The 230,686-nt window shown below is 31.0% G+C and carries 205 protein-coding genes, 3 pseudogenes and 1 other annotated feature (2 of these 209 only partly in view); of the genes and pseudogenes, 190 read left to right on the top strand and 18 right to left on the bottom strand.

The window, feature by feature from the left end:
* The 65 genes from smc to DRZ96_RS08465 form a co-directional block, all read left to right on the top strand.
* A protein-coding gene (gene smc, locus DRZ96_RS08785; protein ID WP_112890358.1) for a chromosome segregation protein SMC crosses the window boundary here: on the top strand, positions 1-956 show its final stretch. The gene continues 2,566 nt to the left of window position 1, outside the view; the window shows 956 of its 3,522 coding nt (coding positions 2,567-3,522); the start codon falls outside the window, past its left edge; the stop codon is at positions 954-956.
* Positions 957-1,376: 420 nt separating this feature from the next.
* Complete coding sequence (ftsY, locus tag DRZ96_RS08780) at positions 1,377-2,633, top strand: signal recognition particle-docking protein FtsY (protein ID WP_218563578.1); 1,257 nt, start codon at positions 1,377-1,379, stop codon at positions 2,631-2,633.
* A gap of 308 nt (positions 2,634-2,941) precedes the next feature.
* A complete protein-coding gene (gene ylxM, locus DRZ96_RS08775) occupies positions 2,942-3,298 on the top strand; it encodes a YlxM family DNA-binding protein (RefSeq protein WP_112890357.1) in 357 nt (118 codons plus the stop codon).
* Positions 3,299-3,309: 11 nt separating this feature from the next.
* The gene (gene ffh / locus DRZ96_RS08770; protein WP_112890356.1) at positions 3,310-4,647 is read left to right on the top strand and encodes a signal recognition particle protein; all 1,338 of its coding nucleotides are present in this window, start codon (positions 3,310-3,312) and stop codon (positions 4,645-4,647) included.
* Between the two features lie 49 nt (positions 4,648-4,696).
* Positions 4,697-4,996 (top strand): 30S ribosomal protein S16, encoded by a 300-nt coding sequence (gene rpsP / locus DRZ96_RS08765; protein ID WP_070701595.1) that lies wholly within the window; start codon positions 4,697-4,699, stop codon positions 4,994-4,996.
* Between the two features lie 21 nt (positions 4,997-5,017).
* Complete coding sequence (locus DRZ96_RS08760) at positions 5,018-5,251, top strand: KH domain-containing protein (RefSeq protein WP_005956767.1); 234 nt, start codon at positions 5,018-5,020, stop codon at positions 5,249-5,251.
* Positions 5,238-5,741 carry a ribosome maturation factor RimM gene (gene rimM / locus DRZ96_RS08755; RefSeq protein WP_112890355.1) on the top strand — a complete coding sequence of 168 codons (504 nt, stop codon included), beginning with the start codon at positions 5,238-5,240 and terminating at the stop codon, positions 5,739-5,741. The genes DRZ96_RS08760 and rimM overlap by 14 nt, the downstream gene beginning before the upstream one ends.
* Complete coding sequence (trmD, locus tag DRZ96_RS08750) at positions 5,738-6,481, top strand: tRNA (guanosine(37)-N1)-methyltransferase TrmD (protein WP_112890354.1); 744 nt, start codon at positions 5,738-5,740, stop codon at positions 6,479-6,481. The genes rimM and trmD overlap by 4 nt, the downstream gene beginning before the upstream one ends.
* Positions 6,468-6,815: a 50S ribosomal protein L19 gene (gene rplS, locus DRZ96_RS08745; RefSeq protein WP_070701601.1), complete on the top strand. Its 348-nt coding sequence runs from the start codon at positions 6,468-6,470 to the stop codon at positions 6,813-6,815. The genes trmD and rplS overlap by 14 nt, the downstream gene beginning before the upstream one ends.
* Positions 6,816-6,885: 70 nt before the next feature.
* Positions 6,886-8,520 carry a glycosyl hydrolase family 18 protein gene (locus DRZ96_RS08740; protein WP_112890353.1) on the top strand — a complete coding sequence of 545 codons (1,635 nt, stop codon included), beginning with the start codon at positions 6,886-6,888 and terminating at the stop codon, positions 8,518-8,520.
* A gap of 103 nt (positions 8,521-8,623) precedes the next feature.
* Positions 8,624-9,241: a zinc dependent phospholipase C family protein gene (locus DRZ96_RS08735; protein ID WP_112890352.1), complete on the top strand. Its 618-nt coding sequence runs from the start codon at positions 8,624-8,626 to the stop codon at positions 9,239-9,241.
* Positions 9,242-9,296: 55 nt separating this feature from the next.
* Positions 9,297-10,292, top strand: coding sequence for an aspartate--ammonia ligase (gene asnA / locus DRZ96_RS08730; protein WP_112890351.1), 996 nt, complete (start codon positions 9,297-9,299; stop codon positions 10,290-10,292).
* Between the two features lie 84 nt (positions 10,293-10,376).
* The gene (locus DRZ96_RS08725; RefSeq protein ID WP_070701609.1) at positions 10,377-11,138 is read left to right on the top strand and encodes a hypothetical protein; all 762 of its coding nucleotides are present in this window, start codon (positions 10,377-10,379) and stop codon (positions 11,136-11,138) included.
* A 38-nt stretch (positions 11,139-11,176) separates the two neighbouring features.
* The gene (gene ruvC, locus DRZ96_RS08720) at positions 11,177-11,671 is read left to right on the top strand and encodes a crossover junction endodeoxyribonuclease RuvC (protein ID WP_112890350.1); all 495 of its coding nucleotides are present in this window, start codon (positions 11,177-11,179) and stop codon (positions 11,669-11,671) included.
* Positions 11,671-12,255, top strand: coding sequence for a Holliday junction branch migration protein RuvA (gene ruvA, locus DRZ96_RS08715; RefSeq protein WP_112890349.1), 585 nt, complete (start codon positions 11,671-11,673; stop codon positions 12,253-12,255). The genes ruvC and ruvA overlap by 1 nt, the downstream gene beginning before the upstream one ends.
* 4 nt (positions 12,256-12,259) lie before the next feature.
* Positions 12,260-13,261, top strand: coding sequence for a Holliday junction branch migration DNA helicase RuvB (gene ruvB, locus DRZ96_RS08710; protein ID WP_112890348.1), 1,002 nt, complete (start codon positions 12,260-12,262; stop codon positions 13,259-13,261).
* 4 nt (positions 13,262-13,265) lie between these two features.
* Positions 13,266-14,384 (top strand): SpoIID/LytB domain-containing protein, encoded by a 1,119-nt coding sequence (locus DRZ96_RS08705; RefSeq protein ID WP_112890591.1) that lies wholly within the window; start codon positions 13,266-13,268, stop codon positions 14,382-14,384.
* Between the two features lie 13 nt (positions 14,385-14,397).
* A complete protein-coding gene (queA, locus tag DRZ96_RS08700) occupies positions 14,398-15,417 on the top strand; it encodes a tRNA preQ1(34) S-adenosylmethionine ribosyltransferase-isomerase QueA (protein ID WP_112890347.1) in 1,020 nt (339 codons plus the stop codon).
* Between the two features lie 5 nt (positions 15,418-15,422).
* Positions 15,423-16,541: a tRNA guanosine(34) transglycosylase Tgt gene (gene tgt, locus DRZ96_RS08695; protein WP_112890346.1), complete on the top strand. Its 1,119-nt coding sequence runs from the start codon at positions 15,423-15,425 to the stop codon at positions 16,539-16,541.
* Between the two features lie 74 nt (positions 16,542-16,615).
* Positions 16,616-16,915, top strand: coding sequence for a preprotein translocase subunit YajC (gene yajC, locus DRZ96_RS08690; protein ID WP_112890345.1), 300 nt, complete (start codon positions 16,616-16,618; stop codon positions 16,913-16,915).
* Positions 16,916-16,923: 8 nt separating this feature from the next.
* Positions 16,924-17,070 (top strand): six-cysteine ranthipeptide SCIFF, encoded by a 147-nt coding sequence (gene scfA / locus DRZ96_RS08685; protein ID WP_070701623.1) that lies wholly within the window; start codon positions 16,924-16,926, stop codon positions 17,068-17,070.
* Positions 17,071-17,122: 52 nt separating this feature from the next.
* Positions 17,123-18,475: a thioether cross-link-forming SCIFF peptide maturase gene (gene scfB, locus DRZ96_RS08680; RefSeq protein ID WP_112890344.1), complete on the top strand. Its 1,353-nt coding sequence runs from the start codon at positions 17,123-17,125 to the stop codon at positions 18,473-18,475.
* A 113-nt stretch (positions 18,476-18,588) separates the two neighbouring features.
* Complete coding sequence (gene recJ / locus DRZ96_RS08675) at positions 18,589-20,379, top strand: single-stranded-DNA-specific exonuclease RecJ (RefSeq protein WP_112890343.1); 1,791 nt, start codon at positions 18,589-18,591, stop codon at positions 20,377-20,379.
* Positions 20,363-22,510, top strand: a complete 2,148-nt coding sequence (locus tag DRZ96_RS08670) for a RelA/SpoT family protein (RefSeq protein ID WP_112890342.1) — start codon at positions 20,363-20,365, stop codon at positions 22,508-22,510. The genes recJ and DRZ96_RS08670 overlap by 17 nt, the downstream gene beginning before the upstream one ends.
* A 4-nt stretch (positions 22,511-22,514) precedes the next feature.
* Positions 22,515-22,964, top strand: coding sequence for a D-aminoacyl-tRNA deacylase (dtd, locus tag DRZ96_RS08665; RefSeq protein ID WP_112890341.1), 450 nt, complete (start codon positions 22,515-22,517; stop codon positions 22,962-22,964).
* 8 nt (positions 22,965-22,972) lie between these two features.
* Positions 22,973-23,599, top strand: coding sequence for an MBL fold metallo-hydrolase (locus DRZ96_RS08660; protein WP_112890340.1), 627 nt, complete (start codon positions 22,973-22,975; stop codon positions 23,597-23,599).
* A complete protein-coding gene (hemZ, locus tag DRZ96_RS08655) occupies positions 23,596-24,924 on the top strand; it encodes a coproporphyrinogen dehydrogenase HemZ (RefSeq protein ID WP_112890339.1) in 1,329 nt (442 codons plus the stop codon). The genes DRZ96_RS08660 and hemZ overlap by 4 nt, the downstream gene beginning before the upstream one ends.
* 2 nt (positions 24,925-24,926) lie before the next feature.
* Positions 24,927-26,462, top strand: a complete 1,536-nt coding sequence (locus DRZ96_RS08650; protein ID WP_112890338.1) for a Mur ligase family protein — start codon at positions 24,927-24,929, stop codon at positions 26,460-26,462.
* Positions 26,463-26,605: 143 nt separating this feature from the next.
* Positions 26,606-28,381 (top strand): aspartate--tRNA ligase, encoded by a 1,776-nt coding sequence (aspS, locus tag DRZ96_RS08645; protein WP_112890337.1) that lies wholly within the window; start codon positions 26,606-26,608, stop codon positions 28,379-28,381.
* Between the two features lie 14 nt (positions 28,382-28,395).
* The gene (locus tag DRZ96_RS08640; protein ID WP_112890336.1) at positions 28,396-28,818 is read left to right on the top strand and encodes a SoxR reducing system RseC family protein; all 423 of its coding nucleotides are present in this window, start codon (positions 28,396-28,398) and stop codon (positions 28,816-28,818) included.
* A 7-nt stretch (positions 28,819-28,825) separates the two neighbouring features.
* On the top strand, positions 28,826-29,644 hold the full coding sequence (locus DRZ96_RS08635) for a hypothetical protein (RefSeq protein ID WP_112890335.1): 819 nt from the start codon (positions 28,826-28,828) through the stop codon (positions 29,642-29,644).
* The gene (locus tag DRZ96_RS08630; RefSeq protein ID WP_112890334.1) at positions 29,637-30,599 is read left to right on the top strand and encodes a hypothetical protein; all 963 of its coding nucleotides are present in this window, start codon (positions 29,637-29,639) and stop codon (positions 30,597-30,599) included. The genes DRZ96_RS08635 and DRZ96_RS08630 overlap by 8 nt, the downstream gene beginning before the upstream one ends.
* 18 nt (positions 30,600-30,617) lie before the next feature.
* The gene (locus DRZ96_RS08625) at positions 30,618-31,769 is read left to right on the top strand and encodes a TraB/GumN family protein (RefSeq protein ID WP_112890333.1); all 1,152 of its coding nucleotides are present in this window, start codon (positions 30,618-30,620) and stop codon (positions 31,767-31,769) included.
* 205 nt (positions 31,770-31,974) lie between these two features.
* Entirely contained in the window at positions 31,975-32,646 is a 672-nt protein-coding gene (locus DRZ96_RS08620; RefSeq protein ID WP_070701648.1) for a response regulator transcription factor, read from the top strand.
* On the top strand, positions 32,630-34,066 hold the full coding sequence (locus DRZ96_RS08615) for an ATP-binding protein (protein WP_112890332.1): 1,437 nt from the start codon (positions 32,630-32,632) through the stop codon (positions 34,064-34,066). The genes DRZ96_RS08620 and DRZ96_RS08615 overlap by 17 nt, the downstream gene beginning before the upstream one ends.
* A gap of 308 nt (positions 34,067-34,374) precedes the next feature.
* Complete coding sequence (mraZ, locus tag DRZ96_RS08610) at positions 34,375-34,803, top strand: division/cell wall cluster transcriptional repressor MraZ (RefSeq protein WP_005956849.1); 429 nt, start codon at positions 34,375-34,377, stop codon at positions 34,801-34,803.
* A complete protein-coding gene (gene rsmH, locus DRZ96_RS08605; RefSeq protein WP_112890331.1) occupies positions 34,803-35,741 on the top strand; it encodes a 16S rRNA (cytosine(1402)-N(4))-methyltransferase RsmH in 939 nt (312 codons plus the stop codon). Before mraZ ends, rsmH begins: the two co-directional genes overlap by 1 nt.
* Before the next feature lies 1 nt (position 35,742).
* Positions 35,743-36,150 carry an FtsB family cell division protein gene (locus tag DRZ96_RS08600; RefSeq protein ID WP_112890330.1) on the top strand — a complete coding sequence of 136 codons (408 nt, stop codon included), beginning with the start codon at positions 35,743-35,745 and terminating at the stop codon, positions 36,148-36,150.
* Between the two features lie 10 nt (positions 36,151-36,160).
* The gene (locus DRZ96_RS08595) at positions 36,161-38,632 is read left to right on the top strand and encodes a penicillin-binding transpeptidase domain-containing protein (RefSeq protein ID WP_112890329.1); all 2,472 of its coding nucleotides are present in this window, start codon (positions 36,161-36,163) and stop codon (positions 38,630-38,632) included.
* Between the two features lie 11 nt (positions 38,633-38,643).
* Entirely contained in the window at positions 38,644-39,594 is a 951-nt protein-coding gene (mraY, locus tag DRZ96_RS08590) for a phospho-N-acetylmuramoyl-pentapeptide-transferase (protein WP_112890328.1), read from the top strand.
* A gap of 10 nt (positions 39,595-39,604) precedes the next feature.
* Entirely contained in the window at positions 39,605-40,924 is a 1,320-nt protein-coding gene (gene murD / locus DRZ96_RS08585; protein WP_112890327.1) for a UDP-N-acetylmuramoyl-L-alanine--D-glutamate ligase, read from the top strand.
* The gene (locus tag DRZ96_RS08580; RefSeq protein ID WP_112890326.1) at positions 40,925-42,031 is read left to right on the top strand and encodes an FtsW/RodA/SpoVE family cell cycle protein; all 1,107 of its coding nucleotides are present in this window, start codon (positions 40,925-40,927) and stop codon (positions 42,029-42,031) included. It abuts the gene before it with no gap.
* Positions 42,028-43,107 carry an undecaprenyldiphospho-muramoylpentapeptide beta-N-acetylglucosaminyltransferase gene (murG, locus tag DRZ96_RS08575; protein WP_112890325.1) on the top strand — a complete coding sequence of 360 codons (1,080 nt, stop codon included), beginning with the start codon at positions 42,028-42,030 and terminating at the stop codon, positions 43,105-43,107. Before DRZ96_RS08580 ends, murG begins: the two co-directional genes overlap by 4 nt.
* 4 nt (positions 43,108-43,111) lie before the next feature.
* On the top strand, positions 43,112-43,978 hold the full coding sequence (locus tag DRZ96_RS08570; RefSeq protein WP_112890324.1) for a cell division protein FtsQ/DivIB: 867 nt from the start codon (positions 43,112-43,114) through the stop codon (positions 43,976-43,978).
* A 101-nt stretch (positions 43,979-44,079) separates the two neighbouring features.
* Positions 44,080-45,171: a cell division protein FtsZ gene (gene ftsZ / locus DRZ96_RS08565; protein WP_112890323.1), complete on the top strand. Its 1,092-nt coding sequence runs from the start codon at positions 44,080-44,082 to the stop codon at positions 45,169-45,171.
* A 629-nt stretch (positions 45,172-45,800) separates the two neighbouring features.
* Entirely contained in the window at positions 45,801-47,051 is a 1,251-nt protein-coding gene (gene gltS / locus DRZ96_RS08560) for a sodium/glutamate symporter (RefSeq protein ID WP_112890322.1), read from the top strand.
* Between the two features lie 139 nt (positions 47,052-47,190).
* Positions 47,191-47,649, top strand: a complete 459-nt coding sequence (gene nrdR, locus DRZ96_RS08555; protein WP_112890321.1) for a transcriptional regulator NrdR — start codon at positions 47,191-47,193, stop codon at positions 47,647-47,649.
* Position 47,650: 1 nt separating this feature from the next.
* On the top strand, positions 47,651-48,952 hold the full coding sequence (locus DRZ96_RS08550; protein WP_112890320.1) for a replication-associated recombination protein A: 1,302 nt from the start codon (positions 47,651-47,653) through the stop codon (positions 48,950-48,952).
* Between the two features lie 72 nt (positions 48,953-49,024).
* Complete coding sequence (gene asnS, locus DRZ96_RS08545; protein ID WP_112890319.1) at positions 49,025-50,413, top strand: asparagine--tRNA ligase; 1,389 nt, start codon at positions 49,025-49,027, stop codon at positions 50,411-50,413.
* A 23-nt stretch (positions 50,414-50,436) separates the two neighbouring features.
* Entirely contained in the window at positions 50,437-52,848 is a 2,412-nt protein-coding gene (gene leuS, locus DRZ96_RS08540) for a leucine--tRNA ligase (protein ID WP_112890318.1), read from the top strand.
* 47 nt (positions 52,849-52,895) lie between these two features.
* Positions 52,896-53,771 carry a YicC/YloC family endoribonuclease gene (locus DRZ96_RS08535; RefSeq protein ID WP_112890317.1) on the top strand — a complete coding sequence of 292 codons (876 nt, stop codon included), beginning with the start codon at positions 52,896-52,898 and terminating at the stop codon, positions 53,769-53,771.
* A 21-nt stretch (positions 53,772-53,792) separates the two neighbouring features.
* Positions 53,793-54,413: a guanylate kinase gene (gene gmk / locus DRZ96_RS08530; RefSeq protein WP_070701684.1), complete on the top strand. Its 621-nt coding sequence runs from the start codon at positions 53,793-53,795 to the stop codon at positions 54,411-54,413.
* The gene (gene rpoZ, locus DRZ96_RS08525; RefSeq protein ID WP_112890316.1) at positions 54,410-54,712 is read left to right on the top strand and encodes a DNA-directed RNA polymerase subunit omega; all 303 of its coding nucleotides are present in this window, start codon (positions 54,410-54,412) and stop codon (positions 54,710-54,712) included. The genes gmk and rpoZ overlap by 4 nt, the downstream gene beginning before the upstream one ends.
* A gap of 1 nt (position 54,713) precedes the next feature.
* Positions 54,714-55,907, top strand: coding sequence for a bifunctional phosphopantothenoylcysteine decarboxylase/phosphopantothenate--cysteine ligase CoaBC (gene coaBC / locus DRZ96_RS08520; RefSeq protein WP_112890315.1), 1,194 nt, complete (start codon positions 54,714-54,716; stop codon positions 55,905-55,907).
* 29 nt (positions 55,908-55,936) lie between these two features.
* Positions 55,937-58,276, top strand: a complete 2,340-nt coding sequence (priA, locus tag DRZ96_RS08515) for a primosomal protein N' (RefSeq protein WP_112890314.1) — start codon at positions 55,937-55,939, stop codon at positions 58,274-58,276.
* An 8-nt stretch (positions 58,277-58,284) separates the two neighbouring features.
* The gene (gene def, locus DRZ96_RS08510) at positions 58,285-58,776 is read left to right on the top strand and encodes a peptide deformylase (RefSeq protein WP_112890313.1); all 492 of its coding nucleotides are present in this window, start codon (positions 58,285-58,287) and stop codon (positions 58,774-58,776) included.
* Positions 58,776-59,702 carry a methionyl-tRNA formyltransferase gene (gene fmt / locus DRZ96_RS08505; RefSeq protein WP_112890312.1) on the top strand — a complete coding sequence of 309 codons (927 nt, stop codon included), beginning with the start codon at positions 58,776-58,778 and terminating at the stop codon, positions 59,700-59,702. Before def ends, fmt begins: the two co-directional genes overlap by 1 nt.
* Complete coding sequence (locus tag DRZ96_RS08500) at positions 59,702-60,394, top strand: zinc metallopeptidase (RefSeq protein ID WP_070701696.1); 693 nt, start codon at positions 59,702-59,704, stop codon at positions 60,392-60,394. The genes fmt and DRZ96_RS08500 overlap by 1 nt, the downstream gene beginning before the upstream one ends.
* Entirely contained in the window at positions 60,394-61,686 is a 1,293-nt protein-coding gene (rsmB, locus tag DRZ96_RS08495) for a 16S rRNA (cytosine(967)-C(5))-methyltransferase RsmB (protein ID WP_112890311.1), read from the top strand. The genes DRZ96_RS08500 and rsmB overlap by 1 nt, the downstream gene beginning before the upstream one ends.
* Positions 61,687-61,802: 116 nt before the next feature.
* On the top strand, positions 61,803-62,822 hold the full coding sequence (gene rlmN / locus DRZ96_RS08490; RefSeq protein ID WP_112890310.1) for a 23S rRNA (adenine(2503)-C(2))-methyltransferase RlmN: 1,020 nt from the start codon (positions 61,803-61,805) through the stop codon (positions 62,820-62,822).
* On the top strand, positions 62,823-63,539 hold the full coding sequence (locus tag DRZ96_RS08485) for a Stp1/IreP family PP2C-type Ser/Thr phosphatase (protein ID WP_112890309.1): 717 nt from the start codon (positions 62,823-62,825) through the stop codon (positions 63,537-63,539).
* A gap of 7 nt (positions 63,540-63,546) precedes the next feature.
* Entirely contained in the window at positions 63,547-65,538 is a 1,992-nt protein-coding gene (gene pknB / locus DRZ96_RS08480) for a Stk1 family PASTA domain-containing Ser/Thr kinase (RefSeq protein ID WP_112890308.1), read from the top strand.
* Entirely contained in the window at positions 65,538-66,389 is an 852-nt protein-coding gene (gene rsgA, locus DRZ96_RS08475) for a ribosome small subunit-dependent GTPase A (RefSeq protein ID WP_112890307.1), read from the top strand. Before pknB ends, rsgA begins: the two co-directional genes overlap by 1 nt.
* Entirely contained in the window at positions 66,389-67,033 is a 645-nt protein-coding gene (rpe, locus tag DRZ96_RS08470; RefSeq protein ID WP_112890306.1) for a ribulose-phosphate 3-epimerase, read from the top strand. Before rsgA ends, rpe begins: the two co-directional genes overlap by 1 nt.
* Positions 67,030-67,665, top strand: coding sequence for a thiamine diphosphokinase (locus DRZ96_RS08465; protein WP_112890305.1), 636 nt, complete (start codon positions 67,030-67,032; stop codon positions 67,663-67,665). The genes rpe and DRZ96_RS08465 overlap by 4 nt, the downstream gene beginning before the upstream one ends.
* Before the next feature lie 266 nt (positions 67,666-67,931).
* Here the strand turns inward: DRZ96_RS08465 and DRZ96_RS08460 are convergent, their stop codons facing one another.
* Positions 67,932-69,170, bottom strand: coding sequence for a carboxylate--amine ligase (locus tag DRZ96_RS08460; protein WP_112890304.1), 1,239 nt, complete (start codon positions 69,168-69,170; stop codon positions 67,932-67,934).
* Positions 69,171-69,253: 83 nt separating this feature from the next.
* Positions 69,254-70,207: a TIGR01212 family radical SAM protein gene (locus tag DRZ96_RS08455; RefSeq protein WP_112890303.1), complete on the bottom strand. Its 954-nt coding sequence runs from the start codon at positions 70,205-70,207 to the stop codon at positions 69,254-69,256.
* A gap of 100 nt (positions 70,208-70,307) precedes the next feature.
* Between DRZ96_RS08455 and DRZ96_RS08450 the strand changes: the two genes are divergently transcribed.
* The 8 genes from DRZ96_RS08450 to DRZ96_RS08415 are packed head-to-tail and all read left to right on the top strand — an operon-like array spanning position 70,308 to position 77,076.
* Positions 70,308-71,204 carry a tetratricopeptide repeat protein gene (locus tag DRZ96_RS08450; protein WP_112890302.1) on the top strand — a complete coding sequence of 299 codons (897 nt, stop codon included), beginning with the start codon at positions 70,308-70,310 and terminating at the stop codon, positions 71,202-71,204.
* A complete protein-coding gene (gene map, locus DRZ96_RS08445; protein ID WP_070701720.1) occupies positions 71,201-71,956 on the top strand; it encodes a type I methionyl aminopeptidase in 756 nt (251 codons plus the stop codon). Before DRZ96_RS08450 ends, map begins: the two co-directional genes overlap by 4 nt.
* A gap of 3 nt (positions 71,957-71,959) precedes the next feature.
* Positions 71,960-73,324, top strand: a complete 1,365-nt coding sequence (locus tag DRZ96_RS08440) for an MATE family efflux transporter (RefSeq protein WP_112890301.1) — start codon at positions 71,960-71,962, stop codon at positions 73,322-73,324.
* Positions 73,325-73,335: 11 nt separating this feature from the next.
* A complete protein-coding gene (locus DRZ96_RS08435; RefSeq protein ID WP_112890590.1) occupies positions 73,336-73,941 on the top strand; it encodes a peptidylprolyl isomerase in 606 nt (201 codons plus the stop codon).
* Positions 73,942-73,945: 4 nt separating this feature from the next.
* Positions 73,946-74,548: a thymidine kinase gene (locus DRZ96_RS08430; RefSeq protein WP_112890300.1), complete on the top strand. Its 603-nt coding sequence runs from the start codon at positions 73,946-73,948 to the stop codon at positions 74,546-74,548.
* 51 nt (positions 74,549-74,599) lie between these two features.
* Positions 74,600-75,676, top strand: a complete 1,077-nt coding sequence (locus DRZ96_RS08425; RefSeq protein WP_236587187.1) for a carbohydrate kinase — start codon at positions 74,600-74,602, stop codon at positions 75,674-75,676.
* Complete coding sequence (locus DRZ96_RS08420) at positions 75,669-76,592, top strand: pseudouridine-5'-phosphate glycosidase (protein WP_112890298.1); 924 nt, start codon at positions 75,669-75,671, stop codon at positions 76,590-76,592. The genes DRZ96_RS08425 and DRZ96_RS08420 overlap by 8 nt, the downstream gene beginning before the upstream one ends.
* Positions 76,573-77,076: an acyl-CoA thioesterase gene (locus DRZ96_RS08415; RefSeq protein ID WP_172605476.1), complete on the top strand. Its 504-nt coding sequence runs from the start codon at positions 76,573-76,575 to the stop codon at positions 77,074-77,076. The genes DRZ96_RS08420 and DRZ96_RS08415 overlap by 20 nt, the downstream gene beginning before the upstream one ends.
* An 80-nt stretch (positions 77,077-77,156) precedes the next feature.
* Here the strand turns inward: DRZ96_RS08415 and DRZ96_RS08410 are convergent, their stop codons facing one another.
* The 5 genes from DRZ96_RS08410 to DRZ96_RS08390 are packed head-to-tail and all read right to left on the bottom strand — an operon-like array spanning position 77,157 to position 82,169.
* Entirely contained in the window at positions 77,157-77,936 is a 780-nt protein-coding gene (locus tag DRZ96_RS08410; RefSeq protein WP_112890297.1) for an ABC transporter ATP-binding protein, read from the bottom strand.
* A complete protein-coding gene (locus DRZ96_RS08405; RefSeq protein WP_112890296.1) occupies positions 77,914-78,903 on the bottom strand; it encodes an ABC transporter ATP-binding protein in 990 nt (329 codons plus the stop codon). Before DRZ96_RS08405 ends, DRZ96_RS08410 begins: the two co-directional genes overlap by 23 nt.
* Positions 78,900-79,715: an ABC transporter permease gene (locus DRZ96_RS08400; RefSeq protein ID WP_112890295.1), complete on the bottom strand. Its 816-nt coding sequence runs from the start codon at positions 79,713-79,715 to the stop codon at positions 78,900-78,902. Before DRZ96_RS08400 ends, DRZ96_RS08405 begins: the two co-directional genes overlap by 4 nt.
* A gap of 1 nt (position 79,716) precedes the next feature.
* Positions 79,717-80,658, bottom strand: a complete 942-nt coding sequence (locus DRZ96_RS08395; RefSeq protein ID WP_112890294.1) for an ABC transporter permease — start codon at positions 80,656-80,658, stop codon at positions 79,717-79,719.
* Positions 80,655-82,169 (bottom strand): ABC transporter substrate-binding protein, encoded by a 1,515-nt coding sequence (locus DRZ96_RS08390; protein WP_112890293.1) that lies wholly within the window; start codon positions 82,167-82,169, stop codon positions 80,655-80,657. The genes DRZ96_RS08395 and DRZ96_RS08390 overlap by 4 nt, the downstream gene beginning before the upstream one ends.
* A 168-nt stretch (positions 82,170-82,337) precedes the next feature.
* On the opposite strand from DRZ96_RS08390, the gene DRZ96_RS08385 reads away from it, so the two are divergent.
* The 23 genes from DRZ96_RS08385 to DRZ96_RS08270 all read left to right on the top strand — a co-directional run bounded on the left by DRZ96_RS08385 (position 82,338) and on the right by DRZ96_RS08270 (position 104,145).
* Positions 82,338-82,619, top strand: coding sequence for a DUF503 domain-containing protein (locus DRZ96_RS08385; RefSeq protein WP_112890292.1), 282 nt, complete (start codon positions 82,338-82,340; stop codon positions 82,617-82,619).
* A gap of 17 nt (positions 82,620-82,636) precedes the next feature.
* Positions 82,637-83,275: an endonuclease III gene (gene nth, locus DRZ96_RS08380; protein WP_112890291.1), complete on the top strand. Its 639-nt coding sequence runs from the start codon at positions 82,637-82,639 to the stop codon at positions 83,273-83,275.
* A gap of 8 nt (positions 83,276-83,283) precedes the next feature.
* On the top strand, positions 83,284-84,744 hold the full coding sequence (locus DRZ96_RS08375; protein WP_112890290.1) for a VanW family protein: 1,461 nt from the start codon (positions 83,284-83,286) through the stop codon (positions 84,742-84,744).
* 74 nt (positions 84,745-84,818) lie between these two features.
* Positions 84,819-85,778 carry an aromatic acid exporter family protein gene (locus tag DRZ96_RS08370; RefSeq protein WP_112890289.1) on the top strand — a complete coding sequence of 320 codons (960 nt, stop codon included), beginning with the start codon at positions 84,819-84,821 and terminating at the stop codon, positions 85,776-85,778.
* 56 nt (positions 85,779-85,834) lie between these two features.
* The gene (locus tag DRZ96_RS08365; RefSeq protein ID WP_112890288.1) at positions 85,835-86,416 is read left to right on the top strand and encodes a hypothetical protein; all 582 of its coding nucleotides are present in this window, start codon (positions 85,835-85,837) and stop codon (positions 86,414-86,416) included.
* The gene (locus tag DRZ96_RS08360; RefSeq protein ID WP_112890287.1) at positions 86,407-87,234 is read left to right on the top strand and encodes a CvfB family protein; all 828 of its coding nucleotides are present in this window, start codon (positions 86,407-86,409) and stop codon (positions 87,232-87,234) included. The genes DRZ96_RS08365 and DRZ96_RS08360 overlap by 10 nt, the downstream gene beginning before the upstream one ends.
* A complete protein-coding gene (rlmD, locus tag DRZ96_RS08355) occupies positions 87,221-88,501 on the top strand; it encodes a 23S rRNA (uracil(1939)-C(5))-methyltransferase RlmD (RefSeq protein WP_112890286.1) in 1,281 nt (426 codons plus the stop codon). Before DRZ96_RS08360 ends, rlmD begins: the two co-directional genes overlap by 14 nt.
* A gap of 237 nt (positions 88,502-88,738) precedes the next feature.
* Positions 88,739-89,200, top strand: a complete 462-nt coding sequence (locus DRZ96_RS08350) for a flavodoxin (RefSeq protein WP_112890285.1) — start codon at positions 88,739-88,741, stop codon at positions 89,198-89,200.
* Positions 89,201-89,348: 148 nt separating this feature from the next.
* Positions 89,349-89,489, top strand: coding sequence for a hypothetical protein (locus DRZ96_RS12530; protein WP_456107186.1), 141 nt, complete (start codon positions 89,349-89,351; stop codon positions 89,487-89,489).
* Positions 89,490-89,777: 288 nt separating this feature from the next.
* Positions 89,778-90,818, top strand: a complete 1,041-nt coding sequence (locus DRZ96_RS08340; protein ID WP_236587186.1) for a recombinase family protein — start codon at positions 89,778-89,780, stop codon at positions 90,816-90,818.
* 205 nt (positions 90,819-91,023) lie between these two features.
* The gene (locus DRZ96_RS08335; RefSeq protein WP_112890284.1) at positions 91,024-91,482 is read left to right on the top strand and encodes a Panacea domain-containing protein; all 459 of its coding nucleotides are present in this window, start codon (positions 91,024-91,026) and stop codon (positions 91,480-91,482) included.
* A gap of 1 nt (position 91,483) precedes the next feature.
* Positions 91,484-92,080 carry a hypothetical protein gene (locus DRZ96_RS08330; RefSeq protein WP_112890283.1) on the top strand — a complete coding sequence of 199 codons (597 nt, stop codon included), beginning with the start codon at positions 91,484-91,486 and terminating at the stop codon, positions 92,078-92,080.
* Positions 92,081-92,219: 139 nt separating this feature from the next.
* Positions 92,220-92,345: a hypothetical protein gene (locus DRZ96_RS11760; RefSeq protein ID WP_256584829.1), complete on the top strand. Its 126-nt coding sequence runs from the start codon at positions 92,220-92,222 to the stop codon at positions 92,343-92,345.
* Between the two features lie 207 nt (positions 92,346-92,552).
* The gene (locus tag DRZ96_RS08320) at positions 92,553-93,257 is read left to right on the top strand and encodes a transglutaminase domain-containing protein (RefSeq protein WP_172605475.1); all 705 of its coding nucleotides are present in this window, start codon (positions 92,553-92,555) and stop codon (positions 93,255-93,257) included.
* 377 nt (positions 93,258-93,634) lie between these two features.
* Positions 93,635-94,096 (top strand): IS200/IS605 family transposase, encoded by a 462-nt coding sequence (tnpA, locus tag DRZ96_RS08315; RefSeq protein WP_112890281.1) that lies wholly within the window; start codon positions 93,635-93,637, stop codon positions 94,094-94,096.
* 440 nt (positions 94,097-94,536) lie between these two features.
* Positions 94,537-96,921, top strand: a complete 2,385-nt coding sequence (locus tag DRZ96_RS08305; RefSeq protein ID WP_201621241.1) for a hypothetical protein — start codon at positions 94,537-94,539, stop codon at positions 96,919-96,921.
* 362 nt (positions 96,922-97,283) lie between these two features.
* Positions 97,284-97,904, top strand: coding sequence for a hypothetical protein (locus DRZ96_RS08300; protein ID WP_236587185.1), 621 nt, complete (start codon positions 97,284-97,286; stop codon positions 97,902-97,904).
* A 625-nt stretch (positions 97,905-98,529) separates the two neighbouring features.
* Positions 98,530-99,183, top strand: coding sequence for a response regulator transcription factor (locus tag DRZ96_RS08295; protein WP_112890279.1), 654 nt, complete (start codon positions 98,530-98,532; stop codon positions 99,181-99,183).
* A complete protein-coding gene (locus DRZ96_RS08290) occupies positions 99,171-100,043 on the top strand; it encodes a sensor histidine kinase (protein WP_112890278.1) in 873 nt (290 codons plus the stop codon). Before DRZ96_RS08295 ends, DRZ96_RS08290 begins: the two co-directional genes overlap by 13 nt.
* An 88-nt stretch (positions 100,044-100,131) precedes the next feature.
* Positions 100,132-100,809 (top strand): ABC transporter ATP-binding protein, encoded by a 678-nt coding sequence (locus DRZ96_RS08285; RefSeq protein WP_112890277.1) that lies wholly within the window; start codon positions 100,132-100,134, stop codon positions 100,807-100,809.
* The gene (locus tag DRZ96_RS08280) at positions 100,772-103,273 is read left to right on the top strand and encodes an ABC transporter permease (RefSeq protein ID WP_112890276.1); all 2,502 of its coding nucleotides are present in this window, start codon (positions 100,772-100,774) and stop codon (positions 103,271-103,273) included. Before DRZ96_RS08285 ends, DRZ96_RS08280 begins: the two co-directional genes overlap by 38 nt.
* 13 nt (positions 103,274-103,286) lie before the next feature.
* Positions 103,287-103,544 carry a hypothetical protein gene (locus DRZ96_RS08275; protein WP_112890275.1) on the top strand — a complete coding sequence of 86 codons (258 nt, stop codon included), beginning with the start codon at positions 103,287-103,289 and terminating at the stop codon, positions 103,542-103,544.
* Positions 103,545-103,806: 262 nt separating this feature from the next.
* Positions 103,807-104,145, top strand: a complete 339-nt coding sequence (locus DRZ96_RS08270) for an SdpI family protein (RefSeq protein WP_112890274.1) — start codon at positions 103,807-103,809, stop codon at positions 104,143-104,145.
* Between the two features lie 800 nt (positions 104,146-104,945).
* Here DRZ96_RS08270 and DRZ96_RS08265 read toward each other — a convergent pair.
* Entirely contained in the window at positions 104,946-105,854 is a 909-nt protein-coding gene (locus DRZ96_RS08265) for a DMT family transporter (protein WP_236587183.1), read from the bottom strand.
* Positions 105,855-105,910: 56 nt separating this feature from the next.
* Positions 105,911-106,918: a potassium channel family protein gene (locus DRZ96_RS08260; RefSeq protein ID WP_112890273.1), complete on the bottom strand. Its 1,008-nt coding sequence runs from the start codon at positions 106,916-106,918 to the stop codon at positions 105,911-105,913.
* A gap of 150 nt (positions 106,919-107,068) precedes the next feature.
* Here DRZ96_RS08260 and DRZ96_RS08255 point away from each other — a divergent pair, with 150 nt between their 5' ends.
* The 7 genes from DRZ96_RS08255 to DRZ96_RS08225 all read left to right on the top strand — a co-directional run bounded on the left by DRZ96_RS08255 (position 107,069) and on the right by DRZ96_RS08225 (position 116,341).
* A complete protein-coding gene (locus DRZ96_RS08255; RefSeq protein ID WP_112890272.1) occupies positions 107,069-107,659 on the top strand; it encodes a TetR/AcrR family transcriptional regulator in 591 nt (196 codons plus the stop codon).
* A 99-nt stretch (positions 107,660-107,758) separates the two neighbouring features.
* The gene (locus tag DRZ96_RS08250) at positions 107,759-109,552 is read left to right on the top strand and encodes an oleate hydratase (protein ID WP_112890271.1); all 1,794 of its coding nucleotides are present in this window, start codon (positions 107,759-107,761) and stop codon (positions 109,550-109,552) included.
* Between the two features lie 87 nt (positions 109,553-109,639).
* Positions 109,640-111,718: a P-loop NTPase family protein gene (locus DRZ96_RS08245; protein ID WP_112890270.1), complete on the top strand. Its 2,079-nt coding sequence runs from the start codon at positions 109,640-109,642 to the stop codon at positions 111,716-111,718.
* A complete protein-coding gene (locus DRZ96_RS08240) occupies positions 111,715-112,920 on the top strand; it encodes a hypothetical protein (protein WP_112890269.1) in 1,206 nt (401 codons plus the stop codon). The genes DRZ96_RS08245 and DRZ96_RS08240 overlap by 4 nt, the downstream gene beginning before the upstream one ends.
* A 14-nt stretch (positions 112,921-112,934) precedes the next feature.
* Positions 112,935-114,584 carry a vWA domain-containing protein gene (locus tag DRZ96_RS08235; RefSeq protein ID WP_112890268.1) on the top strand — a complete coding sequence of 550 codons (1,650 nt, stop codon included), beginning with the start codon at positions 112,935-112,937 and terminating at the stop codon, positions 114,582-114,584.
* A 70-nt stretch (positions 114,585-114,654) separates the two neighbouring features.
* Complete coding sequence (locus DRZ96_RS08230) at positions 114,655-114,861, top strand: hypothetical protein (protein WP_112890267.1); 207 nt, start codon at positions 114,655-114,657, stop codon at positions 114,859-114,861.
* A 229-nt stretch (positions 114,862-115,090) separates the two neighbouring features.
* Complete coding sequence (locus DRZ96_RS08225) at positions 115,091-116,341, top strand: YkvI family membrane protein (RefSeq protein ID WP_112890266.1); 1,251 nt, start codon at positions 115,091-115,093, stop codon at positions 116,339-116,341.
* Positions 116,342-116,396: 55 nt separating this feature from the next.
* Here the strand turns inward: DRZ96_RS08225 and DRZ96_RS08220 are convergent, their stop codons facing one another.
* Entirely contained in the window at positions 116,397-117,863 is a 1,467-nt protein-coding gene (locus DRZ96_RS08220) for a helicase HerA-like domain-containing protein (RefSeq protein WP_112890265.1), read from the bottom strand.
* Positions 117,864-117,974: 111 nt separating this feature from the next.
* On the opposite strand from DRZ96_RS08220, the gene DRZ96_RS08215 reads away from it, so the two are divergent.
* From DRZ96_RS08215 to DRZ96_RS08090, 26 genes and pseudogenes are all read left to right on the top strand, one after another.
* Positions 117,975-118,241 carry a hypothetical protein gene (locus DRZ96_RS08215; RefSeq protein ID WP_236587182.1) on the top strand — a complete coding sequence of 89 codons (267 nt, stop codon included), beginning with the start codon at positions 117,975-117,977 and terminating at the stop codon, positions 118,239-118,241.
* 43 nt (positions 118,242-118,284) lie between these two features.
* A complete protein-coding gene (locus DRZ96_RS08210; protein WP_004829699.1) occupies positions 118,285-118,575 on the top strand; it encodes a CD1845 family protein in 291 nt (96 codons plus the stop codon).
* Positions 118,576-118,661: 86 nt separating this feature from the next.
* Complete coding sequence (locus DRZ96_RS08205) at positions 118,662-119,639, top strand: replication initiator protein A (protein WP_050198394.1); 978 nt, start codon at positions 118,662-118,664, stop codon at positions 119,637-119,639.
* 14 nt (positions 119,640-119,653) lie between these two features.
* A complete protein-coding gene (locus DRZ96_RS08200) occupies positions 119,654-120,511 on the top strand; it encodes an ATP-binding protein (protein ID WP_005956106.1) in 858 nt (285 codons plus the stop codon).
* Positions 120,512-120,525: 14 nt separating this feature from the next.
* Complete coding sequence (locus DRZ96_RS08195; RefSeq protein ID WP_050198395.1) at positions 120,526-121,017, top strand: PcfB family protein; 492 nt, start codon at positions 120,526-120,528, stop codon at positions 121,015-121,017.
* A 197-nt stretch (positions 121,018-121,214) separates the two neighbouring features.
* Positions 121,215-121,421, top strand: coding sequence for a hypothetical protein (locus tag DRZ96_RS08185; RefSeq protein WP_019117252.1), 207 nt, complete (start codon positions 121,215-121,217; stop codon positions 121,419-121,421).
* Between the two features lie 44 nt (positions 121,422-121,465).
* A complete protein-coding gene (locus tag DRZ96_RS08180) occupies positions 121,466-123,268 on the top strand; it encodes a VirD4-like conjugal transfer protein, CD1115 family (RefSeq protein WP_112890264.1) in 1,803 nt (600 codons plus the stop codon).
* A gap of 151 nt (positions 123,269-123,419) precedes the next feature.
* The gene (locus tag DRZ96_RS08175; RefSeq protein ID WP_048949717.1) at positions 123,420-124,286 is read left to right on the top strand and encodes an Abi family protein; all 867 of its coding nucleotides are present in this window, start codon (positions 123,420-123,422) and stop codon (positions 124,284-124,286) included.
* Positions 124,287-124,477: 191 nt separating this feature from the next.
* Positions 124,478-124,801 carry a hypothetical protein gene (locus DRZ96_RS08170; protein WP_002838912.1) on the top strand — a complete coding sequence of 108 codons (324 nt, stop codon included), beginning with the start codon at positions 124,478-124,480 and terminating at the stop codon, positions 124,799-124,801.
* Complete coding sequence (locus DRZ96_RS08165) at positions 124,802-125,017, top strand: Maff2 family mobile element protein (RefSeq protein WP_002838961.1); 216 nt, start codon at positions 124,802-124,804, stop codon at positions 125,015-125,017.
* 1 nt (position 125,018) lies between these two features.
* The gene (locus tag DRZ96_RS08160) at positions 125,019-125,882 is read left to right on the top strand and encodes a VirB6/TrbL-like conjugal transfer protein, CD1112 family (RefSeq protein WP_005956620.1); all 864 of its coding nucleotides are present in this window, start codon (positions 125,019-125,021) and stop codon (positions 125,880-125,882) included.
* 17 nt (positions 125,883-125,899) lie between these two features.
* Positions 125,900-126,157: a hypothetical protein gene (locus DRZ96_RS08155; protein WP_019107263.1), complete on the top strand. Its 258-nt coding sequence runs from the start codon at positions 125,900-125,902 to the stop codon at positions 126,155-126,157.
* Positions 126,157-126,495, top strand: coding sequence for a PrgI family protein (locus tag DRZ96_RS08150; RefSeq protein WP_002838958.1), 339 nt, complete (start codon positions 126,157-126,159; stop codon positions 126,493-126,495). Before DRZ96_RS08155 ends, DRZ96_RS08150 begins: the two co-directional genes overlap by 1 nt.
* Entirely contained in the window at positions 126,492-128,987 is a 2,496-nt protein-coding gene (locus DRZ96_RS08145; RefSeq protein ID WP_002842316.1) for a VirB4-like conjugal transfer ATPase, CD1110 family, read from the top strand. The genes DRZ96_RS08150 and DRZ96_RS08145 overlap by 4 nt, the downstream gene beginning before the upstream one ends.
* Positions 128,959-129,924, top strand: coding sequence for a DNA-methyltransferase (locus DRZ96_RS08140; protein ID WP_112890263.1), 966 nt, complete (start codon positions 128,959-128,961; stop codon positions 129,922-129,924). The genes DRZ96_RS08145 and DRZ96_RS08140 overlap by 29 nt, the downstream gene beginning before the upstream one ends.
* 9 nt (positions 129,925-129,933) lie before the next feature.
* Positions 129,934-132,900 carry a C40 family peptidase gene (locus DRZ96_RS08135; protein WP_112890262.1) on the top strand — a complete coding sequence of 989 codons (2,967 nt, stop codon included), beginning with the start codon at positions 129,934-129,936 and terminating at the stop codon, positions 132,898-132,900.
* A 19-nt stretch (positions 132,901-132,919) separates the two neighbouring features.
* Positions 132,920-133,177, top strand: coding sequence for a hypothetical protein (locus DRZ96_RS08130; RefSeq protein WP_072469619.1), 258 nt, complete (start codon positions 132,920-132,922; stop codon positions 133,175-133,177).
* Positions 133,174-135,528: a leucine-rich repeat protein gene (locus DRZ96_RS08125; protein WP_112890261.1), complete on the top strand. Its 2,355-nt coding sequence runs from the start codon at positions 133,174-133,176 to the stop codon at positions 135,526-135,528. Before DRZ96_RS08130 ends, DRZ96_RS08125 begins: the two co-directional genes overlap by 4 nt.
* Before the next feature lie 15 nt (positions 135,529-135,543).
* Positions 135,544-136,421, top strand: a pseudogene (locus DRZ96_RS08120) (CD1107 family mobile element protein).
* Positions 136,422-136,725: 304 nt separating this feature from the next.
* A complete protein-coding gene (locus tag DRZ96_RS08115) occupies positions 136,726-137,319 on the top strand; it encodes a type IV toxin-antitoxin system AbiEi family antitoxin domain-containing protein (protein WP_001109528.1) in 594 nt (197 codons plus the stop codon).
* Positions 137,312-138,151 carry a nucleotidyl transferase AbiEii/AbiGii toxin family protein gene (locus DRZ96_RS08110; RefSeq protein WP_112890260.1) on the top strand — a complete coding sequence of 280 codons (840 nt, stop codon included), beginning with the start codon at positions 137,312-137,314 and terminating at the stop codon, positions 138,149-138,151. Before DRZ96_RS08115 ends, DRZ96_RS08110 begins: the two co-directional genes overlap by 8 nt.
* Positions 138,152-138,220: 69 nt before the next feature.
* Entirely contained in the window at positions 138,221-139,927 is a 1,707-nt protein-coding gene (locus tag DRZ96_RS08105; RefSeq protein ID WP_070737662.1) for a DNA topoisomerase 3, read from the top strand.
* A gap of 341 nt (positions 139,928-140,268) precedes the next feature.
* Positions 140,269-140,595, top strand: a complete 327-nt coding sequence (locus DRZ96_RS08100; RefSeq protein WP_081695903.1) for a type III toxin-antitoxin system ToxN/AbiQ family toxin — start codon at positions 140,269-140,271, stop codon at positions 140,593-140,595.
* A 1,029-nt stretch (positions 140,596-141,624) separates the two neighbouring features.
* The gene (locus DRZ96_RS12325) at positions 141,625-142,083 is read left to right on the top strand and encodes a TnpV protein (RefSeq protein WP_079392108.1); all 459 of its coding nucleotides are present in this window, start codon (positions 141,625-141,627) and stop codon (positions 142,081-142,083) included.
* A gap of 192 nt (positions 142,084-142,275) precedes the next feature.
* The gene (locus DRZ96_RS08095; RefSeq protein WP_407673036.1) at positions 142,276-151,200 is read left to right on the top strand and encodes an SNF2-related protein; all 8,925 of its coding nucleotides are present in this window, start codon (positions 142,276-142,278) and stop codon (positions 151,198-151,200) included.
* 33 nt (positions 151,201-151,233) lie between these two features.
* Positions 151,234-152,376 (top strand): single-stranded DNA-binding protein, encoded by a 1,143-nt coding sequence (locus DRZ96_RS08090; protein ID WP_040397451.1) that lies wholly within the window; start codon positions 151,234-151,236, stop codon positions 152,374-152,376.
* Positions 152,377-152,506: 130 nt separating this feature from the next.
* Here DRZ96_RS08090 and DRZ96_RS08085 read toward each other — a convergent pair whose 3' ends face one another.
* Both DRZ96_RS08085 and DRZ96_RS08080 read right to left on the bottom strand, forming a co-directional pair.
* Positions 152,507-153,877 carry a relaxase/mobilization nuclease domain-containing protein gene (locus DRZ96_RS08085; protein WP_070737653.1) on the bottom strand — a complete coding sequence of 457 codons (1,371 nt, stop codon included), beginning with the start codon at positions 153,875-153,877 and terminating at the stop codon, positions 152,507-152,509.
* Positions 153,877-154,245 (bottom strand): plasmid mobilization protein, encoded by a 369-nt coding sequence (locus DRZ96_RS08080; RefSeq protein ID WP_002838925.1) that lies wholly within the window; start codon positions 154,243-154,245, stop codon positions 153,877-153,879. The genes DRZ96_RS08085 and DRZ96_RS08080 overlap by 1 nt, the downstream gene beginning before the upstream one ends.
* 650 nt (positions 154,246-154,895) lie before the next feature.
* Between DRZ96_RS08080 and DRZ96_RS08070 the strand changes: the two genes are divergently transcribed.
* The 34 genes and pseudogenes from DRZ96_RS08070 to DRZ96_RS07920 all read left to right on the top strand — a co-directional run bounded on the left by DRZ96_RS08070 (position 154,896) and on the right by DRZ96_RS07920 (position 201,622).
* Positions 154,896-155,267, top strand: a complete 372-nt coding sequence (locus DRZ96_RS08070) for a metal-dependent transcriptional regulator (protein ID WP_084572474.1) — start codon at positions 154,896-154,898, stop codon at positions 155,265-155,267.
* A 156-nt stretch (positions 155,268-155,423) separates the two neighbouring features.
* On the top strand, positions 155,424-156,182 hold the full coding sequence (locus DRZ96_RS08065; RefSeq protein ID WP_036764333.1) for a thioesterase II family protein: 759 nt from the start codon (positions 155,424-155,426) through the stop codon (positions 156,180-156,182).
* Positions 156,160-156,834 carry a 4'-phosphopantetheinyl transferase family protein gene (locus tag DRZ96_RS08060; RefSeq protein ID WP_036764335.1) on the top strand — a complete coding sequence of 225 codons (675 nt, stop codon included), beginning with the start codon at positions 156,160-156,162 and terminating at the stop codon, positions 156,832-156,834. The genes DRZ96_RS08065 and DRZ96_RS08060 overlap by 23 nt, the downstream gene beginning before the upstream one ends.
* A gap of 18 nt (positions 156,835-156,852) precedes the next feature.
* Complete coding sequence (locus tag DRZ96_RS08055; RefSeq protein WP_036764337.1) at positions 156,853-158,442, top strand: AMP-binding protein; 1,590 nt, start codon at positions 156,853-156,855, stop codon at positions 158,440-158,442.
* 16 nt (positions 158,443-158,458) lie between these two features.
* Entirely contained in the window at positions 158,459-161,911 is a 3,453-nt protein-coding gene (locus tag DRZ96_RS11755) for an amino acid adenylation domain-containing protein (RefSeq protein ID WP_256584827.1), read from the top strand.
* Between the two features lie 23 nt (positions 161,912-161,934).
* On the top strand, positions 161,935-164,631 hold the full coding sequence (locus DRZ96_RS11750; RefSeq protein ID WP_256584826.1) for a condensation domain-containing protein: 2,697 nt from the start codon (positions 161,935-161,937) through the stop codon (positions 164,629-164,631).
* A gap of 22 nt (positions 164,632-164,653) precedes the next feature.
* Entirely contained in the window at positions 164,654-165,718 is a 1,065-nt protein-coding gene (locus DRZ96_RS08045; RefSeq protein WP_094210132.1) for a Gfo/Idh/MocA family oxidoreductase, read from the top strand.
* Complete coding sequence (locus DRZ96_RS08040; RefSeq protein WP_036762252.1) at positions 165,715-167,172, top strand: condensation domain-containing protein; 1,458 nt, start codon at positions 165,715-165,717, stop codon at positions 167,170-167,172. The genes DRZ96_RS08045 and DRZ96_RS08040 overlap by 4 nt, the downstream gene beginning before the upstream one ends.
* Before the next feature lie 24 nt (positions 167,173-167,196).
* Entirely contained in the window at positions 167,197-168,573 is a 1,377-nt protein-coding gene (locus tag DRZ96_RS08035; protein ID WP_036762254.1) for a phosphopantetheine-binding protein, read from the top strand.
* Positions 168,570-169,643: a saccharopine dehydrogenase family protein gene (locus DRZ96_RS08030; protein ID WP_036762256.1), complete on the top strand. Its 1,074-nt coding sequence runs from the start codon at positions 168,570-168,572 to the stop codon at positions 169,641-169,643. The genes DRZ96_RS08035 and DRZ96_RS08030 overlap by 4 nt, the downstream gene beginning before the upstream one ends.
* A 1-nt stretch (position 169,644) precedes the next feature.
* Positions 169,645-170,694: a Gfo/Idh/MocA family oxidoreductase gene (locus DRZ96_RS08025; RefSeq protein WP_036762259.1), complete on the top strand. Its 1,050-nt coding sequence runs from the start codon at positions 169,645-169,647 to the stop codon at positions 170,692-170,694.
* A gap of 19 nt (positions 170,695-170,713) precedes the next feature.
* The gene (locus DRZ96_RS08020) at positions 170,714-174,925 is read left to right on the top strand and encodes an AMP-binding protein (RefSeq protein ID WP_201621238.1); all 4,212 of its coding nucleotides are present in this window, start codon (positions 170,714-170,716) and stop codon (positions 174,923-174,925) included.
* The gene (locus DRZ96_RS10765; RefSeq protein WP_201621237.1) at positions 174,922-176,085 is read left to right on the top strand and encodes a thioesterase domain-containing protein; all 1,164 of its coding nucleotides are present in this window, start codon (positions 174,922-174,924) and stop codon (positions 176,083-176,085) included. The genes DRZ96_RS08020 and DRZ96_RS10765 overlap by 4 nt, the downstream gene beginning before the upstream one ends.
* A 69-nt stretch (positions 176,086-176,154) precedes the next feature.
* On the top strand, positions 176,155-177,927 hold the full coding sequence (locus DRZ96_RS08015) for a hypothetical protein (protein ID WP_112890259.1): 1,773 nt from the start codon (positions 176,155-176,157) through the stop codon (positions 177,925-177,927).
* A complete protein-coding gene (locus tag DRZ96_RS08010) occupies positions 177,860-178,327 on the top strand; it encodes a methyltransferase domain-containing protein (RefSeq protein WP_112889223.1) in 468 nt (155 codons plus the stop codon). The genes DRZ96_RS08015 and DRZ96_RS08010 overlap by 68 nt, the downstream gene beginning before the upstream one ends.
* Before the next feature lie 23 nt (positions 178,328-178,350).
* The gene (locus DRZ96_RS08005) at positions 178,351-178,839 is read left to right on the top strand and encodes a lipase family protein (protein ID WP_112890258.1); all 489 of its coding nucleotides are present in this window, start codon (positions 178,351-178,353) and stop codon (positions 178,837-178,839) included.
* Positions 178,840-179,116: 277 nt separating this feature from the next.
* Positions 179,117-179,269: pseudogene (locus DRZ96_RS12105) on the top strand (TetR/AcrR family transcriptional regulator); the annotation flags it as partial.
* A gap of 60 nt (positions 179,270-179,329) precedes the next feature.
* Positions 179,330-179,728 (top strand): hypothetical protein, encoded by a 399-nt coding sequence (locus DRZ96_RS08000; RefSeq protein ID WP_036762271.1) that lies wholly within the window; start codon positions 179,330-179,332, stop codon positions 179,726-179,728.
* A gap of 171 nt (positions 179,729-179,899) precedes the next feature.
* The gene (locus DRZ96_RS07995; RefSeq protein ID WP_002842188.1) at positions 179,900-180,493 is read left to right on the top strand and encodes an MptD family putative ECF transporter S component; all 594 of its coding nucleotides are present in this window, start codon (positions 179,900-179,902) and stop codon (positions 180,491-180,493) included.
* The gene (locus DRZ96_RS07990; protein WP_000398547.1) at positions 180,494-181,180 is read left to right on the top strand and encodes an energy-coupling factor transporter transmembrane component T family protein; all 687 of its coding nucleotides are present in this window, start codon (positions 180,494-180,496) and stop codon (positions 181,178-181,180) included.
* A 12-nt stretch (positions 181,181-181,192) separates the two neighbouring features.
* Entirely contained in the window at positions 181,193-182,608 is a 1,416-nt protein-coding gene (locus tag DRZ96_RS07985) for an ABC transporter ATP-binding protein (protein ID WP_094210128.1), read from the top strand.
* A 3-nt stretch (positions 182,609-182,611) separates the two neighbouring features.
* A complete protein-coding gene (locus DRZ96_RS07980) occupies positions 182,612-184,324 on the top strand; it encodes an ABC transporter ATP-binding protein (RefSeq protein WP_048950572.1) in 1,713 nt (570 codons plus the stop codon).
* A gap of 1 nt (position 184,325) precedes the next feature.
* Entirely contained in the window at positions 184,326-186,068 is a 1,743-nt protein-coding gene (locus tag DRZ96_RS07975; RefSeq protein WP_094210127.1) for an ABC transporter ATP-binding protein, read from the top strand.
* Between the two features lie 84 nt (positions 186,069-186,152).
* Entirely contained in the window at positions 186,153-187,517 is a 1,365-nt protein-coding gene (locus tag DRZ96_RS07970; protein ID WP_112890257.1) for an MATE family efflux transporter, read from the top strand.
* A 237-nt stretch (positions 187,518-187,754) separates the two neighbouring features.
* A pseudogene (locus DRZ96_RS07965) lies at positions 187,755-188,166 on the top strand (RNA polymerase sigma factor).
* A 417-nt stretch (positions 188,167-188,583) separates the two neighbouring features.
* Positions 188,584-188,751 carry a hypothetical protein gene (locus DRZ96_RS07960; protein ID WP_000332792.1) on the top strand — a complete coding sequence of 56 codons (168 nt, stop codon included), beginning with the start codon at positions 188,584-188,586 and terminating at the stop codon, positions 188,749-188,751.
* A gap of 98 nt (positions 188,752-188,849) precedes the next feature.
* Positions 188,850-190,568 (top strand): recombinase family protein, encoded by a 1,719-nt coding sequence (locus DRZ96_RS07955; protein WP_112890256.1) that lies wholly within the window; start codon positions 188,850-188,852, stop codon positions 190,566-190,568.
* 46 nt (positions 190,569-190,614) lie between these two features.
* Positions 190,615-192,303, top strand: coding sequence for a recombinase family protein (locus DRZ96_RS07950; RefSeq protein WP_236587181.1), 1,689 nt, complete (start codon positions 190,615-190,617; stop codon positions 192,301-192,303).
* Positions 192,296-193,816, top strand: a complete 1,521-nt coding sequence (locus DRZ96_RS07945) for a recombinase family protein (RefSeq protein WP_112890254.1) — start codon at positions 192,296-192,298, stop codon at positions 193,814-193,816. Before DRZ96_RS07950 ends, DRZ96_RS07945 begins: the two co-directional genes overlap by 8 nt.
* A gap of 189 nt (positions 193,817-194,005) precedes the next feature.
* A complete protein-coding gene (locus DRZ96_RS07940; RefSeq protein ID WP_022620611.1) occupies positions 194,006-194,809 on the top strand; it encodes a KilA-N domain-containing protein in 804 nt (267 codons plus the stop codon).
* A 279-nt stretch (positions 194,810-195,088) separates the two neighbouring features.
* On the top strand, positions 195,089-195,475 hold the full coding sequence (locus tag DRZ96_RS07935) for an AAA family ATPase (protein ID WP_236587180.1): 387 nt from the start codon (positions 195,089-195,091) through the stop codon (positions 195,473-195,475).
* 173 nt (positions 195,476-195,648) lie between these two features.
* Complete coding sequence (locus DRZ96_RS07930) at positions 195,649-197,118, top strand: type I restriction-modification system subunit M (RefSeq protein WP_112890252.1); 1,470 nt, start codon at positions 195,649-195,651, stop codon at positions 197,116-197,118.
* On the top strand, positions 197,118-198,251 hold the full coding sequence (locus DRZ96_RS07925; protein WP_112890251.1) for a restriction endonuclease subunit S: 1,134 nt from the start codon (positions 197,118-197,120) through the stop codon (positions 198,249-198,251). The genes DRZ96_RS07930 and DRZ96_RS07925 overlap by 1 nt, the downstream gene beginning before the upstream one ends.
* 14 nt (positions 198,252-198,265) lie before the next feature.
* Positions 198,266-201,622, top strand: a complete 3,357-nt coding sequence (locus DRZ96_RS07920) for a DEAD/DEAH box helicase family protein (RefSeq protein WP_112890250.1) — start codon at positions 198,266-198,268, stop codon at positions 201,620-201,622.
* A 145-nt stretch (positions 201,623-201,767) separates the two neighbouring features.
* On the opposite strand, the gene DRZ96_RS07915 is transcribed toward DRZ96_RS07920, so the two are convergent.
* The 4 genes from DRZ96_RS07915 to DRZ96_RS07900 all read right to left on the bottom strand — a co-directional run bounded on the left by DRZ96_RS07915 (position 201,768) and on the right by DRZ96_RS07900 (position 205,825).
* The gene (locus tag DRZ96_RS07915; protein ID WP_112890249.1) at positions 201,768-203,048 is read right to left on the bottom strand and encodes an O-acetylhomoserine aminocarboxypropyltransferase/cysteine synthase family protein; all 1,281 of its coding nucleotides are present in this window, start codon (positions 203,046-203,048) and stop codon (positions 201,768-201,770) included.
* A 92-nt stretch (positions 203,049-203,140) separates the two neighbouring features.
* Positions 203,141-203,383: a binding site (T-box leader), on the bottom strand.
* 62 nt (positions 203,384-203,445) lie between these two features.
* Entirely contained in the window at positions 203,446-204,159 is a 714-nt protein-coding gene (locus DRZ96_RS07910) for an ABC transporter permease (RefSeq protein ID WP_112890248.1), read from the bottom strand.
* A 9-nt stretch (positions 204,160-204,168) separates the two neighbouring features.
* Positions 204,169-204,924: a hypothetical protein gene (locus DRZ96_RS07905; protein ID WP_112890247.1), complete on the bottom strand. Its 756-nt coding sequence runs from the start codon at positions 204,922-204,924 to the stop codon at positions 204,169-204,171.
* A 4-nt stretch (positions 204,925-204,928) separates the two neighbouring features.
* Positions 204,929-205,825: an ABC transporter ATP-binding protein gene (locus DRZ96_RS07900; protein WP_112890246.1), complete on the bottom strand. Its 897-nt coding sequence runs from the start codon at positions 205,823-205,825 to the stop codon at positions 204,929-204,931.
* A 134-nt stretch (positions 205,826-205,959) separates the two neighbouring features.
* Here DRZ96_RS07900 and DRZ96_RS07895 point away from each other — a divergent pair, with 134 nt between their 5' ends.
* The 11 genes from DRZ96_RS07895 to DRZ96_RS07845 all read left to right on the top strand — a co-directional run bounded on the left by DRZ96_RS07895 (position 205,960) and on the right by DRZ96_RS07845 (position 216,305).
* Positions 205,960-206,664, top strand: a complete 705-nt coding sequence (locus tag DRZ96_RS07895; protein ID WP_112890245.1) for a response regulator transcription factor — start codon at positions 205,960-205,962, stop codon at positions 206,662-206,664.
* Complete coding sequence (locus tag DRZ96_RS07890) at positions 206,658-207,968, top strand: sensor histidine kinase (RefSeq protein WP_112890244.1); 1,311 nt, start codon at positions 206,658-206,660, stop codon at positions 207,966-207,968. Before DRZ96_RS07895 ends, DRZ96_RS07890 begins: the two co-directional genes overlap by 7 nt.
* 112 nt (positions 207,969-208,080) lie before the next feature.
* On the top strand, positions 208,081-208,806 hold the full coding sequence (locus DRZ96_RS07885; protein ID WP_070701271.1) for a YebC/PmpR family DNA-binding transcriptional regulator: 726 nt from the start codon (positions 208,081-208,083) through the stop codon (positions 208,804-208,806).
* The gene (gene deoC, locus DRZ96_RS07880; protein WP_112890243.1) at positions 208,806-209,465 is read left to right on the top strand and encodes a deoxyribose-phosphate aldolase; all 660 of its coding nucleotides are present in this window, start codon (positions 208,806-208,808) and stop codon (positions 209,463-209,465) included. Before DRZ96_RS07885 ends, deoC begins: the two co-directional genes overlap by 1 nt.
* Positions 209,462-210,217, top strand: coding sequence for a prolipoprotein diacylglyceryl transferase (gene lgt / locus DRZ96_RS07875; protein ID WP_112890242.1), 756 nt, complete (start codon positions 209,462-209,464; stop codon positions 210,215-210,217). Before deoC ends, lgt begins: the two co-directional genes overlap by 4 nt.
* A 42-nt stretch (positions 210,218-210,259) precedes the next feature.
* Positions 210,260-210,871 (top strand): epoxyqueuosine reductase QueH, encoded by a 612-nt coding sequence (locus DRZ96_RS07870; RefSeq protein WP_112890241.1) that lies wholly within the window; start codon positions 210,260-210,262, stop codon positions 210,869-210,871.
* Entirely contained in the window at positions 210,868-212,046 is a 1,179-nt protein-coding gene (locus DRZ96_RS07865; protein ID WP_112890240.1) for a CapA family protein, read from the top strand. The genes DRZ96_RS07870 and DRZ96_RS07865 overlap by 4 nt, the downstream gene beginning before the upstream one ends.
* Complete coding sequence (locus DRZ96_RS07860; RefSeq protein WP_112890239.1) at positions 212,043-212,732, top strand: tRNA1(Val) (adenine(37)-N6)-methyltransferase; 690 nt, start codon at positions 212,043-212,045, stop codon at positions 212,730-212,732. The genes DRZ96_RS07865 and DRZ96_RS07860 overlap by 4 nt, the downstream gene beginning before the upstream one ends.
* The gene (gene rsmI / locus DRZ96_RS07855) at positions 212,729-213,523 is read left to right on the top strand and encodes a 16S rRNA (cytidine(1402)-2'-O)-methyltransferase (RefSeq protein WP_112890238.1); all 795 of its coding nucleotides are present in this window, start codon (positions 212,729-212,731) and stop codon (positions 213,521-213,523) included. Before DRZ96_RS07860 ends, rsmI begins: the two co-directional genes overlap by 4 nt.
* Positions 213,520-214,464: a DNA double-strand break repair nuclease NurA gene (locus DRZ96_RS07850; RefSeq protein ID WP_112890237.1), complete on the top strand. Its 945-nt coding sequence runs from the start codon at positions 213,520-213,522 to the stop codon at positions 214,462-214,464. The genes rsmI and DRZ96_RS07850 overlap by 4 nt, the downstream gene beginning before the upstream one ends.
* An 8-nt stretch (positions 214,465-214,472) precedes the next feature.
* Positions 214,473-216,305, top strand: coding sequence for an ATP-binding protein (locus DRZ96_RS07845; RefSeq protein WP_112890236.1), 1,833 nt, complete (start codon positions 214,473-214,475; stop codon positions 216,303-216,305).
* 36 nt (positions 216,306-216,341) lie between these two features.
* On the opposite strand, the gene DRZ96_RS07840 is transcribed toward DRZ96_RS07845, so the two are convergent.
* Complete coding sequence (locus DRZ96_RS07840) at positions 216,342-216,638, bottom strand: GIY-YIG nuclease family protein (RefSeq protein ID WP_112890235.1); 297 nt, start codon at positions 216,636-216,638, stop codon at positions 216,342-216,344.
* Positions 216,639-217,247, bottom strand: a complete 609-nt coding sequence (locus DRZ96_RS07835; RefSeq protein WP_112890234.1) for a regulatory protein RecX — start codon at positions 217,245-217,247, stop codon at positions 216,639-216,641. It abuts the gene before it with no gap.
* A 125-nt stretch (positions 217,248-217,372) separates the two neighbouring features.
* Here DRZ96_RS07835 and DRZ96_RS07830 point away from each other — a divergent pair, with 125 nt between their 5' ends.
* The 16 genes from DRZ96_RS07830 to frr form a co-directional block, all read left to right on the top strand.
* Positions 217,373-217,813 (top strand): FHA domain-containing protein, encoded by a 441-nt coding sequence (locus DRZ96_RS07830; protein WP_112890233.1) that lies wholly within the window; start codon positions 217,373-217,375, stop codon positions 217,811-217,813.
* Between the two features lie 4 nt (positions 217,814-217,817).
* Positions 217,818-219,083, top strand: a complete 1,266-nt coding sequence (locus tag DRZ96_RS07825) for an FtsW/RodA/SpoVE family cell cycle protein (protein WP_112890232.1) — start codon at positions 217,818-217,820, stop codon at positions 219,081-219,083.
* Entirely contained in the window at positions 219,076-220,518 is a 1,443-nt protein-coding gene (locus tag DRZ96_RS07820) for a peptidoglycan D,D-transpeptidase FtsI family protein (protein WP_112890231.1), read from the top strand. The genes DRZ96_RS07825 and DRZ96_RS07820 overlap by 8 nt, the downstream gene beginning before the upstream one ends.
* A gap of 4 nt (positions 220,519-220,522) precedes the next feature.
* Positions 220,523-221,224 (top strand): 2-C-methyl-D-erythritol 4-phosphate cytidylyltransferase, encoded by a 702-nt coding sequence (gene ispD, locus DRZ96_RS07815; protein ID WP_112890586.1) that lies wholly within the window; start codon positions 220,523-220,525, stop codon positions 221,222-221,224.
* Positions 221,221-221,697 (top strand): 2-C-methyl-D-erythritol 2,4-cyclodiphosphate synthase, encoded by a 477-nt coding sequence (gene ispF, locus DRZ96_RS07810; protein ID WP_112890230.1) that lies wholly within the window; start codon positions 221,221-221,223, stop codon positions 221,695-221,697. The genes ispD and ispF overlap by 4 nt, the downstream gene beginning before the upstream one ends.
* Positions 221,698-221,700: 3 nt before the next feature.
* Complete coding sequence (gene fsa, locus DRZ96_RS07805; RefSeq protein WP_112890229.1) at positions 221,701-222,354, top strand: fructose-6-phosphate aldolase; 654 nt, start codon at positions 221,701-221,703, stop codon at positions 222,352-222,354.
* Between the two features lies 1 nt (position 222,355).
* Positions 222,356-223,321: a class II fructose-bisphosphatase gene (glpX, locus tag DRZ96_RS07800; protein ID WP_070701237.1), complete on the top strand. Its 966-nt coding sequence runs from the start codon at positions 222,356-222,358 to the stop codon at positions 223,319-223,321.
* Between the two features lie 8 nt (positions 223,322-223,329).
* Complete coding sequence (rho, locus tag DRZ96_RS07795) at positions 223,330-224,766, top strand: transcription termination factor Rho (protein ID WP_112890228.1); 1,437 nt, start codon at positions 223,330-223,332, stop codon at positions 224,764-224,766.
* A 138-nt stretch (positions 224,767-224,904) separates the two neighbouring features.
* The gene (gene rpmE, locus DRZ96_RS07790) at positions 224,905-225,108 is read left to right on the top strand and encodes a 50S ribosomal protein L31 (protein WP_005956574.1); all 204 of its coding nucleotides are present in this window, start codon (positions 224,905-224,907) and stop codon (positions 225,106-225,108) included.
* Between the two features lie 42 nt (positions 225,109-225,150).
* A complete protein-coding gene (gene prmC, locus DRZ96_RS07785; RefSeq protein ID WP_112890227.1) occupies positions 225,151-225,981 on the top strand; it encodes a peptide chain release factor N(5)-glutamine methyltransferase in 831 nt (276 codons plus the stop codon).
* Positions 225,982-225,989: 8 nt separating this feature from the next.
* The gene (gene prfA, locus DRZ96_RS07780; protein ID WP_112890226.1) at positions 225,990-227,057 is read left to right on the top strand and encodes a peptide chain release factor 1; all 1,068 of its coding nucleotides are present in this window, start codon (positions 225,990-225,992) and stop codon (positions 227,055-227,057) included.
* A 111-nt stretch (positions 227,058-227,168) separates the two neighbouring features.
* Entirely contained in the window at positions 227,169-227,711 is a 543-nt protein-coding gene (locus DRZ96_RS07775) for a rubrerythrin family protein (protein WP_112890225.1), read from the top strand.
* A gap of 248 nt (positions 227,712-227,959) precedes the next feature.
* Entirely contained in the window at positions 227,960-228,733 is a 774-nt protein-coding gene (gene rpsB / locus DRZ96_RS07770; protein WP_070701227.1) for a 30S ribosomal protein S2, read from the top strand.
* Between the two features lie 71 nt (positions 228,734-228,804).
* Positions 228,805-229,449, top strand: coding sequence for a translation elongation factor Ts (gene tsf, locus DRZ96_RS07765; RefSeq protein ID WP_112890224.1), 645 nt, complete (start codon positions 228,805-228,807; stop codon positions 229,447-229,449).
* 16 nt (positions 229,450-229,465) lie between these two features.
* On the top strand, positions 229,466-230,170 hold the full coding sequence (gene pyrH / locus DRZ96_RS07760; RefSeq protein WP_112890223.1) for a UMP kinase: 705 nt from the start codon (positions 229,466-229,468) through the stop codon (positions 230,168-230,170).
* Between the two features lie 9 nt (positions 230,171-230,179).
* Positions 230,180-230,686, top strand: partial view of a ribosome recycling factor gene (gene frr, locus DRZ96_RS07755; RefSeq protein ID WP_070701221.1) — the 5' portion only. It continues 51 nt past the right edge of the window; only the first 507 of its 558 coding nucleotides appear in the window; the start codon lies at positions 230,180-230,182; its stop codon lies beyond the right edge, outside the window.

Below are 230,686 nucleotides of genomic sequence, written 5' to 3'. Positions count from 1 at the left end.
CTCAAAGAAATATTGAAGAAAAGAAAAAATCTAATGATGAAAACAAAAAGTCTCTTGAAGAAGTCAGAAAATCCATTGAAAGTTTGAAGAATCATTTAGAAGAAATAAAAAAAGATTTAGATGAGAAGAATAAGACTTACTTAGATAAGAGAGAAGAACTTTCAGATTTGAAGGAAAGGTCCTTGGTTATAAGTTCTGAAATGGAAAAGACAGAACTAAAAATAGAAATGAATAGGAATAAAATTTCTAATGAAGTGGAAAGGTTAAAGGAAGATTACGAAGTAGAAGATTATCATGAATTTATTGACGAAAGCCTCAAGGACTTAAAAGAGGGTACCCTAAGAAGGTTAAAGAAAAAAGTTCGTGACTATGGAGAAGTAAATATTTCATCGATAGAAGAGTATAGGGTAGTTAAAGAAAGATTTGATTTCTACACTTCTCAAAGAGATGACTTAATTCAATCTAAGGAAGAGATTAAATCGATCTTAAGCAAGCTTGACCATGAGATGAAAAAATTATTTAATGAAGCTATGGAAGAAATTTCAGGGAACTTTACAGAAATTTTCAAAATTCTATTTAATGGTGGTCGAGCAGAAATAAGCATTGAGGGAGATGTCTTAGAATCAGGAATTGAAATCAAGGCATCACCACCAGGTAAGAGATTGCAGTCACTTTCACTTTTATCAGGTGGCGAGAGATCTCTTACGGCAGTTGCCCTCTTATTTGCTCTCTTAAAGTATAGACCGGCGTCATTTTGCATCCTAGATGAAATTGATGCGGCGCTTGATGATGCAAACATTAAGAGGTATGCAGATTACCTTTTAACACTAGAAGGAATTCAATTCATTATAATTACTCACAGAAAGCTCACAATGGAGATTGCAAAGACCATGTATGGTGTTACAATGGAAGAGAAGGGAATTAGTAAGTTGTTCTCTGTAAAATTAAAGGATTAGGTGATAGATATGTTTAATTGGTTAAAAGATAAATTTAAGAAAAAAGATTCTGAAGAAACAAAAGACATTCATGAAAAACTTGAAGAAGTTTCAGAAGAGGGAAATCTTTCTGAGGAAGATGTAGAGACATCAGAAAAAAAAGAAGATACAAATGAAGTCTTTAAGGACAATGAAGTGGTTGAAGAAGCTTTAGAAGATAAGAAAGAAAAACCTGCTCAAGAAGAAACTCAAGCGGAAGCAGAAGAAATTCATGAAAAACTTGAAGAAGTATCAGAAGGTGGAAATCTTTCTAAAGAAGATGTAGAGACATCAGAAAAAAAAGAAGATACAAATGAAGCCTTTAAGGACAATGAAGTAGTTGAAGAAGCTTTAGAAGATAAGGAAGAAAAGCAAGAAGAAACTCAATCAGAAGTAGAAGACATTCATGAAAAACTTGAAGAAGTATCAGAAAGTGGAAATCTTTCTAAAGAAGAAGTAGAAACTTCAGAAAAAAAAGAAGATACAAATGAAGCCTTTAAGGATAATGAAGTAGTTGAAGAAGCTTTAGAAGATAAGGAAGAAAAGCAAGAAGAAACTCAATCAGAAGTAGAAGACATTCATGAAAAGCTTGAAAATGTTTCAGAAAGTGGAAATCTTTCTAAAGAAGAAGTAGAAACTTCAGAAAAAAAAGAAGATACAAATGAAGCCTTTAAGGATAATGAAGTAGTTGAAGAAGCTTTAGAAGATAAGAAAGAAAAGCAAGAAGAAATAGAAGAAGAGCCCAAAAAAGTTTCACTCTTCCAAAGACTAAAGGAAGGTCTGGATAAGACTAGAAAAGAAGTAGGAATAAAAATTAACACAGTCCTAGGGGCCTATGTCAAGATTGATGACGAAATGCTTGAAGACCTGGAAGACATTTTAATATCAGCAGATATTGGAATGGAAACGACAATGAAGTTAATTGACAACTTGCGTGAAACAATTATAAGAGAAAAAATAAATGATCCACAAGAAGTTAAACCACTTCTAATGGCAGAAGCAAAGAAATTAATGAACCCAGACCTAAACACTCAAATTAATACAGAACCACCTGTAATCATCTTGGTAGTTGGAGTAAATGGTGTTGGAAAGACAACAACTATTGGTAAGCTTTCTTCAAGATTCAAAAGAGATGGCAAGTCAGTTCTTGTTTGTGCAGCTGATACTTTTAGGGCAGCAGCCATTGACCAATTAAAGGAATGGGGAAATAGGGCTCACGTAGATATAATCAGTCACGCTGAAGGGTCTGATCCTGCAGCAGTTGTCTTTGACGCAATAGAAGCTGCTAAGGCAAGAAAGACTGACGTCTTAATAGTTGACACAGCGGGAAGACTTCACAACAAGTCTAATCTAATGAAGGAACTTGAAAAAATTAACAGAATTATCACTAATAAGTATCCAGAAGCAAACCGTGAAAATCTATTAGTTCTTGATTCAACAACAGGTCAAAATGCAATTAACCAAGCTAAGACCTTTAGAGAAGCAACTGACATAACAGGAATTGCTCTTACAAAACTTGATGGAACTGCAAAGGGTGGGGTGGTTGTTGCCCTTCAATCAGAACTAGGAATTCCTATTAAACTTATTGGAGTTGGAGAAGGCATTGATGACCTTCAAGACTTTAACATTGATAGCTTCTTAGAAACAATTTTTGGATAAAATTAATAAAGATATTAAGTAGGTCACAGAGCCTACTTTTTTTATTGATCAATTTTAAAAGATGTTCTTAAAAAATTATAAGAAGACATATTGTCAAAAATTTTTACAAGTTATATAAATTTGCCATTTATTAAAATTCTATAAGTTATTAAACTCTTTAAATTCAAAGTTACTCATGAGAGAAAAATGTTAAAACATCCTAAAAAAATTTAAAAATTTTCAAAATTCTTGTTGACATTAAGTGGGCTATTAGTTAGAATTAAATAGGTCAAGTAAAGAGGTTGACCTCTCAGAAAAATGGTGATAAAATGAATGAGAAATTTTTCAGGATGAACAGCTTACTTGATTTCTACGGAAAGCTTCTTACTGAAAAGCAGATGAAGCCTGCACTAATGTATTATGTTTATGATTGCACAATCAATGAGATTTCATCTGAGCTTAATATATCTAAGCAAGCAGTTTTCGACAACTTAAAAAGAGCTGAAAACAACTTAGAAGAGTTTGAAGAAAAGCTTGAGTTAATAAAAAACACAAAAAAAGAAGAAGCTAATAAAGAAGAAAAAAAAGAAAAAATAGAAAGTATTTTAGAAAGTATAGAAAAAGAATCTTTAAGTCAAAATAATAATTTGAAGATTAAAGAACTTAGACAAATACTTTTTGACTAGGAGGTGGATCTTTGGTATTCGAAAGTTTATCCGATAAATTGCAAAATACCCTGCAAAACCTAAGAGGCAAGGGTAAATTATCTGAAAAAGATATTGACGCTGCAATGCGTGAGGTAAAACTTGCACTTCTTGAAGCTGACGTAAACTTCAGAGTTGTAAAAGACTTTGTCAAGACAGTAAAAGAAAGAGCTTTGGGGAAAGAAGTTTTAGAATCCCTAACTCCCGGCCAGCAAGTAATAAAAATTGTTAATGAAGAACTCACAAACTTAATGGGAACTAGCGAGGTCAAGATTGACTTCTCAAAAAAACCAACAGTTATAATGATGTGTGGTCTTCAAGGTGCAGGTAAAACTACTACAAGTGGTAAGCTTGCTAATAAATTGAAAAAAGATGGAAAGAGACCTCTTCTAGTTGCTTGTGACGTCTACAGACCGGCAGCTATAAAACAACTTCAAGTTGTAGGTGAGTCTGTTGATACTCCAGTATTTACTATGGGTGACAAAATTTCCCCAGTAGATATTTCTAAGGCAGCTCTTGAGCATGCTAAGAAAAATGGCAATGATGTTGTCATCATTGATACAGCTGGTAGACTTCACATAGATGAAACTCTTATGAAGGAGCTTCAAGATATTCATGATGCACTAGAACCATCAGAAGTTCTTCTTGTCCTAGATGCAATGACAGGTCAAGATGCAGTAAATGTTGCAGATACCTTTGATGATATGTTAAAGCTAACAGGTGTTATCTTAACTAAACTTGATGGTGACGCAAGAGGTGGTGCTGCCCTATCAATTAGGTCAGTTACAGATGTTCCAATAAAGTTCATCGCCAGTGGTGAAAAAATGGACAACATTGAAGTTTTTCATCCAGACAGGATGGCTTCAAGGATACTTGGCATGGGGGATGTGCTCTCCTTAATTGAAAAAGCACAGACAGCTGTTGATGATAAAAAGGCAAAGGAACTTGAAGAAAAGCTTAGAAAGTCAACTTTCACTTTTGAAGATTTCCTAGATCAGATGCAACAAATGAAAAACATGGGGCCCCTTGAAGATATTATAGGAATGATTCCTGGTATGAACAGCAAGGCTCTAAAGGGTATTAGCTTACCTGAAAATGAATTTGCTAAGGTAGAGGCTATGATTCTTTCCATGACTAAGAAGGAAAGACAAAAGCCAGAAATTATAGATTCTTCCAGAAGGAAGAGAATTGCAAAGGGTTCTGGAACTAGTCCAGCCGATGTAAATAAACTTATTAAACAGTTTAAGGACATGAGAAAGATGATGAAGCAATTTGGAAACATGTCCAAGACAATGGGAAAAAGAAAATTTAAACTTCCTTTTTCCTTTTAAGCTAGCTTATATATTTTAATATATAAATTTTATTGTGGAGGTGAATAATTTGGCAGTTAAAATTAGACTTAGAAGAATGGGTGCTAAGAAAACACCCTTTTATAGAATAGTTGTAGCAGACTCTAGAAGCCCTAGAGATGGAAAATTCATCGAGGAGATTGGTTATTACAACCCACTTACAACTCCTAAAAAAGTTGTTGTAGATGCAGAAAAAGCTAACAATTGGATTAAGAATGGTGCAAAGCCTACTGATACAGTTGACAGACTTTTCAGAGAAAACTCAGTGTATGGTGCTGGTGCAAACTCAAATAATACAGCAGAAGCAAGTGAATCAGAAGCTACTGAATAACAGTATGTTTGGAGGACCAAAATGGTTGAATTAATTGAATATATTGCTAAATCTTTAGTTGACGATCCTTCTTCAGTTGATGTGGCAATGACTAAGAATGATAATTCAATTGATATTACTCTTAAAGTTGCATCAAATGATATGGGAAAAGTTATTGGCAAACAAGGCAGAATTGCTAAGGCAATAAGAGCAATTTTAAAAGCTGTTTCACTAAAAGAAGATGTAAAGGTTAATTTGGAAATTGAAGAATATTAAAGATTCAATTACTTGCATTGGTAAAATTATTAATACTCACGGTATTAAGGGTGAACTTAAGGTTGATCCCTATACCTTTGACAAAAGCAGGTTTTCTAAACTTAAAAGCGTATTTGTAGGTGAAGATTTAAAGGAATTTTTTATAAAAAAAGTTCGAGTAAATGATTTTGTCTACCTAAGCTTTGAGGGATATGAAAATATAAATGATGTCCTTAATTTAAAGGGTTTAAACATTTATATTAAGGATGAAGACAGGTTAGAGCTTGAAGAAGACCAATATTATGTTTCTGATTTAATTGGAAAAGAAGTTTATGACACTGATGGAAATTACATTGGAGTCTTAAAGGAAATATTGGAATACCCAGCTAATGATATTTTTGTCATAGAAGGCAAGGATAAGGAAACTTACCAAGTGCCAGGAGTTAAAGAATTTATAAAAAAAATAGATTCAACAATAACTATTAAGTTAATAGAAGGAATGATTTTGTGAAAATTAGTGTTTTAACATTATTTCCCGATTTCATAAATAATATTAGAGATTTTTCTATTGTTGGAAGATCTATTGGCCAAGGAAAGTTAGAATTAGAGACTGTAGATATTAGAGATTTTGCTATCAATAAGTATTTACAAGTTGATGATTATCCCTATGGCGGTGGACCTGGTATGCTAATGCAAATTAAACCAATAGTAGAGGCAATAGAATCTGTAAAGACAGAAAATTCTAAGGTTTACTATATGTCCCCACAGGGCAAGGTGCTAACACAGGAGAAGCTAAAAGAATTAAAAGATGAAGAACATATAATTCTTCTAAATGGACACTATGAAGGGATTGACAATAGGGTCATTGAAAATTATGTAGATGAAGAAATTTCCATTGGTGATTATGTTTTAACTGGTGGAGAACTGGCATCTATGGTTGTTATCGATGGCGTGTCAAGACTACTTGATGGTGTACTTGCAAGTGAAGAGTCTTTTGAAGACGAATCACACTACAATGGACTTTTAGAACATCCTCAGTACACTAGACCAAGAGAATTTAGAGGACTTGAAGTTCCAGATATTCTTCTAAGTGGAGACCATGAAAAAATTAGAAAATATAGGCTTAGAGAGTCTATAAAAAATACTTTACAGAAGAGGCCAGACTTATTAAAAGAAAAAACTTTAAATGATGAAGAAAAAGATATATTGAAAGATTTACTGGAAGGAGGTAAAGACAATGGATTATATTAAAGCTATTGAAGATGAACAAATAAATGAAAATTTACCTAAATTTAACGTTGGGGATACAGTTAGCGTTCACTACAGAATTATTGAAGGCGAAAGACAAAGAATCCAAGTATTTGATGGTACTGTATTAAAGATTCAAGGAAAAGGCGCTAGAAAAACTTTCACAGTAAGAAGAATTTCTTATGGTATTGGAGTTGAAAGAACATTCCTACTTAACTCACCAAGAATTGCTGATCTTGTAGTTACAAGAAAAGGTAGAGTTAGACGTGCTAAACTTTACTATCTTAGAGATAGACAAGGTAAGGCTGCAAAAGTTAGAGAAAAAACAAATTACTGAGAATGGGACTTTATGTCCTATTTTTAGTATTCTTTTATTTTGAGCAAATTATTTAATAAAGGGTGATAATATGAAAAAACTTTTTATGGGACTATTTTTAATAGTGGTTCTAGCAGCTGGTGCATTTTTATTTGTTGAAAATAGAGGAACTAGCAAAATCTCAACTAAGTACGATAAATTCAACTTTTTGACAGAAGACAAGGATATAGATAAGGAAGACTTTTCTATAGAAGATGGAATGATTTATCTTTCCCTAGACTACATAAAGGAATATCTTGACAAAGATATCCAGTATGACAAGTCAAGTGGTGAAGTTAGAATCAACAACGACCATGCAAACAAAGTGCTTAAGTTAAATGAATATGAGGCAAAATTTAACAGCGGTACAATTGATTTAAGAGCTCCTGTTATAGAAAAAGATGGGAAGATTATGCTTCCAATAGAAGCTTTTATCTATGACTATGATGTAAGGCTAAGATATGACAAGGATATTAGACTACTCTTACTTGATTACAGAGATAAGGATTACGACTTAAGCAAGACTACTTCAGAAACTCTTTTAAGAGAAGGTGCTTCCAAGAGAAGCCCTATTATAAAGAAACTTCCTCAGGGAGAAGAGCTTTATGTTTATGGAGATAAGGGAAAGTACTACAAGGTTAGGATGACAGAAGGTTATGCAGGATATGTTTTGAAGAAAGATTTAGATGAAAACTTTGAAAAAGTTTCTTTTAAGTCTACTTCTAAAAATACATCAGATGGTCTTATTAATTTAACTTGGGATTACACTTACGCAGAACATTCTGAAGACAAGATTAATCAAATTAAGGATATCAAAGGACTTGATGTTATAATTCCAACTTGGTTCTCCATAAGAAATGGCAATGGAGATATGATTGACAGGGGAAATCAAAATTATATTAAAAAATATAATGATCTTGGAATAGATGTCTGGGCATATTTAGATAACTCCTTTGATCCAGAAATTACTCACGAAGCTCTATCAAATGAAAAAACTCGTAAAAAAATTATAAATAAAACTCTTGAACTATGTAAAAAGTATGGAATGAAGGGAATAAACATCGACTTTGAACATACAAAGATAGATGACAGAGATTATATAACTGACTTTGTAAGAGAATTTAGACAAGCTGCAGTTGAAGACTTTATAATAACTGTTGATGTTACGCCACAAATATCAGCTGATGTTACAAAGGAACCTTATGATAGAAAGGCCCTTGCTGAAATTGCTGATTATATGGTTGTAATGGCTTATGACCAACACTGGGGTTCATCAGATAAGGCTGGATCAGTTGCTCAATACAAGTGGGTAGAAGGATCTATAAATGTCCTATTTAGAAACATTCCTAATAAAAAAATGATTCTTGGAGTTCCACTTTACACAAGAATTTGGAAAGAAGATGGTGGAAAGGTAACTTCAAAGACAATTTCCATGGATGAAGTTGCAAGAATTATTGCATCCAAGGGACTAAAACCAGTATGGGATAAGGAATCTCAACAAAATTATATTGAGTATCAAGAAAATGGTGCGGACTACAAGATTTGGATTGAAGATGCAAATTCTTTAGAGAAAAAAGTTTCTCTTGTCAATAAATATAACTTAGCAGGTGTTGGAAGCTGGAGACTTGGTTTTGAAACTTCTAACATTTGGGATGTAATCTCAAAAGAACTTGATAAAACAAACTAAAAATTGACAATTGTGCCATTTAAGTATAGAATTATCTTGTAAACATTGATAACAAATTTTAATTAGGAAGTGTTTAAAAATTTTACCAGATACACACAAAATCGTGGCAAAAATCGTCCACGACAGAATAAAAGATAAATACAATGTTAATTTAAATTTAGAAAAAATGCTTTGGGGATCAGTTGCCCCCGATGTTCTTCCTTATTATAAGTTGAAGAGACATTATTTCGATGAATCAGGAGATTATATAGCAAAAGAAATTACTAAATTAATTTTCTTTTCTAGATTTTCTTATTCTGAAGGAAATGAAAGCAATTTATTAATTAATTATGTGAGCAAGAGGCTTGGCATAATAAGTCACTATCTCTGTGACTTTGTTTGCTATCCTCACGCTTATAGGATGACTTTTGTAGAAAACTTGAAAAAACATGTTAAGTACGAACAGGACTTAGCTCTTTATGCAAGAGAAAATAAATATTTGGAAGAAAACTTTTCTAGGGTTATTAATGTTTCTGACATTAATTTCTTAGAAGATTCTGAGTTAAAGCTTGAAGAAAGAGTTAAAAAGTATCTAATAGATGTAATAGACCAATACAAGGAGTCAGATCATTCCTTTGACAATGATTTAAACTTTGCCTTGAATTTATGTACAAACATTTCTATCTTAGTCATTGAATCAAGTCTCCAATTTCAGGGAGATTACGACATACAATTTATTTAAAAGAAATTCTTTCACCCTTAATGGGTGAAAGTTTTTTATAGTTAGGGAGGAAAAAATGAGGAACAATTCTAGTGCTACAAAACTAGATCTTAGAGAGACACAAATTGCAATTAAATCAGTTAAAGATTACTTTCAAAGGGACTTGGCAAATACCTTAAACCTACAAAGAGTTTCTGCGCCTTTATTTGTTAGACCTGAAACTGGCCTTAATGACAACCTAAATGGAGAAAAAGCAGTAGATTTTGACCTAAGACAATATGGAATTAATGTTGAAATTGTTCAATCACTAGCTAAGTGGAAGCGAAATGCACTTAAGGACTACAACTTCAACATGTATGAAGGTATCTATGCAGACATGAACGCCATTAGGGCAGAAGAAGAGTTAGATGAAATTCACTCATCTTATGTTGACCAATGGGACTGGGAAAAAATTATTGACAAGTCAGATAGGAATAAGGAATATCTCTTTTTAATTGTTAAAGAAATTTACTCTGTATTTAAAAGAACTGAAGAATACATCAATCAAACCTATCCTTACATTCTTTCAAAAAAACTACCTGAAGAAATTTTCTTTATAACTTCTCAAGAATTAGAAGATAAGTACCCAGGAAAAACATCTAAAGAAAGAGAAAAATTAATTTGTAAGGAAAAGGGAGCAGTTTTCATCATGGGTATAGGCCATAATTTAACTTCTGGTGAGCCCCATGATCATAGATCTCCTGACTATGATGATTGGGACCTAAATGGAGATATCTTGTTCTGGGATGAAGTTCTAGGGAATTCTCTTGAAGTATCAAGCATGGGTATTCGTGTCGATGAAGAATCACTTAAGAGTCAATGTGAACTTGCCAATACAACAGATAGATTTAAACTTCCTTATCACCAAGACGTTTTAAACGCAGAATTACCTTACACTGTTGGTGGTGGTATTGGACAATCAAGAATTTGTATGTTTTTCTTAGAAAAACAACACATTGGTGAAGTCCAAGTAGGGGTTTGGGATGAAAACAGCTTAAACTTCTGCAAGGAAAATAAAATAAAATTATTATAATTACATTACATTTACAAATTGGATTTCAATCCTCCGTGACTTATAGTATAATATAATTTATACGAACTAACGGAGGATTTTTTTATGGAATTGGCAGAAAAACTGAATCAACAATCTTATAAAAGACTTGCCTTTAAAGATATAAAAAAATACTTAATTGCAAATTTCTTATACAAGGGCGACTTGGATAGTATTAACATTTTACTTAATATTTACAATGTTTACGAATCTATAGAAAACATATATCCAAGATATGTCACTCTTGATAATTTAAGAAAGGATATTGTAAGAATATATAGGCAAAAAGAGGGAATAGAACTTATAGCTAGGAATCTCTCCAACCTTATCCATGATGATATAAATAGGTTGGAGCTTTACTTGTACTTAGAAGGCTATAGGCTTGGTTTTAACTCGAAAAAACACATAAATATGCTTGAGATAATAACTCTAAGATACCTTACAATAGATGAGCTTTACAATAGGAAGAAGCTTTTCCAATATGAGTTCAAAAATGAAGAAGTTTTGGCCTTTAAGAAGTTAGTTTTTAAAGAAATAAGAAAAGATAGACAAATCAGAATTTTCATAAAAAACACTCTTACTGATGTTAGAAAAAAACTTTTAAACAGTAAGATTGCAAGTATAAATGATCATCTTGACATGCAGCTTATCTTTAGAAGCCAAGATGATGACGTTGAAATAAAAGAAGTTGACTCCTACTTAACTGATTCTGAAATTGAAAATTTAAATAATAAAATTTCTAAGTTTCTATACATAGATTGCTTTAGAGTTTTTAGAAATGCCTTTTGGGATGGAGTTAATGATAGAGTTTTAAAGAGATATAAGTAAGGATAGTTTTATACTATCCTTTTTAAAGTGGTGATAAATTGGTAATTTTGGGGATAGACCCTGGCATAGCCATAGTTGGATATGGTTTCTTAGAGCTTAAGGGAAATTCATATAGGGTTTTAGACTACGGTGCTATAACAACTGAAGCAAAAACTCCTCTTCCTGATAGGTTGAATATTATCTATGAAGAACTAAATGATTTAATAGAAAAGTATAAGCCAGAAGATATTGCCTTTGAGGAGCTTTTTTTCAACAAGAATGTAAAAACTGCCATAACAGTTGCCCAAGCTCGTGGGGTTGAAGTGCTTGCTGCTAAAGAGTCTGGAGCAGGAATTTATGAGTACACGCCCCTCCAAGTAAAACAAGCTATAGTTGGATATGGAAGAGCTACAAAAAATCAGGTTCAAGAGATGGTAAAAATTATCTTGAACTTAGAAAAAGTTCCAAAACCTGATGATGTTGCAGATGCATTGGCAGTTGCAATAACTCATGGCAGTTCAATTAAGTTTAAGGAAAGTTTTAGGATGATATAATGATAGAATTTTTAAAAGGAAAGGTACACTCAACTGACAGGGGTTACTTAGTTCTTGAATCCAATGGAATAGGCTATATTGTAAATATGGTATCAAGAGAACTTCATACTTTTTATGAAAATGAAGAAGTATTTATAAATATTAGGTTAGTTTTAAGAGAAGATGCTGTAATTTTATATGGTTTCAGACAGGTTGAAACTAGAGATGCCTTTGATTTATTGACAAGCGTAACAGGGATTGGCCCTAAACTTGCCATAGGAATACTTGATGGTGACGATGTATTTAATATTGCAAAATATATTATATCCAAAGATGAGAAGTCCCTTACTAAGTTACCGGGAATAGGCAAGAAAACTGCTCAGAGAATAATCCTTGAATTAAAAGACAAGGTTGAAAAACTAGACTTAGATCTTGCATCAATGACTGATAATGTTGAAACTATTGAAGAAAAGGATGATCCAGCAGTTGAGGCTCTTATTTCCTTAGGTTATAATGTATATGACGCTAAAAAAGCACTAGATAAGGTTGACTCTTCTCTTGATATTTCCGAGAGAATAAGAGAAGCCTTAAAATTAATGGGTTGATACAATGGAAAAAAATAGATTAGTGGAGCCAGAACTTATTGATGGCGATGCTAGGGAGGTAAGCCTTAGACCTAAGTGGCTTGATGAGTATATTGGCCAAGACAAGGTAGTTGAAAATTTAAAGATTTTTATTGAAGCTGCAAAGAATAGGTCAGAACCTCTGGATCACACTCTTTTAAGTGGACCACCAGGGCTTGGCAAAACCACACTGGCTGGTATTATTGCAAATGAGATGGGTGTTAATCTAAAAGTGACATCAGGACCAGCCATAGAGAAGCAGGGTGACCTAGCAAGTATTCTAACAAACTTAAATAATGACGATGTACTTTTTATAGATGAAATTCATAGATTAAATAAATCTGTAGAAGAAATTTTATACCCTGCTATGGAGGACCATGCCTTAGACATAATAATTGGGAAGGGGCCATCTGCAAGGTCTATTAGACTTGATCTAGCGCCTTTTACTCTCATAGGAGCAACTACAAGAGCAGGCATGCTGACATCACCTCTTAGGGATAGATTTGGTGTAATGTTAAAATTAGACCTATACGATACAAAATCTCTTGTTGAGATAATTATGAGATCTGCAAAGATTTTAAATGTTCCAATTGAAGAGGAAGGTGCTCTTGAGATTGCAAGAAGGTCTAGAGGAACACCGAGAATTGCCAATAGGTTATTAAAAAGAGTTAGAGACTATGCTGAGGTAAAAGAAGGAGGAGTTATAACAACTAAGGCTGCTATAAAGGGCCTCAATCTTCTTGAAATCGATAAGTTTGGACTAGATAATATTGACAGAAGAATTATACTTACAATGATAGAAAAGTTCAATGGAAGGCCAGTAGGTATTGATGCTATTTCAGCAGCCATTGGTGAAGATAAGGGAACAGTAGAAGATGTTTATGAGCCTTATTTAATGCAAATAGGCTTTATTATTAGAACGCCTAGAGGAAGAGTGGCTACAAAAAGAGCCTATGACCATTTTGGATTGGAGTATAAGGATGAATAATAAAATGAAAAAAATATTATTGTTAGCTATATTTTTGGTTTTACTGCCATTAAATATATTTGCTAAGGAAGATTATGACAAGATTGATATTAAGGTTGGAAAATCCCTTTCAGCCGGTGAAAGTTTAAAAGTAAAGTCCAAATCAAATTTAAAAGTTGTTACTTCCGATGAACAAGTTATTAATAATACAAATAACAAGGAAATAAACATTAAATTCGACGGGAAAAATATTAATCTAAATGGAAAAAATTTCAATTTAAATAATTTTCCTCAAAATGGAGCTTTTTTAATTTCTTCTGATTCTCCAATTTATGTAGATAAAATCAAGAGAAACTATGGAGGAGCAATTTCCTTTAGAGTCAATAATAAAAAGCTAGACATAGTGAATAGAGTTGATATGGATGAGTATTTAAAAGGAGTTCTTCCAAAAGAAATGAGTCCAAGCTTCCCTATGGAATCATTAAAGGCTCAAGCTCTTTGTTCAAGATCTTTTGCCATAAATAACTACAATAAGTTTATTAAAAATGGTTATAATCTTGACGATACTACAAGATCTCAAGTTTATTATGGAAAAGATGTTGAAGAAAAAACAACAAACAAAGCTGTAGAAGAAACCGTTGGTCAAGTTATTAAATACGATGGAAAAGTTGCGGAGACTATCTTCTGTGCTTCTTCTGGTGGATATACAGTTGCATCATCTGAAGCTTGGGGCGGAAATAGTGTTCCATACCTAATTTCTAAGGAAGATCCCTACTCAGTTCACCCATGGAAGTATGAACTAAAAAATAGCGACTTAAAGAAATTGAATTTATCTGACGTATTTAGCGTTAGTCTTGACTATAATAATTCAAATAGAGTAAATAATTTAACTTTCTCTACATCTAAAGGAGATGTAAAAATAAAAGCCACTGATTTTAGGAATAAAATTGGCAACACAATTATTAAGTCCACCCTATTTGATGTAAATGTAATTGGAAACAAAGTATTTGTTAGTGGCAAGGGTTACGGTCATGGTGTTGGCATGAGTCAATACGGTGCTGTTGAAATGGCCAAAAAAGGAAGTAATTATAAGGATATCATTGAATTTTATTTCCCAGGAACAAATATTGAAAAAATAAAATAATAGAAAGGCAAAAATGAAAACAAAAGATTTTTATTACGACTTACCCAAGGAATTAATAGCACAATACCCTGAAGAAAAAAGAGACCATTCCAGACTTCTTGTTTTAGACAAAGAAAGTGGAAAAATGGAACACAAACACTTTTATGACATCATAGATTATCTCAATGAGGGTGATTTGTTGGTATTAAACGACACCAAGGTAATGCCTGCAAGAATTTATGGACACAGAGAAGGAAAAGAAGAGAAAATTGAATTTCTTCTTTTAAATAGAAAAGATGATGTTTGGGAATGTCTATCTAAGCCTGGAAAGAAGGCAAAGCTTGGCACAAAAATTATTTTTAGCGACAAGTTAAGTGCAGAAGTAGTAGATATTTCCGAAGATGGATCTAGGTTTTTAAAATTTGAATATGATGGAATATTTGAAGAAATATTAGATGAACTTGGGGAAATGCCCCTACCTCCATATATAACAGAAAAGTTAGAGGATAAAAATAGGTATCAAACAGTTTATGCAAGAGAAGAAGGTTCAGCGGCTGCACCAACTGCAGGACTTCACTTTACTAAGGACTTGCTACAAAAAATAAAAGATAAGGGTATTGAAATTTGTTACATTACTCTTCATGTAGGTTTAGGAACCTTTAGACCAGTAAAAGTAGAAAATGTTGATGAACATGAAATGCATTCAGAATTTTATGTTATGACTAAGGAAGTTGCAGATAAGATTAATGCAGCTAAAGATAGGGGAAATAGGGTTATTGCAGTTGGCACAACAAGTGTTAGAACTGTTGAATCGATTGCCGATGATAATGGACGAGTTTGTGAAAAAAGTGGATTTACAAATATATTTATTTATCCACCTTATAAGTTTAAATGCGTAGATGCTCTTATAACAAACTTTCACTTACCAGAATCCACTCTATTAATGTTGGTTTCATCCCTATCAAGCAGAGAAATTATTTTAAAGGCATATGAAGAAGCTGTTAAAGAAAGATATAGGTTTTTCAGTTTTGGTGATGCCATGTTTATAAGGTAGGTTTTATGTTTAAATTTGATTTATTAAAAACATCCAAGGATTCAAAAGCGAGGCTTGGAAAAATAACTACAAATCACGGAGAAATTGAAACTCCAATCTTCATGCCAGTGGGGACAAGAGCAACAGTTAAGACAATGACACCTGATGAGCTTAAAGGTATAGGGGCACAAATAATATTATCCAACACCTATCATTTATTTTTAAGACCAGGTACTGAAATTATAGAAAAAGCTGGCGGCCTTCACAAGTTTATGAATTGGGACAAGCCAATTCTTACTGACTCTGGAGGATTCCAAGTTTTTTCTCTATCAGATAATAGAAAGATAACTGAAGAGGGTGTTCATTTTAGGAGTCATATTGACGGAAGCAAGATGTTTATATCTCCAGAAAAATCTATTGATATACAAAATATCTTAGGCTCAGATATTATCATGGCTTTTGATGAATGTGCACCTTATCCAGCAAGTCATGAATATATTGATCATTCAATGAGAAGAACTCTTAGGTGGGCCCAGAGGTGTAAAGACTATCACAAGAATGTAGATAATCAAACTCTTTTTGGAATCATTCAAGGTGGGATGTATAAGGACTTAAGAGAAATTTCTGCAAAAGAAATGGTTGATATGGACTTTAAGGGTTATTCTATTGGTGGACTTTCTGTTGGTGAACCAATTGATTTAATGACAGAAATTCTAGATTACACAACTGACTTTATGCCAGAAAATAAACCTAGATACCTAATGGGAGTCGGAAGTCCAGACTACTTATTCGAAGCAGTTGAAAGAGGAGTGGACATGGCAGACTGTGTTCTTCCTACAAGAATTGCGAGAAATGGAACTGTCCTTACTCATCAGGGAAGAATTCCAATTAAGAATGCAGTTTACAAAGAAGATTTCTCTAGGCTTGATGATGAATGTGACTGCTACACTTGTAGAAACTTTTCTAAAGCTTATCTTAGACACTTATTCAATGTAGACGAGATTCTTGGTATGAGACTTGCAACAATTCACAATCTTTACTTCTTAATTGATATGATGGAAAATATTAGAGAATCAATTAGGGGAGATTACTTCTTAGAATATAAAAGAGATTTTTACAAGAAGTATGGTTATAAGCAAGACTAAAAATATATTCTTGTTAAGTTATTGGATTAAATGTATAATATAATTATCAATTACTAAAAAGAAAGGGGTTAATAATGGATCAAAACGCAATGTTAAACTTTATTCCTTTAATATTGATGTTTGTTGTTTTTTATTTTTTCATAATAAGACCACAAAAGAAAAAAGCAAATGAAATAAATGAAATGCGTGAAAACTTAAAGGTTGGAGATAAAATAATAACAATTGGCGGTATTATTGGAAAAATTATCCTTGTAAAGGAAGATTACTTAGTTATCGAAACCTCAACTGACAACACAAAGATTGAAGTCATGAAGTGGGGAGTTAATGGTACTTATAAAAAGAACGCAGATCTAAAAGACGCTGAAGAAGAATAGGAGATATTATGAAACACATTAAAACACTTACACAAAAAAATCTTAAGAAAACTTACGAAAAAGGCGGATGTGGCGAATGTCAAACATCTTGTCAATCAGCTTGCAAAACTAGCTGCACAGTTGGAAACCAAAAATGTGAAAATACTGAAAACTAAGGCAAGGGAAACCTTGCTTTTATTTTGTTAGGGGTTAAGTAAAGGAGAAAAGATGGAAGAAAGAATTCATAAATTTTATTTAAATGATAGATATATTGTCCTTGATATAGCAAGTGGATCAGTTCATGTTGTAGAAAAAATTGTATACGAGATGATTGATGACTATGAAAAATTATCAAAAGATGAAGTCATAGAAAAATTTTCAAAACTTTATAATGAAGAAGATGCTAGAGAAGCTTATGAAGAAATAGACTACTTAACTAAGGAAGGTTTATTATTTTCTGAAGATGAACACTTTAAACTTCCTAAATACAACCCACAAAATGTTGTAAAAGCTCTTTGCCTTCACGTTGCCCATGATTGTAACCTAAGATGTAAGTATTGCTTTGCATCTCAAGGTGACTTCAAGGGTGATAGAAGTCTTATGACTTTTGAAACTGGTAAGAAGGCATTGGACTTCTTATTACAAAATTCTGCTAACAGAAGTAATCTAGAAGTTGATTTCTTTGGCGGGGAACCTCTAATGAACTTTGACCTAGTAAAAAAACTTGTTGCTTACGGTAGAGAAGAGGAAAAGAAATACGACAAACATTTTAGATTTACAATAACGACTAATGGTGTCCTACTTGATGATGAAATCCAAGATTTTATTAATGAAAATATGGACAATGTTGTCTTATCAATCGATGGTAGAAAAGAAATCAATGATGAGATGCGTCCTACCACAAATGGAAAGGGATCTTACGATATAATTGTTCCTAAGTTTAAAGAACTTATTGATAAAAGAGGAGACAAGGACTACTTTATCAGGGGAACTTTTACAAACGAAAACTTAGACTTCTCTGAAGACTTAAAAGACTTTTACTCTCACGGATTTAAAAAGACTTCTATTGAACCAGTGGTTACTGATGAGAGAGAACCTTATGCAATAAGAGAAGAACATCTTGATAAAATCTTAAGTGAGTATGAAAAGATGTCCAAGGATTATATTGAAATTAGAAAAAAAGACAAGGACTTTTCTTTCTTCCACTTTATAATTGACCTATCACAAGGACCTTGTATAGTGAAGAGAACTGTTGGATGTGGCGCAGGTTCAGAATATGTTGCCATAACTCCACAAGGAGAAATTTATCCTTGCCACCAATTTGTTGGAGAAGAAGACTTCTTGCTTGGTAATGTTGATGAAGGAATAAAAAATACAGACCTAAGAGATACATTTAAAAACTCTAACGTTTATACAAATGAAGATTGTCCTACCTGCTGGGCAAGATATTATTGCTCAGGTGGTTGTCACGCTAACGCTTACTACAGCAACAATGACTTAAGTAAACCTTACAAGGTTGGATGTGAAATGGAAAAGAAGAGAATTGAATGTGCAATTTCAGTTCTAGCTAATGAAGAATAATAAAAATTTTGAAGAACCCCAAGAGGGTTCTTTTTTGTTGACTAAAAACCTATTTGTTTTACCTTAATGATAATTTTTGATATAATTATCTGTATATATAAAGTGGTGATTAAATGGAAAGATGGTTTATAAAAAACAAAAGTGATCCCGGCATCGATTATAAAAAATTAGGCATAAACAATGTTATTTATAAAATTTTACTCAATAGGGAAATAAATACAGAAGAAGACATTAGAGAGTTTTTGGAACCAAGTCTTTCTAACTTAAATTCACCTATTTTGTTAAAGGACATGGTCAAGGCCTCAAATATAATTTTGGGTCACTTGATGAAAAAAAATAAAATTAGAATAATTGGTGACTATGATGTTGATGGTGTGACTTCAACTTATATTCTCTATGAAGGCTTAAGGACTATTGGCGGCGATGTTTCTTACGACATACCTCATAGGGTTGAAGATGGCTATGGAATTAATAATAACTTAATAGATAGGGCCCATGAAGATGGAGTTAAGTGCATTATCACTTGTGACAATGGAATTGCCGCAAGAGATGCAGTAGATTATGCGAAGTCTCTTAATATTGACATTGTAATAACAGACCATCATGAGGTTCCAAAGATTTTAAAAGATGGAAAAGAGATTGAAGTGCTTCCAGAGGCAAGTGCTGTTATAGATCCAAAACAATATGCTTGCTCCTATCCCTTTAAGGAAATTTGTGGTGGAGTTGTTGCCTTTAAACTTATAGAATATTTATTTTTAATTAAGGGAGTGGATAAGGAAGAATTTTATGAAAAGTTCTTACCCTATGCAGCTATAGCAACAGTATGTGATGTAATGCCCCTTACCAATGAAAATAGGATTATAGTCTCAGAAGGACTTAAGCTTTTGAGGACAACCAAAGACCTTGGACTCAATGCTCTTATTGAGGCAGCAGATATAAAAAAAGATGAGATAGATGTTTATCATCTTGGATTTATAATTGGACCTACAATAAATTCTAGTGGAAGGTTAGAATCTGCCAAGGAAGCCCTTGAATTATTCTTGGAAAAAGATTATTCTTTAGCCCTTGAGAAAGCAAAGGAACTTAGGGACCTAAATTATGAAAGGCAAAGACTGACTAGTGATGCCTTTGAAATTATTGATGAGAAGATTCAAAAAGACAATTTACTGAATAAACACAAGGTATTAATAGTTTATGAAGAGGGCTTAAATGAATCAATACTTGGCATTGTGGCTGGAAAGATTAAAGAAAAATACTATAGACCAAGTGTGGTTTTAAGTAATTCCAAAGATTTGATTAAGGGATCTGGCAGAAGTATTGAAGAATATAATATGTTCCAAGAATTTTCTAAATCCAAGGGATACTTAAGTAGTTTTGGAGGCCACAAGATGGCTTGTGGACTGTCTCTGCCTCTAGAAAATCTAGATGATTTTATAAGAGATGTGGATAAAAATGAAAATCTAACTAATGAGGATTTAATAAGAAAAGTTTATATTGATGGAAACTTGGAATTAAAATATATTAGCATGAAACTTGTCAATGATATAGAGTCTCTTGCTCCCTTTGGAAATGGAAACTCTGATCCAAAGTTTGGTGCTAAAAACCTACAGATTAAGTCGCTCAATATCTTGGGGAAAAATAAAAACTTTTTAAAAATGACCTTATCTCAAGATAATATAAATTACACAGGGATATTGTTTGAAGACTCTCAAGTTTTTTTAAATAATTTAGCAAATTCCTATGGCAGGGAAGAAGTTAAGGGTCTTTTAAATGGAAGGCCATCTAATATTTTTATAGATATAGTTTTTAATCTTGATTTAAATAAGTTCAACGGCAATGTTAATATCCAACTAAAGATTAAGAGCTATCGAATCACAGGTGAGAAAAATGTTATTAATAGATGAATTAATTGAAAAAGTAAAATCCTATAATGAAAATGCAGATATAGACCTAATTATGCGTGCCTACAAAATGGCCGAAGAGAACCACAAGGGTCAAAAGAGAAATTCTGGTGAAGATTATATAATTCACCCACTAAATGTCAGCTTAATTTTAGCTGATATGAATATGGATACAGCTACTATTGTCGCTGGACTTCTTCATGATGTAGTAGAAGATACAAAAGTAACTCTTGAGGATGTAAAAAATGAATTTGGTGAAGAAATAGCCGATTTAGTTGACGGTGTTACTAAGTTAAAGAAATTAAACTACAAGAATAAAGAAGAGAAGCAAGCAGAAAACATAAGAAAAATGGTTCTTGCCATGGCAAAGGACATAAGAGTTATTATCGTTAAACTTGCCGACAGACTTCACAACATGAGAACCCTTGAGTACATGACAGATGCTAAAAAGATTGAGAAGGCAACTGAAACTGTGGAAATCTATGCTCCTATAGCAGATAGGCTTGGTATGAGTAGGATTAAGTGGGAACTTGAAGATCTTTCACTTAGGTATCTTGATGAAGAAGGTTACTATGAATTAGTAGATATGGTCAACAAGAGAAGAAACGAAAGAGAAGACTTAATCAACCATATTATAAAACTACTTGAAGACAATTTAAAAAATGTGGGAATAGAATGTGAAATAAAGGGAAGACCTAAGAATTTCTATTCAATATACAAAAAGATGAAGAAAAAGGGCAAAGTTTTTGATGAAATCTATGACCTTTCTGCAGTTAGAATCTTAACTCATTCAGTAAAAGACTGTTATGGTGCCCTAGGTGTTGTTCATACACTTTTTAAACCAATACCAGGTAGGTTTAAGGACTATATTGCCATGCCTAAACCTAACAAGTACCAATCTCTTCATACAACTGTTATTGATAACAATGGAGAAACTTTTGAGGTTCAAATTAGGACTTATGAAATGCACCAAACTGCTGAATATGGTATTGCTGCTCACTGGAAATACAAGGCAGGAGTATCTAAGGAAACAGCTTTTGATGAAAATTTAACTTGGCTAAGACAACTATTAGAATGGCAAAAAGACTTAAATGATCCAGGAGACTTCATGGATACCCTAAAGATCGACTTTTTTGCTGATGAAGTCTTTGTATTTACCCCAAGGGGAGACGTAATAAATCTTCCAGAAGGTTCAACTCCAATCGACTTTGCCTACAGGATACATTCTCAAGTGGGTAACACTTGCGTAGGTGCCAAGGTTAACGGAAGGATAGTCCCTCTCAATTATACCCTACAAAGTGGTAATATAGTCGATGTGATTACAAATCCAAACACAAGCCCATCTCTTGATTGGTTAAAGATAGTTAAGAGTCCTCAAGCACGTAAAAAAATCCAACAATATTTTAAAGTTAAAGACAAGGAAAAGAATATTGAAAGAGGACGAGATGCCATTGAAAGAGAAGTAAAGAAACTTGGCTACGAAACTCACAAGATCTTACGTGACGATTGGCTAGAAGAAGTTAAAGAAAAGTTAAATATGCTTAGTCTTGACGAGATGTATGCAGCTGTTGGTTTTGGAACTATAACTACTGCACAAGTTACTGCTAAGCTACAAGACATTTATAACAAGCATTACAAAAAAGATGATAAAGCCATAGAAGAAATTGTTGAATCTAAAAAAAGATACAACAATCAAGGTATAGAAGTCAAGGGCGTTGACGGTGTAAATGTTAGGATTGCAAAATGTTGTACACCTGTTCCAGGAGACGAAATTGTTGGATATATAACTATAGGAAGAGGGATTTCTGTTCACAGAAAGGACTGCAAAAATCTACAAAACAATGTAGATCCAGAAAGACTTGTAGAAGTTAAATGGGAAAATTCTAACTCTACTAGCTATAGTACATCTATTGAAATTAGGGCCTTTGATAAACCAAATGTTATTCCAGACATTGCAAGTAGGGTCAATGATTCAAGGCTTAGTATGTCCTATTTAAATGCTAAGGTTGTAAAAAATGGAGACGCTGTAATTGATATAACAGTTGAAATAACAGACAGTGAAGAATTAGAAAGACTAATGGAAAAACTAAAAAGGATTAACAATGTCCTTGAAGTTTATAGGATAAAGGCGTGATAAGATGCGAGGAGTAGTTCAGAGAGTAAAGAGAGCCAGTGTATCTGTTGATGATAAGATAATTTCTAAAATTGACAAGGGAATTATGCTTTTACTTGGTATTGAAGCTAATGATGACGAAAAAGATTTAGAATATATAGTAAAAAAAGTTAGCAAACTTAGAATCTTTGATGATGAAGATGGAATCATGAACAAGTCTCTTCTTGATTATGATCTAGAAATTTTAGTGGTGAGTCAATTTACCCTCTATGGAGATGCAAGAAAAGGCAACAGACCATCATATATAAGGTCAGCTAAATTCGATGAGGGAATAATCCTTTATGAGAAATTCATAGAAGAAATGAAGAATTTAGGAATTAAAGTTTCTGTTGGAGAATATGGTGCTGACATGGACGTTGAACTTATAAATGATGGACCAGTTACTATTTTATTAGATTCAAGTAAGGAATTTTAGGTGAAATAATGGAATATAAAATTATTAAATTAGTTGTTGGACAATTACAAGAAAATTGTTTTATTTTATTTGATGAAAACAAGGATGCTTTTGTAGTTGACCCAGGTGGATCAAGTGAAAATATAATAGAAACTATTGAAAAAAATTCTTTGAATATAAAATATATTTTACTAACTCATGGTCATTTTGATCATGTAGGCGCAGTTGCAGCCCTTGTAAAAAAATACAAGGCACCAGTTTATCTTTCAAAAGAAGATAGGGCCTTTTTAGAAAGCCCCAAGGAAGTTAGAGCTTCTGCCTTTGGAATGCAAATTGAAGCAGCTGAAGTAGATGTCTTTGTAAAAGAAGGAGATGAAATTCCTTTCTCAGAAAGTAATATTAAAGTAATTGAGACACCAGGTCACACTCTTGGATCTGTTTGCTATTTATTTGAAAACTATTTATTTGCAGGAGATACACTGTTTAATGGATCCATTGGAAGGACTGATTTCCCAGAATCTGACCACTCCTTAATGGTAGAGTCCTTAAAGAAACTAAAAAAACTTGATGATGAGATTTATGTCCTATCAGGTCATGGTCCTGAATCACAAATCTCCTATGAGAAGATGGCAAACCCATATCTTAGACAGTTATGATTAAGATAGAAAACGAAAGTGAAGCTTTAAGAAAATCTATTTTTGAATTTTTTAGGATGAAGCTTCCAAAAACTTATAAAGATTTAAACTTTAACATTAAAATAAAAATAGAAAATCAAATTATTTTTATTAGTATCTTTGGAGAAAATATAAATACTAGTGGAATGATCAGGCGCCAAGATGAGAAGGCTCATTTTACAATTAAAAGATATTTATTTGATTTATTTTTTGAAGAAGAAAATTTTGATTCAAGCTTTGGAATCCTAACTGGAGTGAGGCCCTTAAAACTTCTAGCAAAAGTTTTTGAGGGCTCTTCCTATGATGAGTCCATGAAAATTTTGTGGGATAGGTACAGGATAGGAAGAGATGAGGGAGATTTTTTGTATAAAATATATAAAAATCAAGAGGAGATTAGGTTTAGCTCTAATATAGACAAATATAATGTCTATGTTCATATTCCCTTTTGTCCATCAAGGTGTCTTTATTGTTCCTTTGATACAACAATAGAGAATAAAGAAAAGATGGATCTCTATACAAAGAATTTAGTTGAGGATATAAATTCTTATAAATTTAATTTTTCTGGAGAAGCAAATTCTATTTACATTGGCGGAGGAACTCCAACGTCAATTGGACTAGATAATCTAGGAAAAATAATTGATTCTATAAATAATAAGTTTGGTCTTACAAGAGAATTTACTGTTGAGTGTGGACGAATTGACAGCCTCAGCCTTGAAATGTTAAAGATGCTTAAGGACAAGGGTGTCAATAGGATTTCTCTTAATCCTCAAACCTTTAACGAAGATGTGATAAATAAATTAAATAGGGTTTCAAATAAAGATTTTGAATTTTGGTTTAAAGCAGCAAGAGAGCTTGGATTTGAAATAATTAATATGGATTTGATTATGGGACTTCCTGGAGAAAATAAAGAAAGTATATTATCTTCAATAGAAAGAGCAATTGAGTTTTCTCCTGAAAATATCACAATCCACACCCTAGCCCTAAAAAATGGTTCCAAACTTTTTGAAAATTCATACCACAATGAAGAAGACTTTGGAAATCTTTTGGAAGAATCAAAAAAATTATTAATAGAAAATAATTATGAGCCCTATTATCTTTATAGGCAGAAAAAATCTGTAATATCATCAGAAAATATTGGCTATGCAAAAAAAGACCACTCATCAATTTATAATATTGTGATGATGGAAGAACTTGAAAATATTATTGGTTTTGGTCTAGGAGCCAGCACAAAGATTTTAAATAAAGATGGAAAGTTTGAGAGAAATTTAAATTCTAAAAACCTTGAAGACTTTTTAAGGAGAAGATAATTTTGAAATTAGGAAAAATTTTAAATAACTTAGACATTGTTGATGCAAACTATGAAATAGATAAAGAAACGGAAATAAAAAATATCGCCTTTCACACAGACGATGTAGTCGAAGGCGGTATTTTTGTTGCCATAAAGGGTTATGTCACAGATGGACATAAATTTATAAAAAAAGCAAAAGAAATGGGAGCAGAAATTGCTGTAGTTGAAGATTATTCTGATGAAGAGATTAAACAAATAAGAGTAAAAAATTCTAGGATTGCTCTTGCAGATATGGCCACAAATTTTTATGAAGATCCATCAAAAGATATGAAAGTAATTGGTATCACTGCAACTAATGGTAAGACAACTACTGCTTTTATGGTTGATTCAATATTAGAAGAAGATGAGAGAAAAACTGGAATGATAGGCACAGTTTTAACAAGATATGATGATGTTATGATTCCCTCTGTACTCACAACTCCAGAATCCTTAACTCTTCAGTCTTACTTTAGGGATATGAAGGATAGTGGCGTAACTGATGTGACAATGGAAGTCTCATCATCTGCCCAAGAACTGTATAGAAATAAGAACATTGATTTTGACATAGTGACTTTTAACAATCTTGGTAGAGAACACATTGATCAACATGGAAGTTTTGATAATTATTTTAGGTTTAAATCAAGACTTATTAGACATGCAAAAGAAGATGCACTTGCAATTTTAAATTCAGATGATGAAAAAATTTATTCTTTGAAAGACAAGACGAAAGCACAAGTCCTTAGCTTTTCACTAGAAAATAATGAAGCTGATTTTGGAATTCAAGACCTTGACCTTTCAACAGGCAAGGGGAAATTTGTTTTTACAATTAATAGGGATATAAGAATAAAAGATTTTATCTTAGAAAAATCTGAATTTGAAATTGAACTGGGATCAGTTGGTTATTCATCAGTGATGAATTCTATTGTTGCAATAATAGTTGCCCTATGTCTTGAAATTAATATAGAAATTATTAAAAAAGCCTTAAAAGATTTTAAAGGAGTGGAGAGAAGATTTGAATTAATCTTTGACGAAGAATTTAAAATCTTAGACGACCACTTTGCCAATGAAAAAAACATTGATGCAACAATGGAAACTTTAAAGGAAATGGACTATAAAAATCTAAACATCCTTTATGCAATTAGGGGCAAAAGAGGGGTTGAAGTAAATCGTGAAATTACAGAAAGACTAGTCAAGTGGATAAAGATTTTAAAACCTAAAAGTATTTCAGCGACTTTGTCAATAGATACTGTCAAGGAAAAGGACAGGGTCACTGATGAAGAACTAAAAGTTTTTAAAGATATTTTAGAAAAAAATAATATTGAGTGTAAAATTTACGAGACTTTAGAAGAATCAGTCAATGAATCAATTGACTTGTTAGAAAATGATGATGTCTTACTCCTTGCAGGCTGCCAAGGAATGGATAAGGGAGCAGGCTTTGTAAAAGAAAAACTTTTGAGAGAAAATAAGGTTAAAGACATAGAAGGTTTTTCTCATAGAATAGACAAGAGAATCTGTTAAAGTTGAATTTTTAAAGGCCTTGTTTTATAATTAAAATAGAATTTTATGGTAAAAAACTATATTAAAGGCTAATCGATTATAAAAATATTAAGGAATAAGCTCCAAACCATTTGAGGCTTGGAGTTTAATTTTTAGGAGGAAATATGGCTGAAAAAATGGGAAATCTCAAAAGAACAAATTATTGTAATGAGATTTCAGAAGATATGATTTCAAAAGAAGTTACCCTAATGGGTTGGGTGGCAAAACAAAGGTCACTTGGATCTATAGTTTTTGTTGATTTAAGAGATAGAAGTGGAATTGCACAAATTGTTTTCGATGATACTTCATCAGATGAACTTTTGGAAAAGGCATCTCACCTTCGTGGAGAATTTGTAATTGCTGTAAAGGGACAAGTTCGTATGAGATCTTCAATTAACGAAGAATTAGAAACTGGTAGGGTTGAAGTCTTAGCAACAGAACTTAAAATCTTAAGTGAATCAGAAGTTCCACCTATTTATGTTAAGGACAATGATAATGTTTCTGAAAACATGAGACTTAAATATAGGACTCTTGATTTAAGAAAGCCAAGTATGCAAAAAAATCTCATGATTCGTTCACAGATTTATAAGATTACTCGTGACTTCTTTTATGAAAACGGATTTATAGAAGTTGAAACTCCTATGCTAACTAAGCCAACTCCTGAAGGAGCAAGGGACTACCTAGTTCCTAGTAGGGTTAATCCTGGAGAATTTTATGCCCTTCCTCAATCACCACAACTAATGAAACAGTTACTTATGGTGGCAGGACTTGATAGATATATTCAAATTACAAAATGCTTTAGAGACGAAGACCTAAGGGCCAATAGACAACCTGAGTTTACTCAAATTGACATGGAACTTAGCTTTGTAGATGAAGAAGATGTAATGAGTCTTAACGAAAGATATCTTCAAAAATTATTCAAAGAAGTAATTAATAAGGACATTGAACTTCCAATTAAAAGAATGAAATACTCTGAAGCAATGGATAGGTTTGGAGTAGATAAACCAGACTTAAGATTTGGTATGGAACTAAAGGATATCTCTGAAATAGTAAAAGATTGTGGCTTTAAGGTTTTTGAAGGAAACACTGAAAAGGGCAAAAGCGTTAGAGGAATTAAAGTTGATGGTGGAAGTGACTTCTACTCTAAGAAGCAAGTTAAAAAATTAGAATCCTTTGTAAAGGACTTTAAGGCTATGGGACTTTCTTGGATAAGAGTTGATGATGAAATTGATTCACCAGTTTCTAAATTCATTTCAGAAGAAAAAATACAAGAAATTATTTCTGCCTTTGATGCAAAAAAAGGAGATTTAGTTTTAATCCTAGCTGATAAAAACTCTGTAGTATTTAGTGGTCTAGGTAACCTTCGTAACAAGATTGCAAGAGACATGGACCTAATAGATGAAGATGACTATAAACTTGTTTGGATAACAGAATTCCCATTATTTGAATATGATGAGGAAGAAGAGAGATATGTTGCAATGCATCATCCTTTCACAAGCCCACTAGATGAGGACGTAGATAAATTAGTAAGTGATAAGGAAAATGCTAGAGCAAAAGCCTACGACATTGTTATCAATGGCGATGAAATGGGTGGAGGAAGTATTAGGATTAACGACCCAGAGGTTCAAGAAAAAATGTTTGAAGCTCTTGGACTTTCAGAAGAAGAAGCTAAAGAAAAATTTGGTTTCCTTCTTGACGCCTTTAAATATGGAGCTCCACCACATGGAGGACTTGCATATGGTCTAGATAGACTTGTAATGTTATTTACAGGAGCTAAGAGCATAAGAGACGTTATAGCCTTCCCTAAGACTCAAGCTGCAACTTGTCTATTAACAGGTGCACCAACAGAACTTACAGAAAAACAATTAGAAGAAGTTCATATCAAGGTAATTGAAGAATAAGAAAAGGTGATTATATGGAAAGCATTGGAATTGTAAGAGCTAAAAGAGAAAACAAAATTTTTGTAGAATTTACTAGAGAAAGTGCCTGCGGAGAATCGTGCGAGGCTTGTAACGCTAAGTGTGCTGAATCAGAACAAGAGCTCTTTGAGTTTAACAATACTATTTCTGCCAAGGTTGGAGATATAGTAAAGATAAAAACCAATGACAAGTCAGTGCTTTCTTATAAATTTTTAGTTTATGGCTTGCCACTCGTTCTATTTATGTCAGCAATTACTATTTCTAATTATTTTTTCAATAAGATGGGTTTAGGAAATAAAGATGTACTTTCTTTAGTAATGGGAATTTTATCCTTTATTCTATCTTTTATTATTCTTAGAAGCATTGACAACAAAAATAGACAAATAAGTGGAGCCAGCATTCTTCTTGAAAAAATGTAGGTGAAAGATGACTAGCAAAAATTGGCAAAAGGTTCTCTATATTTTTTCTATAGTGATCCTAATTTTGTCCTCACTATTTTTTCTATATTCATTAGCTAATAAAAAATTTTCTAACAAATTAATTGCTGAAAATAAAAAGCTAATGGAAGAAATACAAGTCTTGGAAGATAAATCTAAGGATTTGGATAAGGAAATAGATAACTTAGATATAAAGTTTAATTTAAAGTCACAAGATTTTTACGAAAAATATGGCTATCAATTTGAAGCTAATAAAACTGATGAAATAAAAAACATCAAGAAAGATTATGAAGAAAAAAATAAGGCGATTAAGTCTGAAGTAAGGGAAAGACTTAAGGCCTATGGAGCTTTCTTTAATTCAAATATTTATGAAAAAGAAAATTATGACAGGGCCGTTGATGACTTCTTAACTATTAGTAGGGAAAGAAGTCTTGAAAAAAGTAAAAACCTTTATAAGGATTTAGGACTTGATGGTCTTTTTAAAGATGTAGATGGATTTGCATCTTATATATTAAATCAAAATAGCCCTTCTCATGAGTTAAATTTATTTGTATTCTATGCTTCTATATATTCTTCAAGTATCTATAATTTTATGGAAGATGAAAGGGTAAATTTATCTGAAGTCTATGTTGATCTAAATAACTTGTTAAATATTTATAGAGAGATGGAGAAAAAGTCATACAAAACAGGTGACTTGTCTTCAGAAAAACTAGGATATTTAAAAGACTTTCTCGATGAGAAAGTTTCTGAATATTACAAAAATTATGGGATTATTAAGGCCTTAGAGAAGAGTGGTAAAGATGAGTAAAAATATAAAAGCATTTTTTTCTTTTGTTTTTATTATTCTAAGTTTAATACTTTTTTATCTTGGTTTTTCAAATTTAAAAAAAATGGAGTCTTCATATTTTAATTTAACTAGGGAAAACTCTTCTTTAATAGACAAAAAAGACAAAAGTGAAGATAAGTTAAAAAACCTAAGTCAGGATATAAACTTGAAGAATACAAAACTTGAAGTCATTGAGAATGAACTAGAGAAGTTTAATGTTTTGAAAAATAAATCCGCAGAGATAGAAAGCCTAAATAAGGAATTGGAAGATTCAAAAATTTCATTTGAAGAAAATAAAAGTTTTAAGTCTTTTGAATTATCAAGAGAAAAAACAAATTCCTACCTTCCTCTTAATGGAAACTTTATAGATAAGGACTTAAGTATGGAGGACATTGAAGATAATTTATCTATTCTGCCATTTTTTATAGATTCATATTATACTTACAACTTAAATAAATCTATAGGAAAGCACAATATCAAGGCTTATGAGAATCTTGGACTTGTAGACTATTTATTAAATGGTGATAATTATTTACTTAAGTCCATTTTATTAAATGACTCTTCAAAGATTTCCAGGTTAAAGGATGAAAAAGATTCAATTTTAAAAAAAGAAGAAAATCTATTAGAAGTGTCTGAAAATATTTATGGTGTAAATACAAATTTTAGAAATAAAAATTTGACTGATGATAATTCTTCAAAAGATAAGGAAGAGAATGACAGCCAAGAAGACATATTAAATGCCCTTTGTCTTGATATTTTAAACTCATCAATTAATTATTTAAAGGGATATGAAATAATAAACGAAGATGGACTTAATAAGTTTAAAGCAAATGACAAAATACTTATGACAGAAAAAATTGAAGAAAAGAAATTAACTACAAATTATTATAGGGGTGTAGATGAAAAAGCCTACACCATAAGTGAAGAAAAAGAATAAACTCTTTTTAGGAGAAAAATGAAGGAACAATTAATTAGAATAGATTACCAAGGAAAGGAAATTATTTTAATACCTACGGCTCACGTTTCTCAAGAAAGTGTTAATTTAGTCAGGGAAACTATAAAAGAAGAAAATCCTGACTCAATTTGCATTGAGCTTGATGACCAAAGGTATAAAAATTTAAAAAATCCTGAGGCTTGGAAAAATACAAATATTATAGATATTATAAAGGAGAAGAAGGTTACGCTTTTAATTGCTAACCTCATCCTTTCATCATATCAAAAAAATATTGCAAAAAAACTAAAGACAAAACCTGGACAAGAAATGATGGAAGGTATGAAGGCTTCCGAAGAGATGGGAATTAATTTGGTCCTAGCTGATAGAAGTATCCAAACAACTTTTATGAGAATTTGGAGAAAGATGGGATTCTTTGAAAAAATAAAATTATTCTTCTCACTAATGTCTATTGATGACGATGAAGATGTGTCTGAAGAAGACCTTCAAAGATTAATCGAAAGAGACAATCTTGAGCTTGCCATAGAAGATATGGGTAAGGACTACCCTCAAATTGCAGCGACTCTTTTACATGAAAGAGATAAGTATCTTGCTTACAATATTAAAAATGCTCCAGGTAATAAAGTTGTAGCAATCCTTGGTGCTGCTCATACTCCAGGAGTTGAAGAAGAGGTCTTTAAGGACCAAGACATAGAAGAACTTGATAAGGTTCCACCAAAGTCTTTTATGGGAAAACTGCTTCCTTGGATTATACCAGCCCTAATTGTAATTTTAATTGTACTGGGCTTTAAGCAAAGTATGGATACAGGATTTTCACAAATAAAATCTTGGTTTATATTTAACTCTGTCTTTGCAGCAATCTTTACAGCCCTATGTCTTCCACATCCACTCAGTGTTTTAACAGCTTTTGTTGCTGCTCCTTTTACTTCAATCAACCCTGTACTTGCTTGTGGTTGGTTCGCAGGTTTAGTTGAAGCAAGCCTAAAGAAGCCAACAGTTGAGGACGTAAATAATATTCCAGATGATATCTTTAATATTAAGTCATGGATCCACAACAAGTTTTTGAAGGCCTTATTAGTTGTAATCCTTGCTAACCTAGGTTCATCAATTGGAACTATCATAGCTGGATCAAAAATTATTCAAAGTATAATTTAATAAAAATTTACAAGTCTGTAAGATTTTGATGTGTACATATCATCTTCTTGCAGGCTTTTTTATTTTTCATTTAATAAAAAAGATTTGCACAAAATTTTTTGCTTATTGATATAATTGAGTAAATATAAATAAATTATAAGATGAGGCTTAACAAAGTCTTCATCAAAAATTCACAAATTATTATTATAATGAAGTTGGTGATAAAATGTTTAAAATTTTAGTAGTGGATGATGAAAAAAGCATAAGAGAAGTTATAAGAACCTACGCAGAGTTTGAAGGTCACGAAGTAGTTGAAGCTGTAGATGGTCTTGATGCTATAGATAAGGTTAAAGAAGAAGACTTCGATGTAATTGTCATGGATATAATGATGCCAAGACTTGATGGCTTTTCATCCTACAAGGAAATAAAAAAGATAAAAAATATTCCTGTCTTAATGCTATCAGCAAGGAGCGAGGAATATGATAAATTATTTGGATTTGAAATTGGAATTGATGATTATGTCACAAAACCTTTTTCTCCAAAGGAATTAATGGCAAGGCTAAATGTTATTGTAAATAGAAATAACAAGGTTGAAGAAAATCAAGCCATGGAATTTGAGGGGCTAAAAATTGACTTAGATGGTCGTGTCGTTTTTGTAGATGATGAAATAGTAGACCTTACTCCAAAGGAATATGACCTCTTGGTTTACATGGTAAAAAATAAAAATATTGCCCTATCTCGTGATAAGCTCCTAAATCAAGTGTGGGGTTATGATTTTTATGGGGAAGATAGGACAGTTGATACTCATATAAAGATGCTTAGAAACTCTATAAAAGAATATAGAAAATTTATTATTACAGTAAGAGGAGTGGGATACAAGTTTGATACGAGAAATTAAAGAAGTGAAGAGGATAAAAATTGATAAAAACAGCATATTATTTAAGCTGTGGAAGTATTTTGTCTTTTTTGCTGGACTAATCTTAATTTCTATTTGGCTCTTTCAAACAGTATTTCTTTCTAGTTTTTATGAAACAATGAAAATTCGTGAAGTCACAAAGGTTGGTAACGAACTTAGGAGTGAATACAAGTCTCAAGATTTTGAAACTAAACTTTCAAACTATGCCAACACTAAGGGACTTGAGATAAAAGTTCTCGATGAAAATGGTGCTTGGGTCTTTCCCTTAAGACTTTTTGATGAGTTTGTAGAAAGACCAAGGATGATTTGGGAAAATTTTGATAAATTTTTTGGATCCTTAAGTAGAGACAATAGAACTTATAAAATTTATACAGTTAGGTATGAAAATCTTAAGGACCCATCAATAATTTATGCAGGCTATCTTGGAAAAACTGATGGAGAAGACTATTACCTCTATATAAATTCAGTTTTGAAGCCAGTGGATGCAACAGTTGATGTAATTAGAAGGATTCTTATAATAATTTCTTTCTTGTCACTGATTTTTGCATCCATCACAGCATATTTTGTATCGAAAAGACTTTCAAGACCTCTTGTTAGGATGTCAAATACTGCCAAGGAGCTTGCCAAGGGTGACTACAAGGTTCAATTTAGGAAGGGCGAATACACAGAAATTGACGATTTGTCCAATACTCTTAACTATGCAAAAAATGAACTTACAAAGACAATAGAAATGAGAAAAGATCTTGTGGCCAATGTCAGTCATGACTTAAAGACCCCTTTGACAGTTATAAAGTCCTACGGTGAAATGATTAGAGATATATCAGGTTCCAACGAAGTCTTGAGAAACAAACACTTGGAGACAATAATTAGTGAGGCCGACAAGCTAACAGCTCTTGTAAATGACTTGTTAGACTTGTCAAAGATCGAATCTAACTTGGAAGAGATAAAGAAAGAGGAATATGATCTTAGAGAATCTGTGGAAGAAGTCCTGGATAGGTTTAAGATTAATAAGGATTTTGCAAAATACAAATTTACTATTGAGGCTTCTGGAGATACAAGAATTTTAGCTGATAGGTCTAAAATAAACAGGGTAATTTATAATTTAATTAACAATGCCATAAATTATTCACCAGTCAATAAGGAAATAAAATTAGTCATAAAGGGCGACGAAAATAAAACTGAATTTCACTGTATTGATAGGGGAATAGGAATTAGCGAAGAAGATGTAAAGGGAATATGGGATAGGTTCTATAGGGTTCGTGACAACCACACAAGACCTGAAATAGGAACTGGTCTTGGACTTTATATTGTGAAGACAATAATGGAGCTTCATGGATTTGATTATGGAGTTCATTCAAAATTAGGACAAGGATCTGATTTTTATTTCATTGGAAGAAAATAATTTTATAAAAAGATTTAATCGACTAGAGATAGTCGATTTTTTTTGTGCAAAAATTTATTTTTTGCAATTAATTATAAATTTACTTTTAAGATTGATTATTAAAAAAATTAGAAATTCGTTTTACTGACAAGAAAAATTGTATTTTATGAAAACATTATTTATTATAAATAAAAATTTAGGGCCTATAGTCCTATTTTGTTAAAACTAATTAAAAGACTAGAATATGGGGACTTTGTGTAGTAAAATTAACTTAAGTGGAACAAAGTGGAGTAAAAAATAGTTAAAATGGAATAAAGTGGAGAATATTTATGTTAATTGGTGAATTCAGACACAATCTCGACCCCAAGGGAAGAGTAACAATTCCATCAAAGTTTAGAGAAGACCTTTCATCATTTGTTATGACTAAGGGTCTAGATGACTGTCTATTTTTATATCCAAGTGACCAATGGGAAAAAATTGAGAATAAACTAAAGGAACTTCCAATGACTAACAAGGCTGTTAGGTCTTTTGTGAGAACCTTTTTCTCAGGTGCCGTTGACTGTGAACTTGATAAGCAGGGACGTGTATTAATTGGAGAGCACCTAAGAGAATATGCAGACCTTATTGACAAGTGCGTAATAATAGGTCTTTCAAATAGGGCGGAAATTTGGTCAGAAGAAAACTGGAATAAGTACAATGAAGAAGAAGCTCTATCCTATGAAGAGCTTGCTGAAAAAATGTCGGAGTTGGGAATATAATGGAATTTGCACACAAAAGTGTTCTTTTAAATGAGACAATTGAAGGATTAAATGTTAGAGAGGGAAAGATTTACCTCGATGGAACTCTTGGTGGTGCAGGTCATAGCCGTGAAATTCTTAAAAAATTAAAGGGGACTGGACTTTTAATTGGCATTGATCAAGACACAGAAGCTCTTGAAGTTGCTAAAGATAGACTTTCAGCATATAAAAACGTAGAATTTTTTAACTTAAATTACATAGATTATGAAAAAGCTCTTGATGAACTTGGAATTGATAAGATTGATGGAGTCTTACTTGATATTGGAGTTTCCTCCTATCAATTTGATAATCCAGAGAGAGGCTTTTCTTATAGGTTTGATGCTCCACTTGACATGAGAATGGACCAAAACCTTGAAATTTCTGCAAGAGATATTGTAAATAACTACAGTGAAAGCGAAATTACAAGAATTATAAAGGAATATGGAGAAGAGAAGTGGGCAGCAAGGATTGCCAAATTCATTGTAGATGAGAGAAAGAACAAGGAAATTGAAACTACTTTTGAACTTGTTGAAACTATAAAAAAAGCTATTCCTGCAGGTGCTAGAAGAAATGGACCCCATCCAGCCAAAAGAACTTTTCAGGCTTTAAGAATTGAAGTTAATAAAGAGCTTGAAGTTCTAAAAGATTCTATTGAAAGATTTGTAACAAGACTTAACCCAGGTGGAAGAATTGCAATTATAACTTTTCATTCACTAGAAGACAGAATAGTAAAAAATTCCTTTAAATATTTGGAAAAAGATTGTATCTGTCCTCCATCTGCACCAATTTGTACTTGTGACAAGAAAAAAGAAATTAAAATTATAACAAGAAAGCCTATAACTGCAAGTGAAGACGAGTTAAAAGAAAACAACAGGTCTCATTCAGCCAAATTAAGGATTGCCGAAAAATTAGAGGTGTAAAATGGCAAAAAGATTAACTAAAAATCCAAATAAAAGTTATAATATATATAGAAATCAACTTTTAAAAAACAAGCCTTTTATTTTGACTATGGCAATTGTCATTATGGTATTTGCAGCTGTACTCATTATGTATTCACAGATTGCAGGTCTTGACAGGGAAATCCTTAAGCAAAAGGCTGAAATTGAAGAATTAAATAAAACAAAAACAACTCTTGTAGGCGATATTAAAGCTGTAAAATCATCTGCTCAGATAGCAGAAGAAGCAATGTATAAGCTTGGTATGGTTTATCCTTCTGAAGACCAAATAGTTTACATTGATTCAGGGGAAGAAGAAAATTTGGCAGACATTAACTACAACGTATTTTTGAGTCCAATTGTCTCTGTCCTTAGGTCTTTTACAAGAGATTAGGGGGATATAATTGAAAACTAATAAAAGAAAAGCTAGAGATAGAAAAAATAGAGGTGGATTTAAGGCAAAGACAAATAATGCCAACAGATTCATATTTGTATTTTTTATCTTTCTAGCTTTTTTATTTGTAATATTAATTGGTAAACTTCTGTGGATCCAAATAGTTCAGTCAGAAGAACTGACTATTTCAGCCTTAAACCAACTAACTAGGACTGAAGTTATAAACTCTAACAGGGGTATAATCTACGATAGAAATAATAAAGAAATGGCGATCAATGTCACTAAATGTAATGTTTTTTATAACATGGATTATTTAAAAGAGAGAAAAAATGAAAGTGAAAATGACTTTGAAAATAGAAAAGAAAAACTTTATGATGAAGATGCCAAAATTATTTCTGATACAATAGGTGTAGATTACGAGGAAATAAGATCTAAGATGAAGGGCGACAAGGTTGTAAGGCTTGCAACTAACATTGAAAGAGGCAAGGCCCAAGAACTTAAGGACCAGCAAATAAAAATTATCAAGGAAAATAAAGAAAAAAAAGATAATAAAAAATCAAACCTCATTCCTATGTCTATTGACGATGTAACTAGAAGGCTTTATCCTTTTAACAATTTGGCATCCTATATTATTGGATTTACAAATGATGAGAATGTGGGCCAATATGGGATTGAGGCATCCTATGATGAAGAGTTATCAGGAATTTCTGGTAAGAATGTTTCATTAAAGGATAATGCATCAAACAAAATTCCACTAACAGATGAAGAAACTTATGCACCTAAAGAAGGTTACTCAGTGGTTTTATCCATAGATTCAAATATCCAGCAGTTTGCAGAAACTGCAGCTTTGAATGCAAAAAAAGAGAATATGGCAGATAAGGTTTCTATCATAGTTCAGGATACTATGACTGGAGAAATCTTAGCTATGACAACTAAAGATGACTACAATTTAAATGATCCTAGGGCTCCTTTAAATGAAAAACAAGAAGAAGAGTGGGATAAGTTAACTGAAGAAGAAAAAATGGAAATTCTCTATGATAACTGGAGAGACTTTAACGTCAACGATCAGTATGAACCAGGTTCAACCTTTAAACTTATAACAGCAGCAGCTGCTATAGAAGAAAATGCAGCTCAACCAGACTCCCAATATGTATGTAATGGGGCTATGGTAATGGGCAACAACAAATTAACTTGTACTAGTAACACTAGAGGAAAAAAGACCCTTGCAAAGGCAATAGAAGAATCATGTAATATGACTATGATCCAAGTTGGTCGAGACCTAGGAGCTGAAAAGTTTCTTAAATACATAAAGGCTTTTGGTTTTGGTAAAAAAACTGGAATAGAGCTTTATGGGGAATCAACTGGTATAGTTCCAAGGTCTTATAAAGATATAGGCAAGGTTAACCTTGCAACAATGTCTTATGGACACTCAATTGCTGTATCTCCCTTACAACTTATAAATGCAGTAAGTGCAATTTCCAATGGTGGTTATTTAAATAAACCAACACTTATTAAAGAAATGGTAGATGCCAATGGAAATGTAATTGACAGAAAGAGGACTGAACTTAGGAGAAGGGTAATCTCAGAAGAAACTTCTGGTAAAATGAAGATGATGATGAGAAGAGTAGTGGAAAATGGTACAGGTAAACGCGCTCAGGTTCCAGGTTATATAGTTGGTGGTAAGTCTGGTACTGCAAATATTGCTACACCTACAGGTTATCTTGAAGCATATAACTCATCTTTTGTTGGCGTAGCACCACTTAATGACCCAAGGCTAACAGTTCTTGTAGTTATTAACAATCCTAAGGGAGGGATACTTGGTAGTGTAGTTGCAGCTCCAGTAGTTCAAGATGTATTGGAAAAGTCTCTTAACTATATGAAAATTCAAAAAACTGAAGAAGTTGATGAAAAAGATGAGTTTATTTCTGTTCCAAATGTAGGAGGACTCCTTCTTGAAGATGCAGGAAAGATTTTAATTGATTCTGGACTTAAGTTTAACAACAATTCAGAAAATGTGTTACCATATTCTGTTGTCGCTAATCAAAGTCCATCAGCAGGCTCTTATGTCTTAAAAGACACTATAATTGATCTAGCTGTAAATGATAAGGACAGTGGTATTTTAATAATGCCAGACTTTAGCAAGAAGACTAGAAAAGAAAGCCAATCTATTTTAAATTCCATGAATTTAGAGTATAATATCAAGGGAAATGGCGACTTTATATCGCAAAGTCCAAGACCTGGTCAAAAGTTAAGTGGAAATGAAAGTGTAACTCTTAACTATTCAAAAATAGACCAAGAAAATATAAGTGACGAAACTAATAAAAATACTAATAACTCTTCTAATGAAACAAATTTAAAAAACAAGAAAAACTTAGAAGAAAATAAAAATTCAAAAAAAGATAAAAGAAATAAAAAAGATATTAAAAAATCTAAGAAAAACACAAATAATAAGAAGGAAAATAGAAACAATAAAAGGAATTAGGTTAAAAAACGATGAATTATGTAATTAATATAGGCTTGGGATTTGTTCTTTCCATAATTTTTGGAAAAATTATAATTCCCATATTAAAAAGTTTACACGCAGGACAAAGTATAAGAGAAGATGGACCCCAGTCTCACTTAATTAAAAGTGGGACTCCAACTATAGGTGGATTAATATTTTTAGCATCTGTTATTGTGACAAGTCTTATAACAGCAAACTTTAAAGTTTCAGTTTTAATGATATTATTCTCAACTCTTGCCTTTGGAGCAGTTGGTTTTATTGATGACTACATCAAGGTTGTAATGAAGAGAAACTTAGGACTTCGTGCCTATCAAAAGTTACTCCTTCAAATTTTAGTTGCAGTTATTTTAATAATATACCAATACAATTCTAAAGGAATGGGGACAGATTTATATATTCCCTTTTTAAAAGACTATAGGTCCATAGGATTTTTATATATTCCCTTTGTTATCTTTGTAATTGTGGGTACAGTGAATTCAGTAAACTTAACTGATGGTTTAGATGGACTTTCAACAAGCGTGACAATTATTTGCCTAATATTTTTTAATATTGTTGCAGCTAAATTTCAAAGATATGAAATTTCTCTATTTTGCCTTGCCTTAGCAGGTGCTTTAATGGGATTCTTATACTACAATAAGTTTCCAGCAAAAGTTTTTATGGGAGACACAGGATCTCTTGCCTTAGGTGGAGCAATTTCTGCCATAGCATTTCTTTTAAATGTGCCCTTAATTTTACCTATTGCAGGTGGAATTTACTTTATAGAAACACTTTCAGTTATAATTCAAGTAATTAGCTTTAAAACTAGGGGAAAGAGAGTTTTCCTTATGTCACCACTTCACCATCATTTTGAACACAAGGGATGGCATGAGAAAAAGATAGTAGCAGTATTTTCATTAGTAGAAATTATACTTTGTGTGATTTCTTACTTAATATTATTTTAGGTGATTTAAGATGATAGAAAACAAAAATATTTTAATTATGGGTTTTGGGGTCACTGGAAAGACGGCCCTAAAATTTTTAAAAGAATTTCCATGCAAGATTTATGTTTACGATAGCAATCAAGACCTTCATAAGTTAAATGTAGAAGAAGATTTTATAATTTTTAAGGAAGAAGACCTTGATTATATTGACTTAATAGTTAAAAGTCCTGGAATATATCCTTTCCATGAACTTTTAGAAAAGGCCAGAGAGAAAAACATAGAGATTATTTCAGATATTGAACTTAGCTATAGAAATTTAAAAACTGAAAATGTAATTGCAGTTACTGGTACAAACGGCAAGACGACGACAACTACAATTCTTGGAGATATTCTAAAAAGAGTAGCAAAGACTTATGTTGTAGGAAATATTGGAAGAGGGATTCTTGAAATCACTAAAGAAGCAAGTGATAATGATTATGTAGTAATAGAGGCATCATCCTTCCAACTAGAAGACACAATTGATTTCAAGCCCCACATAGGAGTCTTAACCTATGTAACCAGTGATCATTTAGACTGGCATAAGACAAGACAAAATTACGTAGATGCAAAATTTAAAATCTTTAAAAATCAAGACGAAAATGACTTTGCAATTTTAAACTATGAAGATAAGGATCTTGCTGAAGAATATAAGTTCAAGGCAGAAAAATATTATTTTTCTATGGAAAAGATAGGGGATAAGGGAGCTTATGTTGATAATGGAAAAATTTATTTTAATAATGGAGAAAAGACAGAAGAAGTCTTAGATATTAAAGACATAAAAATTCCTGGAGACCATAATGTAAGAAATATTATGGCAGCTATTATTGCTTGTAAACTTCTAAATATTGACCTAGATCTTATTAAAAAATCCATTCTTTCTTTTACAGGAGTAGAACACAGGATTGAATTTGTAAGAGAAGTTGACGGAGTAAAATATTATAACGACTCCAAGGGAACTAATCCAGATTCAACAGAAGTAGCTGTTGCTGCTATGGATGGAGACGTAGTCTTGATAGCTGGTGGATACGACAAGGGTGCAGATTTTGATAATCTAATAGAAAAGTCTAAAGATAAAATAAAGACAGCAATCTTATTTGGAGAAACTGCAGAAAAAATCTCTAATTCTTGTAAAAAATCTGGAGTAGAGTTTTACATTACTGAAGACTTAAAAAAAACTGTAGAACTTGCTAGGAAACTTTCTTCAAGTGGAGACGATGTTCTTTTATCACCTGCGTGTGCTTCATGGGATATGTATAAAAGTTATGAAATAAGGGGTCAACACTTCAAGGACCTTGTCAAAGAGTTGATGTAGATGAAGTTAAAAAAGGAAATAAAAGATATTGATTTGATGCTGCTTTTGACCACAGTGTTTCTTATTGTAATTGGTCTTATAGCAGTTACTTCAGCTTCCTTTCCAACTGCAAAAAAATATAATTTAAATAGCTTTCACTACTTGGCAAGACAATCTGGCTTTTTAATAATAGGAATTATTGCTCTTTTATTGATTTTAAAGATGCCAAGAGCAGTAATTTATAAAAATATAGATTGGTTGTTTCCAGTAAGTATCGTTTTAATACTACTCTTGTGGTCTCCACTTGGTGACAAGTCGAAGGGACAAGTAAGGTGGCTAGATCTTAAAATATTAAGGTTTCAACCTTCAGATATTTTAAAATTATCTTCAATAATTTACTTATCAAAATACTTGGCGAGAAATATTTATTCCTTAAAAGACAGAAAAATATTTTTAATAGCAGTTGCTATAATGGGTATATCTGTTGGACCAATTATGATTAAGGACTTTTCAACAGCGGTTGTTATTGGTGTGTCACTATTTGCCATACTTCTTGCGGCTGGAATAAATAAAAAACAATTCTTATTCTTAGTTGTATTAGGTATAGGTCTTATATTTGTAATTTTAATGGACCCAGAAAATAAGTTTAGGCTTATGAGAATTTTTGGGTTTGTGTCTGACTCAACAGACTACCAATCGGCTGCCCTCTATCAATCAAGGCAATCTCTTTATGCCTTTGCTTTGGGAGGTTACTCTGGAGTAGGTTTATTTAGATCGAGACAAAAGTATACAAACCTTCCAGAAGCTTATACAGACTTTATCTTTTCTGTAATAGCAGAAGAATTTGGTTTTATTGGAACTTTTATAGTAATATTATTATTTATAATTTATATTTATAGGGGATACATGATAGCCTTTAAGGCCACAAATTATTTTGATAAATTCACTGCTATTGGCATGACAACCTACATTGGAATCCAGGCCTTTTTTAATATGGGAGTTTGCGCAAAAATTCTTCCAGTAACAGGTATAACCTTACCTTTTATTTCCTATGGAGGTACAGCACTTGTAATGGCACTTGTATCAACAGCTATTTTATTAAAGATTTCGAAAGAAGGCACAGTATGAAATATATTTTATCCGGCGGAGGTACTGGGGGACATATATACCCAGCACTTGCTATTGGAGAAGAGATAAAAAAGAAAGACAAGGACGCAGAAATTCTCTATGTTGGAAAAAAAGATTCTTTAGAAGAAGAATTGGCAAAAAAATATAATTTTGAATTTAAAGGCATTGATATTTCTGGTCTTCCGAGAAAAAAATTAAATAAGGACACAGTTATTACCTTCTTTAACCTAATGAAAGGATTAAGAGAATGTAATAAAATATTAAATGATTTTAAACCAGATATTGTCATTGGAACTGGTGGATATGTTTGTGCACCAATAGTTTTTAAGGCTCAACAGAAAAAAATAAAGACAGTAGTTCAAGAACAAAATGCCTATCCAGGCAAGACCAATAAAATCCTTGCTAAAAAGGCCGATTATGTCTTTATTAACTTTGAAGAAGCAAAAAAATATCTAGATAATGACAATATTATCTTTACTGGTAACCCTGTAAGAGATGTTTTTTTCCACTTAAACAGGGAAAAATCGAGGAAAGAATTAAATATAAAAAAAGATGAGAAATTTGTATTTTGTTTTGGAGGCTCTGGTGGACAAGAATCTACTAACGATGCAATATTAGAAATCCTAAGAAAAAATGAAAGTCTTCCCTTTAAACTAACTCATGTAACAGGTAGAGAACATTATGATGGATTCATGGAAAAGGCACCTGACCTTCCAGACAATGTGGAAATCCTTGATTATACTCACAAGGTTTATGATTATTTATCCAGCGCAGATCTAGTTATAGCTTCGTCATCAGCTATGACCCTTGCAGAGATATCAGCCCTTGGCATAGCATCAATTTTAATTCCAAAGGCCTATACTGCAGGAAACCACCAATACTATAACGCAATGAGTTACAAGGGTATGGGTGCATCTTCAGTTATTGAAGAAAAGGACTTAAATGGAGAAAGTCTCTTAAATGAAATTAATAAAATTCTTGATGATAATAATGAAAGAAATAAAATGGCAGAAAACTCAAAGAAACTTGCCAGCCTAGATGCTGTTTCAAAAATTGTTGATATGATTATAGAGTGATTTTATGAAAAAGATGGAAAAGAAAAAAAGAAAACTGAATAAAAAAAGAAAATATTTTAGGATTTTTAGCAGATTTTTCATATTCTTTTCCTTCATATTTTTAATAATTTTTGCCCTTAAAAATTCAAATTTTTTTAATGTGAAAAGTATTAACATAGAGGGCAATCAAAATGTTAGTGCAGGCAAGATAAAAAAAGTTTCTCAACTTCAAAAGGGAAGCAAATTTTTTGTAATATCAAAAAAAGACAGGATAGAAAAATTAGAAAGCATCCCTTATATAGAGGATGCCAAAATTTCCTATAACCTTAGAGGAAAAGTTACCATAAAGGTGAAAGAAAGACTTCCTTACTATCAATTGGAATCTACTGAATATTTGTTAGTTGATGATAAATTTAGGATTCTTGAAAATTCAGACAAAAAATCTGATAACTTGGTTAATTTGTCAGGCTTTAATGTAGAGAACCCTCAAGCCGGGAATTATATTTTAACTAACTCAGAGGACCAAGAAAAAAGAAATCTTTTATTGTCCCTAAGACAAGATGAATATTCGCTTCATGGAAACATAAGGGATATTGAACTTTTAGATTCTATTTCAACTTTTACGACAGTTGACGGAATTAAAATTGAATTTGGATCCTATTCTAATGTTGATTATAAACTCAAGATGCTTTCATTAATACTTAAGGATATAAGTACAACAAATAAGAATGCCATCATAATTCAAATGGAAAAGGGTGAAAGCCCAATACTTATTACTGACGGGGAAGATAATAAAAAGTCAGATGAAAAAGAGAAAAAAACTTCAATTAAAGATGAAGAGAAAAATAAATCTTATAGAGAAATAAATAAGCTTGACGAAAACGCAAATTAAAGGTCACAATTGACCTTTAGATATTGACTATTTAACAGTATTTCTATAAAATGATAGTAATGAATATAAAAATAATTAATTAGTATACGAGGAGGATGTTTATGTTGGAATTCGATATGGACCAAGACGATTTTGCCAAAATTAAAGTAGTTGGCGTTGGTGGCGGCGGAAACAACGCTGTTAATAGAATGATTGAAGCTGGAGTTAAGGGCGTTGAATTTTTAGTATTTAACACAGATAGACAAGCACTTAAAAATTCAAATGCTGAAACAAAAATTCAATTAGGTGAAAAAATCACTAAGGGACTTGGAGCAGGTGCTAATCCAGAAATTGGTGAACAAGCTGCTGAAGAATCTTTAGATGAAATCAGAGAAGCTCTTGATGGCGCTGATATGGTATTTATCACTGCAGGAATGGGTGGAGGAACTGGTACTGGTGCAGCTCCTGTTATTGCAGATGTTGCAAAAGAGTTAGGTCTACTTACTGTTGGTGTTGTTACAAAACCTTTTACATTTGAAGGAAGAAAGAGAGCAAAATCTGCTGAATCAGGTATTAATGCTCTTAAGGGAAAGGTTGATACATTAGTTATAATTCCAAACGACAGACTTCTTAGCATTGCAGATAAAAAGACAAGCTTCTCACAAGCCTTTGAAATGGCAGATGACATACTAAAACAAGGTATCCAAGGTATTTCAGACTTAATCTCTGTTCCTAACCTAATTAACCTTGACTTTGCTGACGTTAAGACAATTATGTATGATAAGGGCATTGCTCACATGGGTATTGGCCGTGCATCTGGTGATGACAGAGCTACTGAAGCAGCTAAACTTGCAATAAACTCTCCTCTACTAGAAACTTCTATTGAAGGAGCAAAATCTGTTCTTCTAAATATTACAGCAGGTTCAGATCTTGGTATCTTCGAAGTTAATGAAGCAGCAGACCTTATTAGAGACTGTGTATCTGAAGATGCTAACATTATCTTTGGTGCAGGTATTGATGAAACACTTAAAGACGAAGTTAAGATTACAGTTATAGCAACTGAATTTGACCAATATAAAGAAGATAAGAAAGACAAGAAAGATAAGAAAGTTGAACTTAACCAAAAATCTCCCATTGAATCCCTTGAAAATGATGATGATGAAGATAATGGAGAACTTAAAATCCCTTCTTTCTTAAGAATTAATAGAAAATAAATTTAATTTAAGATTTAGGACATTGGAGACAATGTCCTTTTTTAATGTCTTAATATCTGTTGGGGAGTAAATCTTTAACAGATATTTTTATTATAAAAATAGAACTTATAAGAAATTAGTCACAAACTAAAAAATAAATAAAAACAAAACCAGGAGAGGCAAATAAGTGCAAAATAATAAAAGAGATTTGTTAGCTTTTTAAAATAGAATTTTTCTTAACTTACTGGAGATAAATAGTTTTTTCATATGTATGCTTTTATTCAATAGAAGTAATTAGGATTATAGAAAAGAAATTTTATATAATTTACAATAAATTTATTTTTCGTTTTAAGTAAAATGGTTTAAAAGAGAATACATTATTGCAAGTTGTGAAAATGTTTTTATGACATAAAATTTTCTTTTTTAAAAATTTCTTATTGATTTAAAATTTTTAAAAATTAGGCATGAATATTCACTCAACTAACTAAAAAATTATGCTTACGAAAAGTGTTAGAAATCATCTATAATTTATTAAATAATTAAAAAAAACTAAAAAAATTAAACAAATGATAAAAATAAAAAAATATTGTTATTTTAAATATTTTTTTGTTATAATACTCTTTGTGAGAAAAAAATAAAGGAGGAGAAGAATGAATTTATCATTTAACTTAATGCAAACGGTAGGATTTGCAATCATGGTTTACTACATAGGTAAATTTTTAAGAAATAAGGTTTACTTCTTTCAAAAATTCTGTGTTCCAGCACCAGTAATCGGGGGATTCTTATTTGCAATCATTAGATTCTTATTACAAGTTGGTGGAATTGCAACTTTTGAATTTGATCAAGCCTTACAAAATCCATTTATGATGGTATTCTTTACTGCTATTGGTGTTGGGGCAGACCTTGACACATTGAAAAAGGGTGGAAAAGGATTCTTAATATTCTGGTTAATTTCAGCAATATTAGTTCTAGGACAAGATACAATAGGACTAGTTCTTGCTAAGGTATTAAAACAAAATCCACTACTTGGACTTATCTGTGGTTCAGTTACTATGGTTGGTGGTCACGGATCAGCTGGAGCTTGGGGAAGTACCTTCGCTCAACTTGGTCTTGACAATGCGAAGACTTTTGGACTTGCAGCAGCAACTTTCGGTGTTATCATGGGATCTCTAATTGGAGGACCTGTTGGATCAACACTTATTAGCAGAAACAAACTTTCTGGAAATAAAACAAAATCTTCAAACTACGATGATGTTCTTGAACACTTGGAAGAGAACAATGCTGGTGAAGGCTACGAAAGAGTAGTACCTCTACAAGCTGGAGACTTTATTAAAGTTCTTGGACTTATTTTCGTTTCAATTGGATTTGGTTCAATTCTACAAGAATTCATTAGAACTCACGTATCAATTATGGGCAAAGAATTAAACTTACCAGCTTATGTAACTTCAATGATTATAGCAGGTATCTTTGTTAATACAATTGGTAAAGAAGGACGTCTAATGGTTAACCAAAGAGCAAACTCTATCTGTGGAGACGTTGGACTAAATGTATTCCTAGTAATGGCATTAATCGACATCAACCTAATTGACCTTAAGGAAGTTGCAGGACCAATGCTTATTATCCTATTTGCTCAAACAGCATTTATGCTATTCTTTGCTTATGTTGTTACATTCTGGGCAATGGGTAAAAATTACGACGCAGCAGTACTTTCTGGTGGTATGTGTGGATTTGGTATGGGTGCTACTTATAACGCACTTGCAAACATGGACTCAATCACTGAAAGATTTGGTCCATCACCAAAAGCATACTTTATACTTCCAATGGTTGGAGCTTTTGCTATCGACATTACAAACTCAGTATTTATTACCATATTCTTAAATATTGCACAAAGTATGTCATAAAATTAAAAGAAAATATAAAAATTGGCTGGGCCTAGTGGCTCAGCTTTTTTTATGCTTTCTTAGAATTGATTAATAAAATTTTAAGTGATATTATAATTTTAATGGTCCTTAAGGGCCTTATTTAAATGAGGTGAGAATAATGAAGTGTCCTTTTTGTGGATATGGTGACTCTAAGGTTTTAGACACAAGGCCAACTGATGAAGGTAATACTATAAGAAGAAGGCGCGAGTGTCTAAACTGTCAAAAGAGATTCACTACTTATGAAAAAATTGAGCAATCACCAATTATGGTAATTAAGAAAGATGGAAACAGACAGGCCTTTGACAGAGAGAAAATTATCAGAGGTATGATAAAGTCTTGTGAGAAGAGACCTGTGTCTGCTGCTGATATAGAAGATGCTGTAAACAATATAGAAAAGAAAATCGAAAACTCTATGAAGAAAGAAATTAGTTCTCTTGAAGTTGGAGAGATGGTAATGGAAGAACTAAAGGACCTAGATGAGGTTTCTTATGTTAGGTTTGCATCTGTATATAGGGAATTTAAAGATCTTCAATCCTTTGTTGATGAGCTTGAGAATTTTGTAAAAAAGAAGAATTAATATGGATTTATTTGAACTTAGCATGCAAAAAAATTTAGAAAGTCAAGCACCTCTGGCTGATAGGATGAGACCAAGAAATTTGGAAGAATTTTTTGGTCAAGATCATATTATAGGAGAGGGCAAGTATCTTTCCAGGCTTATAAAAAGTGATAGGCTAACTTCTGTATTGTTTTATGGTCCACCAGGAGTTGGTAAGACAACTCTTGCAGAGATAATTGCTAGAACAACTAATAAAAATTTTGTTAAATTATCTGCTGTAACATCTAACCTAAAGGAGCTTCGTGAAGTTTTGAAAAAGTCGGAAGACTCTATGAAGTTTGATAATGTATCAACAATAGTTTTTATTGATGAGATCCATAGATTTAACAAGAGCCAGCAAGATGCTCTCCTACCCTTTGTCGAAAGAGGAGTTATTAGTCTAATAGGTGCTACAACAGAGAACCCCTATTTTGAAGTCAATAGAGCTCTCTTATCGAGAATGCAAATAATAAATTTATATCCTCTAGAAAACAAGGATTTAGAAAAAATGATGGATATGGCTTTAGCTGATAAGGAACGTGGACTTGGAAGGGAAAATATAGAAATCACTGAAGAGGCAAGAAATATTTTAATAAAAAATTCAAATGGAGATGGTAGATATCTCTTAAACAGCTTAGAGATTGCTGCATTATCAACAGATGAAGTTGATGGAAAAATATTTTTAGATAAAGATGTAATAGAAAACTCTCTTCTCATAAAAAATGTTAGGTACGATAAGAATAATAATGAGCACTATGACACTATATCTGCCTTTATAAAGTCCATGAGGGGGTCAGACCCAAATGCCGCCCTAATTTATCTTGCAAAGATGCTTGAAGGCGGAGAGGACATCAAATTTATTGCGAGAAGGCTTATAATTTTTGCTTCAGAAGATGTGGGCAATGCAAATCCAGAAGCAATTCAAGTTGCATCGGCTTGTTTTAACAATATAAATGCTGTTGGAATGCCTGAAGCCAGAATTATCTTAGCCCAAACTGCAACTTATTTAGCATCATCAGAAAAATCCAATGCAGCTTATGCAGGAATAAATAAGGCCATGGAGGATGTGAGAAATTCAACTAACATTGATATACCCAGGTATATAAGGGATAAAAGAAACCCAAACAATGAAACTGATGAAAAATACTTATATCCTCACGATTATGAGAATGCTTATGTAGACCAAAAATATATGCCAGATAATTTTAAGGGCAGAAAATATTATGAGCCAAAAAATATTGGCTATGAAAGAAAAATAAAAGATTACTTAGACAGTTTAAAGTGAGTTAAATTGACAAATAGAGCATTTAATTATATACTTAACAATTAAGTAAGAAATTGAAAATTAGGAGGAATTATGTCAATTAGCATTAGAGAAATTTTTAAAAATCCAGAGGATTTTTTAGATAAAGAAATAGTATTAAGTGGTTGGGTAAAAACATCTAGAGCTTCAAAAAACTTCGGTTTTATTGAACTCACTGATGGAACAGTTTTTAAACCAATTCAAGTAGTTTATGGTAAAGAATTAGAAAACTTTGATGAAGTTGAAAAATTTCCAATAAGCTCTTCTTTAGAAATCAGTGGAAAAATTGTTAAGTCACCTGGTAAAAACCAATCTTATGAATTACAAGCAAGTAAGATAGAAGCAATTTGTTCATCTGATCCATCATATCCACTTCAAAAGAAAAGACACACAATGGAATACCTAAGAACAATAGCTCACTTACGTCCAAGAGCAAATACATTTAATGCTGTCTTTAGAGTAAGATCACTAATTGCTTATGCAATTCACAAGTTCTTCCAAGAAAAGGGATTTGTTTACGTCCATGCTCCAATTATCACAACATCAGATGCTGAAGGAGCAGGAGAAATGTTCCAAGTAACAACTCTTGACATTGATAAAATTGCAAAATCAGAACCTACTGAAGTTGACTACTCAAAGGACTTCTTCGATAAAAAGACTCACCTTACAGTGTCTGGTCAACTAGAAGCTGAAGCTTTTGCAGAAGCCTTTAGAGATATTTATACTTTTGGACCTACATTTAGGGCAGAAAATTCAAATACACAAAGACACGCTGCAGAATTCTGGATGATTGAACCAGAAATGGCCTTTGCTGATCTTAATGTAAATATGGACGTATCAGAAGAAATGTTAAAATATATTATTTCTTATGTCCTTGAAAATGCACCACAAGAAATGGAATTCTTTAACAACTTCATTGACAAGGGTCTATTAGAAAGATTACAAAATGTAGTTGATAACGAGTTTGCAAGAATAACTTATACAGAAGCTATTGAAATTCTTGAAAAGGCTGATAAGGAATTTAATTATCCTGTAAGCTGGGGAATTGACCTACAAACAGAACATGAAAGATATATTACTGAAGAAGTTTACAAGAAACCAGTTTTCGTAACTGATTATCCAAAGGAAATCAAGGCTTTCTATATGTATGAAAATGAAGACAAGAAAACTGTAGCAGCTATGGACCTTCTAGTTCCAGGTGTTGGCGAAATCATTGGAGGAAGCCAAAGGGAACACAGATTTGACGTTCTAGAAGAAAAGATGCAAAACATTGGAATGGATATGGACACTTATGATTGGTATCTTGATTTAAGAAGATATGGATCTGTAGTCCACTCAGGATTTGGTCTTGGATTTGAAAGAGCAGTAATGTATATAACTGGAATGAAAAATATAAGAGACGTAATTCCATTCCCAAGAACTGTTGGAAATGCTGAATTTTAATTTTTGAAATTTTAGGAGTTAATATGAATAAATACACACCAAGTGATATAGAAAAAAAGTGGCAAGACTTTTGGGATGAACATGAATCCTTTGTATGTGAAAATAATTCAGACAAGGAAAAGTTTTATGCCCTTGTAGAATTCCCTTATCCATCTGGACAAGGACTTCACGTAGGTCACCCAAGGCCTTACACTGCCCTAGATATTGTTTCTAGGATGAAGAGGATGCAAGGTTATAACGTACTTTACCCAATGGGATGGGATGCCTTTGGTCTTCCAACAGAAAACTATGCAATAAAAAATAAAATCCATCCAGCTATTGTTACTAAAAATAATATTGCTCACTTTAAAAAACAATTAAAGTCAATTGGATTTTCCTTTGACTGGTCTAGGGAAATTAACACAACTGATCCAGAATACTACAAGTGGACACAATGGATTTTCCTACAACTTTATAAACACGGACTTGCTTACAAGAAAGAAATGCCAATAAACTGGTGCCCTTCATGTAAGGTTGGACTTTCTAATGAAGAAGTTGTTGGTGGAAAGTGCGAAAGATGTGGAGAAGAAGTTGTAAGACGTGTTAAGAGCCAATGGATGCTTAAAATAACCGAGTATGCAGATAGACTTATCGAAGACTTAGACGATCTTGACTTTATCGATAGGGTTGTAACACAACAAAAAAACTGGATTGGTAGAAGTGAAGGAGCAAGTATTAACTTTTCACTGAAAGACTTTGATGAACAACTTGAAGTTTTCACAACTAGACCAGATACAATTTATGGTGCAACTTATATGGTAATTGCGCCAGAACACCCATTAATTGAAGAACATGCTGATAAGATTGAAAACTTAGATGAAATAAATGCCTACAAAGAAGAATGTTCAAAGAAAAGTGATTTCGAAAGAACTGAACTTGAAAAAGACAAGTCTGGTGTAGAAATAAAAGGTATTAAGGCAATTAACCCCCTTACAAATAAAGAAATTCCAATTTGGATTTCTGATTATGTCCTTATGACATATGGAACAGGTGCTATTATGGCAGTGCCAGCTCACGATGATCGTGACTATGACTTTGCAAAGAAATTTGGACTTGAAATTATCCCTGTTATAGAAGGATCTGATGTATCAGAACATGCAAATACAGAAACATCTACAGGAAAAATGATTAATTCAGAAATCCTAAATGGACTTGAAGTTAAAGATGCCATCGCTAAGATGATAGACTATCTTGAAGAACATAAACTTGGAGATAGAAAAGTTAATTATAAATTGAGAGACTGGGTATTCTCAAGGCAAAGATATTGGGGAGAACCAATTCCAATAGTTCACTGCGAAAAATGTGGTTATGTAGCTCTTCCAGAAGAAGAACTTCCACTTTTACTTCCAGAAGTAGAAAATTACGAACCAACTGATTCTGGAGAATCACCACTTGCAAAGATGACTGATTGGGTAAACACTACTTGTCCAAAATGTGGTGGACCAGCAAAGAGAGAAACAGATACAATGCCACAATGGGCAGGATCATCTTGGTACTTCTTAAGATATACTGACCCACACAATGATGAAGCACTTGCAAGCAAGGAAGCTCTTGATTATTGGATGCCAGTTGATTGGTACAATGGTGGTATGGAACATACTACACTTCACCTTCTATATTCAAGATTCTGGCACAAGTTCTTATACGATATTGGAGTAGTTCCAACTAAGGAACCTTATCAAAAGAGAACTTCACACGGTATGATTCTTGGTGGAAACAATGAAAAAATGTCAAAATCAAGGGGTAACGTAGTAAATCCTGACGATATTGTTAGAGATTACGGTGCAGACACTTTAAGATGTTATGAAATGTTTATTGGTGATTTTGAAAAACCTGTACCTTGGTCAGAAAATGGAGTTAAGGGCTGTAGAAGATTCTTGGAAAGAGTTTGGAATCTACAAGAAATTGTAGTTGAGGGAGATGACTACAGTAAAGAATTAGTCTCAGAAATACACAAGACTATCAAAAAGGTTACTGAAGATTATGCTCACTTAAAGGCAAATACTGCAATTGCTCAACTTATGACTCTATCAAATGAATTTAATGATGCTGGAAAAATCACTAAAGAAGACCTTAGAACTTTCTTAATTTTACTAAATCCAGTTGCACCACATATAACAGAAGAATTGTGGCAAGTATGTGAACTTGGTGGAGTATTATCAGAACAAGCTTGGCCTGAATATAAGGAAGAGCTTACTATTGATAATGAAATAGAGCTTCCAGTTCAATTTAACGGTAAAGTTAGATATACAATTAAGATAGAGAGAGATGCTTCCCAAGATGAAGTATTAGAAATTGCAGAAAAGGATGAACTTTTCGCAAAAAATACAGAGGGCAAGAATATAGTTAAGAAAATATATATTCCAAATAAGATTGTAAATATGGTTGTAAAATAAAATGAAAAGCACTTTTTAGTGCTTTTTGTTCTTTATAAGGAGTTTTTATGAATAGCATGACTGGCTACGGCCTTTTTGAAAAAAGATGTGAGGATTTCTATATTAAAGTTGAGATGAAGTCTGTGAATAACAGGTATCTAGACATTAATGTGAGAATGCCTGGGTCAATTATGTATGCAGAAGAAGCTGTTAAATCTTTTATTAAGTCAAAAATCAAAAGAGGCAAGGTTGATGTATTCATAAATTTTGAATATTTGGATTCAAGCCAGGTTGAAATTGATATTGACTATGAGCTGCTAAATAAGTATATTATTATAAGTAAAGAATTAGAAGAGAAGTTGGGAGTAGCTTCTGATATATCATTTTCTAAGTTGATGAGAGACTCAAATATTATCAAACCACAAAAAGCAGAGTTTGATGGAGATTATATAAAAGAAGAACTTTTAAAAGTGCTAGATGAAGCTGCAAATGAATTTGTAAAATCTAGATCTTTTGAAGGTGAAAAGATAAAAGAAGACTTTCAAATAAAGCTTGAAGAAGTCAAAAGACTTACTGACTTTATAGAAGATAGAGCTCCTATTAGTTTAAAGGAAAATGAAAATAGATTGAGAGAAAGGGTAGCCGAGTTTCTTCAATCAAGTGAAATAAATGAAGATAGAATTTTGACAGAAATAGCAATAATGCTTGATAAACTTTCAATTGATGAAGAAATTACAAGGCTTAAAATTCACACTCACAATTTTAATGATATAATAAATCAAGAGGGACCAATTGGCAGAAAGTTAGACTTTTTAATTCAAGAGATGAACAGAGAGTCCAACACCATAGGTTCAAAATCAAATGATATTGAAATTACAAGTGCTGTTGTAATGCTAAAATCAGAAATAGAAAAATTGCGTGAACAAGCGCAAAATGTTGAATAAAATACTTAGGATGGTGATAATTTGGACGGCGGATTTTTATTAGTTTTATCAGGTCCTTCTGGTTCTGGAAAAGGAACAGTAAGTGAATCCTTAATGAAAAACAATGATGACATAATTTTCTCAACTTCTGTTACTACTAGGACTCCTAGACCAGGCGAAGTAAATGGCGAAAATTACTTTTTTGCCTCAAGAGAAGAATTTGAAAAAATGGTAGAAAATGATGAATTATTGGAACATGCCTTTGTTCATACAAACTACTATGGTACACCAAAGAAATTTGTTTTTGATGAAATAGAAAAGGGAGAAATTGTACTTCTTGAAATTGATGTGCAAGGCGCTCTTCAAATTAAAGAAAAATATAAAGAAGCAGTATTTATATTTTTAATTCCTCCAACTATGGATGAATTGAGATCTCGTCTTGTTAAGAGAGATACAGAAACTGAAGATGAAATAGAAACTAGGTATAGAAATGCCTTTAAGGAACTTGACTTCGTAGGTGAATATGACTACTTTGTTATAAATGATGTAATAGACAATGCAGTTAAGGATATCGAAACTATTATTGCAGCTGAAAAACTTAGGGTTAAAAGACATAAGAATATTAAAAAAGAAGTTCAAGCAGAAGAGGAGAGAAGTAAATGATTATACCATCTTTTAAAGAATTAAAAGAAGTTGCAGATTCTAGATATGAACTTGCAATTTTAGTATCAAAAAGAGCTAGAAAGATTATTGATGGAAATCCAGCTTTAGTAGATACAGATAGTGAAAAACCAGTAACAATTGCTATTGAAGAAATTATGGCTGGTAAAATTAAATTTGGAGAAAAATTAAGCGACTCTGAGTATGAAGAAAAGGTTGCTGAAGAAAAAGAAAATCTTATACAAGAAATTAAGCAAAAAAAGATTGACGATTTAAACAAAGAAGAACTAGAAGAGGAATAAGATGTTAAAGGGTAAAAAAATTCTACTTGGAGTTACAGGTGGAATTGCTGTTTATAAGTCTCCAGGTATATGCAGTCTTTTGAGAAAATTAGGCGCAGAAGTAAAGGTTATAATGACAAAAAATGCAACTGAATTTGTTACACCGCTTACTTTTCAAACTATGTCCAACAATGTAGTTCATGGAGAGATGTTTAATCAACTTTTTAACATGGATGTTGAACATATTTCTCTAGCTAAATGGGCTGATATTATTGTTATTGCACCTGCTACTGCAAATATTATTGGAAAATTTGCCAATGGTATTGCAGATGATATGCTATCTACAGTTTTAATGGCTTCAAGGTCCAAGGTAATGTTGGCACCTGGAATGAATACAGTAATGTTAAATTCAGAAGCAAATCAAAAGAATATGCAGACCCTAAGAGATAGGGGAGTTATAATCCTAGATACCAAAGAAGACCTACTTGCCTGCAATGACTATGGTAGTGGCAAGATGCTTGAGCCTAGTGAAATTGTTGATGAAATTGACAGAGCATTAACTGAGAAAGACCTTGAAGGTAAGCATGTTGTAATCACAGCAGGACCTACAAGAGAGGCACTTGATCCAGTTAGGTTTATTTCTAATTATTCTTCTGGAAAGATGGGTTATGCCCTTGCAGATAATGCAAAAAAAAGAGGGGCAAAAGTAACACTTATATCTGGTCCAACAAAAATTGATGTTCCTAAAGTTGATAACTTTGTAAGAGTGGATTCAACTCGTGAGATGTATGATGCTGTTGGAAAATACTTTGATGAATGTGATTTATTGATTAAGGCAGCTGCCCCAAGTGACTATAGGCCAAAGACTTATAGTGAAGAAAAAATTAAAAAGGGTAACGACAGTCAAATGAACCTAATTGAAATGGAAAAAAATCCTGACATTGCTGCTCACTATGGAAGTCTGAAGAAAAACCAAGTTATAGTTGGCTTTGCTGCAGAATCAACTAACATTTATGAATATGCTAAGGAAAAACTAATTAAAAAGAACTTTGATATAATTGTTGTTAACAATATCAAAAAAGAAGGTGCAGGTTTTGGGAGTGACACCAATATAGTTTCCATTATCTCAAGAGATGAGACTGATGATTTAGAAATTATGTCTAAGGCTGAACTTGCGAGAGAAATTTTAGATAGGGCAAAAAAACTTATGAGCTAGAGAAATCTAGCTCTTTTGTGGGTGAAGACATGTTTGCAGATATTTTTATCGAAAATAATTTTCAAAAAATAGATAAACTTTATACATATATAGTAAAAGATGATGTTAAACCAGGTATGAGAGTTCTCGTAAATTTTGGGAAGTCCTACCGAGTTGGTATCGTCCTTTTTTTACATGCAAATTATTCTGGAGACCACCGAGAAGAGTTAAAGGAGATTCATTCAGTCCTTGACGATGAACCAATAATATCCAATGACCTAATAAGACTTGGCCTTTGGATGAAGGAAAGATACCTCGTTGGTTACTCAAAGGCCTTTGCTCCAATCTTACCACCAGGAAATCTTCAAAAAATTAAGAAAAAAATCCTTGTAGAAAAATACCCTAATGGTAAGGACTTGGAAGATTTAAACTCTATAGATCTGTCAAAGTATTTCGAGGATTTAAAAGAAGATGAAAAAGTAATAATTAAGAAGTTAAGGGCTAAGGGTTACCTAAAATATGTTTACGACTCCTTAGTGACTGTAAAGCCAAAAATTGTAAATTATTTGAGACTTGTAAGTGATTTTGACCCAAAAAATCTTGAGGGAATTAGTGAGAAACAAGCACAAGTCTTTAATTTTATAAAAAAAGAGAAAGATATATCGAGAGTAGATGTCATGAAGAATCTAAATATATCTTATTCTCCAATTAAAAGCCTGATAAAAAGAAATCTTATTGAAGAATATAAGAAAGAAATAAATAGAGATCCAGTTGAAAAAACTTTCAAAAAGAATAAGCTAGCTTTAAATGATGAGCAACAAGAAGCTCTTAAGAGTATACGAAGAACTGACAAGGTAGTCTCACTACTTCATGGACTAACTGGATCTGGCAAAACTGAGGTTTATTTAAATCTTACTTCAAAAGTTCTTGAAGATGGAGGCCAGGTAATTGTACTTGTTCCAGAAATTGGATTAACTCCACAAATGATTGAGAGATTTAAGTCCTGGTTTGGAAATGAAGTTGCTATTATCCACTCAAAGCTTTCAGCTGGAGAAAGATATGATGAGTATAGGAAGGTCTTAAATGATGAAGTAAAAGTCGTGGTTGGAGTTAGAAGTGCAGTCTTTGTTCCCTTTAAAAACCTCAAGATGATTATAGTTGATGAGTCTCACGACTCTTCCTATGAATTTCACGACAACTTAAAGTATGACACCATAGAAGTTGCCATAAATAGGATGAAGGGCAGGGGGAAAGTTGTCCTAGGATCGGCAACTCCATCTGTAGAATCCTATTTTTATGCACAAAAAGATTTTTATAATTTATGTGAATTAAATAATAGGGCCAAAAAAGGAGCTTTTCTTCCTGATACAGAAATAGTTGATATGAGAGACGAACTTATAATGGGAAATGTCTCAATCTTTAGTAGAGAACTTAGAGAGGCTATTGAAGAAAAGTTAAAAAATAAAGAACAGATTATTTTATTCTTAAATAGGCGAGGATTTTCTAATTTTATTTCCTGCAGATCTTGTGGTGAAGTTATTAAATGTGATGACTGTGACATCTCAATGACCTATCACAAGGCAAAAAATAGGCTCATCTGTCACTATTGTGGCAAGACTAAACCTTTGCCAAGAGTTTGCCCATCTTGTGGATCAAAATTCATAAAACAGTTTGGAGTTGGAACCCAAAGAGTAGAAGAAGAAGTTCAAAAATATTTTCCGGAGGCTAGGGTTCTTAGAATGGATAGGGACACAACAGGAAAAAAAGATTCCTTTGAAAAATTTTATGAGAAGATAAAAAATAAGGAAGCAGATATAATTATTGGAACCCAAATGGTGTCTAAGGGATTTGATTTCGAAGATGTTACACTTGTTGGGATTGTTGCAGCAGACCTCTCTCTTTATATTTCTGATTACAAGGCAAGAGAAAGAACCTTCCAGCTAGTAACTCAAGTATCGGGAAGAGCAGGTCGTGCATCCAAAAAGGGCCAAGTTATAATTCAAACCTACAGTCCCGACAGTGAAATTATAAAATACTCTGCACAAGGGGACTATAAGGATTTCTATGAATATGAAATCCAAGAGAGGAAGACTTTTTTATATCCTCCTTATACAAAACTAATTGAGCTTGAGTTTTCATCTTATGACGAAAACCTAACTCAAATTTGGGCAGAAAGGTTTTTGCATCAAATGTCTCTTGATTTAAAAGGCATGGACATTATGGTGACAAAGTTCATCAAGATGCCAAGAATAAAAAATATTAATAAGACTAAATTTTCCCTTAAGGTAAAGCCAAAGGACCTAGGCTTGTTAATTGAGGGCCTAAAAAGGGTAATTAATAATAGTAAGATAGAAGAAGAAAGAAAAATAATTTTAAATATAGAATTTTAGGTGATTTAATGGCAATAAGAAAAATTAGAACAGACGAAGATCCAATTCTTAGAAAAAAATCTAAGACAGTTACTAATTATAATGACAGACTAAAAGTTTTAATAGACGATATGTTTGAAACAATGGACCTTGCTCCTGGAGTTGGACTTGCTGCTCCTCAAATAGGGATTTTAAAAAGGGTTATTGTTGTTGACAATAGGGAAGAAGATAATGGCGAAGGCGAAGATCCAATGAGATTTTACATGATAAACCCTGAAATAATAGAAAAAGATGGTGAAGAAGTCTCAATGGAAGGCTGTCTTTCAGTTCCTGGAAAGCAAGGTACTGTTAAAAGAGCTAAGCACATAAAAGTTAAGTACAATGACCTAGAAGGTAAGGAAAATCTTATGGAAGCTGAAGACTTTTTGGCTAGAATTATCCAACACGAAACTGACCATCTTGATGGAATACTTTATACAGACAAGGCAATACAAATGTATGAAGCGGAGAGTGAAGAATAATGAAATTTATTTTTATGGGGACTCCTGAATTTTCTGTTCCAATATTGGAAAGACTAAGTAAGTTGGGAGATGTGGCCCTTGTTGTATCTCAAGAAGATAAGAGGAAGGGCAGGGGAAAAAAATTTACAAAAACTCCTGTAAAAGTTAAGGCAGAAGAGTTAGGGCTTGAAGTTTTTCAACCAGGAGATATAAATTCTAAAGAAGCAATTGATAAATTAAGAGAAGTCCAAGCCGACATAATTGTAGTAGTGGCCTATGGACAGATCTTGACTCAAGAGATAATAGATTTACCAGAAAAATATATAGTTAATGTTCACGCTTCCCTCCTACCTTATTTAAGAGGTGCTGCTCCAATTAATAGGGCAATAATAGAAGGACATGATAAGACTGGTGTCAGTCTTATGAAGGTGGAAAGAGGTCTTGATGCAGGCCCAGTTTCATCTGTAAGAGAAATTGAAATTGGTGACATGAATGCAGGAGAACTTGAAGATAAACTTGCACAAATGGGTGCTGATCTATTAGAAGACTTTATCCTTGAAGCTGAGAAAGGTCCAGTGGATTTTGTGGACCAAGATGAGGATAAAAAGACTTATGCAAATAAAATTTTAAAAGATGATTTGAATTTATATTTTAATGAAACTTCAAAAAATATTGTAAATAAAATAAGGGGCTTAACTCCTCATTATGGGGTTAGGTTTAAGTATGATGACAAGTTCTATAAGATTTATAGGGCAGAAGAATTTGATGACAATTCTAATAAAAAACCAGGTACAATTATAAAATCTGACAAAGACCTTATTATTAAAACAAGTGATAGAGCAATTTCTGTAAAGGAGATTCAAGCACCAGGTAAAAGAGCCATGGGAATAGATGATTTTTTACGAGGAAATAAATTTGAAGAAAATTATGTGATTGGAGGAAAATAATGTTTGGACCATATTTTTACACTTATGATTACTCTTACTTGATTTATATACTTCCAGGCCTACTTCTTGCTATGTATGCACAGGCAAAAATTAGTTCAGCCTATGAAAAATATAAAAAAATTCCATCATCTACAAATCTTAGTGGTGCAGAAGTTGCAAGAAAAATCTTAGATAGGAATGGCCTATCGAATGTTAGCATCAATATGGTAGATGGAAAGCTTTCGGATCATTATGATCCTAGAGATAAGACCTTAAACCTATCAAGAGATGTTTATTATAAAAATTCTATTGCATCAGTTTCTATTGCGGCTCATGAAGTTGGTCATGCTATTCAAGATTCAGTTGACTATGCTCCTCTAAAGATAAGAGCAGCCCTAGTGCCACTTGCAAATCTTGGGACACAATTGTCCTTCTTTTTAATAATACTTGGGTTTTTCTTCTCAGTATTTTTTACTAAATTAGGTATAGCCCTTTTCTTCTTTGCAGTTTTATTCCAAATTGTTACACTGCCTGTTGAGTTTAACGCATCAAATAGAGCAAAAAATGAACTTGCAATGGGAATTATTTCTGATGAAGATTTAAAGGGAACAAGAGAAGTCCTAAGTGCAGCAGCATTAACTTATGTTGCATCAACTATAGTTGCAATAGGACAATTTTTGAGATTACTAAGTATATTTGGAAGAAGAGATTAATGAAAAACACAAGAGAAAAAGCACTACAAATAATTAACGATGTCCTCTATAAGGGGACATTTTTAGAGGAAAGTTTAGAGATTTTAAAAGTATCTAATATAGATGAAAGGGACTTTGCCTTTATAAAAGAAATAACAACAGGAGTTGTGAGAAACAAAACTTATCTCGATTATGTCATAAGACAAAATTCCAGAGTTAGGTTTAATAGGATTCACAAGATCATACTTATTATCTTGGAAATGGCAATTTACCAAATGTATTTTCTTGACAAGGTTCCAGATTATTCCATAGTTGATGAATCAGTTAATCTTGCAAAAATTTATGGAAACAAGGGATCAATTTCTTTTACAAATGGAATACTTAGGAGCATCGCAAAGAAGAAACCTGCTCAAGTTACCTTAAAGAATTCCATAGACAATTTATCTACTTATTATTCTCATCCAAGATTTTATACTGAATACTTTTACGAAAATTATGGAGAAGAATTTACAAAGAAACTTCTCAAGGCAAATAATGAGAAAGCACCCTTCACAATTAGGGTTAATAGCTTTAAGACTAATAGGGATGATTTAATAAAAAACTTATCACAAATAGGTTTTGAAATAGAGGAGACATCTTATGACAAGGCCTTAAATGTTTTAAATCCCAATGGAATCATAGACACTGAATATTTTGAAAAGGGTCACTTCTATGTTCAAGACCTAGGGTCCATACTAGTGTCTAGTTTTTTAAATCCAAGGAAAGATTCAAAAGTTCTTGACTTATGTGCAGCACCTGGTGGCAAGACAACTCATTTATCAGAGCTTATGGACAATACAGGTGAAATTGTTGCTTGTGATAAGTCTAAGGGCAAGATAAATTTAATTAAGGAAAATGCTCAGAGACTTGGCTGCAAAAATATATCTCCTATGATTAACGACGCAAGGGTCTTAAATGAAGACTTTATAAATAAGTTTGACTATGTCTTAGTTGATGCACCTTGTTCTGGAACAGGCCTTTATAGGAAGAAGCCAGACATCAAATGGAACAAGGGAATAGATGACTTAAAAGAACTTGGAAAAATTCAATTAGAAATTATAAACAATGCTAAAGAATATGTGAAGGACCAAGGACTTTTACTCTATTCAACTTGCTCTCTATCAAAAATTGAGAATGAAGATGTAATCGAAAACTTCTTGAGTGAAAATAAAGATTTTAAAATAAAAAAATTAAGAGACAAGGAAGTCTTAAAACTATTTCCATCAGTAGATGGATCAGATGGTTTTTCAATTTGTCTCTTAGAAAAAAATTAATATCTATTACGACTGTGAAATTTCTTCACAGTCTTTTTTTATCGGCTAATTTTTCAAATCTTATTTTAATTTAAAGAAGTCTAATGGTATAATGTTTAGATGAATAGGTGGTTTTAATGGAATTAAATTCTATGTATGAAGATGAGCTGCGAAAGTTTTTTGAGGATAGAAAGGAAAAGGCCTTTAGGGGTTCACAACTTTTTACTTTCTTCCACGACAAGAAGAGATATGACGTGGAAAACTCAAATCTTTCGTCTAAGGCCATCGCTCTTATTAAAGATGAGGAAATAAATAAAATTGAAATATTTAAAAGCTTTGACTCTGACTTAGATGAAACAAGGAAATTGCTTTTTAAATTAAAAGATGGAAACCTAATTGAAGGTGTCCTAATGGAATACAAGCACGGTTACTCCCAATGCGTGTCAACTCAAGTTGGCTGCAGGATGGGTTGTGATTTTTGTGCGTCAACTAAGTCTGGTCTGGTTAGAAACCTAAGTGCTGGTGAAATGCTGGGACAAGTTTATGAGATTGAAAATAAATACAATATAAAAGTTTCTAATTTTATATTAATGGGAAGTGGCGAACCTCTAGATAATTTCTCTGAAGTCATAAGGTTCATAAAACTTCTCCACGACGAGAAGGGCCATAATACATCTTATAGAAATATTACAATTTCAACTTGTGGAGTGGCTGATAAGATTTATGATCTTGCTGATTTGAATCTTCCAATTAATCTTGCTGTTAGTCTTCACCAAACAAATGATAGGGATAGGTCAGCTCTTATGCCAATAAATAGGAGGTTTAACCTGGCTGAACTTAAAAAATCCCTAGAATATTATGTCAAAAAGACTAATAACAGGTTAACCTTTGAATACACAATGATAAAAAATCAAAATGATGGAACAAAAAACATTGATGAGCTTTATAATTTTGCAAAAAATTTAAAGTGTCACATAAATCTAATACCCTTAAATCCTATAGAAGAGTTTGATGAGAAAAGACCTTCTAAGTCTGAAATTAATGACTTCAAGAATAAGCTTGAGAGAAGGGGTTTTAACGTAACCATAAGACGAGAACTAGGCAGTGACATCAGCGCCTCATGTGGACAACTAAGGCGTAAGATTGAGGTGAAATAAATGAAAGTAGTATCAGCAACTAATGTAGGTAACTACAGAAAGAATAATGAAGATTCTTATTATGTAAACGAATCTAAAAATTTATATGTATTGGCTGATGGAATGGGAGGTCATCTTGCAGGTGAAAGAGCATCCAAGATGGCAACTGAAATAATTGGTCAAGATTTCGCAAAAGATAGAGAAATAAAAAGCATAGATGATGCAATAGAAATTCTCTCATCTTCGATTAGGGATGCAAATAAAAAAATATTTGATAGCTCTCAAGAAAATGAAGATTACAGGGGAATGGGAACCACTCTTTCTAGTGGACTTATTCTAGGAGATGTTCTCATATATTCAAATATTGGAGATTCTAGGATCTACAGAATAAATAAAGAAATGGAACAAATAACCCAAGATGATTCCTTTGTAAATTATTTGATTGAAATTGGAGAAATCACCGAAGAAGAAGCAAAAAATCATCCCAAGAAGAATGTCCTGACTAAGGCAATGGGTACCACATCTGATATAGAAGTTATAGTTAACACGCTTGACATTAAGGATAAAGATGTATTTTTATTTTGTTCAGATGGGCTTACAAACATGGTTTCTGATGAAGAAATCTTTAGAATTGTAAAGGAAAATAGTCCTGAAGAAGCGAGAGATATGCTTCTTGACCTAGCCCTAAAAAATGGTGGCATGGATAACATTACATTTATTTTAGTATTTAATGAGTAGGTGGGCAATGATTAATAAAATATTAGGAAATAGATACGAAATATTAGAAAAAATTGGCACTGGCGGAATGGGCAATGTCTTTAAGGCCCATGACAAAAAACTTGATAGGATAGTTGCCATTAAGGTTCTAAAATTAGAATACAATGAAGACAATAATTTTATAAGAAAATTCAAGAGGGAGTCCCTTGCAGCAGCAAGTATATCTCATCCAAATATAGTGAGCATTTATGATGTTGGTACAGAAAAAATCCAAGACAAGGAAGTACACTATATTGTTATGGAATATATTGATGGAAAAACCCTAAAGGACTTAATTAATGATGAAGGTAGGTTATCTGAAAAAAGAGCATTAAACTACTGCATACAAATTGCTGAAGCCCTAAAGGTTGCTCATTCAAAACACATTGTTCACAGGGATATTAAGTCACAAAATATTATGGTGACAAGAGATGACAGGATAAAGGTAACGGACTTTGGAATTGCAAGAGTAGCAGACAACACAACTGTCACTGCTACAAATGCTGTTATGGGGTCTGTCCACTACTTCTCACCAGAACAAGCAAGGGGAGCAAAGGTAGACAACAGGTCTGATATATATTCACTGGGAATAGTTCTTTTTGAAATGTTAACAGGAAGACTTCCTTTTGATGCAGACAACCCAGTTTCAGTTGCCCTTATGCAGGTTCAATCACAAATGCCAAGGCCTTCTGAATTTATAAAGAGTCTAGACCCATCTGTAGATGCCTTAGTCCTTAAGATGACAGAAAAGGATCCGGACATGAGGTACAAGGATGTTTTTGAACTTATTAAAGACATTAAAGACTATACTATGGGTGCTAGAAGCTTCTCTGTAAATAGAACTTATGATGAAGATGATAGTAGGACAGTTGTCACTCCTCCTATCAATAGGAGACCAAATAGAAATCATTCCAATAACATGGACTCACAAAGATCAAAGAAATCCAAAAAAGTTGTAAAGAAGAAAAAATCAGCGGCTCCGGCAATACTTGGTATATTCTCTGCAATAGTTATTATTGCCCTTTTAATTTATGTCGTTCCAAAGGCAATGAAGGGAATGAAGTCAGGCGACGTAGTAGAAAAAATTGCTGTTGAAAATTATATTGGAAAGACACGTGAAGAAGCCAAAGAGCTTATAGAGGCTCAGGGACTAGTATTAGATGTCAATACAGTTGAAAACGAAAAAGAGCCAGACGGAGTAGTTTTAGGGCAAAATCCTGAAGAGGGAACTTCAGTTGATAAGGGAACTACAGTTACCCTTGAGATAAATGAATTACCAGACTCTGTTCCAGTTCCTCCACTTAAGGGACTAACAGCAGAAGAAGCTAAAAAAGTTCTTGAGGAAAATGCACTACAACTTGGATCTGTAGAAGAAGAATTTAATGACGATGTTGAAGAGGGAAAGATAATTTATTCCAATCCTGATGGAGGCTACTCTGTCAAAAGAGGAACTGCAGTTAAGCTTATTGTCTCAAAGGGAGTTGACAAGACTCCAGTAGTCTTAAGTGACTACAAGGGTATGGACCAAGATATTGTTGTAAATCAGTTAAAGAGCTTTGGACTTACTGTTGTTATAGAAAATGGAAATAGTAATAAGGTTTCTGAAGGCCAAGTTTATGACATGGATCCAAAACCAAAGACAAGTGTTGAAAAGGGTTCAACAGTTACACTTTATATATCCAAGGGACCTAAGTTAGAAGAAGATGACAGAGAAAATGAAAAAGACAATGAAGATAACAATAACAACGAAGATAAGTTTAACAAGACAAATCATATAAAAGTTAAGGTTCCTGATGATGGTGAAAGCCACCAGGTTTCTGCCGATAGAGTAAGAGATGCTAATGGAAATAAAACAGGATCTCAAACCGTTTGGAATTACAATATTGAAGCAGGAGATGTGGCAAGTGTTGAACTCATTGGACCTGGTGAATACAATATTTATGTCGATGGCAATCTTGTTAAGACTGAGAAGATAAAATAATGATAGGAAAAATAATAAAACTAACTGGTGGTTTCTACTATATTCTTGCTGAAGGACAAGTTTATGAGACTAGGGCAAGAGGTAACTTTAGACACACTAAGGTAGACCCCATAGTTGGTGACAATGTAGAATTTAAGTTTGAAGAAAAGACTCTGGGATATATTGAAAAAGTATATCCCAGAAAAAATATGCTCACAAGGCCAAAGGTAGCTAATGTTGATATGGCTCTAGTTGTTGTTCCTGTTATGGACCCAAAATACAATCTCGTTACTATTGATAAGACGATTATCCAGGCTGAGCACCAAGATATTGATGTCACAATTCTTATAAATAAGTGTGACTTAGATAGGGAAGTCAGCGAAGAATTATCAAGACTTTATAAAAATTCTGGATTTAAAACTTTTATGATTTCTTTTAAGGATGATTCCATTGAACACTTAAGAAATTATATCAGAGGAAAGACAGTTGCCCTTTGTGGAGTCAGCGGGGCAGGCAAGTCTACGATTACATCTAAAATTTTAGATAGGGATGTAGAAGTTGGAAAAGTTTCTGACAAGACTAGAAGAGGAAAGCACACAACAAGGCACACAGAAATATTATTTAAGGACGATATTTATATCTTTGACACCCCAGGTTTTTCTTCTCTAAGCTTGAATATTGATAGAGATGAATTAAAAAACTATTTTAGAGAATTTCAAAAATACTCAACTTGCAAGTTTAACAATTGCAACCACATAAAAGAACCAAAGTGTGGAGTTAAAGAAGCAGTTGAAGCAGGCAAAATAGAAAAAGAAAGATACGATAACTACTTATATATTTATGAGGAATTAAAAAGCAAAGGAGATTACTAATGATTTCACCATCACTACTCTCAGCAGATTTTACAAATTTAGAAAAAGAAATAAAAATACTTAATGAAGAAAAAGTTGATTTTCTTCACCTTGATATAATGGATGGAAATTATGTACCAAACATTTCCTATGGACCAGGTATTGTAAAATCCTTGAGGCCCTTAACAAATATTCCCTTTGACACCCACCTCATGATTGAAAATCCAGAAAACTTTATTGAAGATTTTAAAAATGCTGGATCCGACATTATTACTATCCATCCTAAGACAATAAAGCACCTTGACAGGACTCTTTCACTAATTAAGTCCCATGGTATGAAGGCAGGACTTGCACTTAACCCTTCCGATGGACTTGAGATTTTAGACTATACTCTTGATAAGTTAGACCTAGTTTTGATAATGAGTGTTAACCCAGGCTTTGGAGGACAAAAATTTATACCATCTGCCCTTAGAAAAATTAGTCAAGTTAAGAAGATGATTGAAGAGAGAGATCTTAAGACATTAATTGAAGTTGATGGCGGAGTAAAACTTGATAATGCAAAAGAAGTTTTAGATGCAGGAGCAGACATCCTTGTTGCAGGGTCAGCAATCTTTCAAAAAGATAAAACTAGAGAAAATATTAAAGCCTTTAAGGAATTGTTATGAAAAAAGCACTTTTAATCTCTGGAGGAAGACAAGTCTCCAAAGAACTAATAGAAAAGTATCTTGACAGATTTATAATCATAGCAGACGGAGGAGCAAGGCTTCTAATGAAGTATGGACTTAGAGCAGATATCCTATTAGGTGATCTTGACTCAATTGGAGAGGAAGCTTTAACTTATATCAAAGAACACGAGATTGAAGTTAAAAAATTTCCAGCAAAAAAAGATTTTACAGATACAGAACTTGCACTTTCATACTTAGTTGATGAAGAATATAAAGATATTGTAATCTTAGGGGCTCTTGGGACGAGACTTGACCATGAGCTTGCCAATCTTATGAACCTAAAAAAATTATATATGAAGGGAATAAGGGCAAAAATAGAAGATGATTACAACGAAGTTATTTATGTAGAAGAAGGTTTCTATGACTTTGAAAAAACAAATAAGAAGTATTTTTCTCTAATCAATGCAGGCACAAGCATGAATTTTACAACTAAAGGTCTTTATTACGAAGTGGAAGACCTTGAAATCAATTCAGAAAATCCCAGCAGGGGAGTTAGCAATGAGATGGTGGGAGAGAAAGCCACTATAAAAATAAATTCTGGCTCAGCCTTTATAATTCAGTCGAGAGATTAAAATAACCCAAGCTTAGCTTGGGATTTTTATTTGGGAAAAATTAATTTGGAATAAAAGTTTTGAAGTTTTTGCTAGCAGAACATGGAATAAAAAAACTTAATCTAGTAAAGAAAATAAAATCTTTTAAGAAATGAAAGATTAAAGTTGGAGAAAGTATTAAACATATAATAAAAATACTTTAAGCAAATAGAAAAATATTTTAAAAAATAAAATAACTTAATATTTAGCATAATAAAAAACCAGCCCTTGAGCTGGTTTAATTTTTATTATTTTTCTAACTTGTAATACATCTTGTAGTGCTTAATTGATCCGTACTTCCTCTTTAGATAAGTAATCTTTCTACTGAAGCTAAAGTCTTTCTTGTTGTTAATTGTAAACTCATAGCCATTCCTTAGAAGCTTATCAATAGTTTTGTGGTACTTTTCATTTGTATAATTTTTTAAAAGCTTAGGATGGGCATTCATCCAAATTTTCGAAGTTTCCTTGTGGTAATATACTTCTTCTTCAAAACCTAGGTCTAAGAGGTCACGAATATAAAAATCAAGGACATTAACTCCACCAGCAGCCATGAAGTAATGACTTTGTGGAAGTCTTAGGTTCATTTCAAATGCCTTAAAAGTATTATCTCGAGGGTCATACTTTAAGTCAATGTTTGAATAGCCTGTGTAGTGGATTGATTCCAATTTTTCCTTATAAAATTCATAAAGGTCTGGCATATATCTTGTGTAAATTGCATCGTTATTTCCAATCCTAAGTGGGAGTGGGTCAGCAAGAAGAATTTGTCCATAAACCATCATCCTCACCTTTCCATTTTTGTCACAGTAGACATTAAAGGAAGCCTGGTTTGATGCAGGTCCAGGAATATATTCTTGTACAAGCATTGTGCCTTCATAGTGGTTGTCGTCGTAAATAGTTTTTACAACTTTTTCAAGTTCTTCATAGTCATAAATTGTGTAGACCTTGTACTTATTTGGGAAAGATAATTTCACATAAGAAATTGAATCATTGGGTTTAAGTATAAGTGGGAATTGAAGGTCAAGGTCTTTAATCTCCTTAGAAGAATTTATTATTGCAAACTTAGGGTAAGGAATGCCAAGCTCTTCACAAGAATTATAAAAATCGATTTTATTTTCTAGCCTGTCATTTAAGTCAGTAGAAGGAGTGTTGAACTTGTAATATTTTTTAATCCTTTCCTTGTTGTTGGAAAGTAATTTGGAGTACTCATCTCCGCAAGGAATTGTAATTAAACTTGCATCCTTGTTAGCTTCAGCAAATTTTATCATCTCACTGACAAAGACTTCGTTGTCGGAAAAGTTTTCTATAATTCGCCTGTCTAAGATTTTTGAATTATCAGTTGCAGGAAGAGCTTTTTGACAAAAAACTGTGGAGATTAGTCCGTAGTTGTCATTTAAAATACGGGCAATCCCATAGGCATTTTCATCAGAACCAAGAATTACAAACTTAACATTATATTTTTTTATTATATCTCTAGAAATATTTTTCATTTTTCTCCTTTTATCTATAAAACACTAAGTATTTTTATCCTTATACATTATACACTAGTGGGGAAGAAATTTTAAGAAGACTATTAAAAAGCCCGATCTATATTCTTCCAATAGCCTACAATTTTTTTAATATCATCTTGAGAAACTACTTTTTTATTATCTTCTTTTAATTTCTTATCTATTTCAGAAATCACAGATAATTTATCAGCACACCAGGTAGGTTCAAAGAGCTTTGCCTTTGGAGGGTCGCCAGTAATTCTATGGACGACAGTTTTCTCATAAATAGTATCAAGGGCTTTTAAGACCAAGTCTACATACTCATATCTTGATAGAATTTTAAAATTTTTATTTTTATATAATTCATATATAGGCGAGTCTTTTAAGATATATAAGTTGTGAAACTTTACACCAAAGGGTGCCAGGTCTCTTATATAATTTATTGTATTTTCAAAATCTTTTTCATCTTCAAAGGGAAGGCCAAAGATAGCATGAATTAAAAATAAAATATTGGCATCTTGTAACTTTTTTACAGTTTCATCAAAAATCTTATGGGAGTAGCCACGATTAATAACTTTAATTGTATTTTCGTTAACCGTTTGCATGCCAAGTTCTAACCACAAAGTCTTCTTCTTGGAGATTTCTTTTAAGTACTCTATCTTCTCATCATCAAGACAGTCACACCTAGTTGCAATAGAAATTCCCTTTATGTCATCACGTTTAACAACCTCATCGTAGATTTTTCTTAAAGTCTCAAGAGAACCATAAGTATTGGTAAAATTCTGAAAGTAGGCAATGTAGTTTTCTGCCTTCCATTTATTTTTTAGAAATTCTTTTTGCGATTCAATTTGCTCATCAAGGCTTAAATATTTTGATCCAGCAAATTCTCCACTGCCATCATCAGAACAAAAGATGCAGCCAATTTCAGATAGAGTCCCATCCCTATTGGGACAAGAAAAACCACCATCAAGAGATAGCTTTACAGTCTTGCCGCCATAATATTCTTTAAAAAAATCATTAAAAGATAAAAATCTTCTCATATAAATCACCAAACTCATTATATATTTAATTAAAAATTATTTCTATGCCTGTGAAATTGAAAAAAATACTATATAATAGAATAGGAATTGAGGTTTTTTAATGGACTTAAAATTTAAAAACTATTTAATTTTAGCAGAAGAATTTTTAATAGATGAGGATTACGATAAGGCGGAAGACCTTCTATTAAGATCTCTTAACTTCACATCTGATAAAGATATTGATGAAAGAATTTCTGTATACTTTGAGTTAGCTGACATCTACCTTAAAAAAGAAAATTACAAAGAAGCTAAAACTTACTTTCAAAAAATTTTAGACTTAAAGGAAATGCCTGGAGCTTATTATGGTCTTGCCATTAGTAATGACTTTGAAGGTAAGGACATAGGCTACTCCATAAAAAATTATAAAAGTGCAATTGATTTGGATCCTGATTATGACAGAGCCCATTATTATCTGGCTCATGCCTATGACAAGCTTGGTGAAAGTAAACTTGCCATAGAGGAATTTGAGAAGGTTATTGAATTAGATAAGCATGACTTTGTTGCTTATAACGACTTGGGATCTATCTATGAAGTTCTAAATGAAAATGAAGAAGCAGAAAGATATGTAAAAAAATCTTTGGATATAAAACCCGACTATGGAAGGGCCCTATATAATATGGGAGTCCTGTGTAAGAAGAAGGGAGATAATAAGTTGGCACTTAAATACTATTATGATGCCATAGGAAAATTTGAAGATCCTTTTTTATTTTTAAATATGTCTGCAATTTATATTGAAGAAAAAGATTATGATGCTGCTATAAAAATTTTAAATAGGGGACTTATAGATTTTCCAAAATCTGTAAATCTCCACTACAATAAAGCCTGCTCCTTCCACTTGCTTGGAAGAGATGACTGGGCAAAAGAAGAAATTATTAAGGCAATAGAAATAAATGAAGATGCCTATGATTGGGCACTAAAAGACGATGACTTAAGTGAGATAGTAAAGGAGTTAAAATGATAATTATAAAAACTGAAGATGAAATCAAAAAAATGCAAGTAGCAGGCAAGGTCTTATCAGATGTTCACCACAAGCTTAGAGATTTTATTAAGCCAGGTGTAAAGACAATTGAAATCGATAGGTTTGTAGAAAATTATTTAAAGGAAAGAGGAGCTTATCCTGAGCAAAAGGGTTACGAAGGCTATCCTTATTCAATTTGTGCATCTGTTAATGATGAGATCTGTCACGGCTTTCCAACGGAATATGTTTTAAAAGATGGAGACATAATAACTGTTGACATGGTAGTAAATGTTGATGGATGGCTAGCTGATTCAGCTTGGTCCTATGAAGTAGGTACAGTTTCTCCCGAAGCAAAAAAACTTTTGGAAGTTACTCGCGAATCCATGTACAAGGGAATTGAAAAGGCCGTAATTGGAAATAGACTTGGAGATATTGGAGCTGCAGTTCAAAAGCACGCAGAAGAAAATGGTTACTCTGTAGTAAGAGAATTTGTAGGCCATGGTATTGGTCAAGAAATGCACGAAGACCCACAAGTTCTTCATTATGGAACAGCTGGACGTGGCTTAAGACTTCAAGAGGGAATGGTATTTACAATAGAACCAATGATAAATATGGGCAAAAAGGAACTTACTATAGATGATAATGGCTGGACAGCAAGGACTAAAGACGGTTCACTATCTGCACAATATGAACACCAAATTGCAATCACAAAGGACGGGCCAATAATAATCACAGACCAAGGTGACTGTTAATAAATGAGGGAAGTCAATTTACTAAGGGGAAATATTTTTTCTGCCCTATTAAAAATGGCTTTGCCGTTAATGGGAACGGCCTTTGTTCAAATGGCCTATTCTCTTGTAGACTTAATGTGGTTGGGACGACTCTCTACAGAAGCAGTAGCTGCTGTGGGAGCCTGTTCCTTTTTAGTTTGGATCGCCCAGGCAATAACACTTGTTGCCAAGACTGGAGTTTCTGTTGGCTTGTCTCAGTCCTATGGTAGAAATGATGATGAGTCATCTAAGAAAGTTTGGCTTGCAGGCTTTGGATTAAACTTAATCTTATGTATAGGCTTAAGCATCCTATACATAAGTATGAGAAATGAAATTATTGGATTTTATAGGCTAGAAGAATCAGTTCATACTATGGCAGTTGATTATTTATTAATTGTCAGTGGTGGCCTTATTTTTACTTTTTTAAATCCAATTTTATCTTCGGCATTTTTTGCCAAGGGAAATTCAATTACTACCTTTAAGATTTCAATTATTTCTTTAGTTATAAATCTTATCCTAGATCCATTTTTAATTTTTGGAATAGGGATTTTTCCTCAAATGGGAATTAAGGGAGCAGCTCTTGCAACGGTCCTTGCTCAAATGATATCAAGTCTTTTATATATTTATGTTGGAATAGGGACAAGGGAAATATTTGTGAGGACAAATTACCTTAAGATTCCAGAAGGATTCTACTATAAATCAATTTTAAACTTAGGACTTCCTGCAGCCCTCCAGTCCCTAATTCATGCTTCAGTGAGTATGATATTAAATAGGTATATAGCAGGCTTTGGAGCTCTCTACATTGCTGTATATTCCATTGGTTCACAAATTGAATCTATATCATGGATGACTGCTGATGGTTTTGCCGTTGCCTTTTCAGCCTTCTTTGGTCAAAACTTTGGGGCCAAAAATTATGAAAGACTTCATGATGGAAGACGTGAAGCGATGAAAATTGTAAATATTATTGGGATCTTTGCAACAGTTCTATTATTTTTCTTTGCAGAAAACTTATTTAGGCTCTTTATTCCAAAAGACCCCGATGCAATTGTGGCTGGTATTGATTACCTAAAAATTTTAGCCTTCTCACAATATTTTATGGCTTTAGAAATTGGGACAACGGGGATGCTAAATGGACTGGGACTTACAAGATACCCTGCTATAAATGCCATGGTATTAAATATTTCTAGAATACCTATGGCTCTTCTATTTATGCCAATTTTTAATGTAAATGGAATTTGGATTGCTATGAGCTTATCATCTGTGCTAAAGGGAATATTTTTGACTCTTATATATTATTATTTGCGAAAAAAGACACAAGGTTTTAGAATTAATATGAAGACCTACGTATGAAAGGAGATAAAATGTTAAAACAATTTGAAAAACCTGCAATAGGAGAAAAAATTGCAGTATTAAAAACTAATAAAGGTGATATAAAAATTAGACTATTTGAAGAAGCAGCACCACTTGCTGTTGAAAACTTCATTTCACTTATAGAAGATAAATACTATGATGGAATAATCTTCCACAGAGTTATTGAAAACTTTATGATCCAAGGGGGAGACCCAAGTGGAACAGGTCGTGGAGGAGATAGTAAGTGGAATAAACCTTTTAAGGATGAGTTTGACCTAAACTTTAGAAACTTTAGGGGAGCTCTGTCAATGGCTAACGCTGGTCCAAATACAAATGGATCTCAATTTTTTATAGTTCAAGGAGACAAACTTTCCGATGACATACTTTCACAAATGAAGGATGCAGGGGAAGAAAATGGTTATCCAGAAGAAATTGTAAAGGCCTATGAAGAAAAGGGTGGAGCTTTTTGGCTTGATGGTAAGCACTCTGTATTTGGCCAAGTCTTCAAAGGAATGGATGTAGTTGATGACATTGCAAAGACAAGAGTTGGATTTATGGATAAGCCAGTGAATGACATTGTAATTGAAGAAGCAATTGTAGAAGAATATAAGGGATAATATAATGCATCAGTATAGAGGAAGAATGATTTTACACACTGGCTCAATGTTCTCTGGAAAAACTAGTTCTCTTGAAAAAGACCTTAAGAGGTTCTCTATTGCAAATTACAAGGTAGTTGCCTTTAAACCTCTAATAGACAAGAGATATGCTAAAAATGAAATTGTCACACATGACAAGATTTCCCTAGAGGCTGTTGAAGTAGAATCAATAAATGAAATTGTAGCCTATGCAGAGAAGCACTCTCCACAAGTTATTGGAATAGATGAAATACAATTTTTATGTGACTCACCTGAACTTGTTCTAGAAAATTTGGAAAAAATCCTTGCAATGGGAATTACTATTGTCCTTGCAGGTCTTGACATGGACTATATGGCTCATCCTTTTGAAATAGTAAAGGAACTTATGCCTAAGGTTGATTATCTAAACAAACATCATGCAGTTTGCAGGAAATGTGGAACAGATGCCTGGGTATCTCATAGAAAAATAAAGAGTGACAAGAGAGTAGAACTTGGGGCAGTTGAAGAATATGAACCACTCTGCAGAAGATGTTATAGAGAAGCCATAGAAGAAGATAAGATAAAAGAAAATCAAGAAAAATTTTTATAAGATATTGACAACCTCTAATCATTTGATTAAAATATAAGTAAATGATTAGAGGTGATTTTTTTGACTCCAAGAGAAAAAGAGATTATAAATCTTTTGAAGAAAAATCCTGGAATGTCTCAGCAAGAGATTGCTGATGAATTAAATATCACAAGGTCGGGGGTTTCCACTCACATAAATAACTTGATGGCATCGGGTTATATATTGGGGAGGGGCTACATCCTAAGAGAAGATACCTATGTTGCAATACTTGGTGGATGCAATATGGATATAACAGGCTCAACCTTTGATAACTTGAAAGAAAGAGACTCAAATCCAGGAAGAATTGAATATTCTAGCGGTGGCGTTGGAAGAAATATTTGCGAAAACCTAGCGAGACTTGGAGTTAATACAAGTCTTCTATCAGTAGTGGGAAGAGACGATGCCGGTAAAAATATTTTGACAGAGCTCAACAGGATAAATGTTGACAGTTCGAGAGTATTAATAGCTGATGGTATCACTCCTCACTATCTCGCAATCCTAGATGAAACAAGGGATATGTATGTTGCTATTTCAGACATGGACCTTATAAAGAATATTGACAAGGATTATGTAGAGAGAAACAGAAAAATTATTGAGAATGCAGAGTTTACAATAATGGATACAAATCTTGAAGAAGAGACACTTGATTACGTTCTTAAAAATCTAAAGGGCAAGTTTTTAATTGATGGTGTTTCAACTAAAAAAGTAATGAAGATTAAAAATCTTTTAGATAAGATTCACTTCTTAAAGGTAAATATTTATGAAGCTCAGGCCCTATCTGGTTTAGAAACTGATAATATTGATAGACTTGGAGAAGACTTAATAAGTAAAGGCTTAGAGAGTCTAGTAATAACAGCAGGTGGCCATGGATCATATTATTTTGAAAAAGATTTTAAAATGATGAGAAAGCCAAGAGAAGTTATGATAGAAAGTGCAAGTGGAGCAGGGGATGCCTTTATGGCAGGTTATGCCTATGGACTCTACAATGATTTAGAAATAGAAGAAAGAATGGCGTCTGCAGAAGCTGCAGCGAGAATAACCCTTATGAGTGCTGAATCCTGTTCAAAGGATATGAATGAAAATAATTTAAAAGGAGAAATTTATGATTAACAACGAAATGCTAAAAAAATATGTTGAGTACAGTGACGAAGTTAAAAAAGCAATGGAAGAAGGTAAGCCAGTAGTTGCTCTTGAATCTACAATTATTTCTCACGGAATGCCTTATCCACAAAATATTGAAACAGCTAAGGCTTGTGAAGAAATTATTAGAGAAAATGGAGCTGTTCCTGCAACAACTGCAATAATCGGCGGAAAAATTAAAATTGGTCTAAGCGAAGAAGAATTAGAATTTATGGCAACTTCTAAGGACATTATTAAAGCATCAAGAAGAGACTTTGCCTACATTGTTTCTCGTGGACTTAATGGTGCTACAACAGTTGCATCAACAATTATTGCATCAAGACTTGCTGGTATCAAAATCTTTGTTACTGGCGGACTCGGTGGAGTTCACAGACACGCTGAAACAACTTTTGACATTTCAAGAGACCTTGAAGAACTTGCATCAAATGACATTATGATTGTTTGTGCAGGCTGTAAATCAATCCTTGATATTGGACTTACTCTTGAATACCTTGAAACAAAGGGAGTGCCAGTATTTGGTTACCAAACAGACCATATGCCAGCCTTCTTCACTAGAAAATCTGAATTTAAGGTTGACTACAATATCAAGACTCCTCAAGAAGCAGCAGATGCAGCCAACACTCAATGGGAGCTTGGCCTAACTGGAGGAATACTTCTTACAAATCCAATTCCAGAAGCAGATTCAATGGACGAAGACAAAATCAATAAGGCAATTGAAGCAGCTCTTGTTGAAGCTGAAGAAAAGGGAATCCACGGAAAAGAAACAACTCCATTCCTATTAACTAAGGTTCTTGAAGTAACTGAAGGAAAATCTCTTGAAGCTAACATTGCCCTTGTTAAGAATAATGCAAGATTAGGTGCTGAAGTTGCAAAATACCTCTACTAATTCAAAAAAAGTTTCTGAATCAAAGGTAGTCTTCACTTATGGTGTAATGCCAACAGACCTAAATACTGGAGGCACGCTTTACGGACCGAGACTCTTTGAGATTGCAGACCACAGCTCTGGAACTTGTGCCATAAGACACACTAGGGGAAGGGTTGCTACAATTTCATGTGACAGCTTAAGCTTTCTCAAGCCAATAAACCAAGGTGACTTCTTAACTGCTACAACTTTTATATCTGGTATCGGAAACACTTCTGTAGAAGTTTTTACGAAGTTTACCAAGGAAGCTCCCATGACAGGTGAAACTGAACTTGCAGCCTTTTGCTTCTTAACTTTTAAGTGCAAGGGAACTGAGCCAGGTAAGATTCCTGCAATTATTGGAGAAAGTCTTGAAGAGAAAAAAATTATTGAAGGTTATGAAGGAAGACGTCAAATAAATAAAATTAGACAACAAAATAATAAGGATTTAAAAGAAATCTTGAAATAAAATAAAGCTGTAAGTATTTAGATGTGTGCACATCGTACTTACAGCTTTTGTTTTTATATAATTTAATTTTTTATAAATCTTTAATCTAAACTTATTGAGGAGAAAAGTTCTTTTGTATATTCATTTCTATCTGGTGATTTGAGATCCCCAGTCTTAAATAGGTCAACCAATTCTCCGTTGTATAAAACTCCAATCCTATCACATAGGTAGGAAATTACATTTAAATCGTGAGAAATAAATAGACATGTGAAATTGTACTCTTCTTGCAAAGACTTTATTAAATTTAAAATCTGTGCTTGAATACTAACATCTAGTGCAGAGACACCTTCATCTATTATTAAAAACTCTGGATCAATAATTAATGCTTGGCCAATGGCAATTCTTTGCTTTTGACCACCAGATAAGCTCCTTGGATATTGGTCGAGAATATCTTCTTCCAATTCTATATCACTTAAAATTTTTAAAACTTTTTCATTTTTTTCTTCTTCACTATATAAGTTGTGAATATTTAAAATTTCTTTTAAAGAAAAACCAATAGTCTTTTTTGGATTTAGGGCTGAGTAGGGATTTTGAAAGACAACCTGAAGTTCTTTTCTATAATTAAAGAGGTCTTCCTTTGAAAACTCAGAGACGTCCTTTCCCTTGAAGTAAACCTTGCCTTCACTTTCTTTCACAAGTCTTAAAATAATATTGGCAAGAGTTGTTTTACCAGATCCACTTTCTCCAACAAGACCAAATATTTCTCCCTTATTAATTGTGAGATTTATATCCTTAAGGGCCCTATTTTCTTTTTTCTTAAAGAGTAGTGAAGAAGATTTATAAACTTTTCCAACATTTTCAATTTTTAATATTTCTTCCATTTTCATCTCCAAATAAATGACAAGAAACCTTGTGTCCATTAAAGTCTATAGTTTCTGGGAATTTTTCCTTACAAATATCCATGGCGTGGTCACACCTGTCCCAGAAAGGACAGCCTTCATTACTCCTATTTTTAAGAGCAGGAACCTTACCTCTTATGTTATAAAGCTTTTGGCCTCTCTTCTTGTATGAAGGCACGGCCTTAACAAGTGCTTTTGTATAAGGGTGCATAGGGTTCTTTGTAAGTTCCTCAGTAGGGGCAGACTCAACAATGCGACCAGCATACATAACCAAGACTCTTTTTGAAATTCTCTCAATTAAATTTAAATCATGAGATATAAAGAGAATTGCTCCATTATAAAGCTTTCCTATGTCCTTAAAAAGTTCTATTATCTGCTTGCCAATATTGGCATCAAGAGCAGTAGTTGGTTCATCGGCAATTAGTACATAGGGGTTGGCAATTAAACTCATAGCAATTACAATCCTTTGTTGCATTCCACCAGAAAGTTCGTGAGGATATTTGTTATAAACAGCTTCTGTATCTCTTAAGCCACACTTGGCCATAGTTTCTAAAACAATTTTTTTATTTTTTTCCTTAGGAAAGTCATAGTGAATTTTTAAGATTTCTTCTATTTGTTTTCCAACTTTTTGTAGGGGGTTTAAGGCAGAACCAGGCTCTTGAAATATTGTTGAGATAGACCTGGACCTGTACTTAGACCATTCTTCTTCAGACATATTTAATACTTCTCTGCCTTTGAGTTTACATGATCCAGATACTATATGGGCATCAAGGCTTTGAATCCCCAAAACAGTTTGAGTTGCCACTGTTTTTCCACAACCACTTTCTCCAACAAGACCAACAAAGTCCTTTTCATAGAGGTCAAAAGAAATATGATTTACTGCGTTTTTTAATTCGCCATTTAATTCAAAGGCAACGGTCAGGTCCTTAACTTCTAATAATTTATTCATCCTTTTTTCTCCTCTAATCTCTTATTCCTAAAGTTTTCTCCATATAGGGTAAATCCAAGAACTAATAGGGAAAGATTTACACCTGAGAACACGAAGTACCAAGGTGCTTGGTTGAAATAAGCTTGTGATTCCTTTAGCATTCTTCCCCAAGAAGGGTGAGGAGGGCGAACTCCAAGACCTAAATAGGAAAGTCCAGCTTCAGATAAAATAGCAGCAGATATTGATAAAATAATTGCCACCATAAGTTGATTTTTTATATTTGGAAAAATATGATTTTTTGCAATATAAAGAGGACTTCCACCCTTAACCATGGCTGACTTAACAAAGACAGCTTCCTTTACTTGCAAGAATCCACTACGGACAACTCTTGCAAAATAGGGAATAGACATAGTTCCTATGGCAATTATAGTATTCATAACTCCTGCTCCAAAAACAAAGACAAGCATCATGGCAAATAAGATTCCTGGGAAGGCCATTAGAGAATCTATAAATCTCATTAGGACTTCATCTACATTGCCTCCAAAATATCCTGCAGCCCCTCCAATAATTGAGCCAAAGATTAGGGCAAAAAATACAGTTCCAAAAGAAAGCATTATAGTAATTTTTGTTCCTTCCATTATCCTTGATAAGATATCACGGCCCATATTGTCAGTCCCAAATAGATGACTAAGAGAAGGCGCAAGGAATTTATTGCTTGTCACAACTTCATTGGGATCATAGGGAGTCCAAAAGATTGAAACTATAAAAATTAATAGGTAAAAAATTAAGATTGCCTTTCCAATTTTTATTGATAATTTATTTTCTCTTAACATATTAACCTCTTATCCTTGGGTCCACAATTCTGTAAAGAATGTCTACAATTAAGTTTATGATTATAACCATAAAGGCAACAGCAAAAACAACTGATTGGATTAGGGGAAAGTCCCTAGAAGAAATAGATTGGACAATAAGTGATCCAATACCTGGCAGTGAAAAGACATTTTCCACCACAAGACTTCCACCAATACTTGAAGTAATACTAATGCCAATAATTGTTATAACTGGTACAAGTGCATTTCTAAGTACGTGCTTATATAGGATATCCTTTAACAAAAGTCCCTTCATCCTGGCAGTCCTTACATAGTCCTTGTTAATTTCATCTAAGATTGCAGATTGCATATATCTTATTATTGTTGCAATATTTGGTATTGCAATGGCAAGAGAAGGAAGGAAAAAATTGTAGAGCTTTTGGAAAAAATTTCCACTCATTGCGTTGTAAGATAAGGTTTTAAACCAACCTAGCTTAACAGCAAATAGATAAATCAATAAAAAGGCAAGCCAAAAAGATGGAATAGAAATTCCAAGTTGGGTAATTGCAGTTATTATTGATGCATACCACTTGTCTGATTTTGCTGTAATTTGAATTGATAGGGGTATGGCAATTATAAGTGAAAGGAACAAGGAAAAAAATGTTAAATATAGGGTAACTGGAAGTTTCTTAAAAAAAAGATCCTTAACAGGAACTTGATATTTTAAAGAAGTGCCCATATTTAATTTTAGTATGTCCTTAATCCAATTTGCATATCTTACTAATATAGGTTTATCAAGTCCCAGCTCTTTTTCAAGAGCTAGAACTTGAGCTTCATCCGCTTCTGTTCCTAAAATTATCTCTGCTGGATTTCCAGGTAGGACTTGGAAGACAAAGAAAATTATTAGGCTTACAAAAAACAATGTAAGAAAAAGGGATATAAGCTTTTTAATAATCATTTTACTCATTTTTCTAATTTTACATCCTCAAGATTTAATTTTTGAATAGGGTATTGGTTTAGACCAGTTAAGCCCTTTCTAAGTGCTTGATTGTTTGCTGGGTCAGCTATAAATACAGATGCAGCATCTTTTGCAAGAACTTTTTGTGCATCCTTGATACTTTGAATTTCTTCTTCTTTAGTAGTAGCTTTTTCTGCTTTTGAAATAGCTTTGTCAAATTCAGCTGACTTAAAGTTTATATAGTTCTTTGGATTTTCTGAAGTATATCTGCCAAGAATTTGAATTGGATCAAAATAACCTATAAATCCAACAACTGTTGCTTCATAATCCCTATCCTTGTATACCTTAGTTAGCCAAGTTGAAAATTCAATTGGGTCTATAGTAGTTTCAACTCCAATCTTATGAAGTTGTGCTTGGATAAGTTCAGCTGTATTCATGTGGTACTTGTAATCACTTGGAACAGTTAGTTTAAATGAAAGACCATTTTCGTAGCCAGCTTCTTTTAAAAGTTCCTTTGCTTTTTCAGGATCGTATGGATAATACTCTCCAAGATCTTCAAAGTATTCTTTTAGGGCTGGTGAGAAAGATGAAAATAGTTTTGTCGCCTTACCCTCAGCTACTGTGTTAATAATTTCATCCCTATCAATTGCATAGTTAAGTGCCAGTCTTACATTTTTATCTTGGAAAGCCTTAAAGTCATTGTTTAATCCCATAACTTGCACAAGGTTTTGTGGAAAACTATTAATATTACAAGCATCTTCAAGTTGACTAGCTTCTTCTGAACTAATACGGTCTGCTAGGTCTAAGTCATTATTTTTTAGAGCCATAATCATAGTTTGTCTGTCAGCTATTTTTATAACCTCAACATTTTCAAAGTGAGCTATGTGGTCCTTGTCGTGGTAGTCTTCAAACTTTTTAAGTCTTAGACCTTCGCCAGGAGTGTAGGACTCAAACATATAAGGACCAGTTCCAATTGGTTTTGTTCCATTATCTTTATAATCTTTTTCCACAATTGGTCTTAAAGTTAAATAGATAAAACCATTTTGTCTTTCCTTTAAATGAACCCTTACGTGATAGTCATCTACTAAGTCAATCTTTTCAATAATTGAAAACTTAGAAGATAGAGGTTCCTTTGATGTCAAACCTGCCATAGCATCATAAGTGTATAAAACATCTTCTGCGCTAAACTCCTTACCGTCGTGGAAATATACATCCTTCTTTAACTTAAAGTCATAGGTTTTTCCGTCTTCTGAGACAGAATAACTCTCTGCTAAATCAGGAATCAAATTTCCTTCTGTGTCTACGTCAAATAATCCGTCAAAAACTTGGTCCATAATTGTTTCAGTGTCACCTGCTGTCATTTTAAATGGATCAAGCGAATCAATGTCTGTAGACATTGCTACTCTTAGTGTGTTTTCTTCACCCTTCTTATCACTATCTCCTGCCTTGTTGCCATTAGAGCAAGATGCTAGAAGTAGTACACCTAGAAAAAGAGTCAAGACTAAAGTAATCTTTTTCATGATTCCTCCTAAAATATTATATTTGCGGCTTTCCGCGATTAAAATATAACATATAATTTATTTAATTTCCATGTAATAGAAGTAAAATCTTTTAGAGATTTTGAAACTACCAATAATAAAAAAATTTGGGGATAAAAAGAAAATATTATTCATGTTATAATAACTATTATGATAATAGGAATATGCACTTGCGAAATTTATATTTTTAATGCAAACTCTTTAAAGTCAAAGAGGTCTGTAGTTAAAAGTATTATTGAAAAGTCAAAGAACAGATTTAACATTTCAATTGCAGAAGTAGGAGAACATGATAAGTGGCAAAAATCTATCATTGCCTTCTCAACTATTTCTAATGATCAAAGACTTGTTGAGGAAACTATTGAAAAAGTTATAAACTTTTTTGACTCCTATAGTGAAATTGAAATAATAAATATTAATAGAGAGATATTATAAAAGTAAGGGGAATAAAGATGAAAGGAATCTTAAGTCACGAAGAGGCAGATAAGTGTCTCGATATATTAGAAGAGACTTATCCAGATGCCAAGTGCGAACTTGAACACACTAGTCCCTTTGAGCTTTTAGTTGCAACTATCCTATCAGCTCAATGTACTGATGTGAGAGTCAACAAGGTTACTGGAGAAATGTTTAAAAAATATAATAAGCCAGAAGACTTTGCCAATATGGATATAAAAACTTTAGAAGGTCTTGTCAAAGAATGTGGCCTTTATAGGAACAAGGCTAAGAATATTAAAGCATCTTCAAATGTAATATTGGAAGAATTTAATGGTGAAGTTCCAGAAACCATTAAGGACCTAATGAAGTTACCAGGGGTTGGAAAGAAGACAGCCAATGTCGTTGCTTCAACTTGCTTTGGAGTGCCTGCTATAGCTGTGGACACTCATGTATTTAGGGTCTCTAATAGAATAGGATTTGTAAATGAAAACAATGTAGAGAAAACAGAAAAGGCTCTGCAAAATAAAATTGATAAAGATAGGTGGACCAAGGCCCATCACTTATTTATATTTCACGGAAGAAGATGCTGTACTGCAAGAAGTCCAAAGTGCCAAGAGTGCACTATCAAAGACTTATGTAGGTATTATGAGGGGTAATAACTTAAATGAAAACTTTAAGGAATAAATTTTTTAATATAAATAAAAAAGTTCTTATTGGGCTTGCTATCTTTTTAATGCTATTTTTTATTTCTATAATGTATTTTACTAGTGAGTCCTTAAATAAGGGCATATACAGGGGAATAAGGGTAGAAGATGTTGATGTATCTAACCTATCTAAAGAAGAAGCTATTAAGAAAGTAAAAATTGCCACTGATGAAAAGATAAAAAATAAAAATATAGATTTTTATTATGGAGATAAAGAGCTTCCTATTCCGCTTAGAGACTTTGGATATAGTCTAAATACAGAAGAGGCTGTTAATAGGGCCTATGACCTAGGAAGAAGTAAGGGACTTGTTAATAATTATTTGGATATTTTATCTAGTTTAATTTTTAAGAGTAATATTATGGCTGATTCAAACTTTGACGATCTTAAAAAGGATGCAGTCCTTACAAATCTTGCAAGAGAAATCTACAAAAAACCTAGTGATGCCCATCCAATTTTCAATGAAGATGGAACAATGAGTATAGCAAAATCTGAAACTGGTAGGTATCTTGACTTAAATGAAGCAAAAGAACTCTTAAATCAAGACATGCTTCATAAAGAAAAGATTGAACTTCCAGTTTACGATACAGATCCAAAAATCACATCAAGTTATTATGAGGGAATAGACAAAATTTTAGGAGATTTTAATACAGATTACTCATCTTCAATAAAAAATAGGAAAGAAAACATAAAAATTGCATCCGAAAAATTTAATAATATGAAACTAAAGCCAGGCCAAGAAATTTCCTTCAATGATACTGTTGGTGAAATAAGTGAGGAAACTGGTTTTAAAAATGCCACAGTTATTGTTGGTGGAGAATATGAAGATGGAATTGGCGGAGGTATATGCCAAGTTTCAACAACCTTGTATAATTCACTTATTTTATCTGACCTTGAAATTGTAGAAAGACACAATCACTCTAGACCAATTAACTATGTTGATCTTGGGACTGATGCTGCAGTAGCAAGAGGCTACAAAGATCTAAAATTTAAAAATAATACAAACAATCCCATTATAATATTATCAGAAGCAAATGGAGAAAAATTAGATTTTAAAGTTTTGGGAAATTCTGCTGACAGAGATTATGAAGTAAAGATTATTCCTGAAAGGCTTGGGGTAGTAAGTCCTGATGTCAAGACAACTTATTCTGATTCTATACCAGAAGGAGAAACAGTGGTAAAGGAAAGTGGTAAAAGAGGTTATTCCTACAAGACTTATAAAGAAATTATTAAAAATGGTGAAGTCTTAGAAAAATCAGAAATTTCAAAATCTTACTACGTTCCAAAGAGCAAGGTCTTAGTAGTTGGAACAGGAACTTCTTCTGAAAATAATGATGATGATAATGATAAAGACAACAATAAAGACAAAAGTAGTAAGAAGTCAAAGGACTCAAAAAAATCTAAAGATAAAAAGAAGGGATAATAAGAATTAATAAGGGCCTAGGCTCTTATTTTTTTGCAAGCATTAATGGTATACTTATACAAAAGGAGGTCTGTATGAATAAGACAATACTTATTAGAACTATAAAAACAGCTCTGGCATCTCTTTTAGCAATAATTGTTGCTCAAGAACTTTCTCTTGAATGTGCATCTGCTGCAGGAATAATTGCAATATTAAATATATTTGAAACTAGAAAGGCAACTATTGAAGGAGGACTTAAAAGAACTTTATCAGCTGTAATAGCCATTGTCATAGGAGGACTTGCATTTGAGAAACTTGGTTATGCAACATGGGTTTTTGGACTTTACTTATTAATATTTGTACCAGTGTCCTTTCTTTTAAAAATTGAATTAGGTCTTGGACCATCAAGTGTAATAGTTACACACTTGCTAGCCTTTGGAGAAATAAATTCTACAATTATATTAAATGAGATGGCTCTTGTTTTTATAGGAACAGGCTTTGCAATGCTTACTAACTTTTACGCACCAAATAGTCAAGACCAGCTAAATTCTTTAGTGGCAAGTATTGATGAAGATATGAAAGCTATCTTAAATATGTTCGGTAAATCCCTAGTGGAAAATTTAGATGTAAAACTTTATGAAGACAAGATCTCAGTGTTGGAAAAGGACATAAAGAAGGCAGTAGATCTTGCAGTAATTGAAAATGATAATATGATAGAAAATAGTAGAGAAATGCTCTACAACCTTCATCTAAGAGAAAGGGAAATGAACCTCTTGGAAGATATGTATTATGATTTAAAAACTATTCCACCAGAATATTCTGATGGCAAATATATCTCAGATATCTTGATTAAAACATCTGAGAACCTAACAGAAGATGGAGACATGATAAAAGTTAAGAAGAGAATAGATTACTTAAAGGATCACTTCCACATGATGAAGCTTCCTAAAGACCATGAAGAGTTTGCAATTCGTTCAGCTGTATTTCAAGTTTTTAGAAGCTTAGATCAGTTTATAGAAATAAGTAATTATATTAACAACAAGCCAAAATATTAAAAATGCAGATTAGCTTTTACGTATTATAAGACTTGGATTTGTGATAAAATAAGCCTATGGGAATATTTGATATATTTAAGAAAAAGAAGTCGATATATAAAATACTTTTAGAGAATAATTTTGATTTAGAAAAACTTTCTAATATTAAAGATTTAAAATTATCTAATGGATCTTATGAACTCAGTATTTTAAAGGGAGAAGAAAAAATAAATCATATAAAGACTAGAGAGTTAAACAAGGCTCTTGATGATTATTATCTTAGAGATGCTAAGGCAATAGAAGAATTCGAAAATTTTTTTAAGGATAAAAGAGCCTTAGAAGCTGAGAGAAATTTCTTGACTTTTTTACTTCAAAAAATAGAATTTGATGAAAGCAAGTTAATTGGTCTTTCAATTTTACTAATGAGAGATTCCAGAAATGAAGAGTGCGTGAAATTTGGAATGCTCATGACTAAGTATTACAATCTTAGGGAAGTAAGAAGGGCCTATGAAATATTTTTAAACTTATTAAAACATCCAGCCTTTATTTATTATGGTATAGATGTTTTAAAAGATATAGATTATGGAATTATTGACGATTTGTATGAAGGCATGACAGAGATTGGAAGAGAAATAATAGAGGAGAAGGCATGGAATTAGGAAAAATACAAAAATTGACAGTTGCGTCAAAAAAAGACGGCAGAGTAAGTTTAAAAGATGAAGATGGTGAGAGAATCTTTCTTGCTAGAGGCGAGGGAGAAAATTTAAAATTAGGAGAAGAAGTTGAGGCCTTTGTATATAACATTCACGAAGACTTTGAGGCAACTTTAAAAAGACCCTATGCTCAAGTTGGTGATTTAAAAAAATTAAAGGTTGTTGATAAAGCAAAAGTTGGTTACTTTGTAGACAATGGAATTGGCAAAGATATATTCTTGCCTTTTAAAGAATCCTTCGGAAGATTAACAGTTGGAGATGAATATCTTCTTTATCTTTACCACGACAAGAGCGACAGGCTAGCCCTTACAATGAATATTAAGGATAAGCTAAGCACAGAGGGAAACTTTAAGGTAAACGACATTGTCAAGGGAACAATCTATAGCATAGGAAGGCCAGGAGCTTTTGTTGCTATAGATAACAAGTACGATGGAATGATTCCAATTGAAGAAATAAAGGGAATTTATAAAGTTGGAGAAGAAGTAGAGGCAAGAGTTCAAAGAATCCTTCAAACAGGTTTTATAACTTTGACCCTAAGAGAAAAGGCCTATAAGCAAATTGATGCTGATGCAGACTTAATTTTGGAACTTCTTGAAGACAACAATGGAGTTTTAGAAATAGGAGATAAGTCAGACCCAGAACTTATAAAAGATATAACAGGACTTAGCAAGAAAGCCTACAAAAGAGCAGTGGGAAATCTTTACAAAAATAGGAAGATAAATATTTACGATACAAAAATAGAGTTGAAACATGGCAGAAAATAAATTTACAGGAGAAATTATAGACTTTGACTTCAAGGGACTTGGCATGACCAAGCTCAATGGAAGCCCAGTATTTTTAAATGGGGGAGTAATTGGCGATGAAGTAGAGTTTATAATTACCAAGAAAAAGAAAAACTTCTTTAAGGGAGAAATTTTAAAAATATTAAAAAGATCTAAGGACAGAGTGGAATCCCCCTGTCCTTATTTTAAAGATTGTGGTGGATGTGACTTTCTCAATTATTCTGATGAAAAAGAATTAGCTTGGAAGGAAGCAGAAGTTAATAAAAACTTAAGTAGACTTGCTGGGCTTGATTTAAAAGTTGAAGAAGTGATAGATTCTCCAGACAAACATCATTATAGAAACAATATGCAGTTCCAGGTTAAGAATGAGAAAATCGGGATTTTTGCAAAAAATTCTAAGGACATAGTTCCTATTAAAAACTGCATTATGCAAAAAGATTCTGCAAATGAAGTTCTTAAAATAATGTGGGGCTATAAAAAACTCAAAGACCTAAAGAGAATAGGAATTAGGACAAATTATAAGGGAGATCTTCTTTTAATACTTGTTAGTAAAAAGGGAAGATTAGAAATAAAAGATATCTTACCTGATCTTATAGATGCAGGAGTTAAATCAATCTACCTGAACTACAATAAGGAAGATGGAAGGCACTACTCAAGAGAGTTCGAAAAAATTTATGGCGATGACACAATAGAAGAAAAACTCCTTGGGATAAATTATAAAATTTCTCCAGAATCTTTCTTCCAAATCAATAGATTAGCAACAGAAAAACTATACAAGAAGGCAATACACTATCTTGATCCAAACAAAGATGATAAAATATTTGACCTATATTGTGGTGTTGGATCCATCTCACTTTCAGTTGCTAAGGAAGGTCCTGAAGTTATAGGCATAGAAATAGTTGAAAGTGCTGTTGATGATGCAAGAGAAAATGCAGAAAAAAATAACATCAAGGCTAGATTCGTGTATGGTCCAGCCGAAGAAAGCATAGAAAAACTTTGGGAAGAAGAAAAAATTTCTCCAAATAAAATTATAGTAGACCCACCAAGAAAAGGCCTAGATGAAAAACTAGTAAACTTTTTGAAAGAAAATCCAGTAGAAAGATTAGTCTATATATCTTGTAACCCAGCAACCCAAACACGAGACTTAAAATCATTAAAAGAAGTCTATAAAGTAGAAAAAATTTCTTTAGTAAACTTATTTCCAAATACGGCACATGTGGAATCAATTTGTTTGTTGTCAAGAAAATAAGATTATAGGTTATTAGACTTTTGAAATCAATGGCTTTTAGGATTTTAGGATAAATCTTAAAAGCCATTTTTCTATTTGGAAAACACCTTTTGGGAACGGTTCAAGTGTAGATTATTACAGGGTGTGTAGACACTATATATATTTTAGGGGAGTGAACAAGATGGATAATTTTAGGATACTCATCATATAATAAAAATGATATAATAGTAATTAAATTGAATTAAGGAGATAATTATAATGAGTCCTTTGGTTGTATATTATTCATTTTCAGGAACAACAAGAAGATTAGCAGAAGATATTGCGTTGATTACTGACGGGGATTTGAGAGAGCTGAAGCCACAAAAGCCCTATTCATTCTCATATAATACAGCTGTAAAAGAAGTGAGAGAAGAAATTGAAAAAGAATATTGCCCACCTCTTATTAAAGGGGCGGAAACTATTGAAAATGCAGAGGTGGTTTTTATTGGTTCTCCTAATTGGCTTAAAACTTTTGCCCCACCCGTGCTATCGTTTTTAAGAACGGTTGATTTAAGTGGAAAGACAATTGTTCCGTTTTGCACGCATGACGGAGGTGGTTTTGGGAGAATGATTGAAGATTACAAAAAGGAATGTAAGAATTCAATTATTAAAGATGGAATAGCGTTAAAAGGAGATTACAGTTTTGATGAACTAAAAACATGGTTAGATAGTAATTTATGAATACCAGTTTATTAAACTCAAATAACCAAATAAAAGATACAAGATAGCAATTCGCGAAGCAGTAAATCAAATCGGTTTACTGTTTTTTTATTGCTCAAAATCAAGAAGAAAGGACAAAGAAAATTAAAGACATAGAAGAAAAATTTTAATGGCAAAAGAAGAAATCAGTCAGTTACAAAATAAAAGAAAGAAGCTCATCAGTCAGCAGAAAGAGGAAGCACGAAAAAAGAGAGATAGACGGCTTTATGAAAAAGGAGGAGTATTTGAAAGTATTTTTACCGAAAGCTAAGAATTAACCAAAGAAGAACTTTATCAACTAATCTCATTCACAAATATCAAAGAGGTAATAAATCAAAAAATCTTAGAAATTATTGCGAATAAAAAAGAAAGGAAAAATGAAAATACAGAAACACAAGAGGAAGAAACGGACATAGAGGAATAGTCTCTTGTTTACAAGGGCGCACTTATAACACCATAAGGGAGAGTCCTCCTTACCATTATGGCATCTCTTGCTCAACAGGAAAGTCAGTCTTTTTTATAAAATGTGAAATTAGGCATTCAATATAGATTTCAACAAGTGCAAGTCCAAGTAAATCATAATAGGTTCTTAGGCTACACAAAAGACGAAGAGGAAAAACTTGTCATAGTTCCTGAAGAAGCAAAGATTATAAAAAGGATCTACAGAGAATATTTAGAACGAGCAAGCCTACGAGATATTAAGGAAGGACCAGAGAAAGACAAGATAGTAAATGGAGCAGGAAATAAGAAGTGGCATGTATCAAACTTCAATCAAATTTTAACCAATGATAAATATATGGGGGATGCCCTTTTACAAAAGACCTACACAGTGGATTTTCTAAATAAGAAAAGAGTAAAAGATGATGAAATAGCACCTCAATATTATGTAGAAAATAGCCATGAAGCCATCATACCAAAAGAAATCTTCATGCGAGTTGGGGAAGAAATGGATAGACGAGCTAATAAGGTGAGTGGCAAAGGGAAAAGAAGAATTTATTCGAGTAAATACGCACTTTCAAGTATTGTCTATTGCTCTAGATGTGGAGATATTTACAGGAGAATTGCTTGGAACAACAGAGGAAGGAAATATACTGTTTGGAGATGCTGTACAAGAGTAACCCAAGGACCAGATGCCTGCCATGCTAGAACTATTAAGGAAGAAGACCTACAAGAGGCGGTCGTAGAAGTCATCAATCAGCTTATATCGGAAAGCAGTGAATTAAAAGAAATAATAAAAGAGAATATAAAAAAAGCCATCACAGATGATGGAAGTAGTGAAATAGAAGAAATAGAAAAAGAAATGCTGGCCGTTCAAGAAGAACTTTTAAAAGTTGCTAATGCCAAGAAGAACTACACAGACCTTGCAGACAGAGTGGAAGAATTAAGGAATGAAAAAGAAAAGATACTCCTAAATATGGCGGAAGAGAAGAATGAACAAAGCAGACTAATGGAATTAGAAGAGTTTTTAGAAAATCAGGAATTAGAAATAGAAAGATACGATGAAGACTTGGGAAGAAAACTTATAGAGAAGATAGTGGTTTATGAAGAAAATTTAAAAGTAGTATTTAAATCAGGACTTGAAGTTGAAATAGAAAATTGACAAGGATAAAAAGTAAATATACATTAAAAATAACAGTACCCGACACGCCTCTTAGTAAAATGCGGACCAAGTCGTGTCATTTTATAATGACACATATAGAAAAAGTATGCGTCTAATAATTATATTCAAAACCATAAATTTTTTTATAAGCAATATATTTTTTCTTCAAAATGTGGTATAGTTTAGATAAGAGGAGGTATTAAAAATGGATGCTAAGAAAATTGCAAAATGGTTTTTAAGTAAGGAATCAATGTCTCCTAAGAAGATACAAAAATTAGTGTATTATGCGTATTCATGGTATCTTACTCTAATGAACGATAGCGTTGAATATTTAAATAATAGATTATTTGATGAAGAAATCAAAGCCTGGGTACATGGTCCTGTTGTAAATTCAATTTATCAAGAATATAGAGACTATAAATTTAATGAAGTTCCAAAGCAAGAAATTGATGAAAACGAGTTTGATGAGGATACTCTTGATGTGCTCAATCAAGTATGGGATGTGTATGGTCAATATAATGCAAACGAACTTGAAAGTATTACCCATCAAGAAGAACCTTGGATAAGTGCAAGAGGGGATTTGAGTCCACTTGAAAATGGTTACGATTCTATTGATGATAGAATTATATTTGAGTACTATTTAGGCCAAATGGAAGAGGACTAAATTGGGCAAGAAAAGTAAAAGAATTAGAAATAATACAAGTCCTAAAAATAACGTTAAAAAGGTAAAAACGCCTTTGAAGAAAGAAGAATTAGTTATTTCTATGTCTTATAAAAATTGGATAAGAGGCTATAGAGGAAAAGATATAACAACTTATACAGAAACAGAAGAGGAATTTGTAAATAATTTAATGTATATAATATATACGTTAATACCTTATGTTTATAAAAACTGGGGTCAGAGAATGCCGCATTGTCATTCTATAAATGAAGAAAATGGTAAAGAAGCTCAGGGTAAATATATTGAAGTTATCAAAAATATTCATCCTGAGCTGTTAAATTTATCAGAAATTAAGTCTGAAGCAGATAAGTCTAAAAATAATATAGATAGAATAGAATATGGAACTGGACAACTTGAAGATTTAGAGTTATATCAATTAGGATTAAATGGTTCAGTAAGAGTTATATGTGGGAAAGTAGGTAATACACTTTATCCATTATTGATAGATCACCATCACTTAGGCTATGATAGTCAAAAATATAATCAGCGTGATACAAATAATTTTGATTATTGCCCTATTAGTTGTGGATTAACTAAATAAATTATTAGTCATGTAGTCTGTTTTAATAGGCTACATTTTTATTATATAGTTATTAACATATTCCCACATACGAAGCTTTTGAAAATTTGTTAGTTTTATCCATACTGACCACTCAGGCCATGTGGAGACGGTAGCTTTATTGTCCAAACTAAATACAGAACATCATTTAGATCTAGAAATAGGCGAAGATGAATTGTCTGAAATTGACTTTTCAAAAGATGCAACTTATAGAGAAATTAAAAAGTATGTTTTGGATAAATATTGACTAAAGGTTTCAAGTCTATATATTGCACAAGTAAAAAGAAAACATGGTCTAATAGAAAGAGAAAACTACAATATTAGCAAGAAAGAAAATCAAAGAGTACCAAATTGCCCAGAAGAAAAAGAAAAAGCAATAGAAGATGCTTTAGAGTATTTTGGAATGATTTAAATAATATCTAAGATTGATAATTATAAAATCAAGGGAAGTATGATGGTAAAATGTAAAACTTTAACAACTAAAGAAGAATTGGGCACTATTGTCAAAGAGGTTTTTTATGAAGTTAAAGATGAAGAATGCTACAAGTCTGTGGTTGTTAAGGTAGATGAAGGATTAAAGGACTTCTTAGAAGAAATCGAAATGAGGGATGGGATTGACAAACAATTTATAATCCCAGACAGTTCAACCTTAAACAATCTTTTAGTTGTGAGGGTTGAAGATATAAAACATAAGGGAGATTACTATGAATGTGAGCTTTTAATTCAACTCTTTGCAGAGAAGTTCCTTTTTAAAGAATTAATGGAACTGGAAAATAATATAAAAGAACAAACAAAAGGCTTAATCGAATTAGAAGAGTTAGAATATCTGCATAATTTCATTACTGACAATATAAATTATGACAAGGAGCATAGGTCAAGATCAGCATTAGCTGCTGCCATTACTCATAAAGGAACCTGCACCGCCTTTGCCCAACTATTTCTAATCTTAGGAGAAGCTATAGGATTAAAAGTTGGTTGTATAGATAGCAAAATTTTAAAACACAGATGGAATTATGTCATCATTGGAGATACCACCTATTACATTGACGAAATCTTTAATGTGTCAAACAACACATCAAAAAGACTATTCTTTCAAATCACTCCAATACACTTAGAAAAAGCACCAGACCAAGGGATTGCTGTGCCACATCAAGAATAAGAAAGAGGGCTAATGTTTTTAAATAACAAGTTTTTCATTTAAGATAAAAATATAGATAAGCTGTAGGGAAAGATATTGACTAGAGATAAGAATGAAAAATCTATACTAGGGTAAAGAGAAAGCTTAAAGACATATGATAAATATCATTAAAACCAGAATGGGCATAGAAAAAGTAAATAGAGATAAATAATGGCAGTTTTCGGACTGCCTTTATTTTTTTATTGTCCACTTGAATGAGTTGAGCGAACGAAAGAGAGCGAAACAAAAAACCACCTGCTATGCAGGTGGAGGTATTAAGCTTTAGCTTTAAGCACCAAGAAAACCTCCTTAATGTATAATTGTGATAGTCACATGCACAATTAAACAAGGAGATAATCATGGATAAAAATACTTTATCACATACAAGTTGGAGATGCAAATACCATATAGTATTTGCACCAAAATACAGAAGACAAGAAATATATAGACGATTAAGAAAAGACATAGGCAGCATACTTCGAGAATTATGCTCAAGAAAAGGGATAAACATAATAGAAGCAGAGTTATGTTCAGATCATATCCATATGCTGGTAGAAATACCACCAAAGTACTCAATATCACAAATAATGGGATATTTAAAAGGAAAAAGTTCACTGATAATATTCGATAGACACGCAAACCTAAAATATAAATATGGAAACAGACACTTTTGGTGTAGAGGATATTATGTAGATACAGTAGGAAGAAACGAAAAGAAAATAAAAGAATATATACAAAATCAATTAAAAGAAGATTATTACACTGATCAAATAAGTATAAAAGAATACTATGACCCGTTTACGGGAGAGAAAGTCAAATAAAAACAAATAAAAAACTGCTTAAGCAGTAGTTGGGAAAGTGGTGCATGTGATGGAATACTCGACAGCCCCAATAGGAGCGTGCCGGTATTTGCGCCTTATAGGCGCTGTGCAAACAATCAGCTAAGATGGTAGTTTTGATTGTTGTAGAGACATTGACTTAGGTGTTATAATATAATTAATAATGATAATTTTGTACATCTTTTGAAAGGTGAATTCTATTATAACGAATAATATTGAAGTGGACGTAAAAGTAAAGTGTATTGAAGCTGGAAAGACTCAGGTGCAACTTGCAGAAGAGATTGGTATTTCTAGCTAGTATGTTAACCGGATTATTAAGAAAAAAGATGGGGTTGTTAATAAAACCTTTGTTCAGATGATTGAAGCCCTGGGCTACGATATAGAAATTACATATGTAAAGATAAAAAAACAAGGTGAATAAAGTGAATGAAATTAATAATATAGAGGTTAAATTATTATCTAATCAAGAAGTACCTCCTACAGAGGGTAATGAATTTGAAAGTATTATCTTTGACCTTGATTCTCAAATCAATATCCTCTCTAACAAAGCAGATAAATGGGACTGTCTAGTTGCACTTGGATCAGGTGTTGCTTGTGCAATGATGGATATTCTTTGGACTAAAGAGTTTTCCCTTATTGAAGGTAGAGATTTGGCTAATGATAAGGTTGAAGATTTGGTAAGGAAAACAGCTCAATTGATGGGCTGTGACTCTGATGACCTGAAAAAATGTGTAAAGTTTTTAGAAGATAAGTTTCCTATTCCTTCGGATGGAAATACACCAGATTTTGGTGGAGGATTGCAACATCATCTTAGGGATTTTGCACATCATCCCACTATTATTGGTTTAATTTTTTCTTTATTGACTCAATTTACATATAAGTCTTATGGAACAGATGTTGCTGGAAATTTTATGATGGTCGATGTTCCAGAGAAAAGCAGAATTTATATAGGAGAAGATACAAGTTCAAAAATAATAAATGGCACTATTGTTTGGTTTTTTCATTTAATTAGTGATATGGCTGGTTCGAGTAGCACTGCATGTCTAAGTGGTGGTACTGGAATTCCAGGACCGATTTTGTCAATCGCCAAAGAGATGTCTTGTCTCCCTATATTTAAAAGTATTCATAAAAATGACACGTCTTTGTTTGTGCTTCTATCAAAAATGTTTAACGGAACTCTTTTTGCTAAACACGATGAAAACGGACAGATTATTAGAGATAGTATTGTAAAATTAGATTTTAGGGGTGAAATTGGCTTTTCTGTGGAGATTGAAAAACAAGCCATCCCGGTTGTTGCAAATGAATGTATAGTTAGAACTTTTTATATGATTAGGCAACTTGCAAGGCAGATTAAAGAAATTCAAATAACAAGAATTGAAGACTTTAAAAAGATAAATATAAAAGAAATACTTCCGTTTAATTCTCCGACACTTACAAGGATGCTTACCATATCAACTGGTGTTTTCACGGCACTTGATGTGTCCGAAGCGGTGGTTACTAAAAAATACTGGGTATCAATTAATTATGTGGGAGTAGGAAGATTTACCTTAGCGTTAGGTGACGAAATGGTTTGGGCTTTAAAGCGCAGAGATATACGCCTACTAAAGGATATGTATGAAACTATTTATAGGAATACATATACGGACACAGATCAAAGGATATATCAAAGGATGGGTGATGGAATGGATTATGATAAGATTGGATTAAATGAAGAACAAACAGCGATTCTTTATAATATTGAATATTACAAGACCCTTCATGATGCTTATAGATCTAAACTGCTTATTGGTGGAGAAAAGATTCGTCAAATGAAACTTGAATGGCTTAATGAGTGGAAAGGATACATGACCAAAGGCTTCAAAGGATTTATGAATAATATGAATGCTGAACTTGATTGGTATTCTCTTGAAGAACTTCATGAGAAAATAAGATTAAATAGTTCAGAGAAACCTTGGTTTAGACTTGTTTTACTTGAAGCAATGCTATTTGAGCCATATTTTCCGCTTAAAACTGAAACAGATAAGAAGGGTAAAGAAGTACCAAGCAAGAAGTATTCTTATATAAATGCTCCGATTACGGGATATAAGAAGTCCGAAGGGGATAGGTATCTTGATAGTGAGTTTTCTGGAAGGCATAAGTTTCCTGGGTATGTTAAACGTCTTAGAAAGTGTTATGACAAGGTTTGTCGTGAAATGAATGAAGTACTTAAGACTGCCATTACATCAATCACGATAACAGCAGGAGTCACAATAGTCACTATAGCAACAGCAGGTGCATTAGCACCAACTATTGCAGTAGCCTTAGTTGGGTCGAATTTTGCTGGATTAAGTGGAGCGGCCTTGACAAGTGTTTGCCTAGCATATTTAGGTGGCGGTGCAATTGCTGTTGGTGGACTTGGCATGGCAGGCGGTACGATTGCTATCGTTGGCGGTGGAGCAATTCTTGGAATAGGCGTAGGTGCTGGTATAGGTGGTGCAACTGGTGCTATTAGCTTGATGGGAAAGAAGAATACTATTCTACAGTCTGCTAAGTTAATGGTATCAGTTAGAGAAGTATTCATGAATGATGAAAAAGATCTTGAATACTCTAGGTCTGTTTATGAAAAGTATGTGCAGAATATAACTGAAATCGAAAAAGGTTTAATTGAACTAAGATTGAAGGCTAATGTTGCGGACAGTAAAGAAAAAAAAGAACTGAAAACTAAAATTAAGAGCGTCGAAGAATCAGTGCATGCTATGAAAATTGCTATGAAAACCATGAATAAATTTATCAGTGCATATGAGGTTGGAATGGGAATAACTGAATAATTGGATTAATTTATAAAGATTGATATGTTTCCACGAACTAACAAACAACATAAAAGAGAATTGACATGTTTTCATGAACTATGAAAAGAGAAAAATATGAAATAGTAAGCTATGGTATCAGCTCGTGTCACGTTGAGAGTGTGGTATTGATGTCAAAATGAGATTTAGTTTAAATTTTACAAAACTAAATAACTGGTAAATTATATATTAATTAAAGGATAATAATGAGCTTTTAAGAATTTAAAAATAAATTTATAAATAACGTGATAAATTAAAATAGTAATATAAATATGCAGAATCTTAAAAATTCTTTAAATAAAATACATTTGATATTAAAAAATATGGAAGGGAATAGACTCATAATGATTAGGGATTTAATCTGTGATGAAACAATAGGTTTCAATTATGTATCAGAAGATATATCTTGCAAATATGATTTTTTTAGAAATGAGCTCATAGTAGGAATAATATCACCTGACTGGTCTAAAGGATGGAGGAACATTTCATCAAATAAATATATTTCTGAAATTATATCTGATTATATGTATTTTTTAAATCAATACGTGTATAGAAGTTATTTTATTAATATTATTGGAGCATTAGCTTTAGCATATGGTAAATCAAGCTCATTTTTTGGACAATCAATATTTAGATACAGTCATTATAATATAGATAAAGATTATAAGAAATTTACAGATACTATCAATAGAAAATATAATAATCTTAATACGAATTATAGAATGTTTGTTTATATAATGAGCAAAATTAATGCACTTGACCCTTACGTAAATAGAGCTATTTTTTACTATTCTAAATCTTTAGGATTAATTACTAATTTATTTGAAGAAGAGTCAATTATTTGCCTAGATAATTGTATTGATATAATAATTCAGTTTATAAAAATAAAAGAGAAGTTACCTACAAAAAAAAAAGAAAAGATATGCATAGATTTCTTAAGGAAGTTTTATATATTAACGATTTAAATATTAAATACTTAGATTATATATATGATTTAAGATGCGATTTTGGTGCTCACCCTGCTAAGAGTTTATAGTGGGATTTTAATGAGATTCATATGAATAATTATGGAGATATTATATATAATGTTCGTCTCATTTTAATTAAATTCATAGAATATGAATATTCAAATAGAATAGTATTAAAAAAACCTATATCTTGGTATGAATGGTTTATGGATAATTATGATTTTATATATGACTTTATTTGATTGTAATTGATATCATTAGAAAATTTATAATAAATACGTAATATTATTACTTAGAGACAATACTAAATTCTTCATGTAAAAGTTCGCTGACTAAATATCGTAATATAAACACTTACCGTTAAGTCATAATTAGATAGGGACGCATTATACATTTTTCATAATGTTATACGGTATAAAAAGTTTTAAATTTAGTAAAGTAATTGAATAGATAGTATATCTAAAATGCCAATAAATATTGGCATTTTAAAAAATAAATTTATGGCAGTTGTTAAGTTATTGACCAATTTCATATCTATGTATTTAGTTAATTGAATGGTTATTTTAATAAAAATGATTTTATTCTGCTATAATTAGGGTTGTAATTGAGGGAGAGCATTTCATTGAAAAAAATTTTAATAATTGAAGATGATAAAAATTTAAATAAAGGACTTTCTATAGCTCTAGATAAAGAATATGAGGTTTTTTCTGTAAACACAATTAGTGAAGCTAAAAATTTTATTGATGATGCGGATTTGATTTTACTTGATATGAACTTACCAGATGGAGATGGGATTGAAATAATAAAATATACCAGAGAAACTTCATCAATTCCTATAATAGTTTTATCAGCCATAGATCTAGAAGCATATATCATTTCAGCCATAAATTTAGGTGCAGACGACTATATAACAAAACCTTTTTCTTTGGGAATATTAGAGGCAAAGATAAAAAGAGCTTTTGAAAAAATAGTGTCTAGTGATTTAAATCTTTATAAGAAAGATGGTCTAGACTTTAATTTCAATGAAAATACTTTCTATGTAGATAATAAAAACATAGATCTCACAAGGACAGAGACAAAAATTTTATACTACCTGATAAAAAACAAGTCTCAAGTCATTACTAAGGAATTACTATTTGATTTTGTTTGGGGAATAGATGATGAATTTATTGATCAAAATACATTGAGCGTCAACATTTCTAGAATAAGAAATAAATTAAAGCCCTATGACCCAATAGAAACAGTCTTTGGAGTTGGATATAAATGGAATTTTTAGTAGGCATTCTAGTAATTGTAATCGGAATTCTTTTATATAAATATATTGTCTTGAGAGGTGAAATGCGTGAACTCTCAGACTATATTGATAAGGCTTTGGATGGAAATTTAGAAATTACAGAATTTGATGAAAAGGAATTATCTAAAATAAAATCAAAGCTCATTAAGTTTTTGTATGCCAGCCAAGTAAAAGAAGCGAAAATAAATACAGAAAAAAGTAAAACAAAAGATTTAATAGCAGATATATCACACCAAACCAAGACACCCATTACAAACCTTTCTTTATACATTAGTCTCTTAGAAGATGATCCGAAAGATGAGTATCTTGAAATTATAAAGTATGAACTTAATAAACTAGAATTTTTAATTCAAAACCTAGTGAAATCTTCTAGGCTCGAATCCGATATTATTTCCTTACAAAGACATCAAGCAAACTTAAAAGACATAGTAGAAGATGTTTTGAGAGAATTTAAAGTAATATTAGATGAAAAATGTATAAGCATAAATTTAAAAGACGAAGACTTAATTTTCAATTTGGACGAAAGATGGCTTAAAGAAGCTATCCACAATCTTGTAGATAATGCTATAAAATACTCGCCAAATGGTTCTACTATTAATATTTCAGTTTATAAATCTTACCTAAACTATAATCTAGACATAGAAAATGAGTGCAAAGACCTATCAGAAGAAACTTTGCCAAAAATATTTGAAAGATTTTATAGAGGAAAAAATTCAGTTTCCAAGGACGGTTTGGGTTTAGGTCTATATATAGCCAGAGAAATTATAGAAAAACATGGTGGAAATATAAGAGCGTCTTTGGACGAAAATAGAATAAAATTTTCAGTAGACTTCCCCTTGTGAGAAGTCTTTTTTCTTACAAAACTGTAAGAAGTCTTGTAAGTACTTTGTAAGATATGAATGTTATATTAAATGTAAAGAGGTGATAGATATGTTAAAAGTAGAAAAATTAAAAAGATATTATAAATCAAATGACGTGGAAGTAAGAGCTCTTGATGGAGTATCTTTCGATGTGGAAAAAGGAGAATTTATTTCTATAATAGGAGCATCTGGATCTGGTAAATCAACCCTATTACATTTACTAGGAGGACTTGATTATCCTACAAGCGGGAAAGTTTTAATTGATGGTACTGACATTTATGGATTAAAAGATGATGAGAGAACTATTTTTAGAAGAAGAAATATTGGTTTTGTCTTTCAATCATATAATCTTTTGCCCATGCTAAATGTATATGAGAATATAATTATTCCCTTTGGTCTTGATGGGGACAAAGTAGATAAGAAATATGTTGATTCCGTAATAGACATTCTAGAGATAAGTGATCAAAAATATAAAATGCCTAATGAATTATCTGGTGGACAGCAACAAAGAGTTGCCATAGCAAGAGCCTTGGTTACCAAACCATCTTTAATACTAGCTGATGAGCCTACTGGTAATCTGGATTCAAAATCTTCTTCCCAAGTTGTTTACCTACTAAAAAAGATTAATAAAGAGCTTGGAAATACTATTCTTATGATTACTCACGATGATGCCGTCGCTCAAGCTGCAGAAAGAACTTTAAGGATAGAAGATGGAAGGCTGGTGGAAAATAATGAAAGTCAAAAATAAAGCTTATATAAGGAGGCTTGCAAAAAATATTTTAAATGCTAATAAAAGTAGGAGAAATATTCTCTTATTGGCTATTGCTTTGACTTCTATATTATTTACAAGCCTATTTTCCGTAGCCTTAGGTTTAGGAAAGAGCATGGAAATCCAAACGATGAAAACTATTGGTACAATCAGCCATGGCTCTTTTAAAGAACTTTCTGACAAAGACATAAATATTTTATCCAAGGATAAAGACATAAAGGAATTTTCAATAAGAGAGAAAGTTGGTATTCTTGATGATGAGAAAATAAGTGCAGAACTATCTTATATGGACAAAAATGGATATGAATGGTCGCTAATAGAAAAAGTTAAAGGGAAATTTCCAGAAAAAGAAAACGACGCATTTATAGATTTAGTAACTGCAAAAAAGTTAGGTTATAAAGGTGAAATAGGAGAAGAAATAGAAGTTCCTTTTAAAATAGAAAAAGCTAACACAGGAGAGATTATCGAAAAGAAAAGTGATAAATTTATTATTTCTGGAACCTTTCAAAATCCTATTGATTCCAATGTTGGTGTAGGACAAATCTATTTATCAAAAGCTTATGTAGATAAATCATCCCTTCCAGAAAATAATAAAGATTTGGAAGTAATGCTAAAGAATTCCTTTATGATAAGGGATAAACTTTTAAAAATTGCAGAGAGAAATGGTTATAAAGTGGTAGATGACCCTGGAAATCTATCCGACAAAGAAATAAGAATTGGTGTTAACTTTGCTTATATTTTTTCTGGTGATTCTAGTTTTGATTTTAAAACATTTCTACCCTTCTTAGCTTTTTTGATTTTGGTAATAGTCGCAGGATACTTAATAATAAACAATATTTTTAAGATATCCGTAAATGAGGATATTAAGCTTCTGGGACTTTTAAAAACAATTGGAATGACAAAGCCACAAATCAAAAAACTTATTCATCTAGAGTCTTTAGCAGTCGCACTTCCTTCAATAATAGTTGGAGATATAGTAGGGATTTCTATTGGAAAAGTTATTTTAAATAAAATATTTGCAAATAATGAGATGTTAACGGATGTAAAATTATCACTCATGGTAATAATCTTAATTATCTTATTTTCGACAGCCTTTACTTTGCTTACAGTATTTCTATCGGTGATGAGACCTGCAAGGTATGCAGCAAAAGTTTCTCCAATAGATGCCAGCAGATACAATGAAACCACGATAAAAAAGAAATATAAAAGCGAGAATATTTCTCTAGGAAAGCTTGCTAGAAGACAAGTATTTTCCAATAAATTTAGATTTATATCCATAGTTCTTTCTATTAGCCTTTCTGCAGTTATTTTAAACAGCGTTTTAACTTATACCGGTAATATTGATTTAGAAAAGGGCATTTCAGATGTAATCGTAACTGACTATAATATAGCAAGCCCAAAATATTTTAGATATATGTACTTAGATAGTGAGTATGGAATTGACAAAAAGTATATTGATGAAATAGAAAAACATAAGGGTTATAAAAGTGGGGGAGCTTTATACTCCTCTGGTTATGAGTACACTTATCCAAAAATTAAAATAGAAGATAACAAAGTTGCACCACTTCTATTTGGTATGGATGACTACTTAATAAACAAACAAAAATTTATAGACGGAGACTTGGATAAAGAAAAATGGCAAACAGGAAATTATATTATTATAGGAGAATATGGAGATAAAAAATCTCCATTTAAGGCTGGCGATAAAATAAAGATTAATGTCAAAAATAAAGTCAAAGAAGTCCAAGTGATGGGGAAAGTTGAATATAATTTTTCAAATGGTCTTAGATATTTTCCTGTAATTAAGGAAGATATAAATGACGAATCTAGTCCTACTTTAAGTTTGGATTATATTTATATGAATCCGAATGAGTATAAAGAGCTCACAGGCGATAATAGTATAATGTCCTATGGATTTGATGTAGAAGATAGCGAAAAGGAAAATTTTGATAAGTTATTAAAATCTTTTGAAAATGAACCAGGATTTTCCTACGATTCAAGGGATCTTCAGATCAAATCTACAATGGAATTCAAAAACCTAATAGAATTTGCTGGTTACAGTCTATCTATAGTATTATTCTTAATATCTGTACTGAATTTTATAAATGTTATTGCTACTGAAATTTTGAGAAACATGGTTAACTTATCAATTCTTGAAGCAATTGGAATGACAAAGAAAAAGATTAAAAAATATTTGGTGAAAAAGAATTTGATCTATTCTTTATGTGGCTTAGTATTTTCTTTCATCATTATGCTTCTTGTAGATAAATTTATATTGATGGATTTTATGGCAGCAACTAAGTGGACTTCCTATAAATTTGTAATCATGCCACTTATGCTTGTAAACTTTGTAAATATAATTATTGGGATATTATTTACAGGTAGATTCTATGAAAAGCATAGCCAAAATAGTCTTGTAGATAGAATAAGAAGTTTAGAATAATAGAGGAGGTTTTATGAAAGAAAATTTAAGCAAGAAGATATTTCTACTTGGACTCGTAATATTTGTGATTTCCTACCTACTGCCAATAGACATTTTTGAAAGCTATACAAGTTTAAGACCAAATGGACTCACATCAATGTTTGTCTGCCCAATTATTGGACTAATAGGTTTAATATTTGGGCTAAAGGAAAAGGACAGATTATTTATAGTATTGAATATTATGTTAATCTTATTACTGCCTATAGCAATGTTTGTAGGTCATCTAATATAAGTAATGCGACTTAAACAAGAAAATAATAATCTAAACAGCTCTTTTGAGGGCTGTTTTTTCTTAGTTCTAAAATGATATAATAATTATAAGATGTTTATTTATTGACATATTCCCACATACAAGGCTTTTGAAAAAATTACAATTTTATTCATACTGATCACTCAAGCCATTGTGAAGCAATTTGTTTATTGTCAAGAAAATAAGATTATAGGTTATAATAGTGTTGAAAATAGTAGCTTTTAGGATTTTTAGAGGGTTTTGTATGAATTTTGAAAAAATTGTAATTAGTTTATTACCTATAGTAGGGTTGTTTTTATCTTTCTTTTATAAGTATAAAGCAAATGGAAATATCAGTAAGTATAGTGGATTTAGAACAGCATTAAGTATGAAATCAAAAGAAAACTGGAATTATGCCCATAAATATGCTGCTAAACTTTTGCGCATATATACTATATTTTTTATATTACTAAATATTATAATAATATTTAGTAATAGTCTAACTAATACAACTATGACAATCATAGTTGTATTGCAAATGCTATTCTACTTCATCATTGGATATAAAGTTAATAATGCTTTGGTGAAAAAAGAAAATAGTTAGAATCTATTAAGAATTAAAAAAAGATAAAGTTGTGTATATTGAAAATGAAAAAAATAAACCGGTAATACAGGGTGACGAGATTGAGTCTAGGGGTGTAGTATTAATTCTTATAATTTTAGCTGCTAATGCAAATGTTGTATGAATACAAATGTAAATACAATCATTAATGCTAATGTAATAGCGAAGGTAAGCGGTGGCTTAAATTACAAATTAACGAATATAAAAGATTATAGTTTATGATGAAAATCTTAAAGTAATATTTAAATCTTCAGTTTAAGTTGAAATAGAAAATTGATAAGAATAAAAACTAAATATCCAATCAAACTAACAGAACCCGACATGCCTTTTAAAGCGGTATAGATCGGGTCTTTTAATTGCAAAAATTGCCCTACTACGTATGCTCAGCTCTTGTTCATTAGGAATTACACCATAAAAATCTGAATATAGAATTGCGACCAAATAGTTGGACCAAAAAAGGACAAATGCTTGAATGGATTATAGATAATTGTTTGAATTAGAATCAGATCAATACTTGAATAAATTACAGACAAATACTTGAATATAAATATGAAATTTTAGCTATACTGACAACTTAAGCCATTCAGAATCCGTGGCTCTTCTACTAAGAATATAAAAGAGAATTATTAATGATTTTCATAAAGTTTAAAGGCACTTACATCATGTAGGTGCCTTACTTATTATAAAATATACTTATAAATTTTTTATTCTTTTTCTTAAGAGCTTTAAATCAAAGTCAAAAGTTAAAAACAATATATTTTACTTAAAATATTATTAAATAGTTATTCTTTAGATTTATCTTTAACTGACAGGTAAACTGTTAACAAAATACAGAAGAAACCTGCTAATTCTACTAGAGTGAATCTCATTCCTAAAAATATAGATGCTAGTAGGGTAGCTGAAGCTGGTTCTAGACATCCTATTAGGGTTGCCTTAACTGGTCCAATGTGTTTAACTCCTTCGAGGAAGGCAGAAAAGCCTCCAGCAGTACCAACTATAATTATTACTGCAATCATTAACCAAGCTGTGAAGTCAAGATCCTCAGGTATGATCCAAGCTTTAGTTATTATAGATATAACTAGGCCACCTATTAGCATTCCCCAGCCAGTTACAAGTATATTGCCCCATTTAGAAATGATTGGTCGAGAAAAAAGTGTGTAGGTTATGACTCCAGTTGCTGAAAGTAATCCAAAAATAAGTCCTGCAGGAGATATAGTCATGTTTCTGGGATTACCACCAGTTGAGATTAAATAGGTTCCAAAAACTGCAAGAAAAACTGCGATTACTTGTGAAATTTTCATTTTAGTTTTTGTCACTATGGACATAAAGACAATCATTATGACCACGTTAAGACTCTGCAATACTGTGGCTGTTGCAGAATCGGAATATTTTATAGCACTGACAAAGGTATACTGACACATTAAAAGTCCAAGGATTGCAAAGGCAAGAAGCCACGAAAGGTCCTTTGGTTGAGTCCAAATTTTTAGAATATTATTTTTTCCTTCTTTATTCTTAATAGTAGATATAATTAAAAGAACTATACCTGATAGAAGCATTCGAATAGCTGTTAACCAAGCTGAATCTAGTTCATAGTTCATAAAAAGATATTGACTGCATACGCCTGATATACCCCAGCTCATTGCACCAAATGATGCAAAGAACAAACCTCTCATGGTATTATTCTTCTCCAATAAAATTTCCTCCTTATATTTCTTATATAATTTTGTTTTAAGAAATAAGTTAAAACTTATTTCATTTCATCTCCTAAATTTTTAAGTTTATCAATTTGCTCTTCTCTTCCAAGGATTATAAGAACGTCTCCAATTTTAAAGGTATAGTCTATTGGAGGGTTAAAGAGCATTTTCTCATCTTCAATCTTTTTTATAGCGAGAACAGTTAGACCTGTTTTTCTTGGAATTTCTGCTTCCATTAATGTTTTATTTTCCAGATAAGAACCCCTCTTTACTATAACCTCTTCAAGGTCAAGTTCCACGTCTCCCATTCTTGTAACTACATCAAGAAAAGAAATTATATTAGGACTTATCATTAAAGAAGCCATCCTATTTCCAGATATTTCCACAGCAGAAAGAGTTTTATTAGCACCAACTTTTAATAATTTTTCATTTCCTGATTTTGTAATTGAATTTGCTATTATATATATTTTATCGTTTAAGTTTCTAGCCGTTAGGACTGTAACAATATTATCAACTTCTGTATCTAAAACTGCTAAAAGTCCTTTAGCCTTTTCAACTCCTGCATGAAGCAATACACTTTCTTCTGTTGATTGTCCTTCTACAACTAAAATATTGTGGTGACTGTAATCGTTTAGGTCTTCACGATTATCTGTAATTACTACAAAATCTAAATTTTCAGATATAAATTTTTTTATTATTACTTCTGCAAGCTCTCCTGATCCACATATTATATAGTGATCATTTAGAGAAGAAATCTTTCTATCCATCTTATTTCCCTTCCATAAATCAGAAACCTTACCTTCCACAAACATGGCAACAACAGTTGTAAATACATAACCAACAATACCTACACCTAAAAATATCATTAGAACTGAAAATATTTTTGAAGCGTTATTTGTTGTACCAACTTCACCGAAGCCAACGGTAGACACAGTTATAACTGTCATATATAAGGCATCAACAAGATCTACATCCAATAAAATTTTATATCCCAAGGTGCCTATAATAAGCAAGAGGGAAAATGCATATCCTATAAATTTGAGTTTTCTCTTTTCGTCCATAAGCTTCTCCTATAATTAAGATTATATTATAATTTTATATAAAAGACTAGAATAGTAAATACTTATATTTGTATCATAAATTATCTATTTTAATAATTAATAAAATGGGGAACTATATAATATATGACTAAATTGGAAAGGGGTCCTTTTATGGCGAAAAATTATACGAAAAATCTAATAAAGCAAGAATTTATAAAACTTTTGAATAAAAAGAGTTTACATAATATTACTGTTACTGAAATAGCAAAGCAATGTAAAATAGAAAGAAAAACTTTTTATTATCATTATGAAAATTTACCACAACTTGTTAAGGAAATTTTCGATGAAGAACTTGAAGATGTAATCAAAGAATTTAATGAAACCCTATCTTGGGAAGAGAGTTTTATCTCTGCTACAAAATTTATCTTAGAAAATAAAAAAGTTGTAAAGCATATGTATGAGTCTGATTATAAGGTTGAACTTGAAAAATATATTTTTTCTATTTCAGGCGAGATAATGAAAAAATATGTGAGAAGAGTTGCCAAGGATACAAAAGCTCAAGAAATTGACATAAAACTCATTGCATTTTTTTACCAATGTGCCCTTAGCTCATCACTCATCCAGTGGGTGGCAACTGATATGAAGACAGATCCTAAACTTATTACGCGTAGGTTGGGAAAATTAATGGATGGGAATATATTAGAGTCTTTAAAACGCAGTGAAAAATTAGAAAAACTTACCCAGTCTCTTGAAATTGAGTAAAAGTTACCCAAGAATCCTCTTTTGGGAGATGACACTTTATCAGAACAATGTTATAATAAAGATAGAAGAAATGATAAAGAATTAATCAAGGAGGATGTTATGGAACTAAAAACTCATGATAAAAGATTACAACTTACTAATGGAGATTTTCAAAGATTAGTAAAAGCTAGAAAGCCAGCTGGTATTGAAGAAAAATCTGCTTACTTAGTAGGAACAGGAATTGCAGCACTTACTGCAGCTTGTTTCTTAATTAGAGATGCTCACATGGAAGGTAAAAAAATTACTTTCTTAGAGCAATTAGATATTCCTGGTGGTTCACTTGACGGTGAATACATGGATACTAGAGGATATGTTGCTCGTGGTGGTAGAGAAACTGGAGCTCACTTCGAATGTCTATGGGATATTTGGAGTTCAATCCCAAGCTTAGAAGATCCAGAAATGAGTATTCTTGACTCTTATTTCTACACTAACTACGACGATCCAAACTTTAGTAATTGCCGTATCACTCATAAACAAGGTGAACGTTATGACGATGGTAAATTTAACCTAACTCAAGATCAAGTTAAAGAAATTGCAGAACTTTGCATGACTAAAGATGAACTACTTGAAGATAAGGCTATAGAAGATATTTTCTCAGATGGACTTCTAAACTCAGACTTCTGGACTTATTGGAGAACAATGTTTGCCTTTGAAAACTGGCACTCTGCTCTAGAAATGAAATTATATTTAAATCGTTTTATCCACCACGTTGGAGGACTTACAAATCTATCTGCCCTTAGATTTACAAGATATGACCAATACAATTCAATTGTAAAACCAATGGTTAAATATCTTGAAAATCACGGATGTAAATTCCAATACAACATTAAGGTTACTGATGTTGACTTTGATATTTCAGAAAATAGAAAAGTTGCAACAAAAATCATAGCTGAAGATAAAGATGGAAATGACAAGTCTATAGACTTAACAGAAAATGATCTTTTATTTATAACTAACGGATCTATGACAGAAAACTCTAGTTATGGTGATGATGACACACCAGCAGAACTTAGTGACGAACAAACTGGTTGCTGGGAAATGTGGAAAAACATCGCTAAAAAATCTGATGACTTTGGTAATCCTGAAGTATTCTGCTCAGATGTAGAAAAGAGTAACTGGGAATCTTGTACAGTAACTTGCCACGATGAATCCGTTCCAAAATATATTGAAAAAATTACAAAGAGAAGCCCTTATGGTGGAAAAACTGTAACAGGTGGTATCGTAACTTGTGTTGATTCAAGCTGGTTAATGTCTTGGACAATTAATAGACAAGGCCAATATCCAGAACAACCTGAAAATGATGTTTGTGTTTGGGTTTACGGTCTATTCTCAGATGTTGAAGGTGACTACATCAAGAAGAAAATGAGAGATTGTACTGGTAAGGAAATTACAAAAGAATGGTTATACCACATTGGTGTTCCTGTAAATGAAATTGATGCACTTGCTGAAACTTGTACAGCAGTACCTGTTATGATGCCTTACATCACATCTCAATTTATGCCAAGAAAAGCAGGCGACAGACCTTACGTAGTTCCAAAGGGTGGAGTTAACTTTGCTTTCTTAGGACAATTTGCAGAAACTCTTGATGATCCAGGAAGAGATACAGTATTCACAACAGAATACTCAGGAAGAACAGCAATGGAAGCAGTTTATGTACTTTGCGGAGTAGAAAAGGCTGTACCAGAAGTATTTGCATCAAGATATGATATAAGATACCTTCTAAATGGTATGGTTGCATTATCAGATGGCGAAAAACCACATCTTCCACTTTCACCACTACAAAAGATGAAAGTTGCAAAACTTATTAAAGGTACAGATATAGAAGAAATGTTAAAAGAATTTAATATAATCTAATTATTAATAATAGATTATAAAAAGTTAAAAACTTGGGGCGGTTTAAAAATCGCCCTTTTTTTAACTTGAATATTAGGGAGGATTCTCATGAAGAATAACAACTTGGATAAGCAAGCTATACCTACTTTAGAAGAAATACAAAGATTATACGAAGATATCTTGAGAGAAGATGTGGCTGAAGAAGAATTTTCTAAAGTAGAATCAGGAGAATTTTTTAAAAACTTTAGAAAATATGAAGAAAAACCAGTTAGTATAATACAGGAAAATAATATAATAAAGAAGTACCAAGATTTTTTAAAAGAAGAGAGAAATAAACAAAGAAAAATAATAGAAGAACTTGAAAACTTAATTGAATATGAAATGTTTTTCTTGGAGTTGGAGAGAAATAAGAATAAGGAATTATATAATAGTAATTTTTTCGGAAGCACACCAGCCACTAGGTACAGGGTAAATAAAATAAAAGAATATGAGAGAAAATTAAAAGAGATTATAAACTCATCACCTGATGCCTGGGAGTTTTATTATCATAGACAATTAATGAAAGATATTGAAACTGGTTACAACAAGGGCCTTGTAGAGGTTAAGTATGTGCTTGACGCAAAGAAAAAAATTATAAGTTCTTTAAAGCAAGGCACCCCTGTATATATAGTTGGACATCTAGGTAGTGGTAAAACCCAAATAGCAAGAGAAGCAGCTATTGAATTTACACTAGAAAGTATTATTCAAAAAGAATTAGAAGAAGATTTAGAAAATTGGTTTTTAAAGAATACTAATGCTAATGAAGAAGAGGCTATCGAAAAATTTAAAGAACTAAGAAAATCTAAACTTAAGCACTATAAAAATCTTTTAAGAGAAGGTAATCGTGAAGAAGTAGAGGCAATCTATCCATACTTTATTTCTGGATCCTACAACCTAACTTATGAAGATATGTTTGTAGAAAAAACTCTTTCTCTTGAGAAAGCTTCTTCCAATGAAAGCAATTTGGAACTAATTGATGAAGTTGTAGACCAATACTTTAGTTGGATTAAAGCCCATGGTAAGGACTTAGAAAACCTAGACTCTGAAAAACAGGACCTTATTAAGTCTAAACTTTGGGATAGTATTTCAGAAATTTTTATAGCTAGAAATACAATTTATGGAACTGTAGTTAAGAAGATTAAAAGAGAAATTTTGTTGGCAGTTAAAAATGGGAGACCCGTTATTATAGATGAACTTAACACTATTGCCATGCAAAACTTAATTGCTCTTAATGACATCCTTCAAAGTAAAATTGGATCTAAGGCCTATGTTACAGGTATTGGTCCAGTGAAAATAAAAAAAGGATTTGGTCTCATAGGAACAGGAAACCTATCGACTGAGTCTGTAAGCTATGAAGGTACAAATGAACTAAATCCAGCTTTTAAATCTCGTTTCCAAACAATAGAATATAATTATGTAAATCAGAATACTATTGGTTCCTTAAAAAATCAAAGTGATAATAAGAAAAATGAATTATTTAGAATATTACTTGTGAGACTTGCAGATAACAATGGAAACCTCCATCTTCCAACTCCTAGAAGGACCTTAGAAGAAATATTTAGACTCTCACAACTTTCAAGAGTGACACAAGAAGTATTTATGGGAAAACTAATATCCGAAGAAGGTGAAAACTCATCAGAAGATATTCCTGAACTTAAAGAATCAGTTTTATCACTTAGAAATATTTTAAGAGTTTTAGATAATTGGAATCTTGGAGAAGAAAAAGACTTGAGTCTTGCCTTATGGGATGGATTCATTAGTTCCATAACAAGTCCACAAGACCAAGCCTATATCCTATCTCAAGCTGTGCGATTTGGTTTCTTTAAAGAATCTGAAGGATGGACAATTAGAAACCAAAATCTTGGAAAAGTAACTTTAGAATATGATGAGATAAGAACTAGGCCTTATGAATATACAAGAGGGGAAACTGAATCCTTATCATATCTTGACTTGATCAGGATTTTATTTGGTCCTCAACCAAAAAGAGAAAAATTACCAGCTTATTTTAAAGATTTTATTGATGATATCAAGGATAAAGATAATATTTCTATTGAAGAGTATGAAGATTTGAATAAAAGATTAAATAAGTTAGAACACTCTAAATTTCTATTAGATTATTTAATAGACTTAGGAAAAGAAGGAAAATGAAGTTCTCTATTACTACAAAAGAATTTGAAGAAAACTTAATAAAATTAAGAGAAGAATTAAATAATAGTTTACTAAAAGGCAAGAAAGTAAGTGATGATTTCGAAGACGAATTATTGGAGCTCGAAGAAAAACAAAAGGAAATGGAGAAAGAACTACTGTCTTATTATAGGTCTTATGGTGACAATATCTATAAAAGTAAGATTGAAATTACTTCAATAAAGCTAGAAGGTTCTTTTGATCCTGAATCTTATTTAAAATCTTCTTTAAAAATTGATGAAGACATATTTTTATTTTCCTATATAAACCAAAAACTTCATTTTGCTAGGATACTTGATGAAGGCGTTGAAAGAATAGAATTAAGTCAAGCTGTTAAAAACATTGAAGACCTTATTATTTATATGAAAAAAATTAATGATAATAAAATTTTAGCTTTTTCCATAAGTGGGGGAATTTATATCTTAAGCTATGAAGATATTGACAGTGTTTTTGAGAATATTAATAGCTTAAAGATATATAAATTTAAAACATATTTTAAGGGATTTGAAAATGTGATTAAATTAGGAAATAATAAATTTTTATTACAGACTTTGAAAAATGACCTTACACTATTAGAATTTAATGAAGACTATTCTGACTTTAAATTTATTATTGAGGAGGAGATTTCCATAGAAGAAGATGAAATATCCTCTTTAGTGGGAATAGGAGACTCAAAATTTTTAATGGGCACTAGAGAGGGCTTCCTCATAGAAGGAGAATACAAAATAAATCATATTATCGTGAAGGAAAAGATAAAAATCTTTGAGGGACCTCTTAATAAATTATGGATTTTAGAAAATTTCAATCGTCAAAAAGAATATTGTGCTTGTTTAGGAAATGATGGAAACTTTGCTCTTTTTAATTTCAGAAAAAATAAAATTATAAAATTAAAGAGTGAAAAAATTGCGGGAAAGCTTTTTGAAATAAAAAGCAAGAATGGAACTAGTATCTTCTTAAGTGAAGATGGACTTGTATATGTTCTAGAAGAAAAAATGGGAGAATGGGAGTTAAATGAGGATCTAACGAAACCTGACCTTTTTATTGTAAATGTAATGGCAAAAGATTCATCATCTTATTTGTGTCTTGATATTTATGGTAATTTTTTAAATATTAAAATAGACCACTTGGATTCAATTAAAAAATTATATAATCTAGAATTATTCTAAAGGGAGGGAGATAAATGTTTGGAATTAATAAGGAATCCTTAGATGAAGGAAAATTAAAAAAAGAATCCCAAGAAAATCTCAAAAGTTTTATAGAAAAACAAAAGCAATCTCTCTCTACCTTTACAAGAGAACCAGGACTTAGGTACATTGGATTAGAAAAACTAGAAAAGTTCTCCTTTAAACCCAAGGAAGGTGTACTTTATCTACCCTTATCAGTCTTTATTGAAGAAGATCTAGATAACAGTGAAGTATTGTGGCATATCTACTATGAATTAGCCCTTTATCCAGATTGGAAGAAAAATGCGATTTTTTATTTAGAAAGAGAAAAAGTTTGGAAAAATGAAATAGACCAAATGACTTTTTATATATATAAAAAAGTTAATGAGCTTTTAGAAGAAGACAATAAAATCGAGAAAAAATACTTGAGAGAGTATGTAAAAAAAGAAATTTTAGATTTTTTATTTGAAATTGATAAATATACAAGGTTTTTAAGAGTTCTTGAATCTTGTCCTCAGTATAGAGATGAAGAAGAAAAGGGAAAAATCTTAAATTATATGAAAGAGACAAAAGATAAGGAAGAATTATTTTCCGACCTAAATCATCATGGATTTTCCAAGAGTTTTTTATTCTATAGTCTCTATAAGGACGATGAAAATTATAAATCTAAAATATTAGAAAAATTTGATTCAAGAGTCTTATCTAAATCAATTTATGAATTTTTAAACAAGGAACTTATAAAAGAAATAAATGATGATAAAGGAATAGTAGAAAGAGATCCTCTAATAAAAGCTTTTATATATCCAAGTTTTAAAAAATTTTGGTTAGAAGAAATTGATTCCATGACAACTAGGTCCAGCGATGGCGAAAATGATGGAGAAAAGTTCTTTGAAGAGAGTCAGGATAAATCTCAAGGAAGTAAACTTGAGTCTAGTAGGGAAGATGTAGAAGAAAGTTTAAAAGAACTTATAAATCAAGAACCTAAAAATATATCTTCTTTTGATGAATTTGATGAATCTGATTTAAAGTCCTATGGAATAAGTGAAGATGAAATTGATCTATATAATTTTTACGTAAACAAAACAAAAACACAGAGAGAAGAGATGCGTAAGTTTTGGAAAAAATTAATTGGATCTGCAAAAAAGGAAATAAATGTAGAAAAGAATAGACAAGCAAAAGGGAAGATCAATGTAAATGATTTAATTTATAGTTTTCCAGACTTTGTTGAGGCAGAGCAAAGGGGAAATTATAAGAATCTTAAAATTTTTGATAAAAATTTCTTAGAGTCACAAAATAAATTATTACCAGAAAAAATTGAAATTTCATTTCTAATAGACAACTCTGGTTCAATGAATAAAGAAAAAATCGAAGCAACTAGAAAAACTCTAGCAGTTAGTCTTTTATCTATACAAGATTTTAATAGGTACTTGCAAATTGAAGCGGGAAAGACTAACCAAAAAATTGAAGTTTTAACAGAGTCTTGGTTCTTTGGGAAAAATCATTACAAAATTAAGGATTTTGACGATACCAATGATTTAGAAAAAAGTAAAATAATTTCTTCCATAGTCAAAGTTGATGCAAGTGATGGGACAACAGATGACGGAGCCTGTCTGAGAGAAATCTATAAAAATATAAGCCCTGAGCAAAAAAAGAAGAATAAAATCTAAAAAGGAATATAAAATAATTTTTGAAATAACTGATGGTGCCTCCACTTTTCCTGGAGCAACAAAAGAAATTGTGAAAAAATTAGTGAAGGAAGACGTAGAAATTTATGCAATTCAAATAGGTAAAATCTCACAGATTGATAGTAAAACCTTTAATTATATTTGGAATGACTCCTTCAAATATCCTCACGGAATTATCTTAGGAGAAGAGTTCCACAAATTAACAGAAGAACTTTTAAAAGTTGTCAAAAAGAATTTGAAGTCTATTTTTCATTCATAATTTAAAATTTATAAAAATCTCTTGGTTTATAAAAGCCGAGAGATTTTTTAACTTTATGGCGTAAAATAATCGTATATCTTTATTTTGGAGACTTTACATTTAATTATTTATGAGAATGTTAAAGTAAACATGGAAATATAAAGCTTCATAAAACTAGTAAATTTGAAATATAATATCATTGTGGTAATATATAAGGGTTAATAAATTTAAAGAAGATTAAGGAGAACAAATGAATAAGAAAACCATAAGCATAATACTGGCCTATGTTGGCGTACTTACAGGAGCAGGCCTGGCCAGTGGTCAAGAAATTATGCAGTACTTTATTTCCTTTGGTAAGCCAGGCCTTTTTGGCCTAGTAGCAATTGGAATACTTCACATTTTTGTCGGTGGCATTATACTTCAACTGGGAAGCCACTTTATAGCTGAAAGTCACATAGACGTTTTAGAAGAAGTTTCAGAAAAATTCGTAACAAAGTTTATGGATTTTGCCTTGCTTCTAAATTGCTTTTTAATGGGCTTTGTAATGATAGCAGGAGCTGGCTCCAATTTAAATCAACAATTTGGACTAGCAACTTGGGTTGGATCACTAATTTGCACAATATTAATTATTGTAGTGGGAATGATGGACTTCGAAAAGGTAACTAAGGTAATTGGAGTTTTTACTCCATTAATTTTAGTTTTTACTTTAATAGGAGGATTTCACACAATAATAAATGCAAACCCAGATTTTAATGCCTTAGATGCCCTTGGCAAATCAATACCATCATCTTTACCCAATGTTGCCATTTCAACTATAAACTATTTTGGACTTTGTATGATTTCAAGTATTTCTATGGCCTTTGTACTAGGTGGTACTAGGACAGACTCATCTCAAGCAAGAGTTGGGGGAATGCTAGGTGGTAGTCTTGTGGCAATACTAACAGGGCTAGTTGGAATCACAATATTTTTAGGCCTTAATGACGTAATGGATGCAGACATTCCAATGCAAATAATACTAAATAACATTAATCCATACTTGGGACTTGTTATGTCCTTAGTAATCTTTGGAATGATATTTAATACAGCAATTTCGTTATTTTATTCAGCTGCGAGAAGACTTTCTCTTACAGAAGAAAAATTCAAAAGAAATCTAGTAATTTTCACCCTATTAGGATTTGGTCTTTCCTTTATGGGCTTCAAGAAACTTATGGCAATTCTTTATCCTATACTTGGATTCTTGGGCACTGCCTTAATTATAATTTTAATTGTAGCTTGGTTTAAAGAGAGAGATTCAATAAAGTCGGAAAGTAAAAAGCGTGACCAGATGGAAGAGCTTACAAGAAAAAAATTAGATGATGATGAAGAATTTAGTAAAAAAGATAGAAGAAAGTTAAATGAACTTGCTGAGTCATCTATTATTGACGACGATAAAATAAAGGAAGCCGTTGAAGAAGAAATAGAAGAAGAGATGGAAGAAGAAAATAATAACGATAATGAATAAAAAGAAGACTGGAGAGGTTTTAAAACTTCATCCAGTCTTTTTCTTTTAAATTAATTTATCTTTTCTTTTTCATGGAACCAAGGATTCCTCTTGCAATCTCACGACCAATAGATCTTGTTATAGTGCCAATCATGGAATCAATTCCTTTATCGATGTAAGATTTTTGTTTACGAGAAGCTTTTTTCTCTTTTTCCAATTCTTTTTTACGAAGTTCGTACTCTTCTTCTCTAGCCTTATCAATCTTATCTCTTTCAATCCTTTCCTTGAGAATTTCATAAGCAGACTCCCTGTCTATGGAAGTCTTGTATTTTGAATAGAGAGAAGAAGATTCTACGAGAGATCTTAGTTCAACATCATTTAGACTTGAAAAAGAAGAATGGGGTGGTAAAATTAATGCCTTGTCAGCAAAACTTGGTGCGCCATCTTCATCTGGGAAGGAAACAATAGCTTCTCCAGTTCGTAAATTAATGATTTCTTCTTTTAAGTCCAATGACTCATCTTGTCTAAAGCTATCAGCAACAGCCTTAATAGTTTTTAATTCTTTAGGAGAATAGGCTCTTAGTTGATGGATAATTCTGTTTGAAAGTTGAGAAGATACTTCTTCCGGAATATCTAAAGGATTTTGACTTATAAAAAAGACACCAACTCCTTTACTGCGAACAAGCCTTACAACTTGAATTATCTTTTCTTTTAAAACATTAGGTGTGTTTTTAAAAAGCAAATGAGCTTCATCAAAGAAGAAGACTAGCTTAGGTTTTTCCAAGTCACCAACTTCTGGAAAATTCTCATAAATTTCTGAAAGAAGATACAATAGGAGCATAGAATATAAAAGAGGATTTGTAATTAATTTATCAGCCTTTAAAATATTTACAAGACCCTTGCCATTAGAATCAGTTTTTATGAAATCATTAATATCAATTGCAGGTTCCCCAAAGAATAAATCCCCACCAGCATCTTCAAGGAAGAGGAGTTTTCTTGAAATAGAAGATAAACTTTGGCTTGCAACATTGCCATAATTTTTGCTAACCTCCTCACGGTTGTTACTTACATAATTTATAACTTCCTTTAAGTCTTTTAGATCAATTAATAAAAGTCCTTCACTATCGGCAACCTTAAAGACAATATTTAAAACTCCCATTTGAGTGTCATTGAGGTCCAAAATTTTTGAAAGCATAAGGGGACCCATTTCAGAAATAGTTACCCTAAGCGGAATTCCTCCTTCTTGATAAAGGTCCCAAAGGTTAAGAGTGTAGGCTTTAAAATCAAAATCAGAGATTCCAAGTTCATCAAGTCTCGACTCTAGATTTTCATTCATCTCTCCAGGCTTAGAAATATTTACAAGATCTCCCTTAACATCAGCAAGTATACTTGGGACACCTGCATCAGAAAGACCTTCAGTCAAAACCTTTAAGGTTACAGTTTTTCCACTACCAGTTGCTCCACTAATAAGTCCGTGTCTATTTATTTTATTTAAAAGAATATAATTTTCAGATTTTCCCTTTCCAATTAAAATTTTATCCATAAGAGCCTCCACAATAACTTTATAATATAATTTTATTATAACAGAGAAAAGACTTGATAAAATAAGATTTTATAAATGATATAATAAACTAAAAGATTGGGAGGTCATGTTATGGAGTACTTAAAAGAGATTTATAAAATAAAGACAGAGGACTTTGAAGAAGATTCATACTTAAGAAACATTCCCTCACTAAAAAATTTTCAAGGTTTAAAAATAGAGAAGCCAGTTACCTTTTTTGTAGGAGAAAATGGAAGTGGGGACAGTGATATAATGATGACAGATACAATAAATCCATTAAAATCAAAGTTTAAAGGCTTCCACAAAACTTTTAAACAAGACGATTTAGGATTAAGTCTGTCATCTTTTTTATTAAATTAACAAAAAAGAAAAGAAAACATAAGTAATAAGGATTGAAGAGAATATGATAATATTTAGAGTTTTTTTCAAAATCATATTGTTTCCTATTAGTATAGCGTTAAGTATCATCACTCTATTTTTAACGTTTGTATTAGGACTTAGTACAATATTTTTTAAACTGATTTCATTTATCGCTATTATGGGATTTTTAGGATCTGTTTATCATGGAGAAAAAGCACTTGCTATAGAGGCAATTATACTAGCATATCTTTTTAGTCCTTATGGTTTACCAGTGCTAGGATATTTTATTATAGAAGGGATAGAAGAGGTGAATGAAAGAATAAAAACAATTTAAATATAAAAATAAATAGATTAAAACGATGAAAAAGAGATAGCAAAATCAAAGCTATCTCTTTTTATATGAAAAGAAAGGGGGTTATGATGAAAGAAATAGTTAAATTTGAATATTATTATGGCAATGAAGCAGAACAATATTCATTTTTTAGGATTCCCAAAACTTTGTTTACCGACTTAAATTTTAAAAAACTATCCGTAGAAGCAAAAATTCTTTATGGAATTCTACTCGATAGAATGAGCTTGTCAATTAAGAATAAATGGTTAGATGAAGAAAACAAGGTATACATCATCTATACCATAGAAGAAATTATGGAAGTATTAAATTGGGGGAGAAATAAATCGGTCAAAGTAATGAAAGAAATTGAAGAGATAGGATTATTAGAAAAAAAGAGGTTAGGACTTGGAAAGCCAAATTTACTTTATGTAAAGAACTTTATTTACACAGAAAATAATAAAACTACAGAAGTTTCAAAAGCAAACCTCAAGAAGTTTAAAAAACAAACTTCAGGAAGTTTAGAAAACAAACCTCAAGAAGTTTCAAAAGAGGACTCTAATAATACTAATATTAATAATACTGAAACTAATAATACTGATTTTAATAATACCACCCCCATATCCCCCTTAGAAAAGCTAGGAGAAAAATCAAAAAAAACTTTGGAGGAGGAAGAATTAAAAGAAACTATAAAAAAGAATATATCTTATGAAACCTTTGAAAAAGTAAGAATAGAAGAAAAGAAGCAAGTAGATGTAATGATAAATGTACTTGTAAAAGCCTTAACTAGCTTTACAAACATTAAAATAGGAGGGAGGCATATATCCAATGAAAGTTTTAAAGAAAAATTTCTAAGTCTTAACTATAAACACATAGACTATGTTTTGAAATACCTAAGAGAAAATGCTCCAAAGGATATTAGAAACATTAATGCCTATCTACTGACTCTCTTATACAATGCAGATGAAAATATTAGAAACATAGAAGTCATAAAGAGAGAAAATCAGAAAAGAGAAAACTTTGACTATAGTAACGATGAGGATATATGGAGAGAAATTTTAAATACTTGATAGGAGAGGAGCATATGGAATTAATAAAAGAAATCCTAGAACAGAAAATAAAAAATGCAGAAACAAATAGTCCATCAAAAGATGAAGAAAATAGGAGTTATATAGATCAAGAAACAGGATTAAAATATTGTGCAAAATGTAAAACACCAATTGAAAAAGAAATAGACTTCTTTGGAGAAATAAAAAAAGTTGGTATTTTATGTCAATGTAAAAAAGAAAGACAAAAATTAGAGGAAGAAAAAAGAAAAGAAAATAAAAGGCTTTTGAAAATTGAACACTTAAAAAAAGAGTGTTTTTCTGATCCCATCCTATTAAATTGGAATTTTAAAAATATGGACAAAGATAGTGAGCATGAAAAAGTAGCAAAAAACTATGTGGAAAAATTTGATGAAATATATGAAAATAATATAGGATTAATTCTCACAGGGAATGTGGGATGTGGAAAAACATATCTTGCAAGTGCTATAGCAAATGCTTTACTAGAAAAAGAAATATCAGTCAAAATGACAAATTTTTCAGTAATTTTAAATGATATGACTAACTTTGAGATTGATAAGAGTAAGTATATAGATAACCTAAATCATAAGAAACTATTAATTATTGATGATTTTGGAATGGAAAGAGATACAGATTTTGCAGCTGAGCATATCTTTAACATAATAGATAGTAGATATAGAAGTGGGAAACCATTGATTATAACAACAAACTTAAATATATCAGCTTTAACTAATCCTGAAACTATAAAAGATAAAAGAATTTACTCAAGGATACTTGAAATATGCAGTCCCATTATATTTACAGGAGAAAATAGAAGAATAGAAAAAATGAAGGAGAAATCAAAATTAGCCTATGAAATATTAAAAAAAGAATGAAAGTAGGTGAGTGAATGCAAAATGATGATATAAATAGCAGAACAATAGCCATAGTAAAAAAAGCAAGTATAGTAACAGCCAAGCAAGTTATAAATTTGATGAAGAAAATATTAGAAATAAATAAACATAAAGAGCAGACAGAACAGTCAAGACCCTTAGAAAAATTTAAAAAAGTAAAAGTAAAAGACCTCGTAAAAAAAGGTAAAGTAGAAACCTTAGAATTAAATGACATAGACTTAAAAGCATTGAAAAAAGAATTAAAAAGATATGGGGTGAAATTTTCCATAAAGAAAGATTTAGAAAATGGAAACAACATTATCTTTTTTCAAGCAAAAGATATAAAAGTAATGGAACAAGCTTTTAAAAAGACAGTCCAGAAATTTACTAAAGATAAGTCAAGAAAAAGGAAATCTGTAATAGAAAGGCTTAATGACTTCAAGGATAAAGTCAAAGATACTATTGACAGAGATAAGGTTAAACATAAACATCAGGAACAAAGTTTATAATAAAAACACTTGGATATATAATATATATGATGAGAAGGCATGAATAGCTTTATTGTTGAATACTATGAAAAAGAAGATGGGAATCATCCAGTAGAAGAATTTCTCTTATCTATAGATAAAAAATGAGAACAGAAGCATTAGGGAAAAAACTAAAAAATACCTTTGAAAGTAAAATATAAGTATAATGGTGGTTCAAAATGACAAATAAAAGAATATGTCCCATATGTAACTCAAAGATGAGGCAACAGTTTATAGGTTTATTACATTGCAAGTGTGGTATAAGCTATCATAAAGATTTAGGATATTTTAAAAGAAATGAAAATATGATGTTTGTCTTGGAAAGAAAAAAGATAGGTAAAAAAATAAAACAAGTTCCAGTAATAAGATATAAAAAAGATAAATAAAATACTAATGGGTAGAGAAATCTACTCTTTTTTATGGAGAGGAAGTGATTAATTCGAAAATACTAAATGAAATAATAAAAGATATAAAAAATGTTTTTAAGATAAGAGATAAGAAGAAATTTGTATTAGAAAATCTTCCTTACCTCTTATTTTTTTATATAGGAAATATCTTTGCAAGCCATGTCAACTCTTATGTAGGAGGAGATATAATAGATAGAATTCTAGTAGCTTTTAGTCAAATAGATACTTTAAAATATATTCCATCATTAAAAATAAAAAACTTTATACCCAGTCTAATTCTATCAGTAGTTATTAAGTTAATCCTTATACAGAAAAAGAAAAATGCAAAAAAGTTTAGAGAGGGCAGAGAATATGGATCGGCAAGATGGGGAAATGAAAAAGACATTGAGCCATACATTGACAAGAAGTTTGAAAACAATGTGCTACTAACTCAAACTGAAAGACTTACCATGAACAATAGACCTAAAAATCCAAAATATGCGAGAAATAAAAATGTAATGGTAATTGGAGGTTCTGGTAGTGGTAAAACAAGGTTTTTTGTAAAGCCAAATCTCATGCAAATGCACTCTTCATATGTAGTAACCGATCCAAAAGGAACATTAGTCTTGGAATGTGGGAAAATGTTGGAAAGAAATGGATATGAGATAAAAATACTAAACACAATAAACTTTAAAAAATCCATGAGATATAATCCCTTTGCATACTTGAAAAGTGAAAAAGATATTTTGAAATTAGTACAAACAATAATTGCAAATACTAAGGGAGAAGGAGAAAAATCAACTGAGGATTTTTGGGTGAAAGCTGAAAAACTCTATTACACAGCACTTATAGGATATATCTGGTATGAAGCTCCTAAAGAAGAACAGAACTTTACAACTTTACTTGCTATGATAGATGCAAGTGAGGTAAGAGAAGAAGATGAAAATTTTAAAAATGCAGTAGACTATATGTTTGAAGCATTAGAAAAAGAAAAGCCAAATCATTTCGCAGTAAAACAATATAAGAAATACAAACTTGCAGCAGGAAAAACTGCCAAATCAATCCTTATATCCTGTGGAGCAAGGCTTGCTCCATTTGATATCGAAGAACTAAGGGACTTAATGAAAGAAGATGAACTGGAGCTTGATACACTTGGAGAAAAGAAAACAGCTTTATTCGTAATAATATCGGATACAGATGATACATTTAACTTTGTAGTATCAATAATGTACTCACAATTATTTAATCTATTATGTGATAAAGCAGATGATGAATATGGCGGAAGACTTCCTGTTCATGTGAGATGCCTACTTGATGAATTCGCAAATATCGGCTTAATTCCTAAATTTGAAAAGCTGATAGCAACTATTAGAAGTAGAGAAATATCAGCTTGTATAATATTACAGGCACAATCACAACTAAAAAGTATCTATAAAGATAATGCCGATACCATAGTTGGCAATTGTGATTCTACATTATTTTTAGGGGGCAAAGAAAGAACAACATTAAAAGAATTATCTGAAAGCCTAGGCAAAGAAACCATAGACCTATATAACACATCAGAAACAAGATCAAATCAAAAGAGCTTTGGTTTAAATTATCAAAAAACCGGTAAGGAACTTATGAGTCAAGATGAAATAACTGTAATGGATGGTGGTAAGTGTATATACCAGCTAAGAGGAGTAAGACCTTTCTTATCTGATAAATTTGATATTACAAAGCATAAGAATTACAAGTTATTGGAAGATTATGATAAGAGAAATATATTTGACATAGAGAAATACCTGCAGAGAAAAGATGAGGTTAAGTTAAAAGAGAGTATGGTAGTTGAAATATTAGATGAATAAATTTAAAATTAGAAGTAAGATAGATATTTAGGAAAGATTAAAAGGAAATACTTGACAAAAAATATTTTATAACATACAATAATTTCAACAGCACCCGACACGCCTCTTAACAATGCGGACCAAGTCGGGTCATTTGATTTTAGGAGAAAAAATGAAAAAAATCTATCAAGAACCGATTAGTATAGATAATCAAGTAAAAAATTTAATAGATTTAGGACTTTTAGTAGAAGATAAAACTTATGCTAAGAAAATTCTTGGAAGAATATCCTATTACAGGCTGATTAAAGCTTATAGTATCACATTAAAAAAAGATGGAAGATATATATCAGGAATAAGTTTTGAAGATATTGTAAGTTTATATAAATTTGATAGAGAACTTAGACAACTCATATTTGAAATAATAGAACATATTGAAGTTTCTTTAAGAGCAGTTATCACAAACTATTTTTCTTTAAAATATGGAAATTTTGGCTACAAAGATTTGTCAAATGTGGGAAAATATAAAAACAGATATAAAGAAGCATTAAATGATTTAGAAAGAGAAACAAAAAGAAATAGACGCTCACCATTTATAAAAAACTTTAAAGACAATTATGAAGGTGGAGAAATTCCACTCTATGCAGTGATAGAAGTAGCAAGTTTTGGAACTTTATCTAAAATGTATAAGAATATGAAAAATGAAGATAAAAGTAAAATTGCAAAAGTCTTTCATACAGACTACCATTACTTTGAATCTTGGATAGAAAATTTTGCCTATATAAGAAATATATGTGCCCATTATGGCAGGCTATATGGAGCAAAGCTTACAAAATCACCAAAGCTATATAAAGAATATTTAAAAAATAATATTTCAAACAATACAATATTTGCTACATTAGTTAATCTTAAAATAGTTTCTGAAGAAGAAAATTACAAAAAATTTTATCATGATCTAACAGCACTAATAGCAAGATATGAAAATATTGAATTAAGACATGTTGGCTTTATAGAAAACTGGAAAGAATTACTAAAACCATAAAATTAAATAGAGAAATTTACACCGAAAAAAAACATTTCGGTGTTTTTTTATGCCCAAAGGAGGAAGAATGAAATATATACGAGATGAGCCGAAAAAATAAGATACAGAGAAAAATGAAATATTAATGAATTAGAAGTAGAAGCGATAGAGAAAACTATCGCTTTTTTTATGGAATAAAGGAGATAGAACAAATGGAAAGAGAAATGCTAAATATTAATGGAAATCTAGTAGGAGAAATAAAAACAACTGCAATAGATACAAAGGAAGGAGAAAAAGAGGTAGCTAACTTCACAATAGTTAGAAAGAACAAAGAAGAAGGAAAGGTTAAAAAAGAATATATCTACTGTAATCTCTACGGGGAAAAGGCAAAAAGTGTGAAGGAATTTAAAAGTGGAGAATACATCCATATTTTTGGATATTTTAAGGAAACAAAAAAAGAAGACAAGACATTTAAAAATTTTATCGTAAAGCATATAAATAAAATTGAAAAAGAAGAAAAAGAGGAGGAAATATAAATGGAATTTTTTACACAAGCAGTAAATGTATTAAAAATATTAGTTACAGCAATTGGTGCAGGGCTTGGAGCATGGGGTGTTATCAACCTGATGGAAGGTTATGGGAATGACAACCCTGGTGCTAAATCTCAAGGTATTAAGCAGCTTATGGCTGGAGGGGGAATTGTACTCATAGGTTTAAAACTAATACCGCTATTAGCAAACGTGTTAAAATAAAATGTTTAATATAGTAGATAAGATCAAAGAGTTTTTTTCGGAGATACTTATTGATATGATCAAGGAAAATTTAAGCGGAATGCTCCTTGATATAAATGACAAAGTATCAACGATAGCAAATGAGGTAGGAAAGACTCCAAGTGGATGGAACTTGGAGGTTTTCCACTTCATAAAGTCTATTTCAGAAAATGTTATACTTCCCATAGCAGGTCTTATCATAACGGCTGTACTATGTATTGAATTAATTCAAATGGTAATGAACAAAAATAATATGCATGACACAGATACCTTTGATTTTTTTAAATATATGATAAAAATGTGGATAGCGGTATGGCTTGTATCTCATGCTTTTGACTTTTCTATGGCAGTATTTGATGTGGCACAGAATTTAATAGGAAAGGCAGCAGGTGTGGCAAATGCTAGTGCAAAAGTTTCTCCGGGTGATATAGCTAATATGGTAGATAGCCTAAAAGGAGAGTCAATAGGAAAATTAATGACTATAGTACTAGAGACATCAATTGTAAAGATGATAATTCAAGGGATATCAATACTCATTACAGTTATTCTATACGGCAGGATGATAGAAATATATATTTATACTTCAGTTTGCGCCATACCTTTTGCCACAATGGGTAATAAAGAATGGGGAAGTATTGGAACAAACTATATAAGAGGGCTCTTCGCACTTGGCTTGCAAGGTTTATTCTTACTTATATGCGTAGGAATTTATGCCGTACTTGTTAAGACTTTAAATATATCAGACATACACAAAAGTATTTTTGAATTACTAGGATACACATTAATACTTGGGATAACTATGATGAAATCAGGAAGTATTGCAAAATCAATTTTAAATGCTCATTAATAAAAAAGGAGAAGATGATGAAAATTAGAAGAAAAAAGGACAAAAAAATTAATTTAAAAACACTTGGAACAATAGGACTCCCAATACTTTTAATAGGGGGATATATTACAAGAGAAATACAAAATAGAATGATTATAAGAAAAACATCGGAAGTTTTAGATAATAGAGAAGAAACGAATGAAAAAGTATTAGAAATAGCAGTGAATATGGGAAAATCATTAGAAGATCTGAACAGAGAAGATATATATGGCTTTTACTTAGAGGGTTTAGAATAATGGCTTATGTAAATGTCCCAAAGGACTTAACAAAAGTAAAAACAAAGGTAGCTCTAAATCTAACAAAAAGACAATTAATTGGCTTTACAATTGCAGGTCTAATAGGCTTTCCAGTATATTTAATGGTAAAAAAAGTGCTGCCTAATGACCTATCTATGTTAATCATGATAGGTGTGTCTTTTCCTATAATATTTGCAACTCTTTATGAAAAGGACGGGATCTATTTTGAAAAATATTTAAAGTATATTATAGATAAGAAAAGACAGACAAGTATAAGGATATACAAGACAGAATGTATTTATGATATAAAGAAACAAAGAAAGGAAAGGAGTAAATGAATCAAATACAGAAAAAACAACAGAAAAAATTAAATCAAGAAAAAAGAAATTTAAAAAAACAAAAAGAAGATTTAAAAAGCATTAGTATAAGTCAAAAAAAGATGAAAAAAGCAAATATTTCTAAAGAAAAAGGAAAGCCCAAAAAGAAGCTTTCCTTTTTTGGTGGGAAGAAGAAAAAGAGTGTTCAGGAAACAATCCCTTATTTAAGAATGTTGAGAAATGGGATTTGCCAAGTTGAGAAGAACAAATTTAATAAAATGATACGTTTTTTAGATATTAACTACCAGCTTTCAACAGAAGAAGATAAGGAAAGTATATTTAATGAATTTTCAAGTTTTTTAAACTATTTTGATCCAAGTGTTGATATAGAACTTTCATATATTAATCGCATAGGAAAAAATGAAGAAGTAGAAAAAAACATCAATGTTCCGGATAGAAACGATTCATATAATGAAATACGAAAAGAGTACAGGGAAATGCTAAAAAATCAGAGTCAAAAAGGAAATAATGGACTTACTAAATATATGTATATCACCTTTAGCTTACAAGCACAAGATTTAAAAGAGGCAACTACAAGACTTGAAAGAATGGAAATGGATATATTAAATAACTTTAAGCAGATGGGAGTAAAAGCTTATGTATTAAGTGGATATGAAAGGTTAAAGGTTATTCACGATATCTTAAATCCGAATAAGAATTTTGTTTTTTCCTTTGAAGACCTAAAATATAGTGGACTATCTACTAAGGATTATATAGTACCAGCATCATTTAACTTTTCATCTCACAATCAATTTAAAATTGGAGAATACTTTGGAGAAGTAAACTTTCTGCAAATTCTAGCACCTGAATTATCAGATAGATTATTATCAGAATTTTTAGGGGTTGAAGAAAATATGATTGTAACATTTCATATAAATTCCATTGATCAAACAGAAGCTATAAAGATGATTAAAAGAAAAATAACGGACTTGGATAAAATGAAAATTGAAGAAAATAAGAAGGCTATAAGATCAGGATATGATATTGATATTCTTCCAAGCGATTTAATTACCTATGGTAATGATGCTAAGAAACTGTTAGTAGAACTTCAAAATCATAATGAGAGAATGTTTGTCATAACTATTTTGTTTACAAATATGGAAAAAAGTAGAAAGAAATTGAGTAATATAATTTTTCAACTAAATTCAATAGCAGGTAGACATAATTGTGTATTGAAAAATCTTAACTATAGACAGGAACAAGGACTAATTTCCTCCCTGCCACTTGGAAAAAATGAAATCGAAATAAAAAGAGGACTTACAACTAGCTCTACAGCAGTCTTTATTCCTTTTACAACAGAAGAGCTGTGCTTAGAAGGAGAGAGCTTATACTACGGATTAAATGCTTTAAGTCGTAACATTATTATGACAGATAGAAAGCTTTTAAAGAATCCAAACGGTTTAATACTTGGAACGCCTGGTAGTGGTAAATCTTTTTCGGCTAAAAGAGAAATTACCAATGCTTTTTTAATCACACAAGATGACATCATTATATGTGATCCGGAAGGGGAGTATGGAAATTTAACTAAGGCACTAGGCGGAGAAGTTATAAAAATATCGCCAACAAGTAAGGATTATATAAACCCGTTGGATATAAATGTAGACTATGCCGATGAAGACAATCCCTTATCTTTAAAGTCTGACTTTATTCTTTCACTGTTTGAACTTGTAGTAGGAAAGGAAGGGTTAAGTGCAGAAGAAACTTCAGTAATTGATAGATGCCTTCCAATATTATATAAGAATTACTTCGACAATCCTATTCCTGAAAATATGCCAATTTTAGAAGATTTATATAATTTACTTTTAAAACAAGAAGAAAAGGTAGGGAAAAAATTAGCAGTAGAAATGGAAATTTATGTCAAAGGTAGTCTTAATGTATTTAACCATAGGACTAATGTAGATACAGGCAATAGAATTCTTTGCTATGACATTAAGGAATTAGGAAAGCAACTTAGAAAAATAGGTATGTTAATTGTTCAAGATCAAGTATGGAACAGAGTAACTATTAATAGGAATAAGAAGGAAACCAGATATTACTGTGACGAATTCCATTTGCTTTTAAGAGAAGAACAAACAGCCTCATATTCCATAGAAATCTGGAAAAGATTTAGAAAATGGGGTGGGATTCCAACAGGATTAACACAAAATGTAAAGGACCTTTTAGCCAGTCCTGAAATAGAAAATATATTTGATAACACAGATTTTATCTTAATGCTTAATCAAGCTAGTGGTGATAGGGAAATTTTAGCGAACAAGTTAAATATATCTCTTTATCAGTTATCCTACGTAACAAATTCCAATGAGGGAGAGGGATTACTATTCTACGGAAACACAATAGTACCTTTTGTAGATAGATTCCCTAAAGATACAAAATTGTATAAGTTAATGACAACTAAACCAGAAGAATTAAAGGAAGGGATAGAAATTGATAGACAGAGAGAAGTTAAAAACTAACTATATTATTAATTTAGATGCAATTTCTGCTCTAAAGGAATTTCCAGATAAAACATTTGATTGCTGTATTACATCTCCTCCATATTATGGACTTAGAGATTATAAAGCAGAAGGACAAATTGGAAGAGAAGAAAGTCCGGAGGAATATTTAAATAAATTAATTAAAGTCTTTAGAGAAGTAAAAAGAGTATTAAAAAAAGAAGGAACACTTTGGGTAGTTATTGGAGATTCTTATGCAGGTACAAGAAGCAAAAAAGAATATAAAGATCCTAAAAACATAGAAGGAAGAAGTGGTCAAAAAGAGTCTATTACAGAAAAACTCAGTGGCTACAAGGCAAAAGATTTAATGGGGATACCTTGGCAACTAGCTTTAAAATTAAGAGAGGATGGTTGGTATCTAAGAAGCGATATTATTTGGCATAAGGAAAATGCCATGCCTGAGTCTTGTAGAGATAGACCATCAAGGTCCTATGAACATATCTTCCTACTATCAAAAGCAAGAAAGTATTTCTATAACTTTGACGCTATGAAAGAACCAATAAAAGAAATAAGCAAAAAAAGATATATGAGGGCAAGGGGAAATAATAATAAGTATTTACAAGAAGGCACAGGAGCTAAAAGACAGAGCATAAATGAAGCAAGAGAGTATGGAGAATATATAGGAGATAATGTCCCTAAGTTTAGAAACAATAGAGATATTTGGACTATTAACACCAGTGCGTTTAAAGGAAAACACTATGCGGTATTTCCACCAAAACTGGTAGAACTTTGTATAAAAGCAGGATGTCCTAAAAAAGGCTTAATTCTTGATCCTTTTATGGGTTCAGGAACTGTTGGAATGGTAGCTATTAGGATGGACAGAGAATATATTGGAATTGACATAAACAAAGACTACTGTCAAATAGCTAAAGAAAGGATAGAGAAAAATATGAAATAGGAGGTATATATGAAAAAGAAAGGGAAAGTAAACCCGAGAGATGTACCAAAGACCAAACTTATATCAGAAAAGAAAGAAGAAAGCAATGAAAAATTCAGTAGTACAGAGAGAACATCAGATTTTTCAAAAAAAGAAATTAATAAAGTAAAAAGCAGGAATAACATAGACAATAATGATGAAAACTCTAAGTATTATTCATCTCATTTGCAAGAAAATAGTCAGGATTTATTCAACGAAAAAGATAAGTCAAATAGAGGAAGAAGACAAAGAAAAAACCATGAGGAAAAATTTTCAGAAACTATCTATCATAATGAATATCAGCCAGAATATTCGCAACAGCAGCATAGAAAAATGGAAGAAAATGAGGAAAGTAGATATGGTGAATATTACGGGCAAGAAACAGAATACAGGCTAAGTAACTTTAAAGAAGATTTTAATGATAGACCAAATTCAACTAGCTCTAATTTAAAAAGTAGCACTTCTCCCCAAAAAAATTACAAGGGGAATAGTAATTTAAAATGGAAGAAAAACGTTGAGAGTGAAAGTTTTAATGGTGTGCAAGAGAAAAAAATAAGGAGATTTAGAAAAGAAGAAGATAAGGATTTTAATATAGAGGTAAGTTCAACATATGATCCCTTATCGCAGGACTCAGATAATGATGGTGTCATAGATCGCTATGACATGAACTTTAGTGATAGCAATGTATCATATAGGGACACAAGAGATGACTATAAGTATTTACCATCTTCTGATGTGCAAAGAAACAATTGGGATGATTTTTCTATTCTTGGTAAGAATAGGAAAGAAAGTTTTCAAAAAAACACATTAAAAAAACTTTACCAATCTCAAAGTCAGTTTAAGGACAAAGGAGAAAAAGCAGAATTAAAATCTTTAAATGGGAAGTTTAAAAGAAAAGACCTATCATATAAGGCAAATGAAGAAGATAAAAAAATAATTCAAGACCTGAATACTAATAAAAAACAAAATAGCAAATATTTCAAAGGCAAAGTTAGAAATTTAGAAGAAAAAGATATGCTAATGGGTAAGGTTTCTAGTGGGAAATTTAGACAGGATAGCCTATCTGAAGGATTCAAAAGTGAATCTGAAAAAAATAAAGACAAATATAATATAAATAAAAAGAATCAAGAAAAAATAGGCACGAAAAAAGAAGTCTTCAAACAGGAAAAAAGCGTAATAAAAAATGAGAATCTTGAAGTAGATGAACTTGATTTAAATCATAGTGGAATTTCTAATAAAAACAAGGGAAAGAAAAGACAAATAAAAGACGATTTTGATAATACTATAAAGAAAAGTAATTTTGATCCAAAGGAAGAATACACCAGGACAAAAAAAGAAGTACAGGATTCCAAAAAATTATCTGAAGAAAATAAGGTAGACAAAAAAAATAAAACTAAATTTCATTCTAAAAAAGATAACAAGAGTGAAAAAGATAAGTTTTATAAAAAGGAAGATAAAGTATCAAAACTATATGAGAAAAAGAATAAAAAGGAAAAAGAGTTAATTAAGGATAAGAAAAAGTCAAAAAAAGCGGGTTTAGAAAAACCTATTACTTTTGCGAGTGCTATGACGGCAAACTATCTATATAGTGGGAAAGATGATAATGCAGGCGTTAACGCTGCTTATAAGCTTAGTAGAACTACCGAAGTTATAGGTAGAGAAATTAGCCATTTTAGAAGAAAAAAACCTTCAAAAACTCAAAGAAAAATAAAATCTTTAGAAGGAAAAATTTATAAGAAAGAAAGTAAACTTCTCTTTCAAAGAAATTTTGAAGAATTGAAGAAGACTAAAGCTTATCAAAACTCTAATAAATTGAATCGATTTTTTATGAAAAAGAAGTTTCAGAGAGATTTTAGGAAGAAACACGGGGAAGGTTTAGTAAATAGAATAAAGAAATCTTTCGCTAATATTGGAAAGAAAACATTGGAAGTTTTAAAAAACAAAGGATATAAGCAAATTTTAATTGCCCTTTGTATTTTAGGACTTTTTTTTATGCTATTTCAAGGAATTAGCAATGTTGGCAGTCTTACTTCAGGATTAACAAGTAATGTTATAGCTACAAGCTATCTATCAAAAGAAGAAGTTTTAATGGATATTAATAATGAATTTACAAGTTATGAATATGCATTACAAGATGAAATAGATAGTATTAAAGAAAATTATCCAAATTATGATGAATATCATATAAAAGGAGATTCTGTTGGTCATGATCTACACGAGCTTTTTAGCTATTTAACAGCAAGATATGGAGAGATTAAGTCAGCTGAAGAGATACAAAAGGAATTAAAAAAACTATTTAATCAAATGTATGAGAAAAAATATACTTCAAAGTCTATTACAAAATATGACAGTGAAGGAAATCCATATACCTATAGAATTCTAACATTAACTATAAAAAAGAAAAGTATTGATGAAATAGCAAGAGAAGAATTTGCAAACTATGAAACAAATATGGCTCATTATTTAGCATTACTTGATAGTCAGGGAAATATGAGTGGATATTTTGGATCAAGCTATGGGAACTTGGGAGAGATTATAGACAATCCAAACTTTGGAAATCCCGGTCTTGCTTTTGATTCTGAAACTGCCAAAGCCTTATTTAATGAAGCAGAAAAACATATAGGTAAAAGATATGTGTTTGGAGCAAGTGGACCATCTAACTTTGACTGTTCAGGTTTTGTATGTTGGTCATTTACAAAGTCTGGTGTAAAGAGAATGCCAAGAACTACAGCTTGGCTTATTTATAAAAACTATTGTAATCCAATATCTCCAAGCGAGGCAAAACCTGGGGATATTATTTTCTTTAAAGGCACATATGATTCCGGTACGCCAATTTCTCACGTAGGGATATATGCCGGAAATGGAATGATGCTCCATGCAGGAGATCCTATCCAATATGCCAGTATAAACTCAAGGTATTGGAAAAATCACTTTTATTCCTTTGGTAGACCAAAATAAGGGGAAGGAGTAAAAATCTATGAATAAAAAATTAATCAGAAACATAGAAAAACAGAAGAATTTAAGAAAGAAAAAAGAAGAAATTGAAATAGAACTTCAGTTATTAGTAGAGGAACAAGAAGAAATAGAAAATTTAGAGGTCATCAAGGAATTTCGAAGTCGAAAAATATCTCTTGATGAATTTTTATTTATTGTTAGAAAAAATAAGGAAGAAGAAAATAGAGAAAGAAAAGAACTTAAAAGAAAAGATACAAATGAAAGTGAGGAAAATTTATGAAAAAAATAACCAGTGGAATTTTAGCTGTGATAATGCTACTTGTAATTCTAGTGAATATAGTGGCTGTAAGTCCTGTATATGCAAGTACAGATTATAAGGTAGAGTGGACGGAAGATGATTTTATGTATTCCTCTGAGGGAAATATAATTGCCTTTAGTGATAAAGGCTTAGAAAAGAAAGAGAAGACAAATATTCTAGTATTTCCTGAAGGAACGAAGTCTATAAATGGAAATTATTCTTTAAGTCATTCAAACGATGAACTTAGATATAAAAGAGAATTTGGGCGTGGCAAACATTGGGATAAAGTAATTATTCCTGATTCTGTTAAGCATTTAGGTTATGCTGCCTTTTACGATGCAAGTATAGACGAGGTAAAACTATCAAATAGTCTAACTTATCTTGGTGGTTTAGCATTTTTCAATTGTGGACTTAGCGAAGTGACTTTACCTGATACTTTGGTAAATATTGAACATAATGCTTTTGAAAGAAATAACCTCCAAGAAATAATTATACCTAAGTCTGTGAAGACAATTGAACAATATGCTTTTTCAAAAAATAAATTGCACACTGTAAAAGTTTTAGGCAATCCAACTATTAACAGTAAGGGAGTATTCCATAATCAAGAAGTTGAGTATAGACCAAAACAAAATCCATTTTACGAAAATCATTTTGGTTTTAACGGAAATCAAGGATTCAAATCTATTCCTAATGGATTAAGGTTTGAAAATGGAGAGTTTGTCTTTGATAAGAATGTAGATAGTGTAGAACTTGAATTTGATTATAACAATGATATGTATCAAGGAAAGATGACTATTTACAATCCAAATAAATATTCCATTGATACTCAAACAGATTTAACAGGACAAGATATTGATGAAAAGGACAATAAGATTGATGATTTAACTAAAACCATTAAGGATTTAGAAAATCAGATCAAAGACTTAAATGATAAGAAACAAGAAGACCAATCAAAGATAGATGAATTAAAGGAAAAGTTAGAATCTTGCAAAGATAATGGAGAAAAACTAAAACAAGAAAAGTCTAAGCTAGAAGAAGAGATTAGAGATAAAGACAATAAGATAGCTCAATTGAATAAAGAAATTGAGAATCTTAAAAACTCCAATAATAATGAACTAATAGCAGAAATTACTCAGCTTAAAGATGAATTAAAAAGATTGCAAGATGAAAATGCAAAACTAAAAGAAGATTATTCATCTACAAAATGGGAGTTAGAATCTGAAAAAGAAAAGACCGACAAAAACGAAAATAAAATCAAAGAAATGCAAGAAAAGCTTGAGTCTTTAGAAGGAGAACTTGCAAAGAAGACTAAAGAAATTGAGGATAAAGATAATAAAATTAAGGACTTAGAAAAAGCTCTTGATGAAAAAGATACTAAGATAAAAGACTTAGAGTCTAAAAAGAAAGAAACAGAAAATTCTAAGTCAGAATGCTGCAAGAAAATTGAAGAGCTTCAAAAGGTTATTGATAGTTTAAAAGTATCTTCTGAAAATACAAAAAAAGAATTAGAAGATAAGATTAAAGGACTAGAAGAAAAACAAAAAGCTTCTCAAGAAGAAATTAAAAAGCTAAAAGAAGAGTTAGATAAGAAAATTGAAGAAGCAAAGAAGTTAATCGAGGAAGCAAATAAAAAAGCTAAAGAAGAACTTGAGAAACAAGCTAAAGATGAAAAAGACAAAAATCTAAATCAAGACTTATCTAAGAAATTAGATGAACTTCTAAAACTCCAAAAAGAAAACAAAGAAAAGAAAGAAGATAAGAAATCTCAAGATAAGAAGTGGGATGAATTTTTGAAAGCTGATGACAAGAATATCCTAAATCAATTTGATCTTAACAAGATGAAAAAGCAAGAGGAACAACAAAACAAAAAGCAAGTTAAAGATGAAAAAGAATTTGCAGTTTTTCAAGTAGACAAAAACTTTTATAACATTATAAAAGATGGAAAGAAAACTACTGTGTATATGGATGTAAAAGCATATATTAAGGATAATCGCATTATGCTACCTGTTAGATATGCAGCTTATACTCTTGGGTTTAATGTAGAATATGATGATAGTAAGAGAGAGGCTATCTTTTCAAATAAAGAAAATACAGCCTTACCTAAAAAAACTCTAAGATTAAATATAGATACTGGTGTTATGAAAGATAGTCAAGGAAACATTTATCATTCTGACACTAAACCTGTAATTATAAATGGAAGAATTCACGCATCTATTTCTAATATAGCTAAAGCCTTTAATGCAAGCTGTGGGGATATAAGAGATGAAAAAGATCAAAGTATAGAATGGGATAATAGCAGAAAGGCAGTTTATGTCTTTAAGAATATAAAGTAAGAAAAGGAGATAACTATGAAGAAAAAAAGATTAGGGGTAGCCTTAGTGCTACTCCTTTTACTATTAAGTATGCCAAGCATATCCATAGCTAAGAGCAATGATAATGAAATAAAAAATCAGTCAAATGATATTTATTTGCCAGAAAAAAGTAAAGAATTAGAAAGCTTATTTGATGAAGATGTATATAAACCATCCAATGAGAGTCAAAAAATTCCTTATCAGGAAGTGCCGAAAATACAAGAAAATAACATAAAAAATGAGCAAGTAGATAAAAAAGAAAAGCCATCTAAGCTTGTTAAAGGTGGCAATACTAAAGCAATTAATCCATTAGCCACAAAAGAAAATAAGGCAAGAGGAACAGTTATAGAAAATGTAGATAAAAATGGACAGGATATTACACCGAAAGTAGAAGATCAAACATCAAGAGATGAAAAAAAGGAAAATCCAATAGATGTCAGACAATTTTTAACCTTTCAAACAAAGAGTGGAAAAACTATGCACCTCATTGTAGATCACTCGGAAAATCAAGAAAATGTGCAACTACTAACAGAAGTTGGAGAACAAGATCTACTAAATATGATTGAAGGAGAAAGTGAAGTAAAGCCAAAAGAAGAAGTAGTAAAAAAAGAAGAACCGGTGGAGGAAAAACCGAAGAAAGAGGAGAAAGAAGAAAAGAAATCAGGGATAGGACTTTATTTATTTATGGGTTTAATTATTGTTGGTGTAATGGGTGCAGGATATTACTTCAAAATCTATAAAAAAATGAAGAGGAAAGTTTTGAAGAGGAGCAAGATTATAATGAATTAGAAGATGATTATGAATCTGAAGGGGAGGATTATGATCTTGAAGATAAGGAAGATACAGAAATTATTCCAGATGAAGATGAATTTTAATCTTCTCAATGATTTAAGTAGTAGATTAAGGACAACAATAAACTCAATTATCGTGTAAATTTATAAAAAAAAGTATAATTAGAATTCTGGAACTTTAATAAAAAACGATGAACAAAACGACAGCCCAAACTTAATATAAAAGGAAAGCTAAGTATAAATGATTGATTGTATAATTAAGAATTTGATGATATGAAATTTCTTGATAATTTTTGAAACAAATTGGGATAGAAATTCAAAGCCTTGTTGCAAACACACTTATAAAAATATATAATATAAGTGTAAACACAACAAGGGGATGAATATAATGAATTATAGAAAGCAAATTGAAATACATCTAAAAGAATCAGGTGGTATTATAACATCTGCTTATTGCAGAGAGAATAACATACCTACAGTATATTTAAGTAGACTAGCAAAAGAGGGAAAATTGTTTAGAGTTCAAAAAGGAATATATATTATTGAAGATGGTGATTTCGATGAGTACTATTTTTTCCAATATCAGTATAGAAAGGCGATATTTTCCTATGAGACAGCTTTGTTTCTACTTGGGGTAACGGACAAAATTCCATGGAGAATAGATGTTACAGTATACAATGGATATAAATTTAATGAGAAGCAAGATACACTTAATATCAATTATGTAAAAAAATCTATTTATAATCTAGGAATTATACAGAAAAAGACAATGTTTGGAAACACTGTGAATGTTTACTCCTACGAAAGAATACTTTGTGATTTTATTTCCAACAAAGAAAAAATGGATACTGAAGTTTATGTAAAACTCATTCGTTCTTATTTTAAATATAAGGATAAGGATATACATTCTCTATATAAAATAGCAAGAAAAATGGGAATAGAAGATAAAGTAAAGGAAGTTATGGAGGTGGTATATGAATAAAGCAAAGTTAACCGCCATTTGTCATAATATAAGCAAAGAATCAGGACTCCCATTTAATTCAGTAATGTTATATTATTTTTTGGAAAGCATATTAAAAAAATTAGCACAGAGTAAGTATCATGAAAAATTTATTTTTAAAGGAGGTTTTCTTTTATCTAATGTAGTAGGGATAGATTCAAGAAGCACAGTAGATATAGATCTTCTTTTAAGAAATATGCATTTATCAGAAGAAAATGTATTAAAAACAATACAAGAATTACTAGAAGCAAGTCATTCAGATGATATATCCTATAAAGTAAATGGAATAAGTACAATCAAGGAAGATGACCAGTATGGAGGGTTTCGTGTAAGTATACTTTGTAGGATGGAGAATATAAGACAAATTGTACCTCTTGATATTGCAACAGGTGATGTTATCACCCCACATCCCATAGATTATAAATATATAAGTGCTTTTGGGCAAGAAGATATTTTAATTAAAGCCTATCCTATTGAAACAATTGTGGCAGAAAAAATTCAAACAATATACTCTAGGGGGTTTTTAAATAGCAGAAGTAAGGATTACTATGATCTTTATATAATTTATAAATTAAAAGATAAAGAAATTGATACCAAGATATTAAAAGAAGCATGTATTAGAACTTTTGATTATAGAAAAACGGAATTTGATATAGATAAAATCATAAATTTAATGAGAATGCTAAAAACGGATCAAGCTTTTTTATACAGATGGAATTCTTATTCGAAGAAAAATCTTTATGCTAGAGACATAAAGTTTGAAGATGTAATAGATAATGGAATAAATATTATAGAAAAAATAAAAAATCAGTAGAGCTATAAAAAGATGAGGGATTGAAAATTTAATCTCTCATTTTTTTATTAAAAAATTAAAGGAGGAAAAATGAAATTAGTAATCGCAGAAAAACCAAGTGTTGCAGCATCAATAGCAAAAGTTATAGGAGCAAAAAATAGAAATAATGGATATTATGAGGGGAATGGATACATTGTTTCATGGTGTGTTGGGCATTTAGTACAAATGGCAAATCCTGATGTGTATGATGAAAGATATAAGAAGTGGAGAATTGAAGATTTACCTATTATCCCAAAAGAATACAAGTATGAGGTAACGAAGACAACTAAAAAACAGTTTAATATTCTTAAAAGACTAATGAATAGTAATGAAGTTGACACCATTATTAATGCTTGTGATGCTGGTAGAGAAGGAGAAGCTATCTTTAGACTTGTATATATGATGGCAAATTGTAAGAAGAAAATGAAACGTCTTTGGATTTCCTCAATGGAAGACTCTTCCATAAAAGAAGGATTTAGCAACTTAAAAGATGGAAGTAATTATGATAATCTTTTTGATTCAGCTAAGGCTCGTGCCATAGCTGATTGGCTTGTTGGAATGAACATAAGTAGACTTTACTCCTGTCTATATAATGAAAATTATAGTGTAGGCAGAGTACAAACACCAACTTTATCAATGATTGTGAATAGAGATGATGAGATAAATAGTTTTAAAAAAGAAAAATATTATACAGTGGAGATTTCTATGAATGGATTTACACTGTCGACAGATAGAATTGATGACAAGATAGTGGCAGAGCAGCTTAAAAATTTAATCGGAGAAAAAATTGAAATAACCGATGTAATTAAAAAAGAAAAGATTACAAAGCCTAATCTGCCCTTTGATCTAACAACACTTCAAAGAGAATGTAATAAGTATTTTGGATACAGTGCAAAACAAACCCTAGATTATGCCCAAAGCCTGTATGAAAAGAAGTATATTACCTATCCACGAACAGATTCAAGATATTTGACAGTAGACATGATAGAAAGCACTGTAAATAATATTATAGGGAAAAATGATTTTGACACAGAAAGAATTAAGGTAGTTTTTAATTCTGAAAAAGTTACAGATCATCATGCAATAATTCCAACGATAAGTTCATTAAATAAGGATATTTCAAATCTTCCGGAAAGTGAAGCCAAAGTATATAGACTTATAACAAATAAACTCTATGCAAGTTTTGGATATCCTCTTGTAGAAAATACAACAAAGATAGTGGCTGAATTTGACGGGTTTGAATTTATAAACACTTATAAAATAATTGCTGAAGAAGGATTTACAAAATATTTAGAAGAATATAAATCAAAGAAGAAAGAAGATATACAACTTCCTGATGTAAAAATAGGAGATTTTTTATATATTGAAAATAAAGATATAAAAGAGAAGTATACAAATCCACCTAAACACTTCACTGAAGACACACTCTTAAAAGCAATGGAAATAGCTGGGAATGATGAATTAGTTAAGGATGTTGAAGTTGAGAGAAAAGGACTTGGTACTCCTGCTACAAGAGCGGGAATAATAGAAAATTTGATATACAAAGGTTATATAAAAAGAGAAAAGAAAAATCTAATATCAACTAGAAAGGGATTAAACCTAGTGACTATAGTTATAGATGAGTTTAAATCTCCAAAGACAACAGCAAAATGGGAAATGAGATTAAGTGATATAGCAAAGGGTAAGGAATATAAAGAGAATTTTTTAAAAGAAATTGAAGAAGAAATAGAAAATACTATAGGTAAATATTATAAGTAAATTGATTATAAAAACTTGAATATAATTATAGGAATGAAGAAAGGAATGATTTATGAAAGAAATAGGGTATAATATAAGTGATAAAAGAGTAGGCATTAGGAAATTTGCTTATTTGACATTACTATAAATATACGTTATACTCTTATCAGATAAAGATGGTGTCCCGCTACCGTTAAAGGTGGAGCATTAAAGAAGGTGTATCACTACCTACATCCCAAAGGTAAAATATTAAAGCAAACAGAGAGGTTAAAACCTTTCTATTTTTTTATTCCAATTTCTTCTGCAAAGGAAAACGCAAAAAATGAAAGAATGTTTCTGATGAGCATTTTTTAATTTATGAAGTGATCGATGATAGTATTACTATAGATGGAGATATTTACAGATATTATTCTGATAAAGAAAAAATTCACATATTATCTATATTGGATATTAAGAAAATGATTCCTGTACCGACTGATTGTTATGAAAGAATTGATTTTAACGAACTTGAAGATATCAGATATAAAGACTTATTTCAAAAAGAATATGCTTTTTGTTTAAAAATAAAAACAAAGATCTTGATAAAGGTAGAAAAAATATACAAAAATCAAAAGAAAACAGGAATTATAAGAAGAGCAAATTGCAATTTTTCAAAGTTAGAAAAGGCAATGTTGGATTGGAAGCAATAGAATAAAGGCAGTTAGAGCGATTTGAAAAGTAAAAAATTTCAATCGTTTTTTTATTGCAATAAAAAGATAGCGTAAATGACATTTTAAAGTTATCTTTTGCTTACAGAAATTTAAAAAATAGAAAGAAATAAAGTTTAATAAATAAATATATAAAAATTTAGTTCATTTTTATCACTATAATGAGGAGGGATAAAATGCCAAGATATGATATAGTAGATTTAAGCAGATCAATCTATCTTGCAAAAGAAGAATTTAAGAAAGATATAAAAAAATATGAGGAATATTTAAAGGTATCAGGCAATAACTATAAGTATCCATATATACATCAAATATCTATATACAATATGGATCCAAAAGCAACAGCCTGTGCAGAATTTGATTATTGGAAAAGTATAGGTAGAAGCGTTAAAAGAGGCGAAAAAGGAATACCACTTTTAGATATAGATAGTGGAAGGATAAAATATATCTTCGACATAAGGCAAACAGTAAGTATTAATCATAATATTTCTGAGGTAAAGTTATGGAAATATGATAGCAAAAAGCATTTAAACTTACTAGATGAAATGATAGATAAGTTTAAAGAAAAAGATAGTAAGCTTCTATTAAGCCAAGAAGATAAAATTGCTGCCTTAGTAGAAAGTAATGTTAGAGGAAAATTCAATAAAATTTTAGAAAGTCTATCTGATGAAAGTTTAAAAAGCATTCAAAAGGTAGACCTTTTTAATTTGTTAAAAGAATCCGTAAAAATTTCTATAAGCGAGAGAATGGAGGTCTCATATCAGCTAAAAGAAGAAAACTTATCTTTACTGTCTAAAATATCAAGTTCGGACATAGACAAAGTATTAAGTATAAGTGCTAATATAAGTAAAAATATCTTACTTGATTTGGGAAGTGAAATAAAAAGATTAGAAATTTTAGAGAAAATTCAAGAAAGAAAAGATTTGGAGCAGACAAAAGAGCTTAAGGAGCGTTATAATAAATTAAGTTCTGATATAAACGGTGAAATAAATTTTAAAGGAGGCTTGGAAGATGAAAGAGAAATTAACATTGGCAGGCAAGGAATACCTCATGGAGGAGGGGATTTACACACCAATCGTCAAGGAGAATTCCTTCGAGAGACAGGGAGGGACATACAAGATGGAAGAATTGGAGGAAGGCATGGAAGTCCTAATACCCAATATGGCAATTCCCAAGGAAATAGATTTAAAGAAACTCAACAGATGGGGAAGGATGAGATTGAACTTTCTCAAGGAGAACAAAGAAGAGGATTATCAGATAATGTATTTGCAAGGGACATTGATGGATCATCTTCTATCAAAGGAAAAAGAGATAGAGGACTTTATCACGAGGGAAGAAGTCAAAATGATGGAAACTTGGGGTCTGACAGAAGAACTGAAAGAAGAGGACTATCTGAAATATCTGAGATTGAAGAAGAACATGGATATGACCCTACAAGAAATAGGGGAAAGGGAGATAATCCTAATCTAAAAAAATGAGGAAGTAGAGTCTACTTCCTTTTTTTCTGCTAAAAATCATGGAGAGCAAATATCCTTCTCAAATCCAATAAGTCAAAGAGAAATAGATACATTTTTAATACATGGAGGAAATCATGAAGATGGAAGATTAGCAGTAATAGCAGAATTTTCTAAGGGTAAATCTTTAGAAGAACAGGCAAACTTTTTGAAAGAAATATATAGGGGAGCCAATGGTCTTGAAATTGAAGGAAGAAAGATATCTGCATGGTTTGGAAAGGAAGGAGCAATTTTAAAAGATGGAGATGAGGCAAGATATAGAGAAGGGCAAATAGTTTCTTGGAAAGATTTAGCTAATAATATTAATAATTTATTAGATAGAGGAGAATTTGCTAGCAATGTTGAGATTGTAGAAAGTGCGACATATGAAAGAGAAAAAATAGCAGAAAAATTATTGTATTTAAAGAGAGATCTTACTGATGAAACTAAGGATAGATATTTAGCGATTCTTAATGATATAAAAGGAAGAGGCTTCCCAGATGAAAAAGAAAATCTCGGGAAAAAACTTGAAGATAAAAATTTTATAAATAAACTCAGAAAAGAATACGAGGTATTTTTAGAAGAATATAAGATTAATCCTGATATTTTAAGATTTCATCATTATAAATTATCTAAAATCTATAATGATATCAATGATTTAGAAATAGAAAGAAAATTATATAGGTCAAATTTAAAGGATATTGCACCTATTCAGAGTTTTATAACACAAGATGAAATAGATGAAAGCCTAAAAAGAGGAAGCGGGTTTTCTGATGGAAAGAAAAGAATATATGAATTTTTTACTGAAAAGCATGATTTAAAAGAACAAGCAGATTTCTTGAAAAATGAATATGGCGTAGGTGGAAGTTCTCATGCACTATCTGCTGCAAGAGAAAGTGGTGAGTGGCACGATGCGAAGGGAATAAAATATAATAAAGGTAATGCAAAAGAAATACTACTATCTTGGTCTAATGTTGCAAGAAGAATTAATGACCTTATTAAAAAGAATAGATATATAGATGAAGAAAGTTTTGAAGAAAATAGGAAGAAAAAAACAGATCAGGAAATAAATAAAACAGAAAAAGAAAGCCAGGAGTATATAAATTATCAAGATGATTTGCCTCCAACTGATAATGATGTATATATAGAAAGAACAAATAATAGTTCTATATATTATTATCAAGGACAGTCTGTAGCAAGTATAGGTGATGATGGAAAACTTATCATTTATGATGAATTTATGCCAAACTTTTTAAAAGAAGAAATATATTCCATAGCCTTTGAAAAACAATTAGATATACCATTAGACCAGTTAGACGATGGAATTATTCTTGAGGGAATACATGACACTTTTTATATTAAAGAAAAGGAAGAAATAGAAGGAAGAGAATATTACCTTTTAGAAAGTCAAAGTCGATATGATGATATTCCAAATATTGTAGTTAATTCTAACAAAGAAGTTATAGATGATGATATAGTAAATGGTTTTGAAGAATTTAAGGAATTTTATCCTAATAAAAATAAAGAGAATATAGGTTTTGATTTAGATAGCCATAGAAAAGATGATTATTGGATAATTGAGTTTAATGAGGGTTCAAGTCTAATAGAAAAAGATTATGCAGGACAAAGGCTGACTAAAGAACTATTAGATGAAATAAGGGAAATAGATGAAAAGATAAGACTTCATAATAAGACCTTAGGAGAAGATGAATATGGGCAGATGACTGATAAGTGGGAGGGGTATTCCAAATTCTATTTTAACCATATAGTAGATGGGAAAATAGTTGATCACTATAAGATAGACATAGGTGATGGAAATGAGATCAACCAAAGAGACTTTGAATTTCTTTATGAACAAATAGGAAAAAGTCAGATAGAACTTAATCAAACTATAGAAGGAAATAAGATAGATGAAAAAATAATTTCAATAAATCAAATTGAAGATAGAATTTTTGATGTATTAGTTAAGGATAAAGTTTTAGAAAATGAAATTATAAAGGCAAGAGAAAACTTAGGAAATAATACCTTAGCAAGTTTTAACTCTGTATTCCAAAGAGAATATGTAAAAATCATGAGAGAAGTTGCCGATAAACAGGGAAATCTTCCGGATGATATGAAGGCAATAGATAAGGTTAAAGAATTAGCTATTAGAATAGAAAATAGATATAGAGAATATTTAAATAATTCACATGAAAACAATATAGAAGATGATAAGGAGATACTCTCTATAAAAGTGGGAGATATAGTTAGAACAGAGGATAATAAATATTTAAAAATAAAAGATATTTCCAGTGGATATGATAATAACCATAATCAAATAATATATTATTCATATGATGCCTATTTTGATAAGGACTTAAAACTATTCTCACATTCCTTTAAAGAAAGCGATTTAAAAGCTTTAGAAGTATTAAGAAATGAAGTAGAAGAAAAATTAACAAAAGAGATTGTAGAAGATAAAATAGCAGTAAAAGTAGGATTTTATTATGCTTTAGTAGATAAATATAAAACAAAGGATATAGAATTAGAAGAAACAGGAATTAGAGTTTATCCAAGAAAGGAAAACTCACAAGGAAAGATCTATACTTTATATAAAGGGAAATCTTTTGAAGATAGCAAAAAAATAGACAGTTTGTTTGATGAAATTACTGCCAAAATGAAAGAAGCAAATCTTACAAATTTAAATGATGTATTAGAATTGGAAAGGGAAGGTTTATTTGAAATTACTGATGATAAAGTTACAAAATTTGAGGAAGGCTATGATATAGATGTTCAAAGCTTTAATCAGCAATTTCCAGATTATTATAATGATATATATGTTTTTAATAAAAATCTTGAAATCAATGGAGCATATCAAAATTTAGCACATATAAATGAAGAAAATAAAATCACTTTTAATATAAATTTATCGCAAGAAGAAAAATCCAAAATTGAAGAAATAAGAGATAAGAAACAAGTTCTTTCCATGTTAATAGATAAGGATATCAAAGAAAAAAGAGAATACTATTTTGATCCTCAAAATGAAGAATACTTACTACTATCAAAGAAAATAGAAGAAGGACTATTAAAAATCCCAGATAGTATTAAGGAGACAATCGATGGAAAAGAAGGCTTTGATGTAGAGCTAATCTTAGATATAAAAGAAAAAACTCTAAGACAAAATTTACGATACAATGGATATATTTTAAATTCTAATCAAGCTATAAAATATAAAAGTTATAAGGACATATTAAGTAACTTACCTTATTTACTTGATGACAAACATAGAGAAGTGCTTTTAAATGGATATTTAAATCAGCAAATAGAAAATGATAGAACAAGGCAAGAAGAAAATCCATTTAAAGAAGGTATGAGTGTTAGATACAAAGGAAAAGAATACACTATAACCGCCATTAACGATAATACAAGTCCTAAAACTATAGAATTAGAAGATAGCACAGGACTAATGAATGGTTTTATTACCGGAAGCGAAACAATTCTTTTTAATGACTACAAAAATCTTGATTTAGAAGTATATAAATCTAGCGAAAAAGAAAAACAATCTATTGATAAAGAGGAACTAGTAGAACAAATCAGCTTTGAAGATATTGACAATAATAACGAAGAAAAAGTTAAAAAAGACAAAAAGACTGATAGAGAAAATACAGAAGGGGTTTCTGAAGTTTCTTTAGAAAACTATAAAATTATTAATGAAGAAGAAAACCTACCACCTTCACAGAGATTAAAAAACAACATTGAAGCTATAAATGTCTTAAAGGCTTTAGAAAAAGAAAATAGAAGTGTAAGAAAAGATGAACAGGAAATTTTGGCAAAATATATCGGCTGGGGAGGACTTTCTGATGTATTTGATGAAGAAAAGGAAGGTCAATGGCTTGATGCAAGAAATTTTTTAAAAGAAAATCTAACTGGGGAAGAATATAATAGGGCAAGAGGATCAACCCTAACAGCTTTTTATACGCCGAAAGTAGTTATAGACTCTATCTATGAAAGTCTTTCTAATCTTGGCTTTGAAAAAGGAAATATATTAGAACCAAGTGCTGGGACAGGGAGATTTATAGGAAATCTACCTGAAGAAATGAAAGAGTCAAACTTTTATGGAGTTGAATTAGATAGGATTAGTGGACAAATTGCCAAAGAACTTTACCCTAATTCCAATATACAAATAAAAGGATTTGAAGAAACCAATTTTTCTAATAACCTATTTGATGTGGCCATAGGAAATATTCCTTTTGGAGAATTTAAAGTAGCAGATCGTGAGTATGAAAGAAATAACTTTCTAATTCACGATTATTTTTTTGCTAAAACTTTAGATAAGGTTAGGGATGGAGGCATCATTGCATTTATAACATCTTCAGGAACAATGGATAAAAAAAGTGAAGATGTTAGAAGATATATATCGGAAAGAGCAGAGTTCTTAGGAGCAATAAGACTACCAAATACTACATTTAAAGGGGTAGCTGGAACAGAAGTAACTTCAGATATAATCTTTTTAAAAAAGAGAAATAGGCTATTAAAGATAGATGAAGACTGGATAAAGCTAGACAAAGATGCAAAAGGACTAATATATAATAAATACTTTGTAGATAATCCTCAGATGGTAATAGGGACTATGGAAGAAATACCGTCAAGATTTGGGACAAGCCTTGCATGTATTGAAAATAAAGATATTTCTTTAGAAGAAGGACTAAAAAAAGCCATTAAAAATATCCAAGGTAGGTATGAAGAAGCTCAAATAAATGATGATTTAGGAGAAGAAACAATACCAGCTGATGATAGTGTTAAAAACTATTCTTTTGCTTTAGTGGATGATGAAATATATTTTAGAGAAAATTCAATTATGCAAAGAATATCCTTAAACCAAAAGGATAAAGATAAGGTAAAAAAATATTTAAGATTAAATGAAAGTCTAAGGAAAGTTATAACCTATCAAAGAGAAGACTATTCAGATGAAGAGATAAAAAAAGAACAAGAAAATCTAAATAAATTCTACGATGATTTCAATAGCAAACATGGAAGACTAAATTCAAAAACCAATAAAAAGTTATTTAGAGAAGATGCCAATTTTTCTTTAATTTCAACTTTGGAAAAATTAGATAAAGAAGGCAACTTTATAGGAAAATCTGACATCTTTAACAAGAGAACTATAAAAAAAGCTGTAATAATAGATCATACAGATAGGGCAATAGATGCTCTGGTACTCTCTATTAGTCAAAAAGGTAAAATAAATTTTGATTATATGGAAGAATTGACAGGAAAAACAAGAGATAAATTAATAGAAGAATTAAAGGGAGAAATATTTTTAAATTTAGATTCCTTTGAACCTAATGATATAAATCCATTTAAGTCTGCTAATGAGCTAGGAGATTTTTCAAGACCTTACGTAAGTGCTGATGAATACTTGTCAGGAAATATAAGAGATAAAATTGAAGTTGTAGACTCTTATATTAAAAACATCGAAAAAGAGTTAGGAAAGGAAGAAAATCTAGAGGATAGTAAACTCTTAAAAAAAGAATTAGAAGAGTTACATTTTCAAAAAGCAAAGCTAGTGGAAGTAATGCCTAAAGCACTAGATGCAAGTGAGATTACAGTTAGAATGGGTGCAACATGGATACCGGAACAAGATTACAAAAAATTTATGTTTGATTTGTTGAAAACACCAGTTTCATCAAGGTGGAATATAGATATTAAGTATTCTGACTTTACAGGAGAATATAGAGTTGAAGGAAAAAGCTCTGATAGGGACAATGACCTTGCTTCTTTTACCTATGGTACAAATAGGGTAAATGCCTACAAATTGATAGAAGATACTTTAAATTTAAGAGATACTAAGGTATTTGACCAAGTAGAAGACAGTGATGGAAAGAAAAAATCTGTGCTTAATCAAAAAGAAACAATGCTTGCAAGAAGTAAGCAAGAGATGATAAAAGAAGAATTTAAAAGCTGGATATTTGATGATGTGGAAAGAAGAAATAGATTAGTAGAAGATTATAACGAAAGATTCAATTCCATAAGACAAAGGGAATATGATGGATCTAATCTTACTTTTGAAGGAATGAATCCTGAAATAGAATTAAGAGCACATCAAAAAGATGCCATAGCAAGAGGTTTGTTTGGTGGAAATACTTTACTTGCCCATGAAGTAGGAGCAGGAAAAACCTTTGAAATGATAGGTATAGCCATGGAGTCAAAAAGACTTGGTATGAGTAATAAGTCAATGTTTGTTGTTCCTAACCACATTGTAGAGCAATTTGGAAGAGAATTTAATGAACTTTATCCAGGAGCTAATGTATTATGTGCTACAGAAAAAGATTTTACACCAGATAGAAGAAAAAGATTTTGTAGTCGTATTGCTACAGGAAGTTTTGATGCTGTTATTATAGGGCACAGTCAATTTGAAAAAATTCCTATATCAAAAGAAAGACAAGAATATGAATTGCAAGGTCAAATTGATGAAATCATTGACTATATAGATGAATATAAGAGAGAAAGGGATCAAAGATTTACTGTAAAGCAATTAGAAAAAACAAAGAAAAAATTAGAGACAAAGTTAGAAAAACTAAATGCTGATTATAAGAAAGATGACGTTGTAACCTTTGAGGAACTGGGAGTAGATAAGTTATTTGTAGATGAAGCCCATGCCTACAAAAACCTCTATCTATTTTCTAAAATGAGGAATGTAGCAGGAATTACTTCTACAGATTCACAAAAATCATCAGATATGCTTATGAAATGCCGCTATATGGATGAAATAACTAATAATAAAGGATTAGTATTTGCCACAGGTACACCAGTAAGCAACAGTATGGCTGAACTTTATACTATGCAGAGATATTTACAGTATGATGAATTAAAAAAGATGAAATTGCAACATTTCGATTCTTGGGCGTCTACTTTTGGAGAAACAATAACGGCAATAGAATTAAATCCTGAGGGTAATGGTTATAGGAGCAAAACCAGATTTGCAAAATTTTATAATCTTCCTGAACTTATGAATACTGTAAAAGGATTTATGGATATTAAAACAGCTGATGTTTTAAATCTTCCTACACCAATTGCCCATTATGAAACTATAAAAACAAAGCCTACCGAAGAACAAAAAGAAATTCTTGAAACTTTTTCCGAGAGAGCAGATAAGGTTCGTGATAAGCAGGTAGATTCAAGTGTTGATAATATGCTATTAATAACAAATGATGGGAAGAAGATGGCGTTAGATCAAAGATTAATCAATCCTTTACTTCCTGATGATCCTAATAGTAAGGTAAATACCTGTATAAAAAATGTATTTAGCATTTGGGATAAATATAAAGATAAAAAATCTGCTCAATTAATATTTTGTGATATGTCTACACCAAGTAGTGATTTTAATATCTATGATGATATTAAAACAAAACTTATAGATATGGGAGTACCTGAAAATGAAATAGAATTTATTCATAAGGCAAAAAACAATATGGAAAAAGATGCTATCTTTGATAAGGTAAGAAAGGGAGAAATAAGAGTCTTACTTGGTTCAACACAGAAAATGGGAGCAGGTACTAATGCTCAAGACAAGCTAATTGCAATCCACGATCTTGATATACCATGGAGACCGGCTGATCTTTCTCAAAGGGCAGGAAGGATTGTGAGGCAGGGAAATGAGAATAAGGAAGTCCATATATTTAGATATGTAACAGAAAATACTTTTGATGCCTATCTTTTCCAAACCTTAGAGAATAAACAAAAATATATTTCTCAAATTATGACTTCAAAGACACCTGTAAGAGTTGCAGAAGATGTAGACGAAGCCACATTAAACTATGCCGAAATCAAAGCTCTTGCAACAGGAAATCCATTAATAAAGGAGAAGATGGACCTTGATGTTGAAGTTTCTAAACTTAAAATGCTAGAGTCCAATTTTAAATCAAATCTTTACAAGCTGGAAGATAAAGTAGTTAAATTTTATCCAAAGGAAATAGAAAGATTAAAAGAAAGGATAGAGAACTTAAAGGAAGATATTAAAAATGTTGAGCCTTATAGAGAAGTAGATAAAAATTTAAAAGAAGATAATAAATTTACCTCTCTAATTATTGACGGAAAGAAGTATATAGATAAGAAAATAGCTGGAGAGTTTTTGTTGAACAAAATTAAGGGAGTTAAAATATATAGGGAAATGGATAAAGATGGAGAAAAAATAGGTGAATATAGAAATTTTGATTTATCCATAAAATATGATTCTTTTTTCAATAAATATAACTTTATATTAAAAGGTAAGGGAGAATATAGAGGAGAGTTTGGAACAGATGAAATAGGTAATATAACAAGAATGGATAATGTATTAGATAAATTACCAGAAAGATTAGAAAATACAATTTCAAAACTAAAAGATACAGAAGAGCAATTTCAAACAGCTAAAATTGAAATACAAAAGACATTTCCACAAGCTGAACTTTTAAAGGATAAGACACTAAGACTTGCAGAAGTAAATAATTTACTAGATATGGGAAAAAGTGAAGATATAAGCCAAGATAATCCATTACTAGAAGAAGTAAAGGAAGAATTGATAGACTTCCTTAACAGAGAATATGATGAAGAAAACAGGTTAGAGGACTTTGATACTATATTTCCTGACTTAACAGATATAGGAATAGCTTATACAACTACACCAGATGAAAAACATGAAATACAGGTAAGTTTAGATTTAATAAATTACAAGATGAACACCTATGTAGATAAGAACCTAATTGACAGCTTTCAATACACCTATGATCCCTTAGATGCAAGTGATTTAAAAGAGCTAGTACAGATAAAGACATCTATTGGCTTTTGGAATTTTAGTGAGCTTGTATCAGTAAATGAAGAAAAACTGAGAGAAGTAATGGGATTTGAAATAGATGATGATGGCAACTTCTATGACCCATTATCTAAAGATATGGATTTAGATGGAATAATAGATAGAAATGATGCTGACTTTAGAGATAGTAAAGTTCAGGAAATAGGGGATTTTGAAAGGAAAGAAAAAACATCTATTATGGATAAATTAAAGGAATATAAGGGGAATTTAGCAGTAAATAATAATATAAAAGAAATAAATAATAGTGAACCATGTGGCAGATAAAGCTTTAAATGAGATTATTAGAGGAAAAAGAATATGGAATTTGATAGATATAGCTTTAATGAATTTATTCGAGAAAATTTTTCTTTTGATGGTGCTACTCAGAGAATAATTAACAATATAGTTGAATATGGAATTAAAAATTTTGCCACTTCAGAAGATAAATTAGTTGAACTTATTCAGACTACAATCGATGATCCAACAGTTGAAGAAATAAAACAATTTATTATTAGTGATGGAAAGGAAGAAGAAATAAAAGATTTAACAGATAAGAGAGAGAAAAATAGAAATGGAGGAATAAAAATGAATATAAAAAAGGGAAATGTAATTGAAACTGAATTTGGAGACACTATGGTATTGGATGTGAAAGATAATCAAGCTACCTTATTTGACGGAAATCAATTTATTTTAGCCACAGGAGTAGAGTTTAATAAAGAAAGTGGAAAGTATGAATGGAATTCTGTTAGATACGCAAGTGATATAAAAACAATAGCAAATATGGAAAATACAAATTTTGAAAGCATGAAAAATACAATAGATTTTTTAGCAGAATATAATCATAAAGAATTTGTAAAAGGTATTATATCTCTTGAAACAGGAGTAGAAAATGAAAATGTTCTTAATAATGCCTATGATAATTATATGAACGATTCAGTTATGGGTCTTATTGATGAAAAGTTTATTGAATATATAGACGAAGAAGAGTTAAAAGAAAATTTAGAAGCTAATCAAGAACAAGGAGATAAAGAGATGAAAGATATAGATAATAAAGAAAAGGATACAGTAAATATAGATGGAAATATAGCAACTGATATAGAAATTAAAGATTTAAAATCGAAAGATGGGAGGGACTTTAAAGTAGCCTCCTTTTCTATTGCTGAAAATGACAAGGAAGGAAATGCAAAATTCATCAGCTGCTACGCCTATAATGACAAAATCAATCAAGTAAAAAATTTGAAAAAAGGAGATTTTGTACACCTATTTGGAAAAGAAAAGAAAAGTATGGGAAAGGATAATAAGGAATACACAAGTCTAAAAGTATACTCTGCAAAGTTATTAAAAGCTAAAGAGCATACAAAAGCAAAAGCATCAACAATAGGGAAATTAAAGGAATTTAAGACTAAAGGGGATATGAAAGTGGATGAAAATAAGAAAAAGGATAATAGCATAGAAAGGTAAAAGATTATAGGGGGCAGGTTTTAGTCTGCCTCCTATATTTTTTTATTGGTTGTCTTTAAGGAAAAATGATGGGTTATATTGAAAAAATATCAGCTCAAAATCTATCCGAAGAAGCTGATACACCAGATCCTTACTTATACAATTCATTATAAATATACTTATCAGTATTCTTTCTTAATTGAGTCAATTCATTTATCAATATATTCTCGTTGGCGTAGTCATCCATAAGAATATCTTTTTTATTTTTGTATTCATCATATAATTTTGACAACTCTTTTATACTTAGATTTTTATATTGACACTTTTCTAAAGCATTTATTGCTTTTTCATATGCGATAATTTGAGGCTTATATTCACTATAAAAATCTTTATCATTTGGATTTTCTTTATAGGTTTTATAGATAACCTTATTTATTTTTATAGTGTTAATGCCTTCAATAGCTGCGTAAATTTCGCTCATAACTTTTTCAACATCTTTAATCTTATTTAGGATTTCTTGCCTATTAACAGCCTCTTCTTGGAGTTTAGTTTCCAAATCCATACTAGATGATAGACCGTATTTTCTAAGCTGATTTAAGGTATTCGCCATAGTATTCATATTATGTTTTCTTGCCCATATTTCATAACCTTTAGAAGATTTAACCTTTTCATTACTTTCTATGTCTATTATATTATCAAATTTCTTATAAGATTTTTCATCATAACAAATTTTGTTATTTTTGTAATTTTCATTTACCTTATTTTCAATTCTCTCTTTTATTTTCTCTTTTGTATAATCTTTTCCAAGAGTAGTTTCCCTCGCACGAATGAATCGCCCTTTTTCTCCTTGTTTTTTATGCCTGAAAGAAAGATATTTTCCAAGTTTAATTTCATAGCCATATTCTTCCATAAGCTTTAAGAAATTCTCATAGCTATTTGCTTTATTAATTGTATGATCAATAGCGATTTGAAGTTTATGTTTCCAAGATTTTCCTTTCTTAAATTCAATATATTCTTTATAGGATTTACCATTGGTTTTATACTTTTCCTTAAATTTTACATAATCTTCATCTATAACTGATAGCTTATACTTTCTACATAAATTATCACTATGATTTCTAATTTGGTGATAAGTTTTTTTGTTACTTTGATATGCTTTACCAGTCTCAAAAGAAACATTATTAAATAGTATATGGTTGTGAATATGTCCCTTATCTATATGGGTAGTAAGAACATATTCATACTTTCCTTTTAAGATTTTTTCGCATAGTTCTATTCCTATTTGATGAGCCTCTTCAGCAGTAGTTTCTCCGGGGAAAAAAGATTGAATTAAATGTCTTGCCAAAACTTTTGCTTTAGAATTACATTCTATTTTTGTTTGTTCAAATTCTAAATGAGCAGTTATAGGGTTACAGTTTAGGGAGGAAATTAGAATTTTTCCATCTGTTTTATCACTATTCATAATATAATCAAGTGCTATTTTTAAAGTGGATTTTATAGGATGAATTTTAGTAATTGCCATTATTTTTTCTCAGTATTTATGCTATTAGAATTAGTAAGAGAGTATATTTTTTTACGCATAGAGAAAATATCTTTCGCTTGATTTTCTAATAAGCTTTTTAAATCTTCTACATCATCTTTATATATAATTGATGTAGTATTTATCCTTTTAGCAATTTGATTTATATTATTTGAAGTACGACTTATATTTGTTGACATTTCACGAAAGACATCCATATCTAGTACATAAATATCCTTTTCTAAAATACATTTCATAATAAATTGTCTAAGAGTTTTACACTTAGATGCTTTATATTTTTCATTTAGCAATTCTAACTCCTCATCAGATAACATTAAATAGATTCCGTTATTCCTAAATCTACTTGTCATAATTTAACCTCCTCGTATATTATAGTTGTAGTAATAAAATACTACATTTTGTTCTCAATCCATCTTTCTTGTGGGATAATAATTGTATATATAGAGCTCGTAGTAAACTTCCTTGAAGTTCCTCTTCCTAATAAATTTATTAATCGAAATAAAAAAGAAAAACCTGTAAATTCAAGTAGGATAACTTGACTTACAGGTTTAATTTATTCTATATATTTCATCTGGAAATCTCCTGATTTAATTTTTTATTGCTTATATTTTATCATTTTTTGAGATAATATTCAAGTTTACGTTGAAGCTATTATAAGCGTTTGTTGCTGAATTTAATTATTATAAATTTAGGGGTTTGGGGATATTCCCCAACAAGTAAAATGGAAAAAATAAGCGATATGATCGTAGTATTCTTATTTCATTTTTAGTAAGTGCATATGCACTTACTGTGCTTGCTATTTTTGCTATTTTTACTATTTTTGCTATAATACACTATTTTATGATAACTTAAATTTTAAAAAATTAAAAAAATTACTTTGAAATAGATACTTTTACAACTATAATAATATGTATGATATTAAAAAATATTTTAAATTATCATATTTAAAGATATTTGATTAAATTATTAGTTAATAACAATTTAAGAGGGGGAGTAATTTATTTTACACAGGGAATTTGCTGAAGAAAATTATTTAGAAGCCATATATATTTTATCTTTGGAAAATGAAGAGGTTAGAAATATAGACATTGCTAACTATTTGGATTACAAAAGACCGACGGTTACAAGAATGCTAAAAAAACTTGACAATAAAGGCAGGATAACTTATGGAGATGATAAAATAATTCGTTTAACAGAAGAATCAAAAAAATTTTGTGAAAAGATGTATAAAAAACATATGTATCTTACTAGCGTATTCATTAAACTTGGAGTTAATCCTAAACAAGCAGAAAGTGAAGCTTGTCTTATAGAACACGTTATATCAGATGAAACGTTTAAAAAATTAAAAAAACATTTTAATGAAACCTTATAATTAATAGCATAGATAACTTTTAAATAAGTTTTTTATGCTATTTTTTTTAATTATTTTACAAAAAAGTTCAAAAACTCATTGATAAATGTTATCAAATGGTATATAATGAATAAAAGTTAGCTATTGCTAACAAAAAATATATTAAAAGGTGAATTTATGTCAAAAAATTTTGAAATGCTAAATAAAGAATTAGACGAAAACAATATTAAAGCTAGTCTTGTTATATTTCCGTTTGCAGGAGGTGGAGTATCTGCATTTAGAAATTGGAAATATGAATTTGAAGATGTAAGGATATTTGTTGCTCAATATCCAGGAAGAGAAAATAGATTTTCTGAAAAAGCTATAAGTGATATTAATATTTTAGTTGAAACATTATTCAATGATATGGAAGAAAATTTTGATTTTGGAAAACCTTACTATTTATTTGGACATAGTATGGGAACAAAAATAGTTTATGAAATAGCCTTAAAGATCAAAAATTCAAGATATGAAAATCCAAGAGGAATAATAATTTCAGGTGGACGTGCTCCAGTGTATAAAGAACCAAACCCAATCTATTACCTTGATGACGAAGGTTTTATAGAAGGGCTAAGAAGATATGAGGGAACCCCGAAAGAGATATTAGATAATAAAGAATTGATTTCAATTTTTTTACCGACACTTAGAGCAGATTTTGTAATAGACGAAGACTATCAAGATACAAAACATGAAAAATTAGAAAGTCCCATACTTGGCCTTATGGGAGATAAAGATCAAGAAATGAAATTAGAAGAACTTAAAAAATGGCAAGATTATACAACAAAAGAATTCGTCTATAAATATATAGATGGCAAGCATATGTTTGTAAATACATCTACTGATATGGTTATAAGGGAAATAAAAAGCTATATTAATGAAAACGTTAAAAATAATTAAAATTACAGAACTAACAAAATTTGACATTAATGAGGTAGTTCAATTTATACATGATGATTGTATAGCAGTAGTTGCTGTAGAGACAAATAGTTACGGAATTATAAGTGAATGTATTCCATATTTAAGTAAAGATCAAATTGAAATTATGTGGAAGTATAGAAAAGAAAGTGACAGAATTAATTATGCTGTAACAAAAGCAATAGTAAACTTGCTATTTTCTAAAATTGAGAAACTAAAATGCGAAGAGATTAGATGGCGTTACGGTAAATATAATAAACCATATATTAGAAATCATTTGAATTTACATTTTAATATATCACATACCACAGGATTTTCAATAGTAGCCTTCTCAAGAAATGATATAGGAGTTGATATTGAAAATATAGAAAGAAATATAGATTATAGTGAAATTAAGAATAATTTTTTTATTAACAATGAAAAAATATTAGGTTTGAAAGACTTTTACAAATATTGGGTTTCTAAAGAAGCTTATTTAAAATATAAAGGAGTCGGTTTAATTCAAAATTTGGAAACAGTTGATGTTATTAATAAAAATAATAATGTAATGAAAGTTATAGATAAAGAAAATAATATTCAAAAGGAGATTTTGATTTTTGAAAAAGAAAAATTTGTTTTTGCGTTATGCTATTAAAAAAGTAGGGCAAATATTATGAATTTAGAGATTAAGAGACAATTAATCAACTTTTATGATAAAGATGTTTGGGAGCATCTAACTGTTGGCGAACATTTGAAAATGTGGTCAAATACATACGCCGATAGAGTAGCAGTTGTAGATGAAAATGAAGAATTGACATATAGACAACTTAAAGATGAAGTGGATTGTTATGCTAATGGACTTTTAAATCAAGGATTCTGTAAGGGAGATAAAGTATTATTTCAACTTCCTAATAGTAAAGAATTCATTATAATTTTATTTGCAATGATGAGTATAGGAGTGATTCCTGTAATTATCTTGATGGGTCATAGATATTCTGAAGTTAAGGGAATTTTAAATAAAACAAATGCAAAAGCATATATTGGAATTAACAGGTACTTAGGATTTTCATATGAAGATATGGTGTCTAATATTATAGAAGATACGAAAGAAGATATACAAGTTTATTTGATTGGCGAAACAGAGAAATATGAGAAATTATGTGCTTTAAGACAAAATAGAAAAAATAAATTTGCCAAAGAGTTAGATTATAAGGAAACTGCTATATTTTTATTGTCAGGAGGAACAACAGGCTTTCCGAAACTAATACCTAATAGGCATTGTGAATTTATATATTTAGCAAAAGAACTGGCAAATGCAACAGATATGAATGAAGATACAGTGTATTTGGCAGCTTTACCTATGAGCCATAAATTTGCACTTTGTTGTCCGGGAATGATTGGGACATTGTCAAAAGGTGGTAAGGTGGTTACTTGTAGAGTATCCAGTCCTGATGAAATAATACCTTTGATTGAGGAACAGGAAGTTAGCATTATGGCATTGGTACCTACTTTAGCTAATATGTGTATAGAATATCTTAAAAATGATGATGCTGATATCAGCAGTTTGAAGTATATACAGATAGGTGGATCTGTTCTTGATTCTAACTTAGCAAAAAAGATTCAGGAAGAATTTAATTGTAAATTATTGCAATTGTATGGCATGAGTGAGTCGTTGATTACTTGCTCTAGGGTTTTGGACGATGATTATGACAGATTACATACTCAAGGGAAGAAGTTAAGTGAGTTTGACGAAGCTCGTATTGTTGATGAAAACGGGAAAGAGGTTCCTGATGGAGATTTTGGAGAGCTAATAGTTAGGGGACCATATACTATTTTGGAATATTATGATTCATCAAAACTAAATGATACTCAGTTTACAGAAGAATGTTTTTTAAGAACAGGAGATAGAGCCGCTAAGTTATATGGAGACAATTATAAAATTGTTGGTCGTGTGTTGGAGATGATAAATCGTGCTGGAGAAAAAATAGTTCCTTCTGAGTTGGAAAATATTTTGCTTACAAATAAGAATATTAGAGAAGTGCAAATTGTTGGCATACCCGATGAGACGCTTGGAGAAAAAATAGGTGTATTTATTTTGAAGGGAAGTGCTGTTCTTACACTTAGAGATATAAGGAATTACTTGGTAGAAAGAGGACTTGCTTCTTTTAAGTTACCGGATGAAGTACAGTATGTTGATCAATGGCCATTAACAAGCGTTGGAAAGGTAGATAAAAGTAAATTAAAACAACTAATGATTAAATAGATAAGGAGGCTACAATATGGAAACATATCAAACTAGACAACAGGCAGTACGACTTCTTGATGAAGTGTTACAAGCAAACTTAGATGGATTTAAACCTTCAGGAAAAGACAATTTGATTGAAAAGGGTTTAGGCTCTATCCAAATCATGCAAATAGTTTCAGAGCTTAAAAAATTAGGGATAAAATTATCGTTTGCAAAACTAATGGAAAATCCTACACTTGAAGATTGGATTAGACTTATTGAAAAAGCAAATATTAAAAATATTGATAAAAAGACTGAATCAAGAGAAAAGAATATTTCGGAAGAGTTCCCTTTAACGGATGTACAGTATGCTTATTTTGTAGGGAGAGAAGAAGATCAGGTTCTAGGTGGTGTTGGGTGTCACGCATACTTAGAAATTGATGGACAAGAGATTGTAACAGATAAATTAACTGCTGCTTGGAACTGTTTACAAATGGAAAATCCAATGCTTAGAGCAAAATTTAACCGTAATGGTACTCAGCAAATTATGGAAGAACCATACTCAAAAGAAGTTAAAATTTTTAATTATACTTCACTATCTGAAGAAGATGCAGACATAAAACTATTGGAAATGAGAAAAGAAATGTCTCATAGAAAATTTGATATAGAAGTTGGAGAAGTAGCTAGCCTTAGCATTGCGTTACTAAAGGATAAAAAACATAGAATATTTTTAGATATTGATATTCTAGTTGCAGATATAATGAGCATAGGCATTATAATGAGTAGACTTGTAGAGCTGTACTGCGGAGAAGATAAAGTTTCAATAGATAGCAATTATACTTTTAAAAATTATCTGGAGGAACGAAAAATAGATGACGAAATATACAAAAAAGATAAGGAATTCTGGAAGAAAAAAATTGAATCCAGTTTTCCTTTAGAGGCACCTAACTTACCCATTAACAAAAAACCGGAAATGATTGAAAAAGTGGTTTTTTCAAGAAGAAAGAAAATTATTAGCAAAGAAAACTGGATTAAGATTAAAGAAAATGCATATAAAAATAAAGTTACCCCATCAATGGTTCTGTTATCAGCATATTCAATGATTATTGAAAGATGGACAAATCAAGAAAAATTTGTGATCAATGTGCCATTATTCAATAGAGATGTAAATGATAATAGTGTTAAAAGAATGGTTGCAGATTTTACTAATCTTCTATTAGTTGAGTGTGAAAGAAAGAATGAAAAATTTTTAGATAGAGTGAAAACTATATCTGGCACATTTTTAGAAAATGCCTCTCACAGCTCATACTCTGGAGTGCAGGTACAAAGAGATGTTTATAAAGAAGTTGGAAAAACTATCAATATTGCACCTGTGGTGTTTGCTTGTAATATAGATTATCCTTTAGAGACTCAGGAAACAAGAAAAATATTCGGGAAAATAAACTATATGGTATCACAAACTCCACAAGTTTGGCTCGATTTTCAAACTTATTTAGTAGATGATGAGATTGTATTATGCTGGGATGTGGTTGATGAATTATATCCAGATGGAATGATTGATGATATGTTCGACTCTTTATACACTTTATTACAATCATTAAGTGATAATGAAAATTGGTATAGATTGCCTGAAATTCTTCCGTTGAATCAGATTGAAGATAGAGAAAAAGAATTAAAAAATATTTTGCCTATGAGTTACCCTAAACAAACTCTCTATACAGAATTTCTTGATAGGATTAAAGTAAACCCGGAAAAAGTTGCTATTGTGGATGCACAATCCGGTATTGAATTAACTTATGGAGATTTATACAAAAAGGCGTTAATTATTGCAACAAATTTAATTTCTTTTGGAGTAAAAAAGAATGACTACGTGGGAATAACATTGCCAAGGGGATATAGTCAAATAGTTGGTATTTTAGGAATTTTATTTGCCGGCGCAGCATATGTTCCTATCGGTATTAATCAACCCAACGAAAGAAGAAGGAAAATATATGAACAGATAGGAATAAAACATGTCTTATCCAATAAAAATACAATAAGGGATTTTAATTTAGATGATACAGATATCACATTTGTTGATATAGATCAATCAACTATTCAAAGTATAATTGAAAAACCTGTCAATATTAGTCCGTTTGATACAGCCTATGTAATTATGACATCAGGAACGACGGGAATTCCTAAAGGTGTGGAAATTGCACACAATAGTGCTGTTAATACAATCAATGACTTAAATGAAAGATATGAAGTAAATGCCAATGATAGCGTAATAATGGTATCAGCAATTGATTTTGATTTATCAGTTTATGATATTTTTGGAATATTATCGGCTGGAGGAACCATCATTACTTTAGATGATAATAATTTCAAAGATCCGGAACTTTGGTTAAAACTTATTGAAAAATATGAAGTAACAATGTGGAATTCGGTGCCAATTCTTTTTGATATGCTAGTAACTATGGCAGAGGGTAAAGATGTTTCTATTCCATTGAGATTAGTTTTTCTTTCTGGAGACTGGATTGCAACAACATTACCTAAAAGATTTTATAACAGAAGCAAAAATTCTCTTGTAGTTGGAATGGGAGGAGCAACGGAGGCATCCATATGGTCAAACTATATCAATATTTCAAAAGAAATACCTGAAAATTGGATTTCTATTCCGTATGGAAAAGCGTTAAAGAATCAAGTCTATAGAGTAGTTGATGGTTTAGGAAGAATATGTCCTAACTATGTTAAAGGAGAATTGTTAATTGGTGGGGTTGGTGTTGCAAAGGGATATAGGGGAGATAAGGAATTAACAGAAAAGAAATTTGTAGAATCGGATGGAGTTAAATGGTATAGAACTGGAGATGCTGGAAGAACATGGAATGATGGAACTATTGAATTTTTAGGAAGGCTTGATAATCAGGTAAAAGTTAAAGGGCATCGAATAGAACTTGGAGAAATTGAAGATGCTTTAATTGGAAATCCTAAAATTAATAAAGCTGTTGTTGATGTTATTAAGATAGGCACTAATAATCAATTGGTCGCATTTATTGAAAGTAATGAGAGTAAGGATCATGCATTAACTAGATTAAGTAGTAATGAAAAAATAAATAAACTGAAATCTGAATACATTGATTATGATGAGTATCTAAATAGTGAAAATAATATGGTTTTAGGTTTGATATTTTCTATTTTCATGGATTTGGGTATTAGTCAAGGAAAAAGGTATTCTTTTGATGAAATAATGAAATTTGGAGAAATAGATATAGGATACGAATTGCTCGTAAAAAGATGGCTATTATTATTGCAAGAGCATAGTATGATAAGTTTAGAAGATGGTATTTATTTATTTAAAAAAATAGATATAGCATTAGACACAACAGTCAACCTAGATAATTTCAAAAATAATGTGGTAGATATTATACAGGGTAAGAAACAAGCTGTTGATGTGTTTTATGCTTCTGAATCTAAACTTAGTCCTTCCAGACTTTTGAAAAAACTGAAAAATTATAAGAAAATATAAATGAACTTATTGAAATTATAAAGATGGTATTTGATGGCAAAAATAAAAAGCTTAAGATTTTAGAAATAGGTGGAAGAAATAGCGAATTAACAGAAGAGATAATTACAAACTTTGAAGATAAAATCGAAAAATATGTTTATACCGACACTTCGCTATATTTTTCAAATGAGTTTGAAGGCATAAAAAATAAATATACTTGTTTCGAGTTTATAAAAATAAATTCTTCAAGTAAGTATTTGGAAAATTTTAAAACGGAAAAATTTGATATTGTCATATTATATAATTCGCTACATCGTTCTCATAATATTTCAGATATGTTGCGTAATATAAAAACCATATTATCTCCTATGGGCGTTGTGATTGGAACTGAAATAAATGATGAATTATTATTACCAGAAATTAGTGCATCTGTATTAGAACGTGGTTTTATTGATTTTGATTTGTTAGAGCGTAATGGAAAAATTATTCCAAATATTAAAAACATTAAAAATGCAAGTGAAAATTGTAAATATAAAATTGAGTATTTATCTAATGAGACTGAAATTAACAAAATGGGAAGTATGATATATGTTCTTAAAAATAACAAAATAGATGTTGAACAAGATGAATTAATTAAATTTTTAAAGAACAAGCTTCCTGAATACATGATTCCATTTGAATTTGTAATAGTAGGAGAAATGCCTTTAAATAAAAATGGTAAAATTGATAGAAAAGAATTAAGGAAATTGATAGAAGGACATGATAATCAAGATTCTGGTTATGATAGCAAAAGTATTGAAGGTAAAAATGAAACAGAAAAGTATGATGAAATTACAAGGAAATTAGTCAATATTTATAAAGAAATTTTAAATGATATGAATGTATTATCGACTTCTAATTATTTTCAATTAGGAGGAGATTCTCTTACAGCGACGAAAATTGTTTCCGAAGTACAGAAAGAATTGTGTGTACAAATATCAATTGGAGACATCTTCAAATATCCTGTTTTGAGAGAACTTTCAGAGTATATTAAAAAAATTGACAAAAAGAGAAATTTATCATTTCAAAAAATTATACCTGATGTTGAAAATATAAATGAGCCATTTCCATTAACGGATGTGCAATTTGCATATTGGATAGGAAGAAACAAAATGTATTCTTTAGGTTCAGTAGCAACACATTGTTACTTCGAATTAGATTGTTTGAATATTGAGCCTAATAAACTTCAAAAGATAATAAATGATATGATTAAGTATCATTCTATGTTAAGGGCGATAATTTTAAACAATGGAACACAACAGATATTGGAAAAAGTTCCACCATTTATGTTAGATATTAATAACTTATCATGTCTTAATAAGGTTGAACAAGAGGAAGCTTTAAAATTGACTAGAGATATTATGTCTCACGAAATATTAAAGATAGATAAATGGCCTATATTTAATTTCAAACTTAGCATTTTAGATGAAATTAAATCCAGACTCCACATTAGTTTAGATAATATTATTTTAGACGGTTGGAGTATGTTCTACATTCTAGATGAATTGAAATTAAGATATAATGAAGAAAATTTTTATAAGGAATTACCAGATGTTTCATTTAGAGATTATGTTTTAGAAATTAGAAAAGTAAAAAACACATCTAAATATCAGGTTGATAAAAAATATTGGCTGAATAGATTGAATGGATTTTTGGAAGCCCCTAAATTTGAAATAGCAAAGTTAGAAAGTGATATAGAAGAACAAACTTTTAATAGAAGAGAAAAAATCATTGATTCTTATGGATTGAATAAATTAAAAGGAATCGCAAGAGAAAATAACATAACATTGACAATTTTATTAATAACATTATTTTCTGAAATAATTAGGAAATATTCATTAAATGATGAATTTGTATTAAATATTACACAGTTTAACAAGGAACAAATTCATCCGGATATAAATAAAATCATAGGAGATTTTACTAACCTAACATTTCTTGAAGTAAAAAATTGTACTAGCGATTCATTGCTAGAAAAATCCAAAATGTTGCAAAAACAATTATTAGAAGATACAAAACACAATTCATATAGTGCTGTAGAATTTGGAAGAGAATTAAGAAATAAACACTCTAACAATAGATATTCTTTAATGCCTATAGTATTTACAAGTGGATTAGGTTTGTCTGAAGGCAGGAAAGATGCTTGGCTAGGAGAACTTGTATATAGTATTTCTCAAACACCACAAGTTTGGCTTGATCATCAAGTTATGGAAATGGACGGCAAATTAAAAATAATTTGGGATTCCATTGATGAAATATTTACGGCACAGTTGCTAGATAGGATGTTTGAGTCTTATGGAAACTTATTGGATACTATAATAAATAATACCAATGCGTTTTCCACTAAAATTAATTATAAGGAAAATAAAGATACTGAAAATAATGTATGTATTAGAGAAGACTTATCAGTTTATCAAAATAATGAACCTGATGAAGATATTCATAAATCAAACAAGAAAACAGAAGATAAATTGAACACTGAGCTACTTTATTCTATATCAGAAATTTGGAAAGAAATTTTAAAAATTGAAGAAATAAAAAAAGAAGATAACTTCTTTAAACTAGGAGGGAATTCTTTAAATATGATACAACTATCTAATACATTAATGGAACGATATGGTTTTCATTTAGAATTAGGGGAATTTATGGAAACTCCATATATTGAAAATTTGGTAATAAAGTTGATGGATTTTTTGAAATGATGTATTTGGAGAGAGGAACATTATGATGAAAGCGATAGTTTGTGGAACAACTTTTGGTCAATCCTATATAAATGCGATAAAAAAAATAAATAATATTGAATTGGTAGGTATATTAGCTTTTGGAAGTAGTCGTTCTAAGAGGTGTGCAGAAGAACATAATGTTCCACTATATGTTGATGTAGATTCTATTCCAGGAAATATAGATATTGCATTTGTTATAATTAAATCTTCTGTATTGGGAGGTAAGGGAACTGAATTGTCAGAGAGTCTCTTAAAAAAAGGAATTCATGTGATACAGGAACATCCAATTCATTATAGGGAGATAGAGAACTGCTTAAAGTTGGCTCATGAATTCAACTCATGTTATATAGTAGGGAATTTATATAATTCATTGGAAACTATTGAAAAATTTATTGAAGCTGCAAAATATTTAAATAAAGAAGATGTTCTTGAACATGTAGATATCATGACATCTTCGCAACTTCTTTATTCTTTGATAGGTATTCTGAACGAAGCATTACCTCTTCTTAGAAGTTTTAATATAATTCCAACGTTAACAGAGAAAAGATACCCTTTTAATCGTGTTGTTTTGTCAAATGGGCAATTGGATGTAAACTTACAAATTCATAATGAGGTTTCTGATGTGGATGGGAATAACCATATGCATCTTCTTCATAAAATTACTTTTTTTTATAAAAGTGGAAGATTAGATCTTGAAGATACCTTTGGATCTGTAATATGGAGGGATAGAATGAATATATCTGATAATATTGTGTTAGATTCAAAACAAATTGATGTTAATTATTTAAATAAGCCAATAAAATTTAGCTTGGCAAATTACAGTAACTTGACATATGAAACTATACTTTATGATGTTTTTCCGAATGCCATAAGGAAAGAAATTGAAAAATTTATTGAAAATGTTAAACAAAGAAAAAATAATATTACAAGAACGCAAAAGGAAATAATAGTTTCGAAAAAATGGGGAGAAATAATGAAAGAAATAGGGTTTCCTAAAAATGTTAAATTTGGTGAAGAACATCTTAACCATTTACAAGCTTTAAAAAATTTAGGGATGAAAAAATGAAACTAAAAAATGATAGTACAGACTTAGATTTATTTGATTATGTAAATGAGCTGAGAAAACAGGGAATGTTTTTGTTTGTGGAAGATAAAAAATTAAAATATAGAATCAAAAAAGAATTATACAATGAAGAGGTAATCAACGAAATTAAAGTTAACAAAGAGGATTTACTCAGATATTTATCAAAAGCACAAGAAAACACTTTGGAATTGAGTTCACTTCAGTTGGCATATATGGCTGGACAAGTAGATGGGGAATTTTTAAATAAAGTTAATGCTCATTATTATATTGAATTTGAAAAGCAAAATTTAAATATTGCTAATCTTGAAAAAAACATTAATTTGATGATTAGAAAAAATGATATTTTAAGATTGATTTTATTATCGGATGGTAGAGGGATTATTCTGGAAAAAGTTCCTGAATATAAAGTTTTTAAATATCAATATAATTCTAAAGAGGATAGGTATAAAATGCGAAAGATTTTATCGCATATGAAGTATAATATCGAAACATGGCCTATGTTTAAATTCGTAGTTGGAAAGAAAATTAATGGCGAGAATAAAAATGATGTACTCCACATAAGTTTTGATTGTTCTATATTAGATGCGTGGAGTGCAGGTAATATGATATATAAGCTTTTTGCGTTATACGAAGGAGAAAAAATAAGTTTTTCCGATGTATCTTATAAAGATTATGTAATGAATTTAAGAATATATAAGGAACTTGCATTTAATAAGAGACTTTTAGATGAGGCTGAAAAATATTGGAATAAAATGATAAAAACACTACCAAAAGCACCGAATTTAAGAACAAAAATGCCGATTAATGACTTAGAAGAATACAATTTTAAAAGAAAAGAATATCGTTTTAGTAAAGAACAAACTGACAATTTAATACATTATTCAAAACTAAGAGGTGTAACGTTGTCTGCTATTTTAATCACTATTTATATGAAAGTATTGTCTGACTTAATTGAGACTGACGAATTAACAATAACAACAACATTATTTGGGAAATTACCAGTAGTTAAAAATGCAGATGAATTGTTGGGAGAATTTACAAATATAGGATTAATTAGCTATAAAGATGAATATAAATCTATATTAGAGTCCATCAAAAAAACCCAAAAACAAATATTTAAGTTATTAGAATATAGATGTTTTGATGGGATTAATGTTATAAATAAAGCTAGGCAAGAGAATGGAATAAATAAATTGTTTCCAATAGTAGTTACTTGCATGATTGGAGAGAGTTATAGCAATTGTAAAAATGGATTTCATGAAATATGTTCATTAAGTCAAACACCTCAAGTTTATCTAGATCATCATATAAGAATGATTGATGATAGTATTGTGATTACTTTTGATTATATAGATGAGTTATTATATGAAGAGGATATTATTTGGATGGTAGGTAAGTATATTGATGTTTCAAATGAAATATGCTCTAATTTTTGATAAATCAACTATGGAGGGAATAATATGAAAAGAAAAAAGTTTAATATTGAGTATCAAAAAAGAATTTATAGTGGTAAATATAAAACAATAATCTCACAAGAAAATGTTAAAACGCTCCTGGTTGAACCAGAATTAGAGGAAGATAAATCGGAATTTAAGATAAATTATATTGATAATATTAATACAGACAATGAAGTAAAAAAGAGAAAGTATTTTGTCCAAAAATTTTTATTAGATTTATTAACTGAAATTAATGTTAAAAAAATAAAAATAGACAACAAGAATGAAAATATAATTAAATACTGGTTGAAATATGTGAAAGATTTTAAAGCAGATGAGATGAATGAAGTAAAAATCGCAGAGGATTCTTTATATAGAAAACTACAACTAAAAAAGAATTTATTTGTAGATATACTTGAGAATAATAATAAAAAAGAGCTTTTGCTTTTAGATAATGAAATATCCCCAGCAAAACTAGGCATTAGAAGTGAGTTTACTGAGAGCTTATTAGATAAATTAATTAAAAACATCAATAATGAAAGTAAAGATATTAAAAGGTTAACAATAGGCATTGTTAATGATGTAGATTGCATAATAAAAGATAACTTAGTCAGCAGAATTAAAGATTTAAACAATGTAATTTTATTAAATGATTGCAATGATAAGAAATTTTTGAAAGATAATTACTTAAGTAGATTTGATCACATTATTTCTGTTAATTTTTTACATCAAATTGAAGACGTTGAATCTTTTTTCAAAACCTCAAAACTAATGTTAAAAAGAAACGGAAAAATTCATGTAATTGATTTTGGTAAAATGGATCCAATATCTGTACTTACAGCCATATTTTTTCAAGAAAAAAATCTTGATGTAGAAACTGAAAAACGTACGCAGTTTTTTTATAAAGTTGATTACATTAAGAAAATAGCCAAAAAATATTTTTTTAAAAATACTATGTTTTTGATAGAAAATAATATTGCTTATTATCTCGAATCAGAAAACTATACAGATCATATTGAGTTGATAAATAACTTAGAAAATGAAATTGGGTTAGATTTCGATAAGAAGATTGTTTTGCTGTCATTGGACTCTTTTAATGTGGATGTCTCTGATAAAACAACAATAAAAGAACAATTAAAAAATTATAATGAAAATTTAGAAGAAATCTTAAAAATAATATGGATGCAAAATTTGGATATAGATGATGTAGATAGAAATTCTAATTATTTTAAGCTTGGAGGAAATAGCTTATCTGCAACAAAGCTTCTAGTTGAGATAGAAAGAAGATTAAAATGCAAACTCACATTAAATGAAATTTTTTCAAATCCTGAATTTGAAAAAATGTTAAATTTGATAAATTCAAAACAGTTAGGTATGGAGGTAGTAGAAGGTGAAATATGATAGGAATAATTGGAGCTACTGGAGATATTGGTTCAGAATGTACTAAAATTTTGAATGGTTATGGAATCAAAGATATAAAGTTGGGATATAGAAGAAAAGAAAAAGTTTATAAGAGTAAGAATACTTTTGCATTTATAGATTTGGATGATATAAATACTTGTATTGAGTTTGTTGATGGATGTGACTGTATTATAAACTGTTCAGGGTATTCAGATTCATCAATATTTAATTTAATAGATACAGTTAATAAAAACAAATGTATTCTCATTGACTTAAGTTATTATAATTTCTATGAGAAATCTGTTTTTGAAGGAGGAACAATATATCATGGAGTTGGTTCATCGCCAGGATTAATAGAAGCATTGCCAGTTATTATTTCTAGAGTTTTTGATAAAACCCTTAGTTTTCAAATGTATTACGCCTCTAATGGGGAATTTACTTATAATGCAGCCAAAGAATACTTGAGATATTTAAGTGAAGATGGTTTTTATGCAAGATCAATCTTAAATTCAGGAAAGATAGAACCCTATTTGGCAGGAGATAAAACAATAACATTGCCAATAAGCAGCGAAAGATGGGTGCCATTTCCGTATATTGATAAAAGAACTCTTAAAGTTTGTAGGCAAATAGGTGTGGAAAATGCCATATTCTATATGTGCATAAAGAACGGATATGTTTGCAATTTTTTAAAGAATATTCGTTCTGATAACATTGAAAATATAAATGTAATGGCACAAAAATTAGTGGATTTATCCAATTTGGATAATATTGAAAAAAAAGAATTTGGCGGATTTATCTTAGAGGCAACAGGAATAAAAAATAAAAATACTATAGATGCTAATATGATTTTAAAAAGCATTTCACCAACTAGATTAACGGCTCTAACAGTAGCAGCTGTTTCTATTTTAGCTCTAGAACATGGTAATAAAACTGAAATCAAAGATATGAGTGAGTTTCCTTTATTAAATAGTTTACTTGATAAGATGATGGAAATGGATACAACATTTTATTACAAATTGATGAAAGGAACAAATTTGAAATTGAATAATATCTTTGAAGGAGAAATATAAAATGAAAAAAAGATTGAAAGCCATAGTTTGTGGCACGAATTTTGGAGAATTTTATTTAAAAGCATTAAAGAGTGCCGAATCAGATTTTCAAATTGCAGGTATTATCGGAAGAGGAAGTGAAAGGTCAAAGACACTTTCAAAGAAATATAATGTACCACTGTATTTTAATGTTGAAGAATTGCCATCAGATATAGATTTAGCTTGCGTTATTGTTAGAAGTGAGGGAACAGGTGGGGATGGAACAGAATTGTGCATAGATTTACTAAATAAAGGAATAAACGTAATTCAAGAGCAACCTGTTTATCAAGAACATTTATATAAATGTTATAAGCTAGCAAGAGAGAAAAACCTTATTTACTTGACTGCAAATCTATATTCAAATTTATCAAATATGCAGAGCTTTGCAGTGTATGCAAAAAAATTAAATATATATTCTAAGTTAGAATATATAAGCGTTTCTTTTTCTACACAATTATCATATGTAGCTTTGGATTTATTAGCTATTTCTGGAATTTTAGGTGATTTGGAGTTGGATAATAATATAATAAAGGGATTAGGCCCATTTGATATATTATATGGAAATATAGGGAAATTACCTATTTTAATAGAATTCAATAATCAATTAAATCCCAAAACACCTGATTACAATATGCAATTAATGTATAGTTTTAAACTTTATTATGAAGATGGAGTATTATCGCTAAATGATGCGTATGGAGATGTTGCTTGGCGTCCAAGAACATATTTAAAAGGAGCTAAAGACGATTTAAATATAGGTAAAGAGTCAATCTACAAGGTTTTGAATTCTTTAAAAGAAACGAGTACTTCAAAATTTTTTCAAACATACTGGATTGATTCAATAACAGCAGAATTGATTAAAATGAAGAAATATATGAATTCAGGCAAACTTGATATTCGTCGAGTAAACAGGGAACTATCAACATCTAAAAAATGGGAAATTTTGCAGAAAAAAGCGGGATATGCAAAGTTTATGGAGACTAGTAAAGAGAAGCTGCTTTTGCTGAGTGATATAAAAATTTTTGATGAATAATTTAATAAGGAGGTAAATAATGGAGAACGGTTATAAAGAAATAATTGAAAAATATTCTAAGCAAGGTATTGAGTTGTATGTTGATGGTGAAAAGTTAAAATATAAATCCATAAATGGTCAGTTAGATGAAGATATTTTAATGGAATTAAAATTAAATAAAGATGGACTTAAAGAATACATTAAAAAACTTGAGAATAAATATGATGTTAAAGATGATTATGCACCATTTCCATTATCTCCAGTTCAGAAATCATATCTTTATGGAAGAGATGACTTACATTCATATGGAAATGTATCTTGTCACATTTATCAAGAATTTTTATATGATAATTTAGACGTTTCAAAAGTACAAGATACATGGAATTACTTGATAAATAAACATGAAATGCTGAGGGCAGTTATATTTAAAGAAGGTTATCAAAAAATACTACAAAAAGTTCCAGAATATGAGGTTGTTACAGGAGATAGGATATCTATTAGAGAACAGTTAGAGGATAAAGTTTATCAATTAGAAAAATGGCCAATGTTTGATATTGGAGTATCAAATTATGGAGAAAAATCAATTTTACACTTTTCGATGGATTTTATGATATGTGATTGGTCAAGTATATGGCAACTTCTATTAGAGTTTGAGATGAAGTATTTTAAAGGAATAGAGAATGATAGACAATCTAAGATATCATTTAGGAATTATATAATAAGTGAAGAAAAGACAAAAGAAAACTCGGAATACAAGAAGGCGAAAGCATATTGGAGTCAAAAGACTAGAAAATTAAAGACATCTCCAGTAATACCTTTAAAAACGCTAAAAGAAACGGATGTTTGTAAGTTTAAAAGATTGTCTTTAACATTAGATAAGGATATGTGGGATAAATTTAAAATTTTAGCTCAAAACCATGCTTTAACACCGACAGCGTCAGTATTGACTGTATATAGTGAAGTACTAAAAAAATGGAGTACAGAAAAAGAATTTCTTATAAATTTAACTTTATTTAACAAGAAAAATTTAGGGGAAAATATAGAATATTTAGTAGGAGATTTTACAAATACATCGGTAATTTCGATAAAAAACATAAAAGAATCTTTTTCAGAGTTAGCAAGAGAAGTTAATAAAGAATTATTCAGCTCAATAGATAATAGTGCATATCCTGGAGTTAATATATTAAGAGATATTGCTAAACTGCATAACTCCAAAGAATTTTTAGCACCGTATGTATTTACAAGTGCAATAGGGTTAATTAAAAAGAGGTTGATAGGAAGATATGTGTATGGAATATCTCAAACACCGCAAGTATTTATTGATTGTCAAGCTATGGATACTGAATTAGGTTTACAGATTAATTGGGATGTTCGTGAAGGAATATTTGAAGATGATATGTTGGAGGATATGTTTAGTGAGTTTAAGAAGATTTTAATAAATTTATCGAACAATAAAGAATTTTGGGAGAAACGTCTTGAAATTAATCTACCTAAGTGGCAACGTGAAATTAGAGAAAAAGTTAATGCTACAAATAAAAAAATTAATAATAAGACATTATTAGAAGATTTTATAGAAAAAGTAAAATCTTATCCAGATAAGGCGGCTGTTATAGACTCTAGAGGTTCAATTTCTTATAAAGAATTATATAATAAGTCTGTATCTATAGCTTTAGCATTGAAAGAAAAAAATGTAAAAAAAGGTGAGCATATAATTGTAAAACTACCACATAATAAAAGTCAAGTTTATACTATTCTTGGAATACTTATGGTAGGAGCTATATATGTTCCGGTAGATTTTAATATAGAAGAAAAAAGATTAGAGAATATTTTAAAACAATGTAATTGTAAAGTTATTTTGACAAATGTCAGTTGTTATGATAGTAGACAAAGAAATTTTGTGAACATTGATGATGTAAATTATAGGTTAGATTTGATAAATATGTTTAATATAGAACATATCGATTCGACTGATGCAGCTTATATCATGTTTACGTCAGAGACTACTGAAAATCCAAAAGGTGCTGTAATAAATCATGGCGCAGTATTTAATACTATATATGATATAAATCAAAAATTTGAAATATCTGAGAGAGATTGCATATTAAGAATATCAAAATTAGATTTTGACTTATCTGTTTATGATATTTTTGGAATGCTATCAGTTGGAGGAACTATTGTATATCCTGATGAAAGTGAGTATTTAAATCCTGCTCATTGGGATAAATTGATTGAAGAAAATTCTGTGTCTATATTAAATATGGTACCAGAATTAATGAAACCATATTTAAATTATTTAGAAAATTTATCAAAAAAACAAAATTTTATTAAACTAATATTGCTATCAAGAGATTGGATTCCTTTAAATATGCCTAATGCGGTGCAAAAAACTTTTGTAGAATCTAAAATAATAGTATTGGGAGGTGCTACAGAAGCCTCTATATGGTCTAACTATCATGAATATAAAGGTATTAAAAAGGGATGGAAAAGCATTCCGTATGGGAAACCGCTCACTAATCAACAAATTTATGTATTAGATAAAAATTTTGAAGATTGTCCAGTTTATTGCGAAGGTAATTTATATATAGCTGGTAGAGGCTTGGCGGAAGGGTATTTAGGAGATAAAAAATTAACAGAAGAAAAGTTCTTTATTCATCCTCTAAAGCAGATCAGACTTTATTCTACTGGAGATTTGGGTCGCTATTTATCAAGTGGAGAAATAGAATTTTTAGGTACGGAAGATACTCAGGTAAAAATAAGAGGCAATAGAATAGACCTTGAGGAGATAAAAAATGCTTTAATTAAGCAAAAAGTAATTTCAAATGCTATTGTAATGGTAAATGAAAATAAAAAAGAATTTCCTATTGAATCAGTAGTAACAATTGCTAGAGAAGACAGAGATGATAAATTAGATTCGCATTATGAAACTTTATTTAATAATAATGAGGGTATAGATATTAAAAATAAGGAATACTTATTTAGTAACAAATATAGGGAATTATGCGATATAAGAGATAAAATATGTTTAAATGCTATACTAAATGCAATGATAGATACAGACATATTAAAAAAAGAACCAAATTCTGACTTATATAAAAGAAAAAGGAAATTAAATGATAATAAATATAATTGGATAATTGACAGATGGTTATATCAATTGATAGAAAAAAATATAATATATGCTGAAAATGGAGATTATAAAATTCAGTCTATTTTGACATATGATGATATTGCTAATTTATGGACAAAAGTTTTTTTAAAATGGGATGTTAAAAATGATAATAGTTTGAAGTACTTAAAGTATGTCAAAGACAGCACGGATAATTTAGTAGAAATTTTAAATGGGAAGATTGATCCAGTAAATATATTATATCCTGAGGGTTCTGATATTTACACTGATGCAATGTATAATACAAGTATAAATTCTATTGTTATTAATAATTTTTACTGTAATTTTATTAATGAGTATATTAAAAATAATAATCATAGGAAAATAAGAATTTTAGAAATAGGTGCCGGAACTGGGGCAACATCTGAAAAAATAATAGATTTATTAAATGGTGTAGATTATGAATATCATTTTACAGATGGAAAGAAATATTTTTTATCTAAAGCTAAAAAGAAGTTTGAAGATAATAAAAATGTTAAGATCTATCAATTGGACATTAATGAAGATCCTATAAAAATTGGAATAGAATACAATTATTTTGATATAATAATTGGCGCTTATGTTTTAGAAAATGCTAAAGATGTTGTAAGTAGTTTAAATTATATAAGAAATATATGTGCGCCTAAGGGATACTTACTATTTTCTGAGCCTATACGTAATGAACCGTGGATAATTGCATCTCAAGTATTTATGATGGAAAAACCATTAGATTCATTAAGGAAAAACAAATTTTTCTTATCAATAGAAGAATGGAAAAATATATTATATGAAAACAATGAAAAAATCTTTACTTTACCAAGAGAAGAATCTGTTATAGAGAAATTAGGAATGGTTTTGTTTATAAAACAGTTTAAAAGTGATTATTCTTTTATCAATAGAGAGAAAATATATAATAATCTTAAGATATGTTTACCTATTGATTTGATGCCTGACAAAATAACTTTTTTAGAAAAATTCAAATTGACTTCAAATGGTATAGTTGACATAAAGAAAAATTTTTCATATGAAACGGATTATTTGAGATGTGCAGAAAATGAATCTATTAATTTTGATTCAAAAAAACATCTATACCAAAAGAAGCATTGAATATTTGTGCTAAATTTTTAGATGAAGAAGAATTAAATTTAAATAAGAATTTATATGAATGTGGAGCTGATTCATTGATTTTAGCTCAAATAGCAGCTGAAATTACAAAAAGCATTGAATCAAGTAGCACATTTGAATCTATACTTAGAGAATTAATAGATGAACCAACTTTTTATAGGATTTCTGAGTTATTGAAAGGCGGAAACGGTACAGAGCATAATATTTCTAATGATGAATTTATATACTCAAAAAAATATAGTGCAGCCATCGAGGATAAAAGATTAAGAGTTATATTACATGGAGCTTTTGGAAATCTTGAAAATTTAAAAAATTTAGCAATGGAATTATGTTCTCAAAATAAAGGAGATATATTATTGATGGGTGTATCAGATATAGGTAAGTATCTAGATATAAATTCAGATGAATTAGTTGAAAAATTGGCAAATGAGTATTATAAAGAAATACAAAAATTTTCTCCAACAAATGTTCAAATAATAGGATATAGCTTTAGCGGGGTAGTTGCAATAGAAGTTTCTAGGAGATTATTAGAAGCAGGAATTTTAGTAGATAATTTAGCAGTTATAGAAGGTGGAAGCTTGTTAAATTATAATTATGATGAATTATTATTGGAATTTAATTTCTTACAAGCATTTAATATTGAAATTTCAGATATAGGATTTAAAGAAACAAATATATTAGATATAGCATTTTCTAATATGGATAATAATTATGAGAATGCAATGACGGTTAATAATATATTGAGTAAAATGCGATTCGAAGAAGATATACTTTATGTAAAAAAATTAAATTCTTTATCTCAACAAAAAAGATTTGAATTATATTATAATTTAGTAAAAAATAAGGGAAATTCAATTACAAAAAAATCTTTTTTAGATATGTATAAAATTTTCATAAAGTCATTTAATGCTCAAAAATTTATGCCTGAAATATATTTTGGGGATATAGATTACTATATAGCAAAAGATAATGTTGGGGCATATAAGCACTTTAATATCCTAGCTGAAAATTGGAAGAATATAATTATTGGCGATATTAGAAAATTTTATATACCAGGCAATCATTATAGTTCAGTACAAGGAAAGTCAAACTCAAAAGTTTTAGCAAATATGTTAAATGAAAATATGTCGAGCGAAATATAGAGAATAAAGTATATATTATAATAAATATTTAAAAAAGAAAGTATATCGTTTTGTGGGGGGGGTGAAAAAATGATAGAAACAATTATTTGTGGAAAAGTATCAGGAAATTTTATTGTAGAATCTTTATTTAAATTAAAAGATATAATTGAAATATCAGGAATTTTTGAAGTTAATTCTAAGACAACAATTAGAGATGCATATTTTAATAATTTGCCACTTTTTACAAATATAAAAAATATCCCTAATAATACTAAACTTGCATATGTTCCATTTAATTCTGAAATTAATAGAGATGTAGATATTGTTCGCTATCTATTAAATAGAGGAATAAACGTAATTGAAGAAATTCCTAAAAGTAAAAAAGATACAATAAAATATTTAAAGGAAATAAAAAGTAAAAACTGTTACTATCTTATTAGAAATTTATATGAAGAAACAGAAATTTCAAAAATGTTTATAAGAAAAGCGAAACAAATAATGCAAGAACAAAAAATAATATATATTGATTCGTTTATATCTAAAGATATGTTATTTTCTATTTTTAAAATTATTAAGTCAAGCCTTAATGAGAATTTTTGTTTTGATATAAAAACATTTAGTCATGATGAATTTATTACTATTAGTGGGAAAATATCGGAAATAACATTTTGCTTTAAAGTATATGATCCTATAAATATTAATAACAGATGCAAATACTATGAAAATAAATTGGAGTTTGTATTTGAAGATGGTAGTTTGATTTTAGAAATTTTTAAAAATATAATTATCTGGAAAAATAGAAGAAATTTATTTTTTGATAAAGATAACATAAATATAAATTTATACAATGCAGAACAACTACTAAATTTAAAAACATCTTTTACAGTCGAAAATAAAACAGATTTAAATGATGAATTATTACTTTTGGTAAAAAAACAGATCACTTTTTTAAATAATATGAAGAATGATGGAAGAAAATATTTGCCAAAGGTACACGAGATTATTAAAGATGTTCAATTATTTGATGAATTTGAATATTTAGTAAGAAAGTTTGATTTAAAAGATGACCTTACAATAAAACAAAACTCATGTTTATCCTCAAATTTAGAAAAAAATGAGTGGTTGTATGAAACACCTAATTTAATGAATATTCATTCTATACAAGATGTTGAAAGAAGGTACTCATTTATAGATCATGTTCATGTAAATAAATTTTTAGAATCGATAAATATGTATATATATTTGTCCATGATATTGTTTTTTCAAAATAATGGTGTTTTTATTGATTGTAATCGCAAATATAATATAAATGAGATTATTGAAAAAAACTTTAATAGTAGAAATAAAAATATTATATTAAGATGGTTAAATATATTATTCGAAAATGAATTTATACATCTAGAAAATAATAATTGTTATTTGCGTAAAGTCGTGAATAAAAATAATATTGATAGATATTATGAAGATGCAAAGAACTTATGGGATTGGAAATTAGGAGATCCGTTGTCTATAGATTATATAAATCAAAATATAAAATATTTACAAGAATTATTTGATGGAAAGAAAAAATGTAATTCTATATTATTTCCTGAGGGAGACCTGAAATATGCAAAGGCATTATATAAGAACAACATGGTATATAGATATATTAATGACTTAGTAGCAATAACTATATCTGATTATGTAAAAAAATATTCTAGTGGAATTAATAAGATAAAAATTTTAGAAATAGGAGCTGGAATAGGAGCTACTACAGATAGTGTATTAAAAAGATTAATAGATGAAAATTTGATTGATGAAGTATTATATAAATATACAGATATATCGAATTTTTTTTATCCAGTGTGCAAAAAGCAAATATGAAAATGTAGTTAGTAACATTGAATATGAAAAGATTGATATAGATAAAGATTTGGAAAAGTTAGGAAAGGAAACTTTTGATATAGTGATAGCTGTAGGTGTATTAAATAATTCTGGAAAATTAAATACAGTATTGAGAGAGATATATAATACTGTAAAAAAAGATAGTCTTATATTAATTGCAGAACCAGTTAAGGAACCTCCTGAAATGCTTGTTTCACAAGTTTTTATGATGACAAAACCAACAGATATTAGGCTAGAGAAAAATAGAACATTTTTAAATAGATTAGAATGGCTTGATTTATTAAAGGATACATTTGATAAAAAACAAATTCTTACTTATCCTAAAAATACACACGCCTTGTATGAATTTGGGCAACAATTATTTGTTGTTAAAATATAAAAAAAGGAGATAAATAAGTAGTCATGAAAGAAACAATTATTTTAGTATGTGGAGCTTTTCATTATGAATGGTGCTGGAATGAACATTTTATACCATACTTTAAGGAAAAAGGATACAATTTACATGTGCATGCATTATCAAAAGAAGCTAAAAATTTAAAAGATTCTATGAAAATATTAAGGGAAAATATTAAAAAAATTGATACAGAGTTTATTTTTATAACACATTCTATGGGTAATTTGTTTATAAATGAATTTTTAAAAACTTATAAAGATTGTGTGCCGAAATCAATGGTTTTTTTAATGCCATTTCCAATTGAAAACAGGATTAAAAATTTATTCTTTACTAATAAGAATTATATTAAGTTGACAAGGGAAGAATTCTTTTTTTCTGGAAGAGTTAATAACGCTAAAAAGTATATTGATAAAATGAATAAGGAACCTCTAAGCATAAGAATGTTGCCTGTTATTTATTCCTCAATTAAAAAAATAGAATTTAATGTTCCAATTTAACCATATATTCTAAAAATGACAATTGTTTACTCGGAGAATCAGTAATAGAATCAGCTAAGTTGTATAAATCAAAAATTGTTGTTTTAGACGATGTGTGTCATGATTGTATGCTTGATCCAGAATGGAAACTAGTAGCGGACCTAACAAGAGAATTTATAGATAATTAAATAATATGTTATCATAAAAAAATGTAATTGATAGTGATTGTTGACTTCATTAGCTTCTTTATGCTAAAATATAGTAAACGGTGTTATCTTAATTTGGGAGGTGAAACTTACTGAGAGACAAAGATGTTACAATAGAGAAAATATTAAAAAGTGCAAAAAGCGAGTTTACAGAGCATGGATTCGAAGAGGCTTCTATTCGCACTATTGCTAAAAATGCAGGAATTACGCCTGGTGCAATATATAAGCATTTTAAATCTAAAGAAGATATTTTTAAAGTACTTGTAAGTCCTATACTTAATCACTTATACAGAAGAAGTAAAGAATTGACAAATCAAGCGATTGAAGAAATTAAAGTAAATGGTTTACAAGCTTTTGGAGAAAAATCTGATGATAGTAATAGGGAATTATTGGAATTTATTTACCAAAACGATCCTATAGTTAATCTTCTGTTTAACTGTTCTCATGGTACGGAATTTGAATCAATTCGTCATGATTTAGTGAATCTTGAAGTGCAGGGCGCTAAGAAATTAATTGAGATTCTTAAAGAAAAAAAGATTGAAGTAAATGATTTGAATGATGATGAACTTCATGTTCTTTATACAATGGCATGTACGCCTTTATTTGAGGTAATCACACATAGGTATCCATATAATGAAGCCTTAAATTTTATCGATATGATGGAGGCAGCAATGAATTTTGGTTGGAGGAGGATTATTAAATGAAAACATAATATAAAATTAAAAAATAATAAATTTTGAAATCGGGTTAATCCCGATTTTCTGCGTTTTATGGAAAGTAAACAAAAATAAAAAAAATTTACCAGTAAAGATTATTTTGAATCAATCATATTGTAACTGGTAAATAAATATAAAAATTTAAATGGAGGTATTCAAATGAATGAATCAAAATTAAAAACAAAAGATTTAGTTAACATCGGCATTTTTTCAGTGATTTATATGGCGTTATCCATGGCGGTAATGTTTATTCCTGTGTTTTCTCCGATACTTTGGTTATTATGGCCAGCAATGACAGGCATAATATGTAATTTTATTTACATGTTGTTGGTCTCTAAGGTGCCAAAACCAGGAACGGCTTTACTTTTGATAGCAATTACAGGGATTATATATTTTGCTATAGGAGAATGCACTTTTACAATTGTCATAACTTGCGTTATTGCAGGGGTTTTAGCAGAAATTACTAGAAAAATTTTGGGATATAAAAGTCAAAAAAGCGTAATAGTATCTTCAGGATTGATTTGCATTGGGTTGATTGGCTCACCATTGCCTATGTGGTTGTTCCAAGAATCTTATATGAAGTCTATTATTAAAATGGGAATGAGTCCAGAATATGTAAATAAATTACAAACTTTAATTTCAATTCCAACACTTATCGGGATGATCATTACTGCATTTATTGGAGGAGTCATTGGTGCATATATAGGTAAAGCAATGTTCAAAAAACGTTTTGAGAAAGCTGGAATTATGTAAATGGAGGGTATTGTAAGAGGCATTATAAAGCTAAATCCACTAACTGAAATCATTTTTTTGATTTCAGTTAGTATTATTAGCTTTGCAAATAATAGCTTAAAATTAGATTTTTTTATTCTTTTAATTGTTGCTATTATAGCGTTATTTATGGGACTTGTTAAAATATCTTTAAAGGCATTATCTATGTTTGTATTATTACAGGGATTGAAATATTTTGTTTTGCCGATTCTACCAGATGTCATATCAGCACATTTTGGATTATTGGTGATTCATGCTCCTAAGTTAATACCGATTTTTTTAGTTGGTCAAATTCTTGTAAAAACTAATCCTATACGAAATATTATGTATGCCTTAAAAATGATGCATTTTCCAAAAAGCCTAATTATTTCTCTAGCAATAGGCATCAGATATTTTCCATCTTTAAGAGAAGAAAAAATATTAATCTCAGATGCAATAAAAATAAGAGGCGTGACTGGATTTAAAAAGATACAATTAGGACTAATATCATTAATAGTTACAGCTTCTAATACCGCAGATGAATTAGCTCAGGCTATTACAGTAAGAGGGATAGAAAATCCTGCAAGAAAGACTTTTATGGATGATGCAGGATTTAACATTTGGGATCTAATAATTATTCTATTATGCATTCTGATGTTCTTTAATTTAAAGTTCAAGTTATTTTTATAAGAGGTACGAAACATGATTAATATAAATGAAGCTTCATATTCCTATAAGAGAAGCTTAGAAGAACAGTTAAAGAAAATTTCAATAAAGATTAATCAAGGAGAAGTTATCTTATTATGCGGAAAATCTGGTTCTGGGAAAACAACTATAACAAAATTAATCAATGGATTGATTCCTCATTTTTTAGAGGGAAATTTATTAGGAAATATTTTTATAAATGGGATAAACACAAAACAAATGAAGATATATGAAATTTCTGAAAAAGTGGGAACAATTTTTCAAAACCCCAAAACACAGTTTTTTAATTTAGATTCAGATAGTGAACTAACATTTGGATTAGAAAATTTAGGTGAAAACCCTGATAAAATAAAAAGACAAGTTTTTAAAGTGGTACGTGATTTGGGAATTGAAAGATTAAAAAACAGAAATGTTTTTATGATGTCAGGTGGAGAAAAGCAATTACTTGCTATTGCATCTATTTATGCTACCAATCCAGATGTATATGTGTTTGATGAACCTTCTGCAAATATTGATGAGTATGGCATTGAAAGAATAAGAGAGATGCTTATAAATCTTAAAACTCAGGGCAAGACAATTATTATTTCTGAACATAGACTCTATTATTTAATGGATTTAATTGATAGAGCTATTTATTTACAAGACGGAAAAATAAAATATGTTTTTTCAAATGTGGAATTTTCTTCAATTAGTGATGACTCACGAAAGAAACTAGGACTTAGAACTTTTGTAAGAAAGAAAAATGATGATTTTGCAAATCCTGTCACATTTTGTGAATCTGATGACTTTGTAGTTTCAAATTTAGAATATGAAAATAAGAAACAAAAAATTTTAGATAAGATAAATATTTCCGGAAACAAGGGAGATATTATTGCAATAACAGGTAAAAATGGTCAAGGAAAAACAACATTAATGAGAATTTTGTGTGGACTGTTGAAAGAAAACGAAGGAAAAATAAGCTATAAAGGAAGTCCCATAAAATATAAAAAACGAAGAAAACTTTGTTATATGGTTATGCAAGATGTAATTCATCAGTTTTTTTCGGAATCTGTAAGAGATGAATTTAGTTTATTTGATTCTAAAATAGATGAAAAGCAAATAGATAATATTCTAGAAAAATTAGATCTTAAAAAATTAGATAATCGTCATCCTATGTGCTTATCAGGAGGTCAAATGCAGAGACTTTCTGTAGCATTGGGGATGTTAATGAATAGAGAAATTATTATTTTGGACGAACCAACGAGTGGACTTGATTATACAAATATGCTCGAAATAAGCAAAGTCATTAAAGAATTTTCAAATAATAAAATTATATTTATTGTTACGCATGATAATGAATTGATTGATAGTACATGTAATAAATTATTGGAAATTTGCGATGGCAGAATAAAAAGATTTTATGAAAGAAGGTAAAAGATGGATATCTTAAAGGGACATAAAAGCAAGATTTTCGCAGCTGTATTCATTGCGATAATAGGAGTAGGATTTGGTGTAATACCTTATTTTTCTGTAGCAGCCATTATTAATAACTTGGTTGCAAAAAATGCAAATTTAAATAATTATTATCCATATATTTTTGCTGTATTTTTGGGATTTTTGGCAAGTATATTATTTCATGAAATATCTACTATTATTTCTCATAATCTTGCCTACAGGATTATTGAAGATAAAAGAAAGTTATTAGCTGACAAATTAAGTAAAATTTCTATGGGAGAAGTTGAAAGAAAAAGCAGCGGACAGTGGTCTCAATTTATGGTGGAAACACTTGATAAAATGGAAAAACCGATTGCTCATGTGATTCCAGAAGTTATTGCTAATATATTCATTCCTATAGTATTGATCATAACAATTTTTATAATGGACTGGAGAATAGGAATTGCAAATTTACTTACAATTCCATTAGGATTATTGTTCTCAATGTTAATGATGCGAGGTTATGAAGAAAAATCTAAAAGATACCAAGAAGCAGCTAAAGCTATGAATACGACAATGGTTGAATATGTAAATGGTATTAAAGTTATAAAAGCATTTAATAAATCAGCATCATCATTTGGGAAATTTAGAAAGACTGTTGAAGAGAATAAGAACGCAATGCTTGATTGGTATTTGAGTGTTTGTTTTTCAATGACAGCAACTATGGAAACTATCCCGTCAACTATGGTATTCGTTTTACCAGCTTCATTGTATTTCTTTATGAAGGGTAGTGTTGAAGTAGGAACTCTTATCACGTGTATATTGCTATCATATGCTTCATATAAACCATTAATAAAAGCTATGAGTCATATGGAAACAATAGCAAATATAAAAGTTGTATTTGAAGAAATAAAAAAAATAATGGAAATTCCTAACTTAAAAAGAGGAGAAGAAGTAAGAGATATAAAATCTTATGATGTAGAGTTTAAAGATGTTACATTTGCATATGAAGAGTCAAAGAATGTATTAAATAATATTTCGTTTAAAGCAAATGAAAATGAGTTAACTGCAATCGTTGGAAATTCAGGTAGTGGAAAGTCTACTATTACAAAACTAATCGCAGGATTTTGGAATGTTTCTAATGGAGAAATTTTAATTGGAAAAACAAATTTGAACGAATTGCCTTTAAAACAGAATATGGAGCTTGTTAGCTATGTATCGCAAGAAAACTTTCTTTTTAATAAAACAATATTAGAAAATTTAAAGATGGCGAAAGAAGATGCGAGTATGGATGAAATTAAAGAAGCTTGTGAAAAAGCGAGTTGCTATAATTTTATAAAGGGCCTACCAAATGGATATGAAACTATTGTAGGGAAGGGAGGAGCAAATCTTTCTGGAGGAGAAAAGCAAAGAATTGCAATAGCTAGGTGTTTTTTAAAGAATAGTCCTATTGTACTACTTGATGAAGCAACAGCATATTCTGATCCTGACAATGAATCAGTTATTCAACAGTCTATTGATAAGTTAATTAAAGATAAAACAGTGATTATGGTAGCTCACAGGTTATCTACAATTGTAAATGCAAATAAAATAATTGTGGTGGATAATGGAGAAGTAATTGAAGAAGGCACTCATAAACAATTACTAGAGTTAAATGGGAGATACAAAAAAATGTGGGATGTATATACAGAATCTAAAGAAATCGAGGTGATATAAAGTGAGAGAATTGATAAAAACTTTATATGAGGTGTCAGGGTCATATTCAAATAAAATAACAAAAATGCTTATTTTTGATGTATTTAAGGGAGTATTTGAAGGAGTTTCTTTAGGTGCAATTCTATTATGTTTGACCAAAATTTGTGAAAATATATTTACGAACCAAAGCATTTTAATGAAAGATGTGTATATTGTTTTTATTATTGCAGCTATAAGTTTGGTGGGGAAAATTATATTTGGATATCTGGCTGATAAAAACAAATATATTGCTTCGTACAATTTAGGAGCAGAAAATAGATTATATATTGGTGATCGTTTAAAAAATGTAAACATGGGATATTTCAGCACAAATTCTTTAGGGAATATAGCAGGAGCATTGTCAACTGTTATAGGTGAACTTGAAACAATAGGAGTTTTTATTATTGAGCAAATGCTTGTAGGTACAATACAGACACTAATTATGGTTATTTTCATACTACCTTATGATTTTGCAACAGCTATAATTATATTGTTGACTTTGATTGTTGGAACCTTAGTAAACTTATTCACACAAAAAAGCACAGATCAACTAACAGAGAGATTGTTAGGACTTAAATTGGATTTAAGTGAAAAAATGCTTGAGTATGTAAATGGGATAGGAATAACTAAAGCATTTGGAAAAGATAAAAATACAGTCAAGGAACTAAACGAAAGTATTACAAAAAGTCGCAAAGGCTTCCTTGCTGTAGAAAAAATTTTAGTTCCAACACAGTTTTTATTCTTGTTAGTATTTAAACTTGGTATTTGTGTGATAATTTTTAGTTCTATAATAAGATATTTATCAGGGGATATTGAAGTTACTAAAGCTATTATATTAATTGTTATGAGTTTTGTTGTTTTTTCTGGATTTGAATTAGCAGGAAGTATGCAGAGTATTAAGGGTGTTGCTGTACGAAATCTTAATACTGTTATAAATTTAAGAAATTTGCCTGTAATTGAAGAAGGTGAAATGACAGAAGTAGATAAAGCAGAAATATCAATGAACAATATTTCATTTTCTTATGGAAAAGAAAATCTTTTCAATAATCTAAGTATGCTTGTTCCAGATGGAAAAACTACTGCTCTTGTTGGATTTTCAGGAAGTGGTAAAACAACACTTTGCAATTTAATGGCGAGGTTTTGGGATGTAAATTCTGGCGAAGTAAAAGTTGGAAATCTAAATATTAAACAGTACAAGTATGATGAATTGCTTTCAAATTTTAGCTTTGTTTTTCAAGACGTGTATCTTTTTGATGATACCATAAAAAACAATATTAAGTTTGGTAATCCAAATGCAACAGATGAAGAAATGATAGATATTGCCAAAAAAGCTCAGTGCCATGATTTTATTATGAAATTGCCACAAGCTTATGAAACTGTTTTGCAAGAAGGGGGTTCAAATCTATCGGGTGGTGAGCGTCAACGAATTTCTATTGCAAGAGCCATGTTAAAACCGAGTAGGTTTGTAGTTCTTGATGAGGCAACTTCAAGCGTAGATCCAGAAAATGAAAAAGAATTATTGATTGCTTTGAAAAACTTATTAAAAGGCAAAACCGTTATTGTAATTGCACACAAGCTTTCTACTGTAAAAAATGCAGATCAGATAGTTGTTTTAAAAGATGGTGTTATAAAACAAGTAGGAACACATAGTGAACTTGCATCTAAACATGGAATATATAAGGATTTTATTGAAATCAGAAAACAATCTGAAAAGTGGAAGATTTAAATTTGAGTAATAGATCAATCTTAATTTTTGACGAACCTACAAGTGGTTTGGATTTTAAGAATATGAAAAAAGGAGGATGATTTTATGAAACAAGATATGAAAGAACAATTATTAAGCAAAAGACCTATAGACCTACTTTTTCAATTATCTATCCCTGCTGTAATAGGAATGATAGTAATAGGTCTTTATCCACTAATGGATGGAATTTTTGCAGGAAATATTATAGGACAAACTGCAATGACAGCTTGTGGTGTAGCTATGCCACTTACCTTTTTTAATAGTGGAGTATCTACACTTATTGGTGTAGGTTCAGCATCGGTTTTATCAAGAGCTATAGGAAAGGGCGACAAAAAAACAGTTGATAAAATTATGGGGAATTTAATATTTTGGGTTATTCTATTCTCATCAATTATTACAATAGGCGGAATTTTACTTGCACCACATTTTTTAGATATGGTTGGAGCAAGTGGAGAAATTAAAGAATATGGTATCAGATATTTACGAGTAATTTTTATTGGTTCTTTATTTGTAAACTTTACTCAATCAGCAAACATGGTTATGCGTGGAGAAGGATTAATGAAAAAAGCAATGCTCATTATGGGGCTAGGAGCTTTTTTAAACATAATTCTTGATCCCATTCTAATGAAATTAATGGGAAAATATGCAATTGAAGGGGCTGCACTTGCAACTATTACAGCACAATTTGTTCAAGCAATAATAACACTCCATTACTTCAAATATAAAAGTAAAGCAGTAAAAATAAATAAAATCAAACCTGATCAGGAAATAAAAAAAGAAATGTTTGGCGTAGGGTCATCTGCTATGATGATGCAAATTTTATTTATGATTCAACAAACAATGCTATATAAAATGTCATTTAAATATGGCGGAGATACAAATGCTATCTTGATGGCAGCAACACTTAGAATATATGCCTTTTCATTCATTCCACTTTGGGGAATGAGTCAAGGTTTACAACCTGTAGTTGGTACAAATTTTGGAGCGAAAAAATACGATAGAGTAAAAGAAGCTATGAAAGTATTTTCTATCGGAGGGTTAGTTCTTGCATCAATATTTTGGGTGCCAGCATTAGCATTTTCAAAGAATATTCTTTCTTTGTTTGGAGTAGAAGAAAGTATTATAACTCAAGGGATAGGGAACTTTAGACTATTTTATTCTATCTTTATCCTATATGGAGTAATGGTAATGACTATAACATTCTTCCAATCAATAGGAAACGCTAAAAAAGCTGGCATAATAGTCATGCTAAGGCAGTTATTTTTATTCATACCTGCCATGATTATTTTACCAATGATATTTGGAGTTAAAGCAGTATGGTTTGCAGAACCCCTTGTAGATTTAATTATGATAATAGTTGGTGTAGTAATGATGTTTGGGGAATTAAATAGGATGGATAAAATTAGTTTGAAAAATTCAAGTAATGAATAATAAGTGGGTTTATTTAAAAGAATGGAGGGAAATATGCAAATAAATATAATTAAAGTACATTTACCTTTTTTCTTTGGTTTACGCTATTTACAAGTTAGATAACTCAGTTAAAAAATTAAATACAATTACTATTAGAAAGAGTTTTTTTCATTCTAGAGGACTAACCATGCCCAAGAGCAGGAGTCCTCCTTTTTTTGTCTGAAAACATAAAGACAAAAAAGAATGGAGGAAACATAAATGACAAAAGAATATTACCTTTATGTCGGTGGGCAAAAAATCAAAGTAAGCGAGCAGATATACAAAGTCTACTGGCAAGAAAGAGAACATGAAAAATATTTAGAGCAGGTGGACAAGAAAAACCACTTGCTCTTTTTTTTCGTCCCTAAATCATGATGGGAATTTCGAAGATAATTTAGAGGATAAAAACGTTGATGTAGAAAAAGTTGTAGCTACACAAATGATGATTGAAGCACTAAAAAGTGCTTTGTCAAAGTTAAATAGGGATGAGCGGGAAATCATAGAAAGATTATATTTCAATGATGAAACACTTCGTGCAGTAGCGAAGACTCAAAATATCTCACATCCAACTTTAATTAAAAGACGAGATAAAATTTTAGAAAAACTAAAGAAATTTATAGAAGAACTATAAATTATGGTTACCAAAGAGGGCAAATTTTCCTTTATAAAGTGAAGGGGAATTTTGTCCTCTTTTATATAAAAAAAGAAATTAATAGAAATTTGAACCTTGACAACTGAATAGACCAAGACAGGACATTAACCATTTGTGGAGCTTTATAATTTCTTCGCCATAACTTTTCTGCTGATAAGGATTTCGGTTTAAATAAATACTCTAGTTTAAAAGAAGGATAAAAGAAAACGAGCGACAAAAAGAAATTATATATTCAACCTAGGAAATTGATGCATTGAAGCAAATGGGGATAATGATACTTCTACAGTTGTTGCCGGCTCATCTTGAAAAGGGGCGGTGGTGAAATTCCAATGTCGTGACCTACACGCCTGTTAATGTCAAAAAACTTAAAAATATTGAAGATAAGGAGAAGATATTATGTGTGATGAACATAATATAAATACAGAAATGAAAACAGATAAAAAAGATAAACAGATGATAAATCAAATTGATGGTTGGAATATAGAAGTTAAATTTAATGAAAATGGATTTAGCTTAGAAAATTTAGTAGAGGAATACATCAAAGAAAAATTTTCTGTCTATTAGGGGCTGACAGAAAATATAAGGAGCGTTATAATATTTTTGTGGAAGCCTAGCCTTGGTTCGATTTATTGTATGTAAATTGAATTAAAGGAGGCTTTTTTATGTTTAAAAACAATTTAGCAAAAGAAAATTTGGCAGTTATGTATTTAAGATTATCAAAAGAAGATGGCGAAAAAACAGAAAGTAACTCTATATCTAATCAAAGAGAAATTATAAACTCTTATGCAAGAAAAAATCAAATTACAATTGTCAAAGAGTATGTGGATGATGGGTATTCAGGTGCAAATTTTGATCGTCCCAATTTTAAAGAAATGATAAAGGCTGCCTATGATAGAAAGTTCAATACAATTATTGTAAAGGACTTATCAAGATTCGGAAGAGATTATATAGAAGCTGGAAAATATATTCAAAGAATATTTCCGGAAAACGGTATAAGATTTATATCAGTAAATGACAATTACGATAGTAAAAGTGCAGATATAAACGATACACACCTTATACTTCCTATAAAAAACTTCATCAATGACAGTTATTGCCGAGATATTTCCAATAAGGTAAAAAGCTCTCAAAAGATAAAAAGAGAAAAAGGAGACTTTATCAGTGCTTTTGCACCTTATGGATATAAAAAGTCTGAGGAGAATAAAAACAAGTTAGTGATTGATAAAGAGATATCAGATATTATCAAAAATATATTTGATATGAAACTCTTGGGATATTCCTCAAAGGCAATTGCAGATGAACTAAATCATTTAGGAGTTTTAACTCCAAGAAAATATAAAGAAAGTCAAGGATTTAAGTGTAATGGATTTCAAAATACAAAAGGTGGAACTTGGTCAGCAAAGACAGTAAATAGAATTATAGAAAATGAAGTATATATTGGAAATACTTTACAAGGAAAGAGTGTTACTTTAAGTTATAAAAATAAAAAGCAGATAGAAAAAGAGAAAGAAGAATGGATAAGAGTAGAAAATACCCATGAATCAATTATAAGTAAAGAAGTTTTTACTATTGCAAATACTATGTTAAAAAGAGATTTGAATAATTCTCGTGGAAAGGACAAAATTGATATTTTTACAGGAATGCTTTTTTGTAAAGAATGTGGAAGTTCTTTGATTAGAAGGACTGTAAAGTATAAAAAAAGAGAAGAGATATTCTATATCTGTTCAAAGTATAACAAGGAAAAATCTTGCACAAGACACAGCATAAAAGAAGAAACCTTGATAAAAGCAGTATCTAAAATAATGAAGTCCTACATTGAATTTAATGAAAATCTATATTCTAAAGTTCAGCGTATAGATATAAATAAAAATTTGAAAGACAATCAAATTCCTATACTAAAACGAGAAAAAGCAATGACAGAAGAACTCTTATCTTCCCTATACCTTGACCTGAAAGAAGATGTTATTAGTAAAGAAGAATATCAACTTTTTAGAAAAAACTATACAGAGAAACTGACTAAATTAGATGAAAGTATCGAGTATAGATTGAAAAAACAGGAATATACTAAGGAGAAGATTGACAAAAATAAGAGTTGGATCATCGACATTAACAAATATAAAAATTTATCGGAAATAGATAGATTGTCTGTTGTGATGCTCATTGATAAAATTTTTATTTCTGAAGATAAAACGATAGATGTTAGGTTTAATCATACCGAAGAATTGTCTTTACTTGAAGAAATGACAAAAATGGATAAGTCTGACATTAAATCTAACACCATAAAAAAGAAAAGTATCGATATAAGCAGGAAGTCAAAAACTATCCCCACTGTTATGAATAAAAGTCTTGTAAGTGCTGAAAGTGAGGTATGCTATGGCTAGAACAAAAAATAGGCATATATCACAATCAGAAACAGAAGTTGGAAAAGTGATTGAAAAAATATACATTGCCGGTATTTATGCTAGATTATCACAGGAAAGAAAGGAAGCTTACAGGGATAAAAGTAATTCACTTGAAATGCAGGAAGAACTTTGTATAAATGCTGCAAAAGAAAAAGATATAAAGATTTTAAGAGTATACAAGGACTATGAATATTCTGGAACAAATTTTAAAAGACCTGCATTTATTGAAATGATGGAAGATATCCGAACAGGTAGGATAAATTGTATCATAGTAAAAGATATGTCAAGGTTTGGTAGAGAGTATTTAGAAATCGCAAACTATATCGAAAAAGTATTTCCATTTTTGGGAGTTCGATTTATTTCCGTAAATGATAATTTGGATACTAAAGACGGTATAAAATCAGAACAGAGTTATGAAATAGCAGTAAAAAATATCTTCAATGATTTATACGCAAAAGATATTTCAAAGAAAATAAAAGCCTCCAAAGAAATAAAAATGAAACAAGGGTCTTTTATAGGAGCAATGGCTCCGTATGGCTATAAGGTTGATAAAATTGATGGAAAAAGAGTTCTGATGATGGACGAAAAGGCAGCAGATGTAGTAAGACTTATCTTTTATATGGCAAGTCAAGGTGAATCCAATATGCAAATAGCAAGAGAATTGACTAAAACATATACGACACCTGATGAATATAAAAGAACAGGTAAAATTTTTAAGGATAAAGAAGATACAAGACAATGGGATATTTCTTATATATCAAAAATGCTTTCTGATGAAGTATATATTGGGAATTTGATTCAAAGAGTTTACTCAAATAGACATGATCCAAGTAGGAAAAGTAAGTTTCGTGATAAAGAAGAGTGGATTATAACAGAGAACACCCACGAAGGTTTAATAGACAAAACTACATTTGAAAATATCAGAGAGATAAAGGAGAAAAAACAAAACTATCTACCTTACCATTCACTGAAAAACATAATAAAAGACGGAAAAGAAAATGTTGGAGTAAAAATTCAAAGAGATCATAAAAAAGAAGGAAAGTATGACGACCTCATACAATGCAGTGTTTGTGGTAGAAATTTGAAAAAACAATATGGACCACGAGGACTGAAATATCATGATGAGATTTGCTATTGCTATTATTGTAAAGGTGGAGACAGATTAAAATTAGAAAAATCTCATGTCAGAATATATGAAACAGACCTAGACAAAATTTTAGTAGATACCTTTAAAAGACTGTTTTCAAGCTTTTATAAAAAGGATAAAAGATTACGACTAAAAATATATTTAGAAAATATAAGTACTGAAAAGATAAATCAAGTTTCTCTAAAAACAGATGTAAATAATAAAAAGATTGCTTCTCTTAGGATCAATCTACAAGAACAATATGAAAACTATGTTAAAGGAGAGGTTCTTTTAAGTGATTTTAAAATAGAAAGTAAAAAAATAAATAATCAAATAAAAACCTTAAAAAATGAATTAAAAGTTTTTGCTGAAAGAATAAGAAATATAAAAAAGAAAAAAAGAGAAATTATAGAATTTATAGATGTACTATTTTGCTGCTTGGATGCTAAAAGCATAGAAGTTGATAAAGAATTGGTCGATACATTAATTAGTCATATAGAAATATCAGAGTATAAGCAGGTTACCATATATTTTAAGTTTAAACTTGATAAAGATGTGGGAAAGCAGTTGGAGGTAGAGCATGAATAAGATAGCTATATATTTAAGACTTTCTGAAGAAGATTATCACAAAGTGGATGAAAGTGAAAGTATAGCAAATCAAAGAGATTATATAAAAAGCTACATTGAAAATGAAACATCTTTAAAAAGTTGTGAAATAGAAGAATATGTAGATGATGGATATTCTGCTACTAATACAAATAGACCTTCCTTTTTAAGGCTTATTGAGGATATAAAGAGTGGTAAAGTGGGAACTATAATTGTAAAAGATATGTCTAGGTTTTCAAGAGATTATATTTTGCTTGGGGATTACTTAAGCAATATATTACCATTTCTAAAAATACGATTTATTGCTATTAATGACAACTATGATTCTTTAAAAGAACAAGGTAATGGCTTAGATACAGATACACAGTTTAAGACATTGTATTATGATTTATTCAGTAAGGAATTATCTGAAAAGGTAAGAGGTTCTATTAGGCAAATTAAATCGCAGGGGAAAAATATAAATTGGGCAGCACCTTTTGGATATATTAAAGATCCAAAAGATAAACATAGTATCATCATTGATGAAAAAACAGCTTTTATAGTTAAAGAAGCTTTTGATTTATTGCTAAAAGGATATTCGTGTATTCAAGTGGCTAATATATTTAATGAAAAAGGTTATATTACACGCTCTGAACGAAAAGAAGAACTGAAACTTTCTGATTATACTGGAAATTTAATTACCGGAAGTGAAGTAAAGAAAAGAGTTTGGACAAATGCAGCTATCTCACAGATTACAAGGAACGAACTATATACAGGAGATTATGTATATAATAAATTCAAAGAAACAAAAATAGGTGGAAGAAAAAGAATTTTACTTCCTGAAGAGGAGTGGAAAATACTTCCAAATACCCATAAAGCTATTATTTCCAGAGAAGTGTTTGATAAGGTTAAGAAAATAAAAGAAAAAAGAAGTTTTGGGGGATATACAGGAAATAAAAATCGTTCTATTTTTTCTGATAAGATTTTTTGTAAAGAATGTGGTAGACATATGAGTTTTCGATGTGACAGTAGACAAAAGAAGAATTCTGATAAAATATACAAGTATAAAAGTTATTATTGTAATTTATGTAAAGCTGAGAAAACACCAAACAATATCAAAGAGAAAGATATTATTGAACTTATAAAACCCAAATTAAAAGATTTTAAGATACAAAACACATTAAATGAAGAGAAAGTCATAGAACACAAGAATGTGAAAGACGAGATTCTAAAGGAAATATCCATATTAAACAGTAATTTACAAATCATCTATGAAAACTATAAAAAGAAAAATATTTCGAAAGAGGAGTATCTAAAGGAAAAAACTTTTATCAAAGATAAAAAGATATTATTGGAGAGTAAGTTGGAAGAATTGAAGTCAGAGAAGATTGATTCAAGGAAAGAAATGGATATTACAGTCTTAGACGAAGAAAGTTTATTGAAGGCTTATTTAGACAATAAAATTGATAAGATAATTGTATCAAGAAGTGGAGAAATAGAAATTGTAGAAATATAGATGGATAGTATTAAAAGTAACTCATAATCTCGCCAACTTTAATTTTAATACGCCAAAATGTAAATAATGACGAGAAAATTTGCGGAAATAAATAGTACTGTTTACTATGAGTTGATAGGGTAAATATTTAGGAACAAACAAAAAAATGATATAATTATAGTTAAAATGAGATATTGTGAGGTGATTTTTGTGTCTAAAATAAATGTGGAAGGATCAGAAATTAGCATTATTGCCATAGATAATAGAGATTATATTTCTTTAACCGACATGGTTAGAAATGTTGAAAATGGTGTGGCACTGATAGAAAAATGGCTAAGGAATAAAAATACAATTGAATTTTTAGGAATATGGGAAGAAATGTATAATGCGAATTTTAATTCCACCGAATTCGAGGGAATTAAAAATGAAGCAGGTTTTAATCGTTTTATTTTATCGGTTAAACAATGGGTCAATAAGACGAATTCTATCGGAATTATTGCCAAAGCAGGAAGATATGGTGGAACATATGCACATAAAGACATAGCTTTTGAATTTGCGTCGTGGGTATCACCTTATTTTAAGCTCTATCTTATTAAAGAGTTTGAGCGCTTAAAAGAAGAAGAACAAAAACAATTAGGTTGGGATATCAAGAGGAATTTAGCAAAGATAAATTACAAAATTCATACAGATGCAATTAAGAATAATCTTGTCCCTGAAAAATTATCAAAGGAAAGAATAAACTATATCTATGCAAGTGAAGCAGATATATTAAATGTAGCTTTGTTTGGAATGACAGCAAAAGAATGGCGTGAAAGTAATCCGGAGTTAAAAGGAAATATGAGAGACTATGCTGATATATCACAATTAGTGTGTTTATCAAATCTTGAGAACTTAAATGCTGTTTTTATAAATGAGGGAATGGATGCAACTGAAAGGATAGAAAAATTAAATGCAATTGCTATTGAACAAATGAGGATTCTAACAGAAAGTGAACGTATAAAAAAGTTAAAATAAAAGTTTTGTATATAAATTAGGCGATAGAAATATCGTCTAATTTTATGTAACAATTGCTTGACATTGTAGGGTAAGTCAACTCTTTTAGAAGGCATAGCTATTGCGCTGGGTCTAAACCCAGAAGGTGGGTCCAAAAATTTTAATTTTTCAACAAAAGAAACTCATTCAGAACTCGGGAGCTTATTAGAAATAGCCAGGGGACCAAGGAGAGAAGAGGATGGATTTTTTCTTAGGGCCGAATCCTTTTATAACGTCGCAACAGAAGTTGAAGAATTGGCAGTGTCTGGTCCCACAAATTTTTATGATTCTTATGGTGGAAAGTCACTTCATGATCAATCCCACGGCGAGAGCTTTAGGTCTTTAATCATAAATAGATTTAGACCCAAGGGACTTTATCTTCTAGACGAACCTGAGGCAGCACTTTCACCAACATCACAAATGTCTCTCCTCTGTGTAATAGATGAACTAGTGAAAAAAGACTCACAATTTATAATTGCAAGTCACTCTCCAATTATCCTCGCCTATCCCAATGCAGATATCTACGAGTTTAACGAAAATGGACTGGAGAGGACAACTTATAAAGAAACAGATTCCTATAGTGTGACCAAAGCATTCTTAGATGACCCTGAAAGAATGATGAACTTATTATTTGATGAAGAATTATAACTCGACTATGTCGGGTTATTTTTTTTTAAAAAATTTTATAGACTAAGTAAATCTTGTCACTTGATAAATTAAAAAATAATCATTAAGTTCTTCATAAAAAAAGAAAGAAATGCACCATAAATGAGAAATTTCTCGCGTTTTTGATATAATAAGATTATGCGAAAGGAGTTACTATGCTAACAGGTGAATTGAGAAACAAGGTGGACGCAATCTGGACAACCTTATGGACAGAAGGTTCGACAAATCCACTTACAAATATAGAACAGATTACATACTTATTATTTATGAAGGGCCTAGACCAACTGCAACTTCAAAAGGAAGAAGATGCAAATCTTTTGGGCCTAGACTTTGAGACAATCTTCCCAAAGGACAAGCCAAACTACAGGTGGCACGTCTTCAAAAATCTTGGGTCAGCTACAGAAATGTTTGAACTCATGCAGGGAGAAATCTTCCCCTTTATAAAAAACTTGCAGGGAGAAGACGGGGACACTTCCTTCTCAAGATACATGAAGGAAGCAAACTTCCAAATCAATAAACCACAAACCTTGCAAAAAGTTGTGACAGCTATAGACCAACTTCCTACAGAAGACAACGACATCAAGGGCGACATTTACGAATACCTATTGTCAAAACTTCAAACATCAGGTACCAATGGACAGTTCCGTACACCAAGGCACATCATCAAGATGATGGTTGAATTAGTAGAACCAAATGCCGAAGATGTCATTTGCGATCCTGCCTGTGGAACATCGGGATTTTTGGTTGCGGCATCTGAATACCTTCGTGACAATGACAAGGACTTTATGTATGACCAGACTAAGTCACACCACTTCCACAACGACATGTTTTATGGTTACGACATGGACAACACCATGCTTAGGATTTCTGCCATGAATATGATGCTTCACAATGTAGACAATCCTCAAATCAAATACCAAGATTCTCTCTCAGAAGACAACAAGGACAGGGCAAAGTATTCACTTATACTTGCCAACCCACCCTTCAAGGGATCTCTTGATTATGAATCAGTTGCCAACGACCTCTTGGCCAATATCAAGACAAAGAAGACCGAGCTTCTCTTTGTAGAATTAATTTTAAATATGCTAAGGTCTGGAGGAAGGGCAGCAGTAATTGTTCCTGATGGAGTTCTCTCTAGTTCATCAAAGGCCCACAAGGACCTGAGAAAGGAATTAGTGGAGAACAACGACCTAAGGGGAGTTATCTCCATGCCAAGTGGAGTCTTCAAACCCTATGCAGGAGTTTCCACTGCTGTTTTGATTTTCGTCAAGACCAATAAGGTTGGTAACACAAAGAATGTTTGGTTCTACGACATGGAAGCAGATGGCTATTCACTTAACGATAACAGGACACCAATAGAAGACAACGACATACCAGATATAATTGAGGCTTTCAAAAATTTAAGCGACCAAGAGGACAAGCCTCGCACAGGGAAGTCTTTCATGGTTGACAAGGTAGAGATAGCGGAAAATGACTACGACCTTTCCATCAACAAGTACAAGGAAATAGAATATGAAGAAGTGGAATATGACCCACCTCAAGTTATTATTGGGAGGATAGAGTCCATGGAAAGAGAAATCCAAGATGGGCTTGAAGACTTAAAAAAGATCCTAGGTGACATGTGATGGAATCGGTTAGACTAGGTGATATAGTAAAAATCATTAAAGGAAAAAAAGTTGAAGAATCAACAAACGAGTCAGAAAAAGCAATTAGATATATACAAATTGAAGATTTAAGAAATGATGACAATCTAAAATATACCGAAGACTCTAAAGCAATTATAGTAAATAAAGAACACATACTAATTGCTTGGGATGGAGCTAATGCTGGTACAATTGGTTTTAATTTGGAAGGAGCAATTGGAAGTACTATATCTGCTCTAGAAATTAATGGATTATATAAAAATAATTTGTCCTCAGAATTCTTAGGATATTATTTAAGGTGCAAAAATTACTATTTGAGGGCTACAACTACGGGGGCAACTATCCCACATATTTCCAGGCCTGCTTTGTTAAAACTTAAAATTCCAATAATTAATATTAAGAATCAGCAGAAAATAGTTGATGCCCTAAAAAAATTAGAAGAATTAATGAGTAGAAGAAAAAAACAAATTCAATCCTATAATGATTTAATTGAAAGTTTATTTTTATCTTCTATAGATAATTCGAAGTATGAATTAATAAAGATTAATGACTTGATTTTAGAAAAACCTAAACGATTGTCAAAAGATAATAAAAGTTCTATTTCATATTATGATATATCATCTATTGATAATTTGAAAAATGTGATAAAGGAAGAAAAAATTATAACAAAAGCAAGTGATAGACCTGGAAGGGCAAAACAAATATTAGAAAAAAATGATATATTACTATCTAATGTTAGACCAAACTTAAAAAACATTGCTTATTTTGATTTTAATAGTACTTGTTTAGCTATTGGATCAACAGGGTTTACTGTTTTAAGAGCAGATATAAAAAAAATAAACCCAAGATTTTTATTTTATAGTGTATTAACTGAGGAATTTACAAAAAAGCTTTTAATTAATTCTACTGGAGCAAGTTATCCGGCAGTTAAAGAAGAAATAGTTAGAAATCAAACTATTAAAATACCACCAATAGAATTACAAAATAAATTTGCTGACTATGTAATAAAAATAGAAGAGGAAAAGAAAAAGCTAAGATCTTCTCTTGCTGAACTGGAAACACTTTTTGACGCTCTTATGCAAGATGCTTTTTCTGGAAATTTATTTAAGGACTGAGAGGGGAGGTAGACGTGGGCAATTTTGATTTCTTATTAAACAATAAAAACTACAAGGACTTCGCAGAGGCTTGCGTTGATGCCGAGAGGTCTCTTATTATATCTACAATAAATGCTGCTTCTGCCACAAGACGTGCCCTAGAACTTGCAGTCAAGTGGGTCTACAAGGTGGACACTGACCTTAGCCTGCCCTACAGGGACAATTTGTCTTCTCTTACAAGACACAAGGACTTCATAGATATTATCGACCCAGGACTTGATGAGTTAATTCTCTACATCATTAAGCTGGGCAATCTTGCAACCCACACCAATAAGAAGATTGATAAGCAAAAGGCTGTGGCTTCTCTCAGGAACCTCTTTGCCTTTGTTGACTGGATTGACTACTGCTATGGAGACTCTTATGTTGAGAGGACTTATGATGAAGGACTTATCCCAAGCCTTGACAGTGTTAGGGAAAAGTTAAATAAGTCTGAGACTGAAGACCTTAATCGCAAGAGGGAAGAGGAAGTTGACAAGGCCCTTGTGGACCAACGTCAAGAAACTCCTGATGATCTTCAAGAGAAATTAGTTGAGAATAAAAATAAAAATCAAAATAATTCTGATATTACTTATAAGATTGACCCAAGGACAGAGGCCCTCACTCGCAAGGAATTTATTGACGTGGACCTTGAACTTGCTGGCTGGCAAATCAACAAGAACGTAATCTTTGAAGTTGAGATAGATGGGATGCCAAACACTTCTGGCAAGGGCTATGTTGATTATGTCCTCTATGGCAAAGACGGTCTGCCTCTTGCTCTTGTTGAGGCAAAGAAGACTTCTGTTGACCCAAAGGCTGGAGCCCACCAGGCCCATCTCTATGCGGAGTGCTTGGAGAAGAAATACGGGAGAAGGCCCTTCTACTTTAATTCCAATGGTTTTGTAACTTGGTTTACTGATGACGAGAGTCAAAGGCTTGTGTCTGGTTTTTATAGTCAAGATGACCTTCAAAGGATAATGGACCGAAGGCACTTGAAGAAGTCTCTTGCAAGTTATTCTATTAATGATGACATCACAAACAGGTATTACCAAAGAGACGCAGTTGATGCCAGCATTGAAGCTTTTAGAAATAATCGCAGGTCGGCTCTTCTTGTTATGGCAACGGGAACTGGTAAGACTAGGACGGCAATTTCTATTGTGGACATTCTCACTAAGGCCAATGCAGTAACCAACATCTTGTTCTTGGCTGATAGGACTGCCCTAGTTAACCAAGCCATGAGAAATTTCAACTCTCTCTTGCCTGATTTAAGTCTTGCAAACCTAACTGAGGCCAAGAAAAACAGCAAGGACATAAGGTCTAGTAGGATGATTTTTTCTACTTACCAAACAATGATCAACTCCATTGACAATGTTCTTGATGACAAGGGTGACAGGCTCTTCACAGTTGGACATTTTGATTTAATTATTATTGACGAGGCCCACAGGTCAATCTATCAAAGGTACAAGGATGTCTTTGAATATTTTGATGCCAAGGTTCTTGGTTTAACTGCTACGCCTAGAGATGACATTGACAGGAATACTTATGAAATTTTTCATTTGGAGGACAATGACCCGACTTATGCTTATGAATATGAGGAAGCTGTTAAGGATGGGTACTTAGTTCCTTATAATAGGATTGAAACTGTTTTAGAGTTTCCTAGTGAAGGAATTCATTATAGCAACTTGACTCCTGAAGAGAAGGAGAGATTCGATGGCATTTTTGGACCAGATGATGAGGGCTTTGATATTTCTGGATCTGATGTTAACAGATGGGTCTACAGTATTTCAACTGTTGACATTGTAATCAATGACTTGATGGAGAGGGGAATTAAAAATTCATCGGGAAATGAGATAGGTAAGACTATTGTCTTTGCCAAAAATCAATTGCACGCTGAACTTATAAAGGAAAGGTTCGACATCTTGTATCCTGAAAAGGGACCAGAATATGCCCAGGTCATAACTCACACAGTGACCTATGCCCAAGATCTAATTGACAGGTTCTCAGTAAAGGATAAGCTTCCGCAAGTTGCCATATCTGTCAATATGCTTGACACTGGTATAGATGTGCCAGAAGTTGTGAACTTAGTTTTCTTTAAAGACTTGTTCTCAAGAATTATGTTTATGCAGATGATTGGAAGGGGAACAAGACTCTGCAAGGACTTGTTTGGTCCTGGACTTGATAAGAAGGACTTCTTGATTTTTGATTATGGTGGAAACTTCAAGAGGTTTACTGATGGAAGTCCAGTAGTTAATCCACCTCTTGTTAAGTCTCTTTCAGAGAGAATCTTTGCAAGTAAAGTAAAGATTGTTATGGCTCTCCAAAATTTAAAATATCAAGAGGATCCTTATAAGAAAATAAGGGATGACTACGTAAGTGAACTTATTAATGAGATAAGGGCCTTGGATACAAACTCCTTTAGAGTGAGGAAGAGGATTGAAGTCGTTAGTAAATTTAAGAAGATAGAGGCTTGGACTAACTTAAACAATCAAGATATTCTTCAATTAGAAGATGAGGTCGCACCAATAATTATTCCGCCAAAGGACCATGAGATGATTCAAAGGTTTGATTTAAGTGTATTGAGTCTTGCTCTTGCAATACTTGAAGGTGGAACAAGTAAGTCCTTAATAAGACTTATAAGAGAGACTTGCAATGACATTATGAAGCATGGCAATATCCCTGCAGTCTTTGATGAGAAAGATTTTATTATTGATGTGGCAGGTGAAGACTTCTGGAAGGACATAGACTTTTTGAAACTTGAAGATATGAGGCTTCGAATTAGGAATCTTGTTCCATTAATTGAGGTCGGTCCTAAATCTAAATATTATGTGGACTTTGAAGACACAATTATCTCTGTTGAAGAACATGGGACCGAGTTCTTTGCCAATGACCTTTCATCTTATAAGGAGAAGGTTGAAAACTATATAAAGATTTCTGTCAAGGACGATGAAGTCTTGCAGAAAATTTATAGGAATGAAATCTTGAGTCAGGATGATATCTCTAGTCTTGAAAAAATTCTTTGGCAGGACTTGGGGACTAGGGAAGACTATGAAAAAGAATTTGGTGACATGAAGATTCTAAAACTCATTAGAAAGATTAATGGTCTTGATGAAGAGGCAGTGAGAAAAGCTTTTGCAGACTTTCACAAGTCCACAAAATTAAATTATATTCAATCAAAGTTTTTATCAACTGTGATGGAATATATAATGAAGAATGGTTACTTGGACCCAAGAGACTTTCAATATGAACCCTTTAAGAGTCTCGGCTCAATTAGCAAGATTTTTGAGGATAATAGAAATGATTTAAACTCCATCCTTGGAATTATAAGGGAAATAAATTACAATTCAGAAGTTGCATAAATTTATTTAAGAGAAGGCTTAGGCTTTCTCTTTTTTTATTTTTTATAAATAGAAATTTAATGAATACAAATAAAAACTTCCCCAAAAATTAAAACTTATGGGGAAGCTTTTTGTGAGAATGTTAAATAAAAGAGTTTTTTAAATTTTATAAATTTTCAAGAGCTTGTTCTACGTCTTTGATTATGTCTTCTGCATCTTCAATGCCAACGGACATTCTAATTAAATCAGGGCTAATGCCAGCGTGAGCAAGTTCGTCGTCATTCATTTGTCTATGTGTTGTGGAAGCAGGGTGGAGGACACAAGTTCTTGCATCGGCTACGTGAGTTACAACTGCTGCAAGTTTTAATCCATCCATGAATTTTGTCGCTGCTTCTCTTCCGCCCTTTATTCCAAAGGCAATTACGCCACATGATCCATCTGGTAAATATTTTTGTGCAAGCTCGTGTTGTGAATCATCTTCAAGTCCAGAGAAGGATACCCAAGAAATCTTGTCATGGTCTTTTAAATATTTTGCAAGGGCAAGGGCATTTTCGTAGTGTCTTGGCATTCTCAAGTGAAGTGTTTCTAGTCCAATGCTAAGATAAAATGAGTTTTGTGGGGAAGGAATACTTCCAAGGTCTCTCATTAATGTTGTAGTCATCTTAGTTATATAAGCTCCCTTGCCAAAGGTCTCTGTAAAGACAACTCCGTGATAAGATTCGTCTGGAGTAGTTAGTCCAGGATACTTGTCTTTATATTTTGACCAATCAAAGTTTCCTGAGTCAACAACAACTCCACCAACAGAGTTGGCAAAGCCGTTCATGTATTTTGTTGTTGAGTGAGTGACAATGTCTGCACCCCATTCAATTGGTCTCAAGAAAATTGGTGTAGGGAAGGTGTTGTCTACAATAAGTGGAACTCCATGGTCGTGAGCAGCTTTTGCAAAAGTTTCAATATCCAAAACACTTAGTGATGGGTTGGAAAGAGTTTCTCCAAAGACTACTTTAGTGTTTTCTTTAAAGGCTTTATTTAATTCTTCTATGCTAACATCTGGTTCAACAAAAGTTGCTTCTATGCCAAGATTTTTCATTGTATTGGCAATTAGGTTGTAAGTTCCACCGTAGATTGCTGATGAAGCTACAATGTGGTCACCTGCCTTTAAAATGTTAAGTAGGGCATAGAAGTTTGCAGCTTGTCCTGATGATGTCAATATACCAGCAACGCCTCCTTCAAGAGCAGTGATTTTATTTGCTACTGCATCATTTGTTGGATTGGCAAGTCTAGTGTAAAAGTAACCGGCTTCTTTCAAGTCGAAAAGATTTGCCATTTGCTGAGATGAATCGTATTTAAAAGTTGTAGATTGAACGATTGGGACAACTCTTGGTTCACCATTCTTTGGTTCATATCCTGCTTGCACACATAGGGTTCCTAAATTTTTCTTTGTCATATTATCCTCCTAGATTTTATAAACTTGTCGGCAGCTCAAAAGGAAATAGTTTATATATAAAGCTTTTGTAAAATAAAAAAAGCTCCCGTCCCATAAAGGACGAAAGCTTGAGCTTCGTGTTACCACCTTTTTTTATTATTTTATCGCGAAAATAACCTCATAGAGTACCAACATACTCCGAACGCTATAACAGGCGTACCTGTCGCAGCCTAAACACTTGTCTCGGTGCGAAGACTCCAAGGCCATGTTCCAAAGTATCCATTTTGATTTCTTTCACCAAATGAAATCTCTCTGTAAAAACTTTTACAATGTACTCTCCTCTTCAAAGTCTATGTGTTGAATTATAAGTTGAGAAAATTTTTTTGTCAAGGATATTTTTTTAATTTTAAAAATTTAATTATTCATACTTCAATATCTTATTTGATAATCTTGTAAATATTAAGAATTCCACTAATGAGAATAAGAACATTTTTATTAATTCATCTTTTTTTATTATTTCAAAATGATTTGTTGTAATGGCGAGTTTGCTTGAAGCTATAATATTTTGAAAAATTGGCAATATATTTTGTGCTACAAGGGCGAAGCCAAAAATTGAAATCAAAATAGAGATAAGAACTATTAAACCTAAAGACTTAAATTTCAAACTTAGGTAATTCATTATGGAAATTATTGGAATTGAAGATAGGATGCTTATCCCAATGTAGTAAAAGTAGAGGCCCAGCCCTTCAATTTTAAATCCGCAGATGAATTTTCCACTCATGATAAATAAAACTATAAAATAAATTTGACATAAACTTATTAGTATTAGGGCAACAATAGATTTACTCATTATAAAACTAATATTTTTTATTGGGCTAGTTCTAATTAATTTTAGACCAGCCTTATGTTCCACTGACCAAAGACTTGAAACAATAATTGCTATAAGGGGGATTATAAAAAACATGAAGTAAAATAAGGATGTTTGTGTCCAAAGACTTTCCCATTTATTTTTTAAAATTTCTTGATTTTGCAAATAGTTTATTGTCCCAAAGATATTTGCAAGAAGGGGAATAATTAATATTGTAGTTAAGAGTGAAAATAATTTTAATTTTTTAAATTCTATTTTTAACATGAATACCTCCTAGATGTCCTTTGAAAGTGAAAATTTATTAAGTCTTGTGATGTAAATTAAAGCGAGAATAATATAAATTAAACTTATTGGCAATGTGAGATAATTTATATTATTCATAGTCTGTATAAAAACTTGTCCTTCTCTTACATAATTTATATTTAAAATAGTGGCGAAGAGTCCAAAGGGATTTATTTGTGATAAAAACTTTGATGTTAGCATAGTAATTATTCCAGACATTGCTCCCACAATTGAAAAGAAAAGAGAGAAGTAAATCTTTTTACTTTTAATTTCAATTATTGTGAAGATCATGATGATAGAAATGTTAATTGATAAAGTCGTTAAAAAGTAAATTATTATTCTTTTTATTAAGTTTATGTCTAAGTCAAAGTTTATATTTTTACTTGCTAAGAATATAATTATCAACCACTCAATAATTTGGAGTGAGAAAACATTTATGGACAAGTTTTTAATTTTACCCAACAAAATCTTCTGAACCTTTAAGCCAAGACTTATTTGCATTTGCCACATATTATTTTTCTCTTCAATCTCAATTACTTTTTTCACAAGTGATGATAGTGCAATGGGATTAAAGAATAAGGAAATTGCAAGATAAGAATCTAATATTCTTGCAAGAGGATACTTGTTAGATTGAAAGTCTTTTGTCTTGAAGGCAATAAGGATAGAAAATAAATGAATTGCAAATAAAATTAAAAGAGTGAAATTTAATTTTAGTCCCTTATTCTTTTTTATTTCTAGATTTTTCATGAGATCACCTTGCACTTGTTTCTTTAATAAATAATTTTTCAAGACTTTCTTTCCTTTTTTCAACCCTATAAATATCAAGATCTTTCACAAGAGTCTTAATTATTTTTGCAACTTCTTCTTTACTCTTGTTACCTAGGACTAAATAGTCGTCAATTATATTTTCTTGAGATAAAGCTAGGATTTTTGAAGCCTTAAGATTATCTGAGGTTTTTAAGACAATTACTGGTGGATGAAGTTCTCTATATTCTTCTAGGGAACCACTGTAAGTTAAGGATCCATTTTTAAGGATTCCTATGTGAGTTGAAATTTTTTCGATTTCATCCAAGATATGTGACGAGATTAAGATGCTGGTATTTGAATTTTTTACAATTCTTTTGAACAAGTCCCTCATCTCTTCAATGCCATAAGGGTCAAGTCCATTAATGGGTTCATCTAATATTAAAAATTTTGGGTTCCCAATAAGGGCGATGGCAATACCCATCCTTTGCTTCATACCAAGTGAAAATTCTCTGACCTTTTTGTCTTTACTTTTTATTAGTCCCACATCTCTTAGCGTTTTATCAATCTTGTCTTTATTTATATTTTTCATATCACAGATAAGATCTAAGTTATCATAGGCAGTGAGATGGTCATAAAAAGATGGGGCTTCTATTAAGGAACCTAAATTTTTATTTGTTTCCTTTTGATTTTTTTCATTTATTTCTTTTCCGTATAAAGTTATTTTTCCTGAATCCTTCTTTACTAAACCTAGGATAGATTTCATTAGAGTGGACTTACCAGCACCATTGGGTCCTATCAGTCCAAAGATACTTCCTTCTTTGATTTCTAAATTAATATCTTTTAAAACTAAATTTTTTCCATAAGATGTATTAAGGTTTTCAATTTTTAAAATATTATTCATTTTCTTCTCCTCTCTTTTTAGTAAATTAATTATATTAAGTTGCTATCACATGGAAATTTTATCTAGATTACTTTTACATCACATTTTCAAATATCAATTTTTATTGTGATAAAATTGATTTAAAGGAGAAAGAAATGAATATTTTTAGAGAAGCGAAGATTTTATTAGTTGATGATGAATCTGACTTAATAAATAGCATGTATAGTTTTTTAAAGAAAAAAGGCTTCAGTAATCTTTTAACAGCAAAAAATATTGCAGAAGCAAATTTTAAACTCAAGAACAATAAAGTTGATTTAATGATATTAGATATAATGCTTCCAGATGGGAGTGGTTTTGACTTGTTAAAAGATCTTAGAAAAAAATCCAACTTGCCTGTAATTGTCTTGTCGGCCTTAAGTGGTATTGACGACAAAAAAGAAGGATTTGATTTAGAAGTTGACGATTACATTGTAAAACCCTTTTTGCCTGAAGACCTCTTGTGGAGAGTTGAGGCAGTGCTTAGGAGAACTTATCAAGATAAAAATGAAAAAATAATCTTATCTGGTGGAATTTTATTTGATAGGGAGAGGGCAATGTTAATAAAGAATGACGAGGAAATACAATTAACAGCTAAACAATATAAAATTTTGGAATATCTTTCCATGAATTTAAATAAAATTGTTTCAATAGATCAAATATTGGAGAAGTGTTGGGAAGATAGCTTTGGTTATGAAAACACACTAATTACACATATCTATAGGTTAAGAGATAAGCTTGAAGAAGATCCAGCTAACCCTAAAATACTAATAACCGTAAAGGGATTGGGATATAAGTTGCTTGGAGATAATAAAGAATGTTAAATTATTTTTTTAAAAGACTAAAGAAGTTTGTTTTATTTATATTAATTTTATTAATTTTAATGATTACAAGTTTAGCTGGAATCTTTTATTCTAGTTTTAAATTTTCTAAAAAATATATAGAGCCAAGTAAGGTGTTTGAATATGTAGAAAAGAATAAAGAGGATAATAAGGTTGAAGATATTTATTTTACAGAGGAAAATAAGAATTATTTAGAAGATAAAAATATTTGGGCTATAAGAATTGACAAAAATGGAAAAGTAATTGAAAGCTTTAACAAGCCTGAAGAAGTTAAAAATAAATTTGAAATTACCGACATGGTAAGATTTACAAGGTATTACTTAAATGATTATCCTGTATTTACATTTGTAGTAGATGACGGAGTGTTAGTTCTTGCTTATCCAAAAAATTCTCTAGATAAATTTCCCTTTAACTATTATTCCTATGATTTAGTAAAAATAAATTTGTTAATTTTACTCATTAGCATCATATTGTTTGCTCTACTTGTTTATTTATTTTATCACCATGAAGTTAAAAGAATCTTTAAAAAATTAAATCCACTTCAAGAAGCAATAGGCAATATTTTTGATGAAAATTATGAAAAACTTGAAGAAGAAGGAGAATTAGGAGAAATTTCAAAAACTATTAACGATGCAAATGAGAAGTTCAATAATCTTAAAAAAAGTCAAGCAAGTTGGCTTAGGGGAATTAGTCATGATATAAGAACCCCTCTTACAAAAATTTCTTGGGAGATGGAGGGGATCAAAACAAAGGAAAATTTAGATGAGGTAAAAAATATTGAAAATCAAGTTATAAAAATAAGTAGAATTATTGAGGACTTGAATCTGACAAAAAGTTTGGAAAATCTAAGTGACAAGCATTTTGAATATAAAGATCCAATTTCTGTTATAAGAAAGTTAATTGTAAACACTTTAAATGAAAATTCAAGTGAGGAAATTATTTTTGAAAACAAAATAAATAAAGAAATAAAAATAAAAATGGATGATCATTTGTTTTATAGGATGCTTGAAAATATTTTAAATAACAGCCTTGAGTATGGAGATGGGAAAATTTGTATTATTTATGAGCTTATGAATAATAGATTAATTATTTCAATCAAAAATGAAGGAAACCCCATTGAAGAGAGCGTGATAAAAAGACTTAATGAAGAAAATCTTTCAGATGTTCAAAAGCATGGAATGGGCTTATTTATATCTAGACAAATTTGTAATTTGCATAAGGGCAAAATGGAAGTTCAGAATCTAAGCTCAGGTGTAAAAGTTTCTTTTATTTTTAATATAAATTAAAAACAAATAGATAAAAGCTTACACTTATGCCCATAATATTGACGACTACTTAATATTTGTAATATAATAGTCAATATGCTTAAAATAGCGATTTATATAGAAAGGTGATTTTATGTCAGGACATTCTAAATGGAATAATATTAAAAATAAAAAAGGTAAGGAAGACGCAAGAAGAGGTAAAATTTTTACTAAACTTGCTAGACAAATAACTGTTGCAGCTAAGGAAGGTGGACTTGATCCAGATTACAACCCTTCTCTTAAGGTTGCCATCGATAAAGCAAAGGCAGAAAATATGCCTAATGACAATATTGACAGAGCCATTGCCAAAGCAGGCGGCGGAGACAACGACGATAACTTCGAAGAAATTGTTTATGAAGGATATGGACCAGGCGGAGTTGCTGTTATGGTTCATTGCCTAACTGACAATAGAAACAGAACTGCACCAGAAGTAAGACATATTTTTGATAAGTATGCAGGTAATCTTGGACAACCAGGTTGTGTATCCTTTATGTTCGACAAGAAGGGTTCCCTTGGTGTATTAAAGGAAGGCCTTGATGAGGATGAATTTACTTTAATTGCCATTGATGCTGGTGCTGAAGATGTTATAGACAGGGGAGAAGCTTTTGAAATAGTGACTGAGCCAGAAGACTACCACAATGTTAGAAAGGCCCTAGAAGATGAAGGTCATTCTTTTATTGAGTCTGATATAACTTATATCCCTCAAACTGAAACAGCTTTAGATGATGAAGAAGATATCAAAAATATGGAAAAGTTAATTGATGCCTTAGAAGATAATGACGATGTAACAGATGTATTTACTTCATGGGAGAGAGATTAATGGAAATTAATAGAATTATTGATCATACTTTATTAAAACCAGAATCAACAGAAGAACAAATTGAAAAAATACTTGATGAAGCAAAAGAATATAATTTTTTCTCAGTTTGCGTAAATCCTGTATGGGTTAAAAAATGTGCCGAAAGCTTAAAGGGTACTGATGTAAAAGTTTGTACTGTTATTGGCTTCCCATTAGGCGCAAACACAAAAGAAGTAAAAGTTTTTGAAACTGAAAACGCCATAAAAAATGGTGCAAATGAAATTGACATGGTAATTAATATTGGACTACTTAAGTCAGGAAAATATGACCTTGTTAAAGAAGAAATTCAAGAAATTGCTAAGGTTTGCCACGATAATGGAGCTCTTTTAAAAGTTATCCTTGAAAACTGCCTTCTTACAAAAGAAGAAATTGTAAAGGCATGCGAACTATCTGACGAAGCAGGAGCAGATTTTGTAAAGACTTCTACAGGTTTTTCAACTTCTGGTGCTGATGCAGATGATGTTGCCCTTATGAGAAAGTCAGTCTCTGATAGAGTTAAGGTTAAGGCAAGTGGTGGAATAAGAGATTATAAAAAATCACTTGAAATGATTGAAAAGGGTGCAGACAGACTTGGTGTTTCTGCTGGAGTTAATATCTACAAAGAAAGCAAGTCACTATGAATATAAATCCCGTTGCCTTTACAATTTTTGGACTAGAAGTTAAATGGTACGGAATTTTAATTGCTCTTGGAGTTCTCTTGGCAATTCTTACAACAGAGTCCATGGCAAAGAAAAAATCTTATAAAAATGGACTTTATAAAGATATTGCAAATGATGTTTCTCTATTTGCAGTTATCATTGGAGTTTTGGGAGCAAGACTCTATTATGTAGCCTTTGAATGGGAATATTATAGCCAACATTTAGATGAAATTTTTGCCATCAGAAATGGTGGGCTCGCAATTTATGGCGGTATTATTGCTGGAGGACTTACAATTTATGTCTTTACAAGAGTTAAAAAAATAAAATTTTGGACTCTTACAGATTGTATTGCACCAGGCCTTGCCCTTGCCCAATCTATTGGCAGGTGGGGCAACTATATCAATGGAGAAGCTCACGGTGGTGTGACTGATGTGCCTTGGGCAATTCTAGTCAATGGCGAGAGGGTTCATCCAACATTTTTTTATGAATCCTTTGTAAATTTTTTAATATTTATATTTTTATATTTTTATCTTTCAAAGAGGCAAAAGTTTGAAGGACAATTAACTTCTTTTTACTTTATAGTTTATGGTATAGCAAGATTCTTCATTGAGGGAATGAGAACAGACTCTCTCTATATTGGTGACTTTAGAGTTTCACAACTTGTGAGTCTTGCAATTGTAGTCTTTGGACTAGCTATAAGATTTGTATCAAAAAGCAGACAAAAGAATAAATAATTAATTAGACTAGGCAACTAGTCTAATTTTATAGGTGATATTTTGAATAAGATAAATTACAATTTGGAAATGGAAAAAGTAATAAAGAAAATAGATAAGGATCACAAGCCAAGACTACTCTTGCATTCTTGTTGTGGTCCTTGTTCTTCTGCCATATTGGAAAGAATAAATGAATACTTTGACATTGATGTATTTTATTACAATCCAAACATCGATAGTGAAGAGGAATTTTATAGGAGGGCTGATGAACAAGTTCAACTTGTAAAAGATTTGGGCCTTGAAGATGAGATAGGTGTAAGGGTTATAAAGTATGATCACCAAGACTTTCTTGAATATGTTAAGGGATTTGAAGAGTACCAAGAAGGGGGTCCAAGATGTTTTAAGTGTTATAGGCATAGGATGGAAAAGGCAGCAGAGTTTGCTGCTGAAAACAATTATGACTTCTTCACAACAACACTTTCCATTTCTCCCCACAAGGATTCTCAAATTTTAAATAAATTGGGAGATTTTTTATCCAAAGAGTACGAAATAAAATATTTATTCTCAGATTTTAAGAAAAAAAATGGTTTTAGAAGGTCTGTAGAATTAACAGATAAGTTTAATATGTACAGGCAAGATTATTGTGGATGTGAATTTTCAAGGAGCGAAGATTGAAAAATTTTAAAAATATTTTTATTATTTCTCTTGTCTTTTTTTTAAGTCTTAGTTTATTTGTTGCCTATAGGACGGATTTTAAATTTAAAGATCTAAATGTAAATAATAATGCTAATTTAGAAGAAGTTGAAAATAAAAAAGAAATTAAAGAAGATAAGACACAAGTAAAGATTCTTGCCATGGGTGATATGATTTTTCACCAACCCATTGTTAAAAATTATAGGACCGAAGATTCCTATGACTTTACCCCAATCTTTGCAAATATATCAGAAGATATTAATGAAGCAGATCTTGCCATTGCAAACTTTGAAGGATCAGTAAATTCAAATAGAAAGTTATCAGGATTTCCACTTTTTAATTTTCCCAAAGAAACAATTTATTCTTTAAAAGCTGCAGGCTTTGATCTTATGTCCACAGCTAACAATCATTCACTTGACACAGGACTTGACGGGATTGCAGAAACCCTAAGCCACATTAAGGAAAGTGGAATGGAATCCTTTGGAACCATGACAGAAGACCTTGAAAAGGGTATTGTTGTTGAAAAAAATGGAATAAAAATTGGTCTTATTTCCTTTACCGACACCTTAAATGGAATGGACTCACTAATGAGGAATAAGGAGTATTCTGTCAATACTTTTTCTCAAGATGTTGCTGGTGATATAAAAAATATAAAGGACAAGTCCGATATTGTAATAGTTTATCCTCACTGGGGTAATGAGTACCACTACCATCCAAGTGAGAGACAAATTTATTTAAAAGAGAAGCTCAATGAGTATGGTGCTGATATAATTTTAGGCTCACATCCTCATGTTTTGCAAAAATATGAAGTCGAAGAAATTAACGATAAAAAATATTTTACAATTTATTCAATGGGAAATGCCTTATCTAATCAAAGGGTAGAAAACTTAAGGAAGGCTGGTGTAGATACAGGTGCCCTTGTTAAACTTGAAATAGAAAAGGACAATGTAAGTGGAGTAACTCATCTAAAGTCCTATGATGTTCAACCGACTTATGTAAATAGGTATAGGGCAAATGGGAGACTTAACTACGACGTTGTGAAACTTCAAGACATAATCCCTGGTGGCAAATTGAGTGAAGTAACAGATGCCAACTTACAAAAGACAGCTGACAAAAAATATAAGGAAGCCCTTGGGGTTTTACAAGGTGAAATATGAATAAAGACCAAGTGCCAGGTACAAATTTTATAATTTTTCAGGATGAAGATGAATTTAAGTACACTACAGATTCTTTAATACTATCTTCCTTTGTAAAGAAGGGAAAGAGAGCTATAGACCTTGGATGTGGCAATGGAATACTTTCTCTAAGGCTAGTGGATAGGTTTGATGAAATTCATGCAACTGATATTAATAAGAAAGTCTTAGATAATTTTAAAGAATCTGTAAGTGCAAATGAGCTAGATGATAAAATAAAAATAATAGAGAAAAATATTTTTGATTTAAAAAAAGTCTACGAGACAAATTTTTTTGATACTGTGGTTTTTAATCCACCCTATTACGATTATGAAAATATAAAATTTGAAACCATTCCTGCCAAACATTTTTTTGACATTGAGAAAAGTCTCTACATAGTTAACTTTCTCTTAAAAAATTCTGGAAATCTTTATATTATTTATCCAACTTATAGGTTGGCTGAACTTATTTATAAGATTAACCTAGCTGGCCTAAGAGTAAAACACATAGTAAACATCCACGGAAATCTAAATAAGGATTCTAAAAATTCCATTGTAATAGCAAAAAAGCAGGCTAACTTTGGAAATGAATTCAGGGACTTTTACATAAGACAAGGAGATAGTTACACAGAGGAAATGGAAAGAGTTTATAGAAATGAGGTAATCTTGTGATTTATTTTTGCCCAACTCCCATAGGTAATTTAGGGGATATAAGCCTTAGGACAATAGAAATCTTGAAGTCAGTGGATATAATTTATGCAGAGGATAAGAGGGTGACTCTAAAACTCTTAAACCACTTTGATATTAATAAGGAACTGAGAACTTATCATAAGTTTAATGAGGCCGAAATGTCAGAAAAAATTATTAAACACTTAGAAGGAAAAGACATCGCTCTTGTTACAGATGCAGGCATGCCAGGAATAAGTGATCCGGGTGCAGTATTGGTAAAAAAACTTATAGAAGAAAATATTGAATTTAGAGTTTTACCAGGAGCCAACGCAGCTTTAACAGCCTTAGTCTTATCAGGGCTTGATACAGACCACTTTACTTTTTATGGATTCACCTCAAGTAAGTCTAGTGGAAGAAGAAAAGAATTTGAATCTCTTAAGGATTTAAAATTCACTTTAATTTTCTACGAAGCTCCTCACAGAATTAGGGACTTTTTACATGATGTCCACGAGGTTTTTGGTGAGAGAAAGATTTCTATTTCTAGAGAAATAACTAAGGTCTTTGAAGAGACCATTAGGTCTACAACATCAGAAATATTGGAAAAAGATATTGTGGAAAAAGGAGAATTTGTTATTGTCCTTGAAGGTAATAACGAAGAAGAGGTCTACGACATAAAAAAACTTCTTGAAGAAGAATTACAAACTGGAATGAAGAAGTCTCAGGCAGTAAAAGAAGTTTCAAAAAAGTATAATCTTCCTAAGAATGATGTTTATAAGGAGAGTCTGGACCTATGATTAATTTACAAGATCTGGAAGGTCAACTAAAAGAAGTAAACACAAACTTAAAGAATAAATATGACTTTATCTTTAACTTAGACAATGATGCTTTTAGAAAAGAACTTACAAATAATGTTGGAAGACTTATAAAAATGGAAAAGTTCCCTAAAGAGAAACTTTCCAAATATAAGAGAACTGTTGGGGTTGACGGATCTAACAATAGGTCTGGCGGAGCTTTTCCTCACTTTATAGAAATTTTTCAAGGACTTGCTAAGTCAACTGATGGTAATGAAGTTTATAAAAATACGGTCTATACGCCGACTTTAAATGATATTTATGATGACAAAAATCTTTCGCAAAAATATCTTGCCACCATAGAAATAGAAACGGCTCTTGAATATATAGATGAGTATGATTTTGATTACTTAATGATGGACGGTGGTTTTATTAGATATAAGATTAACTGTCTTGATTTATTCACTGAATTAAGAGAAAAGTGTGAAGCAAAAAACATTATACTTTTTGGTGTCATAAAAGACCTAAAAACCAATGTCATTGCTAGGAGTTTAGAAATAGATGAGAGCATTTACGATAGAGAAATTTTATTTAATAGACTGATGACAGGTGAAGCTCTTCTAATTAGAAATGAAATCAATAAAAAATTTATAAAAGACGGTTTAGGCGAAGGTTTTTCATCAGCTTTTATGAGGACGGCAAAATTCCCTGGTGCAGTTGGACTTGATATATTAGATACACAAGAAAAATATCTCGAAGAAATTGCTAGTCTTGTTTATACATTGACTCCTATGTCATCAAGGGGAGTGCCCCTATGGCTTGATATAGTTGATAAGGATGTAAAGATAACTGATGAAATACTTACCACTCTTTTGGAAGAATATTTGGACAGAGATGTTTATGAAAGATTTTTTATTTCTGAAAGAGATAAGAGAACTCTATAGGAGGAAATATGAAGGTACTTGGAGTTACAACAACAAGAGAAGTATATATTGGTTCTAAGGAAAAAAACTTTAGGAACAATGAGTTTTTAATAGTTGAAGACCCAGTTCAAGGCGATATCATTGGAGAAGTTGTGGATTCGCAAACTTTTAACCGCTTTATTCCTCTTGATATTGGCGGTGACTTTATTGACAGTGACGTTTTGTCATCCCTTGGATCTATGGGATACGATGTTGGAGATGAAACAGTTTATGTTGCAAAGCTAAGGTTTTTTGAAGAACTTCTATATCCACCCCTAACAGGGAGTGATTTAAGAGCACCAGTTTTTGATGAAATAAAAAATTTATTAATTGACACTCTTCCTAAGGAGTCTTTAATCTTAGGCTCTATAAAAAATACTGATAATATTGCTGAGGGAATGGATGATATTTATAAAGGTTTATTTACAACTTTTCAAAATAATGAATTCATAAAACAAAGAGAACTTCCTTACTTATTTGACTACAAGTCAATGCATCAATATCCCCACATTGGGGTTTTTGGTGGATCTGGGAGTGGTAAATCCTTTGGCCTAAGAGTTGTCTTGGAAGAACTAATGGAAATGGGAGTACCAACAATTGTAATGGACCCCCATTATGAAATGGACTTTACAAATAATTCTGAAATTTCAGATAAGGACTACAGTGATAAGTTCAAGTGTCTTGAAATTGGAATTCACACGGGAATAAAGTTTCAAGAATTGCAAAAAAGAGATTTAAAAAACCTTTTAAACGCTGCATCGCCTCTTACTGATTCCATGAACAATGTAATAGATGTTATGCTCTCAAAGGGTGCTAGTTTTGAATCCTTTAAGAATAAATTAGACTTCTTACTAGAAGGCCAAGAAATTGGATCAAGAGATAAAATTTTACAAGAGATAGCAATTGAAGAGGACCAAACGAGAAGAGATAGGCTTGAAGAAGTTTTAGATATTTATGAAAGATATGATAAGACTTGTAACTCCATGAGTGTCCGTGGAGTCTTGTGGAGACTTATGACCCTACAAGGAGAGGGAATATTCTCTCATAATATTGATGAGCTTTTGGACCTATTAAAGAGAAGAAAGTTAGTTGTACTTCAAGGCTCCACAAGGATGATAAATGTATTTTCAACTTATCTTTTGGCAAAGTTATATTATTTGAGAAAGGAATACAGGGACGAACTTTATAGGAATAATGTTAAAGTTGACTACTTTCCACCTTTTATTATAATTACTGACGAGGCCCACAATTTTGCACCGAAGGGCTTTGACACACCTTCAAAATCAATCTTGCGTGAAATTTCTCAAGAGGGAAGAAAGTATGGTGTCTTTTTAATCTTAGCAACACAAAGACCAACTCTCCTAGATGAAACCATAACGGCTCAATTAAATACTAAATTAATTTTTAGGACAGTTAGGGCTTCAGACATAGACACAATTAGGGAAGAGACAGACCTATCATCTGATGAAACAAAGAGACTTCCTTATTTAAGTTCAGGTGATGTTTTCATTTCATCAGCAAAGAAGGGGAGGACTTCCTTTGTAAGGATAAGGGCAGCTAATACAATTTCACCTCACACAGAAAATCCATTTGACGAATTAACATCCCACGACGAAGAAGTTTATGAGAAGTTCTTTTTAGATATAAAAGATTTGCTTCCCATAGATACATCCAACCTAAATGGAGCACTTATGAATTACAATAAAAAATCTGGTGAAAACTTGTCCTATGATGAGTTTAAGAACAATTTAGATAAGTTGTGTGAAATTGAATTAATAGAAAAAGAAACAAACTTTTTAACGGAAATGTATAAGATAAAATAAAAATAAAGACTTAGGTTTGTATTTAAACTTAAGTCTTTATTTTTTTGATTTTTTTATTAAGTAAGTATCGTAAAGTTCTTGAAGTGATGCTTTGTTTTTAATTAATTTAATCTTATTTTCTCTTGTTAGAGTTTTTATAAAATATTCTTTTTTTAATGCGTCAGACTTGTCTAGGCACTCTTCACTAAATACCATCTTCACAGGTAATCTTGAAGCTGTATACTTAGAAGCTTTTCCATCATTATGAGTCTTTAATCTCTTTTCGAGATTTACTGTGTAGCCAGTATAGAGGCTTTCATCAGCACATTTTAAAATATAAACGTAAGATGCCATTTACTCACCGCTTAGATAATCGTCAACTGTAAAGTTTATTATTTCGAACTCAAATCCACGACCTTGAAGATAGTTCTTGGCAGAGTAAATTTTTTTAGGATCAGACTCATCTTTTGAAATTCTTTTTTTAACAAGCTCAAGAGCGTTCATGTATTCTAATTCATAATCATAATTTTCCATAACCTTATCAATTACATTTCTTTCGATTCCTTTAGACATCAACATATATCTCGTCTTGTTTTTACCATATTTTTTTATATTTAATGCATCGTTAAGGTATCTTCTTGCGTAGTCTTCATCATTTAAATATTTTTTTTCTTCGAGAATTGGCAAGATAGTTTCTATTATCTCTCTTGGAATTTTATTTTTATATAAATGATCCACTAGTTGCTTCTTAGTTTTATTTCTTTGTAAAAATTTATAGGATAGGAGAAGGGCTTCTGTCTTCTCATCTTCAAACTTTAAGTTTTCTACAAATTCTTCTTCAACTTCTTGGCCCTTATATAGTCCAAAGTTTACCAAGGTGTCTTCAGAAATTTTTATTTCTTCGTCATTATTGAAGCTAATAATAAATTTTTTCTTATCAAAAATAATATTAGAAATAATCATTTTATCACCAAAAATATTTTATCATAAAAGCTCTAATTCACCAATTTATCTAAATTAACAAAATATTGGAAAATTAAGAGCAAAAAGTATATAATTAGATAGAGTTTAAGACTGAGAGGTGTAATATGTTTGAGTTAATCTCACAAGTTTTGAGATATGTATTTATTATCTTAATTTACCTTTTTATATTTAGTATTTTAAGATTAATGTATCTCGATGTTAAGAGCATAACAAGTGGCGGTGGTTCTCTTGATGATGCCTATCTAAAAGTTGTAAATAGACTTGATTCCTTAAATTTTAAGATGCAGGAATACTATGTAATAGATGGCGATATTAGTCTCGGAAGAAGTTCTAAAAACGATGTTGTCATCAAAGATAAATTCGTAAGTAAAAATCATTTATTAATCCGTGTAAAGAACCAAAGATATTATTTAGAGGACTTGGGTTCTGCAAATGGTACATTTTTAAATGGTGTAAAAATTGATCCAAATGAGCTAATTGAACTTCAAAACAATGACAAAATTGGAGTTGGCTTTATTCAATTTATTTTTGTAGATAAAAGGTGAAAATGTGTTAGATAAAATTTTTAAACAGAGAAAACCTAGAAACTTACTATTAATTTTTGAAATTTTAAGTATTTTGTTATTATTTACTTTTAATAACAATAATATTGATAGGTACATAGTTATTTTATTTTTAGGACTAATCTTAATAGTTTATATTTCCAACCTAGTCCTAGGCAGGGTTTCTTCTGGCGATAATTATATTTTCTTAATAGTTTCCATGCTTTTAAGTCTTGGAATAATAACCATCTACAGGTTGTCTCCAAAACTTGGACTTAGACAACTTATATGGGTTTTAGCAGGCATTTTAGTTTTTTATTTAACTTATTTTATTATTAGGGCAATGAGAAGATTAGAATATATGACAGGTCTTTATTTAGGGCTTTCAATTTTATTTTTCTTGCTCACAATTATTCTTGCTCCATCCAAGTATGGTGCCAAAAACTGGATAGAAATTTCTGAAAATATAACAATTCAGTTGTCCGAATTTACTAAAATCTTAGTAATATTTTTAATAGCTTCTTTTTACACAACTTTCCAAACAAGATTAAAAAAATTAAATTATAAGTATACTTCATATTACTTAATGGGAGTAATATATATTTTTGTAGGATTTTTGTTTATTCAAAGAGACTTGGGAACAGCTGCAATTTTTATTGCTATTTATACCCTTATCCAATATGTCTACGATGAGAACAGAAAATCAATTCTTGTTAATATTGGCTTAATGGCTGTGGGATCTGTTACGGGCTACTTTTTATTCTCCCACGTTAGGAATAGGGTGGATATTTGGTTAAATCCTTGGACTGCTGATAAGGTTGTTAATTCTGCTAGACAAATTGTTCAATCTCTTTTCGGTATAGGAGAAGGAGGATTTATTGGCCAGGGAATTGGCTTGGGTTACCCAAAACAAATTGCCTTTGCTTATTCCGATGTAATCTTCTCAGCAATTTGTGAAGAAATGGGAGTTTTGACTGGTATAGGAATTATCATGCTCTATATGCTCTTAGTTTATAGAGCCATTAAAATTGCCTTAAATCAAGAATATTTATTTTATAGGATTCTTGCACTTTCAGTTGCAATCTTATTTACAGTACAGGCCTTTTTAAACATTGGAGGAGTTATAAAACTTATCCCAATGACAGGTCTAACTCTTCCTTTTATTTCCTATGGAGGAAGTTCTCTTAATTCAAGCTTTGTTGCTTTAGGTATTTTACAAGTGACAAGCGAAGATTTATCATATAAATATGAAAAAGGAGTGGACAATGAATAGTAAAGATAATAAAAGAATTCTAGTATTACTTGTATTTCTAATGATTTTATTAGTTGCTCCAATTATATATTTAACTTACTTTACTGTTTTTAAGGCTGATGATATTGTAAAACACCCAGCTAACAGAAGAAGTGAACTAAGAGAAAACTCGGTAAAAAGAGGAACTTTTTATGATAGGAATCACGAAATCTTAGCTTACTCCAATGGTGAAAAATATAATTACCATAGGATTTATAATCAGCCAATAATTTATTCTCATATTATTGGCTATTCTGACAAAATAGTTGATAAATATGGTCTTGAAAAAGAGTTGAATGACTATCTCGTTGGTAAGGAAGGCTCCAAAATACTAAAGACTTTTAAGTCCATAATAAATAAAAATTACGACCCTTACACTGGAGATGACATTACCCTTACAACAGATACGGACCTACAAGAAAAAACTAGATCTGTATTATCATCAAGATCAGATAAGGGATCTGTTGTTATTATGAATCCAAAGACAGGAGAAGTCCTATCCATGGTTTCTCTCCCAGACTTCAATTCTCAAAATATTGCAAAAGATATGCAAAAAATAAATGAAGCTAACAATGGTGCTCTTTTTAACAGTTCCACAAAGGGCAAATTTGCACCAGGGTCTGTTTATAAAATAGTTACAACAACTGCAATTTTAGAATCGGGAATTTCTCAAAAATACACTGATGAAGGTATGGAAAAAATTGACAATGGAAGAGAGTTTAGGAATGCTGGTAATAAAACATACGGCAGAGTAGACCTTAGGAAGGCTTTTACAAATTCTCTTAACACTTATTTCGTTAGAAAGTCTGTTGACATGGGGATTGATGTCATGGGTCAAGTTTCTGAGAAGTATATGATTAACAAAAAGGTTGATTTTGAACTACCTTTGGAAACTTCTACTTGGACCTTTAAGAGAAATGATTTCGACAGGACTGCCCTTGGTGCAGGTGGTATCGGTCATGACACCATTTTAGTTACACCACTTGAAATGTGTATGATTGCGTCTACTATTGCAAATGACGGAGTCATGATGCAACCTCACATAGTTAAGAAGATAGATTCATCTGATGGTAAAAATGTAATTAGAAATACTCCAACAGTCTTAAGTGAAGTTACTTCAAAAGAAAATGCTGACCAAATCACAAAATACATGGTCAATGTTGTTAACAATGGTACTGGAACTGAAGCTTATGTTTCAGGAGTAAAGGTTGCAGGTAAAACTGGTACTGCACAACTTGACCTTAAAGAAGGAACAAATAATGCTTGGTTTGTTGGATTTGCACCAGCTGACGATCCACAAATTGCAATTTCTGTAGTTATTCCTAATGTTAAGGACTATGGGTCTCAAGCAGCAGCTCCAATTGCAGGAGAACTTTTAAAGTACGCTATTAATAATTTACAACTTGAAGAAGAGTGATACTGTGTATAAGGATAAATTTGTTACTGCCATAGTTGCAGCAGCAGGTATGGGCAAGAGAATGAAAATGGGCATAAATAAGCAGTTTTTGACAATTGATGGAATTCCAATACTTGCTCACACAATTAAAAAAATTGAAAAATCCAAATACGTTGACTTTTTACTTCTTATTGTAAAAGAAAGTGATATGCGCTATGTTCATGATACTATCAAGAAACATAAGATACACATGGACTACAAAATAGTTTATGGTGGAAAAGAAAGACAAGATTCCATTAATAATGGACTTTTAAATATGCCTCATGAAACAGATATTGTCTTAACCCATGATGGCGCAAGACCCTTTGTATCAGTAGATAAAATAGACGAAGCTATAGAAAATGTAATGGACACTGGGGCTTCTGTTCTTGCAAATCCTGTTAAGGATACAATTAAAGTGTCGACAGATGGTAAGCTAGTAGATTACACACCAAATAGAGATAGACTATGGCAAGTTCAAACTCCACAAGTTTTCAGAAAAGAAATTATAATGAAAGCCTATAGTCAGGCTTATGCAGAAGGATATTATGGTACAGATGACTGCTCTTTAGTTGAAAAGACTGGAGTAAAAGTAAAATTAATTTACAATTCTTACGATAATATAAAAATTACTACAAGAGAGGACTTGTCTATTGCACAAATACTTGTTAAGAAGGTGAAAATTTGAGAATAGGAATAGGATACGACGTTCATAAACTAGTTGAGGATAGAAAACTTATAATCGGTGGAATTGATATCCCCTATGAAAGAGGACTTTTGGGACATTCTGATGCTGATGTTCTTATTCATGCTATTATGGATGCCATTTTAGGTGCCCTTGCCTTAAGGGACATTGGCTATCATTTTCCAGACAATGACAATAAGTATAAAGATATTGATTCAAAAGTACTTCTAAGTAAGGTTTATGAGATAATGAAGTCAAAAAATTATAAAATTGGAAATATAGATTCTGTTGTAGCATGTCAGGCTCCTAAGCTTGCAAGTCATATTGACGATATGAGAAAGACTATTGCACATATTTTAAAGACTGATATATATAATGTTTCTATAAAGGCTACGACGACAGAAAGACTTGGCTTTGTTGGAAGAGGGGAAGGTATCTCTTCAGAAGCTGTAGTATTACTTGAAAGGGATGATTAAAAAATGAAGTTTTTTATCGATACTGCTAATATTGATGAAATTAAAGAAATTAACTCCTGGGGTGTCCTGTCAGGAGTTACTACTAATCCAAGCTTAATAGCAAAAAGTGGTGGAGTTTTTGAGGATGTCATAAAGGAAATATCCGAAATCGTTGATGGAGATATTTCAGCTGAAGTTATTTCCACTGATTTAGATGGAATGCTTAAAGAAGCAAGAGAACTTGCAAAGATTTCAGATAATATTGTCATAAAAATTCCAATGATTGAAGAAGGACTTAAGGCTGTAAGTATTTTAAGTAAAGAAGGCATAAGAACTAATGTAACTTTAATATTTTCAGTTTCGCAAGCTATCCTTGCTGCAAATGCAGGTGCAACTTATGTGAGTCCTTTCATGGGAAGACTTGATGACATTGGAGAATCAGGCTTGGATCTTGTGGCAGATATTGCTTATATTTTCAAGGAGTACGGATACCATACTCAAATAATAGCTGCAAGTATAAGACATATAAATCACGTAGAAGATGTAGCAAGAACTGGTGCAGATATAGGTACAATTCCTTATAAGATATTTAGAGAAATGATTAAGCATCAGTTAACTGACGCAGGATTAAAGAAATTTTTAGAAGATTTTAAAAGCGTAAAGACAAAGGAGAAATAGGATGGACAGAAATTTAGCATTAAACTTAGCAAGAGTAACAGAAGCAGCGGCCCTTTCAGCAGGTAAGTGGTTAGGAAAAGGCGACAAAAATGCAGCTGATGGTGCAGCAGTAGACGCAATGAGAAGAATGTTTGATACAGTTGATATTGATGGAACTGTAGTTATTGGGGAAGGTGAAATCGACGAAGCTCCAATGCTTTACATTGGTGAAAAAATTGGTACAAAAGAAGGGGAAGACCAAGTTGATATTGCAGTTGACCCAATTGATGGTACAAATTCAATTGCCAATGGAACAGATAACTCTATAGCTGTACTTGCAGTAGCACCTAAAGGATGCTTATTAAATGCTCCAGACATCTATATGGATAAGATTGCTTGTGGACCAAAAGCTAAAGGAGCAATTAAACTTGATGATTCTCCTTCAGAAAATGTTAAAAGAGTAGCTAAGGCTCTCAACAAAAATATTGAAGAAATAACGGTTGCTGTTCTTGATAGACCAAGACACGAAGAAATTATAAAAGAAATTATCGCTGTTGGAGCAAGAGTTAAGAAAGTTTCTGATGGTGATATTGTTACAGCTATTGAAACTTGTTACGAAGATTCAGGAATTGATCTAGTAATAGGTAGAGGTGGAGCTCCAGAAGGTGTAATAGCAGCAGCTGCTCTTAAATGTTTAGGTGGAGACTTCCAAGGAAGACTTCATCCAACAGATGAAAAACAAGAAGCTAGATGTAAGGACCTTCATTCTGATTTAAAGAAAATCTATTCAATTGATGATCTTGTAAAAGGAAATGAAGTTATATTTTCAGTTACAGGTATTACTTCAGGAGAAATTCTTGATGGAGTAAAATACTATGGCGATAACAAGGCAAAGACAGACACTCTTGTATTGAGACTTCCAAGTGGAACACAAAGATTTATAAGATCAGTCCACTCTCTTGATTTAAAACCAGATTATGCTAAATAATTTTTGTCATGACTAACAAAATTGAATTAAATAATAAATCAATAGATGACTTGAGAAAAATAGCCTTATCCCTTGGTCTTGAAAATCCTGAAAATTATAATGTAGAAGACTTAAAAGAGTTTATAGAGACAGGTAAAACTCCTGCTTCTTCACTATCTGATAAAGACTTAGATAAACTCAAGGTTTCAGAACTTAGGGAACTGGCGAAAGAATGTAAAATAGAAAAATCATATTCCTTAAAAAAAGATGAGCTTATAAAAGAAATAAAGTTAAAAAAAGAATCACAAAAAATTGATAAGCTAGATTTATCTGATAACGCTGCAGAAATTTTAAAAAATCTTGACAATAAAAATTATGTAAGAGGAATACTTGAACTTCACCAGGATGGATATGGTTTTTTAAGAACAATTAATTATCTTCCAAGTGAAGAAGATATATATGTTTCGCCTTCGCAGATAAGAAAGTTTAGACTTAGGAATGGCGATGAAATCCTTGGAATAAAATCTCCACCAAAAGACGGAGAAAATTTCAATGCTCTTTTATACATCAAGTCTGTCAACAATTTTCATCCTTCAAAAATAATTAATAGACCTTTTTTTGATAACCTAACTCCAATTTATCCAAAGGAAAAGATTAATTTAGAAACTGAAGACAGGGCTATGAGGATTATTGACCTCTTGGCTCCTGTTGGTTTTGGACAAAGAGGCCTTATTGTTTCACAACCAAAATCAGGAAAGACTACTCTACTTAAAAAGATTTCTAAATCTATAAATAGTAATTATCCAGATCTTCATTTAATAGTCCTGTTAGTAGACGAAAGACCTGAAGAAGTTACAGACATGAAAAGGTCTGTAAAAGGAGAAGTAGTATATTCTACCTTTGATGAAAATCCTAAGAATCACACTAGGGTTGCTGAGATGGTTATTGATAGAGCAAAAAGACTTGTTGAGAACAAAGAAGACGTAGTAATTTTACTTGATTCTCTTACAAGACTTTCAAGAGCTTACAATTTAACAACACCAGCTAGTGGTAAAACTCTATCAGGTGGTCTGGATCCTCTATCACTTCACAAGCCAAAGAGATTTTTCGGGGCAGCAAGAAACATTGAAGAGGGCGGCAGCTTAACCATACTTGCCACTGCTCTTGTAGACACTGGTTCAAGGATGGATGATGTCATCTTCGAAGAGTTTAAAGGTACAGGAAATATGGAACTCCATCTAAATCGAAGTCTATCAGAAAAAAGGATTTTCCCAGCTATAGATATATTAAAGTCAGATACAAGGAAAGAAGAACTTTTGCTTAGCAAGGGAGAGTTGGACTTCAGTTATGAATTTAGAAATAAATTGTCAGAAGAAAATATAGAAGATGTAACAGAAAGATTTTTAGATTCCATTTCAAAGACTAAAAATAATAAGGAATTTTTAAAAAAATATTTTGTTAGATAAGATTTCCAATAATAAAATCTTGAAAATTTAATCTTAATATTATATAATAATTAAGCAAATAGTTGTGTTTGCACTAGAGTGAAAATTGTGTTATAATATAAAAATTGAGTTATAAAATAAGTTTAAGGGGGCAATACAATGAAAAAAGGAATTCATCCAGATTATAAAGAAGCTACTGTAACTTGTGCATGTGGCAACACTTTTAAAACAGGATCCGTTAAAGAAGATTTAAAAGTTGAAATTTGTTCAGCTTGTCATCCTTTCTTTACAGGAAAGCAAAAACTCTCTGATCACGGCGGAAGAATTGAGAAATTCAACAGCAGATATAAGAGAAATAAATGACAATGAGGTTAGCCTAGCTAACCTTTTTTATTACTTAAATTTATGGAAATTAAAGAGGCCTTAATAGAAGGTAGAAAATATTTAAAAGATTTAGAATATACTGATCCAATATATGAAACAAGACGAATCCTAAGCTTTCTTTTAAATAAAGATTTATCATATCTAGTGGCTCATGATAGTGAGCTATTAGATTCAACAGTTGAAGAAAGATATTTCGAGATTTTAGACAAAAGAAAAAATGGTATGCCGATACAATATATTTTAGGTGAAGAAGATTTTTATGGAAGAAGCTTCAAAGTTCTTAAAGATGTTTTGATTCCTAGACAAGATACAGAAATATCCGTAGAAACCCTATTAAAAATAATAAAAAATAACAAGATTAATAATATGTTAGAAATTGGTTGTGGCACAGGGATTGTCAGCATTAGCGTTGACCTTGAAACAAAAGTTGATGTTACTGCTGTTGATATAAGTCAAAAGGCAATTGAAAATACTAAAATCAATAAAGAAAAAATAGGATCAACAATAACAGTACTAAAGAGTGACTTGTTTTCAAATATTAAAAATAAGTTTGATATAATTTACTCAAATCCTCCTTATATAAAATCTGATGAAATAGAGAAGCTACAGGTTGAAGTAAGAAAACATGAACCTAGACTTGCCCTTGATGGTGGAGAAGATGGACTTTATTTTTATAGAAAAATAATTGAAAAAGCACCAGAATATTTAAATGATAGAGGATACTTGGTTTTTGAAATTGGACATGATGAGGCTAAAGATATATGTGCCCTCATGGAAGATAAATTTGATGTAGAAGTTATTAAAGATTTGAGTAAACTGGATAGAGTCGTAGTTGGACAGTTAAGGATGTAGAGGTTATTATGTACGAAAAACTTTCAGTATTTGAAGATAGATTAGTAGAATTAGAAAAGGATCTTAGTAACGTTGATATTATAAATAACTCTAAACTTTACCAACAAAAAGCTATTGAGCACGCCGAAATAGAGCCTATTGTTGGTAAATATAAATTGTATAAAGAAACTTTAAATACATTAAATGAGAATAAAGAGTTAATAAAAGAGAAATTAGACGACGATTTTAAGGATCTTGTAAGAGAAGAAATAAACGAAGGAAGTAAAAAGGTTGAAGAACTTGAAAATGAGTTAAAAATTCTTTTGATTCCTAAGGATAAAAATGACAGCAAGAATGTAATGGTAGAAATACGTGCTGGTGCAGGTGGAGATGAAGCTGCTTTATTTGCAGGAGTTCTTTATAGACAATATGTTAGATACGCTGAAAGATGTGGCTTTAAAGTTGAGACTATGTCATCAAATGAAATAGGAATTGGTGGATATAAAGAAATTGTCTTTATGATAATTGGAAATGGGGCATATTCAAGACTAAAATATGAATCTGGTGTTCATAGGGTTCAAAGAGTTCCAGAAACTGAAAGTGGAGGAAGGATTCATACATCTACAGCTACTGTTGCAGTATTACCTGAAGCTGAAGACGTTGACATAGAAATTGATCCAACAGAAATTAAGTTTGATGTCTTTCGTGCATCAGGAAATGGTGGTCAATGTGTAAATACAACAGACTCAGCTGTAAGACTTACACATATTCCTACAGGAATAGTCATTTCATGCCAGGATGAAAAATCACAACTAAGAAATAAAGAAAAGGCCATGAAACTTTTAAGATCTAAGCTTTATGATTTGAAGTTACAAGAGCAAAATGAAAAAGAGTCCATGGAAAGATCATCTCAAATTGGAACAGGCGATAGGTCTGAAAGAATAAGGACATATAACTATCCTCAAGGTAGGGTAACTGATCATAGAATCAACTTAACATCACACAGGATAAATGAAATAAATGACGGTGACCTTGATGAAATAATAGATGCACTAATCACTTATGATCAAACTCAAAAGTTAGAAAAAATATCATAAAAATAATTATTATTTATTTAGTATAATTTTAATAGACTATTTGATTTTTCATTAATAATATTCTATAATGATGATGGTAGTTTTATTATTAAATTTTATGGGGGTAATATTATGAATCAAATGACAAGTGACAATTTAAGATCAGCATTCGGTGGCGAATCTCAAGCACGTACTAGATATAACATCTGGGGAGATGTAGCAGAAAAAGATGGTTTCAAAAATGTTAAAAGACTTTTTGATGCTACTTCTGATGCAGAAAAAATTCACGCTACACTTCACTTTAAAGCTTTAAAAGATGTTTCAGGAGATTTCCCTGTAACTTCAATGGCAGGATTTGGAATTAATTCAACTTCTGAAAATCTTGAAGCTGCTAAAAACGGAGAAATTTTTGAGTCAACTCAAATGTACCCTGCTTTCATCGCAGTTGCAGAAATGCAAGAAGAAAAAGAAGCTGTTAGAGCAATGAAATATGCTACAGCAGCTGAAGAAGTTCATGCTAAGAGATTTGAAACAGCTAAAGAAGCTGTAGATGCTGGAAAAGATTTAGATGTTGAAAACATCTACCTATGCCCAGTATGTGGATATATTACTTTCGAAGAAGAAGATAAATGTCCAATCTGTGGATGCGCAGGAAGCAAATTTGTTGCTTATTAATTTTTGTTAAAAAAGTCTCCTCATTTTAAATGGGGAGATTTTTTGTATTATATTAATTATTAGACTTCAGAAAAAATAAATGTCATAAACCAAAGTATTTATTGCTAATTTTCTGTGCTTGTGTTATACTTTTATCCGGTAAGAAATGCACATATGAAATACACACATTTTCTGATGTCTTTGGAGTTGCCAATTTGGTCCCGATGACAAAAGATGAAAATGGAGGAAAAAACACGGAGGTGGCTTAAATGTCAGTAATTTCAATGAAAAGCTTATTAGAAGCTGGTGTACACTTTGGACACCAAACTAGAAGATGGAACCCTAAAATGAAGAGATTTATATTTACCGAAAGAAATGGTATCTATATAATCGACCTTCAAAAAACAGTTAAAAAAGTAGAAGAAGCTTACGATTTTGTAAGAGAAATTGCAGCTAACGGTGGAGAAGTACTTTTTGTAGGTACAAAGAAACAAGCTCAAGATGCAATTGAAAAAGAAGCTACTAAATGTGGTATGCCATACATTAACCAAAGATGGTTAGGTGGTCTTTTAACTAACTACAAGACTATAAAGAACAGAATTGAAAGACTTTACAAATTATATGAAATGGAAGAAAATGGAACTTTCGACGTTCTTCCAAAGAAAGAAGTTTCTCAATTACTTCACGAAAGAGAAAAGCTTGAAAAATTCCTAGGTGGAATTAAAGAAATGAAGGGTATGCCTCAAGCTTTATTTGTAGTAGACCCTAAAAAAGAAAATATTGCAGTTAAAGAAGCTCATATTTTAGGAATTCCTGTAATCGGTATTGTTGATACTAACTGTGATCCTGAAGAAGTTAATATTCCAATTCCAGGAAACGATGATGCTATTAGAGCAGTTAAACTAATTACAGAAACAATTGCTAATGCAGTTATCGAAGGAAAACAAGGCAGTCAAATAGAAGATACAGATTATGATGAATCCACTCAAGAAGTTTCTGAAGAAGAAGCAGTTGAGGATGAAAAGTCAGCTATAGAAGAGTAAAGATATTTCGAGAGTTCTAAAGTAATCCTTTATAACTCTCTTTTTTTAAAATAAATAAGGAGTGAATTAAAATGGCTATTACAGCAGCAATGGTTAAAGAATTAAGAGAAAAATCTGGAGCAGGTATGATGGACTGCAAAAAGGCTTTAACAGAGACAAATGGTGATATGGACAAAGCAGTGGACTTTTTAAGAGAAAAGGGATTAGCTTCTGTTGCTAAAAAATCTTCTAGAATAGCTTCTGAAGGTCTCGTTGAATCTTATGTTCACGGCGGAAGAATTGGTGTTTTAGTTGAAGTAAACTCAGAAACAGACTTCGTTGCTAAGAACGAAGAATTCCAAGACTTTGTTAAGGATATTGCAATGCAAATCGCAGCAGTTGCTCCTAAATATGTTAGTCGTGAAGAAGTTCCTGCTGAGGAAGTTGAACACGAAAAAAATATTTTAACTGAACAAGCAAGAAGTGAAAACAAACCTGAACATATAATTGAAAAAATGGTTGAAGGAAGACTTGAAAAATTCTATGAAGAAATTTGTCTACTTGACCAAGACTTCATTAAAGATTCAGACAAGAAAATTAGAGACATTCTTAATGATTTAATTGCTAAGATTGGCGAAAACATTAAAATTAGAAGATTTGTTAGATTTGAAGTTGGCGAAGGTCTTGAAAAGAGAGAAGAAGACTTTGCAGCAGAAGTAGCAAAACAAATAGGATAACAAATTGGAGGAGTAAATGCCAAAATATAAGAGAATTGTTTTAAAACTCAGCGGAGAAGCATTAGCAGGATCAAATACAGTTGGAATCGACATAGACTATGTCAACCTAATAGCTAAGCAAGTTAAGAAAATCTATGACTCAGGAGTAGAAACTGGAATAGTTGTTGGTGGCGGAAACTTTTGGAGAGGACGTGACGAAAACAACATAGACCGTGCTACATCTGACTATATGGGAATGCTTGGCACTGTAATGAATGCTTTAGCACTTCAAGATTCCTTAGAAAAATTAGGCGTTATTACTCGTGTGCAAACTGCTATTGAAATGAAGCAAGTTGCAGAACCCTATATAAGAAGAAGAGCTATTAGACACTTAGAAAAGGGTCGTGTAGTTATTTTCTCAGCAGGAGTTGGAAATCCATATTTCTCAACTGATACTGCAGCAGCGCTTAGAGCTGCTGAAATAGATGCTGATGTCATTCTTTTAGCTAAAAAAGGAGTAGATGGTATATATGATTCCGATCCTAACATAAATCCTGATGCTAAAAAGTTTGATAATCTAACTTATAGGGAAATTTTAAATAAAAACTTAAAAATTATGGACGGCACAGCTACTACACTTTGCATGGACAAGAATATTCCGCTTCAAGTATTTGGAATAGATGAAGAAGATGCAATGTATAAAGTGGTTTGTGGCGAAGACATTGGTACTAATGTTAAATAGGAGGATACTATGATATCTGATCTTAAAAAAAATACTGAGTCAAGAATGTCAAAATCTGTTGACTCACTTACTGAATCACTTCAGTCTATAAGAGCAGGACGTGCTAATACAAGTTTGCTTGACAAGATTTACGTTGATTATTATGGACAACAATCTCCACTTAATCAAGTTGCTAGTCTTTCTGCACCAGAAGCAAGACTGCTTGCTATTCAACCTTGGGATGCTACATTAATTCCTGAAATTGAAAAAGCAATACAAAAGTCTGATTTGGGAATAACTCCTTCAAATGACGGAAAAGTTATTAGACTTGTTATACCTCAACTAACTGAAGAAAGAAGAAAAGATCTTACTAAGTTAGTTGGAAAGTATGCGGAAGAAGCAAAAGTTTCTGTTAGAAACATTAGAAGAGATGCTATGGAAGATATTAAAAAAGCTGAAAAAGCTAAAGAAATATCTGAAGATGATAGAAAAACTTATGAAGAAGATATTCAAAAGTTAACTGATAAATATATTAAA

This window comes from Peptoniphilus harei (assembly GCF_900454685.1).
Taxonomy (GTDB): domain Bacteria; phylum Bacillota; class Clostridia; order Tissierellales; family Peptoniphilaceae; genus Peptoniphilus_A; species Peptoniphilus_A harei.
This window is presented reverse-complemented; position numbering and strand designations above follow the sequence as displayed.

What these genes read in the sequence shown, in the direction of transcription:
- DRZ96_RS08405 (WP_112890296.1), bottom strand. Translation starts at nt 78,903, where the DNA reads ATGAATAAATTATTAGAAGTTAAGGACCTGACCGTTGCCTTTGAATTA.
- DRZ96_RS08385 (WP_112890292.1), top strand. Translation starts at nt 82,338, where the DNA reads ATGATAATAGGAATATGCACTTGCGAAATTTATATTTTTAATGCAAAC.
- DRZ96_RS08130 (WP_072469619.1), top strand. Translation starts at nt 132,920, where the DNA reads ATGAATAAAAAATTAATCAGAAACATAGAAAAACAGAAGAATTTAAGA.
- DRZ96_RS07900 (WP_112890246.1), bottom strand. Translation starts at nt 205,825, where the DNA reads ATGAATAATATTTTAAAAATTGAAAACCTTAATACATCTTATGGAAAA.
- DRZ96_RS07905 (WP_112890247.1), bottom strand. Translation starts at nt 204,924, where the DNA reads ATGAAAAATCTAGAAATAAAAAAGAATAAGGGACTAAAATTAAATTTC.
- fsa (WP_112890229.1), top strand. Translation starts at nt 221,701, where the DNA reads ATGAAGTTTTTTATCGATACTGCTAATATTGATGAAATTAAAGAAATT.
- nrdR (WP_112890321.1), top strand. Translation starts at nt 47,191, where the DNA reads ATGAAGTGTCCTTTTTGTGGATATGGTGACTCTAAGGTTTTAGACACA.
- murG (WP_112890325.1), top strand. Translation starts at nt 42,028, where the DNA reads ATGAAATATATTTTATCCGGCGGAGGTACTGGGGGACATATATACCCA.
- DRZ96_RS08145 (WP_002842316.1), top strand. Translation starts at nt 126,492, where the DNA reads ATGAATCAAATACAGAAAAAACAACAGAAAAAATTAAATCAAGAAAAA.
- mraY (WP_112890328.1), top strand. Translation starts at nt 38,644, where the DNA reads ATGAATTATGTAATTAATATAGGCTTGGGATTTGTTCTTTCCATAATT.
- DRZ96_RS08570 (WP_112890324.1), top strand. Translation starts at nt 43,112, where the DNA reads ATGAAAAAGATGGAAAAGAAAAAAAGAAAACTGAATAAAAAAAGAAAA.
- DRZ96_RS08350 (WP_112890285.1), top strand. Translation starts at nt 88,739, where the DNA reads ATGAGTCCTTTGGTTGTATATTATTCATTTTCAGGAACAACAAGAAGA.
- DRZ96_RS08600 (WP_112890330.1), top strand. Translation starts at nt 35,743, where the DNA reads ATGGCAAAAAGATTAACTAAAAATCCAAATAAAAGTTATAATATATAT.
- DRZ96_RS08625 (WP_112890333.1), top strand. Translation starts at nt 30,618, where the DNA reads ATGAAGGAACAATTAATTAGAATAGATTACCAAGGAAAGGAAATTATT.
- asnS (WP_112890319.1), top strand. Translation starts at nt 49,025, where the DNA reads ATGTCAATTAGCATTAGAGAAATTTTTAAAAATCCAGAGGATTTTTTA.
- DRZ96_RS08465 (WP_112890305.1), top strand. Translation starts at nt 67,030, where the DNA reads ATGAAAAAAGCACTTTTAATCTCTGGAGGAAGACAAGTCTCCAAAGAA.
- rlmN (WP_112890310.1), top strand. Translation starts at nt 61,803, where the DNA reads ATGGAATTAAATTCTATGTATGAAGATGAGCTGCGAAAGTTTTTTGAG.
- leuS (WP_112890318.1), top strand. Translation starts at nt 50,437, where the DNA reads ATGAATAAATACACACCAAGTGATATAGAAAAAAAGTGGCAAGACTTT.
- hemZ (WP_112890339.1), top strand. Translation starts at nt 23,596, where the DNA reads ATGATTAAGATAGAAAACGAAAGTGAAGCTTTAAGAAAATCTATTTTT.
- DRZ96_RS07945 (WP_112890254.1), top strand. Translation starts at nt 192,296, where the DNA reads ATGAATAAGATAGCTATATATTTAAGACTTTCTGAAGAAGATTATCAC.
- DRZ96_RS07860 (WP_112890239.1), top strand. Translation starts at nt 212,043, where the DNA reads ATGAATAAAGACCAAGTGCCAGGTACAAATTTTATAATTTTTCAGGAT.
- DRZ96_RS08365 (WP_112890288.1), top strand. Translation starts at nt 85,835, where the DNA reads ATGGGAATATTTGATATATTTAAGAAAAAGAAGTCGATATATAAAATA.
- DRZ96_RS07885 (WP_070701271.1), top strand. Translation starts at nt 208,081, where the DNA reads ATGTCAGGACATTCTAAATGGAATAATATTAAAAATAAAAAAGGTAAG.
- DRZ96_RS08375 (WP_112890290.1), top strand. Translation starts at nt 83,284, where the DNA reads ATGAAAACTTTAAGGAATAAATTTTTTAATATAAATAAAAAAGTTCTT.
- DRZ96_RS08390 (WP_112890293.1), bottom strand. Translation starts at nt 82,169, where the DNA reads ATGAAAAAGATTACTTTAGTCTTGACTCTTTTTCTAGGTGTACTACTT.
- DRZ96_RS08285 (WP_112890277.1), top strand. Translation starts at nt 100,132, where the DNA reads ATGTTAAAAGTAGAAAAATTAAAAAGATATTATAAATCAAATGACGTG.
- rsmB (WP_112890311.1), top strand. Translation starts at nt 60,394, where the DNA reads ATGAAAAACACAAGAGAAAAAGCACTACAAATAATTAACGATGTCCTC.
- DRZ96_RS07970 (WP_112890257.1), top strand. Translation starts at nt 186,153, where the DNA reads ATGAAACAAGATATGAAAGAACAATTATTAAGCAAAAGACCTATAGAC.
- DRZ96_RS08630 (WP_112890334.1), top strand. Translation starts at nt 29,637, where the DNA reads ATGAGTAAAAATATAAAAGCATTTTTTTCTTTTGTTTTTATTATTCTA.
- DRZ96_RS08125 (WP_112890261.1), top strand. Translation starts at nt 133,174, where the DNA reads ATGAAAAAAATAACCAGTGGAATTTTAGCTGTGATAATGCTACTTGTA.
- rpoZ (WP_112890316.1), top strand. Translation starts at nt 54,410, where the DNA reads ATGATTATACCATCTTTTAAAGAATTAAAAGAAGTTGCAGATTCTAGA.
- asnA (WP_112890351.1), top strand. Translation starts at nt 9,297, where the DNA reads ATGAGGAACAATTCTAGTGCTACAAAACTAGATCTTAGAGAGACACAA.
- DRZ96_RS08030 (WP_036762256.1), top strand. Translation starts at nt 168,570, where the DNA reads ATGATAGGAATAATTGGAGCTACTGGAGATATTGGTTCAGAATGTACT.
- DRZ96_RS08335 (WP_112890284.1), top strand. Translation starts at nt 91,024, where the DNA reads ATGGATGCTAAGAAAATTGCAAAATGGTTTTTAAGTAAGGAATCAATG.
- lgt (WP_112890242.1), top strand. Translation starts at nt 209,462, where the DNA reads ATGAATATAAATCCCGTTGCCTTTACAATTTTTGGACTAGAAGTTAAA.
- DRZ96_RS08620 (WP_070701648.1), top strand. Translation starts at nt 31,975, where the DNA reads ATGTTTAAAATTTTAGTAGTGGATGATGAAAAAAGCATAAGAGAAGTT.
- murD (WP_112890327.1), top strand. Translation starts at nt 39,605, where the DNA reads ATGATAGAAAACAAAAATATTTTAATTATGGGTTTTGGGGTCACTGGA.
- DRZ96_RS08240 (WP_112890269.1), top strand. Translation starts at nt 111,715, where the DNA reads ATGAAGTTCTCTATTACTACAAAAGAATTTGAAGAAAACTTAATAAAA.
- DRZ96_RS08025 (WP_036762259.1), top strand. Translation starts at nt 169,645, where the DNA reads ATGAAAAAAAGATTGAAAGCCATAGTTTGTGGCACGAATTTTGGAGAA.
- DRZ96_RS08080 (WP_002838925.1), bottom strand. Translation starts at nt 154,245, where the DNA reads ATGACAAGTAGATTTAGGAATAACGGAATCTATTTAATGTTATCTGAT.
- ruvA (WP_112890349.1), top strand. Translation starts at nt 11,671, where the DNA reads ATGATAGAATTTTTAAAAGGAAAGGTACACTCAACTGACAGGGGTTAC.
- DRZ96_RS07985 (WP_094210128.1), top strand. Translation starts at nt 181,193, where the DNA reads ATGATTAATATAAATGAAGCTTCATATTCCTATAAGAGAAGCTTAGAA.
- dtd (WP_112890341.1), top strand. Translation starts at nt 22,515, where the DNA reads ATGCGAGGAGTAGTTCAGAGAGTAAAGAGAGCCAGTGTATCTGTTGAT.
- DRZ96_RS08395 (WP_112890294.1), bottom strand. Translation starts at nt 80,658, where the DNA reads ATGAGTAAAATGATTATTAAAAAGCTTATATCCCTTTTTCTTACATTG.
- DRZ96_RS07980 (WP_048950572.1), top strand. Translation starts at nt 182,612, where the DNA reads ATGGATATCTTAAAGGGACATAAAAGCAAGATTTTCGCAGCTGTATTC.
- pyrH (WP_112890223.1), top strand. Translation starts at nt 229,466, where the DNA reads ATGCCAAAATATAAGAGAATTGTTTTAAAACTCAGCGGAGAAGCATTA.
- DRZ96_RS08410 (WP_112890297.1), bottom strand. Translation starts at nt 77,936, where the DNA reads ATGGAAGAAATATTAAAAATTGAAAATGTTGGAAAAGTTTATAAATCT.
- scfB (WP_112890344.1), top strand. Translation starts at nt 17,123, where the DNA reads ATGGAAGAAAGAATTCATAAATTTTATTTAAATGATAGATATATTGTC.
- ylxM (WP_112890357.1), top strand. Translation starts at nt 2,942, where the DNA reads ATGAATGAGAAATTTTTCAGGATGAACAGCTTACTTGATTTCTACGGA.
- DRZ96_RS12530 (WP_456107186.1), top strand. Translation starts at nt 89,349, where the DNA reads ATGGCAAAAGAAGAAATCAGTCAGTTACAAAATAAAAGAAAGAAGCTC.
- DRZ96_RS08270 (WP_112890274.1), top strand. Translation starts at nt 103,807, where the DNA reads ATGAATTTTGAAAAAATTGTAATTAGTTTATTACCTATAGTAGGGTTG.
- DRZ96_RS07830 (WP_112890233.1), top strand. Translation starts at nt 217,373, where the DNA reads ATGTTTGAGTTAATCTCACAAGTTTTGAGATATGTATTTATTATCTTA.
- prmC (WP_112890227.1), top strand. Translation starts at nt 225,151, where the DNA reads ATGGAAATTAAAGAGGCCTTAATAGAAGGTAGAAAATATTTAAAAGAT.
- DRZ96_RS08580 (WP_112890326.1), top strand. Translation starts at nt 40,925, where the DNA reads ATGAAGTTAAAAAAGGAAATAAAAGATATTGATTTGATGCTGCTTTTG.
- DRZ96_RS07895 (WP_112890245.1), top strand. Translation starts at nt 205,960, where the DNA reads ATGAATATTTTTAGAGAAGCGAAGATTTTATTAGTTGATGATGAATCT.
- DRZ96_RS08085 (WP_070737653.1), bottom strand. Translation starts at nt 153,877, where the DNA reads ATGGCAATTACTAAAATTCATCCTATAAAATCCACTTTAAAAATAGCA.
- DRZ96_RS08210 (WP_004829699.1), top strand. Translation starts at nt 118,285, where the DNA reads ATGATAATATTTAGAGTTTTTTTCAAAATCATATTGTTTCCTATTAGT.
- rplS (WP_070701601.1), top strand. Translation starts at nt 6,468, where the DNA reads ATGGATTATATTAAAGCTATTGAAGATGAACAAATAAATGAAAATTTA.
- DRZ96_RS07955 (WP_112890256.1), top strand. Translation starts at nt 188,850, where the DNA reads ATGTTTAAAAACAATTTAGCAAAAGAAAATTTGGCAGTTATGTATTTA.
- DRZ96_RS08670 (WP_112890342.1), top strand. Translation starts at nt 20,363, where the DNA reads ATGTTATTAATAGATGAATTAATTGAAAAAGTAAAATCCTATAATGAA.
- tnpA (WP_112890281.1), top strand. Translation starts at nt 93,635, where the DNA reads ATGGATAAAAATACTTTATCACATACAAGTTGGAGATGCAAATACCAT.
- DRZ96_RS08110 (WP_112890260.1), top strand. Translation starts at nt 137,312, where the DNA reads ATGAATAAAGCAAAGTTAACCGCCATTTGTCATAATATAAGCAAAGAA.
- DRZ96_RS08725 (WP_070701609.1), top strand. Translation starts at nt 10,377, where the DNA reads ATGGAATTGGCAGAAAAACTGAATCAACAATCTTATAAAAGACTTGCC.
- nth (WP_112890291.1), top strand. Translation starts at nt 82,637, where the DNA reads ATGAAAGGAATCTTAAGTCACGAAGAGGCAGATAAGTGTCTCGATATA.
- DRZ96_RS08705 (WP_112890591.1), top strand. Translation starts at nt 13,266, where the DNA reads ATGAAAAAAATATTATTGTTAGCTATATTTTTGGTTTTACTGCCATTA.
- scfA (WP_070701623.1), top strand. Translation starts at nt 16,924, where the DNA reads ATGAAACACATTAAAACACTTACACAAAAAAATCTTAAGAAAACTTAC.
- DRZ96_RS08260 (WP_112890273.1), bottom strand. Translation starts at nt 106,918, where the DNA reads ATGGACGAAAAGAGAAAACTCAAATTTATAGGATATGCATTTTCCCTC.
- prfA (WP_112890226.1), top strand. Translation starts at nt 225,990, where the DNA reads ATGTACGAAAAACTTTCAGTATTTGAAGATAGATTAGTAGAATTAGAA.
- rpsB (WP_070701227.1), top strand. Translation starts at nt 227,960, where the DNA reads ATGTCAGTAATTTCAATGAAAAGCTTATTAGAAGCTGGTGTACACTTT.
- DRZ96_RS08170 (WP_002838912.1), top strand. Translation starts at nt 124,478, where the DNA reads ATGGAAAGAGAAATGCTAAATATTAATGGAAATCTAGTAGGAGAAATA.
- DRZ96_RS07995 (WP_002842188.1), top strand. Translation starts at nt 179,900, where the DNA reads ATGAATGAATCAAAATTAAAAACAAAAGATTTAGTTAACATCGGCATT.
- DRZ96_RS08740 (WP_112890353.1), top strand. Translation starts at nt 6,886, where the DNA reads ATGAAAAAACTTTTTATGGGACTATTTTTAATAGTGGTTCTAGCAGCT.
- DRZ96_RS08400 (WP_112890295.1), bottom strand. Translation starts at nt 79,715, where the DNA reads ATGTTAAGAGAAAATAAATTATCAATAAAAATTGGAAAGGCAATCTTA.
- DRZ96_RS08450 (WP_112890302.1), top strand. Translation starts at nt 70,308, where the DNA reads ATGGACTTAAAATTTAAAAACTATTTAATTTTAGCAGAAGAATTTTTA.
- DRZ96_RS08320 (WP_172605475.1), top strand. Translation starts at nt 92,553, where the DNA reads ATGGTAAAATGTAAAACTTTAACAACTAAAGAAGAATTGGGCACTATT.
- DRZ96_RS08020 (WP_201621238.1), top strand. Translation starts at nt 170,714, where the DNA reads ATGGAGAACGGTTATAAAGAAATAATTGAAAAATATTCTAAGCAAGGT.
- glpX (WP_070701237.1), top strand. Translation starts at nt 222,356, where the DNA reads ATGGACAGAAATTTAGCATTAAACTTAGCAAGAGTAACAGAAGCAGCG.
- DRZ96_RS08185 (WP_019117252.1), top strand. Translation starts at nt 121,215, where the DNA reads ATGACAAATAAAAGAATATGTCCCATATGTAACTCAAAGATGAGGCAA.
- rlmD (WP_112890286.1), top strand. Translation starts at nt 87,221, where the DNA reads ATGGCAGAAAATAAATTTACAGGAGAAATTATAGACTTTGACTTCAAG.
- DRZ96_RS08205 (WP_050198394.1), top strand. Translation starts at nt 118,662, where the DNA reads ATGAAAGAAATAGTTAAATTTGAATATTATTATGGCAATGAAGCAGAA.
- DRZ96_RS08435 (WP_112890590.1), top strand. Translation starts at nt 73,336, where the DNA reads ATGTTAAAACAATTTGAAAAACCTGCAATAGGAGAAAAAATTGCAGTA.
- DRZ96_RS08635 (WP_112890335.1), top strand. Translation starts at nt 28,826, where the DNA reads ATGACTAGCAAAAATTGGCAAAAGGTTCTCTATATTTTTTCTATAGTG.
- tgt (WP_112890346.1), top strand. Translation starts at nt 15,423, where the DNA reads ATGTTTAAATTTGATTTATTAAAAACATCCAAGGATTCAAAAGCGAGG.
- DRZ96_RS08420 (WP_112890298.1), top strand. Translation starts at nt 75,669, where the DNA reads ATGATTAACAACGAAATGCTAAAAAAATATGTTGAGTACAGTGACGAA.
- DRZ96_RS08235 (WP_112890268.1), top strand. Translation starts at nt 112,935, where the DNA reads ATGTTTGGAATTAATAAGGAATCCTTAGATGAAGGAAAATTAAAAAAA.
- DRZ96_RS08035 (WP_036762254.1), top strand. Translation starts at nt 167,197, where the DNA reads ATGAAAAGAAAAAAGTTTAATATTGAGTATCAAAAAAGAATTTATAGT.
- DRZ96_RS08150 (WP_002838958.1), top strand. Translation starts at nt 126,157, where the DNA reads ATGGCTTATGTAAATGTCCCAAAGGACTTAACAAAAGTAAAAACAAAG.
- mraZ (WP_005956849.1), top strand. Translation starts at nt 34,375, where the DNA reads ATGTTAATTGGTGAATTCAGACACAATCTCGACCCCAAGGGAAGAGTA.
- DRZ96_RS08460 (WP_112890304.1), bottom strand. Translation starts at nt 69,170, where the DNA reads ATGAAAAATATTTCTAGAGATATAATAAAAAAATATAATGTTAAGTTT.
- rsgA (WP_112890307.1), top strand. Translation starts at nt 65,538, where the DNA reads ATGATAGGAAAAATAATAAAACTAACTGGTGGTTTCTACTATATTCTT.
- DRZ96_RS08535 (WP_112890317.1), top strand. Translation starts at nt 52,896, where the DNA reads ATGAATAGCATGACTGGCTACGGCCTTTTTGAAAAAAGATGTGAGGAT.
- DRZ96_RS08485 (WP_112890309.1), top strand. Translation starts at nt 62,823, where the DNA reads ATGAAAGTAGTATCAGCAACTAATGTAGGTAACTACAGAAAGAATAAT.
- DRZ96_RS08010 (WP_112889223.1), top strand. Translation starts at nt 177,860, where the DNA reads ATGAAGTATTATATAAATATACAGATATATCGAATTTTTTTTATCCAG.
- DRZ96_RS08175 (WP_048949717.1), top strand. Translation starts at nt 123,420, where the DNA reads ATGAAAAAAATCTATCAAGAACCGATTAGTATAGATAATCAAGTAAAA.
- DRZ96_RS12325 (WP_079392108.1), top strand. Translation starts at nt 141,625, where the DNA reads ATGAAAGAGAAATTAACATTGGCAGGCAAGGAATACCTCATGGAGGAG.
- def (WP_112890313.1), top strand. Translation starts at nt 58,285, where the DNA reads ATGGCAATAAGAAAAATTAGAACAGACGAAGATCCAATTCTTAGAAAA.
- DRZ96_RS11755 (WP_256584827.1), top strand. Translation starts at nt 158,459, where the DNA reads ATGGAAACATATCAAACTAGACAACAGGCAGTACGACTTCTTGATGAA.
- DRZ96_RS08280 (WP_112890276.1), top strand. Translation starts at nt 100,772, where the DNA reads ATGGAAGGCTGGTGGAAAATAATGAAAGTCAAAAATAAAGCTTATATA.
- DRZ96_RS07990 (WP_000398547.1), top strand. Translation starts at nt 180,494, where the DNA reads ATGGAGGGTATTGTAAGAGGCATTATAAAGCTAAATCCACTAACTGAA.
- recJ (WP_112890343.1), top strand. Translation starts at nt 18,589, where the DNA reads ATGGAAAGATGGTTTATAAAAAACAAAAGTGATCCCGGCATCGATTAT.
- DRZ96_RS07845 (WP_112890236.1), top strand. Translation starts at nt 214,473, where the DNA reads ATGAAGGTACTTGGAGTTACAACAACAAGAGAAGTATATATTGGTTCT.
- DRZ96_RS08115 (WP_001109528.1), top strand. Translation starts at nt 136,726, where the DNA reads ATGAATTATAGAAAGCAAATTGAAATACATCTAAAAGAATCAGGTGGT.
- DRZ96_RS08195 (WP_050198395.1), top strand. Translation starts at nt 120,526, where the DNA reads ATGCAAAATGATGATATAAATAGCAGAACAATAGCCATAGTAAAAAAA.
- DRZ96_RS08245 (WP_112890270.1), top strand. Translation starts at nt 109,640, where the DNA reads ATGAAGAATAACAACTTGGATAAGCAAGCTATACCTACTTTAGAAGAA.
- DRZ96_RS07775 (WP_112890225.1), top strand. Translation starts at nt 227,169, where the DNA reads ATGAATCAAATGACAAGTGACAATTTAAGATCAGCATTCGGTGGCGAA.
- DRZ96_RS08220 (WP_112890265.1), bottom strand. Translation starts at nt 117,863, where the DNA reads ATGGATAAAATTTTAATTGGAAAGGGAAAATCTGAAAATTATATTCTT.
- DRZ96_RS08015 (WP_112890259.1), top strand. Translation starts at nt 176,155, where the DNA reads ATGATAGAAACAATTATTTGTGGAAAAGTATCAGGAAATTTTATTGTA.
- DRZ96_RS08005 (WP_112890258.1), top strand. Translation starts at nt 178,351, where the DNA reads ATGAAAGAAACAATTATTTTAGTATGTGGAGCTTTTCATTATGAATGG.
- DRZ96_RS08165 (WP_002838961.1), top strand. Translation starts at nt 124,802, where the DNA reads ATGGAATTTTTTACACAAGCAGTAAATGTATTAAAAATATTAGTTACA.
- fmt (WP_112890312.1), top strand. Translation starts at nt 58,776, where the DNA reads ATGAAATTTATTTTTATGGGGACTCCTGAATTTTCTGTTCCAATATTG.
- priA (WP_112890314.1), top strand. Translation starts at nt 55,937, where the DNA reads ATGTTTGCAGATATTTTTATCGAAAATAATTTTCAAAAAATAGATAAA.
- DRZ96_RS08065 (WP_036764333.1), top strand. Translation starts at nt 155,424, where the DNA reads ATGTCAAAAAATTTTGAAATGCTAAATAAAGAATTAGACGAAAACAAT.
- DRZ96_RS08105 (WP_070737662.1), top strand. Translation starts at nt 138,221, where the DNA reads ATGAAATTAGTAATCGCAGAAAAACCAAGTGTTGCAGCATCAATAGCA.
- DRZ96_RS08055 (WP_036764337.1), top strand. Translation starts at nt 156,853, where the DNA reads ATGAATTTAGAGATTAAGAGACAATTAATCAACTTTTATGATAAAGAT.
- DRZ96_RS08660 (WP_112890340.1), top strand. Translation starts at nt 22,973, where the DNA reads ATGGAATATAAAATTATTAAATTAGTTGTTGGACAATTACAAGAAAAT.
- rsmH (WP_112890331.1), top strand. Translation starts at nt 34,803, where the DNA reads ATGGAATTTGCACACAAAAGTGTTCTTTTAAATGAGACAATTGAAGGA.
- map (WP_070701720.1), top strand. Translation starts at nt 71,201, where the DNA reads ATGATAATTATAAAAACTGAAGATGAAATCAAAAAAATGCAAGTAGCA.
- deoC (WP_112890243.1), top strand. Translation starts at nt 208,806, where the DNA reads ATGGAAATTAATAGAATTATTGATCATACTTTATTAAAACCAGAATCA.
- rpmE (WP_005956574.1), top strand. Translation starts at nt 224,905, where the DNA reads ATGAAAAAAGGAATTCATCCAGATTATAAAGAAGCTACTGTAACTTGT.
- DRZ96_RS08090 (WP_040397451.1), top strand. Translation starts at nt 151,234, where the DNA reads ATGGAATTTGATAGATATAGCTTTAATGAATTTATTCGAGAAAATTTT.
- DRZ96_RS07930 (WP_112890252.1), top strand. Translation starts at nt 195,649, where the DNA reads ATGCTAACAGGTGAATTGAGAAACAAGGTGGACGCAATCTGGACAACC.
- ftsZ (WP_112890323.1), top strand. Translation starts at nt 44,080, where the DNA reads ATGTTGGAATTCGATATGGACCAAGACGATTTTGCCAAAATTAAAGTA.
- DRZ96_RS08300 (WP_236587185.1), top strand. Translation starts at nt 97,284, where the DNA reads ATGATTAGGGATTTAATCTGTGATGAAACAATAGGTTTCAATTATGTA.
- rho (WP_112890228.1), top strand. Translation starts at nt 223,330, where the DNA reads ATGACTAACAAAATTGAATTAAATAATAAATCAATAGATGACTTGAGA.
- DRZ96_RS07910 (WP_112890248.1), bottom strand. Translation starts at nt 204,159, where the DNA reads ATGTTAAAAATAGAATTTAAAAAATTAAAATTATTTTCACTCTTAACT.
- DRZ96_RS08550 (WP_112890320.1), top strand. Translation starts at nt 47,651, where the DNA reads ATGGATTTATTTGAACTTAGCATGCAAAAAAATTTAGAAAGTCAAGCA.
- DRZ96_RS07960 (WP_000332792.1), top strand. Translation starts at nt 188,584, where the DNA reads ATGTGTGATGAACATAATATAAATACAGAAATGAAAACAGATAAAAAA.
- queA (WP_112890347.1), top strand. Translation starts at nt 14,398, where the DNA reads ATGAAAACAAAAGATTTTTATTACGACTTACCCAAGGAATTAATAGCA.
- DRZ96_RS08255 (WP_112890272.1), top strand. Translation starts at nt 107,069, where the DNA reads ATGGCGAAAAATTATACGAAAAATCTAATAAAGCAAGAATTTATAAAA.
- DRZ96_RS08500 (WP_070701696.1), top strand. Translation starts at nt 59,702, where the DNA reads ATGTTTGGACCATATTTTTACACTTATGATTACTCTTACTTGATTTAT.
- DRZ96_RS11750 (WP_256584826.1), top strand. Translation starts at nt 161,935, where the DNA reads ATGGTATTTGATGGCAAAAATAAAAAGCTTAAGATTTTAGAAATAGGT.
- tsf (WP_112890224.1), top strand. Translation starts at nt 228,805, where the DNA reads ATGGCTATTACAGCAGCAATGGTTAAAGAATTAAGAGAAAAATCTGGA.
- DRZ96_RS08200 (WP_005956106.1), top strand. Translation starts at nt 119,654, where the DNA reads ATGGAATTAATAAAAGAAATCCTAGAACAGAAAATAAAAAATGCAGAA.
- DRZ96_RS08215 (WP_236587182.1), top strand. Translation starts at nt 117,975, where the DNA reads ATGGAGTACTTAAAAGAGATTTATAAAATAAAGACAGAGGACTTTGAA.
- pknB (WP_112890308.1), top strand. Translation starts at nt 63,547, where the DNA reads ATGATTAATAAAATATTAGGAAATAGATACGAAATATTAGAAAAAATT.
- DRZ96_RS08250 (WP_112890271.1), top strand. Translation starts at nt 107,759, where the DNA reads ATGGAACTAAAAACTCATGATAAAAGATTACAACTTACTAATGGAGAT.
- DRZ96_RS07925 (WP_112890251.1), top strand. Translation starts at nt 197,118, where the DNA reads ATGGAATCGGTTAGACTAGGTGATATAGTAAAAATCATTAAAGGAAAA.
- DRZ96_RS08440 (WP_112890301.1), top strand. Translation starts at nt 71,960, where the DNA reads ATGAGGGAAGTCAATTTACTAAGGGGAAATATTTTTTCTGCCCTATTA.
- DRZ96_RS07840 (WP_112890235.1), bottom strand. Translation starts at nt 216,638, where the DNA reads ATGGCATCTTACGTTTATATTTTAAAATGTGCTGATGAAAGCCTCTAT.
- DRZ96_RS08290 (WP_112890278.1), top strand. Translation starts at nt 99,171, where the DNA reads ATGGAATTTTTAGTAGGCATTCTAGTAATTGTAATCGGAATTCTTTTA.
- DRZ96_RS08275 (WP_112890275.1), top strand. Translation starts at nt 103,287, where the DNA reads ATGAAAGAAAATTTAAGCAAGAAGATATTTCTACTTGGACTCGTAATA.
- DRZ96_RS07820 (WP_112890231.1), top strand. Translation starts at nt 219,076, where the DNA reads ATGAATAGTAAAGATAATAAAAGAATTCTAGTATTACTTGTATTTCTA.
- gltS (WP_112890322.1), top strand. Translation starts at nt 45,801, where the DNA reads ATGAATTTATCATTTAACTTAATGCAAACGGTAGGATTTGCAATCATG.
- DRZ96_RS08760 (WP_005956767.1), top strand. Translation starts at nt 5,018, where the DNA reads ATGGTTGAATTAATTGAATATATTGCTAAATCTTTAGTTGACGATCCT.
- DRZ96_RS08360 (WP_112890287.1), top strand. Translation starts at nt 86,407, where the DNA reads ATGGAATTAGGAAAAATACAAAAATTGACAGTTGCGTCAAAAAAAGAC.
- DRZ96_RS07915 (WP_112890249.1), bottom strand. Translation starts at nt 203,048, where the DNA reads ATGACAAAGAAAAATTTAGGAACCCTATGTGTGCAAGCAGGATATGAA.
- ruvB (WP_112890348.1), top strand. Translation starts at nt 12,260, where the DNA reads ATGGAAAAAAATAGATTAGTGGAGCCAGAACTTATTGATGGCGATGCT.
- DRZ96_RS08430 (WP_112890300.1), top strand. Translation starts at nt 73,946, where the DNA reads ATGCATCAGTATAGAGGAAGAATGATTTTACACACTGGCTCAATGTTC.
- DRZ96_RS08640 (WP_112890336.1), top strand. Translation starts at nt 28,396, where the DNA reads ATGGAAAGCATTGGAATTGTAAGAGCTAAAAGAGAAAACAAAATTTTT.
- yajC (WP_112890345.1), top strand. Translation starts at nt 16,616, where the DNA reads ATGGATCAAAACGCAATGTTAAACTTTATTCCTTTAATATTGATGTTT.
- DRZ96_RS08225 (WP_112890266.1), top strand. Translation starts at nt 115,091, where the DNA reads ATGAATAAGAAAACCATAAGCATAATACTGGCCTATGTTGGCGTACTT.
- coaBC (WP_112890315.1), top strand. Translation starts at nt 54,714, where the DNA reads ATGTTAAAGGGTAAAAAAATTCTACTTGGAGTTACAGGTGGAATTGCT.
- DRZ96_RS08040 (WP_036762252.1), top strand. Translation starts at nt 165,715, where the DNA reads ATGAAACTAAAAAATGATAGTACAGACTTAGATTTATTTGATTATGTA.
- DRZ96_RS08455 (WP_112890303.1), bottom strand. Translation starts at nt 70,207, where the DNA reads ATGAGAAGATTTTTATCTTTTAATGATTTTTTTAAAGAATATTATGGC.
- DRZ96_RS07835 (WP_112890234.1), bottom strand. Translation starts at nt 217,247, where the DNA reads ATGATTATTTCTAATATTATTTTTGATAAGAAAAAATTTATTATTAGC.
- DRZ96_RS08370 (WP_112890289.1), top strand. Translation starts at nt 84,819, where the DNA reads ATGAATAAGACAATACTTATTAGAACTATAAAAACAGCTCTGGCATCT.
- DRZ96_RS08135 (WP_112890262.1), top strand. Translation starts at nt 129,934, where the DNA reads ATGAAAAAGAAAGGGAAAGTAAACCCGAGAGATGTACCAAAGACCAAA.
- aspS (WP_112890337.1), top strand. Translation starts at nt 26,606, where the DNA reads ATGGCTGAAAAAATGGGAAATCTCAAAAGAACAAATTATTGTAATGAG.
- rpe (WP_112890306.1), top strand. Translation starts at nt 66,389, where the DNA reads ATGATTTCACCATCACTACTCTCAGCAGATTTTACAAATTTAGAAAAA.
- DRZ96_RS08155 (WP_019107263.1), top strand. Translation starts at nt 125,900, where the DNA reads ATGAAAATTAGAAGAAAAAAGGACAAAAAAATTAATTTAAAAACACTT.
- DRZ96_RS08045 (WP_094210132.1), top strand. Translation starts at nt 164,654, where the DNA reads ATGATGAAAGCGATAGTTTGTGGAACAACTTTTGGTCAATCCTATATA.
- DRZ96_RS08060 (WP_036764335.1), top strand. Translation starts at nt 156,160, where the DNA reads ATGAAAACGTTAAAAATAATTAAAATTACAGAACTAACAAAATTTGAC.
- DRZ96_RS07850 (WP_112890237.1), top strand. Translation starts at nt 213,520, where the DNA reads ATGATTAATTTACAAGATCTGGAAGGTCAACTAAAAGAAGTAAACACA.
- DRZ96_RS08160 (WP_005956620.1), top strand. Translation starts at nt 125,019, where the DNA reads ATGTTTAATATAGTAGATAAGATCAAAGAGTTTTTTTCGGAGATACTT.
- DRZ96_RS07890 (WP_112890244.1), top strand. Translation starts at nt 206,658, where the DNA reads ATGTTAAATTATTTTTTTAAAAGACTAAAGAAGTTTGTTTTATTTATA.